At 31.5% G+C, this 230,686-nt stretch carries 215 protein-coding genes, 4 tRNA genes and 1 pseudogene (2 of these 220 only partly in view); 115 read left to right on the forward strand and 105 right to left on the reverse strand.

The genetic code is table 11. From position 1 onward, the window contains the following. From KFE69_05015 to KFE69_05035, 5 genes are all read left to right on the forward strand, one after another. Positions 1–124, forward strand: the 3' portion of a protein-coding gene (locus KFE69_05015) for a 5-(carboxyamino)imidazole ribonucleotide synthase (GenBank protein ID UTW43457.1). It extends 983 nt beyond the left edge of the window; the window shows 124 of its 1,107 coding nt (coding positions 984–1,107); its start codon lies beyond the left edge, outside the window; the stop codon is at positions 122–124. A gap of 41 nt (positions 125–165) precedes the next feature. Next, entirely contained in the window at positions 166–1,356 is a 1,191-nt protein-coding gene (locus tag KFE69_05020) for an MFS transporter (protein UTW43458.1), read from the forward strand. Between the two features lie 98 nt (positions 1,357–1,454). Beyond that, the gene (gene guaA, locus KFE69_05025; GenBank protein UTW43459.1) at positions 1,455–3,011 is read left to right on the forward strand and encodes a glutamine-hydrolyzing GMP synthase; all 1,557 of its coding nucleotides are present in this window, start codon (positions 1,455–1,457) and stop codon (positions 3,009–3,011) included. Positions 3,012–3,087: 76 nt separating this feature from the next. Continuing rightward, on the forward strand, positions 3,088–3,939 hold the full coding sequence (locus KFE69_05030) for a pyrroline-5-carboxylate reductase (GenBank protein UTW43460.1): 852 nt from the start codon (positions 3,088–3,090) through the stop codon (positions 3,937–3,939). A 9-nt stretch (positions 3,940–3,948) separates the two neighbouring features. Beyond that, positions 3,949–4,494, forward strand: coding sequence for a YggT family protein (locus KFE69_05035; protein UTW43461.1), 546 nt, complete (start codon positions 3,949–3,951; stop codon positions 4,492–4,494). 30 nt (positions 4,495–4,524) lie between these two features. Here the strand turns inward: KFE69_05035 and KFE69_05040 are convergent, their stop codons facing one another. Further along, positions 4,525–6,357, reverse strand: a complete 1,833-nt coding sequence (locus KFE69_05040; protein ID UTW43462.1) for a peroxidase family protein — start codon at positions 6,355–6,357, stop codon at positions 4,525–4,527. Between the two features lie 436 nt (positions 6,358–6,793). Here KFE69_05040 and KFE69_05045 point away from each other — a divergent pair, with 436 nt between their 5' ends. Beyond that, positions 6,794–8,050, forward strand: coding sequence for an MFS transporter (locus KFE69_05045; protein ID UTW43463.1), 1,257 nt, complete (start codon positions 6,794–6,796; stop codon positions 8,048–8,050). Here the strand turns inward: KFE69_05045 and KFE69_05050 are convergent. The 4 genes from KFE69_05050 to bioA all read right to left on the reverse strand — a co-directional run bounded on the left by KFE69_05050 (position 8,044) and on the right by bioA (position 11,662). After that, on the reverse strand, positions 8,044–9,405 hold the full coding sequence (locus tag KFE69_05050; GenBank protein UTW43464.1) for a hypothetical protein: 1,362 nt from the start codon (positions 9,403–9,405) through the stop codon (positions 8,044–8,046). The genes KFE69_05045 and KFE69_05050 overlap by 7 nt on opposite strands. Positions 9,406–9,656: 251 nt before the next feature. Beyond that, positions 9,657–9,938: a HigA family addiction module antidote protein gene (locus KFE69_05055; GenBank protein ID UTW43465.1), complete on the reverse strand. Its 282-nt coding sequence runs from the start codon at positions 9,936–9,938 to the stop codon at positions 9,657–9,659. A gap of 14 nt (positions 9,939–9,952) precedes the next feature. Next, on the reverse strand, positions 9,953–10,234 hold the full coding sequence (locus KFE69_05060; GenBank protein ID UTW43466.1) for a type II toxin-antitoxin system RelE/ParE family toxin: 282 nt from the start codon (positions 10,232–10,234) through the stop codon (positions 9,953–9,955). A 102-nt stretch (positions 10,235–10,336) separates the two neighbouring features. Beyond that, entirely contained in the window at positions 10,337–11,662 is a 1,326-nt protein-coding gene (gene bioA / locus KFE69_05065; protein ID UTW43467.1) for an adenosylmethionine--8-amino-7-oxononanoate transaminase, read from the reverse strand. Positions 11,663–11,769: 107 nt separating this feature from the next. Here bioA and bioB point away from each other — a divergent pair, with 107 nt between their 5' ends. From bioB to KFE69_05100, 7 genes are all read left to right on the forward strand, one after another. After that, a complete protein-coding gene (gene bioB, locus KFE69_05070) occupies positions 11,770–12,765 on the forward strand; it encodes a biotin synthase BioB (protein ID UTW44013.1) in 996 nt (331 codons plus the stop codon). 3 nt (positions 12,766–12,768) lie between these two features. Continuing rightward, positions 12,769–13,932: an 8-amino-7-oxononanoate synthase gene (locus tag KFE69_05075; GenBank protein ID UTW43468.1), complete on the forward strand. Its 1,164-nt coding sequence runs from the start codon at positions 12,769–12,771 to the stop codon at positions 13,930–13,932. Beyond that, entirely contained in the window at positions 13,929–14,660 is a 732-nt protein-coding gene (locus KFE69_05080) for an alpha/beta hydrolase (GenBank protein ID UTW43469.1), read from the forward strand. Before KFE69_05075 ends, KFE69_05080 begins: the two co-directional genes overlap by 4 nt. Beyond that, the gene (locus KFE69_05085) at positions 14,647–15,390 is read left to right on the forward strand and encodes a methyltransferase domain-containing protein (GenBank protein UTW43470.1); all 744 of its coding nucleotides are present in this window, start codon (positions 14,647–14,649) and stop codon (positions 15,388–15,390) included. Before KFE69_05080 ends, KFE69_05085 begins: the two co-directional genes overlap by 14 nt. Positions 15,391–15,410: 20 nt before the next feature. Further along, complete coding sequence (bioD, locus tag KFE69_05090; protein UTW43471.1) at positions 15,411–16,091, forward strand: dethiobiotin synthase; 681 nt, start codon at positions 15,411–15,413, stop codon at positions 16,089–16,091. 80 nt (positions 16,092–16,171) lie between these two features. After that, the gene (locus KFE69_05095) at positions 16,172–16,426 is read left to right on the forward strand and encodes an AbrB/MazE/SpoVT family DNA-binding domain-containing protein (protein ID UTW43472.1); all 255 of its coding nucleotides are present in this window, start codon (positions 16,172–16,174) and stop codon (positions 16,424–16,426) included. Beyond that, the gene (locus KFE69_05100) at positions 16,423–16,758 is read left to right on the forward strand and encodes a type II toxin-antitoxin system PemK/MazF family toxin (protein ID UTW43473.1); all 336 of its coding nucleotides are present in this window, start codon (positions 16,423–16,425) and stop codon (positions 16,756–16,758) included. The genes KFE69_05095 and KFE69_05100 overlap by 4 nt, the downstream gene beginning before the upstream one ends. 53 nt (positions 16,759–16,811) lie before the next feature. Here the strand turns inward: KFE69_05100 and KFE69_05105 are convergent, their stop codons facing one another. The 8 genes from KFE69_05105 to KFE69_05140 form a co-directional block, all read right to left on the reverse strand. Beyond that, positions 16,812–17,795: a biotin--[acetyl-CoA-carboxylase] ligase gene (locus tag KFE69_05105; GenBank protein UTW43474.1), complete on the reverse strand. Its 984-nt coding sequence runs from the start codon at positions 17,793–17,795 to the stop codon at positions 16,812–16,814. 8 nt (positions 17,796–17,803) lie between these two features. Beyond that, positions 17,804–18,712: a ribokinase gene (rbsK, locus tag KFE69_05110; protein ID UTW43475.1), complete on the reverse strand. Its 909-nt coding sequence runs from the start codon at positions 18,710–18,712 to the stop codon at positions 17,804–17,806. A gap of 9 nt (positions 18,713–18,721) precedes the next feature. Beyond that, the gene (locus KFE69_05115) at positions 18,722–19,726 is read right to left on the reverse strand and encodes a multidrug DMT transporter permease (GenBank protein UTW43476.1); all 1,005 of its coding nucleotides are present in this window, start codon (positions 19,724–19,726) and stop codon (positions 18,722–18,724) included. A 110-nt stretch (positions 19,727–19,836) separates the two neighbouring features. Next, positions 19,837–22,017, reverse strand: coding sequence for a hypothetical protein (locus KFE69_05120; GenBank protein ID UTW43477.1), 2,181 nt, complete (start codon positions 22,015–22,017; stop codon positions 19,837–19,839). Positions 22,018–22,123: 106 nt separating this feature from the next. Beyond that, positions 22,124–22,918, reverse strand: a complete 795-nt coding sequence (locus KFE69_05125) for a DNA/RNA non-specific endonuclease (protein ID UTW43478.1) — start codon at positions 22,916–22,918, stop codon at positions 22,124–22,126. A gap of 167 nt (positions 22,919–23,085) precedes the next feature. Then, positions 23,086–23,367, reverse strand: coding sequence for a hypothetical protein (locus KFE69_05130; GenBank protein UTW43479.1), 282 nt, complete (start codon positions 23,365–23,367; stop codon positions 23,086–23,088). Continuing rightward, positions 23,360–23,605, reverse strand: a complete 246-nt coding sequence (locus tag KFE69_05135) for a recombinase family protein (GenBank protein ID UTW43480.1) — start codon at positions 23,603–23,605, stop codon at positions 23,360–23,362. Before KFE69_05135 ends, KFE69_05130 begins: the two co-directional genes overlap by 8 nt. A 291-nt stretch (positions 23,606–23,896) precedes the next feature. Further along, positions 23,897–24,796: a hypothetical protein gene (locus tag KFE69_05140; protein ID UTW43481.1), complete on the reverse strand. Its 900-nt coding sequence runs from the start codon at positions 24,794–24,796 to the stop codon at positions 23,897–23,899. Between the two features lie 250 nt (positions 24,797–25,046). On the opposite strand from KFE69_05140, the gene KFE69_05145 reads away from it, so the two are divergent. Next, the gene (locus KFE69_05145) at positions 25,047–26,081 is read left to right on the forward strand and encodes a hypothetical protein (GenBank protein ID UTW43482.1); all 1,035 of its coding nucleotides are present in this window, start codon (positions 25,047–25,049) and stop codon (positions 26,079–26,081) included. A gap of 343 nt (positions 26,082–26,424) precedes the next feature. On the opposite strand, the gene KFE69_05150 is transcribed toward KFE69_05145, so the two are convergent. From KFE69_05150 to KFE69_05160, 3 genes are all read right to left on the reverse strand, one after another. Beyond that, positions 26,425–26,697: an Rpn family recombination-promoting nuclease/putative transposase gene (locus KFE69_05150; protein UTW43483.1), complete on the reverse strand. Its 273-nt coding sequence runs from the start codon at positions 26,695–26,697 to the stop codon at positions 26,425–26,427. A gap of 68 nt (positions 26,698–26,765) precedes the next feature. After that, a complete protein-coding gene (locus KFE69_05155; protein UTW44014.1) occupies positions 26,766–27,005 on the reverse strand; it encodes a DDE-type integrase/transposase/recombinase in 240 nt (79 codons plus the stop codon). Continuing rightward, on the reverse strand, positions 26,977–27,210 hold the full coding sequence (locus tag KFE69_05160; protein UTW43484.1) for a DDE-type integrase/transposase/recombinase: 234 nt from the start codon (positions 27,208–27,210) through the stop codon (positions 26,977–26,979). The genes KFE69_05155 and KFE69_05160 overlap by 29 nt, the downstream gene beginning before the upstream one ends. Positions 27,211–27,460: 250 nt before the next feature. Here KFE69_05160 and KFE69_05165 point away from each other — a divergent pair, with 250 nt between their 5' ends. From KFE69_05165 to KFE69_05175, 3 genes and pseudogenes are all read left to right on the forward strand, one after another. After that, entirely contained in the window at positions 27,461–28,237 is a 777-nt protein-coding gene (locus KFE69_05165) for a hypothetical protein (protein UTW43485.1), read from the forward strand. 75 nt (positions 28,238–28,312) lie between these two features. Beyond that, positions 28,313–28,787: pseudogene (locus tag KFE69_05170) on the forward strand (DDE-type integrase/transposase/recombinase). A gap of 270 nt (positions 28,788–29,057) precedes the next feature. Next, positions 29,058–30,395 (forward strand): MFS transporter, encoded by a 1,338-nt coding sequence (locus tag KFE69_05175; protein UTW43486.1) that lies wholly within the window; start codon positions 29,058–29,060, stop codon positions 30,393–30,395. A gap of 422 nt (positions 30,396–30,817) precedes the next feature. Here the strand turns inward: KFE69_05175 and KFE69_05180 are convergent, their stop codons facing one another. Further along, positions 30,818–32,089 carry a beta-lactamase family protein gene (locus tag KFE69_05180; protein ID UTW43487.1) on the reverse strand — a complete coding sequence of 424 codons (1,272 nt, stop codon included), beginning with the start codon at positions 32,087–32,089 and terminating at the stop codon, positions 30,818–30,820. A gap of 131 nt (positions 32,090–32,220) precedes the next feature. Between KFE69_05180 and KFE69_05185 the strand changes: the two genes are divergently transcribed. Continuing rightward, positions 32,221–33,009 carry an alpha/beta hydrolase gene (locus KFE69_05185; GenBank protein ID UTW43488.1) on the forward strand — a complete coding sequence of 263 codons (789 nt, stop codon included), beginning with the start codon at positions 32,221–32,223 and terminating at the stop codon, positions 33,007–33,009. Between the two features lie 104 nt (positions 33,010–33,113). On the opposite strand, the gene KFE69_05190 is transcribed toward KFE69_05185, so the two are convergent. Together KFE69_05190 and KFE69_05195 are read right to left on the reverse strand one after the other, a co-directional pair. Then, entirely contained in the window at positions 33,114–34,007 is an 894-nt protein-coding gene (locus KFE69_05190; protein UTW43489.1) for a hypothetical protein, read from the reverse strand. A gap of 206 nt (positions 34,008–34,213) precedes the next feature. Further along, positions 34,214–34,888: a hypothetical protein gene (locus KFE69_05195; GenBank protein UTW43490.1), complete on the reverse strand. Its 675-nt coding sequence runs from the start codon at positions 34,886–34,888 to the stop codon at positions 34,214–34,216. A 162-nt stretch (positions 34,889–35,050) separates the two neighbouring features. On the opposite strand from KFE69_05195, the gene KFE69_05200 reads away from it, so the two are divergent. Both KFE69_05200 and KFE69_05205 read left to right on the forward strand, forming a co-directional pair. Further along, positions 35,051–37,477 carry a hypothetical protein gene (locus tag KFE69_05200; GenBank protein UTW43491.1) on the forward strand — a complete coding sequence of 809 codons (2,427 nt, stop codon included), beginning with the start codon at positions 35,051–35,053 and terminating at the stop codon, positions 37,475–37,477. Positions 37,478–37,563: 86 nt separating this feature from the next. Further along, positions 37,564–38,859, forward strand: coding sequence for an MFS transporter (locus KFE69_05205; GenBank protein ID UTW43492.1), 1,296 nt, complete (start codon positions 37,564–37,566; stop codon positions 38,857–38,859). Here KFE69_05205 and KFE69_05210 read toward each other — a convergent pair. Beyond that, entirely contained in the window at positions 38,851–40,575 is a 1,725-nt protein-coding gene (locus KFE69_05210) for a GNAT family N-acetyltransferase (protein UTW43493.1), read from the reverse strand. The two genes, KFE69_05205 and KFE69_05210, sit on opposite strands and share 9 nt — an antisense overlap. 59 nt (positions 40,576–40,634) lie before the next feature. Between KFE69_05210 and KFE69_05215 the strand changes: the two genes are divergently transcribed. The 3 genes from KFE69_05215 (at position 40,635) to KFE69_05225 (ending at position 43,376) form a co-directional block, all read left to right on the forward strand. After that, positions 40,635–40,928: a transposase gene (locus KFE69_05215; protein UTW43494.1), complete on the forward strand. Its 294-nt coding sequence runs from the start codon at positions 40,635–40,637 to the stop codon at positions 40,926–40,928. Continuing rightward, a complete protein-coding gene (locus tag KFE69_05220) occupies positions 40,889–41,839 on the forward strand; it encodes an IS3 family transposase (protein UTW44015.1) in 951 nt (316 codons plus the stop codon). The genes KFE69_05215 and KFE69_05220 overlap by 40 nt, the downstream gene beginning before the upstream one ends. Before the next feature lie 403 nt (positions 41,840–42,242). After that, positions 42,243–43,376, forward strand: a complete 1,134-nt coding sequence (locus tag KFE69_05225; protein UTW43495.1) for a hypothetical protein — start codon at positions 42,243–42,245, stop codon at positions 43,374–43,376. Positions 43,377–43,434: 58 nt separating this feature from the next. Here KFE69_05225 and KFE69_05230 read toward each other — a convergent pair whose 3' ends face one another. Then, positions 43,435–45,441, reverse strand: a complete 2,007-nt coding sequence (locus KFE69_05230; protein UTW43496.1) for a hypothetical protein — start codon at positions 45,439–45,441, stop codon at positions 43,435–43,437. Positions 45,442–45,841: 400 nt separating this feature from the next. On the opposite strand from KFE69_05230, the gene KFE69_05235 reads away from it, so the two are divergent. Further along, positions 45,842–47,527, forward strand: a complete 1,686-nt coding sequence (locus KFE69_05235) for a hypothetical protein (protein UTW43497.1) — start codon at positions 45,842–45,844, stop codon at positions 47,525–47,527. Here the strand turns inward: KFE69_05235 and KFE69_05240 are convergent. From KFE69_05240 to KFE69_05275, 8 genes are all read right to left on the reverse strand, one after another. Continuing rightward, on the reverse strand, positions 47,524–49,824 hold the full coding sequence (locus KFE69_05240; protein ID UTW43498.1) for a hypothetical protein: 2,301 nt from the start codon (positions 49,822–49,824) through the stop codon (positions 47,524–47,526). The two genes, KFE69_05235 and KFE69_05240, sit on opposite strands and share 4 nt — an antisense overlap. Before the next feature lie 160 nt (positions 49,825–49,984). Next, positions 49,985–50,788, reverse strand: a complete 804-nt coding sequence (gene dsbG / locus KFE69_05245; GenBank protein ID UTW43499.1) for a thiol:disulfide interchange protein DsbG — start codon at positions 50,786–50,788, stop codon at positions 49,985–49,987. A gap of 53 nt (positions 50,789–50,841) precedes the next feature. After that, complete coding sequence (locus tag KFE69_05250) at positions 50,842–51,363, reverse strand: hypothetical protein (GenBank protein UTW43500.1); 522 nt, start codon at positions 51,361–51,363, stop codon at positions 50,842–50,844. A gap of 105 nt (positions 51,364–51,468) precedes the next feature. Further along, entirely contained in the window at positions 51,469–52,707 is a 1,239-nt protein-coding gene (locus KFE69_05255) for an aminotransferase class I/II-fold pyridoxal phosphate-dependent enzyme (GenBank protein UTW43501.1), read from the reverse strand. A 9-nt stretch (positions 52,708–52,716) separates the two neighbouring features. Continuing rightward, on the reverse strand, positions 52,717–53,106 hold the full coding sequence (locus KFE69_05260) for a response regulator (GenBank protein ID UTW43502.1): 390 nt from the start codon (positions 53,104–53,106) through the stop codon (positions 52,717–52,719). A 2-nt stretch (positions 53,107–53,108) separates the two neighbouring features. Beyond that, positions 53,109–54,221, reverse strand: coding sequence for a PAS domain-containing sensor histidine kinase (locus tag KFE69_05265; GenBank protein ID UTW43503.1), 1,113 nt, complete (start codon positions 54,219–54,221; stop codon positions 53,109–53,111). A 195-nt stretch (positions 54,222–54,416) separates the two neighbouring features. Then, the gene (locus tag KFE69_05270; protein UTW43504.1) at positions 54,417–55,121 is read right to left on the reverse strand and encodes a response regulator transcription factor; all 705 of its coding nucleotides are present in this window, start codon (positions 55,119–55,121) and stop codon (positions 54,417–54,419) included. Continuing rightward, positions 55,121–56,338 (reverse strand): HAMP domain-containing histidine kinase, encoded by a 1,218-nt coding sequence (locus KFE69_05275; GenBank protein ID UTW43505.1) that lies wholly within the window; start codon positions 56,336–56,338, stop codon positions 55,121–55,123. The genes KFE69_05270 and KFE69_05275 overlap by 1 nt, the downstream gene beginning before the upstream one ends. Before the next feature lie 279 nt (positions 56,339–56,617). Here KFE69_05275 and KFE69_05280 point away from each other — a divergent pair, with 279 nt between their 5' ends. Next, on the forward strand, positions 56,618–58,897 hold the full coding sequence (locus KFE69_05280) for a leucine-rich repeat domain-containing protein (protein ID UTW43506.1): 2,280 nt from the start codon (positions 56,618–56,620) through the stop codon (positions 58,895–58,897). Between the two features lie 58 nt (positions 58,898–58,955). Here the strand turns inward: KFE69_05280 and KFE69_05285 are convergent, their stop codons facing one another. Next, entirely contained in the window at positions 58,956–60,449 is a 1,494-nt protein-coding gene (locus KFE69_05285) for a hypothetical protein (protein UTW43507.1), read from the reverse strand. A gap of 290 nt (positions 60,450–60,739) precedes the next feature. On the opposite strand from KFE69_05285, the gene KFE69_05290 reads away from it, so the two are divergent. From KFE69_05290 to KFE69_05300, 3 genes are all read left to right on the forward strand, one after another. Beyond that, complete coding sequence (locus tag KFE69_05290; protein ID UTW43508.1) at positions 60,740–61,813, forward strand: hypothetical protein; 1,074 nt, start codon at positions 60,740–60,742, stop codon at positions 61,811–61,813. A 519-nt stretch (positions 61,814–62,332) separates the two neighbouring features. Beyond that, complete coding sequence (locus KFE69_05295) at positions 62,333–63,028, forward strand: helix-turn-helix transcriptional regulator (protein ID UTW44016.1); 696 nt, start codon at positions 62,333–62,335, stop codon at positions 63,026–63,028. A gap of 545 nt (positions 63,029–63,573) precedes the next feature. After that, on the forward strand, positions 63,574–63,885 hold the full coding sequence (locus KFE69_05300; protein UTW44017.1) for a helix-turn-helix transcriptional regulator: 312 nt from the start codon (positions 63,574–63,576) through the stop codon (positions 63,883–63,885). Here the strand turns inward: KFE69_05300 and KFE69_05305 are convergent. Together KFE69_05305 and KFE69_05310 are read right to left on the reverse strand one after the other, a co-directional pair. Further along, entirely contained in the window at positions 63,874–64,980 is a 1,107-nt protein-coding gene (locus tag KFE69_05305) for a glycine zipper family protein (GenBank protein UTW43509.1), read from the reverse strand. The genes KFE69_05300 and KFE69_05305 overlap by 12 nt on opposite strands. A gap of 76 nt (positions 64,981–65,056) precedes the next feature. Continuing rightward, positions 65,057–65,509: a hypothetical protein gene (locus KFE69_05310; GenBank protein ID UTW43510.1), complete on the reverse strand. Its 453-nt coding sequence runs from the start codon at positions 65,507–65,509 to the stop codon at positions 65,057–65,059. Between the two features lie 107 nt (positions 65,510–65,616). On the opposite strand from KFE69_05310, the gene KFE69_05315 reads away from it, so the two are divergent. Beyond that, entirely contained in the window at positions 65,617–66,714 is a 1,098-nt protein-coding gene (locus KFE69_05315; protein ID UTW43511.1) for an IS4 family transposase, read from the forward strand. Here the strand turns inward: KFE69_05315 and KFE69_05320 are convergent. Further along, positions 66,676–67,716 carry a hypothetical protein gene (locus tag KFE69_05320; GenBank protein UTW43512.1) on the reverse strand — a complete coding sequence of 347 codons (1,041 nt, stop codon included), beginning with the start codon at positions 67,714–67,716 and terminating at the stop codon, positions 66,676–66,678. The two genes, KFE69_05315 and KFE69_05320, sit on opposite strands and share 39 nt — an antisense overlap. A gap of 216 nt (positions 67,717–67,932) precedes the next feature. On the opposite strand from KFE69_05320, the gene KFE69_05325 reads away from it, so the two are divergent. Beyond that, a complete protein-coding gene (locus KFE69_05325) occupies positions 67,933–68,688 on the forward strand; it encodes a glucose 1-dehydrogenase (protein ID UTW43513.1) in 756 nt (251 codons plus the stop codon). A gap of 12 nt (positions 68,689–68,700) precedes the next feature. Here KFE69_05325 and KFE69_05330 read toward each other — a convergent pair whose 3' ends face one another. Beyond that, positions 68,701–70,101 (reverse strand): peptide MFS transporter, encoded by a 1,401-nt coding sequence (locus KFE69_05330; protein UTW43514.1) that lies wholly within the window; start codon positions 70,099–70,101, stop codon positions 68,701–68,703. A gap of 67 nt (positions 70,102–70,168) precedes the next feature. Beyond that, the gene (locus KFE69_05335; GenBank protein ID UTW43515.1) at positions 70,169–70,930 is read right to left on the reverse strand and encodes a hypothetical protein; all 762 of its coding nucleotides are present in this window, start codon (positions 70,928–70,930) and stop codon (positions 70,169–70,171) included. A 585-nt stretch (positions 70,931–71,515) separates the two neighbouring features. On the opposite strand from KFE69_05335, the gene KFE69_05340 reads away from it, so the two are divergent. The 5 genes from KFE69_05340 (at position 71,516) to KFE69_05360 (ending at position 74,692) form a co-directional block, all read left to right on the forward strand. Next, complete coding sequence (locus tag KFE69_05340; GenBank protein ID UTW43516.1) at positions 71,516–72,232, forward strand: hypothetical protein; 717 nt, start codon at positions 71,516–71,518, stop codon at positions 72,230–72,232. A gap of 104 nt (positions 72,233–72,336) precedes the next feature. Next, positions 72,337–73,119, forward strand: coding sequence for a hypothetical protein (locus KFE69_05345; protein UTW43517.1), 783 nt, complete (start codon positions 72,337–72,339; stop codon positions 73,117–73,119). Between the two features lie 123 nt (positions 73,120–73,242). After that, positions 73,243–73,764 (forward strand): hypothetical protein, encoded by a 522-nt coding sequence (locus KFE69_05350; GenBank protein UTW43518.1) that lies wholly within the window; start codon positions 73,243–73,245, stop codon positions 73,762–73,764. 170 nt (positions 73,765–73,934) lie between these two features. Continuing rightward, positions 73,935–74,126 carry a hypothetical protein gene (locus tag KFE69_05355; GenBank protein ID UTW43519.1) on the forward strand — a complete coding sequence of 64 codons (192 nt, stop codon included), beginning with the start codon at positions 73,935–73,937 and terminating at the stop codon, positions 74,124–74,126. A 29-nt stretch (positions 74,127–74,155) separates the two neighbouring features. Beyond that, positions 74,156–74,692 carry a hypothetical protein gene (locus tag KFE69_05360; GenBank protein ID UTW43520.1) on the forward strand — a complete coding sequence of 179 codons (537 nt, stop codon included), beginning with the start codon at positions 74,156–74,158 and terminating at the stop codon, positions 74,690–74,692. Positions 74,693–74,783: 91 nt separating this feature from the next. Here KFE69_05360 and KFE69_05365 read toward each other — a convergent pair whose 3' ends face one another. The 4 genes from KFE69_05365 to bla all read right to left on the reverse strand — a co-directional run bounded on the left by KFE69_05365 (position 74,784) and on the right by bla (position 79,338). Then, complete coding sequence (locus KFE69_05365; GenBank protein ID UTW43521.1) at positions 74,784–75,533, reverse strand: hypothetical protein; 750 nt, start codon at positions 75,531–75,533, stop codon at positions 74,784–74,786. Positions 75,534–75,793: 260 nt separating this feature from the next. Beyond that, the gene (locus tag KFE69_05370) at positions 75,794–77,074 is read right to left on the reverse strand and encodes a beta-lactamase family protein (GenBank protein ID UTW43522.1); all 1,281 of its coding nucleotides are present in this window, start codon (positions 77,072–77,074) and stop codon (positions 75,794–75,796) included. Between the two features lie 52 nt (positions 77,075–77,126). Further along, a complete protein-coding gene (locus KFE69_05375; protein UTW43523.1) occupies positions 77,127–78,224 on the reverse strand; it encodes a hypothetical protein in 1,098 nt (365 codons plus the stop codon). Between the two features lie 172 nt (positions 78,225–78,396). After that, on the reverse strand, positions 78,397–79,338 hold the full coding sequence (gene bla / locus KFE69_05380; GenBank protein UTW43524.1) for a class A beta-lactamase: 942 nt from the start codon (positions 79,336–79,338) through the stop codon (positions 78,397–78,399). A 344-nt stretch (positions 79,339–79,682) separates the two neighbouring features. Here bla and KFE69_05385 point away from each other — a divergent pair, with 344 nt between their 5' ends. Further along, entirely contained in the window at positions 79,683–92,507 is a 12,825-nt protein-coding gene (locus KFE69_05385; GenBank protein ID UTW43525.1) for a hypothetical protein, read from the forward strand. A gap of 20 nt (positions 92,508–92,527) precedes the next feature. On the opposite strand, the gene KFE69_05390 is transcribed toward KFE69_05385, so the two are convergent. Continuing rightward, complete coding sequence (locus tag KFE69_05390) at positions 92,528–93,286, reverse strand: glucosaminidase domain-containing protein (GenBank protein ID UTW43526.1); 759 nt, start codon at positions 93,284–93,286, stop codon at positions 92,528–92,530. A gap of 142 nt (positions 93,287–93,428) precedes the next feature. Here KFE69_05390 and KFE69_05395 point away from each other — a divergent pair, with 142 nt between their 5' ends. Beyond that, positions 93,429–93,665: a DUF4160 domain-containing protein gene (locus KFE69_05395; GenBank protein ID UTW43527.1), complete on the forward strand. Its 237-nt coding sequence runs from the start codon at positions 93,429–93,431 to the stop codon at positions 93,663–93,665. Continuing rightward, on the forward strand, positions 93,646–93,897 hold the full coding sequence (locus KFE69_05400) for a DUF2442 domain-containing protein (protein ID UTW43528.1): 252 nt from the start codon (positions 93,646–93,648) through the stop codon (positions 93,895–93,897). Before KFE69_05395 ends, KFE69_05400 begins: the two co-directional genes overlap by 20 nt. Before the next feature lie 23 nt (positions 93,898–93,920). Here the strand turns inward: KFE69_05400 and KFE69_05405 are convergent, their stop codons facing one another. The 8 genes from KFE69_05405 to KFE69_05440 all read right to left on the reverse strand — a co-directional run bounded on the left by KFE69_05405 (position 93,921) and on the right by KFE69_05440 (position 101,114). Then, a complete protein-coding gene (locus tag KFE69_05405) occupies positions 93,921–94,697 on the reverse strand; it encodes an ABC transporter ATP-binding protein (GenBank protein ID UTW43529.1) in 777 nt (258 codons plus the stop codon). Beyond that, a complete protein-coding gene (locus KFE69_05410; protein UTW43530.1) occupies positions 94,698–95,675 on the reverse strand; it encodes an iron ABC transporter permease in 978 nt (325 codons plus the stop codon). It lies immediately after the preceding gene. A gap of 95 nt (positions 95,676–95,770) precedes the next feature. Beyond that, the gene (locus KFE69_05415) at positions 95,771–96,610 is read right to left on the reverse strand and encodes an ABC transporter substrate-binding protein (GenBank protein UTW43531.1); all 840 of its coding nucleotides are present in this window, start codon (positions 96,608–96,610) and stop codon (positions 95,771–95,773) included. Next, entirely contained in the window at positions 96,607–97,212 is a 606-nt protein-coding gene (locus tag KFE69_05420) for an energy transducer TonB (protein ID UTW43532.1), read from the reverse strand. Before KFE69_05420 ends, KFE69_05415 begins: the two co-directional genes overlap by 4 nt. A gap of 10 nt (positions 97,213–97,222) precedes the next feature. Next, the gene (locus KFE69_05425) at positions 97,223–99,340 is read right to left on the reverse strand and encodes a TonB-dependent receptor (protein ID UTW43533.1); all 2,118 of its coding nucleotides are present in this window, start codon (positions 99,338–99,340) and stop codon (positions 97,223–97,225) included. A gap of 22 nt (positions 99,341–99,362) precedes the next feature. Then, positions 99,363–99,776 carry a biopolymer transporter ExbD gene (locus KFE69_05430; GenBank protein ID UTW43534.1) on the reverse strand — a complete coding sequence of 138 codons (414 nt, stop codon included), beginning with the start codon at positions 99,774–99,776 and terminating at the stop codon, positions 99,363–99,365. Beyond that, entirely contained in the window at positions 99,773–100,384 is a 612-nt protein-coding gene (locus tag KFE69_05435; GenBank protein ID UTW43535.1) for a MotA/TolQ/ExbB proton channel family protein, read from the reverse strand. The genes KFE69_05430 and KFE69_05435 overlap by 4 nt, the downstream gene beginning before the upstream one ends. Positions 100,385–100,397: 13 nt before the next feature. Further along, on the reverse strand, positions 100,398–101,114 hold the full coding sequence (locus KFE69_05440; protein UTW43536.1) for a DUF2470 domain-containing protein: 717 nt from the start codon (positions 101,112–101,114) through the stop codon (positions 100,398–100,400). Positions 101,115–101,463: 349 nt separating this feature from the next. Between KFE69_05440 and KFE69_05445 the strand changes: the two genes are divergently transcribed. Continuing rightward, positions 101,464–103,227: a peptidase M4 family protein gene (locus tag KFE69_05445; GenBank protein UTW43537.1), complete on the forward strand. Its 1,764-nt coding sequence runs from the start codon at positions 101,464–101,466 to the stop codon at positions 103,225–103,227. 38 nt (positions 103,228–103,265) lie between these two features. Here KFE69_05445 and KFE69_05450 read toward each other — a convergent pair whose 3' ends face one another. Then, positions 103,266–104,399, reverse strand: coding sequence for a hypothetical protein (locus KFE69_05450; GenBank protein ID UTW43538.1), 1,134 nt, complete (start codon positions 104,397–104,399; stop codon positions 103,266–103,268). Positions 104,400–104,701: 302 nt separating this feature from the next. Between KFE69_05450 and KFE69_05455 the strand changes: the two genes are divergently transcribed. The 5 genes from KFE69_05455 to KFE69_05475 all read left to right on the forward strand — a co-directional run bounded on the left by KFE69_05455 (position 104,702) and on the right by KFE69_05475 (position 107,776). After that, positions 104,702–105,799, forward strand: coding sequence for an IS4 family transposase (locus KFE69_05455; GenBank protein UTW43539.1), 1,098 nt, complete (start codon positions 104,702–104,704; stop codon positions 105,797–105,799). A 191-nt stretch (positions 105,800–105,990) separates the two neighbouring features. Continuing rightward, positions 105,991–107,439, forward strand: coding sequence for a glutamate--tRNA ligase (gene gltX / locus KFE69_05460; protein ID UTW43540.1), 1,449 nt, complete (start codon positions 105,991–105,993; stop codon positions 107,437–107,439). A 39-nt stretch (positions 107,440–107,478) separates the two neighbouring features. After that, a tRNA-Ala gene (locus tag KFE69_05465) sits at positions 107,479–107,554 on the forward strand. Between the two features lie 40 nt (positions 107,555–107,594). Then, positions 107,595–107,670, forward strand: a tRNA-Glu gene (locus tag KFE69_05470). A 30-nt stretch (positions 107,671–107,700) separates the two neighbouring features. Further along, positions 107,701–107,776: transfer RNA gene (locus tag KFE69_05475), tRNA-Glu, on the forward strand. Between the two features lie 5 nt (positions 107,777–107,781). On the opposite strand, the gene KFE69_05480 is transcribed toward KFE69_05475, so the two are convergent. Then, on the reverse strand, positions 107,782–108,654 hold the full coding sequence (locus tag KFE69_05480; protein UTW43541.1) for a LysR family transcriptional regulator: 873 nt from the start codon (positions 108,652–108,654) through the stop codon (positions 107,782–107,784). Positions 108,655–108,747: 93 nt separating this feature from the next. Between KFE69_05480 and KFE69_05485 the strand changes: the two genes are divergently transcribed. The 4 genes from KFE69_05485 to KFE69_05500 are packed head-to-tail and all read left to right on the forward strand — an operon-like array spanning position 108,748 to position 111,599. Beyond that, positions 108,748–109,488 (forward strand): amino acid ABC transporter ATP-binding protein, encoded by a 741-nt coding sequence (locus KFE69_05485; protein ID UTW43542.1) that lies wholly within the window; start codon positions 108,748–108,750, stop codon positions 109,486–109,488. Between the two features lie 34 nt (positions 109,489–109,522). Then, entirely contained in the window at positions 109,523–110,269 is a 747-nt protein-coding gene (locus KFE69_05490) for a transporter substrate-binding domain-containing protein (GenBank protein UTW43543.1), read from the forward strand. A 6-nt stretch (positions 110,270–110,275) separates the two neighbouring features. After that, positions 110,276–110,935 (forward strand): ABC transporter permease subunit, encoded by a 660-nt coding sequence (locus KFE69_05495; protein UTW43544.1) that lies wholly within the window; start codon positions 110,276–110,278, stop codon positions 110,933–110,935. Further along, the gene (locus KFE69_05500) at positions 110,928–111,599 is read left to right on the forward strand and encodes an ABC transporter permease subunit (GenBank protein UTW43545.1); all 672 of its coding nucleotides are present in this window, start codon (positions 110,928–110,930) and stop codon (positions 111,597–111,599) included. The genes KFE69_05495 and KFE69_05500 overlap by 8 nt, the downstream gene beginning before the upstream one ends. Positions 111,600–111,611: 12 nt before the next feature. Here KFE69_05500 and KFE69_05505 read toward each other — a convergent pair whose 3' ends face one another. From KFE69_05505 to KFE69_05520, 4 genes are all read right to left on the reverse strand, one after another. Further along, positions 111,612–111,929 (reverse strand): hypothetical protein, encoded by a 318-nt coding sequence (locus KFE69_05505; protein ID UTW43546.1) that lies wholly within the window; start codon positions 111,927–111,929, stop codon positions 111,612–111,614. Positions 111,930–112,230: 301 nt separating this feature from the next. Then, the gene (locus KFE69_05510; GenBank protein ID UTW43547.1) at positions 112,231–113,022 is read right to left on the reverse strand and encodes a hypothetical protein; all 792 of its coding nucleotides are present in this window, start codon (positions 113,020–113,022) and stop codon (positions 112,231–112,233) included. Between the two features lie 191 nt (positions 113,023–113,213). Continuing rightward, on the reverse strand, positions 113,214–113,372 hold the full coding sequence (locus KFE69_05515; GenBank protein ID UTW43548.1) for a hypothetical protein: 159 nt from the start codon (positions 113,370–113,372) through the stop codon (positions 113,214–113,216). 258 nt (positions 113,373–113,630) lie between these two features. Beyond that, a complete protein-coding gene (locus tag KFE69_05520; GenBank protein ID UTW43549.1) occupies positions 113,631–114,362 on the reverse strand; it encodes an alpha/beta hydrolase in 732 nt (243 codons plus the stop codon). 265 nt (positions 114,363–114,627) lie between these two features. Between KFE69_05520 and KFE69_05525 the strand changes: the two genes are divergently transcribed. Beyond that, positions 114,628–115,341, forward strand: coding sequence for a hypothetical protein (locus KFE69_05525; GenBank protein UTW43550.1), 714 nt, complete (start codon positions 114,628–114,630; stop codon positions 115,339–115,341). Positions 115,342–115,349: 8 nt separating this feature from the next. Next, a complete protein-coding gene (locus tag KFE69_05530; GenBank protein ID UTW43551.1) occupies positions 115,350–116,048 on the forward strand; it encodes an SIMPL domain-containing protein in 699 nt (232 codons plus the stop codon). 9 nt (positions 116,049–116,057) lie between these two features. On the opposite strand, the gene KFE69_05535 is transcribed toward KFE69_05530, so the two are convergent. Beyond that, the gene (locus tag KFE69_05535; GenBank protein UTW43552.1) at positions 116,058–116,897 is read right to left on the reverse strand and encodes a sulfite exporter TauE/SafE family protein; all 840 of its coding nucleotides are present in this window, start codon (positions 116,895–116,897) and stop codon (positions 116,058–116,060) included. A gap of 147 nt (positions 116,898–117,044) precedes the next feature. Here KFE69_05535 and KFE69_05540 point away from each other — a divergent pair, with 147 nt between their 5' ends. From KFE69_05540 to KFE69_05550, 3 genes are all read left to right on the forward strand, one after another. Beyond that, on the forward strand, positions 117,045–118,310 hold the full coding sequence (locus KFE69_05540; protein UTW43553.1) for a cysteine desulfurase-like protein: 1,266 nt from the start codon (positions 117,045–117,047) through the stop codon (positions 118,308–118,310). Between the two features lie 118 nt (positions 118,311–118,428). Beyond that, a complete protein-coding gene (locus tag KFE69_05545; protein ID UTW43554.1) occupies positions 118,429–118,959 on the forward strand; it encodes a hypothetical protein in 531 nt (176 codons plus the stop codon). A 243-nt stretch (positions 118,960–119,202) separates the two neighbouring features. After that, on the forward strand, positions 119,203–121,215 hold the full coding sequence (locus KFE69_05550) for a hypothetical protein (protein UTW43555.1): 2,013 nt from the start codon (positions 119,203–119,205) through the stop codon (positions 121,213–121,215). A 15-nt stretch (positions 121,216–121,230) separates the two neighbouring features. Here the strand turns inward: KFE69_05550 and KFE69_05555 are convergent, their stop codons facing one another. Continuing rightward, positions 121,231–123,414 (reverse strand): heavy metal translocating P-type ATPase, encoded by a 2,184-nt coding sequence (locus KFE69_05555; GenBank protein ID UTW43556.1) that lies wholly within the window; start codon positions 123,412–123,414, stop codon positions 121,231–121,233. Further along, positions 123,407–123,775 carry a winged helix-turn-helix transcriptional regulator gene (locus tag KFE69_05560; protein ID UTW43557.1) on the reverse strand — a complete coding sequence of 123 codons (369 nt, stop codon included), beginning with the start codon at positions 123,773–123,775 and terminating at the stop codon, positions 123,407–123,409. Before KFE69_05560 ends, KFE69_05555 begins: the two co-directional genes overlap by 8 nt. 188 nt (positions 123,776–123,963) lie before the next feature. Here KFE69_05560 and KFE69_05565 point away from each other — a divergent pair, with 188 nt between their 5' ends. The 7 genes from KFE69_05565 to KFE69_05595 all read left to right on the forward strand — a co-directional run bounded on the left by KFE69_05565 (position 123,964) and on the right by KFE69_05595 (position 132,459). Beyond that, the gene (locus tag KFE69_05565; protein UTW43558.1) at positions 123,964–124,851 is read left to right on the forward strand and encodes a TrbG/VirB9 family P-type conjugative transfer protein; all 888 of its coding nucleotides are present in this window, start codon (positions 123,964–123,966) and stop codon (positions 124,849–124,851) included. A 266-nt stretch (positions 124,852–125,117) separates the two neighbouring features. Further along, entirely contained in the window at positions 125,118–125,990 is an 873-nt protein-coding gene (locus KFE69_05570; GenBank protein ID UTW43559.1) for a hypothetical protein, read from the forward strand. Between the two features lie 122 nt (positions 125,991–126,112). Continuing rightward, entirely contained in the window at positions 126,113–127,423 is a 1,311-nt protein-coding gene (locus tag KFE69_05575) for a DotG/IcmE/VirB10 family protein (protein ID UTW44018.1), read from the forward strand. 18 nt (positions 127,424–127,441) lie between these two features. Further along, positions 127,442–128,230 (forward strand): hypothetical protein, encoded by a 789-nt coding sequence (locus KFE69_05580; protein ID UTW43560.1) that lies wholly within the window; start codon positions 127,442–127,444, stop codon positions 128,228–128,230. A gap of 81 nt (positions 128,231–128,311) precedes the next feature. Continuing rightward, entirely contained in the window at positions 128,312–131,311 is a 3,000-nt protein-coding gene (locus tag KFE69_05585) for an ATP-binding protein (GenBank protein UTW43561.1), read from the forward strand. A 21-nt stretch (positions 131,312–131,332) separates the two neighbouring features. Then, entirely contained in the window at positions 131,333–131,764 is a 432-nt protein-coding gene (locus KFE69_05590) for a hypothetical protein (GenBank protein ID UTW43562.1), read from the forward strand. A 68-nt stretch (positions 131,765–131,832) separates the two neighbouring features. Next, positions 131,833–132,459: a type IVB secretion system apparatus protein IcmL/DotI gene (locus KFE69_05595; protein UTW43563.1), complete on the forward strand. Its 627-nt coding sequence runs from the start codon at positions 131,833–131,835 to the stop codon at positions 132,457–132,459. Between the two features lie 40 nt (positions 132,460–132,499). On the opposite strand, the gene purB is transcribed toward KFE69_05595, so the two are convergent. Both purB and smpB read right to left on the reverse strand, forming a co-directional pair. Next, positions 132,500–133,864, reverse strand: a complete 1,365-nt coding sequence (purB, locus tag KFE69_05600; GenBank protein ID UTW43564.1) for an adenylosuccinate lyase — start codon at positions 133,862–133,864, stop codon at positions 132,500–132,502. A gap of 2 nt (positions 133,865–133,866) precedes the next feature. Beyond that, positions 133,867–134,343, reverse strand: coding sequence for an SsrA-binding protein SmpB (smpB, locus tag KFE69_05605; protein UTW43565.1), 477 nt, complete (start codon positions 134,341–134,343; stop codon positions 133,867–133,869). A gap of 97 nt (positions 134,344–134,440) precedes the next feature. Between smpB and KFE69_05610 the strand changes: the two genes are divergently transcribed. The 3 genes from KFE69_05610 to KFE69_05620 all read left to right on the forward strand — a co-directional run bounded on the left by KFE69_05610 (position 134,441) and on the right by KFE69_05620 (position 136,550). Then, positions 134,441–134,881, forward strand: a complete 441-nt coding sequence (locus KFE69_05610; GenBank protein UTW43566.1) for a type II toxin-antitoxin system RatA family toxin — start codon at positions 134,441–134,443, stop codon at positions 134,879–134,881. A gap of 2 nt (positions 134,882–134,883) precedes the next feature. Next, positions 134,884–135,195: an RnfH family protein gene (locus tag KFE69_05615; protein ID UTW43567.1), complete on the forward strand. Its 312-nt coding sequence runs from the start codon at positions 134,884–134,886 to the stop codon at positions 135,193–135,195. A gap of 116 nt (positions 135,196–135,311) precedes the next feature. Beyond that, a complete protein-coding gene (locus KFE69_05620; protein UTW43568.1) occupies positions 135,312–136,550 on the forward strand; it encodes a hypothetical protein in 1,239 nt (412 codons plus the stop codon). A gap of 68 nt (positions 136,551–136,618) precedes the next feature. Here KFE69_05620 and KFE69_05625 read toward each other — a convergent pair whose 3' ends face one another. Next, positions 136,619–138,499, reverse strand: a complete 1,881-nt coding sequence (locus tag KFE69_05625) for a tetratricopeptide repeat protein (protein ID UTW43569.1) — start codon at positions 138,497–138,499, stop codon at positions 136,619–136,621. 179 nt (positions 138,500–138,678) lie between these two features. Here KFE69_05625 and KFE69_05630 point away from each other — a divergent pair, with 179 nt between their 5' ends. Then, the gene (locus KFE69_05630) at positions 138,679–141,993 is read left to right on the forward strand and encodes a hypothetical protein (GenBank protein ID UTW43570.1); all 3,315 of its coding nucleotides are present in this window, start codon (positions 138,679–138,681) and stop codon (positions 141,991–141,993) included. Here KFE69_05630 and KFE69_05635 read toward each other — a convergent pair. From KFE69_05635 to ubiE, 5 genes are read right to left on the reverse strand one after another with little or no spacing between them, the layout of a single operon-like run. Continuing rightward, positions 141,990–142,601, reverse strand: coding sequence for a CDP-alcohol phosphatidyltransferase family protein (locus tag KFE69_05635; protein UTW43571.1), 612 nt, complete (start codon positions 142,599–142,601; stop codon positions 141,990–141,992). The genes KFE69_05630 and KFE69_05635 overlap by 4 nt on opposite strands. 24 nt (positions 142,602–142,625) lie before the next feature. Next, positions 142,626–142,961 carry a histidine triad nucleotide-binding protein gene (locus tag KFE69_05640; protein UTW43572.1) on the reverse strand — a complete coding sequence of 112 codons (336 nt, stop codon included), beginning with the start codon at positions 142,959–142,961 and terminating at the stop codon, positions 142,626–142,628. 18 nt (positions 142,962–142,979) lie between these two features. Beyond that, positions 142,980–144,656, reverse strand: coding sequence for a ubiquinone biosynthesis regulatory protein kinase UbiB (gene ubiB / locus KFE69_05645; protein UTW43573.1), 1,677 nt, complete (start codon positions 144,654–144,656; stop codon positions 142,980–142,982). Beyond that, positions 144,656–145,264, reverse strand: coding sequence for an SCP2 sterol-binding domain-containing protein (locus KFE69_05650; GenBank protein ID UTW43574.1), 609 nt, complete (start codon positions 145,262–145,264; stop codon positions 144,656–144,658). Before KFE69_05650 ends, ubiB begins: the two co-directional genes overlap by 1 nt. 43 nt (positions 145,265–145,307) lie before the next feature. Continuing rightward, complete coding sequence (ubiE, locus tag KFE69_05655; GenBank protein UTW43575.1) at positions 145,308–146,096, reverse strand: bifunctional demethylmenaquinone methyltransferase/2-methoxy-6-polyprenyl-1,4-benzoquinol methylase UbiE; 789 nt, start codon at positions 146,094–146,096, stop codon at positions 145,308–145,310. A 188-nt stretch (positions 146,097–146,284) separates the two neighbouring features. Here ubiE and KFE69_05660 point away from each other — a divergent pair, with 188 nt between their 5' ends. From KFE69_05660 to KFE69_05670, 3 genes are all read left to right on the forward strand, one after another. After that, positions 146,285–146,869: a DUF4823 domain-containing protein gene (locus tag KFE69_05660; GenBank protein ID UTW43576.1), complete on the forward strand. Its 585-nt coding sequence runs from the start codon at positions 146,285–146,287 to the stop codon at positions 146,867–146,869. Continuing rightward, positions 146,850–147,407 (forward strand): D-alanyl-D-alanine carboxypeptidase family protein, encoded by a 558-nt coding sequence (locus tag KFE69_05665; GenBank protein UTW43577.1) that lies wholly within the window; start codon positions 146,850–146,852, stop codon positions 147,405–147,407. Before KFE69_05660 ends, KFE69_05665 begins: the two co-directional genes overlap by 20 nt. A gap of 91 nt (positions 147,408–147,498) precedes the next feature. Continuing rightward, positions 147,499–149,211: an MFS transporter gene (locus KFE69_05670; GenBank protein ID UTW43578.1), complete on the forward strand. Its 1,713-nt coding sequence runs from the start codon at positions 147,499–147,501 to the stop codon at positions 149,209–149,211. Here KFE69_05670 and rsmB read toward each other — a convergent pair. Together rsmB and KFE69_05680 are read right to left on the reverse strand one after the other, a co-directional pair. Next, positions 149,208–150,521 (reverse strand): 16S rRNA (cytosine(967)-C(5))-methyltransferase RsmB, encoded by a 1,314-nt coding sequence (gene rsmB, locus KFE69_05675; protein ID UTW43579.1) that lies wholly within the window; start codon positions 150,519–150,521, stop codon positions 149,208–149,210. The two genes, KFE69_05670 and rsmB, sit on opposite strands and share 4 nt — an antisense overlap. A 10-nt stretch (positions 150,522–150,531) precedes the next feature. Next, positions 150,532–151,311, reverse strand: coding sequence for an inositol monophosphatase (locus tag KFE69_05680; GenBank protein ID UTW44019.1), 780 nt, complete (start codon positions 151,309–151,311; stop codon positions 150,532–150,534). A 118-nt stretch (positions 151,312–151,429) separates the two neighbouring features. Between KFE69_05680 and KFE69_05685 the strand changes: the two genes are divergently transcribed. From KFE69_05685 to trbB, 12 genes are all read left to right on the forward strand, one after another. Further along, positions 151,430–152,170, forward strand: coding sequence for an RNA methyltransferase (locus KFE69_05685; protein ID UTW43580.1), 741 nt, complete (start codon positions 151,430–151,432; stop codon positions 152,168–152,170). 147 nt (positions 152,171–152,317) lie between these two features. After that, positions 152,318–152,650 (forward strand): TrbC/VIRB2 family protein, encoded by a 333-nt coding sequence (locus KFE69_05690; GenBank protein ID UTW43581.1) that lies wholly within the window; start codon positions 152,318–152,320, stop codon positions 152,648–152,650. Further along, positions 152,650–152,904, forward strand: coding sequence for a VirB3 family type IV secretion system protein (locus tag KFE69_05695; protein UTW43582.1), 255 nt, complete (start codon positions 152,650–152,652; stop codon positions 152,902–152,904). The genes KFE69_05690 and KFE69_05695 overlap by 1 nt, the downstream gene beginning before the upstream one ends. 3 nt (positions 152,905–152,907) lie before the next feature. After that, complete coding sequence (locus KFE69_05700; protein ID UTW43583.1) at positions 152,908–155,367, forward strand: conjugal transfer protein TrbE; 2,460 nt, start codon at positions 152,908–152,910, stop codon at positions 155,365–155,367. After that, positions 155,354–156,052 (forward strand): hypothetical protein, encoded by a 699-nt coding sequence (locus KFE69_05705; GenBank protein ID UTW43584.1) that lies wholly within the window; start codon positions 155,354–155,356, stop codon positions 156,050–156,052. The genes KFE69_05700 and KFE69_05705 overlap by 14 nt, the downstream gene beginning before the upstream one ends. Next, positions 156,027–156,719, forward strand: a complete 693-nt coding sequence (locus KFE69_05710; protein ID UTW43585.1) for a type IV secretion system protein — start codon at positions 156,027–156,029, stop codon at positions 156,717–156,719. The genes KFE69_05705 and KFE69_05710 overlap by 26 nt, the downstream gene beginning before the upstream one ends. Then, complete coding sequence (trbG, locus tag KFE69_05715; protein UTW43586.1) at positions 156,716–157,726, forward strand: P-type conjugative transfer protein TrbG; 1,011 nt, start codon at positions 156,716–156,718, stop codon at positions 157,724–157,726. The genes KFE69_05710 and trbG overlap by 4 nt, the downstream gene beginning before the upstream one ends. A 23-nt stretch (positions 157,727–157,749) precedes the next feature. Then, complete coding sequence (locus KFE69_05720) at positions 157,750–159,012, forward strand: TrbI/VirB10 family protein (GenBank protein UTW43587.1); 1,263 nt, start codon at positions 157,750–157,752, stop codon at positions 159,010–159,012. A gap of 10 nt (positions 159,013–159,022) precedes the next feature. Beyond that, complete coding sequence (locus KFE69_05725; protein ID UTW43588.1) at positions 159,023–159,397, forward strand: hypothetical protein; 375 nt, start codon at positions 159,023–159,025, stop codon at positions 159,395–159,397. A 7-nt stretch (positions 159,398–159,404) separates the two neighbouring features. Then, positions 159,405–160,583, forward strand: a complete 1,179-nt coding sequence (locus tag KFE69_05730; GenBank protein UTW43589.1) for a type IV secretion system protein — start codon at positions 159,405–159,407, stop codon at positions 160,581–160,583. Positions 160,584–160,650: 67 nt separating this feature from the next. Continuing rightward, positions 160,651–161,094, forward strand: coding sequence for a S26 family signal peptidase (locus KFE69_05735; GenBank protein ID UTW43590.1), 444 nt, complete (start codon positions 160,651–160,653; stop codon positions 161,092–161,094). After that, positions 161,091–162,044, forward strand: a complete 954-nt coding sequence (trbB, locus tag KFE69_05740; GenBank protein UTW43591.1) for a P-type conjugative transfer ATPase TrbB — start codon at positions 161,091–161,093, stop codon at positions 162,042–162,044. The genes KFE69_05735 and trbB overlap by 4 nt, the downstream gene beginning before the upstream one ends. Here trbB and ansA read toward each other — a convergent pair. Next, positions 162,025–163,050, reverse strand: a complete 1,026-nt coding sequence (gene ansA, locus KFE69_05745; protein ID UTW43592.1) for an asparaginase — start codon at positions 163,048–163,050, stop codon at positions 162,025–162,027. The genes trbB and ansA overlap by 20 nt on opposite strands. A gap of 95 nt (positions 163,051–163,145) precedes the next feature. Further along, positions 163,146–163,946, reverse strand: a complete 801-nt coding sequence (locus KFE69_05750) for a hypothetical protein (protein ID UTW43593.1) — start codon at positions 163,944–163,946, stop codon at positions 163,146–163,148. A gap of 123 nt (positions 163,947–164,069) precedes the next feature. On the opposite strand from KFE69_05750, the gene KFE69_05755 reads away from it, so the two are divergent. The 5 genes from KFE69_05755 (at position 164,070) to lpxB (ending at position 168,162) form a co-directional block, all read left to right on the forward strand. After that, on the forward strand, positions 164,070–164,597 hold the full coding sequence (locus KFE69_05755) for an OmpH family outer membrane protein (protein ID UTW43594.1): 528 nt from the start codon (positions 164,070–164,072) through the stop codon (positions 164,595–164,597). Positions 164,598–164,699: 102 nt separating this feature from the next. Then, complete coding sequence (gene lpxD / locus KFE69_05760; GenBank protein ID UTW43595.1) at positions 164,700–165,740, forward strand: UDP-3-O-(3-hydroxymyristoyl)glucosamine N-acyltransferase; 1,041 nt, start codon at positions 164,700–164,702, stop codon at positions 165,738–165,740. A gap of 42 nt (positions 165,741–165,782) precedes the next feature. Next, positions 165,783–166,253, forward strand: coding sequence for a 3-hydroxyacyl-ACP dehydratase FabZ (gene fabZ, locus KFE69_05765; protein ID UTW43596.1), 471 nt, complete (start codon positions 165,783–165,785; stop codon positions 166,251–166,253). Then, a complete protein-coding gene (gene lpxA, locus KFE69_05770) occupies positions 166,250–167,029 on the forward strand; it encodes an acyl-ACP--UDP-N-acetylglucosamine O-acyltransferase (GenBank protein UTW43597.1) in 780 nt (259 codons plus the stop codon). The genes fabZ and lpxA overlap by 4 nt, the downstream gene beginning before the upstream one ends. Continuing rightward, entirely contained in the window at positions 167,029–168,162 is a 1,134-nt protein-coding gene (gene lpxB / locus KFE69_05775; GenBank protein UTW43598.1) for a lipid-A-disaccharide synthase, read from the forward strand. The genes lpxA and lpxB overlap by 1 nt, the downstream gene beginning before the upstream one ends. An 8-nt stretch (positions 168,163–168,170) precedes the next feature. Here the strand turns inward: lpxB and KFE69_05780 are convergent, their stop codons facing one another. From KFE69_05780 to KFE69_05815, 8 genes are all read right to left on the reverse strand, one after another. Continuing rightward, on the reverse strand, positions 168,171–169,643 hold the full coding sequence (locus KFE69_05780; GenBank protein UTW43599.1) for a sodium-dependent transporter: 1,473 nt from the start codon (positions 169,641–169,643) through the stop codon (positions 168,171–168,173). Between the two features lie 119 nt (positions 169,644–169,762). Further along, positions 169,763–171,136: a sugar porter family MFS transporter gene (locus KFE69_05785; GenBank protein UTW43600.1), complete on the reverse strand. Its 1,374-nt coding sequence runs from the start codon at positions 171,134–171,136 to the stop codon at positions 169,763–169,765. A gap of 97 nt (positions 171,137–171,233) precedes the next feature. Continuing rightward, on the reverse strand, positions 171,234–173,132 hold the full coding sequence (gene mnmG / locus KFE69_05790; protein UTW43601.1) for a tRNA uridine-5-carboxymethylaminomethyl(34) synthesis enzyme MnmG: 1,899 nt from the start codon (positions 173,130–173,132) through the stop codon (positions 171,234–171,236). A 142-nt stretch (positions 173,133–173,274) separates the two neighbouring features. Beyond that, positions 173,275–173,859 carry a DUF1543 domain-containing protein gene (locus tag KFE69_05795; GenBank protein ID UTW43602.1) on the reverse strand — a complete coding sequence of 195 codons (585 nt, stop codon included), beginning with the start codon at positions 173,857–173,859 and terminating at the stop codon, positions 173,275–173,277. Positions 173,860–173,906: 47 nt separating this feature from the next. Further along, on the reverse strand, positions 173,907–174,563 hold the full coding sequence (locus tag KFE69_05800; GenBank protein ID UTW43603.1) for an HD domain-containing protein: 657 nt from the start codon (positions 174,561–174,563) through the stop codon (positions 173,907–173,909). Between the two features lie 141 nt (positions 174,564–174,704). Next, on the reverse strand, positions 174,705–176,159 hold the full coding sequence (locus KFE69_05805; GenBank protein UTW43604.1) for an FAD-binding protein: 1,455 nt from the start codon (positions 176,157–176,159) through the stop codon (positions 174,705–174,707). Beyond that, positions 176,156–176,992 carry a TauD/TfdA family dioxygenase gene (locus tag KFE69_05810; GenBank protein UTW43605.1) on the reverse strand — a complete coding sequence of 279 codons (837 nt, stop codon included), beginning with the start codon at positions 176,990–176,992 and terminating at the stop codon, positions 176,156–176,158. The genes KFE69_05805 and KFE69_05810 overlap by 4 nt, the downstream gene beginning before the upstream one ends. A 16-nt stretch (positions 176,993–177,008) precedes the next feature. Further along, on the reverse strand, positions 177,009–178,037 hold the full coding sequence (locus KFE69_05815; GenBank protein ID UTW43606.1) for an isocyanide synthase family protein: 1,029 nt from the start codon (positions 178,035–178,037) through the stop codon (positions 177,009–177,011). A gap of 107 nt (positions 178,038–178,144) precedes the next feature. Here KFE69_05815 and KFE69_05820 point away from each other — a divergent pair, with 107 nt between their 5' ends. The 3 genes from KFE69_05820 to KFE69_05830 all read left to right on the forward strand — a co-directional run bounded on the left by KFE69_05820 (position 178,145) and on the right by KFE69_05830 (position 181,484). Beyond that, positions 178,145–179,002 carry a LysR family transcriptional regulator gene (locus KFE69_05820; GenBank protein UTW43607.1) on the forward strand — a complete coding sequence of 286 codons (858 nt, stop codon included), beginning with the start codon at positions 178,145–178,147 and terminating at the stop codon, positions 179,000–179,002. 228 nt (positions 179,003–179,230) lie between these two features. Beyond that, positions 179,231–180,688 (forward strand): beta-lactamase family protein, encoded by a 1,458-nt coding sequence (locus KFE69_05825; GenBank protein ID UTW43608.1) that lies wholly within the window; start codon positions 179,231–179,233, stop codon positions 180,686–180,688. 424 nt (positions 180,689–181,112) lie between these two features. Then, complete coding sequence (locus KFE69_05830) at positions 181,113–181,484, forward strand: hypothetical protein (protein UTW43609.1); 372 nt, start codon at positions 181,113–181,115, stop codon at positions 181,482–181,484. A 53-nt stretch (positions 181,485–181,537) separates the two neighbouring features. Here the strand turns inward: KFE69_05830 and yghU are convergent, their stop codons facing one another. Then, the gene (gene yghU / locus KFE69_05835) at positions 181,538–182,329 is read right to left on the reverse strand and encodes a glutathione-dependent disulfide-bond oxidoreductase (GenBank protein UTW43610.1); all 792 of its coding nucleotides are present in this window, start codon (positions 182,327–182,329) and stop codon (positions 181,538–181,540) included. 200 nt (positions 182,330–182,529) lie between these two features. After that, positions 182,530–182,895, reverse strand: a complete 366-nt coding sequence (locus KFE69_05840) for a hypothetical protein (GenBank protein ID UTW43611.1) — start codon at positions 182,893–182,895, stop codon at positions 182,530–182,532. A 583-nt stretch (positions 182,896–183,478) separates the two neighbouring features. On the opposite strand from KFE69_05840, the gene KFE69_05845 reads away from it, so the two are divergent. From KFE69_05845 to KFE69_05860, 4 genes are all read left to right on the forward strand, one after another. After that, entirely contained in the window at positions 183,479–183,808 is a 330-nt protein-coding gene (locus KFE69_05845; protein ID UTW43612.1) for an Abi family protein, read from the forward strand. A 113-nt stretch (positions 183,809–183,921) separates the two neighbouring features. Then, positions 183,922–184,416, forward strand: a complete 495-nt coding sequence (locus KFE69_05850; protein UTW43613.1) for an Abi family protein — start codon at positions 183,922–183,924, stop codon at positions 184,414–184,416. Between the two features lie 157 nt (positions 184,417–184,573). After that, a complete protein-coding gene (locus KFE69_05855; GenBank protein UTW43614.1) occupies positions 184,574–185,362 on the forward strand; it encodes a hypothetical protein in 789 nt (262 codons plus the stop codon). Between the two features lie 213 nt (positions 185,363–185,575). Continuing rightward, entirely contained in the window at positions 185,576–185,932 is a 357-nt protein-coding gene (locus KFE69_05860) for a nuclear transport factor 2 family protein (protein UTW44020.1), read from the forward strand. Between the two features lie 205 nt (positions 185,933–186,137). Here KFE69_05860 and KFE69_05865 read toward each other — a convergent pair whose 3' ends face one another. Next, positions 186,138–187,043, reverse strand: coding sequence for a hypothetical protein (locus tag KFE69_05865; protein ID UTW43615.1), 906 nt, complete (start codon positions 187,041–187,043; stop codon positions 186,138–186,140). 315 nt (positions 187,044–187,358) lie between these two features. On the opposite strand from KFE69_05865, the gene KFE69_05870 reads away from it, so the two are divergent. Next, positions 187,359–187,679, forward strand: a complete 321-nt coding sequence (locus KFE69_05870) for a hypothetical protein (protein ID UTW43616.1) — start codon at positions 187,359–187,361, stop codon at positions 187,677–187,679. A gap of 11 nt (positions 187,680–187,690) precedes the next feature. Here the strand turns inward: KFE69_05870 and KFE69_05875 are convergent, their stop codons facing one another. Beyond that, on the reverse strand, positions 187,691–187,981 hold the full coding sequence (locus KFE69_05875) for a hypothetical protein (protein ID UTW43617.1): 291 nt from the start codon (positions 187,979–187,981) through the stop codon (positions 187,691–187,693). A gap of 134 nt (positions 187,982–188,115) precedes the next feature. On the opposite strand from KFE69_05875, the gene KFE69_05880 reads away from it, so the two are divergent. After that, positions 188,116–188,946: a hypothetical protein gene (locus tag KFE69_05880; protein UTW43618.1), complete on the forward strand. Its 831-nt coding sequence runs from the start codon at positions 188,116–188,118 to the stop codon at positions 188,944–188,946. Between the two features lie 362 nt (positions 188,947–189,308). Further along, the gene (locus tag KFE69_05885) at positions 189,309–189,665 is read left to right on the forward strand and encodes a nuclear transport factor 2 family protein (GenBank protein ID UTW44021.1); all 357 of its coding nucleotides are present in this window, start codon (positions 189,309–189,311) and stop codon (positions 189,663–189,665) included. A gap of 559 nt (positions 189,666–190,224) precedes the next feature. On the opposite strand, the gene KFE69_05890 is transcribed toward KFE69_05885, so the two are convergent. The 6 genes from KFE69_05890 to KFE69_05915 form a co-directional block, all read right to left on the reverse strand. Next, a complete protein-coding gene (locus KFE69_05890; GenBank protein UTW43619.1) occupies positions 190,225–190,959 on the reverse strand; it encodes a DUF2971 domain-containing protein in 735 nt (244 codons plus the stop codon). A gap of 28 nt (positions 190,960–190,987) precedes the next feature. Beyond that, a complete protein-coding gene (locus KFE69_05895) occupies positions 190,988–191,197 on the reverse strand; it encodes a hypothetical protein (protein UTW43620.1) in 210 nt (69 codons plus the stop codon). 104 nt (positions 191,198–191,301) lie between these two features. Next, positions 191,302–191,523, reverse strand: a complete 222-nt coding sequence (locus KFE69_05900; protein UTW43621.1) for a helix-turn-helix transcriptional regulator — start codon at positions 191,521–191,523, stop codon at positions 191,302–191,304. A gap of 184 nt (positions 191,524–191,707) precedes the next feature. Next, positions 191,708–191,989: a helix-turn-helix transcriptional regulator gene (locus KFE69_05905; protein ID UTW43622.1), complete on the reverse strand. Its 282-nt coding sequence runs from the start codon at positions 191,987–191,989 to the stop codon at positions 191,708–191,710. Beyond that, entirely contained in the window at positions 191,964–192,305 is a 342-nt protein-coding gene (locus tag KFE69_05910; protein UTW43623.1) for a type II toxin-antitoxin system RelE/ParE family toxin, read from the reverse strand. The genes KFE69_05905 and KFE69_05910 overlap by 26 nt, the downstream gene beginning before the upstream one ends. A 507-nt stretch (positions 192,306–192,812) precedes the next feature. After that, positions 192,813–193,529 (reverse strand): hypothetical protein, encoded by a 717-nt coding sequence (locus KFE69_05915; GenBank protein ID UTW43624.1) that lies wholly within the window; start codon positions 193,527–193,529, stop codon positions 192,813–192,815. A 785-nt stretch (positions 193,530–194,314) separates the two neighbouring features. Between KFE69_05915 and KFE69_05920 the strand changes: the two genes are divergently transcribed. Then, a complete protein-coding gene (locus tag KFE69_05920) occupies positions 194,315–195,013 on the forward strand; it encodes a hypothetical protein (GenBank protein UTW43625.1) in 699 nt (232 codons plus the stop codon). Positions 195,014–195,354: 341 nt separating this feature from the next. Next, on the forward strand, positions 195,355–195,960 hold the full coding sequence (locus KFE69_05925) for a hypothetical protein (GenBank protein ID UTW43626.1): 606 nt from the start codon (positions 195,355–195,357) through the stop codon (positions 195,958–195,960). Between the two features lie 129 nt (positions 195,961–196,089). On the opposite strand, the gene KFE69_05930 is transcribed toward KFE69_05925, so the two are convergent. The 4 genes from KFE69_05930 to KFE69_05945 all read right to left on the reverse strand — a co-directional run bounded on the left by KFE69_05930 (position 196,090) and on the right by KFE69_05945 (position 200,250). Beyond that, a complete protein-coding gene (locus KFE69_05930) occupies positions 196,090–197,322 on the reverse strand; it encodes a tyrosine-type recombinase/integrase (protein ID UTW43627.1) in 1,233 nt (410 codons plus the stop codon). Between the two features lie 175 nt (positions 197,323–197,497). Continuing rightward, positions 197,498–197,584, reverse strand: a tRNA-Leu gene (locus KFE69_05935). A gap of 215 nt (positions 197,585–197,799) precedes the next feature. Further along, positions 197,800–198,768: a DNA-directed RNA polymerase subunit alpha gene (locus KFE69_05940; GenBank protein ID UTW43628.1), complete on the reverse strand. Its 969-nt coding sequence runs from the start codon at positions 198,766–198,768 to the stop codon at positions 197,800–197,802. A gap of 120 nt (positions 198,769–198,888) precedes the next feature. Continuing rightward, positions 198,889–200,250, reverse strand: coding sequence for an AAA family ATPase (locus KFE69_05945; GenBank protein UTW43629.1), 1,362 nt, complete (start codon positions 200,248–200,250; stop codon positions 198,889–198,891). Between the two features lie 111 nt (positions 200,251–200,361). Here KFE69_05945 and ffh point away from each other — a divergent pair, with 111 nt between their 5' ends. The 8 genes from ffh to KFE69_05985 all read left to right on the forward strand — a co-directional run bounded on the left by ffh (position 200,362) and on the right by KFE69_05985 (position 207,620). Next, entirely contained in the window at positions 200,362–201,750 is a 1,389-nt protein-coding gene (ffh, locus tag KFE69_05950; GenBank protein ID UTW43630.1) for a signal recognition particle protein, read from the forward strand. 53 nt (positions 201,751–201,803) lie between these two features. Next, complete coding sequence (locus tag KFE69_05955; GenBank protein ID UTW43631.1) at positions 201,804–202,565, forward strand: YdcF family protein; 762 nt, start codon at positions 201,804–201,806, stop codon at positions 202,563–202,565. A gap of 181 nt (positions 202,566–202,746) precedes the next feature. Then, positions 202,747–204,861, forward strand: a complete 2,115-nt coding sequence (locus tag KFE69_05960) for an ankyrin repeat domain-containing protein (GenBank protein UTW43632.1) — start codon at positions 202,747–202,749, stop codon at positions 204,859–204,861. Positions 204,862–205,012: 151 nt separating this feature from the next. Continuing rightward, on the forward strand, positions 205,013–205,192 hold the full coding sequence (locus KFE69_05965; GenBank protein UTW43633.1) for a hypothetical protein: 180 nt from the start codon (positions 205,013–205,015) through the stop codon (positions 205,190–205,192). 88 nt (positions 205,193–205,280) lie between these two features. Beyond that, positions 205,281–205,544, forward strand: a complete 264-nt coding sequence (locus KFE69_05970; GenBank protein ID UTW43634.1) for a hypothetical protein — start codon at positions 205,281–205,283, stop codon at positions 205,542–205,544. Positions 205,545–205,614: 70 nt separating this feature from the next. Beyond that, entirely contained in the window at positions 205,615–206,712 is a 1,098-nt protein-coding gene (locus KFE69_05975; GenBank protein UTW43635.1) for an IS4 family transposase, read from the forward strand. Between the two features lies 1 nt (position 206,713). Further along, positions 206,714–207,055, forward strand: coding sequence for a hypothetical protein (locus tag KFE69_05980; GenBank protein ID UTW43636.1), 342 nt, complete (start codon positions 206,714–206,716; stop codon positions 207,053–207,055). Further along, positions 207,012–207,620, forward strand: coding sequence for an ankyrin repeat domain-containing protein (locus KFE69_05985; GenBank protein UTW43637.1), 609 nt, complete (start codon positions 207,012–207,014; stop codon positions 207,618–207,620). The genes KFE69_05980 and KFE69_05985 overlap by 44 nt, the downstream gene beginning before the upstream one ends. Here KFE69_05985 and KFE69_05990 read toward each other — a convergent pair. The 6 genes from KFE69_05990 to KFE69_06015 all read right to left on the reverse strand — a co-directional run bounded on the left by KFE69_05990 (position 207,617) and on the right by KFE69_06015 (position 212,234). After that, positions 207,617–208,270: a hypothetical protein gene (locus tag KFE69_05990; protein UTW43638.1), complete on the reverse strand. Its 654-nt coding sequence runs from the start codon at positions 208,268–208,270 to the stop codon at positions 207,617–207,619. The genes KFE69_05985 and KFE69_05990 overlap by 4 nt on opposite strands. An 11-nt stretch (positions 208,271–208,281) precedes the next feature. Further along, positions 208,282–209,727, reverse strand: a complete 1,446-nt coding sequence (gene gatB, locus KFE69_05995; protein ID UTW43639.1) for an Asp-tRNA(Asn)/Glu-tRNA(Gln) amidotransferase subunit GatB — start codon at positions 209,725–209,727, stop codon at positions 208,282–208,284. A gap of 13 nt (positions 209,728–209,740) precedes the next feature. Further along, complete coding sequence (gatA, locus tag KFE69_06000; GenBank protein UTW43640.1) at positions 209,741–211,189, reverse strand: Asp-tRNA(Asn)/Glu-tRNA(Gln) amidotransferase subunit GatA; 1,449 nt, start codon at positions 211,187–211,189, stop codon at positions 209,741–209,743. Positions 211,190–211,202: 13 nt separating this feature from the next. Beyond that, positions 211,203–211,490 carry an Asp-tRNA(Asn)/Glu-tRNA(Gln) amidotransferase subunit GatC gene (gatC, locus tag KFE69_06005; protein UTW43641.1) on the reverse strand — a complete coding sequence of 96 codons (288 nt, stop codon included), beginning with the start codon at positions 211,488–211,490 and terminating at the stop codon, positions 211,203–211,205. A gap of 104 nt (positions 211,491–211,594) precedes the next feature. Then, the gene (locus KFE69_06010) at positions 211,595–211,879 is read right to left on the reverse strand and encodes a hypothetical protein (GenBank protein ID UTW43642.1); all 285 of its coding nucleotides are present in this window, start codon (positions 211,877–211,879) and stop codon (positions 211,595–211,597) included. A gap of 94 nt (positions 211,880–211,973) precedes the next feature. Continuing rightward, on the reverse strand, positions 211,974–212,234 hold the full coding sequence (locus tag KFE69_06015; protein ID UTW43643.1) for a hypothetical protein: 261 nt from the start codon (positions 212,232–212,234) through the stop codon (positions 211,974–211,976). A 185-nt stretch (positions 212,235–212,419) separates the two neighbouring features. Here KFE69_06015 and KFE69_06020 point away from each other — a divergent pair, with 185 nt between their 5' ends. From KFE69_06020 to radA, 6 genes are all read left to right on the forward strand, one after another. Next, positions 212,420–213,463: a tRNA (5-methylaminomethyl-2-thiouridylate)-methyltransferase gene (locus KFE69_06020; protein ID UTW43644.1), complete on the forward strand. Its 1,044-nt coding sequence runs from the start codon at positions 212,420–212,422 to the stop codon at positions 213,461–213,463. Beyond that, a complete protein-coding gene (locus tag KFE69_06025) occupies positions 213,451–213,681 on the forward strand; it encodes a sulfurtransferase TusA family protein (GenBank protein UTW43645.1) in 231 nt (76 codons plus the stop codon). Before KFE69_06020 ends, KFE69_06025 begins: the two co-directional genes overlap by 13 nt. Before the next feature lie 80 nt (positions 213,682–213,761). Continuing rightward, complete coding sequence (locus KFE69_06030; GenBank protein UTW43646.1) at positions 213,762–213,959, forward strand: Trm112 family protein; 198 nt, start codon at positions 213,762–213,764, stop codon at positions 213,957–213,959. Continuing rightward, the gene (gene kdsB / locus KFE69_06035) at positions 213,952–214,707 is read left to right on the forward strand and encodes a 3-deoxy-manno-octulosonate cytidylyltransferase (protein ID UTW43647.1); all 756 of its coding nucleotides are present in this window, start codon (positions 213,952–213,954) and stop codon (positions 214,705–214,707) included. Before KFE69_06030 ends, kdsB begins: the two co-directional genes overlap by 8 nt. Positions 214,708–214,768: 61 nt before the next feature. Next, the gene (locus KFE69_06040) at positions 214,769–217,174 is read left to right on the forward strand and encodes an EAL domain-containing protein (protein ID UTW43648.1); all 2,406 of its coding nucleotides are present in this window, start codon (positions 214,769–214,771) and stop codon (positions 217,172–217,174) included. 2 nt (positions 217,175–217,176) lie between these two features. Beyond that, entirely contained in the window at positions 217,177–218,535 is a 1,359-nt protein-coding gene (gene radA, locus KFE69_06045; GenBank protein UTW43649.1) for a DNA repair protein RadA, read from the forward strand. Between the two features lie 4 nt (positions 218,536–218,539). Here the strand turns inward: radA and KFE69_06050 are convergent, their stop codons facing one another. The 8 genes from KFE69_06050 to KFE69_06085 form a co-directional block, all read right to left on the reverse strand. Beyond that, the gene (locus KFE69_06050; protein ID UTW43650.1) at positions 218,540–219,709 is read right to left on the reverse strand and encodes a PLP-dependent transferase; all 1,170 of its coding nucleotides are present in this window, start codon (positions 219,707–219,709) and stop codon (positions 218,540–218,542) included. A 95-nt stretch (positions 219,710–219,804) separates the two neighbouring features. Continuing rightward, positions 219,805–221,106 (reverse strand): AMP-binding protein, encoded by a 1,302-nt coding sequence (locus KFE69_06055; GenBank protein UTW43651.1) that lies wholly within the window; start codon positions 221,104–221,106, stop codon positions 219,805–219,807. After that, positions 221,096–222,775: a thiamine pyrophosphate-binding protein gene (locus KFE69_06060; protein ID UTW43652.1), complete on the reverse strand. Its 1,680-nt coding sequence runs from the start codon at positions 222,773–222,775 to the stop codon at positions 221,096–221,098. Before KFE69_06060 ends, KFE69_06055 begins: the two co-directional genes overlap by 11 nt. Continuing rightward, positions 222,768–223,490: an SDR family oxidoreductase gene (locus tag KFE69_06065; GenBank protein UTW43653.1), complete on the reverse strand. Its 723-nt coding sequence runs from the start codon at positions 223,488–223,490 to the stop codon at positions 222,768–222,770. Before KFE69_06065 ends, KFE69_06060 begins: the two co-directional genes overlap by 8 nt. Positions 223,491–223,504: 14 nt before the next feature. Then, the gene (locus KFE69_06070; GenBank protein ID UTW43654.1) at positions 223,505–223,651 is read right to left on the reverse strand and encodes a hypothetical protein; all 147 of its coding nucleotides are present in this window, start codon (positions 223,649–223,651) and stop codon (positions 223,505–223,507) included. Continuing rightward, positions 223,648–224,733, reverse strand: coding sequence for a hypothetical protein (locus KFE69_06075; GenBank protein UTW43655.1), 1,086 nt, complete (start codon positions 224,731–224,733; stop codon positions 223,648–223,650). The genes KFE69_06070 and KFE69_06075 overlap by 4 nt, the downstream gene beginning before the upstream one ends. Next, positions 224,730–225,596 (reverse strand): hypothetical protein, encoded by an 867-nt coding sequence (locus KFE69_06080; protein ID UTW43656.1) that lies wholly within the window; start codon positions 225,594–225,596, stop codon positions 224,730–224,732. Before KFE69_06080 ends, KFE69_06075 begins: the two co-directional genes overlap by 4 nt. Then, a complete protein-coding gene (locus KFE69_06085) occupies positions 225,596–227,440 on the reverse strand; it encodes an AMP-binding protein (protein ID UTW43657.1) in 1,845 nt (614 codons plus the stop codon). Before KFE69_06085 ends, KFE69_06080 begins: the two co-directional genes overlap by 1 nt. 112 nt (positions 227,441–227,552) lie before the next feature. Between KFE69_06085 and KFE69_06090 the strand changes: the two genes are divergently transcribed. The 5 genes from KFE69_06090 to KFE69_06110 form a co-directional block, all read left to right on the forward strand. Further along, positions 227,553–228,032 carry a low molecular weight phosphotyrosine protein phosphatase gene (locus tag KFE69_06090; protein ID UTW43658.1) on the forward strand — a complete coding sequence of 160 codons (480 nt, stop codon included), beginning with the start codon at positions 227,553–227,555 and terminating at the stop codon, positions 228,030–228,032. A gap of 90 nt (positions 228,033–228,122) precedes the next feature. Next, positions 228,123–228,716, forward strand: coding sequence for a patatin-like phospholipase family protein (locus KFE69_06095; GenBank protein UTW43659.1), 594 nt, complete (start codon positions 228,123–228,125; stop codon positions 228,714–228,716). Continuing rightward, complete coding sequence (locus KFE69_06100; GenBank protein ID UTW44022.1) at positions 228,709–228,984, forward strand: patatin-like phospholipase family protein; 276 nt, start codon at positions 228,709–228,711, stop codon at positions 228,982–228,984. The genes KFE69_06095 and KFE69_06100 overlap by 8 nt, the downstream gene beginning before the upstream one ends. An 18-nt stretch (positions 228,985–229,002) precedes the next feature. Beyond that, complete coding sequence (locus KFE69_06105) at positions 229,003–229,746, forward strand: hypothetical protein (GenBank protein ID UTW43660.1); 744 nt, start codon at positions 229,003–229,005, stop codon at positions 229,744–229,746. A gap of 78 nt (positions 229,747–229,824) precedes the next feature. Further along, positions 229,825–230,686, forward strand: partial view of a DHA2 family efflux MFS transporter permease subunit gene (locus KFE69_06110; GenBank protein ID UTW43661.1) — the 5' portion only. It continues 656 nt past the right edge of the window; only the first 862 of its 1,518 coding nucleotides appear in the window; it begins with the start codon at positions 229,825–229,827; its stop codon lies off the right edge, out of view.

Below are 230,686 nucleotides of genomic sequence, written 5' to 3' on the forward strand. Positions count from 1 at the left end.
ATCATTAAGAGAAAACCGTAAGATGGGGCATATTAATGTCATTGGTAGTTCAAAAGAAGAGCTAAAATTACGTTTAAATGTAATCTATCAACAGATTCAAGCAGAAGCTTGTTTAGCATTGTGAAAAATTAAATTGAGGTGGTTTCATTATTAAAGGAATAATTAATGAAAGAGGATAGTAAGTATCACAGTAGTTTGATTATCTATTACCCAATGATCTTAATGATTTCATACTGGGTTATTACAAAGGCGGGATTACCATTTGTTGATCAAATGAGTGCATTTTTTAATGTTAAGCATCAAAGTATTCAAAGAATTTTATCTTTATCATTGATTATATCTTCTTTATCCCCCTTAGTGTGGGGTCCTTTAATTGATCGTATTGGCTTAAAGCGGTTTGTGGTTATTGCATCAATTATTAGTTTTGTTGTTACATGCTTAATGCTAATTGTGCAAAATGTATTTTTATTTGGTTTTGCTTATATACTGGCAACAACCATTATTTTTTCATTAGCAGTTTGCTCCAGAAGTTTTCCATTTATCTATTTTGATTCAGTTATACAGAAACAAAAGTCAATTGGCATTACGTTTATGGGCGTTTATTTTTGTTCATTTATGGTGCCATTAATATCAGGTTGGATTGGTTATTATTTAAGTTGGCAATTTGGTTATGCTTTAGTCTTATTGTGGCTTATTATTACATTTTTATGCATGATGTTAATTAATAATAAACAGGATGAGCAGGCATCAAGGGTTAGTTTTTTACAAAATGCATTGGCAATGGTTAATCATTTAAAAACACAAGGCTTTTTAAAGAATGTTTTATTTGTCTCTATTTTAAATGGTTTGGCATGGACTTATATTATTGTATTACCATTTTGGCTTGCGCAAGGGTTTGATGTTAGTTCAAAGTACTTAGCTTTATATCTTTTTCCATTAGCTTTACCTGGTTTAGTTTGTCCAGTACTTGTAAAGTTTTTAGAATCATTTTTAACAAAACAACAAATTATAAAATGCAGCATATTTATATTTCTATTAGGCGGTATCAGCGCTGTTATTATCGGTTTATTTAGTTGGCATATTGCTTATATTTATATTATTCCAGGTGTTGTTATGAATCTAGCTTCTGCAATGGCTTTTGCTATTGTTAGTACGATTGCCTATAGTAATGTAAAAAGCCATTTTAATGCTGCCTCAAGTCTTTTTTCATTAATATCATATTTTGGTTTTGGATTAATTGTTTTTATTGAGTCTTACATCAGTTTGACAAATTACTATTTTGAAGGCATCTTTGTCATTGTAGCAGGCATTATTTTGTGGTTTTTAAAATTAAATTCAACTGTAAAAAAAGCATAGCTTAAGATTAAACAATAAAAAATACTTACGGTTAAGTCATTTCTCAAGTAAAATATGGCCATTATTTTATAGTAATTGATCATATAAAGGGTTTATTAGTGGATATTCATCACGATAAGATTTTAATTTTAGACTTTGGCTCTCAATATACGCAGTTAATAGCAAGGCGTGTTCGTGAGATTGGTGTTTTTAGTGAGATTCATCCTTTTGATTGTACAGAAGAATTTATACGTTCTTTTAATCCTAAGGGTATTATTTTATCTGGTGGACCTGAGTCAGTTAATGAATCAGTAAGTGTTAAAGCACCTGATATGATTTTTGAAATGGATATTCCCATTTTAGGTATATGCTATGGAATGCAAACAATGGCTAATCAGTTAGGTGGTAAGGTTATTCCAGGGAAATCAGGTGAATTTGGTTTTGCTAATATTCAAGTACATAAACCAAATCAGTTATTCTCAGGCATTGCTTTATCAGAAGAAGCACTAAATGTTTGGATGAGTCATGGTGATAAAGTAGATACCTTACCGAATGATTTTTCGATTATTGCCTCTTCTAGTAATTGCCCAATTGCAGCAATTGCACATAATCAAAAGCCATTTTTTGGATTACAATTTCATCCAGAGGTAACACATACAGATCAAGGCAGTGTCATTATAAAAAACTTTGTTGTTGATGCATGTCAATGTCAAAGATTATGGACAGCAAAACAAATTATTGAAGATCAAATTAAACATGTAAGAGAAACAGTTGGTAGCGATGAAGTTATTTTAGGTCTATCTGGTGGGGTTGACTCATCAGTTGTTGCAGCATTACTTCACCAGGCGATTGGCGATCAATTAACGTGTGTATTTGTTGATACTGGCTTATTACGCTTAGGTGAGGGCGATCAAGTCATGCAAACATTTGCTGAGAATATGCATATTAATATCATTCGAGTTGATGCCGAAGAAAAGTTTCTCACCGCACTTGAAGGTGTTAACGATCCAGAAGATAAAAGAAAAATTATCGGGCGTTTATTTATTGAAATTTTTGATCGAGAAGCAACAAAGCTTAAACATGCTAAGTTTTTAGCTCAAGGTACAATTTATCCTGATGTAATTGAATCAGCAGGCAATAAAAATGGTAAAGCGCACGTGATTAAATCTCATCATAATGTTGGTGGCTTACCAGAAGAAATGAAGTTACAACTTGTTGAACCTTTACGAGAGTTATTTAAAGATGAAGTGCGTAAAATTGGTGTTGAGTTAGGATTGCCACATCGTATGGTATATAGACACCCATTTCCAGGGCCTGGTTTAGGTGTACGTATTTTAGGAGAGATTAAAAAAACATATGCAGATATTCTAAGAGACGCAGATGCAATCTTTATTGAAGAGTTAGAAAAAAGTGGTTGGTATGATAAAGTTAGCCAAGCTTTTGCTGTGTTTTTGCCGGTTAAATCTGTTGGTGTTATGGGTGATCAGCGTAAGTATGACTATGTAGTAGCATTACGTGCAGTTGAGACAGTTGATTTTATGACGGCTCGTTGGGCGCACTTACCTTATGAATTATTAGAAACAATATCACTTAGAATTGTTAATGAGGTTAAAGGCATTACACGAGTTGTTTATGATGTAACTGGAAAGCCACCTGGAACAATTGAATGGGAATAACTTTTACTACGTTACTCATTTAGTTACAATAAAGAAATACTATTGATATTTATATGCATTTAAAGGGAGATCATTTATGCAAAAAATTGCCATTGGGTTTATTGGTGGCGGTAATATGGCAAGAAGTCTTATTGCAGGCTTGATTGCTTCTGATTTTGATGCCAATCGTATTTGGGTTTGTGATCGTAATGAAGCCAAGTGTGACTATTTTTCACAGAAATATCAAATTAATGCAACAGAAGATGCAAAGATACTAGCTGAACACTGTCAAGCGATTGTTTTAGCAGTTAAGCCAATGCATATGGCTGAAGTTGCAGTAGATATAGCCTCTATTATTAAAGTAAAAAAACCGTTAATAATATCCATTGCTGCAGGCATTCCATTGACCACATTAGAGAGTTGGTATGGCTCAACGATGCCAATTGTACGCGCTATGCCAAATACACCAGCTTTAGTACAATGTGGTGCAACTGGACTTTGCCATAATGGTAATTTAGCAGACCAACAAGTTTCACAAGCAGAGCAAATTCTAAGAAGTTGTGGTGTGATTACTTGGGTAGAAGATGAGTCATTAGTTGATGTGGTGACGGCTGTTTCTGGCTCTGGGCCTGCTTATTTTTTTAGGGTAATGGAGTTAATTGCTGATATTGCTGTTGAGTTAGGTTTAACAGAAGAGCAAGCACAGTTATTTACGGTGCAAACTGCTTATGGCGCTTCACGGATGGCATTAGAATCATCTAAACCATTAAGTCATTTAAGAGAACAAGTAACCTCAAAAGGCGGTGTTACTCAAGTGGCATTAGATGTGTTTGAAAAGCATCATTTACGTGATATGCTCAAGGAAGTATTAACAGAGAATATTAAACATAGTGGTGTTTTAGCTGATTCATATCGTGAAATGCCAAAATTAGATTACAATCAATCATAAGGTGGGATCATGACAGGTGCAGTGGTTAATGTACTTGATTTTTTAATTCAGGTTATCTTTCAATTTTATTTGATCTGTGTTTTATTACGTTTTTTATTACAGTGGGTGAAAGCAGATTTTTATAACCCCATTTGTCAATTTTTGATAAAAATAACCAATCCATTGTTAATTCCTTTGCGACGAATTATTCCAGGTTTCTTTGGGCTAGATATGGCTGCTTTGGTATTGGCAATTTTAGTTCAATTTGTTGAAGTTTCACTTTTAGCTTTAATTAAAGATATTCCTTTTAATGGTTGGCTTTATGTTTTTGGCTTAATTGAGTTATTTTTATTGGTATTAAATATTTTCACATTTGCTATTTTAATTCGAGCATTATTAAGCTGGATTAATCCAAATCCTTATAACCCAGTAGCTATTTTGTTATTCCAATTAACTGAGCCAATGTTAAGGCCATTACGTAAAAGAACAGTCTTTAGTGGTATGGATTTTTCACCGTTTATCGCGATTATTATTCTGCAGGCAATTGTTATTTTTATTCGCTCAATGATTGGCTAGTCATAGTTAGATGATGATTAAAGATTAAGTTTAATCCTCATCTTTATTTTTATGTTTTGATTTAGGTTTGATTGTCTTAAATGCTTTGGTATGCTTTTTAACTTTAATAAAGTCATCTTTATTACCAACACTAGAGTTATCACGGATTAAGCCTGCAATATTTCTTTTTAGAACCCATGTGCCTTTCTTCTTAACGACTTTAAAACCAAGCATTTTCAGTAATTTTCTAAACTCTTTATTATTATTCATCAAATTTTGATGCCAGAAACGATCACTGTCTCTTAAAATTTGAAATTGCTTATCAAATAATGCAATTGTTGTTTCACCAAACATAGTCTTTTTAACACGATCTTCAGCTAGCATACCAACGATTGGATCGATGGTATTAACACCCATTGGATAAGCTTGAGTTAATTTATTTTGAAGCTCAACATTACTGGTAATTTCAGAGAAGCTTGTAACAGCTGGTAGGCCTAAGACTAAACGAGTCGTATTATAGTCATGTATGCCTCTGTCACGTCCACGATTAATATGTGTTGCTTGTAGGTCATTTAATTTAAAATCAAGGAACGGTAGTTGTGGATTAATACTACGTAGTTCTTCTACTAATTTTAAATCATGTTTTTCAGCAACTGTAACTAACTGGCCTCTTAAAATAGGATCAATACCAGCATCAAGTGAGTTATGGTATGCGCTATCAGAGGTCATTGGATCAGCAGAGTTATCAATTGGGCCATCAACAATTGAATTTCCATCTTTATCTAAGCGTTGACCTAATGCATGTAGTGTTGTATGCAAGGTAAATGGCCCAGTAATAAACTCTACCAACATAGCAGGGAATACATCACTTTTATAACCAGAGTATGGTGGTAGTTTAATACCAATTAATGGTAATAACTCATTGTATGTAATTGCTTGATATTCAGCTTCAACTACTTTCCTTGCCATTTGGAATATAGCTTCATCATATTCTTGAACAGTTACTGTAGTCGGGTCAGGTAAACCAACTTTTAATTTCTTCTTAGTTGGTAAGTCATTTAAGATCGTTGCAACACGATTATGCTCTCTTAAAAGTAGTGTACTAGGTACGGTACCGAGTGTAAATAATGCTAATGCAACAGGAGATTCATCAGGTAAGAAATCTGGACCAATAGGGAAGGCATTAGGCGTATTGGTAACCTCTCTTAAATAACCCATTGTAGGTAGTACCATCTCACCATTTGCAGCGGGCTGCAGACGAACTTTACCATTTTCAAGTGTACGTAAAGTTCGATTGTTAATTTCCATTGGATGATAAACAACATCTAAGTCTAACCATGGTGATGGAATATTGATTGTATCAGCGACTGGTGATATGCCAAATGTCGCTAAAGTAACCATTCGATTAAATTCAAGGAATTTACCACCTTCAGAGTCAGGATCAAATGCGGGATCACCTACTGGAACAGGGATTGGTGCCGGATTGCTTCGATCAGCCAATGCTAGAGCAGTATCTGTGTGTATGAAAAATAACCACCAAGAAGCAAGATCATTTATATTAAGTGGTTCAGGAATTGGCCCATCAGTTTGTGAGAGTAAATTACTAATAACGCGAACATTTGTATGACCATGAATTTCTGGTCGTGCAGGTTGGCTGAATCCATCGATAAAGGCATTATCTAAGATACCTAAACTAGAGTGATCCATTCTTGAGTAGATACTAACATTAGGGCTTATAAAATTAAAAAATGGCATTGAATTGACACCCCATGTAGGGTTATCAACATTGTTTCCATAACCATCGAGTGTTCTATTTTCAGCATATAAACTATTAGATAGTAATATCAAAAATGCTGAAAAAAATGCAATGATGATTTTCTTCATGAGAGTCTCCTTATAGAGCTTTATGATAGGGGCATAATAATAAGTTAAGCAGTAATATCGAAAAATGGTTAGACAATCACTGAGCTTGTAATTTTGGAAAGTTTTGAATTACTAGCTGATAGAGTTAGTTAATTAAAAATCTAATTTAATAAAATATTGCAATAGCGTATTTTACTATTTATTAATATTATTGTTTTTTATAAATTAATAAAAAATACTTATTAATAAATAATATTTTTTGCAAAATGTAAAAAATATATTGTTTCAAGGTATTTTTAATTATAATAATTTATTATTTTGAAAATAATATTTGTTTATAAAAATTAATCAAAATACGGCTATACTGTAGTTTGACGGTGTTGTATGGATAATTTATATGTAAAATTAATCATTTATTTTTATGATATATTGACTTTAAGAATTGAAAGGTAATTATATGAAAAAATCGTTATTTTCATTATTGTTAGTTGTATTTATTGATGCTGCTGGGATTGGTTTATTATTTCCAGTGTTAAATACCATTATTATGGATCCAAGTGTTTATTTTCTTGCTAAAGGCACATCTGATTTTTGGCGCCATTTAGATTATGGTATTGTTGTTGCTGTTTTTTTCTTAGCATGGTTTTTTGGCGCAACCTATATCTCAAAAACATCAGATACGATAGGCCGTAAAAAATCATTGGTTATTTGTCTTATCGGTCTTTTCTTAGGTTATGGGTTAACCATTGTTGCCATTTATGCTAAAAGCTTAACATTATTAATTATTGGACGTGTAATTTCAGGGTTAACAGCAGGTAGTCAACCTGTTGCACAAGCTGCGATTATTGATATTAGTGATGATGAGCATAAAACGAAGAATTTAGGCCTTATTATGTTTGCATTTTCACTTGGAATGGTAATGGGGCCTGTCATTGGTGGTGTCTTTACAAGTAAAGAAATTTATCATGGATTTAATAGTGCAACACCATTTTTTATTATTTTAGCCATTACATTAATTAACCTTGTTTTATTAGCATTGTATTTTAATGATGAGAAAAAAGCTCAAGGTCGATTTAAGTTAGAGATTTTAAGTGTTTTTACTCAGTTTGCACCAATGGTAAAATTAAAAAAAGTAAGAAAGCTATCTATCGTCTTTTTTATTATGCAGTTTGCTTTTAATACTTTTTATGTATTTGTACCGCTTTATTTATTTGAGGTATATGGGTTTGCGACATTAGGTAATAGTATTTTGATGTTGGTTTTAGGTTTTTCAATGGCATTAAGTAGTCGCTTTCTTGTACCTGTCTTTGCAAAGCGTATGTCTAACCAAAGTACTGTAATATTAGGCCTAGCAATTATGGCAGTCTCAGTAACATTAATGATTACAGTGAAAACATGGCTAGTACCATTTATTATTGCCGTACCATTTATGCTAGCTTTTGGATTAGCTTATACGAATATGCTTTCTTTATTTTCAAATAGTGTTGATCAAAGCCAACAAGGTTGGGTGATGGGAATTACAGTTTCACTCTTTACTTCAGGTGCTGCTATTACATCTTTTGTCGGCGGTGAGTTAGTTGATTTAAGTATTAATCTACCGTTTATTATCACCATTGTTGGGTTCGTTATTAGCTTATGGCTTTTATGTTTATTTAGAAAGTCAGTGAGTAGTTGTCATTTACAGAAAGATGATGAGGTTGTGAATGTTCATTGATAATCAGCAGTAGGTGAAAACTCTTTAGGTTGCTGCTGTACACTTCCTCTTTGTTCAAAAAATGGTGCTGGTGCAGGATCACTTAGATTGAAGTTTGGAGGAGGGTATGATGGTAGTTGCTGTGTAGTGGAAAAGTTTACTGGTGGGGCACTTGCTTGAGGCGGTATTTTCTGAGAATAAGTATCAACTGGTTGGCCCATAACAGGTTGTAGTTGTGCTATAAATTCACGGCAGTGTTCAAAAAAATAAGGTGAATCACTTGTGCCTAGTGCTCTTCTTTTTTCAATTTTTGCGTAAGCTTCTTCAAAAATATCAATATTTTCATTTTTGAAGCCATTTTTGATATCAGATAAAGTTCCTTCAATATTAAAGTTTATACCAAAGAAGGTGTAAAGGCAGCTTGAAGTTGCTTCTAATCGATCTCTAACAGCATTGAATGAGTCTGGATATTTAAAGTGTGGGCCATTATCATTGTGATGAGCTAGTATATAGACTGATTGTTCTAAAAGACGTTCCATAGCTTTTGCATAATTATCATAAATCTGATCATGTTGGGCTTGAGGTTGAGAAAGTGAGTTATATAGTACTCCATAAAGGGATATTAATGAATTTTGTAAATCATCAATTAGCTGTATTTTTTCAGGATTTTTAGTAGAGTTTCTTGCAACCTCAAGGGCATTGAATAGTTCAAAGTGTAAGCTTTGGATAAAAAAATAGTTTTGTTTGGGGATTACATTAAGTATTGGTTGTATTGGTTGTATTGGTTGTATTGGTTGTATTGGTTGTATTGGTTGATCAGCTGTTTGAATTTGTTTAGGTAACTGTTGATCACAAATTTGGCTAAAAAAAAAAGGTGAGCGTAGGGTATCGTGTTTATCAAATTGAGTGTGCGATGCTTTAAAAGTTTTTATGGTATTATCATCTTCATTCTCTTTATTGGTAATAATACGTTGTATATCAGTTAATATCGTTTCAATCGTTTTTAAATCTTCAATATCATAAAGTTTTAAGCGCTCAGTTTCTGTTTCTAATCTTGCTCTTGTCGCCTTAAAAGATGTAGATGTACTATAAAAATGATTGGTGTGTGAAAGTATATATATCGTCTGTTCAAGTAGCTGACTAATTATTTGTGCATGTTGTTCAAATAATGGCGTATCGCTAGCTTGATGGGTATGTTGATTATATAAATAATAAAACTGATCAATAGCTGCGGATAATGTTAATACACTTGTTTGTAAATCTTCAATAAGTCTACCTTTTTCTTTGCTGTCAGTATTTTGATCAGCTATACGAAGTGTATTATAAAGACCAAAAACAAGTGATTGAATTTGATGAAGTTGTCTAAATCCTGACATCTTAATATCCTCTTTTAAATATTTACACTTGATCATTATAGATAACTTATAAAAGTTGTATATATTAAAAATATTACATAAATTAAGTAGCGTTTGTTTTAATTTTTTTGTTTATAAATCAGTTGTATATAATTAATTTAATAAGTTTTTGATGATTGTGCATACAAAAAATAAAAGAGCAATATTTCACTTTGTAGTTTTAAAATTGGTTTTAGTCTGTGTTAATTAAATTGTTAATAGATGAAAGAGTATTAAGCAATTGATTTGATTTTGATATTTTTCATTTTTTCTTTTGAGTGCCAAAGTTCATATTGTGTTTGTAAGTTGATCCAAAACTCAGCAGAAGTATTAAATGCTTGAGATAACTTAATTGCCATTTCATAGCTGATACCAGTTTTTTCATTTAATAGGTTTGAAAGCGCTGGACGTGAGACTTCTAAAATATTTGCTAATTGAGTAATTGATAAATTAAGCTCATTAAAAAATTCTTCTCTTAATACTTCACCAACATGCGGTGGATTATGCATAGTCATAATTAATAGCCTCACTAATGATAGTCTTCATAGTTTGTCAGGTATACATTACCACTTTCAAATTCAAATGTAATACGCCAATTTCCGCTTACCATAATTGAATATTGATTTTTTCTATTACCTTTTAATTCATGAAATTTATATGAAGGTATGTTAGAAATATCTTCAAGGAGCACAGCAGCATTTAAGGTTGCTAATATACGCCTTAACTTAGACGCATGTTTTGCTTGTATACCTTTTGTATTTCCTGTTTCAAAAAATAGCTTTAAGCCTTTATGTTTGAAACTTTTAATCATTATCTAACTTAAATTTAATATTAGATTCATTTTAATATAAGTATATTGAAATAAATAAAAAACGTCAAGTGTAACTTTACAATTTACATAAATGATATCAGATTAAACATGAGCCTTTAATATATTTAAAGACTTAAGGGTTTTGATTTTTAATTCTTCTAAAATCACATCATCAGCAATCAATGGTGGTAGCCAATAAATAGTATTACCTAAAGGCCTAAGTAAAATGCCTTCTTTAACGGCAATTTGATAGAGTTTAAATCCAAGCCTTTCTTTTGGATTATTAACTTTTAAATCACAAGCAGTCATTGCGCCAACTTGGCGAATGTTATGAACCATTTGCGTTTCATGAGCAATCGATTCCATATGGCTTTTCATAATTTTACCCATATCATTAGCATGGTTAATAATATTATCTTCTTTAACAATATTTAACGCTTCTAATGCAATTGCTGCACCTAGTGCATTACCAGAGAAAGTATGTGAATGTAGAAATGATTTTCCCTTGTCATAGTCATCATAAAATAAATCATAAATCTCATCAGTAATCATCACACAACTAAACGGAAGCCAACCAGATGTTAAACCTTTAGATAAACAGACGAAATCAGGTTTAATCTGAGCATATTCACAAGCAAGAAACTTACCCGTTCGACCAATGCCAGTCATAATCTCATCAGCAATTAAATGAATATGATTGTCTTTAGCCCATGCTGCAAGTCGTTTAAGAAAATCAGGACTATAAACAAGCATACCACCAGCACCTTGTAAAATTGGTTCAAAAATAATCGCAGTGGCTGTATCTTTATATTTTTCAATTTCAGGTAATGCTTTTAACCAATATTCTTCTGCATTATGCCAAAGTGGGTCATTTTCTCCTGAAACATAAGGTATATGGTTGATAATAATAGGCTCAAGTAACATAGATTGATAAGCATCTTTATAAATACCAAGATCACTGACACTTAATGTTGCAGTTGTTTCACCATGATAACCATTTTTAAGTGCTATAAACTGCGTGCGTTTGGTTTCACCTTTGATAACTCGACTATGAATACTCATCTTCATAGCAATTTCAACAGCACATGAACCATCACCAGCATAGAAAGTTTTTGATAACCCTGGCAAAATATTTGTTAGTTTTTCAGATAGATTAACGATGGTTTCATAAGTTGTATTCGCAAAAATAACATGCTCAAATCGCTCTGCTTGATTAAATAGTGCTTGTTTTAATCTTGGGTGATTATGACCTAATGACTTACACCACCAACTTGAAATTGCATCTAAGATTTGTTGTTTATTTTTTAATGTAATATAACAACCTTGCGCACGATCAATAACTAAGGGTTTAAAGATTTCATAGTCCTTCATTTGCGAGCATGGGTGCCAGATTGTATTATGTGTTTTTTGATGTATAGTTTGATTCATTTAAGTTAACCTTGTAAAAATTTATGGTTGACTGTTGACTTACCTTACCATAGAATCAGCCAATCAACAATCATTAGATGGTTTAGGAAGTTTCAGTCGTGGATAGTATACAAACTGAAGAAAAATCAAATAAATATAATACAAATAGTCAATATAACAAACAAACAATTAGGCAGTTATTTGATCAACCTTTTTTAGAGGTTGTCTATCAAGCAGCTAGTGTCCATCGAAAGCATTTTAATCCACAAGAGATAGAACGGGCAACATTATTAAGTATTAAAACAGGTGCTTGTCCTGAAGACTGTGCCTATTGCCCACAAAGTGGTCACTATAATACCGATGTTAAAAAAGAAAACTTAATGAGTGTTGAAGCAATTTTAACAAAAGCAAAAATAGCCAAAGCTAATGGTTCAACACGTTTTTGTATGGGAGCGGCTTGGCGAAATCCTCCTGAAAAAGAAATTCCAAAGATTATAGAGATTATTAAAGAAGTTAAGGCATTAGGTTTAGAGACTTGTATGACTTTAGGCACTTTAAGTAAACCATTAGCCGATGCACTTAAAGAAGCAGGCCTTGATTTTTATAACCATAATTTAGATTCATCACCAGAGTTCTATAAAAAGATTATTACCACTAGAAGCTATGATGAGCGACTACAGACATTACAACATGTCCATGATGCAGGTATTAATATTTGTTGTGGTGGCATTATGGGTATGGGTGAAACAATTGATGATCGAGTCAATTTTCTTGAACAGTTATTATTATTACCACAGAGTCCTCAGTCGATTCCAATTAATCGCTTAATTGCAACAAAAGGGACGCCTTTAGCAGATACAAAAGAGATGGATCATTTTGATTTTATTAAGATGATTGCAATTACAAGAATTGTCTTTCCAACCTCTGTCATTCGTCTATCAGCAGGTAGATGTCAAATGTCTGATGAAATGCAGGCGTTTTGCTTTTTTGCTGGTGCGAATTCAATTTTTTATGGTAATGTACTTTTAACTTCTGCTAATGCAACCGTTGATGAAGATGTAATATTATTAAAAAAACTTGGGTTTAATATTACAGATAAGCCATTAAGCCAATGTAAAAGTTGATCTATGATTGAACTTTTAGCTAAGCGATTAGATAGTCATAAGTCTAAACAATTATGGCGTAATCGAATGATATTACAAAAGCAAGATGGTAATGTGTTTATACATGATAATGATCATATTATTAATTTTTCATCAAACGATTACTTATCGCTTAAAGAACACCCTCAAGTGAAAAATGCTTTAAAAGATGCTTTAGATTGTTATGGTTTTGGTAGTGGTGCATCAGCTGTTGTTAGTGGCTATTCAGATGTACAATATCGCTTAGAAGAAACATTTGCTGAATTTGTTGGTCGCTCAAAAGCATTGTTTTTTAATAGCGGTTATCATGCTAATTTAGGTGTGTTTTCATCATTAGCTAATCGCCATAGTAGCGTTTTATCAGATAAGTTAATTCATGCATCGATCATTGATGGCATACAATTATCAAGAGCAAAACATTATCGCTATCGTCATTTAGATATGAATCATTTTTCAAAATCGATGCAGCATAATAAAGCTCAAATTGCTGTGACTGAAAGTATTTTTAGTATGGAAGGAGATTTATCCCCATTAAATAATATGGCAAAAATTGTAAAGAAAAATGCTGCACTTTTTATTGTTGATGATGCACATGGTATTGGTGTGTTAGGTCGTAATGGTCAAGGTTGTTGTGAGCATTTTAATTTAAATGAAAATGAGATTGATGTACTGGTCTCTCCACTAGGTAAAGCAATTGGTGGCATTGGCGCATTTGTCTCAGGAAATGATACAATCATAGAGAGTATATTACAATTTTCAAGAAGTTATCATTATACAACTGCATTACCACCATTTATTGCACAAGGATTATTAGCATCATTAAACCTAGTAAAAAAGGAAATCTGGCGTAGACAAAAGCTACAAGAGCTTATTCTCTTTTTTATTCATAAGGCCAAACAATTGGGTTTAGAGGTAGTATCGGAAGATTTAACGCCAATAAAATCTATTGTAATTAAAGATAATCAAACGGTATTAGATGCACAAAATTATTTATTAGGTCATGGTTTTTTAATATCAGCAATAAGGCCACCAACTGTACCTACAGATACTGCTAGAGTTCGAATTTCATTAAATGTTATGCATACAGAGGCACAAATTAGTCAGTTATTAGAAAATTTAGCTCAATTTATTGAAGTTATAAGCAAATGAATGATCAAAGTATAAATACAAACTACCATGCTATTTTTATTTCAGGTTGGCAGTTTAAAACAACTATTTTTTCAGATATTGCTAGTCAATTTAATAGTTTTCAATTGATTGAGTATTTTGAAATTGAAGATAAAACGATTTCTTTTGAACAATATACTGAACAATTATATAGTCAACTGAAGTTATCGAAAATTAATAAAAACATCCTTATAGGCTGGTCTTTAGGTGGCCTATTTGCTTTAGAGATTGCTAGTAAACTCAAAGAAAAAATAGATGCTGTCATTTTAATAAATTCATCACCATTTTTTTCAGAATCTAAAGTAAATCATTGGTTTGGAATTAATCAGTTAGAAAAAGAAAAATTTTATTTTTTATTTGAAAATAATAAAACTAAATTATTAAGGCGCTTTATTAATTTAGTGTCATACCCTGTAATTAATAAAAATATATCTAACTATATTAGTCATGAGAGTGATGCTCATTGGTATTTATTATTGAAATTTTTATTTGAAACTGACTTAAGAGAGAAGCTTCAGTCATTAACAATTCCAGTCTTATTTATATTAGGCACAGAGGATGCTATTTTAAAAATTAATAAAGAGCAGTTAGTAAATCTGAATGTAAATATTCAGATTAAAAAAATGCAACAGGCAGGTCATATACCATTTATAACGCATCAAGAATTGACAGTTCATATAATTAAGGACTTTTTAGATGCAGCAGGTTAATTTAAATGAAGTAAAAAAATCGTTTAATCGTGCTGCAATAACTTACAGTAATCATAATTCGATTCAGCAATTGGCATTAGAGTATCTAACTAGAGAATTATTAAATGCACGATCAAATTTTTCAGTAGTATCTGATTTTGCATGTGGGGTAGGTTTAAGTACACAATATCTATATGATCATATATTACCAGATGAATGTTATGCTATTGATATTGCAGATTGTGCATTAAAACTTGCAAGTAAGCATCTTTGTAGCTATCAAGTTAAATTTATCGAAGCTGATTATAATAAATCTATATTAACAGATGGTCTTTTAGATTTAGCATTTTGTAATATGGGGTTTCAATGGAGTAGCGATTTTGCTTTAACTCTAAAGACAATGCATTATCAGTTATCTGATAAGGGTATATTGGCTTTTTCAATACCACTTTTAGGCACATTTTCTTATTTAAATCAGTGTAATAGTTTAAGTTTTTTGGCTTTAAAAGTTGTATTAGAGATGCTTAAGTCGGCTGGATTTTCAATTCTCTCATACGAGCAATTTTATAAATTATATAGCTTTAATACGCCATTAGCGGCATTACAAACACTTAAAGGCATTGGTGCAAATATAAGTCAGAAAAAAACAATTTCTGGCCTTATGACTTTAAAGAGTTTAAATGATTATTTTAAATATGCAAATCAGTATATTTTGGATTATCGAATCGGTTTATTTATAGCACGAAAATAATTGCATATAAGGAAAATTGTATGAGTTCATTTTTTATTACAGGTACAGATACAGAAGTAGGTAAAACTTACATTTCAACGTTATTGTTAAAGTATTTTAATCAACAAGGTTTATCAACGCTTGCTATGAAACCTATTGCATCTGGCTGTTATAAAAATGCTAATAAGCTTAATAATGAAGATGCATTACAATTGCAGCAAAATTCCTCAATTAAATTAGCCTATGAACAAGTAAATCCTTATGCTTTTCAACCAGCAATTGCACCACATATTGCTGCAGAATTGGTTAATAAAAAACTATCTGCAGCTGATGTTTATTATAGTATTAATCAATTCTTATCTTATGACTCTGATATTCAATTAATTGAAGGTGCAGGGGGGTGGCAATTACCATTGAATGCGCATGAAGTTTTAGCTAATGTGATTGCACAATTAAAATTGGATGTAATTTTAGTTGTTGGGATGAAATTAGGTTGTCTAAATCATGCTATTTTAACTGCACAATCGATTAAAGCTTTAGGCTGTCGATTAGTTGGCTTTATCACTAATGAAGTAACAGAAGAAAAAATGCCTTATCTAGACGAAAACCTTCAAAGCTTACAAAGTTTGATTGATGCGCCTTATTTGGCGCATGTAGGTTATAATCAAAAGCATGTAAATTTGCAGTATGACCTTGTTGAAGATGTTAGTGATATAATATAGTGTGAATTATCTAAATAATGTTATTTTTTAAGTGATTGTGTTATACTTATGTATAACTAAATAAAATAGAGGTTAGCATTATGTCATCATTATCTTTAAGACGCTCTGGTGGTGCTAATATTGTTAGTATTCCTAAGAAGATTCTTGAAATGTTGGATTTACATGTAGGAGACAAATTAGATATTCATGTTGAAGGAAACAAAATTATATTAGTGCCAGCTAAAGAAGAATTGACGCTTGAACAATTGATTGCTAATAGTCCTAAATCTAGTTTTAAAGTATTAGAAGAAGATGAAGATTGGATATCTGATCATATAGAAGGAACAGAAATTTGAAGGAGTATATTCCTAGTCAGGGAGATATTATTTGGTTGGATTTTCATCCAAGTTCAGGTTCTGAAATTATTAAACGAAGGCCTGCAGTTGTATTATCAAAAACAATTTTTAATGAGCATACAGGCTTTGCAATTGTTGTACCTATTACCAGTACGAAACGTGATAATCAATTTGAAGTGGACTTACCTAAAAAATGTAAGACTCAAGGTAATATTTTAACATATCAAGTTAAATCAGTTGATTATAAGTCGAGAAATGCTAAGAAAATTGAAGTATGTCCACAGACATGTGTAGCGCAAATATTGCAAATAACTCAATTAATTATATCCTAGTAGAGGCGTTGATTTATTGCGCCTCAGTTAAAATTGTTGCTAAATCTAGACAGTTACTTCCTAATACTTGCTTCACCTGAGGCAAAGGTTTTAAGTGTTTTATCAGGCAGTTCAAATTTTAAATGTCCATGCTTATTGATGCCTTTTGCAATACCATGATAACTATGTTTGCCACTTACAATATCGATTGTTTGGTTAAATAATAAGTCTCTTTCTTGCCACTGAGGTAAAAAGGGTGTTAATCCATTTAATTGATAAGTTTCAATGACTGTTAGTGTATGCTCAATCATTGAAATAATTAAAAGGTTTCTATCTTGATAAGTTTGACTTGCTTGATAAATTGAGCTCCAAGGTTGTGTGATAGATTTGTTAGCTTTACTGTCAAATTGCATATTTACATTTATGCCAATTCCAATGACTAAACGGCATTGACCATTCGCTTCTGCTTGAGCCTCAATTAAGATCCCACCAAGCTTTTTATCATCATAAAAAATATCATTTGGCCATTTTAGCTTTAATTGTTTAGGTAATTGGCATGTAGATTCAATTGCTTGAGTAATACCAATACCAGTAGCTAATGCAAGACCACTTAATTCGGTAATATCAATATCAGGAGAGATAGCGATTGATAGATAAATATTTTGACCAAATGGTGCATACCAGGGTTTACCAAAACGTCCTTTGCCTTTTGTTTGTTGCTCAGATAGACAAATAATCGGCAGATCGTGAGCTTCAGTTTTTAAAGTATTTAAAAAATCATTTGTAGACTCTAACGTTTCAAAGGTATTGATTGTTTTTATTTGTTTTACATAAGCTGCAATTTTATCTTTATCAATTAAGAATAATGGCTGTTTAAATTGATAGCCTTTACTTTTAATTGAATCAATTTCTATACCATAGGTTTGTAATTTTTTAACATATTTCCAAATTGCTGTGCGTGAAACATTTAACTTTTCACCAATTGCATTACCATCATGAATCTGAAGGTCACTTAAAAGATTGCAAAACTGGATTAATGCTTTAGGTGTTTGTTTCATATTATCTCTTAATTTTCTAAAAACGCTAAAACTTCTTCAAGCCTTGGTGTTGACCTTTGAGCTCCTGCTCTGGTCACAGCAATAGCTGATGCGGCATTAGCAAATTTAACGGCCTCTAAAGTAGACTTACCTTGAATTAATGCATAAGCTAAAGCACCATTAAATGTATCACCAGCAGCAGTAGTATCAACTGCATCAACTTGATACCCTGGAACTAATTTTTGATGATCATCATTATATAAGTAAGCACCTTGTGCGCCTAATGTAATAATCACCTCGTTAATGCCCATTTTTCTAAATATTTCACTAGCATGAAATGCACTTAATTCATCGGTTACTTTAATACCTGTTAATATTTCTGCTTCAGATTCATTGGGTGTAATGATATCAATAGATTGATAGTGTGATTCTTTTATTGCAATAGCAGGGGCTGGATTAACAATTAACTTTGCTTGTGTATGCTTATTTTTTTCAATTAAATATTCTATGGTTTTAATAGGTACTTCCATTTGAGTTAGTACAATTTCTGTAGAATCAAGTAAAGTACTAATTTTATCAATATGCTTTTTGGATAATAGGCTATTGGATTCTGGGGCTACTGAGATGGCATTTTTACCTTCATCAGTTACCGCTATTAATGCAACACCAGAAGCTTCACCTTCACGATAAATATAGTCAGTATTAATACCTTCTTTTTTAAAGTTGTTAATTGCATTATTCCCAAATTCATCCTTACCAATACAGGCAACAAATGTTATATCTGCACCTAATTTAGCAGCAGCAATCGCTTGATTAGCACCTTTACCACCTTTGTGAATATTAAATTTGCCACCTAAAACAGTTTCACCTTCAGAAGGGATATGCGGTACTTTGACTACTAAGTCAGTATTTGAACTACCGATAACAACAATGGACATAATCAACCCTTAAATAATTTTTGAAATCACAATTAATGCTAAACCTACGATATATAATAAAAACATCAGTGTTAATAGTTTATTGGTTCCTTTGGGAGCAGATGAAAATTCTTTCCAAATAAATACACCCCAAATGGCAGCAATTAACGTAGCACCCTGGCCTAAGCCATATGAAATAGCAGCGCCTGCAAGATTAGCTGCAATAAAGTTTAGTGTTGAGCCAATTCCCCAAATAATACCACCTAGAATACCAATAAAATGTAGCCAAAGATTACCTTGGCAAAAGTAATCTTTAAAATTTAGTTTTTTACCTGTGATGGGAAATTTCATCATACAGCCATTAATAATAAAATTAGAGATAAAAATACCAACTGCAAAAATAAAACTTGCAGAATAAGCGCTCATCAAGCCATTTTGTGGCTGATAAACGTTAGTAATCATACTACTTGCAACAAAGCGATAGAAAAAGCCCATCAAAATCCCAGAGATAATGGCAATAATAATCCCTTTGGTAACGCTTGTATTTTGAATTGAGCTAATGCGCTTATAAGCAAGTGCTGTGCAGATAATTGCTAAGGTAACTAAAACAACACCAGTAAATATTAATAAAGGATTACCAATTGGCATTTCTATATAATTAACAATAACACCAATCACAAGCGCTAACCCAATGGCAATTGGAAAGGCAATCGACATACCAGCAATATCAATGGCAGCAACTAGTAGAATATTAGCTAAATTAAAAATAATACCACCAATAAATGCTGAAGTTATTGCCGTAGCTGATGCTTGGGATAAATCATTAAAAAATGAACGTCCAGCATCACCAAAGCTGCCCATGGTAATTCCAATAACAAAGGAAATAATAAGAATGCCTAAGGCATAATCCCAATAAAATAGTTGAAATGGCCAGGATTTGGTTGCAAGTTTTTGTGTATTAGCCCAAGAACCCCAGCATAACATGGTGATAATACAAAATAACACAGCGATTGGGTATGACTCTAGTACAAACATCTAAATTCCCTTTTCACATAAGGTGAGTGTATGTTAATAAAACATATTATTAACTAAGTGGGGTGAGTATAGCATAGTGATTAATAGGATTAAATAATTTGAGTTTTATTTTAGTTATTCTCTAAAGTAGATGAAAAAGCATGTGTGAAATCATATGGCTTTTGATCAATTCCAGAGCAATTAGGGTTTGCGCCTAAACCGCAATTACCTGTTTTATTTTGATTTCGATCTATATCTTCCGACCAAAAAGCAACGCCAGCTAAATGATTGTCTTTGACAAATTGAGCTACTTTAGTTGCATCACTTGGATAGAAAATGCTTTGGTCATAATCAACACCAATTTTAGGTGTTAAGCGGATCATAGACCATATTGTTTGATCAGGTAGATTTGGAAAAATAGCTTTTAACTGTTCAAATCCTTTATTAGCAGCAGCAATAACACTATCAGCGATTGGACCAGGTAATTTTTGTGCATACCAAGCCATTGTCATCATATTATATTCATAAATATTAACACCTTTAGCTTTAGCATCTTTAATAATTTGAATGGCTTGAGCTGGAAAGCCATCAATATTAGCGGGTAGTGTTAACGAGACTTTTAAATTTGGGTCTTTTTGTTGTAGTGCTTTTAGTGCATTGAGTCGGTTAGTATTCGCCTCAGTATCACCTAAAGCCCCACCCTCGATATCAAAGTCAATAAATGTAGGCTGGTACATATTGATTGCTTCTTGATAAACATTTTCCAATTCTGTTTGAGTGCAGGCGCTCGCAACTGATGAACCATTTTCGCCACCAAATGATATGCCAATACTACCACCTTTTGATTTAAGATAGTTAACATCATTAACATAAAACTTATCTTTTAATGCTAATGAAGGAGAGCCACCCCAGGCAGCAAAACAATTTTGACTCCAGGCATTTTGAGTAATAAAAGCTAAAATATATGAATAGTTATTTGAGTTATCAGCTATTTCTTGTAAGTTTGAATGCGCAGGTGTTGTTGACCATACCATGTTGTAAGTGACATCTTTAAATGGCATTAATTCAGTATTCGATGGGGTATTCGTATAGGTAATATTAACCGACTGTGTTTCTTTATTTGCTATAAATGTTTTAGGTTCAATCGATGCAATGTAGCCATTAATCGATGAGGCAGTTAAAGTCCAAGTCTTTTGGTTTTGAGGTATTTTGACAGAATAGGCGCCATTATTGGTAATCGTAATGGTTTTTTTATCAGCGCTATTGCTATCTGAAAGTGTTACAATTAATTGATTTTGATCATCTTGTGGGAAATCTTTGACTGTTATATTAACCATTTCATTAGGTAGTACTACACCAATATAGTGTACATTCTTACTTGTTGTGTTATTTGTTGTAATTGTAACGTTTTGAGTTGTTTTATCTGCTTGATAGTTTGTATTGTTATCAATAAAATTAGGTGTTTTAAGTATGTAATTTACACCTAAGTCAGAAGCATTTAATTGATCTATATGATTGCTACCTTGATGTAAGTAACCAGATTTGATAATTGTACCTGAGTTATCGGTTAAAGAATAAGGTGCATCAATAGATGGGGTATTACCATTAGTTGAAACATTAACCAATAAATTACCCGTTTTAGGTGGGATAGGTGGAATATAATTAATTGAAACATTCTGTACTTGGGTATTTGATAAAGTAAATGTTGCAGGTTCAGCATAGCCTGTTCCACCTTTAAGGCTAAGTACACTAACTGAGAATTTTTGTGAATCTGAAGAGAATTCAACAGGAATGGAGGTTGTTGAGTTCCAAGATTTATTATTAATTTCAGCAATTTGAGTGTCTTTTTCTAATATAATGACATCAGCTAAAGTATTATCAGTAATATACTCTGGCTTTTGAGGTAATTGTATTTTTATTGTTGCTTGTGATGTTGGTTCACTAGAGCCAACATGAAAATTACTAATTTCAAATTGATTACTAGAAGGCGAAAATTGTAATGTAGCGACTTGATTGGCAGGTAAAATATATGCCTGATCTTTGGGCCACCATTTTTTAACGGTAACTGAAAAATGATTATTATTTTGAGTATATTGGGCATTAGCTGGTAACCCCCATATTGAGCTAATCGTTACATGATTGCTTAAATCAAAGGAAATAGGGTTTTTATCTAAATTCGTATCTTCAGTACAGTGAAATTTAATGATTCCAATCCAACCAGGTGATGCACTATCTAATAGACAATCTGCAAGTGCAGTTGATGATAATGCTGTAATGATAGATGCTGAGATTAGTTTGATTGATCGATTCATTTGCTACGCCCCTTAGCTTAATTTAACTCCAAGTAATCTGAAGCATTGTAAATAATTTTTGCTGTGATGTAAAAGATATTGCTGATTATTAAATGGGTATTATGGTTTATGACTTATAGCTTGTGCGCCACATTTTAGATACGTTATTGATTAATTTTTCTCTTTTTTCTGTGGGCAAGACGGTTAAAAACTGAAGTCCTGTTCTTTGTTCAATGTTAGCAATTGAGACTCTGTATTTTATTACATTTTTCTTTTTAACACTGGCATTAGGCATAACAAAAGCGATTGCCTCATTTGTTATTGGCGCATAGATAATTTTAAAGAAGTATTCAGGTACAAGAATTTTATTTTTACCAATTGTTTTATGATTTTTTGAATTTTTAAATATTGGGCCAGTGTAGACATAAACTTCTTTTTTATAACCAGTCCAGAATCTAACATCTTTTTCTAATTCTGCCCAGCCTTGGCGGTTAAGTCCTGATTTTTGAGGAGACATATTTGAAAGGTAAAAAGATTCTTTAGCTGATTCTTTAGAGAAATCCATAGCAGCATAAGGTGCTAGATGACCTCGATCATAACCTGATTTTCGATAATCTGATAGCTCTGCTCTATATTTAGCAGGAACGGCAGGGTCAGGTTGAAAATCATCACGGCGTTTGATTTTGTTGCTAACTGATTTGCTAGTTAATTTATATGCTACCCAACGAGGTTGTTTAGTATCATAGCTGTAGTCAACAATATAACCTTCACGACACAAATAAAGATTAGCATTAGCAGGATTGCCATATTTAAGAAAGTTATGACAGTAGTTAGTAATAAGGGGTAGGGTAGTTACAGATTGTGTATCGGCAAGAGAGATGTTAAATATTAGGAAAAATAATAGTACGATTGTTTTTTTCATTTTAGATATTCCATCTTTATAAATTCAAATTAATTCTACTTGATTGAATTTAAATGGATAATATTTTTTTATTAAGCGTCTATTTTTTAATTTATTGACGGCATTTTTACATCCTCTAAGAGGTTACTTTGTTTTAATTGATAGGGCTGATTGAAAAGGATAGAGTATTATATGTCAGACCAATTACTGTTAATTTTATCTATTGCCAATTGCTTATTATCAGTTGTCGTAAACTTAACAAAGAGATTAACAACGCCACTTCCATAGTATCCTCTAAGAGTTAAAGAATTATTTTGATTATTCACTATTTTTAAAGCACCTACTGTAAATGTATGGCGACAAGAGCAAATATCATTCATTACAATTTTTGTATTTGATGGTAAGACCTTACTTAAAGATCGTTTTATTTCTCTTGGAATTGATTTATGTCTGCCAGATATTTTAATCATGTTGTTTTGCCCATTCTATATAGCGATAAACTGTACCTCTTGAACCTATATTTAGTGATTTGCATATTTCAGTAACAGTCATATCACCTTGCTTATATAACTTATAAACTAGTTTTGATTTATTTTTGGCCTCATCTGATAATCCCTTTTTACGACCACCCAAACGGCCTCTAGCACGAGCAGCAGTAAGTCCAACCTTGGTACGTTCTTTAATTAAATTGCGCTCAAAATCTGCCATTGCACCGAATATATGAAAAACAAGTTTACTACTAGCTGTAGATGTTGATAATTTAAAATTAAATGGGCATAAAGCTAAACTTCAAACTGATATTAATGCCTTAGTTGTTGATTTTAGTGGTAAGGGTGATCTAAGTCATGAAATTAGATTTATACCTAATACTATGACATACGCAACTTTCTCGCGTGATCAAAATGGACTCATTATGGGAAAATATTCTTGTAAAAAAATTAACAATCCTTTTTTAGAGTGAGTTACAGAAAAAAACTGTTCTAAAGCAGCACTCATATTTTAACTTAGACTTCCATTTTCTAAAAATTTATTAAGTTGATTGTTTAACAAGTATTCTGCATTAATACCAAGAGTTTTTAAAACAATTACTTGTGTCAATTTGTCAAAAAAACGTAAATAGGTTTGTAAGTTAATCCCACTAGAATCATCCCATGGTATTTCCCTCATCCAATCATCAACATATTCTCTTTGCCTATCTATCGGAAGTTTGCCTGAATGAGCTATCTGGTTTCGTAAGGCATGAAAAATATTATTATTTTGTGCCTGATAGTTGTTAGGCCAATATTTATTCAGAATAAAATTAATGATTTCTTTTAAATTATTAGATTCATCTTTTGGAGTAGCGCCTTTAGGGTTTTTCTCATGTGGATATAACCATTCCCAAATAACCATATTGGAGAGAAACCTTGCTTCTGTATTAGGTATATTTGCATGATTAAACAGCATTTTAAGATGAAATCCATTCTCATATTGAACTTGCCAATTTTTGTCGAAAAGTTTCTCAAATAGTTGTCTAAAATGAGATTCTATTACACTTTGATTTTCCATACGGAGTTCTTTTAACCTTGATATTGGTTGCAAAGGATAACATTTATAATTTCTTCTTGACTTTAGTCCCCAATTATAACCCGTGAGGATTGAACCAATTAACAAAATATCTTCTACTAACTTTCTTTTTCTTAATTTATCTCTTGTTCCATAGTTACCATCAAGATAGAGAATTGAATCCTGCTGAATCCCTTCAAATTCAATATATGCAGTTTGATGATGTTTTTTAAAATTGCTTGAACTCATAAATATTATGGGTTGGGTATGAATACAATACTTGTCTATCTTTATCAAAAGAGTACTATTTGAATTGGAATGTAGATAAACGTTATCAAGTAAATATTTTTTCATATTATATTTTAAGTCCATTAAATTAATTATTTTTAAGTATAGTTTGATAATTACTCAGCAAATATCATAAAATTAATAGACTTAGTTACAATTTTATCAAATCCGTTAAATGTTCCATAAAACGTTCGTTTTGAAGGGCAATTTAGTTTAGCTCGTTATGTTTATTTTGAAACAATACAAGTCAATACATGCAATTAAAATTTCAATATAATGTCTCCGAATTAAAAAAGCAAATCAATGGAGTAATTTTATGCTTAAAGAAAAGGAAGTAAAAAAAATATCAGATTTTAGTGATATTCCTAAGGAAGTTACGACAATTATACTTTCTTTAAAATGTCTAAAAGATGAAGAGTTTTGTAAGAGTATAAAAGAAGGTATTTCTAAGCATGTCTCGGCAGTTTTTTTTAAAGGAAATTTGGATGATTATCTCCAATTAATAGAATCTCCACAAATATTAGAAAAGCTTCTGCCTAAACATATCCTATCTATTAAATTTAGTGGAACTGTTTTGCAACAGCTTAGTGAGGGGCAGCAAAGACAGTTAATAAATAACTTGCCTGACTCTATCAAGCAAGTTAATTTTTATAATATTAGTTGTGACGGGTATGAGCCCAGCATTGAGTTAATGAAACATGTTATAGATAAAAATATGACACTCTGTAGCCATCGTGCTTCATACTTACCGTTATACCAAAAATACAACTGCTTAACGTTGAATTGTCATAGTTTTATACATATGGACAAAAATTCATTTAAGGAAAAAATGGATAATATGCCTGGTGCTAACAAACTTTATCTTATAGGTCAGCTGGGTCATTATAGTGATAATAAGGATTTGATAATAGAAAAATTCAAAATGCTTGATGAGAGATTTGAATCAGTTGATCTTCAAAAAAATGATTTATTATGTTTTGGTATTAAAAATATAGTTCAGCTAATAAAAGCACTCCCTGACTCTGTTAAACGCATTAATATTTCTGGCAATGGTTTTTTTCAAGATCCAAATATCAGTACTATTGGTGGTATTGAAGACTTATTTAAAATTTTTCATGAAAAAAATATTGAAGTCATTGCTGAGCATGAAGTTGTTCATGAGTATCATAATTATTGTAAAAAAGATAAGAAAATAGTCATTGGTGATGATCAATGTCAAGCGGCTCAAAATTCCAACAGTGAACCAGTTTTAAAACAAGATAATCAAGAATCTTCATCACCTCCCTATTTGGTCTACAGTGCGGGATTAATGCTTGCGGCTGCCTCTTTTTATGCTTTAACCAATATATAGGAAAAATAAGGATAAATTTAATGAAAGGTACTGAGCTGTGTAAGTGAACTTTAAAAAATTTAGAACTGTATGGGTGTGTGATTAAACTCAATAGTGAGAAAAATAGATTAACCATTGATTACCCCGAACATAAAAGAACTTCCGTTTGTGCTTTAATATTTAATTGCCAAAATGAAATAGCTTATAAATAGCTTTTATGATTTTTATAAAGATCCAGACTCAAATTTTAAATGCCAAATTGAAATTGATGGAGATAATAAGAACGGGAGCAATGCTTATAGAAAGATGTATGCTTCTAATCCTAAATTTTATTATTTAGAATATGAACTAAAATGTTTCTTCTTTAGGCTTTGTTGTATTTTAGTAGAAATTCAAATAATAGTTCAGTGTTAAGTTGCGCCATTTGCTCTTTGGTCATTACAGTTAAATCAATTAATTCAAAACTATTAAAAGCGTATTTTTTAGCAAGCTCGACATCTTCAAATAGATCATAAACTAAATTTAAATAAGGATAGGGCGAAGTTTCACCATGATAAAATACTAGAGTAATTACGATAGGGAGCTTATCATTGCCAGCATCTAAATGTCCTTGCATAATTTGAATTTCATAAGCCATTTTTCGGCTCTGTTGCAAAGATTTCCATCAGTTTATTTTTTATACAATCATGGATTCTTTGGGCGCAATTAAACTGCGAGTGAGTTAAATTGTTCAAAAATAGTTTGATTAGCACAATGTGTATGTTGGCCTTTTCTTAACATATTAATTAATTCATAACCTGCTAAAGTTGATTCAGCTGATTTAAATGTTTTAAATCCAAGCATTGGTTTCATTCGTCTTTTGATAAATCGATGATCTTGCTCAACCTGATTATTCAGATATTTAATTTGACGATCTTCAACCCAACAATATGGCCAAATTCCTATTTAGATGTAACATACAATTTAATAAGATAATAGCTGCATCATTAGCACTACTTTTATCAATGGTAATACACTCAGGCAAGCCATGCTGGCCAATGGCTTTTTTAAGAAACTTAAAGGTTGCTTCTTCATCTCTTTTTTCAGAAAGCATAAACTCTAAGGTATCACCATCTTTATCAACGGCTCGATAACTTAAGGAATAAGACAAATACCAACGAACACATTGAAGATAAAGATACTTTCAAATTGACGATATTTAAATGAATTTATGGAGTAAGCTCTTATCTAAAATCAGTTAGAGTAATTCAAGTTGAGATCATTTGTCAAAGTTGCAACAGAGCCATATTTATTCAGACAAGTTATCAATACTGAGTTATTTGTCATTTTTTTCAGTTTTTAAATATTATAAAGTCATTATATTGTTTTTTTTAAATTAAAAAATAAAAAAGGGTTGCATTATGACTAAAAAACATACTTTTATTCCATTTGAGAAAGAGAAATCTGAAAAAACATATAAAGAAGCTCAAAATTGGCGAAAAGGTCAATTTCAGAAAAAAGATCATAAAGTTGAAGATTGGCCTAAACCCATTACTTATGATGGAAAGAAGATACTATCACACGTTCAAACAGGAGATAAAATATATGCATATGCTCATGGATTGCAAGCAGCATGCGAAATTACTAATACTAGAATGAACCAAAAGGGAAGAGAACGTATTACGCCTGAGACATTTGTTGATAGACTAATTGAAAGTGGGTTATCAACAGATAAAACACCATTTCAACTTAATTTATTTATGTGTCAAAGTGGTAAAACATATGATACTTACGGTTCTAAGGCTGACCCAAGCTTAAAAGGCAAAGTAATTGCTGGAGAAGTTACAAAAGCTTTGAAAGAAAAAGGCTTTCGAAATGTAAAAATAGTTGGCTATACTGAACCATTAAAAGCAGCTATTACCAGAATTTATGATGAGGATAAAAAAGATTATATTTTTCGCTCAGGCTATGTTGAGATGGACACAAAAGGTGACCTAACAAGTAAAGAAGGAAGAGCAAAAAATGTTCAAAGAATATTTAATATTGACCTAAAAGGTAATATATCTGACTCAATGCCTGATGGTAGTATATATCATCAACCAAAGGTCGCCAGACCAGTAAGTGACCCACCTACTATTTCTAAAAGCTTGTATGAACGAGCATTAAGAGAAGTAACTAGGTCTCCAGAGTTAGATTAACTCTGAACTAGGGCTCTGATGCAAAAAATTATGATTTTGCTAAACTTCTGCCAAATTAAATACAGAGTGTTTTAAATGATCATCATGTTAGCAATTCGTTGGTATTTGTCTTATTCCTTAAGTTATCGAGCCGTTGATAAAGATGGTGATACCTTAGAGTTTATGCTTTCTGAAAAAAGAGATGAAGAAGCAACCTTTAAGTTTCTTAAAAAAGCCATTGGCCAGCATGGCTTGCCTGAGTGTATTACCATTGATAAAAGTAGTGCTAATGATGCAGCTATTATCTTATTAAATTGTATGTTACATCTAAATAGGAATTTGGCCATATTGTTGGGTTGAAGATCGTCAAATTAAATATCTGAATAATCAGGTTGAGCAAGATCATCGATTTATCAAAAGATGAATGAAACCAATGCTTGGATTTAAAACATTTAAATCAGCTGAATCAACTTTAGCAGGTTATGAATTAATTAATATGTTAAGAAAAGGCCAACATACACATTGTGCTAATCAAACTATTTTTGAACAATTTAACTCACTCGCAGTTTAATTGCGCCCAAAGAATCCATGATTGTATAAAAAAACTGATGGAAATCTTTGCAACAGAGCCCCTAATTGAGCATTACTGACATAAGGTTAAAACAGCAATTAGAAAAAAGATGAGAGATATTAAAATGACATTAACTGATGCAATGGAAATAGTGCTAGATAAACTAACTATTTATTAGTGGGTGATGCTATACATAAAAAACCAATTCCTTGATTACGCCACTTGATTTGGGTATAGTGAATTTAATCAATTTTTACAGATACTTATTCAATGACTGCTTTAGAAAAAAAATCAATCTTCTCCTTGGCATCCATTTATTCTTTTAGAATGTTGGGTTTATTTATGATTCTGCCTATATTCACTCTCTACGCACACCAAATTAAAGATGCCACTGCGCTATTAATTGGAGTTGCATTAGGTGTTTATGGATTAACTCAAGCCCTACTACAAATTGTATTTGGCATGAGTTCTGACAAACTTGGAAGGAAACCAGTAATTATTTTTGGTTTATTACTATTTATCATTGGAAGTATTATTGCAGCAGAATCTCAAACTATATATGGCATTATTTTGGGGCGAGCCATTCAAGGTGCAGGCGCGATTGGAAGTACATTAACAGCGATGGTGGCTGATACCACCCAAGAGGAAAATCGAATGAAAGCGATGTCTATAATTGGCATGACTATCGGCTTATCTTTTATTGGTGCTATGATGTTAAGCCCAATTTTAAGCAGTTTCATTGGACTATCTGGTATTTTTTGGCTTACTGCATTTTTAGGCTTCATTGGTATTATTATTATATTAACCATTACACCAACCTCTAAAGAGCATCTGCTTCATCGAGATTGTGGAACAGTATCAAATCAACTGTTAAAAGTTATTACCACACCAGAACTTATAAGATTAAATTATGGCATATTTACTTTACATGCGATCCTAACAGCTCTTTTCATTATTATTCCAGTGATACTCACTTCAACCATTAACCTTAAACCAGATTTACAGTGGATAATATACTTGCCAGTACTTATTTTGTCCTTTGCCCTAATGCTTCCCTTTATTATCATTGCCGAAACAAAAAGAAAAATGAAACCTATTTTCTTGGGTGCAATAATTTTATTAACTTTGACTCAAGTATTGCTACTTGGCTTTCATCACAATATCATCTCTATTAGTTTTATATTATTACTGTTCTTTGCAACATTTACTTTCTTGGAAGCATCTTTGCCTTCTCTTGTATCTAAAATTGCCCCAGCTGGAAATAAAGGAACAGCTATGGGTATATACTCTAGCTTGCAATTTTTAGGTATTTTTGTTGGTGGTGTTTTTGGAGGAATCATCTATCACGTCTTTGGCATAAATGGTATTTTTATTTTTTGTGCTTTACTCTCAGCGCTATGGATTCCTGTTGCTGCTTCAATGAAAAAACCAAAACATTTGAGCTCTAAAGTTATTCCTTTGCTAAAAATAACCTCTGGGATACAAGATAAACTAGCATCCTTAAAAGGGGTTTCAGATGTAATGGTATGTCCAGATGAAATGGTTGCATATCTTAAAATTGATAAGTTACTTTTTGATGAACATGAACTAAAATCTTTAATAAATTAAAAAAATATATCGATAACATCATTGATATTATTTCAATATCGAATTAATATTCAATAACAGATACATCACTTGAAAGAAATATGCAGTGAGACCCTAGTAACTTCATTTACCAATTTAATTTTATTTCCTTATATTATTCTAGTGAGTATAACTAAACTCAGCATCACGCGGTACTTGATGATTAGTAAAGTAAACATTTACTTGATCACCAGAGTTTAAATTGCTAATTGAATGTTGGTAGACGCCGTTACCTGATGGTGTCATATTATAACCACCGATATTCTGACCATTAACATTTATATGTGCAACAGCGAATGGACCTTGATGTTCATAATAAACAACAGCTGTATTTTGATTTTTTTCAATTTAATAAAGATTCTAAAACGATAAAGTTATCTTAATTATTATGATGAAATCAAAAATTACTTTGCTTTATCTAAGTACATTAGCACTTCTTCATAAATTGCATCAATTGTATGATTTGCAACTTGATGATACTGTCCTGTTGCACCAGCATTTTGTGATAGGGCAATGATCGTTTTAGTATTTTTAAAATAGGCATATGTTGTTGCATAGCCTAAATAATTACCCGTATACATCCAAATTTGGCCATATTTTTTATCATACATTACACCAACACCTAATCCATAGCAGCCCTTAACTTTTGATAAGCACTTACTATTAATATCCTTATTACTGACATTTTCACCTTTTTTAGAAGGTAATACTAAACCAACTTTTTGGATTTTGTCATGCCCTGGGAATAGATTTGTATCAAACCATGCACGAGTTAATAGTGTTAATGCATGAGTTGTACCAGTTAGACCGCCAGCTGGACCAACATAATCAAGTGGTACAATGGTTACATCTTGATTTGGACTAAATAATGGTGAATCTAATTCGTTTGCTGTCTCTTCAGGTAAGTAACCGTGTAGCATATTACGATAAAGATAAGTGTTATATTGCATGGCATAGTAAATTGGAACACTGTATTGTTTTTGTAGCGGTTTAATAATAAATTTTTCTAACATACTGCCATAAGATTTTTTAAAATATTTTTCAATAATCATTCCTGCAATAATATAGTTTGTATTTGAATAACCCCAATTTGTACCTGGTTTAAAGCATAAATTATCTTGATTACAGCCATTTTTCATTTGGTATTTTGCTGCCAATGAAACTAATCGATTAAGTGAATAATTGGTATAGTATGGGTTAATGGTATTTATAATTTTAGGCATTGAATATGTGGTGATACCACTGGTCATATTTAATAATTGTTCAGGTGTCACATTACTCCATTGTTGTGGCCATTTATTTTTTGTAAATTTTTCAGGAAATAGTTTAATTAATGGGGTTTGTAGCGTAATTTTACCTTCATCAACTAATTTTAAAATTAAAGCAGCAGTATACTCTTTTGTAATACTACCGTATTGAACAAGATTTTTAGTTGAAGCAAGTTGGCCATCTTTTTGTTTAACACCAGCAACAAAATCACGTGGTTGATTTTCATTAGGTAATAAAACACTGACTTCTACTGCAGTAACAGGCACATTATTTTGTTTAGCACTATTTAAAAATGTTTTAGTTAAAAGATTAATATCTCTGTTTAATTCACCACTAGAATTAGCGAGTACATTTTGAGAAAAGCTGAAAGTTATTAAAATGACAAATAATGAGATTAGCTTGTTCATGCTTTATACCTATGTTGTTATTATATTGGATAACATAATTTTAATTATAGAATAATTAAACTAAACCGTATTTTTACGGTATCAAACTTTGGTAATATATGTTGTATTAATGATTCTAAAGGAGATGAAATATGCCATTTATACAAGCAAATAACATAAAATTTTATTATGAACAGCAGGGTAGTGGTAAAGATTTAGTATTAATTAGTGGTCTATCAGCAGATCATAATGCTTGGGCTTTTGTTTTACCAGAATTAACTAAGCATTATAAAGTTACTGTTTTTGATAATCGAGGTGCGGGTCAGTCAGATGTACCAGAAGGTAATTATTCAATTGATATGATGGCTGAAGATACCAAAGCAATTATGGATGAATTAAATATAGACTTAGCTTATGTTGTTGGCCATTCAATGGGTGGTATGATTGCAGAGCAGTTAGCTATTAAATATCCACAAAAGGTCAATGCATTGGGTATTGTTTGCTCTGCCGCTAAACGAAATGCTAGAAGTAATCAATGGTTAGAATTAAGTGGTAAAATGATTGAAGCTGAAGTTGATGTCCCAATTATTGCAGATTACACTTTTTCATATTTATTCGGTAGTGATTTTATAGCCAATGCCTCTAATGCGCAAAATTGGTTAGATTTAATTTTATCTAATCCATATCCACAAACTTTAGCTGGCTATAAAAGCCAATTGTATGCAACACAAACTTATAATGCGCTGGATACATTAGCAGAAATTAAAACAAAAACACTCATTATTGCTGGTAGAGATGATATATTAACACCTTTAAGTGCATCTGAAGCCATTCACCAAGTAATTAATCAATCGGAATTAACTATTTTACCATGTGGCCATATGCCGAATATTGAATGTCCAGAGAAATTAGCTGATGAAATTATCAATTGGTTAAATTAGTTTTATTGTAATATCTCTATGTAAATTAATACCATTTGTAGAGACGTCGATTTATCGAGTATCAATATTATATATTTGTTTTTTATAAATTTTTTATGAAATATTTAATAGATATCATGGGTTTCAGTATTGCTAGCTGTATTTTGTACTAGCCATGGGCATGGGTTCTCATTTAGCGTTGTTTCATTACACATAAATACAACAGAATCATTACTACTATCAGAATCATCATGATCAACATAACTATAACCAACGCCAGGGTCGCACTTTAAAAGTCCGCCATTAAAAGTACACTCTGCCTGTGTTTTACTAAAATGAATCACATATTTTCCTGTATTTAAGTCCACTGCGCCATCACTCGATATAGGTTTACCATAGCCATTGGTTACAGTAATATCTCCCAAACCAACGGCATTGATCATTGAGCTTGATATCTCTCCTCCATCATAATCAAAAGTAAGCATATAGGAACCATCACCAGAAGCATCAACAAATTGATTTAAACAATCACTTGCATCACATAAGGCAGAACTTAATGTGACAGGTCCAATGTTCCCAGAAGGGTTAGTAACACGGCTTTGCCAAGCATATATTGGTGTTTCATATGGATAGCTAGGAGTTGGCATATAATCAATAATATTCATATAGTGATCCAACCATATATTACCAATTTGATCACCTGTGGTTGTATCTTGTACCGTGACTATAAGACCTAAAGCCTTATTTTCACCAGTACAATTATCACCAAAAAGACCATTATCATCTTCAAAGCTGAACGTTTCTTCTTGTTGGGAGCCAATCGTAAGTGGTAAACCTTCAGCTTTATTATTGCTAATGCAATAACTGCTTGAATTATATTCTATTTTAATATTGAAGTTTGTATTATTTCTTATATAAACGCTATAGTTTGCACTTGAAAAGGCAACATTACCTAAGCTTAAAAAAATAATGAGTAAACCAATAAGGCAGTTAATTATACTTAAACAGATAGTTTTCATAAATATAGTCCCCTATAGCTTGAGTTATAATTATATTTTCTTGATAATCATTAGAGTCTTTTTATGTTTAAAAAGATCAAATAATGATCAAACTATTGTTTAGTAGCTTAAATGATACACTTGCTTAAAGTAAAACAAAGGTCAAATCGTTTGACCTATATACTAGTTAGTAAGATAAAGTGAGTTATCGGTAGATCAATAAAAAATTAATCTAATATTTCACTTAAGATAATAATTCTTGCAATTTCCTGTAATTCGTACTTTGTGGTACAACCTAATTTTTTTGAAGTTGCAGCAGAGATTTTATGTAAATAATGATGGGAGCAGCCGGTTAGTAAAGCAAGTTCTTTAGAAGAAGCAGAAGTTGCAGCAGCAGCTAAAAATGTGATTTCACTCGCAGTTAAGTTAAGTTTCTTAGTTAATGTTGATTGGTAGTTATGTGGATACCATAGCTTTAAATCATTAGTTAGCTTAATTTGATTGGTACAGCGAAAAGAGGTATACATTAGCCGTGTTATTGATAGACAAAGACCAAAAAAGCTTGCTTTTTTGCCCTCTGATAAATTTTCATAAAAATCTGATTTCAAATGAAAAATAGTAACAATATGTACTTTTTTGCACTGTTTAGTAAATAATAAAAACGTTTTATCATTGTAAATAAAATACTCAACTAGTTTTGCGCGTTTGAGCATTTGGGTTAAAGTCTTATTTAAAAAGGCTAATAAGTTGGATTCATCTAAAGTCGAAATTACATTAAAGCTTGAATTATCATAAATTTTTAGATAGGTAAATCCTAAAATTGAATTCGATAAAACGAGCTGGGAGATTTTATCAACTTGTAATTGATTGGCAGTTGTATCAGCCATTATTTGAACACTCATTTGCCACCATATATCTAGATACCAGTAATAGTAATTATAGCAGTTGTAGTTTTTTAGATATAAAGGTCAAATGATTTGACCTTTGTTTTACATTTAACAGCAATAGGCAATACACTCAAATAATAAGTTTGATTATTTTTAGTTGCGATAAAGGGGATTGCAATGGCTGATATACTAACGCTAATGAAAAAAAATGGTTATAAAATTGATGAAGCAGGTATGTGTTATGGTATTGCACATGTAGCAATACAGTCTGCTTTGAGAGGGAAATTTAATGAATATCTTACAAGATTAAATCAAATACAACAAATTGAAAGTAAAGCACTTAATATACAAGATGAAACTGAACGTGAGATATTAGCATTTTTTGATGCTGTTTTATTATATCAGTCTAGTAATGTTGAAGAACTATCAGAAAATGATGGTGATACAATAGTCAATTTTGCTGATTTTTATAAGAATAGACAAGACCCTGCAAGTGGAAATAAAATTTTAAATGAAATAGATGATGACTCTATTTCTCAAGCTAATGGAATTTATGCAGTTAGTAAATCACTAAAAATTTTTAGTGGAGAAACGGATAACCTTAAAGAGTATCTTAATCAGCTAAAGGGTGAAAAAGAAAATTTTGCTGCATTGATAACAATCAGTGGTCATGCTATGGCTATTATATTTAGCAATAATTGCTGGCACTTTGTTAATCATGATGAGGTTAAAAGTATAGAGAATGAAATATTATCAGATAGATTTGTTAATGATGTATTAAATAATTTACCAGGGTATATTGCAACAATTAGTGCCTATGCAGATAATAATAAATTAGACCATATTCGATATAGCCATGATGCACTTAAAAGGGAAGTTATATCAACTGCTAGTCAGCTTGTTATATATTTTAACTTAGCTTGTAGAGATAGTCATCCAGATGCAGCAAGAGCATTCTGTGAATTAACGCTTAAATCGCCAGCCATTGATGAAATAAAAAAAGAATTACTATTAGCAACAGATGAAAGTGGAAAGCCATTTATTATTACAGCTTTTCAAAATAGTGATATAGATTTAATGCAAGCATATGCAGAGTCAATTATAAACGCAAATATTAATAATAATTTAAAAAAAGAATTGTTGTTATTAGTCAGAGATGATCATGATGATCCATTAATCATGATGGCTTTTACATATGGTCAGAAAGAGATGATAAAAGCATACTTTGAATTAATTATAACGTCGAATCTTGATGATGAAGTAAAAAAAGATCTATTACTATCAAATATAACCAATGGTAATACACTACTTCATTATGCCGGTTATGATGCAGATGCATTGAAAACGCTTTTAGACTATATACCAGCAAATGATCGATTGAATGTTATATTAGCGAAAAATAATGATGGTGATACATTATTACATACAGCTAGTTCAGAGGCATTAGAATTACTTTTAACTTATATACCAAAGGAAAAGTATTTTAGCTTTATTGCAGTAAGAAATCATAATGGTGATACTGTTTTACATAAAGCAGATGCAGAAAAAATAAAAATTATTTTAGGGCATTTACCATTAGATAATCATCTAAGCGCAATTTTAGCAATCAATGATAATGGGGATAATGTATTACATAGTAACGCTTATTATCCTGAGTGTTTAAAATCACTTTTCCAATATTTGCCAGAAGATAAACGACTTGGTGTAATTATGGAAAAAAATAACAGTGGTGCAACCGTTATTGACTATGCAACCTATAATGATCATGCCTTTAGAGTTCTGTTAGCGCATTTATCAGAAACTGAATGTTTAATGCTAGCAACTGAAGTTAGATTTGATGATGGAAGCACATTATTGCATCATGCTAGTGCAGAAATTTTAAATGCATTCTTAGAAAATATACCACTGGATATGCGTTTGAATGTTCTATTAGAGAAAAATCATAACGGTGATTCTATATTAAGCTATGCAGCACCTTATATAGAAACTTTAAATAGTATTTTAGATGCGTTGCCTTACGAGAGTTTAATAAGTTTAGTTACATTAGCTGAGCGCAATGATAATTTAATGTATTATGTAGCAAATCATAGTCAATGTTTAAAAGCAGTTTTAGAGAGGGTACCAGAAACTGAAATTGTTAATATAATTACTCAAACAGATGACCTAAATATAACGCCATTAGTGATAGCTTCAAATTATAAAGATTGCTTAGATGTTATTTTTAATTGCTTAGCAGCAGATGAGCTTGAAAGTGTAATTACACTAAAAGATGCTGATGGTAGTAGTATATTACATCGTGCTATTTTTACTGATAATCTTGAGTGTTTTAAAATGATGTTAGATGCATTACCAAAAGATAAAATCATAAGTGCGATTTCAGATAAAAATAATGTCGGTGTTAGTGTATTATCTTATGCATTAAGTATTGAGGATTTAAGTTACTTAAATATAATCAAAGAATTTTTACCAGAAGATCAAATAAAGCAGATTGATCATAATACGATCAACATCAATCTGAGTAATCGGCCACAAAGTCTATTTCATAATGAATTACTTAAAGAAGTTGTTAATCCATCTCAACAAGTAGATCAAGGCTTTATCTAAAAAGTTACATCATCATACTTTAAGTATATTATCTGATTTCAATCGTGTATATTTAGTTAATCATATACTTTAAAGGAAAAATAATAGTGTCAGATTTTTTAAAACGAAAAAGTAATGACACTAACAAAAGCAGTTTACTTATCCTAATTGTTTGTTTATCTGGTTTATTTATAGATGGCTATATTCTTTATATTAGTTCAATTGCTTTACCTTTAATTCAAAAGCAGTATGCTTTAACAGCATTTGAACTTGGCATAACCCAATCAGTAACACTCATTGGTGCTGCATTTGGGGCCATTATTTTTGGTAAATTATCAGATAAGCTTGGCCGTAAAAAATTATTGATTTATAACTTGATTTTTTTTATCGTAGCCTCTGTATTATCAGCATTATCATGGAATGTTTTATCACTGATTACCTTTAGACTATTCATTGGAATAGCTGTGGGCATGGATTATCCAATTTGTGCTGCGTATATGGTAGAGATGATTGAAAAATCAAAGATCAAGCAATATGTTGCAATCGCTATGTGTTTTAACTGTCTGGCATCTCCGATTGGCGTTATAATAGCGTGGATTATTATTAATTTATATCCTCAAATCAATGCTTGGCGATTTATTCTAGTATCAAGCGCTATTTGGGCAGTTTTGGCATTATTTTTAAGATCAAAATTACCTGAAAGTATTCTCTGGAAAAGACAAAAACAGTTTGAATTAAAAAATAGTAAAATACCATTTAGAAAGCATTTTCGTACTCTCGTTTCTCGAGAGTATTTAAAAATGACTTTGGCATTTTCTTGTATTTGGTTTTTTATGAATGTTGCATATTATGGTATTGGTTCATTTACGCCAATGATTATTGCCTCACTTAATATTAATTCACAATCAAGTTTATTAATATCAATTCAAGATGTAATCTACTCTACATTGTTGGTTAACTTATTTATCTTAGCTGGTGCATTTTGCGCAATTTGGTTAATTCAACGCATTAATAGTATTTACTTACAAAAAATTGGCTTACTGATGTCATTTATTGGTTTAGCTACTTTATCATTAAGTTCAATTAGCAGTGTTTTAGTTATTAATATGACTTTATTATTTGGTGGGTTCATACTATTTAATTTTTTTATTAATTTAGGTCCTGGCATTACAACGTATTTATTGCCAGCAGAATACTATCCAACTGAAATTAAAGCAACAGGTCATGGTTTTGCCAGTGGTATTGCAAAAACAGGTGCATTTTTAGGAGCAATTAGTTTACCAATTTTACAATTTTATTTAGGCATTTATATAACGATATTTATTGTGTCAATTACCTTATTAATTGGTTTTTTAATTACAGGTAGACTGTTTGTTTCTGATAATTTAAATTCTTTAACCTAATTCAATTGATAAATGCCCATATACTTTATCAATATTATTAACCTTTAAGAGTCCTTTATGCATGCGAACAAATTTCATCGGTGTTTCAAGCATGGAAAATTGTTCAATTAGCTGAACTGTATTTTTATTAATTATTGGTATATCAATATGAATTAGTTGATCAATATATTCAGATGCAACTTTTAATAGTAATTGTTGAGCAATTTCAATTGTTTCAGCATAGAATGGACCAATGCGATAGGCTTCATAAGCAGGTGATATGGAGATAAGACCGGCAATTTGGCCATTTTTAATATAAACATAACTATGATTTTTATTAATGGATAACCAAGTCGTTAATAATGCTTTGCGTTTAACGTAAAAATGATTGCTGTCATAATCAATAATTGCTTCAAGGTCATAATTACTTGCAAGTGTAATATTGCTATGAGCGTTATCGTTAACCAACATTGATTGATGGGGAGTAAAGACATAACGTCTATTTTCATAGATTGGTTGAAAGCCAATTCTTTGATATTTATCAATTTGACTTAAAACAGCATCACAGGCAACTTTACGATTTGCCCATTTTGCAAGTGCATGACCAGTTAAGTAGGCGCCAAAGTTATCACCTCGAAATTCAGAGCGAACATAAAATAGGCCAAAATATCCAAAATCATCATCATAATTATAAGCAACAATACTACCGATTAAGTCTTGGTCTTGTTTAATCAAAATTAGACTTTCGCGATTGGTTTGCATAATACATGATAATAATGTGTCACTGATATTCCAGTGATCATAGTCCCAGCATCTTTTAAGTAGCTTAAAATCATCGATTGTTTTTGGTGTAAATATTGTGGCATTATTTTGGTCAATTAAATTTTCATTAACTACCGTATGGTCATGTACTTTAGTCTGTGGCTTTAGATATTTATTAAAAAATAGATAAATAATACCAATACCAGTCCAGATAAATCCAACGATCAGTGTTGTTTTTTCCATCATAACTATCAAGGTAATCATTGAGATTACCCCTAGAAATGGAATTAATAGTTTTATAAGTCGTATGACCTTCGATTGTTCTTGTGTGCGTTTTTCTTTAGTTAGTATGCGATAAAATACAGCAAAGTTTAAAATACAGAAGCCTAGAATTGCGCCAAAATTAACGAAGTTAACTATGGAGTCTAATGTCAATGAAAGCCCTAAAATAAGCTCTATCAGCATAATCAGTAAAATATTATAATGTGGTGTTTTAAACTTTTTATTTACCTGACCAAAAATGCTTCTTGATATTACTCGATCTCGGCCCATACCAAATAATAATCTAGCACCAGCTGTAGTTGATACAATATTAAAAACGGCCATACATAGGATTACTGATGCAGTAAATATAGCGGTAAAATATTCATTGCTACTGGCTTGAACAATATAAAAAAGAGCACTATTAACCCAGTCTGTATTATGGATATTTTGAGTAATATTAGGTGATGCTAAAACACCTAAATAACCAAGTAAAAACATCATCGTTGCACTAAATATAACTGAGAAAATAATTGCTCTTGGCACATCTTTAGTTGGTTTTTTTGCTTCTTCTGCTAAAGTTGAGATGGCATCATAACCAAGATAACTTAAAACACATAAGGTAGTTGCAGTAAATAAGGCATGATAAGAATTAAATTCAAATGGCATCGTGCTCAATAATGACGCACCACTATTTAATGATCTGGTTACCATTAGGTAGACACTTTGTTATGGGATGAATTATCATCTTATCAACAAACCAGGAGAACTTTATGACAACTAGAAAACGTCATTCTTATGATGCTGAATTTAAACGTAATGCAGCATCGTTATATGTTAATGGTAAAAAAAGCTTATCAGAATTAACAAAGCAATTAGGAGTAGCAGAATCTACTTTATACAACTGGGTTAGTGAGTATTGTCAACGAGGAGATGAAAGCTTTAAACCCAAAGAACTCTCGGCACAAGAAAAAGAATTACTTGCGCTTAAAAAGCAATTAGCTGATGTTAGCATGGAGCGTGATATATTAAAAAAGGCGTTAACCATTTTCTCAAAGAAAAAGTAAAAAGAGCCGAGCTTTATGAATTTATTAATTTGTATCGGCGAGATTTCTCAATTGAGAGAATGGCAAAGATTTTTGGTGTTAGTCGTAGCGCTTACTATCAGTACAGTCGTGGTAACTTGTCTAAGAAAGAGATAATAAATAGCCAGTTACGCCCTCTGTTAATCAAAGCATTCATAAACTCAAAGGGAGAATATGGCACAAGGCGGTTACAGCTTTTACTTAGACGACTAGATATCTATGTCGGTCGTAAACGTATTGCTAAGCTAATGAAAGAATTGGGGCTTTATGCTAAAGCAAGAAGAAAGTTTAAGGTAACCACCAATCAAAGTAAAAGACCTTATTATGTTGCACCTAATTTGTTAAAACAAAAATTCATGGTAGAAGCTCCTAATGAGGTATGGGTGAGTGATATCACTTATGTGCCAACTAATGAAGGATGGTTATATTTAGCAACTGTTGTTGACTTATTTTCAAGGAAAGTTGTTGGCTTGGCTATGAGTCAGCGTATTACAGCTGATTTAGTTTTAAGGGCAGTTAATCAAGCAGTTAAAAGGCGACAGCCTGATTCAGGGTTGATATTACACTCTGATAGGGGATCTCAATATACAAGCCGAGTTTATCATCAATTAACTAAAAAGCATCGAATTAGATTAAGCATGAGTAGTACGGGTAACTGCTATGACAATGCTGTAGCTGAAAGTTTTTTCCATACTTTGAAATTAGCAGTTGTACATGATCAGAAATACCAAACTAGGAATCAAGCAATGCGCTGTATCTTTGAATATGTTGAAGTTTTTTATAACCGCCAAAGGATGCACTCAACGTTAAACTATTTATCACCAGAGGAGTTTGAAAGAAATTATTTTAATCAACCACAATATCCCATAGCCAAGTGTCTAGTAAAAGGTTGACAGATCATATAAAATAGTATTCCATAATTATAATGGGGTACTTGAAGCAGAAGATCCATTAATATTTAAAAATAGATATCTACAACAATCTAGTTATGCTTCCCAAAGTTTATATAGTGATGATGGTATAATAGACAAAGAAAGCCAATCATTACAAGAACGTATACTATCAGAAACTAGGAGTTATCAGTTATTTGGTGAATGTAGTTTGCCGCCATTATTATTTAATCCAAGGACTAATTTTGATAAAGATCAAAGTTTAGATTTTCAATTATAATGTTAGCTATCTTCTAACTAAAAAATGTACAAAGATATTTTTTAAAAAATGTTAGTGCCATTGCATTGCAATGAGACATATTTTTCTCATAGACTTAATTAAGAGCTAAAATTTAAGGAGAATTTAATGCAAATTTATAGTAATTTTGATGGCGGCAGTATTGAAGTTCATTCTATAGAGGACCATCATGCAAAGTTAAACATTCGTCATGATACATATTCAGAATTTTTGCAGTGGTTTTACTTTCAAGTCAATGTAGAAAAGCTAACTAAATGCACATTTAGCATTATTAATGCGGGTCAAACAAGTTATCCAGAAGGTTGGCTGAATTATCGTCCTTGTGTTTCTTATGACCGAAAGAATTGGCAGCGTATTAGTGATGTAAATTTTAATTCAGAAGTATTAGAATTCAGTTTGACGCCCAACCATCAACAGTTTCACCTTGCTTATTTTGCACCCTATAGCTATGAACAACATCTAGCATTAATTGCTAACGCTCAATCTCAAGTCCATGTAAATCACCATGTTCTAGGTCAAACCACACAAAAGCGTAATATTGACTTACTTTATATTTCTAAAACTGAAAACCCTGATAAAAAAATCTGGATAATTGCACGTCAACATCCAGGTGAAATTATGGCTGAATGGTTTATGGATGGGTTAATTAATAAATTAGCACATCAAACAAATAATCAAGTTGATACACTTTTAAAAAATTGTGCTTTTTATATTGTTCCTAATATGAATGTTGATGGTGCTTATTTAGGTAACTTAAGAGTTAATGCCAAAGGCGTAAATCTTAACCGTGAATGGCTTAACCCAAGTATTGAGCAAAGTCCTGAAGTTTTTTATGTATTAGAAAAAATTAAAGAAACAGGTGTTGATTTATTTTTAGATATTCATGGTGATGAAGCAATTCCATATAATTTTATTAGTGCTAGCGAAGGAATTCCAAATCTAACTGATGAAATCTATAACTCGGAACAAAAGTTTATTCAAGCACTTATAAATGCAAGTAATGAGTTTCAAAATGAGCATGGTTATGACAAAGATGAAAAAGGCAAAGCTGACTTAAGTATTGCTTCAAACTATATTTCCAATACTTTTTTATGTCCGTCAATGACAATTGAAATGCCATTTAAAGATAATGATAATGCACCCAATGTACTGACTGGTTGGTCACCTGAGCGTTCGCAACAATTTGGTCAAGACACAATAGATGCTATTTTTGAATTTTATCAGGGGGAGATTAAATATTAGGGAAGGTTTTAAAAGAGCCTCTTAAAAATATAGTCGAATATTTAGATTGAGACGAGACTCATGCACCTGGAGATATAAGGTTTGCATGGGGCTGTTGATTAGCATATTCGCAGAAAGTAGCGTTAGGTAATTTAGTTTTTCCTTCTACTCCTAGTTTAAGCTTGATATGAAAAAATTGTGCTCCTTTATTAATAAAGCTCTTAATAGTTTTTCCAAATTGTTTCCAGCCAGAGTCATCTCCTTTTGAGTAGGCGTTATAAGTCTTAAGTGCTTGCTTTTTTTCGCTTACATCTGATTCAGGGTCATGTAACTTAGTTAATAAATTAGTTTGATTATTTAATTGTTTGTAAGCATAACCATCTTTATAGTTATAATTATCATCCTTATTAAATTTATCCATGATATCATTGATAAGCTCTTTTTGAAGAGTTTTTGCAGCTGTCTTAAATAGTTTTCCAGAAGTCGTTTCGGTATTAATTTGGTTAATTGCGCTTTCATTTTTGGTGATTGTATAGGCTAGTGTTTCAATTTCTAAAAAGTCGTTATTTAATAGCCTTAAATCATTGCATTTGTCTAAAACGCCAGCATCATTTAAAATTAATATAGACTGTTGTAGAAACTCATTACTCTTAACTTCAAATAAATTTTGTTTGATGTCAATGTTATTTGCATACAAAGCTAGAATACTTTTTTGGTAGGTAGTATTAATATTACTTTGTGTACTCTCAATGTTTTCATTATCTAATATATATTTAAAGGTTTCATCAAGCTTATCATCTTTCATGCTGTTCAATATAAGTGAGTTTTTAATATTTTCTTTTTCAGCAAGTATTGCCTTCTCGGAGGGTGTAACTTTATGATCTTGAGGGTATTCAGTTTCATTTTCTATATTAAGCTCATTATCATCAACAAAACCAGAGTCATTAGATACCTGTTGTTGATAATCATTTTTTTGTAATTTTAAATCAGATTCAATTGATTTAAATAAGCTGGCTTTTGATTCTATAGCTTTGAGAGTTTTTTTATGTGCCTCTTCTTGACTCTGATACTTATAATTAATCGCTTTATTTTTATCTTGTAATTGCTTTTCGATATCTAATGATTCTGAATATAACTCAGAATGTTGTAAAGGAGTATTTTCTGGTAGTTTACTAATTTGATCTCTTTTATTTTGTAATTGGATACTTAAATCAGATATATTTTTATTTAGTTGATCAATTTCACTCTGTAAGTTATGAACCTTATTTTTCTGAGTATCAATAATCATATTATTTTGATTGATTTTTAAAATATAACTTTGTAATTTAGACTTTTCATCTGATTGGCCTTCTAATGCTTCTAACATTTCTATTTTTGTTCTGACTTCTTCAATAGTAGGTTTTTCATAATTTTCTTTAAAATAATTTATTTTTTTATTTACCAAATTAATATTTTTCACAATTTCATTGTATTTTTCCAAATCATTTTCTGAAAATGACTTTAAAATATTAAGTTTACTTCTCTCTAAATCTACTAGCTTTTCTTCAAAAGTGCATAAAATAGAATTCTTATCAGTGACTTTATTTTTTTTATTCAATTGATTTGAAAATAGTTCGTCATCAATCGAACCTAGTCGTTTTGCTTCTATTGAAAATAGAGAATCAAATGGGTCTGACATTGAACTTAATCGTTCTGTTTCTTCTGAGAATAATGACTGGTCTAAATGTTGTTTAAGAGTTTTTTCTTTTTCTTTATTAACTAGCTCTAGTTCATATGGTGTACCTATCGAATACTCTTTTACATAATTAAAGCGTTCTTCATAAGTTAGTTTAACTCTATCCAATAGATCTGACATTGATTGGATATCTTTTTTAACTGCTTCAATGGTGGATTGTTGAATTTTTTTAAAATCTTCCCTGTTGCTAGAATCAATTTTTTCTAATTCAGTTGGTGAGATAGATTTTTCTAAATTAGGTATTGCTTGATATAGTTCATTTAATTTAAGCTGTATTTTATTTACTGCATCATTAATTGCATCGAGTGTTCCTAAAAATTTATTTTCATATGTATATACTGGTACTTTCATTTTTTATTTTCCTTACTGTTTATTATTTAAGCTTTAGATATCTTTAGATGCTATACAGGTTTGACTTTTATAAAAATCCTCAAACTGTATTTGGAAAATACATATAAGACTATTCTGTAGAATTTATAATTTATGTTTGTGCCGATTACTATTTAGATTAATTATAAATAGTTAAAATTTAATTATTTGATTTTAAAGCAAATAAATAGTAATTGATTTTTTTATATCGAGATAAATATTTATCTATTTAGGCAAATAAAATACAGTAATATCAAATACAAAAATAATCGTTTGTTTTGTTAAAATCAGTTTAATCTCGTATTAATACCAGTGTGTATGTGGCGTTTTTTTTGTGAATATTAGTTAATTAATTTATAACCTTATATTTTAAGGACTTTTAGTGTCACAACCATATCTACCTTTCCCAGTTATTTCTGGAAATCTTTTTCCTCAATTCGACAGTTTGAACACACTCACAACATATCAAGAGTCGAATAAAGAAAGCAAAGGAAATGTAAAAATTTCAGAACGTGTAAAATTTATTGATAACATGTTGGAAGGTCTATCTATTACACGTCAGAGAGAGTATTTAGAAGAGTGTATTTCTTTATTCAGTAGTAGCTCACCAGATTATTTATATGCATTTTACAAAGAATGTGTTTGTAAATTAGCAGAAATATATAAATCACAGGGCTATAGTGACAGGTTAGAAAAAGTAAGTAAAACTTTTGGAGCAAATGGGAGAAAGAGAGGAGGTAATAAAGAAGATATTACTAGTAACTTTAGTTCAAGTAGCAAATTTAAACAGTTTATTAATTTTTTTCCAAATACAAATCTTGAGAGGGTATTATTAAGTTTTTCAAAAGAGTTTTTGGATGATTTAGCAAATATCATAAAATCTAATTTTACTAAAATAAGTATTGATAAATTAGCTACTCCTTTAAGTTCTTTGGGTATTATTTGGTTTATTCCTAGGTTAATAAGAAATACATATCTTATGTTAAAACACCTTATTTATAATGGTAATTTGGATTATGTTGGCCAGTACTTTTCAGATTGGTTAAATGATATTTCTTGGCTTATGACTAATGCAATATCATTTGGTATAGGTACGCATTTATTTTTAAGTCCTTGGGCTGTATTTTTAGGACCAGGAGGTATTTATTTGTCTGCAGTTATGGGAGGTATTGATATTTTAAATACAGCAGTTAAAAGTTGCTTAAAAATTAATAAAATTAATCGAATATTAGATAACAATAATCAAAAAATTATTGAATATTGTACTGATTTGGGAATAGAATATAATTATGATTTATTTGCTTTGCTCAATAAAGTCAATGAATTAGAGAAAAATAGCTCTGATGGTGAAAAGTTAAAAAAAATTATATCTTTAAAAGTATTAGTTAATACACAAAGCAGACTACAAGCCAAGAAAGATTATGTTAAACATGATTTAACTATTGGCATTATGCTTACCTGTGCGATATCAGTTGGCGTAGCGCTTTTAGCCATTCCAAATCCAGTCACTGCATTAGTAGGTTCTGCAATTGTATTATCATCATATGCAATGTATCAATATACTAAGAAAAAATATTTGCCAAAAAAAGAGATTCAACTATCAATAAACCCACTTGAACAACTTCACTTGAAATTAGTTGAGTATGTAGATGAAACAATAGAACGCCTGAGTAAAAAAATAAAAAAAGGTGATTCATTACCTGTTCTTGAAAAGAAACTTAATGAATATAAAAGAATAAAGGAAATATTAAAAAGTTCTTATAATGAACTTGAAGATGATATTTTTATTGACTGTATGAAAGATGTAATGAAAGTTAGTAAAATTAGTAGAGGCCTTTTTGAGCCAACTAGTTATAAAGAGCTTAAATCAATTCTAAAAACATTTAATACTCCATGGACTAATGCAACATATGACTCAAAAATAATTGGTAATTATAAAAATTTAATAAATAGTTTTGTAAATTCATCTGCATCACCTGAAAATAGCAGATTTTTATTTTTTTCACATGGCATAAAAATACAATGTCTACCACTTATCCCGTGTCGCTTAAGCTATGCAGCGCCCTAAAAGTCAATGCTATGTGATAAACTTTCATTATCAATCTGTTTTTTAGTAGCGTCTTCAACTCTATTAAATGAGTAGTTAGAGAAGGGCATATATGATTGTTTGCATTTGTTAGCTTTATTGGGGTGATATTCAAATAGACAATCTTTAGCTGTTTTTATAATGGCTTTTATAGCAGATGTAAATTTTTTAAAACCTTGCTCATTTTTAGTAGCATCTACTTCATATTCTTTTATTGCCTTATTTTGTGTTTGTTTATTAGTAGATGGATGGTTAAATTTATTTAGCATTGTTGTTAAATTATTAAGCTGTTGATATGAATATTGAGCGTTATAATCCATTGATTTATTATTAAAATATTCAGATTTATTTAAAAGATCTGTGCTTAATAAGTTAAATAGCCTATTACATTGTTTATAAAGCTTATGATGTTGAGGGGTTTCTTTATCTATTTTATTTATTGCTTCAGAGCAGTTAGAAATAGCACTTTCTATTTCATTATTTATAGCACTATTATTAATATTTTTATTATAATACTCAGCATTATCAGCATTATCAGCATTATCAGCATTATCAGCATTATCAGCATTATCAGCATTATCAGCATTATCAGCATTATCAGCATTATCAGCATTATCAGCATTATCAGCATTATCATTATTGCTAATAATTATTTGATTAAAATAATCCTTATCAATTTCTTGTGCTTCATATAATATTTTTAAATTTTTAAGATAAGTTGAATTGATTTCAGTATCAATATTATTTAATGAATATGTATAGCTATTGTTTTTATTTGTATCATTTGCCAAAAGAATATCTACTAGCTCATTTTGATTAATAAATCCTAATCGTTTAAACTTTACTAATGAGTTAAGATATGTTGATAATGTATCTGTATCATTATTTTGTAAAATATTTAATATTTGAGGCACGCCATCTCTATTTTTACCCAAAAGGAGTTCAATTAACTCCTCTTGGGTTATACTTTCTTTTAAATGTTGAAGCATATCAAAATATATTGGAACACCTTGACTACCTGAAGTTGCAATAACTGCTGCAAGACCAGTGTTGCCTTTGAAATCATTGCATCTAAGAAGGTTAAATGCTTGTTGACTACTGAAATCATTATTTAGTAAAAAGCTATTGATTGTATTAAGGTAGTTTTGAATCATAGTTTGATTTGTGTTTGAGATAGGTCTCAATATGCCTGAATAGTTGTACTTGTTGTTATGATGAAGTTGCATAATATTGTATAATTGATCATTATTAATAGTTTCATAAGCTTTTAATTTTTTAAGTCCACTTAAGAAACTTCTAAAAGTTTTTTCGTGATGCTTGTGTAAAGCTAAAAAAAAGCCATTAATGTCATTTGTACTAGTGGTGTTAAGAATATTGTATGCTTGCTCTTGTGAAATTATATTAGATTTTTGTAGAAATACTATTTCATTGATATAGGCTTCAACCGCATGATAATGACCAAATTCTAGAGCTTGACCAAATAGATTTGTATTTAATAGTCTATCTGCAAACTTATAATGATCATCGGTTTGATAATACGAATAATCAACTTCATCGATAGGTTTATTTTTTTGATATTTTGTAGTTTCTATCGAAAATACAGATTGTTTATTAAGATTTAAACGGTCATAAATAGTTTTAATAAAAGAATCTGTTAATATTTCATTAGGTGTTGATGCAATATTATCATGGTCAATAAAGTGCCATTGATTATTACTAAATGTAATTGCAGTTGCATGTCCAGGAATAGCTACACAAATCCCATAGGTTGTTTGATCTTTTTTATCATTTTCTAAAAAGGTAATAAGCTCCTGGATATTATTTGCATTGAATGTTTGTAGTGATTTTTCAGCTGCGTATATGCCATTACTTTCATCATTTAATATAGCATTTCCAGCACTTGAATCTTGTCTATTCTGATAAAATTGTTGGAAGTTTTTTTGTGTTGACTCATAATGATTTTCATGACTAAATTTACTTGGGTTTGAGTAATGGTATAATGTAATAGCATCAAAAAATGCTAACATTTCATTACAGTTGTTAAGCTCATTTTTATCATCTTCATCAAGTGTGTCAACTGAGTCTATAATAATTTTCTTATATAAGTCTATATCTTCATAATTACGAGGGTCTTTGCGTAATTTATCTAATCTATTTTGATAATCATCAAATCTTCCTCTAAGTGAGGATTGAATGGCAACATGAGCAAGGCCGTAGCACATGCCTTGATGGTTAATTTTGTAACCATTTTTTTCCATTATTTTAAGAATTAGTGACATAGCTTGATACCAATATAGTTTTTATATTAACTATATTAATATTTGTTTAATTTTAATTTAATATAATGTATGTATTTCAATAATACATAAATTGATAGTGAGTTATATTTAAAAGAGTATTATTAAATTATTTTAGTTTAAATTTCAATAGCTTTAGATTTTATTCCCAAGTGTTGCTAAATAAGCTAATAAACTCATTAATTGGAACATTTGGAAGACCTTTTTGTATTTTTATAATATTTGTTTGGCTTTTATAAAAAATAGTTGGCATAGTATATAGCTTATATTTTGTCATAAAACTCATATTCTGATTAAGTTTATTTTTAATGCTCTCAGATACTTCACTTTTTGATAGCAGTTTAATATTATTATTAAGATTAGCTTCACTGGCTTCTAATGCTTTAGCTGGATTATGACTACTTAAAATTGTCATAGCTTTATCAGCACTTGAAGGTTTCATTGCAGCAATTAATATCCAACGAATAGCAAGTTTACCCTGTTTAATTTCAGGTGATAATGCTTGGTAGAGTTTATGACAGTATAAACAGTTTGGGTCAGTCACAATATATGCTTTATGTGGGGCATTAATATTTCCCTCTTGTATATAAGCAGTATTTTTTGCTGCATTATAAGCATCAATATTAATTTGTGGCTGTACATATTGGTTAAAATTATATTCAGATTGATTTTCTCCTTGAGCATCAAACAAAGAACCAACAATTAAAAAACTAGCTTTCTTGTCAGTATAAACAATATTAGTATTACCAAGCTTGTTTTCAACAACAAAACCATTGAGGCTGTTATTAGCATTAAACTGACTCACTATGTGAAGTTCATTATGACTAACTTTTTTTATTAATTTTTCAGATGCTTTGATATCGTCATGATTATTTGAGGAGCAAGCAGATAGACTAAACATAAATATAACTAGAATAGATAGTTGCTTAAATATAGTTGATACCATAGCCAGATACTCCGTAAGTTCAATAAGTAGGTTTTTATTTTAATAAATTTTCTTTAAAATGATAGTCCTATATTATATTCAAATGCTGGCAGTAAACCGTGTGCATTTGCAAATACTCCTCCGTTAATTGAAGCATAGGAAGGCCCAACTCCAAGTTGCATATTTAGTCCAGATTTCCACATCCATTGGTATGTAAACATTAAGCCTACATTATAACCATTGCTAACATTATTATCGCTGTCCTTTAAGTTCATATATCCTATGAAAGGTTTTAATAACCAACCAGAAGACATATAATTTTTATTTAATGCATAAGAGTATTGTAGTCCAATATTATAAGCCGATTTATTAGAGTTCCATGTAGAGACTCCGCCATAAGCACCAATTGCACTTGCATTATTAAGTTTATAGTTCGCATTGGCTGAGGCAATACCAAGTAGTGTGTATGGGACATTCCATTCAATATTAAATTTTTTATTGCTTATCTCATTTGTAGCATCACTTTCACTGAATGCATAGCTTAAATTGAATAGTCCTATTAGCATAAAAATAGAGATTGATATTTGTTTTATCATTGGTTTGCTTTCCCCTTTAGATTTGTTTGATATTTTTAAGTTATCATTAATCTATATTTAAGTGACCTAGTCTATATACGGGGCGTAATGTTTTAAATTATATAGTTATGTTTGTTTAGCAACGTGTTTATTAGTTAAATTCGTAATAAGTTCGCATAATTGATGCATATCTGATTTAGTATGATTTGAAGATATTGCAATTCTTAACATTGCTTTATTTTTAGCAACAGTTGGATATAGTGCAGTTGTTACCGCAACACCATTATTTTTTAAAAATTTAGCTGCTTCAATTGTTGTGAGTTCGTCGCCGATTAAAATACCACGAATAGGTATTGCTGTGTTTGAGTTTATAATGTTTTGATGATTAAGTAATCGATCAAAGTATTGGATATTCTGCTTAAGTTGATTTTGTAATGTTAGTATTTCACTAGATAAGTGAATATGAGCTGAAGCGATTGCAGCATTAATAACAGGAATAGCAGGTGGTCCACTAAAAACATAAGTAGGTGCATAGCGCTTAAACATATCAGTATCTTTTTTTGTTGGTAGTGCCACAACACCTGCTACAGAGCCAAATGCTTTTGCTAATGATGATGTAAGGATTAGTCTAGGATGAAAAAAATAGTTAAGAGATTTTAAAACATATCCACAACCATTTTTTCCAAATATTGACATACCGTGCGCATCATCTAGGTAGACATATCCGTTATACTTTTCTGCTAAGTCAAATAGGTATGGTATATCTTGCTTACCTCCCATAGAGCCTATGCTATCGGCAATAGCAATAGGTGTTTTATGTAATTTAACAGATTTTATAAAGTAGTACTCTAGTTTATTTGTATTAGTAAAATCTGTAAGTATTACATCACCAAACTGCTGCATTAATGCACGGTGAATCTGTAATGATGAATGTACAGTTTTATCTAAAATAAAGCAAAAACCATTCTTAGCAGCTTGAAAACTTGGCATTTTGCCAGATGCTAATAGTGGCAGTATGCCTAAATGACCAAGATGAAGAGAGGAAAAAACTGTTGAATAGCTTTGGCAGTATATTTTATTTAGTAATTCTTCAAGTATTAAAAACTCAGAGGGTTGGATCCGAGTTCTAGCTGCAGGGTAAGTAAAACCAGTTTCATAAATACCTTGACTACATGCTTTAAGAATTCTTGGATCCTGATCTAAGCCTAAATAGGAGCAAGAAACAAAGTCAATTAATTTAGTACCATTATTTAAAACTAGATGACGCTTAAGTCTTTTTCTATATATAGTATTATTAACATTGTCAGATGCAGTTGTTTGAGCTAGTTCACTGTTATTAATTTTTTTCTCAAACCAGTTTGTCATACTTTTCTCCTAATTAAATGTATCACTAGTAATTTTATTTAATGACTCTTTTGTTAATGGCTTTTCAATGAATTTATTGATATCAGAGTCCATAAGCAGTTTTGCATATTTATCAGATGAAGAAGCACTCATTCCGATAATAATTGATTTTTTTATTATATTGAGGTAATTTTCTTTGCTTCTAATTAATTTAGCTAGTGTAAATCCATCAATATCGGGTAAATTAATATCTAATAAAATTAATTTGTAATGATTTTTGGATATTAACTCTAAAGCATGTGTACCATTACTAGCGATATTCGTTATAAAACCTTGATCATCTAATAGTAATTGAATCAATTTTTGTGCAATAACATTATCTTCAATAATGAGTACTTTTTGCCCTATGGGATTAGTCACTATTATTTCTCCTTTTCTTTCAAAATGTATTGAAATGGGAACCTTAAACTAAACTTAGTTCCTTGTTTTACATCCTCTATTAGTTTAATTGTCCCACCTAACTGATTAACAAATTGATTAACTATGGATAACCCCAGCCCATGACTTTGGTTATTTAAATCATTTTTATGATAAAATTTATCAAAAATAAGAGATTGATCAGCTGGATGAATGCCAATACCATTATCTTCAACTGCAAAATCAATTAAGATTTTAGATTGGCTTTGATAGACATGTTTAATAGATAGGCGTATTTGACCTTCAATATCACTATATTTTATTGAGTTACTAATTAAGTTAATTAAGATAGACTTTAATTTAAACTCACTAGATAACACATTAACTTGAATATGTTTATCAATTTCAGTAATAAAGCTTATTTTTCGTTGAGTTATGATAGGCTTAAAAACTAACTGAACATCATGCGCTAATTTATTTAAATCAATTATGTTGCTACTTTTTTTTAAATCACCATCACTTGAAAGATGCTCTAATGTAGATGAAGAGTAGTTCAATAATTCATTAGAACAAAATTTAATATCTTCAAGAAATGTTTTAAAAGATATTTCTTTATTGCTAGAAAGAATATAATCAACTAAACCACTAATTCCTGTTAGAGGTGTTCTAATGTCATGTTGAATGTTTTGTATTATGTTAAATTGATCGTTGTTTAGGGCTTCATTAGAGTTATTGCAAATGCTGTTAATGTCAAAATCTGTTACTTCATAAGCTAACCCTATAATACCAATAATTTCTCCTTTATTATTATAAAGTGGATTTTTTTCAGTTCTGATATAACCTGTACTATTTAGGCCTGTAGGAAGTAGATAGTCAGTAACTAACTTTTTAGTAGTTGAAATAACATAATGGTCATCAGCAATAAATTGATTAGCTAGTTTATCACCCCATTTAAAATCATTATCAGTTTTACCTGAAATTTCGTTAGAGTGTTTTAAATTTAATGTATTTGCCAAATGTTTATTACAGTAAATATATCTAGAGTTAACATCTTTAATGTAGACATAACTAGGCATATTATCAATGAAATCGTATAAGTGATAATTTTTAAAGTTCAACTAATAGCACCTTTTTGATTTTATAGATAAATCAATATGATAAATTTATTTGTGTTTTTATTTTACTGGGATAATTACTAATCTTAAATTGGATGTAATTTAGATATATTTATACTAAAATATATAATTTTTTATAAATAATTATTAGACTTTTAAAATATGCTTTAATGTGTAAATATAAGGAAATTCTTGTGGTTATAATTTATGTACTTTACCCACAAAAATATAGCCATGCCCACGTATAGTCTGAATAATTTGAGCATTTTTGTCATTTATTTTATTTCTAACACGAGAGACAATTTGATCGATTGTACGGCTTTGTGGATCACTCGAAAGTCCAAGAATTTCAGCCATATCGTATCGAGATTGTAATTTATTATGATTTAATAGTAATAGTTCTAGTACTTTTGCCTCTCCTTTTGTTAGTTCTATTTCTTTGTTATCCATATCCATTAAGGAGTCATTAGTTCGATCAAATATATAGTTTAGGAACTGAAGTTTTGAAAATAGTTTATCTTGAGGTGTTTGATTTAAATCAATTAACTTTCTTAGTCTAATATATAGTTCTTGAAGGTTAAATGGTTTTTCCATATAGTCAAGGGCTCCTGCTTCAAGCCCTACAATACGATTTAAATCTCCAGCATTTGATGAAAGAATTAATATAGGTAATTTTGGATCAATTTTTTGTATCTCTTTGCATAAATCAATACCATACATATCAGGTAGATTTAAATCAAGTATAGCTGCATCATATGAGTTTGACGAAAGCTTGGCAAAAGCAGGTTTAGCAAGTGTGGTATAATCTACGTCAATTAACTTATCATTTAAAAAATCAACAACGATATCTATGATGCCTTGATCATCTTCCACCATTAATATTTTGTAGCTAAATGTATTCATTATTTATTCTCCATATGACTACTATCTAAGATAATAGTAAATTTTAATCCTGGGTTTGTATTCTGTACTTGAATACCACCTTTATGTAACTGAATAATCTTATAAGTAATTGCTAACCCTAAGCCATGGCCTGTTTCTAGGCAGTTATCACTATGTAAGTTTTTTACATGTGGCGTGAATAAATTACTTAGTTTATTTTCAGGCACACCTGGTCCTTGATCTGAAATTTCAATACAAATTTTATTATTACTAATAGAGTAATAGTTAATTTGACAGCCTCCTGCATATTTAAGTGCGTTATGACAAATATTTATAAGTGCCCTAAATAGTAAATAGCGTTCTGCTCTAATATAAATTTTTTCTTTTTGATATTCAACTTTAATTTTTTCAGGTGCCGTTTTTTCAATATCTTGTATCATTTCATTGATTGCGAAAGTATTTATTTCCATTTCATTTTTATAATAAGATTTAGTAGCATTTAGAATATTAATTATTTCATTTAAATCTTCTTTAATACTCTTAATATAGGGAGTATTTTGATCCAAGCGATAGTCTAATTTAAGTTGCATTCTAGTTAGTGGTGATTTTAAGTCATGAAAAAGGGTAGAAACTAGAAAGACTCGTTCTGCTGTAAGTTCATTAATTCGCATAATAAGCTTTGAACGTTGCTTTGCAAATAATTTAAACCTATTTTTTTTAGGTTCTACTGATATTAATGCACTAGATAAGCTACCTAATAAATAACGTCCCAGTAAATAGAGCACTAAAATAATTAATAGAGTTTGTGAAATAATAAGACTGATAACTATTAAGTCAGTTTGTGTTTTCAGTGGATGGAAGGAAAACATAACGGTTCTATCTGCTTTTGGGTAGTATTGATAAAAACGAAGATAATTATTTTTATCAAAAAAATGTTTTAATTTAGCATATGTTTTTAAGTCACAATTACAATTAAAGTCAATATTCATGACCTTAATTGTTACAGAGTGCTTGGTGATCGTATTATATGTATTTACCATATCCTTTAATTGTTCAGTGTTATAATGAATTAATTGATTTCGAATAACATTTAAATCAGATACAGTATCATCATAATTATGATGTGAGATATTAGAATAAGAAATCAGAATATAAATCATAATGAATTGAGTAATTAGAAATAATATACAAACAAAGGTTAATAATATTAGTTTTAGTTTTTTAAGTGTTGTTATCATAATTTTACTCACTCTTACTTATAATAAATAATTTTACCCAAAATATAATGAATCTAATAGTGATTATGATCTTAATTATTACAGTTGATCAATTAATTATTAAAAAATAATGTATTTTATAAATACAATTTTGAACTTTGCCTATTTGATATCAAAAGATATGATTTGATCAGGTAATAAGCTATTTAAAATTGTAATTTTTAATTATTAATAAAATGGTTTTGATTACTAATAAGAACATTAATAGTTATTTAGATAGATGATGAGGGTTAATATAAAATGAAATATCAATCAAAAATAAAAGTAATATCTGTATGTATTTTAGCTGGTTTGTTGATTGGGTGTAAAAGTGGTGGTGGGGGATCATCTTCATCAGAGCCTATAGCCTCTGAGTTAACTATTGTTGACTTTCCTGTTATCTCTGATCCGGTGGTAGATGATAAACCGGAAAAACCTGAGCCAACACCTTCTGATGAGCCAACTTCAGGCAATGATATTCCAATTATTGATGATACTCCTCAAGTTGAAGATCCAGTGCCAAGTCCAAACTATAACTTTGAGGTATTTTTTGAAGATAAAAGTAGTATACTTTTAAACAGAAAATCTGTGTTAAATGTATCAATATCTGAAGCGCAGCAAAAATTTAAGCTAGGATCACTAAAGTCAGAACCATTAAAGATTTCAAATATAAAACTAAATATACAAGATCTTCAAAGTGCAGATCAATACTTCATTACAAAGCCAGTAGAGGTTAATGGTAATTGGCAAATTGAAATTTACCCAACTGAGAAGGCAATTAATTTATTTCAAGGTAAAGATGAAGTTACTATTCAATATAATGTATCAGCAAGTGTTAATCATCAAGTGATTGAGACAAGCATAAAGGCTTTTAAGTTACAAAAACTTAGTTTTAACAATATGCTTAGTAAAAAAGGTTCAACTCAAAAAGTTTATTTAGAAAATAATACAGATCAAGAAATTAATATTTCTAAATATGAATATTCTTTAAAGCCTGATAGTAAAAATAAAAGACAGAGTAGTGGTTTAAAAATTGATGATAATACTTGTCAATATTTTTCTTCTTTACAACCAAATGAATCATGCTATCTAACCATTAATACTGAAAATGCAAAAATAGATGAGTATCATTATGTTGTAACTGAGCCTTCTATTAAGTTTCCTGAAGGTAAAAGCAGTGGCTCTAAAAGGGTGCCTGTTTTAGATTTTAGTATTAAAATTGAAGATACTGTATTGGAAAAAATAAGTCCAATTGCTAAAGATAATACAAATATTGTTATGCATAATAAGGTGATTTTAAATAAGAATGGTAGTAAAACAGTCAAATTTAAGAACACATCTGATCAAACACTAGATAGTTTAAGTGTTACATTAGATAAAGATGCTAAAACAAATATAACTCAAACAACTTGTACAGGAAAATTATTATCAGGGCATTTTTGTACAATTAAATTTAGTGCTCCAAATTCTTCTAATGCTCATGCTGAGATAGAAAATTATTATATTAAAAATGATAATAAAAGTGTCTTTAGTGATGTAATTTACGTGGACACTAGAATTGACTCTGCTGACTTGAATCCTTTAGATATAAACATGATTAATAAGCATTCAAATAAACTAGATAACTGGCAATTTACATCAAATAGTAATATGAAATTAACTCTTTCAGGAAAATTATTGAATATGTGGAATAGTAGTTTTGGTAGAATGGTGTATATTAGAATAATTGATGATAGTCAAATGAAAATAAACAAAAATAAAGAGAATTTTGATATTGTTAGCTATAGGTTTGATGGTAAAACAAATGAACTTGATATGGAGTTTAAAGTTAAAGAAGATGTGAAACTAGGAGAGCATAAGCTTAGGATAGAGTTTTTTGATCTATATCAAATTGAATCTCTCTTATTAAGTGATGAAGTAGATCAAAATGATGTTACTCCAGAGACTATAAACCTATATAGCGATAAAGTAGAGCCAATTGATACTTTATATACTTCAGCTCAAGTGTATGATGGCTCTGGAATGCATATTTTAACTAATACAGAAGGTAAAGTAGAACTAAATAATGTCGGATATAAACAGTTAAATAATAGCGATATTGTAATTCCATATGGTGTCACAAGCATTAATAGTGGTGTGTTTTTGTTCAGAAATACGGGTACTACCATAACTTCAGTTGTTATTCCAGATACTGTAATAGAAATTGGTGAAGCTGCATTTTATGGCAATCAATTAACTTTTTTAACTTTGCCTGATAGTGTAATTGAAATTAAAGATGCTACTTTTAGCTATAATAATCTTAATGAAGTCTATATTCCTAATTCAGTAACACATATCCAAGCATATGCATTTGAGGGTAACAACTTGACTTCAGTTGTAATTCCAAGTAGCGTATCTAAAATAGGTTATAAGGCTTTTGCAGCTAATAATAATTTAGATAACTTTACAATATTAAATAGCGAAGCAAATGTTGCTCTTGATCAAAATGGTATATTTGGGTCGGCTGTTTCTCTAAACATCCAGTGGCTTCCTCAAAGTTAAGTTTTAATATTATGTAAATGCGTAGTGTACCAAGGATAGTGTGCTTAAGATATTTTCTTTATACTTCTACTGCTAGGTTTCTATTTTCATCTTTTTCTTTCCAATTACAAAATGGCATAGGGACTTTTTTTGCTATGTTAGTGATCTTTCTTGCTGCCTTAGGGATGACTGTGTTGGCAAAATCTGCTGCTGCGCCAGAGTTAGTTACTGAGACTGTAGGTATTAGTTTAGATAATTCACTCTCTTTATTTCCTTGATATGCTGCCCCTATTGTTGGCCCCAAAGAAAGACCAGTGAATATTGAAGTAGTTACTACCTCAGCTAGCTCAGTTTTCCTACTTTGTTGAGGATGTCCATATTTACTTCTGACTCTATTTCTTTCATTATGATATTGATCTGAAACAATAGCAAAAACATTGCTTGATTGCATATCAATATTATCTTTCATAATTTGAGGAAATAATGCAAAATTTGATATTGAGCTTGTAACTGTGGGTGCGATTGCATTTTTAAAAGCTTCAGCATAGGGTCCAAGAGAGTGATGGAGATCACCACTTTCTGCTAATGTTTTTAGTAAATGAATATTTAAGTTATTAATAACCGAGGTGCCAACTAAGGCTGCAGCATTTGAAAGGCTTAGAAATTCTGTCATAAAAATTTTAATATAAAAATAACGTAATTCAGAAAAATCAATAGTTTGTCCGTTATTATAAGCAGTTTTAATACTATTGTACTTATTGACCAAAAGCTCAAGTGAACCTTCAGATTCATGAAGTAAGACTTTACCTTCTTTATTGATATATTGTTTAATATTTTTCAAGTAAGCTTCAGGTGTATGAGTGAGTTCGCCATGTATGATCTCTATAATGTTCATTACTTTAGAAATAAATGACTGCGCTAATAATATACCTACAGGTATTTGACCAAAGAGGCCTATTACATTAGCGATGAAATCAGCAGCATTAAATACATTTTTTGCCGAGAATATAGCACTTGCTTGAACGCCAATTTCACCAGGTATGCCAAGAAGGTAAGTTGTTATAGCAATTCCAGAAATAAGCACAAGTGCTTTTATAGGACCTTGATAGCCTCCTTGTGAAATGTTCTGTTGGATACTTTGAAAGATATTTCTAAACTCGGTTGCTGCTAAAGTAGCATTTATTGCTCCAGATGAAATAGCAGCGATTAAGGAAGCACTAAATGCTATTGGTTTAGGTAAATATTTATTTAGTGTAGGGATTAGAGATAATGATTGTTGAAAATAAGAAATACCAATTACACTACCAAACATTCCTGCTGCCATTTTAGAAATTGTCAAATTTGTGGTATTTCCACTAGTATTATCATCACCTAAATTTATAATTGTATGATTACCTTCTTCATCTGATATACTGCTGACATTGGTATTATCTAAATTATTTGGGTTATTACCAGAAGTGCTATTAGATACTACTGTAATGGTGTTTAAATCATCTTCAGATGAATTATCTAAATTCTGGCTTGTCTGAAAAGTACCATATTGATTTTTACTTTCATTTCCATTGTTAATCATAAATACGATTCCTTATAAGAATTAATACGATGTAAATTAGCTGTGTAATATCCCAATGCTAGCGTGGTAAATAAACTGGTATTTTTACGGGTTGAGCTTCGTATACAAATCCCGTATATATACTAGTTATGTTTTTACGGGGTTAGGAATAGATTAAATAGCATATCAAAAGGATATTGGAGATATCTTTTAGAATTCATAAAAATGTGAATGTGGCCTTTTAATTAGTTAAATGGATTTAAGTCAGTAAGTTATTTTTTCAAATCGTAACTAAAGTAAGGAGATATGCTATGTCTATTGATATAAAGTTTATTGATCGAGATATTAAGAATCTTAAGCTTATTTATAATGATTATTTGAGGGGAGGGGCCAGGAATATCGATCTTCTTGAAGGTATAGATGTAAGTAAAATATTTTTATTTGAAATTTATTTAATGTTGAAAGGAAATTATATTGGTAATGTGTTTGCATTTACTAATAAGTTGCTATCAGATGACCAGGTTGAAGATAGAAGTAAAAATCAATTAGAGGCTATTAACCATTTATTTCATCAATTAGATCATGATATTTTAGGTTATTCACTAACAGAGGATGTTAAATCTAAAATAAGTATCAAAATACAAGAAATTGAATCTCTTAATAATACTAATAAAGAAAATAATGAAAATATAAGCAGATTGGCTTGTATGAATCATAATTTAAGTAACTCTATGCAGCAGCTTAGCCAATTCTCAAAGAAGTCTAAAAAGGTAGTTAATTTATTTACTAATAAAAAATATCCAATTGAAAATGATCATTCATATAAATCAATGGAATTAATGTTAGGTGTTAATGAAATAGATAAACTAGACTTATCATTAAAAAGAAATAAAATTAATAGTAGTATAGAAGAGAGCTTAGAAGATATAATTAATGATCTAAAACTAGCTTATGAGTATCAATTAAAAAAAAATAGCAACTCTTTAGCTATATTTCATAATAATTTATTTAGAGGACTCAATTTGAATGGTCAGCGCCAGCCTTGCTTAACTGATTCTAATATAGAGTTTGTAAAAAATATATATCTAGATTATGCAAACAGAAACAAAGTTACATCCAGTACCACGCTTAATTTATTTAGGAGAGAAATAACGGTTAAAGAACTAGATAATCATATAGAACATAACCCTAATAAAGTGATTAGCTTTATTGCTGGCATATGCAAAAAGTGTCCTGATTTAATTGAAAATGAATTTATCAGACAAGAGATTGCTGCCTGTTCAGTAAAGTTTAAACGTAATCAACCTGCTATTCAACTACCTAAAAGTCTATTTTTTAATTTTAAACCAAAAATTGTACCGAATGAACCTGTTATAGATAGATAAATATAACAATTAAAAATCAATAATTTAACCTAATTTAAATGTATGATTAAAATGCCTTTGTATTTCTCGAATACATACAAAATATATATTCAACCCTAATCTATTGTTATGCTCTTAATATCAGTAAATTATAATTATAACTTATAAAAATAATTAGTTTTATAATAGTAAAAAATTGGAGTGTGAAATATGAAATTTAAATACTTTAAAATGTTAGATAATAATAAGTTTAATTATATTTTAAATGGGGCTTTATAATTATTTATTTATTTTATCGATAAAATTGAATAAATGTCTCTAGTAAAAATACTAGTTGAACACAAAATAACTAATTAAATAAAATAGATATAACCGAGGTGAGCAATGATTGAAGAAAAATTAGATCAACTAAAAATATTATTTTCTTCATTAAATTATCCATTAATATTTGCGAGTATTGATGGAAAAGTTGTTTATAGAAATGAATATTTTGAAAAACTAGGTTATAAATTATCATTAAGCATTGAGAATAATATTAACATGGATGAGTTAATTAAAAAAAAGTATACCTACTCTAGATATAGTGAAAGTATTTATAAATGGCAACTATATGAGAGTTTTGATGATATATTGGTAATCTTCGTTAGCAAAGAGTCTATTGAATATAAGCAGATATTTTTAGCTATGAATCAAATGCCAATATCAATTTATGCTAAGTCAAAAGATCTTGAATATGTATTCTCTAATAACTATACAAGTAACATTGCTGGTGTTAAGGATATTGTTTATAAATCTGACTTTGATTTGTGTTGGTATAAACAAGCAGATAACTTGGCTAAAAATGATAATACGGTTTTAAAAACTAAGAAAGATGTTCAACTAGTTGAAACTGTTGAAATCAATAAGAAGTTGACTAATTTTATTTCAATTAAGACCTCGGTAGATGACTATCTGTTTGGAATTTCGGTAAAGCAAAGTGATATTCCTAAATTAGATTTTTTTAAAAATCAAATTGCACCAGAAGTTAGTGATATAAATTTTACAGCTAGAGAAAAAGATTGTTTGAAATGGTTTATTGAAGGAAAGTCTGCATATGAAATAGGAGAAATACTAAGTTTGTCATCTAGAACTGTTGAGTGGCATATAAGTAATATTATTAAAAAATTGAATTTAAATGAGCCTAAAAAGTTAGCTTATTACTTAGGTTTCTATTTTTCTGAATTGGAGTTGGTATGATTATTAATGAAAAACTTGCGATTGATGTTTGTAAAAAACTTAAAATGCCTTTAATTATTCTGAATCCTCAGTTGGGAGAAGTGTATAAAAATATATCCTATATAAAATTAAGTAAGTTATTAGATTATGACATTTCAGATGTTATAAATACTATGATTGGAAGTAATACATTAAATAGTGAGTGTGAGAAAGAAAATCAATGTGTTAAAGTTAATTGGAAATTTATAAAGTCAAATAATGATAATATTCTTATCACAGCTAATTATGTAAATAAAAAGGAAAAACTTTTGCAGCAGCTATTTAATCAATATATAGAATCTATGCCATTTTCATTTTATATAAAATCAAAAGATGGAATGTATTTTGAGACAAATAAAGCTCATCAAAAAGAATTTGGGAAAAATATAATAGGTAGTACAGATTATAATACATTTAAACAAAAATGTTCTATTGAAATTAATGAAAGTGATGTAGATGCTATCAATAATAAAATATTTCTAGGTAAAGAAACTATAGATGGTTCAGAGTATTTATCTATAAAAACAATGATTGAAGATAAAACAAATCAATTTATCTTTGGTGCCTCACTAAAATTTGAAAGTATCACTTACACGCTATTTAATACTTTTTTAAGAAAATATTTATCAAAACCTAATTTACCAAAACTAACACCCAGAGAAGTCGATTGTATTGAGTTATCTTCTCAGGGTAAAACTAATCGTGAGATTTCAGCTATTTTTTATGTATCTAAAAAGACAATTGATTTTCATATGGATAATGCTAAGTATAAGCTCGATACATATAAGAAAAACAAACTAACATATTTGTTTGGGCAGTTTCATCGATCATTGATTTGAGAAGGATAAGGAAGAGTTGATAGGGTGACCTTTGCTGTCATGTGAATATAGTGGTAATATTGGTGTAGTATTTGTTCTTTTTAGAGAGGCAATGGATTGAATGGTTCCTACTGTACCTCCAAAGTATAGGCCAATAGATGCGCCTACAAAAGCGCCTAATGGTCCTCCTGCGATTAATCCTACTAGTACTCCAAAAGCTAATCCTTGTATAGCTGCAATAACGGCTGACTGTACAATTTTAGATACTTGATAGTCAGACCATTTTTGCTTATTTTTTTCATATTTATCATTATATTTTTGTATTGTATTTAATCGATCTAATGGACAGTGGTTTGAGCCTGAATTGTAACTACTAATAGCCTTAGTTGATTCGTTAAGTATATTTAATGAATTATCAGTATTATTAGTAAAATTTTCATTTTGTAAGCAATGTTTGCATGTATTTAAGCAGCTATTTTTAAAATCTAAATCAAACTGATTATTAATCTGAATTGAGTTTGTTGCGTTTATATAATTACATATTATATTCTTCTGATTTATAGTTAAACTAATAGCATCAGAGCGAGTCGTTAGTCCACAATACACTAAAAAATGCATTAATGCTTTAGTGTCAAGGTTAGCATTTGGAAAGTTACGTTTTAATATAGATAGTGTTAAATCTATAATATGAAGCTCATTTAAAATATTAACTTTTTTACTTTCACTGTTATAACAGTCTTTTTTATAAAAATAAATATCAGATATGTTGTTCTTACTTATAGTTTTACCAATAGCGTCATCAAGTATATATTTGGTTTTAATATGGGTTATTATATCCCAATAAATAGCTTGCAACCTTAGGAATTTCAGTTGATCATCATCACTTAAATTCATGAAATCAATTTCATTTATAGGATTCCTATCATCCCATTTTTTTTCCTTACTCTTATGATAACCTTGTAGTATTTTAATATAATTATTATCTAACTCACTATTGCTTAATTCCGTTTCAAGGTATGGTGATTGGGCTGGATGTCTGCCAAAAGATTTTTGGGTTTCTAGGCCTAATATATCATCTAAAGTTATATAGTTATCATATGATTTTGTAGTGCTCATAATTTTTCTTAAGTTCAAGTTCATAAAAATTTTGCTAATTGTATTCTTAAAGTTATACAGAATGTCACTGGGTAATTTACTGGAAGTTAAGAGAGGATAAATTATTTTGATCAACAATAGGTTTTTCATTAAAAAATGGGGTAGTAGGGTTGTCATATGAATTTTTAAGAGCTTCACTAATTAACTTATTAAGATGGTTTGCAGTTGGCTTTATTCTGTTTATATAATTTGCTATTTGTGTAAGTAAACTGTCTGGATTCATTATGATAATTATATTTAAATAGTTAATTCCAAATTTAATACTATCATTTTTATAGTCAGAAATTGCTTGTTTAGAGATGCATTTATTTATATCATTGTTTTTGCAGTATATATTAGTTAGTGTTATTATTGGCGCTATATTATTTTCAGTTATAATCTGTGGCACTGATTTTTTATTAGATTTTAATTTGATTTTGTTAGTGGTATTCAAAGACTTTATGTATTGGGTATTAATCTTGCTGGTGGTGTTTTTAATTCTCTCTTGCAAGTTATTTTCTATTTTACTTCACACTACACGACAGTAACGGTGTAACCCATTGATTTTTCATTGTTATCGTTCATTCTTATAATCGCCAAAAAACAAAAAAGAGCGATATGATGAAACACATCAATGAATTACAACAGTCACTGAAGCACTATTTTAACTTATCTTTTTGGAATACTGAATGCCTAACTTACTTTATTATTGCCCTACAGATAATAAATGATGTTAATCTTTCACAAATTGCTAAATGTTTTCCATCAAAAGCATCAACTACGTCATGTTATAGGCGTCTTCAACGTTTTATCACAAGGTTTGAAATATCTTTTCTTAGCCTCTGGAAACTAGTCGACACCATTTTCAATTTATCTGATCAAGTCATATTATGCATGGATAGAACTAACTGGAAGTTTGGCAAGGTACATATTAATTTTCTAATGATTGCTATTGCTTATAAAGGTGTTGCAATTCCTGTGATTTGGTCACTGCTTCCTCAGCGAAAGAGAGGTAACTCAAAAGCCATTGATAGGCAGAGACTATTTGATCAACTACTTGAATTTATTCCTGCAACTAGAATTAAAACACTTTTATGTGATCGTGAATTTATTGATGGAAATTGGATAGCTTATTTGTCTAGCAAACAAGTTAAATTTGTTATTCGAGCCAAAGGTAATTATCTAGCTTCTAATAAAAAGATTTCAAAATTATTTCTAACTCTTAAAGCTTCACAAGCAAGAACACTTCATAATACAAAGTGTATAGTAGGCTGCGATTTATATGTTTCAGGACTGCGACTGCCTACAGGTGAATTAGTTATTGTTGTAACTAGAGAGTTTAACCTAAATGCACTCGATCAATATAAAATAAGATGGGAGATTGAGTCATTTTTTTCAGCTATTAAAAAACGTGGTTTTAATTTTGAGAATACCCACTTAACTGATATGCAAAAACTTTCAAGGCTTATGTTTGTTGTATCCATTGCATTAATATGGTCTTATCGTACAGGTGAAATATTAGAAAGCATTAAACCTATTAAAATTAAAAAGCATGGATTTAAAGCTAAGTCTTTGATTAAAATTGGTACTGAAACTATTGCTAAATCGCTAGCCAGAGCCATTAATTCTTCAGAGTATATCTGTAATATTATCAAAGCTACATTTAAACCTAAAATATCAATTAGTCAAAGAATGGCTCTGGTAGGTGTCATGTAGTGTGATTTTACTTATTTCATAATTATTTAGTTCAATTTCATTTTTTAGATACGCATTTTTAGTTAAAAGTTCATTTAGTTTTAATGTTGAATAATCTGTATGGTTAATATCAATTGATTTGTTTTGGATTATGGTATTATAAGGTAATTTAAGATTAAATTTATGATTTATGATTTTTATAAATTCATCAAAAAAAGTAGGTATATTTTTATTCTTACTATCAGAGTAACTTTTTATGCACGAAGCATGTGTATTTAAGATGAAATCATTTATATCATGGCTTTTGATTAAAATCTCAACGCCTCCTGTATCATTGAAATAACAGAAATCACTAAATATACTATTAAATATGGTTTTTATTTTTGAATTCTTTCTGAAGTATTTAATGGTAGGCTTCATAATATTTAAAAATAGATCTGCAGTTTCTAATATTAATTGATTAACAATATCATTTTGATTATTAATTTTAGCTTTACAAAGGGATATTAAGGCATTATTTGTTGCAATTTCTAGTGTCTTTTGATCATTGAGCTTTTGTATTTTAGATAATGTAGTCAAGTTATCAGTTATTGTTTTTGTATCTATATTTAGCTTAAAATGCGCAATTAAGCTATTAAGTATACGAGTTTGTTTTTCAGCTAGTTTGACATTGGATAGCTTAATTTCTTTAAAATTAACAAGAGCTTTTGACAATAAAGATAGCTTATTTATGCCAAATAGACATTTTAAAATAATTTCAAAATTAATAATGTTGTCAATAGAGATTGTATTGAAATTATTTTTGGTTGTTTCATTTTTAAATAATGTTTTAATATTATTTTCAATTGTGTCTTGATAGTTGGTAATTATGTTGTTTAGAATGCTATTATCTGTAAATTGTGGTGTTGAAAGTTTTTCTAAAAAGGGATTTATTATTTCAATTGTTAATATATTAAGCTTATCTATGTCATTTTTATCAATATAAATCGAATTTTCTTTGGTTTTGATAAATAAATATTTCATATTATTTAATATTTCATTAAATAATTCATAAAGTGTAGGTGAGTTTTTCATGGTAAATATAGTATATTTATTCAAATTGGCTATGGATGTTATTATGTAAATTGGAATGCATAAGCTGGTATTTTTACTAAAAAATTCAGTAAAATTCCTAGCAGTATTTCTGATGAGATTATTTATGATTTTTTAAATCAGATTGAAAATAAGTAAGATAATTATATGAAGTTCAAAAATAAGAAAGTAATCATAACAGGTGCAAGTAAAGGAATAGGTCAAAATCTCGCTTTTAGTTTTGCTAAAGAAGGAGCTGAGCTTGTTATGAGTTATTGCTCAAATAAAAAAACTGCCATTGAAACAGTCACTACCATAAATTCATATGGTGGTAAGTCAATAGCGTTCCAAGCTGATTTTTCTGATGTAAAAAGTGTAAAGACATTTGTACAAAAAGCTTTGAATCAACTAGGTAATATTGATATTGTAATTAATAATGCTGCTATGCTAGCTAGAGAAAATATTTTTGAATTGTCTTTAGATAAAATGCAAAAAGTATTTCAGGTGAATACCATTTCCCCGCTTTATTTATCACAACTTTGTTTAGAAAATATGATAAAAGAGCAAAATAAGGGCTGTATAATAAATATTTCATCGATTGCAGCAACAGTTACAGCGCAACATGGTATTGGTTATGCTGCCTCAAAGGCTGCAATGAATAAATGGACAAAAAATGCGGCATTAAATCTAGCTGAATATGGTATTAGAGTTAATGCGATTGCCCCAGGAGTAATTAAATCTGGAATGAATGAAACAACCGAAAATTCTAACCCTAAGTTGTGGCAATATTATTTAAGTAATATTCCACTTAAACGGGCGGGAATGCCAGTTGATATATCAAATATGGCTTTGTTTCTAGCTTCAGATGAAGCAAGCTGGATTACAGGTAAAATCTTTGAAGTAGATGGGGGGCATGTATTATAACTAAATATAGTTTTAGATATGGTATAGTTTTTTAAATAGCGGTGATAATAGGATCACAATAATTCCAATAATTAATGCAAATAAGCTTAAATAATAAAATAAATTATAATATGACTCAGCTTGCCCTAATGTACTATTAGTGACATCTGTATATGTGGCAAGATAGCTGGCAAAATAATTGCTGAAAGAAGATTTAATTCCCCATATTCCAAATAATACGGCAACAATATCAATTGGTGCAACCTTGCTAATAGCTGCAAGCCCTGTCGGACTACATGCTAATTCACCCATTGTTAAAAATATATAGAAAAATAATATCCAAAGTAATGAGATAGAGGGTTCATTAATTGCTTTATGTGCACCAAAAGCAACAATTGCGATAGCAAGGCTAGTTAGAATTAGTCCAATTCCCATTTTAGCAAATACAGTAGGGTTCCACTTTGACCATAAACTTGCAAAAAATGGGGCTAAAATAATGATAAATAATGGGTTTAAGGCCATAATGCTTGCAGATGAAAATTCAAATCCAAGCATATTCAAATTAACTAGGCGTTCAGTGAAAAGAAGAATACTCGTAGCGCTTTGTTCAAACAGTGCAAAAAATATCATGATAATAATGGCCATTTTAATTACAGCAAAAATCGCTAGTAGATATTCCTTACCTTTTGTAATTGCTTTATATGCAAGATAGATAGCTATTATGCCAGCTACTATATATAAAAGAATTAATGTGTTTGTTGGGTGAGAGATAAAATAGGTAAAAATCGTGGTAGAAAAAAGAGCTAAAACAACAATAATAACTTTTGTTCTAACTGAAGCCTGTAATTGATCTATAGGTAGAACACCTTTTTTTTGGCCAATGATAAATACAATTAAACCTAGTATCATTCCAAATGCAGCTAGTCCAAAACCGATATGCCAGCCTAAATATTTAGCAACTATGGGTACGCAAAGAATTGCAAAGAATGAGCCAATATTAATTGCCATGTAAAAAAGCGTATAGCCTGAGTCTTTTCGTTGATCCCCTTTTTTATATAGTCTTCCAATACTTGCAGCCATTGAAGATTTAAAGAATCCTGTGCCAACGACAACAAAAGCAAGTCCTAGAAAAAAACAAGACTGATGTGTAAGTAACAAGTGTCCAATAACAATTAAAACACAGCCGTATTTCACACTAGTTGTATGACCAATAAAAACATCTGAGATATAGCCACCAATAACTGGTGCCATATAGACAAACGCAACATAACTACCATAAGTTAAATAAGCTTCGGTATCATTCATATTCCAATATTCACTGGTAAGGTATAATATTAAAAGAGCCCTCATACCGTAGTAACTAAATCTTTCCCATACCTCAACTCCAAAAAAATACCATAGCCCTTTCGGTTGATTTGCTATTAGATGTCGCAATTTAATCTCCAGTATTTTAAGCAAGCTTATAAGTAAATATTAGTTGTTTTATGTTATATAATTTGAATTATAGCTCAATTGAATTTTTTTGTTCTTGTGGTTGATTGTTTAAAAATGTACTGCAGAATGGTGTAGGTGGTAATAGTTGGTCGGTGCTGTTAAGTATAATGGAGCTAATATTTTCAACAAATTCATCATATATATTTGCTAACTGAGATTTTTTATCTTGAATGATTTCTTGAGTAATAGTAGATTTGCTATTTTCTTTATAAATAATAGGTTCTAATTTGCTAAAGTTATAACTCTTAATTTGTAAACCAACCTCTTTATTTTCAATTAGTTTTTTCACAAGTTCATTAAAAAAGTTTGGATATATTGGTTTGTTTTGTTTCATCATGCAAACAGCATATATGTTATCGATTATAGTTTCAATACTAGGTCTTTTGTCTTTGAATATTAATTGATTACTTTGATTGAGTTCACATATATCACCAAGTAATAGGTTAAAGGCATTAATTTTTTTATCACTTGCTTTATTAGAGTTAACTATATTTGACTTGGCATTGTAGTAAATATTAGCCATTTCAGACAAAAACTTATTTTCGAGTTGATGTTGTTTATGTTTGAAATTCTTGAATGTTTGAATTAGATGATTGATATCAGAAATTTTTGTATTAAATTTTAATAGGTTTTTTTCTATATTATTTTGATCTTCAATCGAAAATTTATTTATATTTTCAAGATTATTATAAATAATAGTTATATGCTGAATATTTTTTGATGTTTGTTGAATGTTTGAAAGAATAGATTTTAAATTATCACTGGACAAATTATATTCCTTTCTTTTTGATTGATGTGCTGTTTATAAATAGATATGATAAATTAGAAGAATGTAAGCTTAGTTTTTTACCTGATTTACAAGTAAAAATGCTAGTTTTAATGTTGACTTTAATTGTGTATTTTTTTAATTAATAATAGTTATTGACGTGCTGATATTAAAGTGTACAAATATTATTGCTTGCTTATTATTTATTTTATTAGCCTTAATAAGGCTTTTTCTATTGAAGACCAAAATCAAACTATTGATATGGTTAATATATTTAGCATTTTATATCAATGTATTTTTATTAAAAGTGATAAATTAAAGCTTTTAGAAAAATGTAATATAAAAAAAAGAGATCATACTAATAACCAGATGAAATTATTTTTTAATAAAATGATCAAGACTTCAAATTTATCTACTTTTAGTGAGTTGAGCGACTTCGTTGATTTATGGCTGTTTATTAATGGTCAAGGACATATAAATGCTTGGGTAATTTGAAATACTACTTAATCTCGTATAAATACCAGTATGTTTTTTATTTTTATTTATTAGTATTTATATTTGGATATGGGTTGTTTGATTTGGGTTGACATGAAAAACTTATTTAAATTCATTATAATTTTTCTTTTTATGAGTAACTTTGTATATGCAGAAACTTTTGTATCTGGCAGAATTATAAATAAATCAGCTTTTCCTATTGTTGTTTCTAAAGTTAGTAGTAATTGTTGGTATGATAATGAAGACACTTTCCAAAATGACTTTGTAATTTTTTCTAATGAAAGCAAAGACTATCGCACACAGGATAAAAGGAGTGGTGATTGCTATAACGATGGTGTAGCCATTCAAAAAACACATTTTCTTAAAATTAAAATTACTGATATATTTGGTAATAGTAGTATAGTTAGATTATCAACTTATGTAACTTCGGGCTGGAAAGGGCATTGTTATGATCCTCAAGTTGATGGTTCAGGAATCCTAATAACTTCTAATGATAAATGTAATTATGATTTAAGTATATCCCTACTAACAAGCGTGCATGGTATTGGTGTAGGAAAAATATATACTTCAAGTTATAACCCTCAAAAAACTAAAATAACGTTTTCATCAACTAACACAGCTTGCTATGCTGAGTTAACGGATTCTATGGAAATAAGAGATATATATTGTGACAGTCATAATATAGATTCCCGAGTTGTTAAGAATAAAGTGGTTTTCTTCTGTCAGCAGCATACAAATAGTGATAGTTCTTGCCCATGGGCATTTAGTCAAAAGAAAGCTGTAAATACTTCACCAGTTAAATTTCTGTGACCAACTAATTCAAGTATAAAGACTAGTAATAATTAGCTGTGTTATTCCTTAGAATCAGTAAATTAAATAAATTTGATTATATTAATGTTAACCTGGGGTTGATTATGAGAACATTAAACTTATCTACTACCATTTTTATTATTTTGGCTTTATTTATGAATAAAGCATTTTCTGGGCAAGAGTGGAATGTGAAAATACATAATAATACACCTTGGCAGTTAACAATAAAAAAACTTGATACAGATTGTTGGTATGCATATGACTTTGAGAGAGAAACTATATTAAAGTCAGGTGATACAAAGATTTTTTATACTCAACAAAAAAACTCAGGTAGTTGTTTTTTTCAAAAAGGCGCATTACGGTTTCAGCTCTTAACGGACTATACTAGTTCAACGGTAAAAATTCGTGGTAGAGACAGCTGTCAATTAGAGGTAACAAACCAAAAAAATTTTGATATTTCAATGAACTGTAATGGAGCTAGTTGGTCAAATAGTAAAAGAGCTCAACTAGATATCACAGCAAAACCACCAGGAGCTCCTTTGCCAGTTGGTCTTAAAAGTATTGGTCTGGGTAAAGCATTTCCTAGTGCATGTGGTAAAAATCTTATAGTAGCCCCAGATGGTAAATTATATGCTGATTGTAAAAATAGTGATGATACAAATACTATTAGGGTCAATTTCTCTAATTCTACCGGTTCAGGATGCAGTATTTTAGTTGATGATTCAGGGGTGAAATCAACAAAATGTGATACAAATATTGATTATACTTTTTATAAAGGTGATATCATTTTTGCTTGTCAGCAAGCTTCTAATTCTCAAAGTAAATGTCCGTGGATTTTTCCTCAGAATAAAGATCGTCAATATCTCGCTAATGATATCTACAGTTAGTGATTAAGTGGACTAATGTATTTTTAAAATACATAAATATTATTCATATAATTTTTTGGTATTAATATAATCAGGCTTATTGGGTTGATGTTGGATGGAGGAAGCATAATTTTGGGGTATAAAATGAAAAATAATAATAAATTTATTAATTATATAATGGGAATAATTGCTATTTGTATATTAATACTTCCAACTGGTTTGTATGCTTCAGATAAACGTGATCAATCTTGGTGGGATTTTATAAAAGGTGAGGCACCAACAGACTCATTATATCTTGGTATGTGGTCTTATCATGTTTCTGAAAAGCATCCATTTAGAGACTATAATTATAAAAATAACATGATTGGCATTAGTTATAAGTCATTGACTGCTGGGACTTTTATTAATTCATTTCATCAACGAAGTTATACCGTAGGCATTCGCAGGAACTTATGGGAGAACAAAACAGGAGACTGGAATTTTCAAGTAGGTTATAACTTAGGTATAATTTATGGTTATAAAGATGGTAAAGGTATGTTCTTAAGTGACTATTCACCTGTAATTCCAGTTGGGTTATTATATTTAGATATAACCTATCATAATGCTGGTGTGAGTCTTAGTACTGTTGGAGATGTATTTATGGTTGGTTTTAAAGTAGAGTTTTAATCAATATTTGTATTTCTCATTTTGTATTAGTTATACATAGCTTAGCTAGATAATTTTGAATTTATTGTATTTTATCAATACAGTCAAAGGCTTCCTTAAACGCCTTACTTTAATTAAAATTTTATTATGATTTAGTGATATTAAATTTAACAACAAAGAGAGGTATATATATGAAAAGTTATGTAAAGGCTCCAGGAGATACAGTTAATACTACAAATGAAAATCCTAATTTTAATCCTAATAAACAATCTAGTTCATTAGATAATAAAAAACAAGCACCAACCCCTTTCTGTAATAAAAATGATCCTGATTTAATTGAGCTTGATAAGCATCTAGAAGATTTAATAAGATTTGAGAAATAACTTCATAAAATATATTAAAAGGAGATCTAATGAAATTATATTATCCATCTGATGATTTGTATAACAACCTTGTAAAAAAAGTTTATAATTTTAAAAACAATATTAAAAATCTTCAATATTTTGAAAACATAGATCTTCTTTTACAAGAATTGGAAATCTTTATAAATACGCCTATTAAAACTTTAATTGATGAGCACGAGGAAAATAAACAAAAGGTTAGCGCACCTGATTTAAAAATGGCCTCATTAAGTGGTGGTATGAGAACACAAATAGACTTTATTTGTAAAAATAATAAAAAGGCAAAAGTTCATCAGATAACTACAGAATTATTTAATATTTTAGATGGGATAAAAGAGAAATTTACCAGTGATTACAATTTATACTTTGCTGCTAAATCAAATAAAGGATCTCTTGAGCAACAGAGTAGTGAATTAAATTCAGATAATATGACAACAAAAAGTGAGTTTCAATCATTTAATAGTTATAACTCAAATTCTATTTTTTATCTTAATGGAGTAAGCAAAACTAACCTGCTTAAAAAGCCTCATAAAGACTTTAGCTCATGAAAGAAGTTATTAGAAGAAGGTTTAATCTTTGATAGTTGTGCCTTAAAATCCAAATCAATCTTGATGGCGGGTTTAATAGAGGCCTAATTATTTATACAGTTAAATCATGACGTAGGGGGGTAATGTTTAATTTTTTTGTATAATCTTCCCTAAAAAAAATATCAGCATGGCCGTGTTTAATTTTAGAATAGCTGGCTTTTAATCCGATAGCTATAGCACCAACTCCCGTTAACCCAATTATTACATTTCCTATTACACCCTTATAATTATATTGAGAAGATAATTGTTTAATTTCTTCAGAGTCTTGTGTAATACTATTTATCTGATTGATATAGCTCAAAACATGATAAGGTTTTTTGTAATTTTCATTTGATATAAGGTGACTTAGAGCTTCATTTAATTTATTAGATAGTGAGTATGCTAATTTAGTAACATTTTGTTGTTGATATTTTTCTGCAAGTATATTTATTTTGCTAATTTGGTTTTCACTATCTTTGCTAAATTCATGAATAATTTTTTTATCTAAATAAGGGTGTGTTAATAGTATTACTTGTAATATTGGATTAGATAATTTATTGCTAATTTCAAAAATATCTTCAAATAAAATACATAATTTAAAGTATTCCTGAATTGTGATCTTATTTATTAAATTATTACATTCTTGGCTACATATTTTTTTTATTTCAGGCCACAGCTGATCAGCCCCCATATCTTTACCGACGTGCTTATTTTTCAAGTTTTCAACTGCTTTTTTTCTTAATATTTCTACATAATCCAATACTAAATATCTATTTTTACAACTTGGATCATGAAGATATTTATATAGTTGATGTTCTAACATTTATCTGGTCTCTTGTATTTAGTTTAGCTGATAGAATTTTATGTAGCTCCCTTTATTTATTTTAGAAATTAATCATGTTAGTTTTTAGCTATAATAGCAACAACAAGGGGGCTAAAAACTAACATGAAAAAAGAGTTAGATAACTAAAAATAATTAATATTTACTATAAAACTCCTTGTAGTTTGTTTTTATTATTTTATGTTCTGATTATTGCATTTTTGTTGTTTTGTCGTAACTGGCTTTTATACGGGGAAATAAAGTTAAAATATTCCTTTTTCTTTAAGGTAACTGATTACTTGTTGTTGTAGTAAGTGAAAATCATTATGTTTAGTATCATCACTGCTATTTATAGCAAAAGTTACTATGAGACCTTCACCTGTATCAGAGTTTAATTTTTTTGGAAAATAGTAAAACATGGTCTGATATCCAATTGTACCGCCACCATGAGCCCAAATATGTGCTTTAAAAAGCTCAGAGTAACTTTGAATAATACCTAACCCATAAGCAGCAGGATTATTGGAGTCTGTTATATCAAGGTTTTTCCCATTTGTCATTGAAACTAATTTTTTAAGGTCATGTAAACGTTTTTTAGATAAAATACCATATGATTTATCATAGTTAGTTGATGTAAATAGTTTTCGTACCCAAATAGCCATATCTTCAGTATTAGAAACAATTGCACCAGCAGCGCCTCCCCAGGACATATTATTACATTTCATATCTTTTGTATGCTGACCTTTTTTACATTTTGGATCAGATTCAGCAACACGGAATTTTGATAAAGCAGGATCATCATCTCCATTATAGTAACCTGATACTAGCTTATTTAATATACTTCTATCAGAAGAATAATTATTCATATAATATGTGTTTTTAAGATTTTGTTTTTTAATAAAATTTTGCATTAAGTTTTCAAATGAAATTGATGATTGCATAACTTTATCAATAATCATTCCTAATAGAATATAGTTTGTATTTGTGTAATTATATCCTTGGCCTATTTCTACTTCATCTTCTAGATGAATAGCAAAGTTTACTAAATCTCTGGGAGTGAAATATATCATGGGATTTTGACTCAAGATATTTGATAGTTCTATTGATTCGGTATAGTTAGGTATACTGCTTGTCATATTTAATAATTGTCTAATGGTAACTTTTGACCAGTTTTTATAAGTATATGGGAAGTATTTCCCCACAGTGTCATCTAAGGTTAAATACCCCTTGTCTATTAGAGTTAAAGTAAGGGCACTTGTAAATGATTTTGTAACACTGCCAATTTGAAATAAGCTTTTATGGTTTACAGGGCTTCCTTTAGCATTATGTTGGCTATTACCTGCATAGATATTAATAAATGTGTTTTTATCAGAACTAACTGTAATGGATATAGCAGATATATTAATATCACCTTTAGATGTTTCTAAATAGCTATTTGCCATGCTAGTTAGATCTTTTTTAATTAGATATCTATCTATATTTGCAATACTTGTACTGGATATTATGATAAATAAGATTCCTAAAAGTGAGCGTAAAAAATATTTCATATTTATTCCTAGTTTATAGGGATATTAGTGTCTAATAATTAATTTCTGATCATTAGCTATTAGCAACTGATAAAATGCTAGGACTTGCATTAACTAGCTCAATAGATTGTAATTCATAACCATCATTTTTTAATTTAGCAATGCTTTGGTCAAGACATTGTTGTACAACTCTTCTTATATGAACATCACTGCTAACAGGCCCAGAGCCTCTGTGTTTTAAAAATAATGGGATATTTTCATTAGATTCTGGTAGAGGTTTAAGGCCTAGATATTTTCTCCAACGTTTTAAGTTACTTACCATGCTTTCACTTATATTTATAGTTCGATATTGATTATTTTTATTTAAAATTTTAAAGTACCATTGTCCACATTTTTTTTGAAAAAAGTCATTCATTTTAGGATATTGATCATTTAGTGACTTCATTTCACTAAGCTTAATACCAGTATGGTGCATTAATGAAACAATAAAGTGAGTACGTTCATGAAATATAGGGTTAGTATCAGCTAGTTCTTTAGATGTATCTAGAATGTATTGCAGTTGTAATTTAGAAAGTTTTTTCAGTTTATTTGGTTGTACTGTCTTACTAGATAGTCTATTAGTGCTATTCAAACGGTTTATAATCATAAAATTAGACTTGACATATTTTTTTTCCAATAAAAATCGATAAAAAGTACTTAAGATCAAATGTATTTCTTTAACTGAGCTAGAATGAAGTTCTGTTTTTTTTGTATTTTCAAGCCCATAATACTTTTGTAATTTAGATGTTACAATAACAAAAGGTTTCCAATTATGATTAGGCACTCTTTTATCATCAATAGATAAAAATTTAGTCACTTTTGATAATCCAACCCAGCTTGGAATAGGTTCACTGCAAAATTTTATATATTTTTTGATATCATTAGCATTTAATTGATTGATTGATTTTTTTGCAATAAGCCAGCTCCAATGCATTAAACGTTCTATTTCTCGTCGATAAGAGTTATATGTGCCTTCTTTTACAATGTATTTTTTTAAAAAAAGTAACCCATGAAAAGCATCATTAATGTTCATTTGTGGGTAGTAGTTTTTTTTATATAATTCAAAATGATTAATATCATATGTATCAACGTATTTAGCACTGTCAAATATAGGAGTAATTTTATAATTCATTGTTATAAACCTTTATTATTTAGTTAGTACAACATCAATAATATTAAAATAATCAATCAGTATATAACTGGTAATAATACGGGATGTTTATGTTTGTATCTTAATATGGCTTTATAGTTTTATGTGAAGCTATTTTAACTAAATATTGGATTATAAAAAGATAAACTATATTTTATAATGGATAGTGTTTTAAATTTGAAGAAAGACATTTATCATTTGATGCTAAGAAGTTTATAATAGACATAGTTGCTTCTTTAATTATTTTGTTATTTGGTACAGCATCTTTTTTACTTTGTGTATAATAAATAGACAAGAATATCGGTTTGCAATTAGTTGGCCAAATGACAGCGATATCATTAGTTGTTCCATAGTTACCACATGTTCCTGTTTTATCCCCTACAGTCCAATTATTTGGTATGCCCGCACGTATTCTAGCATCACCTGTTGTATTGTTTACTAGCCATTTAGTAAGTAAGTCTGCTTGATAAGAGGGTAGAGTTTTACCTAGAATAAGTTTCTTTAAACTAATGCTCATTGCTTCTGGAGTGGTTGTATCACGCAAATCTCCAGGAATTGCTGTATTTAATTGAGGTTCCCACCTAACGAGGTTAAATTTATTATCCCCAATACTTTTTGCAAATTTTGTAACTGACTCAGGTCCTCCTAAGCTTTCCATTAAAAGATTAATTGCTGTATTATCAGTATAACTTATAGCGGCTGCACATAAGGACTTCACAGTCATTCCTTTTCCTACATGTTTTCTTGTAATAGGGGAGTAACCAGATTTATTAACAATTTCTGAGTTATAAACAATAGTTTGTTTTAGCAGTAATGGGTCATTAATACTTTTTTTTAAAATTGCTCCAACACCCATAACTTTAATGGTGCTACACATGGGAAAATTATGATTAGAATTATATGAAACAGTGTCATTATTTTCAGTATTAATGGCATAGATTCCAAGTTGCCCTCCATATTTGTTAGAAAGTGTAGTAAGTTGCTCATTTATAAGTTTTGTTGTGGATGCAATGGCAATAGTTGGTTTAAATACCACTAATGTTAAAAATAAAAAAATTTGGAATTTGAATAACTTTTTAATGCTTGTTCGTATCATATTTATATCCTTTAAATTTTTCCAAAATTTGGAAAAGGTTATCATATATGCAATTGTATGCACCTGAGATTAATACGGGGACTTTAAATATAAATTTGATTATAATAATAAACAAAATTGTATGTGGTTTTTAGTAAATGAAATACTTTATATTTTTGTATTTTATAATATAAAACAATAGGTTAAATTTTTTAAAGATAATATGAATAAATCAAAAATAATTCAATGTAAATGATATATACATTTGTATCATTGAGAGGCCATTTAAAGCTTGATATAACTTAACTCAGCAATAAAAAAATAAATTTTATGAAATATAGAATGATACTTTAGGGGTTAAGATTATGTCACTTATGTCATTAAACCGTTATAAAAATAAAGCAATAATAATTTGGCTTATGGTTGTGTGTATGTTGGTTAGTTCATGTAGTAGTGATATTGGTGGCCATCATGAGAATTTTGAGCCGGTTGAAGAACCTATTAATACATTTGTATCTGCTAGTGAATCAAAAGATGTCACACTGCCTAGTGCACTTGTTGTTGATAGAAAAGCAGTTACGGATATTGAACTAGAAGTAAAAACACTTAGACATGGATTAAAGGTTGGTGCAGAATACAGCAATGAATATAAAATTGCTCAAATAAATGGTTTAAATGACTTTGTTAAGTTAGATAATGAGCATAATATAAATGAATCATGTATTTCTGATTCAGGCAAGTTTGTAGCATTTTCTGATAGATGTACATTGCACTTAGAAGTTAACCCACAAGAAAAGGGACTTCAAATAGTCGACCTTGATATTATTTTAGAAAATGGTCAAACAGTTAATTATAAAAAAGAAGTTCATGTAGTTGATGCTAACTCACCAAAGTTAGCAACTACGCCTTTAGTTAACTCGCTAGATTCTTTGGATAATAATATTTATTTTACAGATAAAAAATATTTGTCATTATATAACCCCCTAAGAACATCATTAAATAATGTAGCATTCTATTTAGAAGGTGATACTAAGCCTATTTTTAAACTAAGAACTGTTGCTTCTGATAATGTGCATATTTCAAGCCAATATAAATTATCAGAAAAATTATCAAAGGCTATAAAATCAAACCCAAATCTAAAGGGGACAATTGTTGCATCAAATGTTGCTGATCCAATTAATTATTCATATATTGATCAAAGTAAAGCGCTAGCTTATATCGATAACTTATTAATTACAGAGCCAAATAATTTAGGTGATGGCGATCTCTATGAAATGAGTTTGGATATTAGTAAAGATTTAGAAATTGTTAATGTTGACTTTTTATATAATGACTCTATATCGAATAACAATATTACAGATGATATTTATTGGGTTAATAAAAATACGTTATTTAAAGTAGGGCAAGTATTAACGGCAAACAACCAAAATACTCTTAAGTTTAATATCACATCTAAAGCTTATGGTCTTGGTGAAGTTAGGTTAACATTAAAAGACCCTTCAATTGAAGGGTCAAAGCCTTTTACAATTAATGGTTATATCCAAATCGCTCCAGTGACAATTAGTTCTGATGTTGATTCATTAGTATTAGCTGAAGTTAGTAAGCCATATCAAATTAGTATTAAGAATACTTCTAATTTTGATTGGGTAGGTATTACTGAGAATACATTTAATTTAGGTGAGTTAGCTAGTCATGCTTATATCAAGCATGAAAGAGTAAGTGGGGATCAAAAGTTATGTTCTACTCTTGAAGATGCAACTTTAAAAGCAGGTGAAGCTTGTCAATTAAATATTCAATATTCACCTGATTTAGACTCTCTTACTTCAGGTATTTATAACATAACGCTTAACAAAGGAAATACTAATTTAAATAAAAATACTACATTGTCAGTTAAATTAGTAGATTCTTATCACCAAGCATTTCTTTTTAAACCTAAGCGTATCGCTCATAACAAGTATGAATTACAAGTTTATAATAAAAAAGATCATAATGTGCAAGTTATTTTAAATCTGGAAAATATTAAATTAGATTTAAACAACATTGAGCCTGTAACTTCAATAAGTAATGGTGAGAATAATGAAGTTACATTAGGTATACCTAGTGGGTTGCATAAAGTTTATTTTTCTAAAAATGATAAAGTAAGTCAAGCTAATATAAAATATACCATTGCAACAGCTGAAAGTTTAGAGGATGAGGCTAGTTCTATTAATAGTAGAACAATTGTTGAGTCAACAGCTGAATATTTTATCTTATCATCTGAATCTTTAGCCTATGTTAATAATAATACAGTATTAAGCACAGTAGCTTTTCAATCAGATGAATTAAAATCATTACCTCAAGTATCTGAATTTAATATTGCTGATACTTTTGAGCATGTTAATGCCATTCATGCCGTTACTAATGATTATAATGGTGTTTTATATGTAGCAACTGATGTTAAAGGATTAATTTATAAAGTTGATCAAAATAAGGCTAAAGCTGAGCAGTTCATCTATATTCCAAGTAATGATTATATTCAGCATATGGCAGTAGATAATGATAACAAATTTTTAATAGTTGTTTCTTTTGATCCTGTGCGTAACATAAATTCATTATATGATATTAATTTAGAAACCTATGAAACTAAATTAGTTAAAAACTTTACAGGTTCTGTTAATCGTATCAGAGAATTTAATGATTTATTTTATATTATTGGTGGTAATTTAACTCAAGTAGATAGCCATAACAAAAAAGAAAGCAGTGCTTCTGAAGTAATGATTTATAATCCAAATGAAAATCATTTAGATTTAGTTAACCTGTCAGATAGTTTAGGCATCGTATTTGATATTGCTTTAGTTAATGATACTTTCTATTTGGCAACACTAACCAGTAATGGATCTGGTTTGTTTAAAACAAATAACCCACAAAATCAGACTCAAATTGAGCAAGTGCCATTAAATAATAGTCAATTTATAAAAAATAATGGTTATATTAATCGATTAGAAGTAAGTCCAGACAACGCATTATATGGCGTTGGTCAATTAGATAATGCATTTATAGTTGCAAGACTAAAAGAAGGTGAATTACAAACTAAAACAGTACCTAACCGTATCAGAAGTTTTACAGCTAGTAAAGATGCCTTATATTATAGCTTTTCTCAAAGTAATGATAGTAAATCAAGTAATTTAGAAAATTATATTAGTCGTTGGTCAGATAATGATAAAAACAATAAAAATATTGACCAAAATTATAAGTTACCAACGAAAACTTTAGTTAGTAAACTATGGACTCAAACTTCAGAAAATATCTCAAGTAATAACTTTTTTGTAAGGCTGGACTCTAGTTATACAGTAACAGAAGGAGAAACACTTACAATAATACCAAAATTAATTACTTCAGATGATGTTGATATTAGTGGGGTTAGTTATAGTTGGAATACTGGAGGGTTAAATTACCAGCAAGTTGGTAATGGTGTGGTTAAAGTTCATGCTCCAGTTTTATCTGTTAGTGAAAAAGAATATCCAATTAGTTTAGTTGTAGATTTACTAGGAAATGAGCAAATTGTTAGTTCGGTTGTTAGGGTAGAAGCAGATATAACAAAGCAAGGTAAATTTAGTATTACAGGTGCTGATTCAGTCGAAGAAGGGAAAGAAATTATTTTAACAGCAGTAGCGAGTGATTTAGTAGGTGATAGAGAGGTTTCAACGTATAGTTGGAGCTATGATGAGAATCACTTTAAAGCAGGTGCTACTACTAATGAAGAATCAATTACTTTAGAAGCTAAAGTAGGATTCTCTAGTTATGATGATCTAATCTCATCAATAACCGTAGATGGCACAGATAGTGCGAATGTATCGCTTGAGCAAGGTAAGAAAGCGCTTAGTATTACAGCAGATACTGCTCAAAACGGTAAATTTAGTATTACAGGTGCTGATTCAGTCGAAGAAGGGAAAGAAATTACTTTAACAGCAGTAGCGAGTGATTTAGTAGGTGATAGAGAGGTTTCAACGTATAGTTGGAGCTATGATGAGAATCACTTTAAAGCAGGTGCTACTACTAATGAAGAATCAATTACTTTAGAAGCTAAAGTAGGGTTCTCTAGTTATGATGATCTGATTTCATCAATAACCGTAGATGGCACAGATAGTGCGAATGTATCGCTTGAGCAAGGTAAGAAAGCGCTTAGTATTACAGCAGATACTGCTCAAAACGGTAAATTTAGTATTACAGGTGCTGATTCAGTCGAAGAAGGGAAAGAAATTACTTTAACAGCAGTAGCGAGTGATTTAGTAGGTGATAGAGAGGTTTCAACGTATAGTTGGAGCTATGATGAGAATCACTTTAAAGCAGGTGCTACTACTAATGAAGAATCAATTACTTTAGAAGCTAAAGTAGGGTTCTCTAGTTATGATGATCTGATTTCATCAATAACCGTAGATGGCACAGATAGTGCGAATGTATCGCTTGAGCAAGGTAAGAAAGCGCTTAGTATTACAGCAGATACTGCTCAAAACGGTAAATTTAGTATTACAGGTGCTGATTCAGTCGAAGAAGGGAAAGAAATTACTTTAACAGCAGTAGCGAGTGATTTAGTAGGTGATAGAGAGGTTTCAACGTATAGTTGGAGCTATGATGAGAATCACTTTAAAGCAGGTGCTACTACTAATGAAGAATCAATTACTTTAGAAGCTAAAGTAGGATTCTCTAGTTATGATGATCTAATCTCATCAATAACCGTAGATGGCACAGATAGTGCGAATGTATCGCTTGAGCAAGGTAAGAAAGCGCTTAGTATTACAGCAGATACTGCTCAAAACGGTAAATTTAGTATTACAGGTGCTGATTCAGTCGAAGAAGGGAAAGAAATTACTTTAACAGCAGTAGCGAGTGATTTAGTAGGTGATAGAGAGGTTTCAACGTATAGTTGGAGCTATGATGAGAATCACTTTAAAGCAGGTGCTACTACTAATGAAGAATCAATTACTTTAGAAGCTAAAGTAGGATTCTCTAGTTATGATGATCTAATCTCATCAATAACCGTAGATGGCACAGATAGTGCGAATGTATCGCTTGAGCAAGGTAAGAAAGCGCTTAGTATTACAGCAGATACTGCTCAAAACGGTAAATTTAGTATTACAGGTGCTGATTCAGTCGAAGAAGGGAAAGAAATTACTTTAACAGCAGTAGCGAGTGATTTAGTAGGTGATAGAGAGGTTTCAACGTATAGTTGGAGCTATGATGAGAATCACTTTAAAGCAGGTGCTACTACTAATGAAGAATCAATTACTTTAGAAGCTAAAGTAGGATTCTCTAGTTATGATGATCTAATCTCATCAATAACCGTAGATGGCACAGATAGTGCGAATGTATCGCTTGAGCAAGGTAAGAAAGCGCTTAGTATTACAGCAGATACTGCTCAAAACGGTAAATTTAGTATTACAGGTGCTGATTCAGTCGAAGAAGGGAAAGAAATTACTTTAACAGCAGTAGCGAGTGATTTAGTAGGTGATAGAGAGGTTTCAACGTATAGTTGGAGCTATGATGAGAATCACTTTAAAGCAGGTGCTACTACTAATGAAGAATCAATTACTTTAGAAGCTAAAGTAGGATTCTCTAGTTATGATGATCTGATTTCATCAATAACCGTAGATGGCACAGATAGTGCGAATGTATCGCTTGAGCAAGGTAAGAAAGCGCTTAGTATTACAGCAGATACTGCTCAAAACGGTAAATTTAGTATTACAGGTGCTGATTCAGTCGAAGAAGGGAAAGAAATTACTTTAACAGCAGTAGCGAGTGATTTAGTAGGTGATAGAGAGGTTTCAACGTATAGTTGGAGCTATGATGAGAATCACTTTAAAGCAGGTGCTACTACTAATGAAGAATCAATTACTTTAGAAGCTAAAGTAGGGTTCTCTAGTTATGATGATCTGATTTCATCAATAATCGTAGATGGCACAGATAGTGCGAATGTATCGCTTGAGCAAGGTAAGAAAGCGCTTAGTATTACAGCAGATACTGCTCAAAACGGTAAATTTAGTATTACAGGTGCTGATTCAGTCGAAGAAGGGAAAGAAATTACTTTAACAGCAGTAGCGAGTGATTTAGTAGGTGATAGAGAGGTTTCAACGTATAGTTGGAGCTATGATGAGAATCACTTTAAAGCAGGTGCTACTACTAATGAAGAATCAATTACTTTAGAAGCTAAAGTAGGATTCTCTAGTTATGATGATCTGATTTCATCAATAACCGTAGATGGCACAGATAGTGCGAATGTATCGCTTGAGCAAGGTAAGAAAGCGCTTAGTATTACAGCAGATACTGCTCAAAACGGTAAATTTAGTATTACAGGTGCTGATTCAGTCGAAGAAGGGAAAGAAATTACTTTAACAGCAGTAGTGAGTGATTTAGTAGGTGATAGAGAGGTTTCAACGTATAGTTGGAGCTATGATGAGAATCACTTTAAAGCAGGTGCTACTACTAATGAAGAATCAATTACTTTAGAAGCTAAAGTAGGATTCTCTAGTTATGATGATCTAATCTCATCAATAACCGTAGATGGCACAGATAGTGCGAATGTATCGCTTGAGCAAGGTAAGAAAGCGCTTAGTATTACAGCAGATACTGCTCAAAACGGTAAATTTAGTATTACAGGTGCTGATTCAGTCGAAGAAGGGAAAGAAATTACTTTAACAGCAGTAGCGAGTGATTTAGTAGGTGATAGAGAGGTTTCAACGTATAGTTGGAGCTATGATGAGAATCACTTTAAAGCAGGTGCTACTACTAATGAAGAATCAATTACTTTAGAAGCTAAAGTAGGATTCTCTAGTTATGATGATCTGATTTCATCAATAACCGTAGATGGCACAGATAGTGCGAATGTATCGCTTGAGCAAGGTAAGAAAGCGCTTAGTATTACAGCAGATACTGCTCAAAACGGTAAATTTAGTATTACAGGTGCTGATTCAGTTCAAGAAGGGAAAGAAATTACTTTAACAGCAGTAGCGAGTGATTTAGTAGGTGATAGAGAGGTTTCAACGTATAGTTGGAGCTATGATGAGAATCACTTTAAAGCAGGTGCTACTACTAATGAAGAATCAATTACTTTAGAAGCTAAAGTAGGATTCTCTAGTTATGATGATCTGATTTCATCAATAACCGTAGATGGCACAGATAGTGCGAATGTATCGCTTGAGCAAGGTAAGAAAGCGCTTAGTATTACAGCAGATACTGCTCAAAACGGTAAATTTAGTATTACAGGTGCTGATTCAGTCGAAGAAGGGAAAGAAATTACTTTAACAGCAGTAGCGAGTGATTTAGTAGGTGATAGAGAGGTTTCAACGTATAGTTGGAGCTATGATGAGAATCACTTTAAAGCAGGTGCTACTACTAATGAAGAATCAATTACTTTAGAAGCTAAAGTAGGATTCTCTAGTTATGATGATCTGATTTCATCAATAACCGTAGATGGCACAGATAGTGCGAATGTATCGCTTGAGCAAGGTAAGAAAGCGCTTAGTATTACAGCAGATACTGCTCAAAACGGTAAATTTAGTATTACAGGTGCTGATTCAGTCGAAGAAGGGAAAGAAATTACTTTAACAGCAGTAGCGAGTGATTTAGTAGGTGATAGAGAGGTTTCAACGTATAGTTGGAGCTATGATGAGAATCACTTTAAAGCAGGTGCTACTACTAATGAAGAATCAATTACTTTAGAAGCTAAAGTAGGATTCTCTAGTTATGATGATCTGATTTCATCAATAACCGTAGATGGCACAGATAGTGCGAATGTATCGCTTGAGCAAGGTAAGAAAGCGCTTAGTATTACAGCAGATACTGCTCAAAACGGTAAATTTAGTATTACAGGTGCTGATTCAGTCGAAGAAGGGAAAGAAATTACTTTAACAGCAGTAGCGAGTGATTTAGTAGGTGATAGAGAGGTTTCAACGTATAGTTGGAGCTATGATGAGAATCACTTTAAAGCAGGTGCTACTACTAATGAAGAATCAATTACTTTAGAAGCTAAAGTAGGGTTCTCTAGTTATGATGATCTGATTTCATCAATAACCGTAGATGGCACAGATAGTGCGAATGTATCGCTTGAGCAAGGTAAGAAAGCGCTTAGTATTACAGCAGATACTGCTCAAAACGGTAAATTTAGTATTACAGGTGCTGATTCAGTCGAAGAAGGGAAAGAAATTACTTTAACAGCAGTAGCGAGTGATTTAGTAGGTGATAGAGAGGTTTCAACGTATAGTTGGAGCTATGATGAGAATCACTTTAAAGCAGGTGCTACTACTAATGAAGAATCAATTACTTTAGAAGCTAAAGTAGGGTTCTCTAGTTATGATGATCTAATCTCATCAATAACCGTAGATGGCACAGATAGTGCGAATGTATCGCTTGAGCAAGGTAAGAAAGCGCTTAGTATTACAGCAGATACTGCTCAAAACGGTAAATTTAGTATTACAGGTGCTGATTCAGTCGAAGAAGGGAAAGAAATTACTTTAACAGCAGTAGCGAGTGATTTAGTAGGTGATAGAGAGGTTTCAACGTATAGTTGGAGCTATGATGAGAATCACTTTAAAGCAGGTGCTACTACTAATGAAGAATCAATTACTTTAGAAGCTAAAGTAGGATTCTCTAGTTATGATGATCTGATTTCATCAATAACCGTAGATGGCACAGATAGTGCGAATGTATCGCTTGAGCAAGGTAAGAAAGCGCTTAGTATTACAGCAGATACTGCTCAAAACGGTAAATTTAGTATTACAGGTGCTGATTCAGTCGAAGAAGGGAAAGAAATTACTTTAACAGCAGTAGCGAGTGATTTAGTAGGTGATAGAGAGGTTTCAACGTATAGTTGGAGCTATGATGAGAATCACTTTAAAGCAGGTGCTACTACTAATGAAGAATCAATTACTTTAGAAGCTAAAGTAGGATTCTCTAGTTATGATGATCTAATCTCATCAATAACCGTAGATGGCACAGATAGTGCGAATGTATCGCTTGAGCAAGGTAAGAAAGCGCTTAGTATTACAGCAGATACTGCTCAAAACGGTAAATTTAGTATTACAGGTGCTGATTCAGTCGAAGAAGGGAAAGAAATTACTTTAACAGCAGTAGCGAGTGATTTAGTAGGTGATAGAGAGGTTTCAACGTATAGTTGGAGCTATGATGAGAATCACTTTAAAGCAGGTGCTACTACTAATGAAGAATCAATTACTTTAGAAGCTAAAGTAGGATTCTCTAGTTATGATGATCTGATTTCATCAATAACCGTAGATGGCACAGATAGTGCGAATGTATCGCTTGAGCAAGGTAAGAAAGCGCTTAGTATTACAGCAGATACTGCTCAAAACGGTAAATTTAGTATTACAGGTGCTGATTCAGTCGAAGAAGGGAAAGAAATTACTTTAACAGCAGTAGCGAGTGATTTAGTAGGTGATAGAGAGGTTTCAACGTATAGTTGGAGCTATGATGAGAATCACTTTAAAGCAGGTGCTACTACTAATGAAGAATCAATTACTTTAGAAGCTAAAGTAGGGTTCTCTAGTTATGATGATCTCACTTCATCAATAACAGTAGATGGCACAGATAGTGCGAATGTATCGCTTGAGCAAGGTAAGAAAGAGCTTAGTATTACAGCTGATACTGCTCAAAACGGTAAATTTAGTATTACAGGTGCTGACTCAGTTCAAGAAGGCGATAAGATTACTTTAACAGCAGTAGCGAGTGATTTAGTAGGTGATAGAGAGGTTTCAACGTATAGTTGGAGCTATGATGAGAATCACTTTAAAGCAGGTGCTACTACTAATGAAGAATCAATTACTTTAGAAGCTAAAGTAGGATTCTCTAGTTATGATGATCTCACTTCATCAATAACAGTAGATGGCACAGATAGCGCCAATGCAATTATTGAGCCTGCAAGGCAAATATTAAATATTACAGCAGATACTGCTCAAAACGGTAAATTTAGTATTACTGGTGCTGACTCAGTTCAAGAAGGCGATAAGATTACTTTAAAAGCCACAGCAGGTTTACCAGGTGATAGAGAAGTTTCAACGTATAGTTGGAGCTATGATGAAAATCACTTTAAAGCAGGTGCTACCACTAATGAAGAATCAATTACTTTAGAAGCTAAAGTAGGATTCTCTAGTTATGATGATCTCACTTCATCAATAACAGTAGATGGCACAGATAGCGCCAATGCAATTATTGAGCCTGCAAGGCAAATATTAAATATTACAGCAGATACTGCTCAAAACGGTAAATTTAGTATTACAGGTGCTGATTCAGTCCAAGAAGGGAAAGAAATTACTTTAACAGCAGTAGCAAGTGATTTAGTAGGTGATAGAGAGGTTTCAACGTATAGTTGGAGCTATGATTCCACTCACTTTAAAGCAGGTGCTACCACTAATGAAGAATCAATTACTTTAGAAGCTAAAGTAGGGTTCTCTAGTTATGATGATCTCACTTCATCAATAACAGTAGATGGCACAGATAGCGCCAATGCAATTATTGAGCCTGCAAGGCAAATATTAAATATTACAGCAGATACTGCTCAAAACGGTAAATTTAGTATTACAGGTGCTGACTCAGTTCAAGAAGGCGATAAGATTACTTTAAAAGCCACAGCAGGTTTACCAGGTGATAGAGAGGTTTCAACGTATAGTTGGCGCTATGATGAAAATTACTTTAAAGCAGGTGCTACCACTAATGAAGAATCAATTATTTTAGAAGCTAAAGTAGGATTCTCTAGATATGATGATCTCACTTCATCAATAACAGTAAATGGCACAGATAGCGCCAATGCAATTATTGAGCCTGCAAGGCAAATATTAAATATTACAGCAAATACTGCTCAAAACGGTAAATTTAGTATTACAGGTGCTGACTCAGTTCAAGAAGGCGATAAGATTACTTTAAAAGCCACAGCAGGTTTACCAGGTGATAGAGAGGTTTCAACGTATAGTTGGCGCTATGATGAAAATTACTTTAAAGCAGGTGCTACCACTAATGAAGAATCAATTATTTTAGAAGCTAAAGTAGGATTCTCTAGATATGATGATCTCACTTCATCAATAACAGTAAATGGCACAGATAGCGCCAATGCAATTATTGAGCCTGCAAGGCAAATATTAAATATAACAGCTGATACTAGCCTAACCCCACAAGTCTCAATCTCACCTATCAAGGGTAAGTTTAAAATAGAAGAAAATAAACTTGTTGAAATAAATGGCACAGGTGCTATTAATACTCAGCTTACGAATACTAACTTTAGTAAAGATATTAGTTATTCATGGGAAGCTAAACATGTTGGTGGTGATATGATTGAGATAGTTAGTATTGATAACGCAAAAAGCTTACGAATTAATAATATCCCAGCCTTCACAGGTATTGAATCTCAAGATAACTTAGAAGTCACTTTAAAAGTCTGTGATATTGCTAATCGTTGTACTGAAGTATCAGAGAGATTTAAAATTCTTCCGGATGCTCAAGAGCTTGTTAGTCCTACTGAACAGTTTGAAAATTTCATAGTAAATCAAGGGAAAAATATAGTTGCGTTTGATAGGAGTTATTATTATAGTAATAATGGATTTGGGAGAATATATTTTTACTTTGATGATGGAACATATTCTAGATTTAATGAAGATTATGATCAAGTAGATAGAACATCTTCAATTGCATTAAATTTTGGTGTGCCAGATAATCATTCTACGGGAGGTGACTATACTAAAAAGATTATTGCCAAATTTAAATTAGACGAATCAGCTGTCTATTCAGTATTTCTTTTTAATGATGGTAAATTAGGGTATTTAGATGATAAGGCTAAACAAACTCAACTTGAAGGAGATAATGGCACAGTAGTTGATAAGATAGACACGGAATTACTTAATCATACTGTTCTTCCTCGTGAAAAGTTAAAAGATGTAGTTGCTATATCTAGAAGACATGTTGATGATAAAGATCTACTATTCTTCTATAAAAATGGTACTTATAATATCTTTACACCAGGTGTAGGCTTTACGTTTGAAGATAATCATAATATTGTGGATGATTTTCCTAATATTAGTAAATCACGAGTATCTAAAATAGCAGCGGCAAGCTTAACTCAGAATAAAGATAAATTAGCTATTTTCTTTAATGATGGGACTTATCAAGAGTTACCTTCACTAGCAATTGAAGCTCGCCCTTTAGTTGCTGATAAAATTTACTTAAATGCTGTTATAAATAATAGTAATAATTATACTTATCAGTGGACACTAACAGATCTTGGTGATAATAGTGACAGGGCATTATATGATATGAATAAAAAAATTGCTCACCATTCTGTATCAAAATCTGAAGTTGGCTCTACATTCCTTGCTAAGTTAGTTGTTACAAATACAATTAACCAACAAGAGATTATCACCTATAAAAAATATAAAGTAGAAAGTAAAATTGCCGTCTTCGCTGATTTAAATAATGAGTTAATTAAATTCGATAGTAGCAGAACACAGATAGTTTTTCCAAGTGATACGATCAAGTTTGTTGCTACCTATGCAACTATGGGTGTTAGTATTGGAAAAATTCAACCTTTAACAGTTTCAGGTAATGTAAACGAAGACACTATTACGAATATAAATACATTAGCTGATAGTATTACTGAGAAATATGCTGCTGACTATGAGTTTGCTGATAAAGGATTAAATGGATTTCCTTATTATGATTATTATGCATATTCTCCAAAGCCTAGTAACCATACTGTCACCAATGGTAGCTTTGAATATAAAGAGTTTACACTTCAAACAGAAAGAAAAATAAATACAGGCAGTATCGTACTGGAGACTACCAAAAGAACAATAGGCTATATTGAAGCTATACCTCCAACAGACTCTAATGCAGTTTGGAAAATTTCTAAGACAGATAAATATGGTAAATATATATCAAAAAATGATTTATATAGACTACTAAATATGCATTCTAAAATAGAATATTATTTATATGATGCCGCTCATCAGTATGTAGTTGAACTTCCTAACCCAAATGAGCTTAAAGAAGGTGTAACCCTTATTGTTAATCGTAACTCGATGTATAGTGTTGCTGTTAATTATAGTTCAGAGAATGGTTTAACTGACTCTAAAATAGAAAAAGGCGATAAAAAGCAGTTCGTTGTATCAACTGGGGAGAATGGTAAATATTGGAAGATGGGGGATTATAATGGATAAAATAGATAAAAGGAGAAGATTTATCCAAACTCATACAAATTATTATAATTAATGGTTAATAATAACCTTTTTTCATATTCACCGTTATCAAGCTCTGAATAATGGACTAGCGTTTTGATTAATTCTTTGCCAGTTAGGGGTTGATTGTCTTTAACAAGATTAGCTCTTAATTGGCGAAATTGACTAAATTTACTACCGGTATTTAATAATCTAAAATAAGCTTTAACACTATCTTTTGCTGAATCAAATACTTCAACTTCATTAATTTTACCTTCAGCACGTTTTTTAGGTACCATGCCACATCCAGCGATAAAGCAGTGCTGTCCAAAATAGTTATTACCATAAATGGCAAATCGAGAAGTACCCCAGCCAGATTCTAGTGCTGCTTGGGCTAAAACCATGCTTGTTGGAATGGTATTAACTTTAACTAGTAGTTGATTAATGGTTGATTTTAAGGTTTTAGTATCAAATGTAACACGATATTGTTTGGATAATTTTTTAAGGGTTTTAATATTATGATTTGATAAAGTATGACGTTGATTATATTTGGTTTGTATATTATGTAGCGTTTTACGATCAGAGAGGACATCTTGTTGAACGCTATGAATTAAAGGCAGCATAAAATCAATAAAGGTACTTTTTCGTTCACTAATACTTTGTATTGATTTAAAATCAGGTTTTGACTCTTCTTTTGAACAGCTGCTTAGAAATAAGCTGGTAAATAATAAAATGTTAATAATAAAAATAACTTTAAAATACTTTAGAATTGCCATATTCACTTAGGTTTAATCCTTAAATTATTCGAGTTATGAGCATAGCATGAAAGAACGCATTTGATCAAATTTTAGGGTTGGTGGTTACTTGTGTTCTAATATAAAGTATAATACTTAGGTATCATAGATTGTTAAGGGTTACTATATAATGCCTACAGTTTTAAGAATAGGAAGCTATCGTTTTTTCTTTTTTAGTAATGAGGGAACTGAACCTCCACATATTCATATTCAAAGAGATAGGGCATTGGCTAAATTTTGGTTAAACCCTGTTGAGCTTGCTGGCTCAACAAGCTTTAGTTCTATTGAATTAAGAAAAATTGGTAAACTTGTAGTAGAGCATGAAAAAACTTTTTTGGAGTCATGGCATGAATATTTTACAAACTAAACCGTTAGCAGATAGTGTAGCATTTACTAAATCTGATTTTATTGTGCACTTAAAAGATGGTAGAACATTATCAGTTCCATTGGCTTGGTTTCCAACATTATCTAGTGCAACAATAAAGCAACTGAAAAATCATGAAATACTTGGTGATGGTGAAGGAATACATTGGATAGAGTTAGATGAAGACTTAAGCGTTATGGGCTTATTAACAGGCCAAAATTTACGAGTAGCATGAAAGAAAACTTGATCAAATTAAGCCTATAACGACACAATCGTCTGATAGGGTGGATGATCAAAAGAAACTCGTTTGGTTTCAAGCTGATAAGCTGTATAAATATGCTCATCAGATAAGACATGACCAATTTTACCAGATGTAACCATATGACCATTTTTTAATAAAATTGCTTCATCTAAATATTGTAGTGCTAAGTTTAAGTCATGTACGATCATCATAACGCTTAAATTGTAATTTTTAGTTAGATCTTTTAGTAATTCAAAGGTATGTTTTTGATAATAGCTATCCATATGCGCACCAGGTTCATCTAATAATAAATAGCCTGAAATTTGAGGTTTCATCAGTTGAGCTAATGCTCTAGCTAATTGAATGCGCGCTTTTTCACCACCTGACAGATAAGGATAAGCTTTATCAATAAGTTTGTAAGCATCAACTAATTTAAGCGCTTCTATGGCTTGGTTATAATCACAGTCCTGATAAAAGCCATTACAATAAGGAATTCGACCTAATAAAACGACATCCAAAACAGTTAAATTCGCTTTGGTTTCATAATGCTGATAAATAACACTAACGGTTTGTGCAAGTTTAGTAAGTGGCCATTGATTAAGCGCTAGATTATCGATAGTAATTGAGCCTTGTTGAATCACTAAATCATTAAGCATTAATTTTAGAATCGTTGATTTACCAGCGCCATTAGCTCCTAATAGACCAAAAAAATGCTTTGGTTTTAATGAAAAACTAATATCTTTGACTAACGATTTATTATCAATAGCATAACTAATATTGTTAATTTCAAACATCTAAATACTGCCTTTTTTCGTTTGATTGATTAAAAGCCAGATAAAATAAGGCGAGCCAATTAATGCAGTTAGTAGTCCAATGGGCAGTTCAGAAGGTGATACGATTGTACGAGCTAATGTATCAGCAATGGTTAATAATATTGCACCAGCTAAAGCAGAAGTTGGTAATAAAATACGATGATCAGAGCCGACAACAAGTCTTAGAATGTGTGGAATAATAAGCCCGATAAAACCAATTGGACCCGCAATTGCCGTAGATAATCCAACTAATAGTGCAATGGCAATAATGGCTTTTTTCTTTTCTAAATTGATATCGATACCAAAGGATTTTGCTTGGTTCTCGCCAAAACTCATGGCATTTAAAAATGCATAGATTTTTCTTAAAAATACTAACGCTATGATAAATAAAGGTAAGGCGGTTAATAATACCCACCAGTTAATTTGTGCAAAACTACCCATACTCCAAAAAGTAATACTGCGTAACTCATTATCATTGGCAAAGAAAGTTAAAAGACCGATAAATGCCCCAGCTAAAGCATTTATCGCGACACCGGCTAAGATTAATAAAGCAATTTGCGGTTGGCTATTTCTAACCGATAAGCAATAAATAACCCAAGTAATCATCAAACTACCAATAAAAGCACTAATTGGTAGTCCCCATAACATTAAAAAGCTTGTAAATGGAAGGTATGTTATAAATAGCATAAATAAAACAGCCATTAGTGATGCACCACTAGTCATACCTAAAAGGGCAGGGTCAGCCAATGGATTGCGTAAAATTCCTTGCATTAGTACACCTGAAATTGCTAATGATGCACCAATTAAAATGGTTGCTAAAATACGAGGTAGGCGTAAGTATATTAGTATCATATGATTTAATGACTGGTCAGAAAATAAATTATTGAGCATTTCAAAGAATGAAATATGGATACTGCCACAGGTTAATGCAAGACAAAAACTAATTAATAAAATAACCATTAATAGGCTAAGCGTAAGGAGTTGCTTTTTTCTAAATTGATAAAAGTGGCTTGTAGACTTTGATTTTTTAAATAGCAAATTTAACACTAATTGGTTCATGATGGCTGATAAATTAGTTTAGTTAATTGAACATAATTTTTACCAAAATCAGCACCAAACTGTTCAAGTAGATTAATATTGATCTTGATTAAACGAATCGTGTTATTTTTTAGAAGATAGTTTAATGTCTCTTTATATTGATTAGGCAAATGGACTTGATTGGTGGCAAGTAGAATAATATTTGCATTTGTATTTAATAAACCTTCATTTGATGCTGGATGCATACCAGAAAAAGTAACCGCATTATCAGCATCAACAAAATTAATCCACGTTTGAGCATTGGTATTTTTTCCTAATATATAGAGGCTATTTGGCCCATATTGCATTAAAACTAATATTTTTGGCTTAGGTTGTTTAATATTGATTTTTGCTGTATCAATTTGTTTTTGAATGTGATTAATCAGCTGATTAGCTTTTTCTTTTAGATTAAGTGCATCACCCATAATTTTTATATTGTCTAAAATATGATTAATTGTATCTGTCGGTTTTAGGCTAATAGTTTTTATATGAAAATTTTTCAATTGCTCAATGGTTGACTTAGGTTGTGCATCGGTAACAGCAAAAATAATCGTTGGCTTAAGTGATAAAATACCTTCTGTTGTTAAGGTGCGTAAGTAACTAATATTTGCTTTATCGTGTAATTGAGGAAAACTTAAACTTTCTTGATCAACACCAACAATTGCATTAGATTCCCCTAAAGCAATTAAAATGCTTGAAGCGCTAGGGCCAATACTAATAATACGTGTCGTTTGGTTAGCAAAAATATTAATTGGTGTTATTAGAGTTAAAATGAATAACAATCCTATTAGTTGTAGTATCGTAGTTACCTTTTTCATGCTTTAGCCTCTTTTAATTTAAATGTAATCGTTTGAGTAATACTGCTAGTTATTGGACCGTTAGTAGATTGTGCAGGCGTAAATTTAAGTAATTTAAACCAATTAATGGCAGCTTGATCTAAGATAGTGCTACCGCTTGAATGAATAACAGATATGGCTTTAATATAGCCTTTGCTATCAATGGTTGCTTTAACCGTGACTTTACCTGATGTATCATTTTTAATTGCTTCTTGTGGATATTTAAGGTCAGGTAATGCTTCATTTAGTTTTGCTTTAGCGATAATTTTTGGTGGTGTTTTAATGATTTTTTGTGTTGTTGAAGTGGCTTTAATTGAAGATTGATTAGGCTTTGATTTTTTCATTAGTTGTGTTTTGTCTGGCAGATGTTTTTGTATTTTTTTGTCTTTATCTTCTTTTTTTATTTGTTTTACTTTCTGATGTTCAAAAGTGATTTGATTGAGATTAATTGATTCAACTGATTGTGTTTTATAAGCTGTTGCACCTAACGTCCACTTTGTAGTGTGTGTCTGATCTGCTGCTGCATAAAAAAGGCCCGTATTTATGCAGACGGAGAGTATTAAAGCAAACGTTAAGCGCAACATAGTGAACAGCCTAAAACTGATAGTTTAATTGTACATAAAAACTTCTACCCATTGCATCAAGTGTTGATTCACCATCATAAATGATGTATTGCTTATCAAAAATATTATCTATACCTCCGATAATCTGTAATCCTTTTAAACTATTATCAGGACTGTAAATATACTTAAAGCCAAAGGTTGTATAACCAGCAATATGATCAACATTATAACCAGTTGGAATTTGATCTTGGCGCATAGCAAAGTTAGAAATAATACTGACTTTACTTTGTAATTGTCTAATTGGAGTACTTAATTGAACAAAACCTTTTGCCGGTGAAATGGGTAGTGGATCACCTGCTTGAACTGTATTACCATCGCCATTGGTATAGCTTGATTGCGTATTGCCTCGAGTCAAATTAAAACCTGATGCAATACCAAAATAGGCCGTATCATAACTGCTTGTTACAGTAAATCCATAAATACGTGCACTGGATACATTTTGATTTTGTACCGTAATTGATGGGAAACTGCCAGCTGATGTCGCCATAATGTAGTTTGAAATATTATTATAGAAAAAACTTGTTTTTAAATGAACTTGATTGCCATTACTTAATTTATCTTGGTAGTTAAAACCAATTTCTTTATTGTGACTGATCTCAGGCTTTAAATCTGGATTAGGTAGAAAATTTAAAAAGGATAAACCAGGGTGTGTGCCATTTAAATATAACTCTTCAATCGATGGTGCTCTAAAACTTTCAGTATAGCCACCAAATAGACTCAGTTGTTTGATAACTTGGTAATCAAAAGTTAGCTGTTTACTAAAGTGGTGATCACTATTAGTAAGGCTCATACTTTGACTATTATAGGTGTCATAACGACCACCAAATATTAACGCAAAATTCTTAAAAATTTGAAAACGATCTTGTAAAAATAGCGCATACTGATTTTGATCAGCATTCGGGTAATTGGTTGTTGTGCCATTATCAACATTACTCTGACCAATGATTCGATCAGCACTTGCACCATATAGAATATGGTTATTATAGATAATAGAAGTATTATAGATTTTAGTCCCCGTTGTCGTTGTTACCACATCTTGTGGTAGGGTAAAACCGCCACCATCATTTAATGGATTAGACTGAAAATGTGTTTTTAATTGGTAGGCTTTAGCTTTCAAGTCAAGATATGGATTATCTTTAGGGTTTAAATCATAGTTAAGATTCACTTGAGTTTGAGTGAAATTAAAATTAGATGGGGGTGTTGTAGTTGAAGTTATAAGGTCGGTTGTAGCTGGATATTGCCCTAGATTCTGCATAGAAAGAAAGGATAAAGATAGTAGTTGACCTGGTGTGATTTGCCAGTTTATTTTACCTAAACCTTGTAAGTTTTCACCCGCTGAGTTTGCTAAGGTTTCACCATTACCTTGATGGATATTGCTATTATGATTACCATCAAAAGCAACTAAATAGCTAACATCACCTGTTTTAAGTGCAGTTGCAATACCACTATTAAAACCTGGTGCGCCACTTTCAAGGCCAAAGGTTGCTTTAGCGCCAAAGTCTCGATTGTTTTTTAGTAAGTCATTAGGATCAATCGTTGTCATATCAAGACTGCCACCTAAGTTACCGCTACCATAAAGAATATCACTACCTGATGGATTGACTGAAATTTGTTTTAAAAAGAAAGTATCCGGTAGTAGACGCGTTTGATTATGCCCATACTGTGCAAATTGATTATTGACACCATCAACTGCAACAACAACACGGTTATTATCTAAGCCATTAATACTGATTGACTGAGCAACTTGCCTTGGGCCACCAAAAACTGCCGTATTTGGGTTTGTTTGCATCAGATCAGCGACAGACTGGCTATTATTATCAGATGAAAGACTAATATTAGTGCCAGGTAAGCTATTAGCTTTTTGAATCATTGATGGGTTGGTATCGGACTTTGTATCTGATTTTGCTTTGTTTGAATCTTTTTTGTTTTTTGTTTGTTTATTATCTGGTTTAACTTGTACAGTTTTTGTTGCGATAACTTCGATATCACCTAAATCACTTTGTTCTGCTGTAAAACCAATAGGGGGTATTGTTAATAAAGAGATAGCTAGTGCTATTTTAGTTGGTTTCAATGTAGTTTGAGTGATCATTCAGAACCTTTTATTTTTGTGATTAACTTTGATCAATTTGAACTTCTGCAACACCAAACTTTAACTCTTTTGCCAATGAAAAAACGCTAAGCATTGTCTCAACAGGTAAGTTTTTATCTGTTTTAATGGCAATCTTATTTGATTGATGAGCGCTTAAAGCAGTTAATGCATCTTTAAATTGGTCAAATGAATGGTAGGTTTGGTTGTTAATTGTAAGCTTATTGGCTGAGTAAAGTACAATTTCAATTGATTTTTGGTTATTACGCGAACTCGATTGTGCATGGTTAACTTGTGGTAGTTTAATATTAATAAAATGCTGAATGGGCCCTGCTAGTAGTGTAAACATAATTAGTAAGACAAGTAAAAAATCTAGTAACGGCACTAAATTAGGTTCATCAACAAATCGATTAACTTCAAGTTTAGATGCACGTATCATAACTTGCTCCTAGCTACAGCAATGGATAGGCGATTTAATTCATGTTCGCAGTGATTAAGATAATGCTCGCTCCAATAACGCAATATATACAAAGTGCATAAACTAATAACAGCTAAGAATATACCAAAAGCGGTTGCCCACATAGCTTGAGATAAATATTCGATTAACTGTTGCATGCCATTATTAGATTCCATATTCATTGCAAGCGTTGAAAAAGAATGACTCATGCCCCAAATAGTGCCAAGTAAACCAATCATTGGAGCAATAATTGCAACAAGATTTAGCCAATTTAAAGGTTGTTGTAATTTATGACGTAACTTTAATAAATATAATGAGACTTCTTGCTCGGCTAGATCTTTTGAACTACCAAAAATAGGAAGAATTAAGCGTTTAATTAAACCTTTGTCATTATTGGTTGTATCTTTTGCTTTTGTGTATTCTTTTAATTCAATTAAATCGATTAATTGGTTAATTCGTTTTGCTTTGAGTTTTGGCATACTAAAATAAGTGATCATACGCTCAATAACAATCATACCTAGAAAAATACAACCGATCGCTAATATATAACTAACTGGTCCAAAGAGATTGGTTAATAGTGCAAAGCTCATTAAATGATTTCCTTTAAGCGCTTAGGGGGATTTTAGCCATTTCAGTTAGTACTTCTCTTAGAGATACGGTATCTTTAACTGGATAGTTAAACTCGATATAATGACATTGATAACCAATGTTTACCCAGAAGCCTTCTTCATCACAGCCCGCCATTTGAGGTGTTTTATCATTTATTTTTATCTTATTGACTGTAAGATAGTGTGCTAATGCAGTTTTATGATCATCATTCATATGATCAACAGCACTTTTTTCAATTGTTGCATCAAATGGATTTAAAAGACTAAAATCTTCTTTTTTAACCCAGTGGATATCACCAAAGCCACCAATAAAGCGTATTTTTTTCAAATTGATTCGATAAAAGTCAAAATCATGCGTTTGGTGGTAATTTTTAGATTTAGGGAAAAAACGATAATAGCGCTCAGCAATAGAAGGGTTATCGATTAATGTTGCATCACCAATTAAAGTGACCCTTGCTGAATTTTGTATATAGTCTTGTTCATCTAGTATGGTTAGAGAAACTTTAGGGTCTTTTAGAATATTGCGTGTATGTTGTGCAAGTCGACTGATTAAGATAATAACATCACCATAATAATCAAAACAGTATTGGATAAGCGAACCAAATGGATAGCCATCTATCGATACTGAGTGTGTTGCAAGTATAGCGTGAGTTTTTACTTTGGTTACTTTTCTGGCGCGATAAGCGATATCACTTTTGCTTTCTTTTGTCACAATTTGAATCCTTTATAAAAATGAGAATCATTCTTAATTGACCTAAGAACATATCCTAGCGAAACTGTTTTTTAATTGCAATAGAAAACAAAATAAAAATGAGAATTATTTTGGCAAAAATAAAAATAATCAATGATATAGGTAGTTTTAGTTTGATTTTAAAATGTCTAATTTGTAACAAATTAACTTATGTAATAGGCTTGAATTGATTAAATTTTATCTAGTTTATTTAATTTTTGGTGACAAATTTCAAGAAATAGATGAAATATTTCATTAATTGACGAAAAAAAATAATTCAAGCTAGTATGGATATTCGTCTTAAAAAACTGTCAAACACAAGGAGTGTTAAGTGATCAAATATAAAGTAATCGTAATCGCATCAGCTATCGCATTAGCTTCAGGTACATCTTATGCTATGAAAACAGTTAATTTAGATAATCAATCGTTATCCCAATTAAGCAGTTTTCAAATTCAAGCCAATCAAAATAGTAAAAACTTTGCTTTAACAAGTAGTAGTTCTCAAGAGAATACATTAGTACCTGTTAGTACATCGACAATGGGTAGTAAAGAATTTATAAGATTACAACAACAATATAAGGGCATAGAAGTTGTTGGTAAGTCTGTTGTTGTTGAGTCTAATGCCAATACAAATAGCTTTTTAGATCAGGGTGATTCAACGGTTAGTGGTCATTTAGCAGAAAATATTGATATCAATACTCAAGCGCAAGTGACTTCTAATCAAGTTATGGATTTAGCTAGAAATCTATTTACGAAAGGTTATCCAGGTTATCAAATTGTTGAAGATGGAAATAATAAACCTCAAACTAAACTACAGATATTAACTGATGGTTCAAATAAGGCTCAATTAGTTTACTTAGTGACAATTAATGGTAATAAACTAAGTGCACAACCAGTTGCAATGCATTATTACTTTGATGCAAATACAGCTAAATTAACATCAGCTTGGGATAATATTCAAAACTATGATGACACAGGCGTTGGGGGAAATGAAAAAGTAGGTAAGTATTATTATGGTGAAAATGGCATGCCTACTTTAGATGTAACTAAAAGTGGTTCAACTTGTACGATGAATAATGAGCGTGTTCGAGCAGTTAATATGAATCATAAAACAAGTGATAGCATTACAAGTGCATTTGCTTATTCTTGTGGCCTTGATCGAGGAGACAGTATTAATGGCAGTTACTCAGCATTAGATGATGCCTATTATTTTGGTGATATCATTATCGATATGTATAGTGATTGGTATAAAATCACAGCACTTAAAAATACCGATGGCACACCGATGCAATTAGTCATGCGCGTACACTATGATACTAATTATGAAAATGCTTTCTGGAATGGTGAGAATATGACCTTTGGTGATGGTGATCCTAATGGTATGTTTTATCCACTCGTATCATTAGATGTTGCAGGTCATGAAGTAAGCCATGGATTTACTCAACAGCATTCTAACCTTATTTATCAGAATGAATCAGGTTCATTAAATGAAGCTTATTCTGATATGGCAGGGCAAGCAACTCGTGCTTATTTATTAAGTCAAAATGCACAAGATTATAATGAGTTTTATCCAGAAGACCCTCAAGGTAAAATTGGCTGGGGCTTAGGTGAAACGATTACTCGTGGTGCAGGTCAATCGTTACGTTATATGAATCAACCATCAGATGATGGCTCTTCTGCGGATTGCTATGATAAAAGCCTAGCTTTACAGTCAGGTGCAAGTTGTAAAATAACTTATGATGATGTAGTTGATACAGCTAAGAATGCATATCCATGGCCGTGGCAGTCGGGTAAACGCCAAGGTTATATTGTTCATAAAGGTAGTGGTGTTTTTAATAAAGCATTCTATTTACTATCAACTAAGTGGTATCAAGAAAAAGAATCACAAGGTGATAGCAATGCCTTTGTTGATGGTGTAGAAGATGCTTTCCGTGTGATGGTATTAGCGAATATCAAATACTGGAATGAATCAACTGGCTTTAGTGAAGCTGCTTGTGGTGTGGTTAAATCAGCTAGAGATCTAAATTATTCAACTTCTGATGTCGTTGATGTATTTAATCAAGTTGGTGTTAGTACCAGTAGTTGTAAAGTATAAGTAATAGCTACAAGGCGCAATTTTATTGCGCTTTTTTATTATTCTATTATTGAGGATGCTATACCTTTATTTTCAGGTGTATAGTCATCAATAGCATAGAATACGAAATTAGCTTTGCTTGATAATGGGGAATCTAATTTAATTTTTGGCATTTCTTCCACTTTAGCTAGGTCAATTTGATTAATATTAATATTTGGTTGGTTAAATTGTGGCTGAATAGCTATCTTAAATTGATTTATTATTTTTTCAGGGGATTGGTAGAGTGCTTCAATATCAGGATGTCTACCTCCTGATAAGTAGCTTCCCCAGCCGATAGACTTTCCATCAAATTCTTTAAACTTAGTATTAAGTTTTTCTTCAATTATACTTATATCCAAATGGATATAAGGAATAATAGCATTAATGGTTTCTATAACACTAGTTGGAACATAATAATACTCTTTGCCATTAAACTTATAAGTGTCACCACCATATCCAACATATCCACTTGCTTTGTTTTTTGCATAATCTAAGATTTTTTCAATTAATAATGTATTTTGGACTTCATTCGTACGTAATTTGAGTTGTTCATGTAGCTTATAGAGATATTTTTTATTGCCTGTTTGATCATTTGGGTTGGTATCAGCATAAACTGCTATTATACCCAACGGCTCAGCTTCTTTGAATATATGCGTTGGTGAATTATCTGTAAAAATAATATCTTTAGGAGATTCAACATACTTTATGAGCTCAGCTAATTTTTCAGATTTATTTTTTTGTTCATTAAAGAATTTAAAATCATCGCCTAAGTCAATTTGGTAAACATCTTTAAAGAAATCTTTAATATTCATTTTACTAAATTTACCAGCAGTAATAAATGCAATTTCATCACCATTATCTAGAATAGATTGCATAATACTTTGCATAGCGTCTTTATGGATTGCATAAAAATTTTGATGGTATACATCCTTAAATGCTTCATCAAGCTGCGTTTGTTTTTCGTAAGACTGATTTTCTGGTTGTTTTTTTAATTCTTCGTGGGTGTCAATATAATAGTTTTTTTCAGTAGGAGTTAGATAGTTTCTAAGGACATGCGGGTGAAGTTTAACACAAACTTGATTACCAAAATGAAAATAATCTCCCGATGTAAATAATGTTTCGTCTAAATCAAACACATAGATTTTCTTTGACATATTTAGCAACTCCCAACCTTTAAAAATTATTTAGTGGTTAAATAATACATTATCATTATTTTAATAAGGCTGTAAAATTTTAAAAATTACAAAAATATTTGATGTTATTGTTTAATTATATTGCTGTATTTTAAATGTATTTTTATCAATATGAATGCTTGGTTGTTGCAATAATTTGTATTTATTATTACAAAGTGACATGAATATAATTATACACACTACACGACAGTAACGGTGTAACCCATTGATTTTTCATTGTTATCGTTCATTCTTATAATCGCCAAAAAACAAAAAAGAGCGATATGATGAAACACATCAATGAATTACAACAGTCACTGAAGCACTATTTTAACTTATCTTTTTGGAATACTGAATGCCTAACTTACTTTATTATTGCCCTACAGATAATAAATGATGTTAATCTTTCACAAATTGCTAAATGTTTTCCATCAAAAGCATCAACTACGTCATGTTATAGGCGTCTTCAACGTTTTATCACAAGGTTTGAAATATCTTTTCTTAGCCTCTGGAAACTAGTCGACACCATTTTCAATTTATCTGATCAAGTCATATTATGCATGGATAGAACTAACTGGAAGTTTGGCAAGGTACATATTAATTTTCTAATGATTGCTATTGCTTATAAAGGTGTTGCAATTCCTGTGATTTGGTCACTGCTTCCTCAGCGAAAGAGAGGTAACTCAAAAGCCATTGATAGGCAGAGACTATTTGATCAACTACTTGAATTTATTCCTGCAACTAGAATTAAAACACTTTTATGTGATCGTGAATTTATTGATGGAAATTGGATAGCTTATTTGTCTAGCAAACAAGTTAAATTTGTTATTCGAGCCAAAGGTAATTATCTAGCTTCTAATAAAAAGATTTCAAAATTATTTCTAACTCTTAAAGCTTCACAAGCAAGAACACTTCATAATACAAAGTGTATAGTAGGCTGCGATTTATATGTTTCAGGACTGCGACTGCCTACAGGTGAATTAGTTATTGTTGTAACTAGAGAGTTTAACCTAAATGCACTCGATCAATATAAAATAAGATGGGAGATTGAGTCATTTTTTTCAGCTATTAAAAAACGTGGTTTTAATTTTGAGAATACCCACTTAACTGATATGCAAAAACTTTCAAGGCTTATGTTTGTTGTATCCATTGCATTAATATGGTCTTATCGTACAGGTGAAATATTAGAAAGCATTAAACCTATTAAAATTAAAAAGCATGGATTTAAAGCTAAGTCTTTGATTAAAATTGGTACTGAAACTATTGCTAAATCGCTAGCCAGAGCCATTAATTCTTCAGAGTATATCTGTAATATTATCAAAGCTACATTTAAACCTAAAATATCAATTAGTCAAAGAATGGCTCTGGTAGGTGTCATGTAGTGTGATAATTATATGGGTTCATAATAATAGTATTAATAACTATTGCTTTAACTTCATTATGTGTTTTGGACTTTTATAAAAAATAAACATTATTACCACTTTTAAGGTTATTTTAAATAACCTTTCTTAGCTAATCTTTTTCCGTTAAACTATTTGCTACTAAAATATCGTCTTAACTTTAGGTAAATTAAATGAATTCACAAATCTCTAAAAAGGTGAAAACGCGTTTTGCGCCATCACCAACAGGTTATTTACATATTGGTGGTGCGCGCACAGCACTATTTTCTTGGCTTTATGCAAAACATCATCAGGGTGAGTTTTTATTAAGAATTGAAGATACAGATCTTGAACGCTCAACGAAAGAAGCAGTTGATGCTATTTTAGAGGGAATGAGCTGGTTAGGTTTAAAATCAGATGAAGCAATTATATACCAAACTAAACGCTTTGATCGTTATAAAGCATTAATCCAAAAACTACTTGATGAAGGTAAAGCTTATCGTTGTTATTGTTCAAAAGAGCGCTTAGATCAACTGCGTGAAACTCAGATGGCAAATAAAGAAAAACCACGCTATGATGGTAAATGTTGTCACTTATTAGATAAAGATCAAGATTTATCAAAACCACATGTCATTCGTTTTAAAAACCCACAAGATGGCGTTGTCAGTTGGGATGATGCCGTTAAAGGGATAATTAGTATTGCTAACAAAGAATTAGATGATTTAATTATTGCACGTACAGATGGCTCACCAACGTATAACTTTTGTGTGGTAGTTGATGATATAGATATGGGCATTACGCATGTGACAAGAGGTGATGATCATATTAATAATACCCCCAGACAAATTAATTTATATCATGCGTTAAATGCGGATGTACCAGTCTTTGCCCATATTCCAATGATCTTAGGTGAAGATGGCAAAAAACTTTCTAAACGTCATGGTGCAGTGAGTGTAATGCAGTATCATGATATGGGCTATCTAGCACAAGCAGTTCGAAATTATCTTGTACGCTTAGGTTGGTCGCATGGTGATCAGGAGATATTTTCAGATAAGGAAATGATTGAGTATTTTGATTTAAATGAAGTAAATCAATCTGCTTCAGCGTTTAATTTTGAAAAATTAAACTGGATTAATCAACATTATATGAAAACATTACCAGCATCTGAAGTGGCTAAAGAATTATTATGGCATTTTAATGATCAGGGAATTAATTCTGAAAATGGACCTGATTTAGAAAAATTAATTCCTGTTATGGTTGAAAAAGTTAAAACATTAAAAGAAATGACACAGGCTAGTCGTTACTTTTATGAAGACTTTAATGAATATGATCAAGGTGCATTTAAAAAGCATTTACGCCCAGTAGCACAAGCACCTTTAGGTGAGTTATTAGAGGCATTTAAACAGTTAGATGATCATTTATGGCAGGATGAGTCACAGTTACATCAAATCGTTGTTCAAACAGCTGAAAAACTACAACTTGGTATGGGCAAAGTTGGCATGCCATTAAGGGTAGCAATTACAGGTTCTGGTGCATCACCTGATATTGGTATCACTCTGAAATTCTTAGGAAAACAACGTGTAATTGAACGAATATCAAACGCATTAGAAAAAATTCACCAAAGAGCACAACAAAACGCTTGACCTTCAATGAGCAAGACCCTATAATGCGCTCGTGCCTTCGGGGCTATAGCTCAGCTGGGAGAGCGCTTGCATGGCATGCAAGAGGTCAGCGGTTCGATCCCGCTTAGCTCCACCAAAAAAGCTATGAGTTGAGAAGGCAAAGACACAAGTTTTGTGTCCCCATCGTCTAGAGGCCTAGGACACCGCCCTTTCACGGCGGTAACAGGGGTTCGAATCCCCTTGGGGACGCCACATTTGTTGACATTTTAGTAAGTTCTTTAGGTCCCCATCGTCTAGAGGCCTAGGACACCGCCCTTTCACGGCGGTAACAGGGGTTCGAATCCCCTTGGGGACGCCATATTTTTAATTAATACAGTCAATAATTGCCTTAAAATATTCAGGCATATTAGGTCTTAAATACCAGCAAAGCGCAATAGCTTGCTGATAGGTTTTACCTTTATTTAAAAGGCATAAATTTTCTTTAAATTCTTCTTTGTTAATTTGCTTAAACGTATCATCAGTTAAAACGCTGTAGCCAAGACCTGATTTTACAAGGCTAATAAGGCTTTCAATATTATTGATAAAGTAGCGTTCTTTTTGGCATAAATTAAAGAGGTTATATTCTTTTAAATAGCTAAATGTTGCTTGATCAGTCTCATCAAAGTCAATGATAGTGCTCGATTGTATGATTTGCTTTAGTGGCTTATTTGCTAATTTTTGTGATCCAATTAAATGATAGGCTTCAGGAGTTAAAGCTTTCATCTGCATCTCTCTTGTGACTTGTTCTTGATGAAGTATCGCTAAATCAACTTCACCTTTAGATAATAAACGATCTCGAATGCTTGAATCTTCTGCATTAAATGTAATGCGAAGGTTGGGATATTTTTTTAAAACAGTTAACATACTAGGAATTATACGAGTATTCATAATACTACTTGGTGCGGTAATTTTAATGCGAATAATACTTTTTTCATCAGTACCATAGATCTGATCCATACAATCTTTCTCTAGCATCCTAGTTGCTTGGCAATAGCGTAATAATGCTTTGCCTTCTTCAGTTAATTGCATGCCTTTACGACTGCGAATAAATAATGATATAGATAACTTTTCTTCTAATGTACGTATTCTTTGTGTAACGGCAGTTTGTGTTAAATGCAATGAATCTGCTGCTTGATGTACCGTATGGTATTTAGCAATTGCGATAAATGCTTCTAATGATGGGCTTAGTAAACTCAATTTTTTTGATCACTTATCAAGTTTAATTCATTTTATTTATATATCAATTTTCGTTAATATGCAAATTCTAAATAATAAAACAGTGGGTTTATAATGCTACAAGTAGAAAATATAACTAAATCCTATGGAAATATTGAAATTTTAAAAGGGGTTAGCTTATCGGTTGAAAAGGGTAAATCATTAGTTTTATTAGGACAAAGTGGTTCTGGTAAAAGTACATTACTAAAATGCCTTAATTATTTAGAAAAAGCTGATGCTGGCCAGCTGTTTGTAGCGGATCAATCGATTAACTTTGCTGATAAAAAGGCGATATCATCTAAAAAACTTTTATTATTACGTAGAAAAATTGCCATGGTGTTTCAGCAATTTAATTTATGGCCACACTTAAAGGTTATTGATAATTTAACACTTGCGCCACGCAAAGTATCCAATATGGATAAAAGTAAAGCTTATGATCAAGCAATGCTTTATTTAGAGCAATTGAATTTAGCTGATAAAGCTTATGTATATCCTGAAACTTTATCTGGTGGTCAAAAGCAACGTGTTTCAATCTTAAGAACCTTAATGATGAAGCCAGAGATTATTTTATTTGATGAGCCAACCTCAGCATTAGATCCTGAAATGGTTCATGAAGTATTGCAAATGATCTTAACATTAAAATCTCAAGGTATGACAATGATCATAGCAACCCATGAGATTAATTTTGCCAAGCAAGTTGCTGATGAAGTGATGTTTTTACACCAAGGGAATATTCATGAGGTAGGAACAAAGGACATCATTGACCATCCGAAAACAGAACGCTTTAAACAGTTTTTAAATATTATGCAACATTAATTAAACAATAAAATATGATTTGGAGAATGACTCAATGTTTAAAAAAATAATAATTTCAGCTAGTTTATTAATATTTTTGGTAATTAATGCTTATGCACAAGATCAAAAAACATTAATCTTTGCAACTGAGGCGACTTATCCACCTTTTGTATCAATCAGTCCTAATGGCCAAATAAAAGGCTTTGATGCAGAGATTGTTCAGGCTCTTTGCAAGCAAATGCATAGACACTGTAAGTTAGTGAATGCACCTTGGGATAGTTTAATTCCAAGCTTACAAATAGGCCGTTTTGATGCATTATTTGGTGGTATGGGTATTACAAAATCAAGAGAGCATGTTGTCGATTTTACCAAGCCATATTATGAAAACTCAGTTACTTTTGTTATCAAAAAAGGTAGTGACTTTTCATTGAGTAATATCAAAGGCAAAACCATTGGTGTACAAGTAGGGACAACATTTGCTAAATATTTAACAGTTAAATATGGTAATCAAATTACAATTAAAACTTACCAAAGTAATATGACAGCTTTAATTGATTTAAAAGCAGGACGTTTAAATGCGGTATTTTTAGACAAGCCAGTTGCAGCACTTTGGCTTAAAAAATCAGCTAATAAGAACTATACGGATGAATACGCCATTACAAACCCAACCTATTTTGGCCTAGGTAATGGAATTGCAATTAATAAAAATAACCCACAGCTTGTGAATGACTTAAATAAAGCATTAGTCGAAATAAAAGCCAATGGCATTTATACAAAAATAGTTAATCAATGGTTTGGGTAAGTTTAGATGTTGAGTGGTTTTTATCTTGAGATTATTCTAGCAATTAAAGTAACGCTAGCTGTTGCGATTGGTGCAAGTGTATTTGGTGTTATCCTTGGGCTTTTAAATGCAGTAATTGAATCTCAACCTAAATTTGGCTTTGTTATTAAATTATTTAATATGCTAATTAGGGGCTTGCCTGAAATACTAGTTTTATTTGCTATTTATTTCGGCCTTACAGCATTGATATCACAAATAACAGGTAGTTATTTTGAAATTAATGCATTAACAGCAGGGATTATTGCATTAGGAATTATTTTTCAAGCTTATGCAGCAGAAGTATTTATTGCAGCATTTAATGCTATTGATCAAGGTGAAATACAAGCAGCTCAAGCACTAGGCATGACAAAATTTGATTGTTTTAGATATATTATCTTACCACAGGTTTGGTCACATGCATTGCCTGGCTTATTTAATCTATGGTTAGTGATATTAAAAGACAGCTCAATTGTCTCATTAATTGGTTTAAATGATATGACAAATAATGCACAAATTGCAGCTAATCAATCGTTTGAACCTTTTACCTATTATAGTTTTGTTGGTTTACTTTACTTAGGGCTAACTGCGGTTTCACAATTGATTTATAAAGGCCTTAATCATTGGTTATCAGGGAGGCGCTATGCTTAGTTTATTAAGTGAATTTAGTCCTAATTGGCTTAGTGGTATTTTAACGACTTTAAGCTTAACGTTTGCGGCTGTCATCATCGGTGCTTTTTTAGCGATCATTTTAACAGCCATAAAAACATCTAAACTGCCAATTATCACTCAGTTAGTAGATTTATATTTATTTATCATTCGTGGTACGCCATTTTTAGTGCAGTTATTTATTATCTATTATGGTCCATTACAGTTTCCAATAATTACGGATTCACCATTTGCCGATATTTTTAAATCTGCATTTGTCTGCGCATTAATTGCTTTGGCAATTAATACTTCAAGTTATACAACGGCTTTATTTATTGGTGCGATTAATAACTTACCCAAAGGTGAGATTCAAGCAGCTGAAGCTTTAGGTTTAAAAGATATCAATATCTTTTTTAGTATTTTATTGCCACGTATGTTTTATCGGATATTACCAGCTTATTCAAATGAAGTATTAATGGTTTTAAAATGTAGTGCTTTAGTCTCTAGTATTTCAGTTTTGGACCTTATGGGCGTTACGCGTCAAGTGATGAGCTTTTCATATGAAATTATCCCATCACTTATCATTGCAGGTGTTATTTATATGTTAATTGCATTGCTAATTAATATTGTATTTAAATATTGGGTAAGTAAAAGAGTTTATAATTAGATTTCAGTACCACTAGCAAAATAATTTTAAATCATTAAGTACTGTCATCGGTGGTTTTGGGCTTTTGTTGTTATTTTTACTGGGCTGTCCAAATAAATCAGGTGTTTTGCTGGCAACAAAGTCTGATTTTGATCTAAATTCAGTTAGTAAACTGTTTAGAACAACATAAAATTGTTGTATATGTGCTTTCTTAGCATGATTACGTTCAATAGCAATTTTTACTTTTGCTGCTGCTCTTTTTTCAGCATCTGATCCTTTATAGTTTGTAATGGCAAATACAAGTTCTACTAATGCTTCTTGAAGTGTAATGTCCTGTTCTGGAAGATCCATCTTTTTTCCTTTATTAGATTTATTGTTCTCAAAATTTTCAAGAGGCTATTTTAATTAAATTTATTATAAATTGATATAGCTAATATATTTCAAATAAAACATGTATAAAATTTTTATAAAACAGTAGGTTGTTTTTAAATTGTTTGATTTTTGTTTAAAAGTATAACGAGTGAATTTTATTCGTTTGTGAATAGCTTGAAAATAAGCAGAAATATTATAAATTAAAAAAAATATTAGAGTTAATTTTAAAGTTTAAAGAACCATTGCAATATGACTAATTGCAATGGTTGTGGGTTTAAATTTAGATATTAGCTTTAGTATAGTAATTCATTGAGTTAATTACTTGTTCGTCATGATTTCTATGATATGTCATAAAATCAGCTAGTTTATCCTTATCTATAGATCTATCATTTAATAGTTCATTAGCTATTTGTTTCATGCATGCTTTTTGACCATCAGGATAATATTTACATGTAGCCATTAATGAAAAAATTGTATTATAAACTCCTATTATCATTGAAGCTTCATAAGCTTTTTTACAGGTTTCTGAGTGATTATCACACCATTTTGCTACTTTGTATTTTGCAGAGTTATCATTTACTGAGTTGGCAGCTTGACTATCACCATGATGATGTTTTCGCCATTCCATTAATCCGTGCATAATAAATACTGGGCCAATGCGCATTATTATGTCATCAGCTTTTTTGCATGTTGCTTTATTAGAATCACACCATTTACGCAATTGCATAAAATCATGCTTACCAAAGTCTGGTGAAATTTCTGTCAAAGTTTTATTAGACTTATCGTTAAGAAAACCTTTACACCATGGCTTATTATCACCAGCTGGGGTTCCACAGACACTAAAAATAGTAGCTTGAAGCATTTGTTTGAATGCTAAAGGCGCTTCAGCGTAAGCTTCTTTAACAGCCTTTTTACATTTGATATCATCACTATGACAGGTAGCTTGAAGCATTTGTGTAAATGCTGGTAGAGAAATATCTAGTGTTGGAGATTTAACACTAAAATCATTATTTGCCTTTAGTTTCTGGCCATCAACAGTTGTTGTGATTGTATATTTAATATCTCTACCCACAAGAGATTGAGCATTCTTTTTCGGTGTAATTGAGATTTTACATTCTTTGCCAACAGATAAATTACCACAATGGTCATACTTAACATCAAAACGTTTACTATTTTCTTTATCATCGAAGTGTAATTGAATATTATTAGCGCTTGCTTGATTATCTGTAATTGTGCCGATAGCGATGTTTTTAAGTTGTGCATCTAGACATCAATCGAATATGCTGAATCAATAGTTGCTACATCATCATAAGTACTAACAGCTAGGTCATAATCATAGTTTGGGTTAGCATTCGCATTACTATAGCCAATCATTGATAATGATAAAGCTGCAAATACAAGTTTGCTTATCTTGTGCTTCATTGTTGTTCCTCTTGTGTTGTTGCTTTAATTCATATTGCTATGAAAACTTAATTTGAAGAGGGTGTTATTGATATTGAAAAACAATTAGTTAATCCAACTAATTTAAAATTACACATAACAACCACGCCTCTAATTTTATTTAATTTTTATAATATTTTTTATTAAATTTATTAAAAATACATTTTTTATTTCGGCGATGGTAGCAAATGGAAATGATCAAGTCAATAAAAATGATTAAATGATGATCAAAAATTGAATTTAATGAAGGCTTAAAGTAAAGTTTTTAATTGCTTGCCAATATTGTGCTTGACCAACGCTAGCTAAGTTATTATGGCCAGCTTCTTTAATCGCTAGAAATGTTTTAGGCTTATTTGCAGCTTCATAAAGTGCCTTACCTTGCCAAAAGGGCACCACTGTATCTTTGTGACCATGAATGATTAAAATCGGTGCATCAATTTTCTTAACTTTATTGATGTTATTGTACTTATCAAATAGTAATAACGGTATTTGTGTTAAAACGCGATAAGTACTTAGAAAAGGGGATGCTAGTATAACACCTGCAACAGATTTTTCTGTTGCAAGCTCTGTTGTAACACCTGCACCAAGTGAATGCCCCATAAGAATGATTTGTTTTGGAGAAACTTTTTCATCAGCTACTAAATAGTGATAAATAGTTTCAATATCTTGATAGGTATTTTTTTCAGATGCACTGCCTGTGCTTTGGCCATAGCCTTCATAATCATAAGAGATAACTGAAAACCCATGTTGATAAAGTGCTTTTAGAAAACTCATTTCTATGCCTAAATCTGCAGCATTACCATGGCTATAAATAATTGTATACTTAGCATTTTTATTTTTAAGATATATAGCAGCAATTGAGTTATCATTTGCTACTTTAAGGTGAAATAATTCTGGTAATGTTTTATAAGTTGGCGGTTTTGGTGGTAGAAATATCATACTTGGACTAATTAAGCTTGCCAGTAGACTCATTAATATCCATGCAAGAAGCAGAAATACGATTATTTTGAACACTTTAGTTTTTTTCATAAGATGAATTATTTTCCAAAGCTTATTTGATCTAATGTTTAAGGCTAACTGATTTTTTATTAAATAGTAGAATAATTAATTCATTTTATAAAATATAAGCTTTATAGTGTAGCTGCTAAAAAATGCTGGTGATAATTATTTACTGAAGTTAGAGTAAAGTGTAATGTTAATTTTAATTAATTATTATCTAAATAGGAGTCTGAAGATTATGAAACTAAAAAAAGCAATGGCATCTTTATGTGTTTTAGCACCACTAGCGGTTTTACCAGCAACATCTCTAGCATGTGGGGGTAATAATGCTAAAGCGATGATGGATACAATTAATTATCAAGTCTCATCAGAAAGTAATGTTGAGACAACTAAAGCTGAAGTATTTGTTAGTTTAAATGCATCGATTGGATCAGGTGATTTAGCCAGTATTCAAGGGCAGGCTAAAAATGATTTAAATGGGTTAATTAAAGGTAGCAACTGGGTTATCCAAGATTATCGCCAAAGTAAAACAGCCAGTGGCTTAATCAATGTTACAATGATGTTAAAAGATCGCCTAACTTCTCAGCAATTAGCGGAATTAACTGATAAATTAGACTCAGTTGATGGTAAAGGTAAGCAGTATAAGCTTGATCATATTAACTATCAACCATCACTAGCACAGATGGAACAAGCTAAAAATACTTTAAGATTAAAAATAATTGCTGATGTTTCCAAGCAATTGAAGGAGTTAAATAAACAAACTGGACAAAAATATCGAGTGCATGAAATTAATTTTACTGCACCATACTCAGCGCCTCAACCGCGTGCAAATATGATGATGGCTTATGCTGATACTGCGAGAGAAAAAGTAGCACAACCCATGCAAGTTGCAACTAAGCTTGTTTTAACTGCCAATGTAGAGTTTGCTAAGAATAATAAACAGGGTAGTTAAGTTATTTTATGAATGGAAAAAGCATCTCAAGGGTTGTTAGTGCGATTATTTTAGCAATTGGTTTAGCACTAGGGGGGTATTTTATTGCTTATGGAATTATGAATTTTCATAATTTTAATCGTTATGTTCAGGTAAAAGGCTTATCTGAACAGACAGTTAAAGCCAATGAAGCGATATTTAATATCAGCTTTAGTGCGGATGCTAATGATTTAAAAGCACTTTATCAAGCTATTCAACAAAGCCAAAATGCAATTATTGAATTTTTAAAACAAAATGGATTAACTCGAGATGAAATTAGTTTAAGTGGTGCTTCAATAAATACGAATACGATTCGAGATAATCAAAATACGCCATTATATTCAGCTTATGGAACGATAACTGTGCTTACACCTAAAGTAGATCTAATACAAAAGTTAAACCAATTAACAGGAAAATTAGTCGAAAAAGGGGTAGTTATTACATCCACTCAAGTTAATTATCGTTATACCAAGCTTAATGATATTAAACCTGCAATGTTAGTTAATGCAACGGCAAATGCTAAAATTGCAGCCGATACGTTTGCTAAAAATGCCCATGCAACTTTAAGTTCAATTCGTCAAGCTTCACAAGGAAATTTCTCAATTTCCAATGCCAATGATAGCTATGGTGATAGTGATATAATGAAAAAAGTACGTGTGGTTGTCTCAGCACAGTATTTTTTGCGTTAGGATATTTTTTTAATGCATATATTTCATAAACACTAAGCTAGACATTTTAATAATAACGGCGATTATATAAAAGATGAAAATAATTAGTACGGTTTTTTCACTGAATTTACTTTTTAATTTTACGCCTAAAGGTGCAGTTATAATGGCAAACGGAATAATTAATAATACAGCGGGCCAGTAAACATAGCCTGTCGCAAATTTAAGATCAATATGATCTAAATAACCTAGAATAATAAAGATAATGGCGCCTGTAATAGAAACAATTAATGAGAAAAAACTACTTGTACCTGCTGCTTTTCTCATTTGAAGTCCAAGCTTAGTTAAAAGTGGTACAGCAATAATACCACCACCAAGTCCTAATAAACCTGATAGAAAGCCCATAATAAAACCACCTAAGCGTAGTTTGTTTTTTGGAAGTTGATCCACTGAGTTTTCATTAACTGAATTATTTTTGCTAAACATACGAATTAAAAGGTCAATTAATATATATATTAAAACAAGAGAAAATATAATCGTTAAAGTATCTGAAGTTAATCTTGATGCAACAATTGCACCTAGGATTACTGAGATAATTACCCAATTAAATGCAGGTTTAATTGCAGGTCGGTGGATCATATCCATTTTATGGTTTTTCATAACAGAAGATAATGAACTAAAAATCATAATTGCTAAGGCACTACCAGCAGCAAATTGCATATAAAATTGATCAGTTTCAATACTAAAATGATGAAATAATATGCCAAGACCGGGTACAATAATTGTACCTCCACCAATACCTAAAAGGCCTGAAAAAAAACCAGTTAAAAGACCCAGAATGATTAATAGAACAACCAAATCAAAACCAAACATATCACCCCTTAAATATATTTTGAATATATAAATTATTGTTAATTATAGCAGTAAATCAACCTATCAAGTATGGCCTATCTTGACGTACATTGAGTAATTGTTACTATAAAAAGAAGATGGAATAGTTATAAATTGAAGAGGGAGCTTATGTTAGATATTGCAAAAGTAAGAAGTCATTTTCCGGCTTTAAGTCAGAATGATCATGGGGTTCCAGCAACTTTTTTTGATGCTCCTTCAGGTACACAAATACCTGATATTGTTATTAATAGAATGACAAATTATCTCAAATCAGGCGTTGCAGGTACTAAAGGCATTTATAAAACTGCACTAAAAACGGATTTATTAGTTGAAAATACACGAAAAGCCATTCAATTGTTTTTAAATGCATCCAGTAAAAATGAAATATGCTTTGGGCAAAATATGACGTCATTAACGTTTGCATTTTCAAGAGCTTTGGCTAATACCTGGGCACCAGGCGATGAGATTATAGTAACAGACTTAGATCATGAGGCGAATATCACACCTTGGAAAATGGCAGCTAAAGAAAAAGAAGTTGATGTTTATACATGGCATTTTGAAACGGATATGTGTTCGTTAAATATAGAAACATTAGCAAAACTTCTAACACCTAAAACAAAATTATTAGCCATTACAGCTGCTTCTAATGTCAATGGCAGTATGCCCCAGTTGAAAGAGATTATTGAATTAGCACATCAAAATAATACTTTAGTATTTGTTGATGCCACACAAGTTATGGCACATCAAGCAATTGATGTACAAGCACTTGATTGTGATTTTTTAGCTTGTTCTGCTTATAAGTTTTATGGCCCTCATATTGGTATTTTATATGGTAAAAGGATTTATATGGATAATCTAACAGCATATAAAATTTCAGGTGTCGATTATGATAGTCCTTCATGCTGGGAGACTGGTACTCAAAACTATGAAGCCATTGCAGGGTTAGAAGGAACAATGAGTTATCTAGCGTCCTTAGCTGGTAGTGATAAAATTACTAAAAATGCACTTAAAACAAGTATGGAAGCAATTAATCAGTATGAATTAAGACTAAAACAATATTTTCTGTCAAGAATAGAGTCATTTAACCAGATTAAAGTTTATGGTATAGACCAACCTAATCAAGCAGCACTACGAACGCCTACTTTTGCTTTGTCTTTTAAAGGATACTCTGCTTTAGATATTGCAAAAATACTTAATGACAATGGTTTTTTTGCGCATTATGGGCACTTTAATGCGCCGAAATTTATTGAGCGTTTTAAATTACAAACACAAGGTGGCGTTGTACGCGTTGGTTTTGCGCATTATAATACATTAGAAGAGATAGAGTATCTCATCTCAACATTTGAAGCGATTTACCTACCTGAAAAATCAGCACTAACTGTTGCAATGGCTTAGTGTTTTTAGAAATGAACTGTTTGATATAACATAGATATTTATGTTTTTTCTATGTTGTGTTGCTTACTTAGATAACTAAAATATGCTTATAGCAAACTAAGCAAATGGAAGTTTTAAAATGCCAAGGAAAAAGGTTGATATTCTACGTTCTATAAGAGAAAAATTTAAAAATAATCATAATAATAGTGAATTTTCACCAACGGTTAATCAAAATAGCTCTTTTAAATTTACTGGTCCAGATGCTCTATTTTTTGAAGCACAAATGTTATCTCAGTATAGAGTGTTTTTTGCTCCTCATCGACTTGATTACACTGCTGATGAGATAGAGTTAATGGATGATGGGCTAGCAACTGAGCTTGGTTATAAAAATAAAATGTGGGGCGTATATGAAATTAAGGCTAGTGATGTACATAGCGTTTTTAATATTTTAGATCAAAAAATTAAAAAAATAATAGTTGATGATCAAAATGCTCATCAAGCTATGAATGAAGTATTATTTAATAACAATTTTCCAGTTTCGATTATACAATTAGCACATGAATATTCTGCTGAAAGCTCTTGTGCAGATCATCATACTGTATCTTTATTTTACAATACAATTCAACAGTCAATAATTCAGAATTACATGATTAATGATGAGTTAATATAAATTGTAAAAATGAATTATTTTATTAACTAATTTTCATGTATGTAGACGAGGTCTAAATGCTTTTCTTCAACTGAAAATTTTTTATTTTATTTAAGTATTCTACACTAAAAAAATCAAATAATATTCAGTTTGAAAATAATACTATGATACTGATTATTTTTGCATAGGGTTGTATTCTCAATTATTAAATTTCGAATATTCCTCATACATAATCTTTTTATTAAAAACTATGGGAGTTGCATCATGCCAAGACAGTTATCGAATAAACTGGGTGATAAATTTTTAAGATCAGTTAAATCTAGAGTAGAGTTATATAAAGGTTTAGTTCAATATTTAGGAGATACTCCTAAAGAGCGCTTAGAATTAGCTAAACAGCGTTATGGAAATGCGAGGGGAGAGGAAGTTTTTAAAAAACTGGATGGATTAGATAGCATGTGTCATGGTAAAAAGTTTGATACATTTACTGATTTATTAGTTGATCCAGGTTTATGTGCACCTTCTAATTTTGATAAATTTGTCCGTTGGTGCGAAATAAATGAAGGAGCTGTTAATAATGCTGACAGTATATGGGAATTAAGAGAAACTTATAAAAAAACTTTAAAGCCAATTACATTATATCGTAGTATGAGTGTACCTGAGAGTGTTGCTGAAGATAATTTAAATAATGGCTCAATGTCAGCAATATGTCGAGTTCATGGTGATAATATTACAGACCCTAATATTAAAGGTTTCAATCGCAATGAATTAGATATGTCATCATTAGTATCTACTCCTTTAGATTATAAAATGGGATGTCATTTAGCTGCAACTAAATATAAATTAGGTAGAATTATACCTTCCGATATTTATACAGTTAACTCACTTCAAGAAAGGCCACTTGATTCATTTGATGATGTTCTTGATCAAAGTAAACAGAAAGAGCTATCAATACGATCGCATGTATTTAAACAAAATTTTCCAAAAATGTATCAATATGTTACAAAGTTACAAGAACAGTTTTTTAGTCATAGAGACGATTTACAATCTAAGCTCAAAGAATTTCAATTACAACGTGATGATATTAGAAAAGTTAATAGTGAATTATCTGAACAAAGCACGTCTTTAGGTAAAAAGATGAAAAAGAATGATAAAACAATTCGTCAACTTAAACGAAAATTATCTGAACTTGATAGTAAAAATTCTAGTCATACAGAATTAATAGAGTCTTATAATACTCAAATTGAGACGCTTAAGAAAGATAATAAAAGATCTAAAAAACGTCAGAAGAAATGTGATGAAACACAAAGAAAGAATAGCCTAGCAGCACGTAAATTAACTAAAGAATGTTCATTATTAAATAGTCAGCTTATTGAATTGAAAGATGAATTTTCAAAAAATATTGCAAAATTGGATCCTTTAAAATTTGGAGATGGTGCTCCACAGCAACTAATAAATGAGTTAGAGCTTTTAAAGCATGAACATGAACAGTTATTAATTAAAAAAGCTCAACTAAGTCGTCAAGTAGAGCATCCAAGTTCCAAAAGTACTGTCGAAAAACTAGATTTTATAATAGATTTTGTAGAGAATCCAGATAAAATATTACATTTACAGAAAGAGTTAAATCAATTAAATCAAACAATAAAGCAAAATGAAACAAAACAGGAGTCTATATCAAATCAACTTGAGAATTTATCGACATTTAAAGGCGCGTTAAATGTATTATGTAATAAACATAGAGAACGTCGACTTCATTTGATAGATGAGATTAAAGCATCTGATCCATTTGTTTCAAGCTCATTTGATCGTCGTGTATGCTTAGGTGTTGCAGCTGATGAGAATTTTACCGGTATTAAAAATCCTGATGATAGAGATATCTATTTATTTAAACTTAAAGTTAGCCCAATTGATGTTTTTGAAGATCATGAATATGTTGGTAGAAGTGAAACACCTTCAAGTAGTGTAGTAAAAAATAGAGATGGTCAGGAGGGGGCTGCTTTATATAGTGGTGCTGAATTAATAACGTTTTATGGTTTTATGCCAGATGAAATAGTTAGTTATAGCGCGCCTGAAGAAAGGTATGTTGTTGATACGTCAAATGATGTAGTTGAGCCATCTTTTGATAAGTATTCTGGTATACCATATAAACAAGTCTCACCTTTATCCGGTTTCTATGAGCCATCTGGCGTAACTGCATCATCTGAGCCTCCATCAATATGCTATGATGCAATTCGGGACTCAGTGGTGCAAGATAATCTTAAAGAATGTCAGCTATTATAGTAGCTTATATTTATTCTAATCATCTTTTGTTTTCAATAATCTCAAAGCATTCATAATGACAATTAATGTTGCGCCCATATCGGCTGCAATTGCCATCCATAAAGTAGCAACTTCAAATAGTGCCAGAATAATAAATAATGCTTTAATTGCAATTGCAAAAGTAATATTTTGTTTGATAATGCGCATCGTTCTTTTTGAATGGCGGATTAACCAAGGCAACTTATCGAGATCATCACTCATTAAAGCAACATCAGCCGTTTCAATGGCAATATCACTGCCAATAGCACCCATTGCAATACCAAGGTTTGAGGTTGCTAGAGCTGGTGCATCATTAATACCATCACCAATCATAGCAACTGAATCATAAGTTTTCACTAGGCTCTCAACTTGTGCTACTTTTTCTTCTGGCAATAATTCAGCATGAATTTGATTAACACCACTTTGTTTACCTAAAGCATTGGCTGTGCCTTTATTATCACCGGTTAACATAACAGTTTGTTCGATACCAAGTGCTTTTAGTGACTTTAATGTTGATTGAATATTCTCTTTTAATGCATCTTGTATTGCAATAAGACCAATTGTTTTTTCATCATTACCTACAAAAACTAAGGTATTGCCTTCATCTTCAAGTGCAACAGCTTGTGCATGTGTTTGAGCATTTTCACATAACTTTTTTTCATGGCTTAATATATGACTGCCAAGCCAGTAATTAATACCATTAATTTTGCCAATAGCACCTTTACCTTGTAATACCTTAACATCATCGCTAATGAGTGTGGAAATTGATCTCGATTGCGCATATTGTGTAATTGCTTGAGCAATTGGATGGTCCGTGTTAGCTTCTAGTGTTACAGCAATTTGTATTAATGCTTCTTCAGTTGATCCATTACAAGCAATGACTTGTTGTACTTGCGGTTTGCCTTCGGTTAGTGTGCCAGTTTTATCAAATGCAATTGCTTTTAATTTAGCGGGTATCTCAATAAATGTACCACCTTTAATTAATACACCATTTCTTGCTGCTCTTGCTAGTGAAGATACAATAGAGATTGGTGTTGAGATTACTAAAGCACAAGGACAAGCGATTACGAGTATGACGAGTGCCTCATAAATCCAGTTATGCCAGTTACCGCCAAATAAAAGTGGTGGTACAAGTGCAACAAATATAGCTAATATAATCATAACAGGTGTATAAATACGAGCAAAACGATCAACCCATTTTTCAGAGTTTGATCGTTTAGATTGTGCATGCTCAATGGCACTGATTATTTTGGCAATGGATGACTCTTCTGCTCGTTTTGTTGTTTTCATTTCAATCGCACTATTACCATTGATGCTGCCAGCATAGAGTGTATCACCTTGTGTTTTTTCAATTGGCATTGATTCACCAGTAATTGGTGCTTGGTTAACAAAGCCTTCTCCTTTTAAGATAATACCATCTAAAGGAATTCGTTCGCCTGGCTTTATTAGTATTCGGCTGCTTGTATTAATTTCATTTAATGGTTTAGTTTCAAATTGTTTATCATGACAACAATAGACTTCTGCAGTGTCAGGCGTTAGGCTCATTAACTTTGTAATGGCATTTCGAGCATTACCAACACTCCATGATTCAAGTAATAATGAAAAAGCAAATAAAAAGCTGACAACGGAGGCTTCAAACCACTGCCCAATTAGAACAGCACAAATAATGGCAATTACCATTAATAAATTCATATCAGCATCTAATCGCTTTAATGCAGCATAGGCTTTTGGAAAAACAAACCAACTACCAAATATAATAGCCACTAAATAGAGTGCTTGAGAGATGACAGGAAAAGTTTCAGTTGCGCCTGATTCACCTACAATTAATGCGTGTAGTGGGCCGTGCATTACTGCATGAATAAAGTAAGCTGATAAAATAGCTAGCCCGCTTAAAATTGTTGTAATCAATTTTAAGTGTCGCTTGATAGGGCTTTGTGGCTGGTCTTTAGATGTGATGTGATCTTGCCATAAAAGAGCTTTTAAGCCTGATTGTTTAATTAAGGTAATTACTTCTTTTGACTTAATTGTACTATGATCGTTTAGATTAATGATTAATTTGCCATTTAAAAGGTCAAATTGAAGCTGATCTTCACTAATCTTTTTATTTAATGCGCGTTTAATAATGCCAACTTCTTCAACACAATCTAGGCCGTAGACTTTAAAATTAAGTGTATTACTCATGTGAACACTCCTTGGCATGCACTTCGGGTAAATGCTCTAAATTTTCTTTTGTCATTGAAATAACTGCATTATGATCTGCAGTGATAATTGGGTCATCCGTAAGTGCCGTAAGTAACCATTTCAATTGTGCCTTATAGGCATCATTGAAATAAAAATAATGATATCGACCAGCCTTGCGTTTATGAATAAGTCCATTTTTCCTTAAAATATCAAGATGTTTGGAAAGTGTTGAGTTAGCCAGATTAAAACAGTAAGCTAAATGGCATAAGCATAATTCATGCTGATAAATAGCCATTAAAACTCGGATACGTGTTTCATCACCTAGTGCTTTTTGAAAATCTACAATATCAGCTAATTTCATAGAAAACCCTCATTATGTTTAAATATTTCGTTATTTGACGAAATGACGATATAATGATTGTATCTTGAAATCATTTAGATTGCAAATTTCATCTTAAATAGTTATTAATTCTTGCGTCATGCTTAAGTTCATCCCATACTTTATTAGGAAGTTTGTATCAAGGCAGAAATAAGTAAGGAAGAAATGGAATGGTGCAAAAAGTAGTCATTATAATCTGTGGTTTATTTTGTATTGTATTTGCCAATACATTTAATTTGGCTCTAGCGCATTCATTATCATTAGATGAAATGAATTTTGATTATCAAATAGATCCACAAAAAGGAGCTAAACCAAACTGGTATCCGTTAAGTGTATTTAATGATGGTAAAGAAACTTATATTGAATTTCCACCAAAAGTTAATGCACGTAATATGCCACAAATTTATGTTAAACCTTTAAATAATAATCAAGGTATTCCTACTTGGTATTGGCATCATAATTACTTGGTGATTAATCAAAATGTAAGTTCAATTAAGTTGGTTGAAAGTGGTAATACTGTAGTTGTAACAAATACAAAAAAACCACACCAATATATTGCACCACCGCCAAAATATCTTGCTAAATATTATCAAGGGCCAATTATTTATTTATTTGCAGGTATTGGGCAAAATGACAGCGCTACATTCTCTTCATTTTCTTCTAAGTTAGCATTCGAATATAACTGGGCTTTATCTAGGCACTGGTTATTTGGTTTAGGACTTGGCGGCTATTTTATACCAAGTACAGGAGCAACTTCTTCTGAACATAAATCGCTTCAAAAGTATGGTGCTGACTTATATGCTAAAGGAAGTTATCTCTTTTTTAATGGCATCTATTTATCAGCAACAACAGGCCTTGGATATTCGAAAGACGAATGGACTGACAAATCAACAGATGAGAAAACGTCCAAATCAGGACTTCAGCCTGAATTAGGCCTAGCTATGGGTTATTTAATTACACCTAAATTTTCTATTGATTTAAGCACTAATTATATGTTCAAAGCAGGTGGTTTATTCAGTAACATTTCTTTACAAATTGGGGTAGGTTATCATTTTTAATTATTATTATTTTGTTTATTTTTGATTTAAAATATTACAGTGTTTTTTGAGAGTAAATATTTGTAAAATTTATTGTAAAACAATTAGTTATTTTTTGATTTTTTATTTTATTTTTTTCATTTTGCAGAGTAATATTACAAAATTACCTTAAAGATTCATTGGTTGTTATAAAAAAACTCGTTATTGTGTAAGAGCTAAAAAATAACAATAAAAACAAATAAACGATTTAAAGATTCACGAAGTGCTGTGATTAAGGGGTTTGGCTTTTGAAAAGAATCGTCCTTCTGTGCGCCTGTTTATACTTAGGCGTCTTTGCGCAATCTTATGCTGCAACAAATCAAAAAGATATGACGAAAGATGCTGCATTTTCTAATATGACTAATCAGGCATTTCCATTGACGCCTGATCAAATAGAGGCAGTTAAAAGCTTAATCGCTGAACGTCAAAAAGCATCTTCTGCTGCTCCTGGAACAAGTGATCAAGAAAGCTCTACTCGTACCTTATTAGTTAACCTTGACCCAACTAAACGTTTTGTCCCGCCAGTTGTGCGTATTGGTGTTGGCATGATTACATCAGTTGTATTTACAGATGCTAATGGTAAAGTTTGGCCAATTACTCAATATAGTATTGGTGATTCCAAAAGTTATAATGTAATGTGGCAGAAAAAAGGTGGTGTCCTTATGATCCAAGGGCTTAAACCTTTTAAGCAAACAAATATGGCAGTAATGCTTCAAGGCTTGCAAATACCAGTTATGGTAACGTTATTAACAGGACAAGATAAATGGGATTATATGGACTATATTCGAGTTCAAGCTAAAAGCCCAACTGGTAGTGCGTTAGCAGAGGCAGTTAGCCAAGCACCTAAATATTTAACAGACTTATTGTCAGGCCTTCCGCCACAAGGTGCAGTTGCGATGGGAGTTTCCGGAGCAACTGATGTGCAAGTTTGGCGATATAATGGTAGCTATTTAGTTTTAACACCAGCTACTTTAGTTTCACCTGCATGGACAGCTAGAGCACAAGATAATGGTATGGTCAAAATGAATGCATATGAAATTTCTCAAACACCTTATCTTATTCTCAGTAATAATGATCAGGTTGAGCATGTAACTATTACATCAGTGGGGACAGGCTCATGAAAAAAATATTAGGTAAAATTTGGAAAAGTCCTCGAGGTAGAGTCTTAATCTTTATCTCTGGAGCGGTTGTCGTATTTATTGTCGGCGCAAATTTATTACTAGATAAAAGTAAAGCGCCTGTAATGCCATCAAAGTCAGCTAGTATTAATATTAGCCCAAATCAGACGGTAAAAGTTGATGCTGCAGATCAACAGTATCAGGACTTAGCTGATAAGCATCAGCAAGATGCACGTGAGAATGCACAACAATCTGGTAAAAGTTATATGGCAAGTATTTTTTCTTTTTCAGATTCAAAAGATAAAAATGCAAATGCTGGAAATAGTAGTAGCTCAGGTAGCTCTAGTTCTGCGGATAACAAAAGTATGGACCCAAAAAGCTTTTATGAAAATAAAGAAGCGAATAAACCTAAACAATCTGCTGCAGCAGGTAGTGGCTATACTGGCTATTCTGGGGATGGTTCTAACAGTAATAATAGCGGTAATAATTATACTGGCTATGTTAATCCAAAACTTCAAAGTGAATATGAAAAACAAATGTCTGAAAGCTTAAAAGATTTAGTAAAAGCTTGGGGAGAGGGCTATCAAGCTCAAACAGTTGAAGCTGAACAAGATTCCAACGGTCCTGGTAATGGTTTTGGACCAGGTCAAGGCCCAGTTATGATTAAAGCAGGTTCAATATTATTTGCTGTGATTGATACGGCAGTTAATAGTGATCAGGCGGGTACTCCTGTACTTGCAACAATTGTTACAGGTCCATATAAGGGTACTAAATTACTTGGTAGCTTTAAGCGTGAAGAAGATCGCTTGGTTATTCAATTTAGTATGATGTCGATGCCATCAATGGGTAAAAGTATTGGTATCAATGCTTATGCAATTGATTCAAGAACAGCTCAGACTGCACTTGCTTCTGATGTAGATAATCACTATCTAACACGTTGGGGTGGTTTGCTTGGTTCGGCATTTTTGCAAGGGTTTGGTACTTACTTTAGTAATACAACTAGTAATTCATCATCAACAGACTGCCCAGAAGGTAGCTTCTGTATTATCAATGGTGATCAGTTCCAAACAAGTGTTAGAGATGGTATTTACTCTGGCTTTGGGCAAGTTGGTACAGCACTAGCGGATGCAATGGGTAAAAACTTCAATCGTCCACCAACTGTAACCTTAGACCAAGGTACTGGTGTTGGTATCCTATTCATGTCAGATGTTACAATGACTGGCAGCGCCAATAGTAATGTAAAAGGTGTTTTAGGTGTTGATGAACCATCTTCTAATTCTAACTCACTTCCTGATGACAGACCATCATATAACACATCAAGTCGTAATCCATCAAGTACGACAAACTCTTCTTATACAAATACGGGTGGTTCAAATAACTATAATAGTGCTAGTGCTTATAGCCAAGGGCAATCAAATCAAAATTATAACAATTAATAAAGTTCGGAGATAACGATGGAAAATTACGATTTTGAAAATGATGCAGTAGAGTCAAATACGCAATCGACTGCAACTCAAACACATGATTCGGCTGAAAACCAACCGAAGAAGAAAAAGGGTTTGGAATTTAATTCATCATGGGTAATCTATGGTGTAGGTGGTATCGCTATTTTATTTGCTATCTATATGTTTTATGGGATGATTTCGCCATCTAAGCCTAAGAAAGCTGCGCCTAAGCCAAGTGTACTAGAGCAAAGCTTTGCACCGGTTGCAAAACCTAAAGTTCAGCAAGTGCAAGTACAAGATACTTCTAATCAGGTTATGAATGCATCAGTAGCTAAAATGCAGTCAGATACTCAAAAAGCTTTAAATGAAGTAGCTCAAAACTTAAAAGCTGAAGCACATTATGTTTCTGAAGGTATGAAGCAGCTAAATGATCAACAAAAACAAATTGCTCAACATCAAGTGCAGATGACAAAAACAATTCAAGAGTTATCTAAAGCTGTGCGTGATGTTCAGCAAGGTATTGATCGTGCTAACTCACAAGTGAAGCATATGGCTAACCTTCAAACAAGCCTAGCTAGTGTCAGTCAACAATTAGCAATGTTACAAGCCGAGCGTACAAATATGGCTGATCCTTTACAACTATCTGCTGTAATGCCTAATAGAGCGTGGTTGCAGAATTCTAAAGGTAGTACAATTGCTGTAACTGTTGGTAGTCAATTGCAAGGTTACGGAAGTGTTACTAAAATTGATAGTGAGAATAATAAAGTTTATACTAGTTCAGGTTATGTTTTTGAATGAATCGTAATTTATTCAAAAATTTAACTAAACAAAAAAACGCATTTTATAATAACATAAATAATAACAAATCAGGAATGCACAATGGCTTTAGTGAAGGGTATTTATAATTCGATTGAGGAATTGTTTGCTTGGATTAGCATGTATGGCAAGCAATCAATTAATGCATATTGCGACTTAGAAAGTGCTGATAGTAAAAATGTTTTAGTTGCAAAAGATGGCTCTTTAGCTTCGATTATCCGTTTGGATGGCTTCCATCGATTTGTATCCTTTGATGAATTTAATTTTATTAGTTCGCGTATCACAGATGCATTGCAACCTGTTTTTAATATTGAAGGACATACCTTACAATTTTTCTTTTCTTATGACCCAAACTCAATTGAAGAAGAGATTGAAAAATCACTTGAGCCGGCAAAAAAATCAGCTGAGAGAATAGGCCTTAAAATTGATGATATTTTTGAGTCAAGAAAACAGGCGTTAAAGAAATTCTGTTCAACTGAAAGTTGTTTTATTGTTATTTGGACAAGTACAAAAGTTCTAGCAAAAGTCGCTTATAATCAGGCTGCCAAAGCACATAGTGATCGTATTAGAAAAGCAAAATTATCACATGCAAAAAAAGCACAGCGTTTGTTTAGTGTATTGCCAGAAATTAGAAATATTCACCAATCGTTAGTTGATAGTTTAATGGAAGATTTAAACTATACTGGCTTATATGTGAAACTATTGGATGTACATACAGCGGTTCGAGAAATTAGAAAAACTGTTGATCCAGATAATACAGATCCAACTTGGACACCATCATTGCCTGGTGATCGTCTACCTTTTAAATTATCAGAGAAAGAATATAAAGATTTATCTCCTTATCTTTGGACACCATTAGATGAGCAAATTTTTGCACGTCCAGCAGAAAATGAAGACTTAAAAATATCAAAATTTGGTGATAACATTTATGCGCCAATGTTTATTGATTTATACCCTAAAGATGTAAAGCCATTTTATGAATTATTTAGACGCTTAAAAGAATCTGGTATGCCGTGGCGGATTTCTTATTCGATTAATGCTAAGGGGATGAGTATTGTTAAAACTAAGGCAATATTAGCTCAATTTTTGACATTTACTTCATCTCAGAATAAATTAATTGTAGAGGCTAATCGCCTTTTAAAACAAATCGATGAGTCGAGTGATGACCCAGTGATTAAAATATCTATTTGTTTTGCTACATGGGCACCAGCAGATAAAGAAACTCTGTTAAGAGAACGTTCTTCAAGATTATATAAAGTAATTCAAGGTTGGGGTGGTGCAGAAGTAAGTGATATATTTGGAGATCCATTTGCTGCAACAGCGTCATCGGCTTTATCATTAGTTCGCAGTAATGCAATTCCTGCTTCAGCTGCACCATTATCTGATGTCGTAAGAATGCTACCTACAGTTAGACCGGCTTCACCATGGGAAGATGGTGCTTTATTATTTAGATCACCTGATGGAAAAATATGGCCATTTCAACCAGGATCTTCGCAACAAGTTAGTTGGATTGATTTGATATATGCTCGTTCAGGCTCTGGTAAATCTGTATTATTGAACTCAATCAACCTAGGTGTTTGTTTATCTAAAGGTTTAGATAATATACCTTATATTGCAATGATTGATATTGGGCCATCATCAAAAGGCTTTGTTAGTTTATTACAACAAGCTTTGCCTGAAGATCAACGTCATACTGCTATGTACCACCGAATGAAAATGTCAAAAGAAGATGCAGTTAATCCTTTTGATACCATACTGGGTGCAAGATACCCAACAAGTGCGCATAGAATTTTCTTAGTTAACTTTGTTAGTGCCTTAGTATTGGATAATGTTGATGATAGCCTACCTGAAGGTATGGCTGGTATGATTAGTATGATCATTGATGAGACTTATAAGCAATACAGTGATGATCAGCAACCAAAACCATATACACCGGGTTTAAATAACGATATTGACCAGAAAATTAATGAAGTCGCACCAGGGGAAACTTTTAAATCTTGGTGGGATATTGTTGATAAATTATTTGCACATCAAGAATACAGGTTAGCTCAATTAGCACAGTGTTATGCTATGCCTAATATTGCTGATACAGTATCAATGGCTCACCACTATGCTATTAAAGATTTATATGGTGGTGTGACAATGTCAACAGGTGAAGATTATATCACTGCCTATTGTCGTTTAATATCAAGTGTGATTCGTAATTTCCCATCATTAGTAGATATCACTAATTTATTTGTTTCATCATCACGTATTATTTCAATTGACTTAAATGATGTAGCACATGGTGGTAGTGAAACTGCAAATAAACAAACATCGATTGCTTATATGTTGGCACGTCATGTAATTGCACAACACTTCTTTACAGGTTTGGATGAATTAAAATCATTTCCAGAAGTTTATCGTCCTTATCATGCTGAACGTTTTCGTCAAATGGCAAATGAGCCAAAGCGTCTTGTATTTGATGAGTTCCATAGAACAGCAAAAAGTACAGCAGTAAGAGAACAAGTTTTACGTGATATGCGTGAGGGAAGAAAGTGGAAAGTACAAATTTCATTGGCTTCACAGTCATTACAAGATTTTGATCCTTTAATGCTTGAGTTTGCAACATCTGTATTTATTTTAGATGCAGGCCCACAAAAAGCAATTGACGAAACATGTCATACATTTGGTCTAACAGATACTGAACGCTTAGCATTAAGAACTAGAGTACATGGCCCAAGTAGTAAAGGGGCAACATTTATTGCACAGTTTGCAACTAAAAAAGGTTCAAATACACAGCTTTTAACAGCAACATTAGGTGCTGTAGAGCTATGGGCGTTAAATACGACATTAGAAGATGCTTATATTCGTGATTCTTTATATGATCGGATTGATCCTGTTCAAGCTCGTCAATTGTTAGCCTACCGTTTCCCAAGTGGTAGTGCAGCTGAATATATTGAAGTGATGAGTAAAGATAATCCAGATAAGAATGTACGTGTATTTTGTAATGAGATTATTGATGAGATGGTTACAGAGTATTTCCGTAAGCAGCAATTTAGTTTAAGACAGCAAATGATGTAAATAAGGTAAAAGGGTAGTGATATGTCTTTTAAAGATGATGTAGTTCGTTACTGGGGATCATTTCATAACCCAGTTTTAAATAATTTGCTGACAAATATTGAACATATTGAAGGTAAGCGCTATGGCGATGTCATCAATTTTGAAACTGATTTAGAGGAGATTGCTAAATCATACTATAATTGCAGCTTTAACGAAGATAATGGCCGTAACTTAATTAGTTTATGTAATGAAATGCCTTTAGCTTATATGGCTTACTTTATTCATCAGTTGCATAAGCATAATGCAAATTATTTTGGTGAATTATTTGGCTATATGGAGGCAAATAAATCTGATGGCGCAGTTACTTTTTTTGCAGAGCGTAATCGTTTGTTTGAGCGTGCTCAGATGTTATCTCGCGTTTTTTCGCAAGAGCGTTTAGAGGCAGTAAATGAAGCATTAGAAGAAGTAATATAGTAAATAGTTTAAAATTAGAGTTAGAATTATGGTAATAGAATTAAAAAAACAAAACCAAGGTGATGTTTATGGCTGAAGATGTATTAACCCAAATTATTAAGCGTAATGATTTTTTTAAACAGAACTTTAAACGTATAACAACAGTTTTATTAATTAGTTGTATATTAAATGTTGTATTATTTGTAGGTTTAATGTTTACAATAGCGTCTAAGCCACAGTCTAGCTATTTTGCAGTTACTGAAAATGGTCGCTTACTTCAATTACAAGGTACTAAAACTGCACAAATTACAGATGCAATGGTCGTATCTTGGGTTTCGCAAGTTGTACCAAAACTATATGTGTTAGATTTCTTAAATTATCGCTCACAATTAAATGATATTAATAAATATTTTACTAACTATGGTTGGAATAGTTATTCGACTGCGTTTAAAAGTGTATTGGATCAAATTGTTAAAGATAAATTAGTTACGCGTGCAACATTACAAGATGTACCTGTTGTAACTGCGAAAGGTTCAGTTAATGGTGTTATGGCGTGGAAAGTTCAAGTGCCTGTAATGATTAACTTCCAGCAAGGTAAAAAAGAGCAAACTAATCAGTTTATCTTATCACTTACAATTATGAAGAATTCAAATACAGAAAGTGGTGAGTTATTAGGAATATCTCAGGTTGTTGAACAACCGTATACTAGTAAATAAGTAGAACGACTGTTCTATTTATTGTAGTTATATTGTTTGCTTATATTTCTTTAGCTAAATCTTTGGCAAGTCCTGTATAAGTTTCAGGTAGTAGTTCAAATAGCTGTACCTTCGCGTTACTTGGTATATTCAATTGGCTAATAAAGGCTCTCATATCTTCTATATTTAATCGTTTACCTCTTGTTAAGGCTTTCAGTTTTTCATAAGGTTTTTCAATACCATAACGGCGCATTACTGTTTGAACAGCTTCTCCCAAAACTTCAATATTACTGTTTAAATCATTTAATAGAATATTTTGGTTAACCTCTAATTTGTTTATGCCTTTAAGTAATGCTTGATAAGCAATTAATCCATGTGCAAACCCAACGCCAATATTACGTAGCACTGTAGAGTCAGTTAAGTCTCTTTGAAAACGGGATATAGGTAGTTTTTGAGCTAAATGTGTCATCATAGCATTGGCAATACCTAGGTTTCCTTCAGCATTTTCAAAATCAATTGGGTTAACTTTATGTGGCATAGTTGATGATCCAACTTCACCTTCAATCGTTTTTTGTTTGAAGTAATTAAAAGAAATATATCCCCAAATATCACGAGAAAAATCGATTAAAATTGTGTGAATACGTACGAACAAATCTAAAACTTCAGCAATATAATCATGTGGTTCAATTTGTGTTGTATAAGGGTTATAGCTAAGCCCTAAACTTTCAACAAACTCGGTTGCAAATTGTGGCCAATTAATTTCGGGATAAGCACTGATATGTGCATTAAAGTTTCCAACAGCACCATTAATTTTGCCTAGATATTCTACTTTATCAATTTGTTTTAATTGGCGGTTTAGGCGTGCATAAATATTGGCAAACTCTTTACCTAAAGTGGATGGTGATGCTGGTTGACCATGTGTTTTTGATAACAATGGAATTTCAGCATACCTATGGGCTAATTGCTGTAAAGTAGTTAAGATATCTACTAAATAAGGCTTGACTGTTTTAATGGTGTCTTTAAGCATTAATGCATAAGATAAGTTATTGATATCTTCTGATGTACAAGCAAAATGAATAAACTCACCTAGTTGATTTAAATGTTCGTTTTTTGATAGTTTTTCTTTAATTAAATATTCAACTGCTTTAACGTCATGATTAGTTGTTTTTTCAATATGTTTTACAGTTAATGCATCATCTTGATTAAAATTGTTGATAATGTCATTTAAAAACTTAACTTCATCATTACTAAATTTAGGTAATTCCTTAATATCAGTATGATTAGAAAGTTCAATAAACCAGCGAATTTCAATTAAGGTACGATAATAAATAAGCCCATATTCAGATGTGATTTTATTTAAAGAAGCTACTTTGGATTGGTATCGTCCATCAATAGGTGAAATAGAAAAAATAGTTGTATCTGACATAATTACCTCTGTTTTTTAAATATGCGTTCTTTTTCACGCTGCCAATCTCTTTCTTTGCTGCTGGAGCGTTTATCATGTAATTTTTTACCTTTAGCTAAGGCAATTTCAACTTTGACTCGACTACCTTTAAAGTACATTGCTAAAGGTACAATGGTGTAACCTTCTTTTTCAACACCACCAATTAATTTATTAATTTCACGTCGATTAAGTAGTAATTTTCTTGTTGCCGATGGATCAGCTACTACATGAGTTGAGGCACTATGAAGTGGTGTAATTAATGCATTTAATAGCCAAACCTCACCTTTTCTAACAATAACGTGACTATCAGATATTTGTACCCGGCCTTGGCGTATACTTTTAATTTCCCACCCCTTTAGGACAATACCTGCTTCGTATTTATCTTCTAGTATGTAGTCATGGCGAGCTTTACGATTTAGTGCAATCGTAGAGTCACTATGATTGGATTTCTTTTTTTTCATTGCTAAATGTTTTCCTATAAGCAGATAATTTGCTACAATGGCACCGATTTTAGCATGATTTGATTCAAACAATACAGAATAAAAATAGAGAAAAAAGATGAGTAAAGTTGAAAAAAGTGCAACTGTTTCTTATTCAGCAGAAGCGATGTTTAATTTAGTTAATGATATTGAAGCGTATTCTGAGTTTCTACCTTGGTGTTCAAAAGCAGAAGTTTTAAAGCGTACTGATGACTTAGTTGAGGGTAAGTTATATGTTGCAAAAGGGGGCTTTGAGAAATCGTTTGCAACGAGAAATCGCTTGAAAAAAAATAAAGAAATGACATTGGAACTATTAGAAGGGCCATTTAAAAAACTTTATGGTCTATGGCAATTTAATGAAATTGATGATCACTCATGTACAGTTAATTTTACCATGGAGTTTGAATTTTCTAATCCATTTATGGCAATGACTGTTGGTATGGTGTTTAATAATATTGCCAATACAATGCTAGATGCATTTTGTAAGCGTGCTGATGAAGTATACGGTGGTAAAGCTTAATTATGTCTTCTAAGTGTGTAGAAGTTTGTTATGCATTGCCTAAGATTCAGTATGTAATTAGCGTAATGTTTAAAGATGGTATGACCATTAGAGAAATAATTTTAACTTCTGACATTTTAAATGATATTGCTGAATTAGAATTGGATGAACTAATCGTTGGTATTTTTTCAAAGAAAAAACAGTTAGATGATCTTGTAAATGCTGGTGATCGAATTGAAATTTACCGTCTTTTAACCATTGATCCAATGGAAGCAAGGCGTATTCGAGCAGAAAAAAAGCGCAAGGAGAAAAAGTTAAATCAATTTGGTGCTTAAGTTAATCATAATGTTTGATGCGCTATTTATGGAAGCAAATTGACAAATCAACTAAACTAACAAAATGAGTATTATTTGTTAAAGTATCTAGTTGAATATCAATGGAATGAAGATAAATGGATAAATCAAATAGTGAATATGTGCAAAGAAGACTAAAGGCTGCTTCTTGTCTTATACCAGCAGGTTCACATGTTTTTGAATTAGGTTTAAGTGATACAAATCTTAAAGATCAATTACCATTTGGTTGCCAGCATAGTTACTTTAATTTAGCAAATAACAATGTATTACCAGATATCAGTCAAAATTATAATTTAATCGCAGGGCTTGATTGTTGGGAATATTTAGATGATTTACCTCAAGCAATTGCAAGGCTTACAGCTTATAAAAAAGATCTTTTAATATCCTATCAGTTTGCAGATGGTATGAGTGATGAGTCACGAATTAAATTAGGTTGGCATAATCATTTAAAAAAAATGGATTTATTAAAACTTTTTCAACATAATGGTCTTTATCTTCAAAAAGAATTAAAAATTAGTAATCATGAGTCTTTATTTTTGGTTTCCTCTAAGCCACTTTTAAAGCAACGCCCTAAAAAGAAAGTTTTAGTTGTATCTTATAATAACATTGGTAATTTTGGTGATAGGCTTGGAGCTCATTGCTTAACTAAAATTTTACCATCAAATGCATTTGTTGAATACGCTACATTTAAACCGTTTAGTGCCAATTTAAAAGTAAAATATGATTTAGTTATTATTGGGATTGGCAATAGCATTTTTGAACCGATTTTAACAGATGAGTTAATTACTTTAGTAAGGCATGCAAAAAAATCAATTGGCATATTTGGGACGCAATATAGAGAAAAAATTTCACAAAAAAATATTAAAGAACTATTTAAATATCTAGACTTTTGGTTTGCACGTTATAAAGAAGATGTGCTTATTTATGGAGATTATGCGAATCAAGTTGAGCATTTAGGTGATTGGTTAATTAGTGAGTTTCCTATGGTTAATGCATCAGAAGAAGGTGTCTTAAAGGTAGGTGATGAAATCTTAAAAAATTTACCATTAGATCGTACAATTCAACAAATTAATAAATATAAACAGGTTTTTTCAACAAGACTACATCCTTTAATATGTGCGATGACCAGTGCTGATCAAATTGGTTATTTAGAGCAACCGGATGTTGATGGCCTTTTAGCTGGTAAATTTCGTTCAATGTTGTTAGATGTATATGGTTATCATTATCCTCAAAATCAAATGTTTCAAAATGATAAGCTTGCAGTGGCAAATTATAGAGGTTTGGTTCTAAGAAAAATGAAGCTACTAGAAAATAAAATTGATGAGTATTTAAGATGAGAAGCTCATCATTTTATTCTGATGTAAATGTAGAGGCGTCGTAAGTGCCTTTATTTTTGAAATATAGATTATTTTTTAGATAACTCATTGACTCGACGATTTAAGTTATTGAATATACTATGCCAATTTCCTTTCTCTATTTGCCAGATTAATTCAGTAGCATCGTACCAGTAGCTTGTTTTAGATTTTTTACAAACCCCCCAGCGCCATTCAATTTGATAAGAAGATAATAAAATTAAAGTTTTAAGGCCTAAGGCTGATGCAAGATGTGCTTGTGCTGTATCCACTGAAATAAGTACATCTAGATTTTTTAATAATGAAGCAGTATCAAGAAAATCATCCATATATTGGCCAATATCAGTAATACTATGCTGATCAAGTAATTGCTTGTCATTATCAGATAAATCTTTTTGAAACGAGTAGAGTTGACAGTTTTCTGGAAGTTTAAAATTTTCAAGAAACTCATTTAGATGTAAGGATCTAATTTTATTATTGCCGTAGGATTGGCCTCCTGCCCAAACAATACCAATTTTAAACTGATCATTATCAAAGTATTTCTTTTTATATTTGTTTTGTAGCTCTATATCGCATTTAAGATAAGATGAAGTAAAGGGCATATTATTTTGATTAATACCAAGAACGCCTGCAGTATCCATCATAGGGATACTATAATCACAGTGTTCTTCTAAAGGCTCAGTAATAAATTGAGCATTTGGAAAAGATAGCTTAAAAAGTCTATGTAACTGGGGGTGACGATTAAGATAGACTATCACTTTAGCATTTTTGTCTAACAAGTATTGTATGAATCGTGAACTCATAAACATATCACCAAAGCCTTGCTCATGTCTTAAATAAACAACTTTATTTTTAAATTCAAGTTGGTTTGAATCGATTTTGTTAGATGCTTTTAGTTGTTTAAGTGCTTTGTCTTTATCTTTGCTTTTTTTGATATGTCGGTATTTATATTTTCGCCAACCTTTCTCAAATTCTAATTTACTTAGTAAGACAAATGCGTAGTTTGCATGTGCATCGGCATAATCTGGATTAATTTCAAGCGCTTTTTCATAATATATAATAGCTTCTTCAATATAACCGCATTCATGTAATGTACCACCAAGATTACAATATACTTCTTCATTATCTGGATTTTTTTCAATAATAGCTTCAAAGATATCAATAGCTTGTTCATATTGACCTAGTTCATGGTATAAACTACCTAAGTTTGTATAAGCTTCAATATAATCAGGGTTTATTTCTAAAGCTTTTTCATAAAACTTTTTAGCCTGATCAAAATTGTTCATATCTTTATAAATATTACCTAAATTTGAATAAGCTTCAACGTAATTAGGGTTATGTTTAAGTGCATTATTATAAGCAGAAACTGCTTCTTCATAATTAGATTGTTCATTAAAGAGATTACCTAAATTAAAATGAGTATTCGCATTTAATGGGTTAAGCAATAATGCTTTTTTATAGTTTGAAATGGCTTGGTCATATTCACCTAATTTTCTTAAAGTAACGCCAAGATTTGAATATGCACTAACATGCCCTGGATTTATGTCAATGGCTTTTTTATAGCTAGTAATTGCTTCATTATAGTGTTGCTTTTGATGTAGAAGCCCACCTAAGTTACTATAGGCCTCTGCATAGTTTGGATTAAGTTCAGTTGCTTTTTTGTAGTTAGCAATAGCTTCATCTATTTTATTTTGTTCTCTTTGTACATTGGCAAGTTGAAAGTAAATATCTGCAATTTCAGGATTAGCTTGTATTGCTTTTTTAATAAAAGACTCAGATTTTTGATACTTATTTAGCAATTGATAAATAATGCCAACTAGGTAATTAGCATTATAATTATTAGGTTCTTTTTTTAATATTTTTAAACAGGATTTTTTTGCTTTTTCGATGTGACCTTTTTCATACAATTTCAAGGCATAAGATATATCATTCAATTTTTAAACCCTACATTTTAATATTATACATAAAAGTATAGAACAAATATCTAATTAGCAAAAAAATAAAAATACAATAAAAATATTACTTTTAATATTGATATCTATTATATGTCTGATAAATTGTCGTGTGAACAACAACACAAACTTTATAATTACAGCACTTTAGGGGATTGCAAATGTTTATTAATATAAATAGGCTAGGCTTATCTTGTGTATTATCTTTATCATTTATGCTTTATGGGTGTCATAGTGATATTAATGGATCTTCTGATCCAGATAATAATGATCATGGCCAACCAACAAATAATGTTACTTATACATTAGAAGATAGCCATACTTCAGATGTAGCCGTTGTTGCATCAGATTATATAATAGATGTAGATTTGGCTGAAACAGCAACTAGTCTGCAAGTCGGCACGACTCCAACACCAAATGCTCAAGCTGATAATATACAGCTTAATTTTGTAACGCCATCACAGGCTGATCATTTTATCGTTAATTATTCATCTGCATGTAATGCATTAACAACAGATCAATTATGTCAGATTGCTGTAACACCAAAAGATAATGATTATGTTGGTCAGTCAGTGTCATACTATATTAGTGGCTCAGTTAATGGCCAAGATACACAGCTTTCAGATGAGTCATTTAAAGTAGAGTCATTAACGAATAAATACCCAACTGTTATTGGTAGTGGCGCAACAAATTCAAAAACACAAAAAATTATTGTTGAAAATAGTACAGGTACTGATGTAGATGTGAGCAAAGATATTTTTACTTCAAATGACCCAGAAATATTATTTGATTCGCATTGTAACGGTACATTAGAGAATGGACAAACTTGTTCAGTTGGTGTTTTAGCTAATAATGAACATACGTTTACTAAGTCAGTTAATTATCAAATGATTAATACAAGCAACCATATTCAAGCAATGGCTGCTCAAATTTCAGTGATTAGACCGATTGTTAAGGTATGGCCTAGAAATATCACATTAAATTCAGGTGAATCTAAAAAAGTTTATATTATTAATGCATCACCAGTTGCAGCGCATAATATAGAAATGACACCATCTGATTCAGAAATTCAGATAAGTAATAATACTTGTACAAAGAATTTAGCACCATTAAGTGCTTGTAGCATTGAATTAAATAAAACTGCTACGCCGCAAGGAACATATAATTTATCAGTAACAGGTGATAACTTTAATCAATCAAATCAAGTTTCAGTGGATGTTGTAAAACCAAATTACCTAACAGTTAGTTTATCAAATAAGCATATTACAACGAATAGTAATATTCAAAAGCATATTACAGTTAATGTAACTAATAATGGTAATTACGATATTAATAATTTAAAACTAACAACAACACCTGCTTTAGAAAATCTAACGGTTAATACTGGCACAAGTACATGCCAAGATAGTATGACATTAACTCAAGGTGCGTCATGTCAGTATGATTTAGACTATAACCCAGGTAATATTACGCAACCAGCTTATACAGATACAATGATTAATGTTAGTGGGGATGGTACATTAACACAGCATAAGCCATTGACGGTTGATAATTATCCTGAATATTATACAACACCTCAAAATAGCCAACGTTTCCATCAAGGTTTACCAGATAATTATGTAATCACTTCATTTGTTTTACCAAATGGTGTGATTTATGCAGGTACCAATGCTGGTGGTTTAGCCATCTCAAAAGATAATGGTAAAACTTGGGTTGATCTAACAACAGCTAATGGCCTTAGTCTAAATAAAATTCGGGCATTATTTGTAACCCAAGGTGGTAAAAACATTTATGTTGGTACTTATAGTGGTCTTGTGGTCTCTCATGATTATGGTCAAACTTGGATAAAAGCAAAGGATACAGGTGTTGGTGGAATTATTTCTGCTATTTATGTAGTAACTAATGACAATAATGGACAGCCAATTGATACAGTCTATATTGGTACAGGTAATGGTGCAGGTAAGTCATTTGCAATATCTTATGATAATGGCAGTAGTTGGCAGTCAAAAACAGGCGTGCCTAACCTTGTATCAAATATTTATGTTGATGAAAGTGGAATTATTTATGTAGCATCTAAAGGTGGCTTATATATTTCACAAGATAGTAGTGGTAATGCTTTTAATCTAGAAAATGGTCAAGATGGTGATACATTAGCCTCAACAACAATTAAAGGGCTATTAGTTCATAATGGAGTTATTTATGTTGGAACAGTGAATGGATTATCTGTCTCTAACGATGGTGGTAACCATTATCATACAATCAATAAAGTGAATAATGGCATTGTAAATAATACCATTCGAGATATTTTTGTTAAAAATAAGTTAATCTATTTAGCAACCGACGGTGGTCTTTCAATTTCATCAATTGCTAATCATGTAAATATGCAGAAATGGCATAATTTTACAGTAGTTAATGGACTTGGAAGCAATAAAGTAAAGTCAGTATTTGTGGAAAATCATAAAATTTATGTGGCAACAACAGGTGGCTTTTCTTATTCTAAATTACTGAATTCTGTAAAACTGCATAAAGTAATATTTAAAAATACTGTTCAAAACTTAAATGGATTGGCAAATAACAATATTAATCAGTTAGTTAATGAGAATAGTGTACTTTATGCAGCAACAATTAGCGGTTTGTCAGTTTCTAGTGATACAGGAAAAAACTGGGCTACTTATACAACTGAAGATGGTTTAGCTGATAATTATATTAGAACTATTTATGTAAAAAATGGTGTAATTTATGCAGGTACTAAAAATGGTTTGTCTATTTTACCTAAAGGTGCAAATCAGTTTAATCCTAAAATAACGAAGGCCAATGGTTTAGGTAGTAATGTAATTGATAGTATTTATGTAACTGATGGCAGTATTTATGCTGGAACTGATAAAGGTCTATTCGTTTCAACTGATTCAACAGGTAGTCAATTTAATCCAGTTGCTGATCATACGGGTATGCTAACAAATAAACAGATTAATAGTATTTATGTCTCAAATGATGGAAAAACAATTTATGTTGCTACTAATGATGGGTTTTATTCATCAATTAATTCTGCAGTAGTATTTAAAAAAGCGAATGATTTAGGTGATTATCAAGTCAATACGATAGAAGTATCAAATGATGGCCAAACAATTTATGTAGGTACTATTAATGGCTTATATATTGGTCATAAGAAAAATAGGGGTATATTATCATTTGATGACCCTATAACGACAAGTAGTGGTCTTATTGGTAATAATATTCAAAGTATTTATGTTACAAGTGATGACAATACAATTTATTTGGGAATTAATAAAAAAGGTTCTCAGCATGTAGAGTCTAACAGTGGTCTTTCAATCTCAACTGATGGTGGTACTACTTGGATGAATAAATTAACGAGCAATGGTTTAGGTAGTAATCGTGTTAATAGTGTACTAGAAATGAATAATACAATCTATGTTGGGACGATTATGGGTATTGCTAAGACAGAGCTAAGTGCTTAAGCCTTTGTTTGGTGACTTTTGCTCCATAGAAAGAAGCGAAAAATATGCAAAAAAGCTGTGATTATTACTAATAATGAAAATAAATACGCAAGTGGAATAAATAAGCTAGGAATGCTAATCATAATAATAAAAAAGATAAAAGTCTCAGCTCTTTCCATTAGTCCTTGGCTATAAAAAAAACTTTTTCCTTGGTTGGCTCTATTGGTAGTAAAAATCCCAATGACCAAAAAAGCACTAATACATAAAATAATAGAAGCAAGCATTAATAGTCCAGGTAATGCTCTTGTTTCTACATGATAGAAACATAAGCTTAAGATAATCATAATCTCTACCATCCGGTCTGTCATAATATCTAAAATACAGCCTAAATCACTTTGCGTTTTACTAACTCTAGCCAATGTACCATCTAGGGTATCTAAATACCCAGATATAAGTAGAAAAATGATAGCAACAAAAGGTAGATTTAAAAAAATAGATATAGCAGAAATAAAGCCAGTTAATAATGATAAAAAGGTAATTGTGATCGGGTGAACTTTACCACTTAATTGATAAGCAACCCAGTCAACAAAAAGTTTTTGATATGGTTTTCTAACAGATTGTTCTAACATAGTGGTCTTCGTTTTTTATAACAACTATAAGCCAGGTAATTTCTTACCACCTAAGATGTGGTAATGGATATGAAAGACTTCTTGACCACCACCTTTATCCGTATTAATAATGGTTCTAAATCCATCTGTTAAATTTAACATAGATGCAATTTTAGGTAGTAAAAGCGTAAGTTTACCCATTAGCACTTCATCATCTTTTTGTGTCTCTTTTAATGAATGAATATGTTTTTTAGGAATAACAAGTGCATGGGTATCTGCTTTTGGATATAAGTCATAAAACGCAAGAAAATCCTCGTCTTCATAAATTTTATCGCAAGGTAATTCGCTGTTAACGATTTTACAAAAAATACATTCCGTCATTAAATTTAAATCTCCTGATTATTCTTTTCTTGATCGTGTAAAAAGATACCATAAAATAATTAAAGCGCCAATCATGCCAAACTGATCACGATAGTGAAGAAATAGTGAGTTTAAGTGTTCAAACCCAGGTAAGCGGATAGAAAGGGTAGCATAAAGTACAAGTGCTAATCCAATTGCAATGGCAAAACCTCTGCGTTTGGCTGTTTTTGTTTGAGTTTCTATAGTTTTCGATTTTTGATCTTTTAGTTTTAAATATTGTAAGTAATTATGTTGTTCTTTAACCGTATCCATAACAAGTTGTGGAAATTCTGGTATATGATCACTTAATTGAGGTAATTGATCATAAATACGTTGCCCAAACCCGCGTATGCCGACTCGTTTTTTCATCCAGTTTTCTAAAAAAGGTTTTGCAGTCGCCCATAAATTTAGGTCAGGGTATAATTGTCTGCCTAAACCTTCAATACTTAATAGTGTTTTTTGTAATAACACAAGCTGAGGTTGAACTTGCATGTCAAAGCGTCTAGCAATTTGAAATAATCGCATTAGCGTTTGACCGAACGATATTTCACTTAAAGGTTTCTCAAAGATAGGTTCACAAACGGTACGAATCGCACTTTCTAGTTCATCTAAGCGCGTTGTTTGAGGAACCCAGCCTGATTTTATATGTAATTCGGCAACTTGACGATAATCACGATTAAAAAATGCAAGAAAATTAGCTGCTAAGTAACCTTGGTCTTCCTTAGATAAAGTGCCAACAATACCAAAGTCTACTGAAATGTAACCTGGGTCTTTAGGGTTTTCTATATTAACAAAAATATTACCTGGATGCATATCAGCATGGAAAAAACAATCTCGAAAGACTTGGGTATAAAAAATCTCCACGCCTCGCTCAGCTAAAAGTTTAAGGTCAACATTCATTGCTTTTAATGTTTCAATATCAGAGATAGCGATACCATAAATACGCTCCATAGTTAAAACACGATGACTGCAATAGTTCCAAAATACTTCAGGTACATAGTGTGTTTTATCATTTTTAAAATTACGACGTAGTTGGGAAGCATTGGCTGCTTCTCTCATTAAATCTAGCTCATCTAATAAATCACGATTAATTTCAGCAACAACTTCAACTGGGCGTAATCGCCTAGTCGTTGGGATATAATACTCAATCATTCTTGCAACGCTTGCTAATAATTGCGTGTCTTTTTTTAGAATTTTATCAATATTTGGGCGAAGCACTTTAACAACAACATCACTACCTTCATTTAAAGTTGCAGCATGAACTTGTGCAATAGATGCAGAGGCCATAGGCTCAATTGTAAAACTTGAGAACAGTTCATTAATGTTTTTACCTAATGATTTCTCAATTTTAGCAATTGCAATTTTGCCATCAAATGGCGGTACTTCATCTTGTAGTTTTGCTAATTCATTTGCAATATCTGATGGTACTAGATCTCTGCGAGTTGATAATGCCTGACCAAACTTGATAAAGACAGGACCTAATGTTTCTAGTGCTAAACGTATACGAACACCACGCGGTAATTTTTTTGTTTTAGAAAACCAATAAAAAGGGTTGATATACAATGCAAACTTTAAAGCACGAAACAAAGGAATAGCAACAAGAATTTCAGTTAAATTATAACGTGACCAGATGTAAGCAATATAAATAAGTCTTAACCACTGCGTGATATGCTTCATTAGTCATTTTGTCCTTTTATACGGTTTAATTTATCTTCAATTCGATCAGCATCAATGCTTATTAGCAGTATATCATGATTAAAATCATCTGCCTGTTCTTTAGGAGGAAATAGTAGTAATTCTTCTTTTAAAAATTCACTAAGTTCTATTGATGACTTTTCTTTAAAACTAGTTAATGATGTTTTAAGCCATTTCATCGGTTGACTTAAATAATAGGTGAGTGTTTTTCCTAAATAAGGTTCTAGCCAATAGGATAGCTCAGGCGCTAATGCAAGATAAAATCGATTCCAAGCAAGTACGGTTTTTAATGAGCCTTTAAGTTTAATTTCTTTATTATAAAACAGCATTTGTGGCATATCACTAAAGCAAGCTTTAATAAATGAAGTAAAGCTAGCTGATAATTCAGCACGAGGCTTATCATCATCTTTATAAGGTAATAATTGAATGGAGTTTCCAAACGGTTTAATAATAATTTTCAAATTCCAATCAGTAATATTAAGCAAAATAGACTCATTGTTGAGATTATTAATTAGTGTTTGGCTTTGTGGGTCTAGTTTAATGACATTGTTGATGATTGATTCAACTGCTGGAATAAATATATTGATCATAGTTTAATGCTTTATTTTATGTCTTTTAAAAATATAAAATTGGTTAATACTTACTAGCATAGTGTAAGGCGACAATACCACCACTTAAATTTTGATAGCCTACATCATCAAACCCTACTTCTTTAATCATATCACATAATGTTTCTTGGTCAGGATGTTTGCGAATTGATTCAGCTAAATAACGATAGCTTTCCGGATCATTAACAATAAGCTTTCCTAGTTGAGGTAATACATTAAATGAATATTGGTCATAGATCTTATTTAATAAGGGTAAAACAGGTTTTGAAAATTCTAAAATTAAAATCCTTCCACCAGGTTTTAAAACACGAAACATACTTTTTAGTGCAGCTTTTTTATCACGAACATTTCTTAAGCCAAATGATATGGTTATGCAATGAAATAAATTATCGACAAAAGGTAATGCTTCAGCATTTGCTTGAACGTATTGTATATTTTTAACACAGCCTTTGTTAATTAATTTTTCTTTACCAACATTTAACATAGATTGATTAATATCGCTTAAAATAACTAGCCCTTTATCACCAACTATTTGACTAAATCGATAAGCAAGATCGCCCGTACCACCCGCTAAGTCTAAAATCGTATCACCAGCTTTAGCTTTACTTTTTTTAATCGTAATATATTTCCAATAACGATGAATGCCTAAAGACATTAAATCATTCATTAGATCATATTTAGATGCAACAGAGTGAAATACTTTATTAACCTTTGTTTGCTTTTCTTCCCAGTTAACATCTTGAAAGCCAAAGTCAGTTGTTTTATTTGTATTTGCTTCTTCAGGTTTATTAGAAGGTGAATGTTTTTCAGTCATGTAAATTGCTTCTTTGTTAAATAAATTGCACCACTTATATTGTTAGGATACTGTAACCTAACTTACATTTAATAACAATCTTGTTTTGCTTGGATTGGTTGCATTATGGTGTAAGAATCGATAAATTTTAAAATAGAACATCCGTTGATTTAAAGATAAAATAATAATGATATTTTGTGGATAAATACATGAAGAGAAAAATAAAAATAATAGTTGGTGCTATTTCAAGTGTGATACTAGCTGGATTATTGTCTGCTTGTAGTGGTATGCATCAAGTGGTTCGCTCAGATGGAAAGTCATTAAAAGCACAGTCTTCGCCAGAGATAGCTCAAGCACTATCTCAGCGTGTACTAATTGTTGTAGCAAAAGATGGCTTTGATGATGATCAAACCTATAAAGGCAGTGGTAAGGTGACAACTCAACTAATTCAGAGTATATTTAAACCTTATTTTAAAGTTGTGCAAGTTGGGCAACTATCAGGTAGTTTAGAAGATCAATTAAAAAAAGCACAAAGTGAAGGTTATCAATTCATTATTGTTCCTAAAATTTTAAAGTGGAGTGATCATTATACTTTTTGGACAGGCGTCCCAGATGAGGTAAATTTAAGTTTAAAAATTTATAATACTAAAAAACGACAACAAGTTGATGGCTTTACTATCAAAAGTGAAAGCTCTCTAACGCCTAAGCCAAATCAAAAGCCTCAAGAATTGCTATATCAACCATTACAACAAATAGCTAAGGCAATGTTTAACCATGAACCATCAAAAAGCTAGTTTAGTGTATATTGACAAAATTAAACAACTACATGATCAATTAGGTATTGATAAAGCTTATGTTGATAAACATTTAAATTTGCTATATGAAGAAGTAGCAAAAGAAGATTTGGTTTTATGTGGTAAAGACTGTTTTAATCGAGATTTCTATTTAATAAAAAAAGCATTTAATGCTTGGAATAAGCTTTTTGAACAGGCACTGGCTGATGATATTAAACTTGAAGTTGTGTCTGCTTTTAGAAGTGTAGTTTATCAAGCATCATTGATAGAAAAAAAATTACTTGCAGGCAAATCGATTCATGATATCATCACCGTCAATGCGCCACCAGGCTATAGTGAACATCATACAGGCAGGGCGCTAGATATAACCACACCAGAAGAAAAAGGTGTCTTAACTGAGAGTTTTGAGAATACAGCTGCTTTTAAATGGTTGTCTAAGCATGGTGCATATTTTGGATTTAGTTTGTCTTATCCAAGGGATAATGCTTATGGATATATTTATGAACCGTGGCACTGGTGTTATCAAGTTGGTGATTGATTTAATATATTTTGAAGAAATTAAACTCTCATACTAATACTAAACAAACTATTATTTTTAAATAGTTAATAAATACAAGGCAAGTAAGTTTATGAGAGACTATGCATATCGCTCGATTTCAATTTTAGGTGTTTTTATTTGGTGTATTGGGACATTATTTTATGCTTATGAAATGATTGTTAAATCATCAATTAATTCTCTTTCATTAGTGCTTCAGGGGCAATATGCTTTATCAGCAACTCAGCTATCACTAATTGCTTCGATGTTTTATTGGGTTTATGTGATTATGCAGATTCCTGCCGGTATTACAATTGACCGTATTGGTGTTCGTCGTTCATTAATTGTTGCATCTTTATGCTGCGGTTTAGGTACGATTGTCTTTGCACTAAGTAATAGCTTTTGGATGATGATTGCAACAAGAGCCATTATGGGTATTGGTGGCGCGTTTGCTTTTGTTTGCGGCTTAAAGCTTGCTTCTCAATGGCTACCCCCAAGATTTTTCCCATTATTTGCAGGTTTAACCCAATTTATGGGTTATATGGGGGGTGCTTTCACTGGTGCACCATTATCAAGTATTGTTCAACATCATAATTGGGTTTCAGTGTTTATTACAATTGGTGTTGTTGGTGTTGTCATTTCAGTTTTAACATTTATTTTTATTCGTGGTAAAGCCCCATTTGCCCATGATGAACGAGACCAGCCGAGTTTGCTTGAAGTTATTGCACAACTATTAAGTCTAATAAGAAGGCCACAAATACTAGCTAATGCTATATTTTGTTTGTGTGTTGGTGGTGTTTCATTCGCTTTAACCGATCTTTGGGGGAAAATTTATTTAATTATTAATTATGGTGTTTCAGAAGGTAATGCAGCATTTGCTGCAAATACTATGGTATTTTTTGGGATTGCTTTAACTTCTCCTTTGTGGGGTGCATTGGCTTCTGTTGCGCAATCAAGTAAAAGGCTATTAGTTATCGGTGGTATTTTAGGAACAGTTACAACAACCTCAATGCTATATTTAAGTGTGTCAAATGCTGCATTACAACTTGTATTATTGTATTTGTTCGGATTTTTAATTGGTGCAGCACAAGCATCACATCTGCTTAATTTTGATTTGGTCAAAAAGCTTGTCTCTGGGAAGTATGTAGCAACAGCAATTGCATTATTAAATATGTTTGTGATTGCAGGTGCTGCTATAACGCAAGTTGCAACAGGTATGACTGTAGAGAAAATACAGCATAGCCAATCCTATCAAGCACATGCAATGAGTCAAACATGGGATGTTGTATATAATGCTGTTAAAGAAGAAGATCAACTAGATAATCAAATGGAGATTATCAATGTAGATAAGCCTAAAAAGAAAATAACTTTATCTTACCAAGGTACAAAGTATTTAATTTCTTTAAGTATAACAAAAGCTGCTGGCCAAGTAAGAATTTTTGCTAGGGACTTATCAAGTGACCCAGATAATACTCGTGTTATTGAGAAATCTAAGCTGTTAACAGTATTATTGCCTTATTTGAAAGATCACGTACTTGATACACTAGATTTTGATAACTTGAAACAAAATAATAATGAAAAAAGGATTCATCATAAAGCTCAATATAACAACAGCAAAAAGTGGATTGAACCTGAAACAGTAATCTATCAAGGTAAATCATATTACACAGCTTTTCTGTTTGATTCGCCTTTGGCTAAACGCTATGCTTATCGATTAGCAATGCTAATTTTACCCGCTTTATTTTTAATTGCTTTAATCATGGCTTTAATTACACGAGATAGAAAGCCTGAAGCGGTAAGGTTTTAATTTGACCTTTTACTTAATAGTGTATAATAAAATCCATCAGATATTTCAGGAAAAACTTGATAGCCATAGGTAGTTTTTTTACCAGGGAGTTTAACAGATATTTTTTCAATAATAGCATCGTTATGCGTATCTAAAAACTGATGAATTTGATCATCATTTTCTCGTTTGAGTAATGAACAACTCATATAGAGTAATTGACCGCCTGGTTTTAGTAGTGGCCATAAGTTATTTAATAGTTTTGCTTGTAATGCACAAGTAATATTAATATCAGCTTCAGTACGTACAAGCTTGATATCTGGATGACGGCGAATAACGCCTGTGGCAGAGCAGGGTGCATCTAATAAAATAGTATCAAATAGTTGATTATTCCACCAAGTATCTGTTTGTGTAGCGTCGACACATATGATTTTAATGGCCTTTGGATTTAATTGTAATCGTGATAGATTTTCTTCTAAGCGATTTAAACGTTTAGCATCATTATCAAGTGCAATTAAATTAATATCTTTAAAAGATTCTAATAAATGTAGTGATTTACCACCAGGGGCTGCACAGGCATCAAGAATATTGCTGTTTGGCTTAATTGCAATTAAATGCTTAGCATATTGAGCTGATAAATCTTGAATACTAAAATAGCCTTCATTATAAAAAGGCAATGATTGAATTTTAGTGCTTCGGTTTATATAAATACAGTTTGAGATTATATCAATAGCTGAATATTCAATATTTTCTTTTTCAAGGATATTAATATAATCATTTGTTGAAATTTTGCTTTGATTGATGCGTAGGTAAAGTTGTGCATCATTTAATAATAGCTGAGCTATATGTGAAGCTTGATCATCATAGTCAGTTGTTAATGCTTGATATAGCCATTTAGGTAGACTGAAGTTTTCAGTAGAGTTTATAGTTGTTTGTATTTTAGATAACTGTCGTTGATGCTTTCTTAAAACAGCATTAATTAGGTTTTTTGCCCAACTAAGCTTAAGTAAATCAGCTGCATTAACGGTTTCAGATATAACTGCATAGTCAGGCTGGCTAGTATGTTCAAGTTGTACTAAACCGATAATAATTAAAATTTTAACCAAGTTTTTAGTTTTATTTGGACTAATATAATTTTGTAAAACAAGCAGGTAATGATGGTAGTATTTGGCAGCATCAAAACATAATCGCCAAACAAAATTACGGTCATTGTCATTTAATTGGTAAGGTTCAATTAAAACTTCAAATTGTGCAAGCGTTGCTTTATTTTCAATTAATTTATGAATGATTTTAGCTGTAATTTTGCGAGTATTAATTTTAGCTTTAGTTGGCATGGTAGATTTATTAGCTGATTTTGCTGTTTAATTCACGCATGACTGTAGCAACAAGTTTAGGGTTGCCAGTGATTAGATTGCCACTTTGAAGGTAATTTTCACCACCATTTAACTCAGATACCATCGCGCCTGATTCTCTTGCAATAAGACTACCTGCAGCAATATCCCATTCTTTAGCATTTAATGACCAGCAAACATCTAAAAAACCAGCTGCTACATAAGCTAAATCCAGTGCCAATGAACCACTATATCTAAAGCCTGCTACTTTACTGTCTAAATCTTTTAATGTTAAATGCATATCAGTATTATAAGGTTTATTGGGTGAGGCACCAATTAATGTGCCATTTAAGCCTTTTCTATTGGATGTGCGAATTCTTCGATCATTTAATTTAGCACCACTACCTCTAATTGCAGTAAACAATTGATCACTATTTGGATTATAAATAACACCAAGTTCAACTCTACCTTTATATTTTAATGCAATAGAAACACAATAATGTGGTAAGCCATGTAGGTAATTAGTTGTCCCATCAATTGGGTCAATTACCCAAGTAAATTCAGCGTCAGGATTGCCAGTTAAGCCTGATTCTTCTGATAAGATTGCATGATCAGGATACGCTTTTTGTAGGTGATAGAATATTTCTTTTTCAGATAGTAAATCAACTTCAGAGACAAAGTCATTAGCTGATTTTTCTTTGTATGAAATATCTGATAGTTTCTCAGATTTGCGTATCATGACTTCACCAGCTTTTCTAGCTGCTCTTACCGCAATGGTTAACATAGGGTCTATTAATTGACTCATAATTTCTAAAAACCTAGTTTGTTTTTTTATTCTTATCGTAACAGAATGAATGTGGTAGCATGATACACTAATTTAATTAAATACAATACCCAAAAACGTAAAAAAGATGTTAGAGAAAATACGAATTATTTTAGTTGAGCCATCACATATGGGTAATATAGGTTCAACTGCAAGAGCAATGATGAATATGGGGTTAACGTCATTATACTTAGTTAGCCCAAGGCAATTACCAGATGTTGAAAGTCATCAACTAGCTTCAGGTGCAAGTGGCATATTAACTCAAGCAACGATAACTGAGTCATTAACTGATGCCTTAGATAGTGTTGGTTTAGTTATAGGAACCAGTGCCAGAGCGCGGAAATTATCTTTGCCAGTCATTGATGTAAGAGAAGCTGCTAAAGAAAGTTGCTCTTTTTTAAATTCAGATGACTCAAATGATGAAGTAGCGATTCTTTTTGGTCGTGAGCGTACTGGATTATATAATGATGAATTGCTAATGTGCCATAAACAATTATATATTCCCACAAGCGATACTTATAATTCATTAAATTTAGCTCAAGCTGTGCAAATTATTGCTTATGAAATGCGAGTAGCAATGCTTGATATGCTAAATCAAAAAGACTTTCCAAAAGCACCTTATGTTAAAAAAGCAACGCAACGTCAGTATGGAGGTTTTTATCAGCATATGTATCAGGTATTAACCGACACTGATTTTCTTGACCCCAAAAACCCTGGATTAGTAATGGAACGAATTAAACGAATATTTCAAAGAGCACAATTGGAAGAATCTGAAATCCACTTGTTAAGAGGTATTTTAAAACAAATTTTAATTCAAGCGAGACGCTAAAAAAGTATTGACCTTGCATAAGCTTATGATTATTGTTTTGATTTATGCTTATAATTAGCCAATTTCAGATTGCTATGCTGTTAAATTGAACTATACTCATGCATAGTAGTTTGAGCTTTACATAAAAGGAAAAGGAGATTATTTAACATGAAGCAGAGAGCTCGTAAAGTTATCAATCATATAGTATTTGGTGGTGTTTTATATTTTCTATTTACAACAGTTGCTTTAGCAAATGATGTTGGTGGAGAAGATATGCCTTGGCTTAAACCATTACAACAGATTACAAATGCAATATCTGGACCAGTTGCTAAGTTAGTAGGTGTTATTGCAATTGTGTTAGCAGGCCTTGGTATTGCTTTTGGAGAAAGTGGTAGTGGTGTAAGACGTTTATTTCAGGTCGTTATGGGACTTGCAATTGCCTTTACTGCAGCTAGTATTGTTGCTTCATGGAGTGGTGGTGCTTCAGGAGTTGTATTTTAATGGCTACACCTGGGTTTGCAGTAAAAATTCATAATGCACTAACAGCGCCTATGTTAACTGCAGGTGTGCCTCGTCAGTTTTTTATTCTAAATATGACAGTTTTAGCAGCATTTACATTGGGCTTGCAATCATTATATGCAATACCTGTGTGTGTAATCGCGCATTTTGCAGCAGTAATGATGGCAAAAAAGGATCCGGATTTTTTTCAAGTAATGGTGCGTCACGTAAGGCAAAAAAGTTATTATGGCATTTAAGGTATGTTAAATTTATTTGAATTTAGGAAGAAGTCAGATCGTTTAACAGATTTATTACCCTGGGCAGCTTTAGTTGCTCCAGGTGTTATATTGAACAAAGATGGCTCATTTCAGCAAAGTTTAATGTTCCGTGGCCCAGATTTGGAATCTTCTACTGAACCACAGTTGGTATCAGCAACAGCAAGATTAAATAATGCATTAAAGCGTTTGGGCTCAGGCTGGGGTTTATATATTGAAGCAAGGCGTAGACATGCAATAGGTTATCCGAAAAGTGGACATTTTACTGACCCTATTAGTTGGTTAATTGATGTAGAGCGCCGTGATTTATTTGAACGTGAAGGTGAAAACTATGAAAGTGATTACTATATTACCTTCCAGTATTTACCACCACAGGAAACAATTTCTAAAGTATCAAATGTATTTGTTAGAAAGAATAAAGCTGAGGATAGAAGTTCACTAAGTGCTTATAAAAAATTATTGGCTTATTTTACTAAAACAGTGAATCAGCTTTATGATATTTCACAAGATTTTATGTATGATGTACGCTTTTTAACTGATCAAGAAACCTTATCATATTTGCATAACTGTATTTCTGATAAAGAGCAAAAAGTGAATGTCCCTGATACACCAATGTATTTAGATGGCGTACTAGCTGATACGCCATTGGTGGCAGGCTTAGAACCAAAATTAGGTAAATATCATATACGAACGGTATCTGTATTAGGATTTCCAACAACTTCCGTACCAGCAATGCTTGATGCGTTAAACTATTTACCAATGAGTTATCGCTGGGTTACTCGCTTTTTACCGCTAGATAAAGTAGATGCTGAAAAAATATTAACCAAATATAGACGTCAATGGTTTGCTAAACGTAAAGGTGTATTAACTTTATTGAAAGAAACACTTTCAAAAAGTGAAAGTGCAATGGTTGATAGTGCTGCTATGCAAAAATCAATTGATGCTGATGAAGCTGCGCAAGAGCTAGCAGATGATTTTGTCAGTTTTGGCTATTATACAGCAACTGTAACGGTCTGGGATGAAGATAAAGATTCAGTTTATGAAAAACAACGTGAGATTGAGCGCGTTATTAATGGTCTTGGGTTTGTAACAGTTTCTGAAACGGTTAATGCAGTTGAGGCATGGCTATCATCATTACCTGGCCAACCAAATGCAAATGTTAGAATGCCGTTAATGCATAGTTTGAATTTATCACATTTATTGCCATTTTCAGCTGTTTGGGCGGGTCCTACAGAAAATGAGCACTTAAAAGCACCACCACTTTTGTATGCTCGAACTGCAGGTCATACACCATTTAGACTTTCTAATTATATTGGCGATGTTGGTCATCAAATGATACTTGGACCTACAGGTGCAGGTAAATCTGTATTGTTAAATGTAATGGGTGCTCAGTTTTTACGTTATAAAGATGCGCAAGTTTTTGTCTTTGATAAAGGTGGTAGTTTTTATGCACTAACTTCAGGTGTTGGTGGTCAATATTATGAGGTTGGTGATGTTGGAAAAGGTGGTTTGGTATTTCAACCTTTAGCCTATATTGATGACATGAAGGAACGAATCTGGGCTGCTGAGTGGGTCATTGGCTTATTAATTAATGAAAATATCACCATTACTCCAGAAGTTAGAGAAACAGTTTGGAATGCATTAAATGCATTAGCTGAAGTACCTAAAGAGCAAAGAACATTAACGGGTTTAAAGTCATTTACACAAGACTCTCACTTAAGGCTTGCCTTAGAAACCTATACATTAGGTGGTCCATATGGTGAAGTACTAGATTGTGATGAAGAACATTTTGAAAAAGGCAATTGGCAGTGTTTTGAGATGGAGCGTTTAATGGCTACACCGAATATTATTGCCCCTGTTCTAGCGTATATTTTCCACGTATTAGAAAAGCGTTTTAAAGGTCAGCCAACGTTAATGATACTAGATGAAGCGTGGTTATTTTTAGATCATCCAATTTTTGCTGATAAAATAAGAGAGTGGTTAAAAACACTAAGAAAACAAAATGTAGCAGTAGTATTTGCAACACAGTCAGTAGATGATGCATTAAATTCACCGCTTGTCTCAGCTTTGAATGAATCATGTCCATCAAGAATTTTTTTACCTAATGATCGGGCAATGGAGCCAAGTGTTGCAGAAGGCTATGAAAGTTTAGGGTTAAATACAAGGCAAATTCAAATATTAGCTCATGCAATTCCAAAGCGTCAATATTATTTCCAGTCGTATAAAGGAAACTGTTTATTTGATTTAGGTTTAGGACCAATTGCTTTAGCATTTTGTGCAGCATCACGCCCTGAAGATAAAAAAATTGTGACTCAGATTCGTGAAAAATCTCAGGGAAATCATCAAGAGTATTTACGTTCTTATTTACATACAAAAGGCTTGGATTGGGCTTATAATATTATGCTAGAGCATTATTTGGGAGAAAACCCTCATGCAGCCGACTAACTTCCCATTTGGTAAAGAGCTGCGTCCATATCGTTATGGAGAAATTGAAACCCCCTTTTTAATAAAAACACAAATGTACGACGTGCCAATTGGTCAATGGCGATATAAAGCTTATTTTTGGCGTAAGGTTTTTTTTATTAATCTTGGTATTTCGATTTTATTGACCTTATTTTTTATAATGATAGCTAGTGTTAGGCCATTTAATATAGTGGTTGTTTCAGTAACACCAGAAGGTCATGTTCGTAATGTTTCAAGCTTAAACCTTGATCATAAGGCTGATGTAGCACTGTACCAAGATTTTATTTTTTCTGGCTTGGCTACTATGCTGAATCAAGCCCAACATCAACAGCTAAACCCAATTGGTAAATCTCAGCTTGAGTTATTTTTTTCTAATGAAGCAAAAAAAGTATTCGAGTCTTTTTTAGTTGATAATAAGGTAACGATGTTTAACTTAAATGTTTGTCAGTTTTCAGTTAATAATAAGATTGGTTGTCTGCTTGTATTAAATAATGATCAAAGTCAACAATATCAAATTAATTTAACTTGGCAACAAATTGTTCCTCAAGAAGAACAGATCAAGCTAAATCCACTAGGCTTATATATTAAGAGTATAGCTATTAAGCCAATTGAACAATTAAACTTAAAGGGTGATAAACCAAATGGACTTAAAGAAAAATCAGAGTGAAGCTGATGATTTAAAGCCAGATCAACAGTATGCCACTGCTTATCTTGAGTGGGAAGAGCGAATTGGTTCAGCTCGTATACAAGCAAAAAATTGGCGCTTTGCATGCTTAATTTCTATTGTGGTAATTTTGTTATTGTTAATTAGTATTATTATGGTGATTTCATCTCAAGAGCGTTATGTTTATGTTGCAGAAGTAAAACCAGGTGAATATGTTGCCAATGTAAAAAGAGTAGCACAAACGGTAACCCCTACAACAGCACAACAAAAAGCATTAATTGGTAACTTTATTCATAAGGTAATGGCCGTGCCATTAGATCCAGTTATTTTAAGAAAAAGTTGGATCGATGCTTATCAAATGGTTGATGGTCAGGCTATAGGACAATTAAATAAGTTAAAGCAAAAAGAAAGACCATTTAGAAAAATTGGTAAATTGGTCCAGGCAGTAACAATAGAGTCAGTCACACAAGTTAGTGATTTTAGTTATGATGTTACTTGGGCAACAAAAACAATTGATCGCAGTGGTAAAACATTAGCAATTACACTTTATTCAGGGGTGTTTACTTTATTTAAAAGTAGTAGCCCTGAGTCTCTGTCTCAATTATTTATTAATCCAACAGATATGCGTATTGGGTATTTCTCATTTAATGAAAAAGGATCAAGTCAATGAAAAAAGTCATTTATATATTACCAATGATTGCAGCACTAAGTGGTTGCGCCTCATTTGGAGGTTCAGATCAAGGTGATGGTTATGTCAAAGCTAAGAATGTTGGCTTAGTGCAAACTAAAGTAGTGAGAGAGTATGTACCAGTACCTGTACCAGGGCAATTGATGCCTGTACCATCTTCAGTTGCACCAGCTGATGCTAAATTAGTTAAAAGTGACGCTAAAGGGAAGTCAAATGTATTTTTAAATAAGGAAAAAGCAGTAGAGTATGCAAATAAACATGCACAAATCTACCCAAATCAGAGTGACTTTTTTAATGCGATGATGACTTATAATTATATGCCAGGGGCAGTTTATACAATCTATACATCACCTTTAAAGATTACTGATATTGTGATGCAGCCAGGTGAAAAACTTATCTCTCAAGCTGCTGGAGATACGTTGCGTTGGCAAATTGCACAAACTTATAGTGGTGAAGGTAAAAGTGTTCAACAACATATTTTAGTTAAGCCATCAAAAGCAGACCTTGATAATACACTTTTAATTACAACAAATAAGCGTACTTATCATCTGATTTTAAAATCAACTGATGGTGATGCCTATATGGTTTCGGTTAAATGGGAGTATCCGAAAGATATGGTATATACCTATAGTGGTGATGGTTCAAATGCTTTAGCGTCTAGTCCTGGATATAATATGGATTTATCCGATTTGAATTTTAACTATAAAGTTAGCATGTATGAAGGTAAGAATATTCCTACATGGTACCCTAAACGTGTATTTAATAATGGTTCACATACGTTTATAGAATTTTCTAAACAGTTTAATGCGCAAGCTGGTATGCCTGTTTTAGTTGTACAGGGTGGTGACGGCTCTGATCAAACGATGGTGAATTGGCGCTTGCGTGGTAATTATATGGTAATTGATTCTGTGGTTAGACATGCATTTTTACAAACAGGTGTTGATACCACTGACAAAACAATGGTTGAGATAGTACAAGCTAATAGCTAAACATTAATTTGAGAATATTTCTTATGAAGAAAGAAAATAAAGAATTTAACTTAAAAGCAAAGCCACCTAAAGCTATTGAATTGAACAAAAAATTGATCATGATCACTGGTGGAATTGTCGGTTTGTTGGTGTTATTAATGGTGGTCTTTTCTACAGGTCCAAGTCAATCAGGTAATCAGCAAAGCTCAGATAAGTTAGCTCATATGTCGCCACAAGGTGCAGATGTTAATCAGATTAGTAATGTAGGCTATGCAGATAGTAGTGAAATCAATAAATTACTAGGTGTTGGTGAAAAAACAAAAATTATTGAGAAAATACCAGATAATTTAGAACAAAAATATAATACACTACAAAGACAATTAATGCAGACGCAGCAACAACTTGCAAAAATTCAGGCACAGCAAGGCAAACAACCACCCAAGCAGCAGTCATTATCACCGATGGATCGTGAAGCTGGCTCATCTTCTATATTCTTCCCAGGTGGTGCGCCAAGGCCGATTTCACAGCAACAGAAAAAAGATCAAGATGGTAAAAAATCTCAAGTGTCTGATAAGGATAATTCACCTCAAGCACAAAATTTGCGTTTTATGGAAGGTAAAGTTGATAAAGATGTTACCAATCAAAATACCATTCAAAAACCGATTTCTAAATATACAATTTTTGCTGGTAGCGTTATTCCAGCTATTTTACAAACAAAGCTTGTTTCTAACCTACCGGGTACGATTGTTGCACGTGTAAATCAAAATGTTTATGATACAGCAACTGGCCAGTATTTATTAATTCCTAAAGGTAGTACCTTAATTGGACTTTATAATTCAAGTGTTACTTATGGTCAATATCAACTCCAAGCAAAATTTATCCGTCTTATTCGCCCTGATGGCTCATCGATTGTATTGCCGAACCAGGTTGGTGTTGATGATATGGGTGTCTCTGGTTTAGAAGATGAAGTTGATAATCACTGGATGCAATTAATTGGTGCAGCTGCATTAGCAACTATCTTTAATATTCCGGCAGTAATTGCACAAAATCAGCAGAATAATAATACACAAAGCTGTAGTTATGATAGTAGTGGTAATTATACATGTAATTCTAATTTAGGTTCGACTGCTGTAAACTCAGCATTTCAAAGTATTGGTCAAACAGCAACTGAAATTGGTGGTAAATTGGTTGATCGTAGCATGAATATCCAGCCAACTATTATTATTAACGCAGGTAAAACTTTTGCAGTTATGGTGACAAAAGATCTTGTTTTACCGCCTTATCATATCTCACCCATAGGTCAATAAAGGTAAAAGCATGAGGTATTTAGCATATTGTTTAATGTTTTTTAGTTTATTTATTAGCTTTCCTACTTCGATATATGCTTTATACACGCCATCAAATGATAGTAATTATGATTCAAATAATAATACAGATCAAAATAATTCATCAACGACGAATAACCAAAATAGTGGTCTTCAAACACAAATGGATAAAAAGACAAAAGAGGCATTAAAAACATTTAAAAACTTTAAATTTGAAGATCAAGCAAAACAAGATTTTTTTGATACAGTAGGTAAAGATCCATCAAGTTCTGAGTTTGAATCAGGTAGCTTTGATAGTGGTACTTATTCTGACCAAAGTAGTTTTAAGATAAAAGATTCATCCGACTCTGATGTATTAGGGAGATAAATTTATCATGGCAGATGCAATGCAATTACTAGGCCCTAAACTATTTAATACGATTGAAGTAACTTTTATAACTAAAGTAAATGCAGCGATTGATATTGTTAAAGGCTATTCTATTACCATATTATTAACTATTGCTGTATTAGAATTAGTACTCTTTGCATTAGCATGGGTAATTAAGCAAGATGAATCTTTAGGCATGCTGGCGGTTAAAGTACTAAAGATTGGCATGATTTTTTTATTTATTACTATGTTTCCTTATATATTACAGCAGTTAATTGATGGCTTTACATTGATTGCGTTTAAAGTATCTGGAGATGAAGCTAAGGGTTATATTTTTAGTGCTGGTAATGTGTGGAAAATTGGCTTTAAAGGTGGCATTTCAATGTTAAAGCTAGCCGTTGAATACGGTACTTATAATGTTGGTATGTCATTTATTTATTTATTTTTAGGTTTTGGAATGCTGATTATATTTGCATTGATTGGTGCGCAAATTATTTTGTTAGTCAGCGTTTTTTATGCGATGGCATTAGTTGCTTTATTAATGATGCCGCTTGGTGCGTTTAAACCATTTGAAGATTTATTACATAGCGTTATACAGGGTGTATTTAAAGCAAGTGTTCGAGTATTTGGCCTTATTTTAGTTTTAGGTGTTGGTTATGTTGTTTGGACAAGTAGTCAGTTAAAATTACCAGCTATCTCTGCAACAACAGGGCTTGAGAAACCTTTGGCATTATTTTTTAGTTCTTTAGTTATCTTAATTTTAGCTTATAAATTACCAGGACTATTGGCAGAAGGTGTAGGTAAAATTAGAAGTAACTTATTTGAAAGCATTCAAGGACAACCGACAGTGAGTGTTAGTACGCCAGTTGTTGGTGGGTATCAAGGTGGAGGTGTTGTTACTTCAACCGTTGGTGGTGGCGTATTACAAGGTGCTCAAGGCGGTGCTTTTGCAGCATCTGGCCAGGGCTTAGCAGCTGCAAGTACCATTACATCAACGCAAACGCCATCAGGTGCAACAAGTTCAGCTAGTAATGTTAATGTTAGTTCTTCTGGTGCAGGCTCAGCAACGGCTAAGGGTGCTAAAATTGGTGATGCAGCCTCCATTAGTAGCAGTATATCAGATGATACATTACGAAAACTAAAAGCAACCGTTAAGCAGGCAATGAATGAAAAACCATCCGGTTAAAAAAGCTAAAATTAAACCAATTTGGTTCATAGTATTAATAATTAGCTTTTTATTAAGCTGTTGGTTGATGGTAAGTATTTTAAAATTATTTAATATACAGCTAAGGTATCAAGGAACACAGAGTATGCCTGTAGGTATTTATCTTCAATACCCAGCTAAAGAATATTATATTGGTGATGATATTATTTTTTATCCCAATACTTCTGTGGAAAAGCTGATTCTAAAAAGAGGTTGGTTGTCTGAAAAAGAGCCATTATTAAAAGAAGTTGTAGCATCAAAAGGTGATTTTATTTGTGCTAAAGGCGGCTATTTATGGATTAATCAGCAGAAAATTGCACCAATTCTTAAAAAAGATAGAAAAGGTAGGGCATTACCAGAAATTACATTGTGTCGCTATTTAAATGCGAATGAATTTTGGGTTATGGGTATTAGTAGTCCATATTCATTTGATAGTCGTTATTTTGGTATAGTGAAAAGGCAAAATATCTTAGGCAAGGTGGTTAAATTATGAAGTCAGAAGAAATTATATCAGATCGTAAATTTACAATGCTTAAAACGGCTTTTGGCGATGAGATTTTAGGTTATTTAAATGATGATAAAACAGTTGAGGTGATGTTAAATCCAGATGGACGTGTTCACTATGAGCGTCATGGTGAGGGCAAAGTAGCAACGGATTTATATTTATCAGCGCAGCAAAGTGCGAATATTGTTAAATTAGTTGCTTCTTATAAAAATGGTGTGGCGGATGAGAAGAATCCTGAAGTTGCAACTGATCTACCATTTGGTGGTGCAAGATTCCAAGGTTGGCTGCCACCTGTGGTAGAGCAAGCTTGTTTTTCAATTAGAAGACGTGCCAGTGCTATTTTTACATTAGAAGACTATGTTAAACAAGGTGCGCTGACATTACAACAAAGTGAATTTTTAAAAAAAGCTGTACTAGAACGTAAAAATATTATTATTGTTGGTGGTACAGGCTCAGGTAAAACAACATTTGCAAATGCCTTATTAGATATTTTAACTGGTTCAAATGATCGAATTTTAGTATTAGAAGATTTACCAGAATTACAAGTTAGAGTGGCTGATTTAGTTACCATGACGACTTCACAATCTGTATCAATGCATGACTTAGTTCGAGGTGCTTTAAGAATGCGACCTGATCGAATTATTATTGGTGAAGTAAGAGATGGTTCAGCGCTCGATTTATTAAAAGCTTGGAATACAGGACATCCTGGAGGCTTATGTACACTGCATGCCAATAGTGTAGAAAGTACCCCTTATCGTTTAGAAGATTTAATTCAAGAAGCAGTTGTAACAGTGCCGAGAAGTTTAATCTTACAAGCAGTTGACTTAATTGTATTTATTCAAAGAGATCGTGAGGCTGGTATACGTAAAATTACTGATGTGGTTGAATTATATGGTTATGATGGAGAAAGTTATCAGCTTAATCCTGCTTGTGATTAACTGATAGCTCACCACGTAAGCTAAGTTGCATTTTCTGTTCAATCTCATTTTGTGTTAGATTTTGACCAAATAAATAAAATAATTTAGTCAGTGCCGCTTCATCTGTCATATCGTATCCAGAAATAACGCCTGCTTTTTTTAGTCCTTGACCTGATGCGTAGTTATTCATATTAACAGAGCCAGTTGCACATTGAGTGCAATTAACAATAACCATACCTGATTGGCGAGCTTCTTTTAAAGTACCAAGTAATTTGTCATCTAATGGTGCATTGCCACTACCATAGGTTTTTAAAATTAGGCCATCTAAGCCTGATTGATATAGATGAGATAAGATACTCGAATCAAAGCCAGGGTAGAGTGCAAGTACAGCTACTTGAGAAATATTTAACATTTGAATTTTTAATCCACCGTTAGTTGGTTTAAAGAACCGATCGGTGTAAATTTCAATATCAACAGCTACTTTTCCTAATGCTAAGCAATTTGGTGAGTGGAATGCATCAATAGAAGAAGCGCTACGCTTTGTTGTGCGATTGCCTCTAAATAGTTGTTTATTAAAATAAATACAAACTTCTGGAATCTTATAACTACCAGCTAAGATTAAACTTTCAAGAATATTATTAACAGCATCTGTTCTTAATTCACAAATAGGGATTTGAGCACCGGTACAAATGACTGGCTTATTTAAATTTTTAAGAATAAATGACAGTGCAGATGCAGTATAAGCTAATGTATCCGTACCATGAAGAATAACAAATCCATCATAGTCATCATAATTATTAATAATATCTTTTGCTATAGTTAACCAATTTTCAGGAGTGACATTAGATGAATCGATTAAATTTGGGTATTCACAAATATCAAATTTAGGTAAGGATTCATGATGAAAAATTGGTAATGTATTTAAAAGCTCTGTTAAGTAACCAGGCGCTGTTTGGTAGCCAGAATCAGATGGTAGCATGCCAATTGTGCCACCGGTATAGGCAATGTAGACTTTTTTATTGTTCATTGTATAAGAATAAAAATAGTTAGATGAAAGTAATTAAATTTTTTAACATGCTTTATCAGATTTGTCAAAATAACCTAGCAGTTAATCAGTAATAGTTAGCTAAAGATAAAACTAATAAAGCCACCAGCTTCGAATGTATTATTATCAGGTTCTACAAATCCTTTATCAACTTCAGACTCTTTTATGTTCCAATAGCGAATATATGGTCCCACACCAATTTGAACACGTCGTGAAACTTGATAAGCAATTTCTAATTTTCCATTAAGACCATACCCTTGGGTTTGCTTATTTGAAATGGTGCCGCCAAATGATGCAGGAAGATGACTGTATTGGTAACCAACGATTAAATAGTCATATTCAAAAACACCTCGGTATGACCATTTTCCTTGTTTAAGCTTTATATCAAGCCCAATCGGCCAATAAAAATAGTTTGATTCTCTTAGATAACCAAAATGACCAGTTGTTGTTGTATCGCCACTAGAGTCATTATTGAGATAACGATAACCAAAACCTGTGTATGGTGTAAGTGTAAAACCATTGTTAAATATAAAAGAGTAACCAACAGATGGAGCAATATTAATCAACCAACTATTGTCATTATCTTGATCGCCACTTGAAGTTGAACTATAACTGCCAAAGTTATAGGCACTTCTTACGAATAATCTAACTGAAAATTTATATGGTAGTGGTATTTGGGTCTCTGAGTTTAAACCAATAAGTGGACCTTTTATTTTCATAATGCCAGGTTCTTCATAACGATAGTAACCAAATTCAGGCGATATGCTAATTGAAGCTTTTCTTTTATCTTGTGGTTGATCATTAGCATAAGCAAATTGATAATTTAAAGACAATAAACTTATTATTAAATAGGTAATTGATTTTAGTTTAAAACTCATTGTTAAATCGTCTCCAAAATTTTATAAACTTTCTATTAAAAGTCAGTTTTCCCCTTGTAATATAGGGTAATCCATATTAATGTATGGCAGAGTCTATATTAATGTAACTTGGAGAGCATGAAAATGAAAATAATGACAAAAATATTAACAGCTGCGCTAGTTTCAAGTGCAGTTTTAACTAGTTCAGCAATTGCTGATAGTACAATGAAAATTGGTGTTGTTGATGCAGCAAAAGTTTACCAGCAAGTGCCTCAAGGACAAGCTACTGCAAATAAAGTACGTGATAGTTTAAAGCCAGAAGTACAAGCATTAACTAAAGAACAACAAGATTTAGCAAGCCAAGCTAAGCAATTGGAAAAAGATAAACCAAGTTTATCAGAAGGCGATTTTAATAAAAAACAAGCCCAATTGAATGCAAAAATGCAAGCATTCCAGCAAAAGTATATGCAAATCCGCCAACAAGATACGCAAAAAAGCCAGCAACTAGCACAAGTTTTTGAAAAAGAGTTTTCTCAATCAGTTTCTGAGGTAGGCAAAAAAGAAGGTTATGACTTAATTGTTGTTAAACAAGCAGCACCTTTTTATAAAGATTCATTTGATGTAACAGATGCTATTGTTAAACAAATGGATGCCGATGCATCTAAATCATAATCATTGAATTAAATGATTGTTTGATATAGCTATAAAAAACATTTGCCTTTTTTATAGCTAAAGGATACGTAATTTAAAATATACATAAAGGATATATTATCTATGGCAATTTCCTATAATTTATCTGAATTGGCAATTCAATTGGGGGGTACTTTAAGAGGTGACCCAAAAGCAACTGTTAAAGGTATTGCGACATTAAAAGGTGCTAAAAAAGGTTATTTGTCTTTTTTAGCAAACCCAAAATATATTAATGATTTGAAAAATACAGATGCAACAGCTGTTTTATTAACATCAGATGCTGCAGAGATATGTCCTGTTGATGCAATTGTACTAAAAGATCCTTATTTTGCTTTTGCTAAAGTTGCTGAATTATTTGATAAATCACCAAGGTTAAAACCCGGTATTGATTCAACAGCTAAGATTGATGAAACAGCAAAAATTGATCCTTCAGCTGCAATAGGAGCAAATGTTATTATAGGCGCCCATACAACAATTGGTTCAAACGTGCAAATTTGGGCAAATACTGTGATATCAGATCACTGTCACATTAGTGAAAATGTAATGATTCATCCTAATGTAACGATATGCCATGATGTTAAAATTGGTTCTAATTCCAGAGTCCACCCAGGTGCTGTTATTGGCAGTGATGGTTTTGGTAATGCAAAAGATGAGTCAGGGCAGTGGGTTAAAGTACCACAATTAGGTGGTGTTAGTATTGGTGAAGATGTTGAAATTGGCTCAAACACAACAATTGATCGTGGGACAATTGATGATACAGTAATTCATGATGGTGTTAAAATTGATAATCTAGTGCAGGTAGCACATAATGTACAAATTGGTAAAAATACGGCAATGGCAGCTCAAGCTGGTGTTGCTGGAAGTACTAAAGTTGGTGCTGATTGCCTAATTGGTGGTGCTGCAGGGATTACAGGTCATATTGAAATTGTTGATCATGTTATGGTTGCAGCTAAAGCTGGTGTTAGTAAATCTTTGACAGAGCCAGGTGCCTATGCCTCAGGTACACCAGCTAAACCATATCATCAGTGGCGTAAAAATATTGCTCGTATCAATCGTTTAGATAAGGCTTATGCTAAAATAAAAGAACTTGAGAAAAAAATTGATCAGTTAGAGCAAAAAGATTGATATTTACTTTAATTAAAAATTATTATCAGGAAAAATATTTAGATGGAAAATCAAACAACTACTTCAAAGGATATTTATGAAATTTTGAATTTATTACCTCATAGGTATCCTTTTTTATTAATAGATCGAGTACTTGAAGTTGATGTTGATCATGTTAAGGCAATTAAAAATGTTACAGCTAATGAACCTCATTTTACGGGGCATTTCCCAGAAAACCCTGTAATGCCAGGTGTTTTAATTGTTGAGGCAATGGCGCAGGCGACAGCTTTGGTAGCCCATGCTAGAATAGAAGCAAATATGCTTAAAGGCGACGAAAATAAAATTTTCTTTTTAGCAGGAATTGATAAAGTGAGAATTAAGCGACCTGTTATTCCAGGCGATCAGTTAGTTATTACAGCTGAGCTGATTAAACAAAAAAGTAGTATTTTCTTCTGTAGAGCAGAAGCAAGAGTAGACGGTCAGCTAGTTGCTTCAGCTGATTTGATGGCAGCATACCGGGATAAGGCATTGTGATAGACCCAAAAGCGGTAATATATGAAGGTGCAAAAATTGCATCAGATGTTGAAATTGGCCCTTTTAGTGTAATTGGACCTAATGTAACCATTGGTTCAGGCACTAAAATAGGTCCAAATGTAGTCATTCAAAATACAACAACAATTGGCAAAAACAACCAGATTTTTCAGTTTGCATCGGTTGGTGCAAACCCAATTGATCATACCTATCAAGGTGAAGAAACACGTCTTGAGATTGGTGATGGAAATATTATTCGTGAAGGCGCTACGATACATGGTGGCACGTCAAAAGAAAATAATGTGACGGTATTAGGTAATCAAAACTTGATTATGAATTATGTTCATATTGGTCATGATTGCCGAATTGGTAATCGCGTTACTCTAGTTGGATTTTGCGGTGTAGCAGGCCATGTTAGAATACGGGATTTTGCAACAATTGGTGTTTATTGTGGTATTCATCAGTTTGTTGAGATTGGTGAATATAGCTTTATTGCGCAAGGCTCATTAATTGGTCAGAATGTATTACCTTACTTGATGATCATACCAGGCAAGGATAAACCATCAACACCGTTTGGCTTAAACACAGAAGGCTTAAAGCGAAATGGCTTTTCAAAAGAGACGATTGCTAAGTTGAAGAATGCCTATAAAGTTATTTATAGGCAAGGGCTTAGATTAGAAGAAGCAGCAGTAGCACTGAAAGAATTAGAAGCTGACTGTCCTGAAATTAGAATTATGCGTGAAATGCTTGAAGATACTGATCGAGGTATTGTTCGTTAATGCGTATTGTTTTGGTAGCTGGTGAATTATCAGGTGACCAGTTAGGTCAAAGTTTAGTTACTAAATTAAAAGATGTATACCCTGATGCTATTATTGAAGGCATTGGTGGCCCAGGCATGATTAAAGCCGGATTAACTAGTCTTTATCCGATTGAATATCTATCTGTCATGGGTTTTGTCGAAGTTATCAAACAATTAAATAAAATCCTTAAAGCACGCTTTGGTATGTTGCGTTATTTTAAAAAAAATCCACCTGATATTTATATAGGCATTGATGCGCCTGATTTTAATTTGCCGATTGAAAGAAAATTAAGAAAGCGTGGCGTTAAAACAATACATTATGTTAGTCCATCTGTTTGGGCTTGGCGTGAAGGTCGTGTTAAAGGAATAAAAAAGGCAACAGACTCTATATTAGCTATTTTGCCATTTGAAGTTGATTTTTATCATAAATATGATCATCGAGTGATTTTTGTTGGTCATCCATTAGCAAATGAGATTTCTTTAACTGCTGAGAATACAGATGATATTAGAACGAAGTTGCAACTTGAGTTAAATGAGTTAACGATAGCGATTCTACCAGGTAGCCGTCACCAAGAAGTTGCATTTTTACTACCGGTATTTATGGAAGTTGCAAGAAGAGTAAAGAAAAAATATCCACATTGTCAGTTTGTAATACCCTTAGCTAAACAATCTTTACGAATACATTTTGAACATTATGAGGCTGAATTTGATAAGCTTAGTATTCATTTAGTTGAAGGTAAATCACATCAAGTATTAAAAGCATCTGATGTTGTTTTATTGACATCGGGTACGGCTGCATTAGAAGCAATGTTATATAAAAAACCAATGGTAATGGCTTATAAATTATCACCAATTACATTTTTATTTGCGCGTATGCTAGTTAAAATTCGTATGTTTTCCTTACCAAATATATTAGCTGGTGAAATGATTATTCCTGAGTTAATTCAAAGTGATGCAACAGCGCCTAAATTAGCAGATGAGATGATACAGTTAATTGAAGATAAGTCTTACCAGAGAAAGCTAATTCAAATATTTACTGAATTACATAAACAATTAAAACAAGATTCTGATATGCTTGCTTTAGAAGAAGTGAAGTATTTATTAAATAAGTAATGATATTTTTAACGATAACTGATGCTACGATTTAGTATAATGCCAATAATAGTTAATAAAACTAATGAACCAACACCAAAACCTAAAACATAAATAACAGGATAACCACCATAAGTTGTTTCTAAATCAAAGATAACTTGCCTTAACAGTAACGTTGCTAAAATAGCTGGAATAATTAATCGTATTAGAAAGTTAAACAAGCCAGTTAAATTTAAATTAGATTGTTTTTTAAGATTATAGCGAAGGCGTTCAGCATCATAACACCAGCCAATTGCCATTGCTTGTAGTAAAGAGATAATTAAGACGCCATAACCACCGATAAAGTGATCGACAATATCTAATATATAAAGTCCATTATTACCGCTATAGATAAGGCTTACGATAAATGTTAAAATGATTGTAATTAAAAGTATGCTCTGGCGCTTGATTTTTTGAGTGCCATCCATTGTTGCAGCTAAAATAGCTTCAAATAATGAAACAATCGATGTAAATGCAAGTGCAAAAAGAGCTAAATAAAAAATAGTTGAGAAAAAGCCTTGTCCAAAAGGTAGTAGGGCCAGTGCTTTAGGGAATACAATAAATGCAAGTCCAATACCGCCTTCAACCACTTGATCAATTGGTGTATGTGTGACAGTAGAGTAATAACCTAAGACAGAATAAATAATGATACCACTAAAAAATGCAATTAACGTATCTCCAATAATCACGGCAGTTGCCATTTTTTTGACATTTACTTCCTTTTTTAAAATAGCACCGTAGGCAAACATAACCCCAAAGCCTAATGATAGTGTAAATAAAACTTGGCTTGCAGCATCAAACCATAAATCTAATGAATAAAGTGATGCCCAGTGGGGTTGTAGAAACAATTTTAAACCACTCCAAGCGCCGTTTAATAGTAGAGAATTAATCAATAGAACAATTAACAATATAAATGGAATAGGTGTGATCCACTTAGCAACTCGTGCAATACCTGAGGTGCCTTTATATACTGCAATGTAAATTAAAATTAAGGTAGCTATAACACCAAGTGAAATAGTGACATTTAAATGAGTAACTTGTGAAATGTGGCTTGTTAGGCTTAAAAAATCATTATAGAAATAATCTTGGGCATTAAGTTTCCAAGGAATCGATGGTGATTGGATAGCATAATTAATTACCCAGCTTGTAATGACTAAATAGTAAGTTAAAACACCAAAAGATATCAGTACTGCTAGCCAACCAATAATTTTAAATTTAGAAGTATTGCCAATCGAGCCTAGCGCTTTAGGTGCGCCAAAGCGAGTGATTTGTCCTAAACCAATTTCCATAATTAAAAGTGGTAAACCTAAAACTAAAAGACAAATGAAGTATGCAATAAAAAAAGCGCCACCGCCATGCTCATAAGCTAAATATGGAAAACGCCAAACATTACCTAGGCCCGCTGCGGAGCCAACTGCTGCAAGAACGAAAATCCAGCCCGATTTAAAATTATCTCGCGTCATTAAAAATCATCCAATTAAAATTAATTTACAGAGGGAATATACCATAAATCAATTAAAAGACTAAGTGTAGACTTCAGTTTTATCTTGGCTAATTGTATTTTATAAAGTATTTTTGATTGTTATGAAGTTTGTCCAATATAACGTATGCTTCTACCTTCATAAATATGATCTTCAATGGTTTCAAGCGATACATTTTTTGTCTCTGGCATTACTCTAATAAATATGATTAATGCAACAAGTGTTAATATGGCATATAAATAAAATGTATGATCAATGCCTAAGTAATCAACTAAAACTAAAAAACTAACGCTAACTAAAAAATTAAATCCCCAATTAGCACAATTGGCAATTGCCATACCTTTTTCTCTTGCCGAAAGCGGAAAAATTTCAGCCATTAATACATAAGGTAAGCCACCTAAACTAACAGCAAAAAAGAAGATAAATAAGAGTACTGCGAATAAGGCAATAATGCCACTGATATCGCCAAATGAATGAGACAATGCAGCACCACAGACAAATAAAGCAAAAATTTGGCCAATCATACCATAAATTAGTAACATTCTACGTCCTAGTGTTTCAATAATCCAAATAGCAATCACAGTAGATAAAACATTAACTAAGCCACAAATAATCGTTGCAATTGTTGCTGTATTATTAGCAAAAAAATGTAAATTAGCGTCTTTAAAAATATGTGTTGAATAATAAAAAATTGTATTTACACCTGTTAACTGTTGAGCAACAAATAATCCAAATGCAAGGCAGACTAATTTAAAAAGGTGTTTATCTTTTAAAATACTAATCAGAGATTTTTGTTTATGTGCTACAGCATGATTTAAGCCCTCAAGTATTTGATTTACTTCTGATGGCGCATTTAATTTTTCTATAACGTTTTTTGCTTTATTTTTCTTTTCTTTCATATAAAGCCAGCGAGGTGATTGAGGTAGAAAAATCATTCCAATGACAAGTAAGCTTGATGGTAGTACACCAAATAAAAACATGCCACGCCAATTATCTTCAAAAAAATGGTTAATAATAAACGCCATTACAAGACCAATAGTGACAGCTAGTTGGAATAATACAACTAATGCACCACGCACTCTAGTTGGTGCAATTTCAGATAAATACATTGGCACAATGGTAGCTGACAAACCAATTGAAATTCCCATAAATAAACGACCAATTTCAACAAGTAAAGTACGATCTGCAATGCTAACAAGAATCGTTGATAGTAAAAATAAAACTCCTGAGATAAAAATACTGTATTTTCTACCCAGACGATTTGCAAAAATTGGGCTAATCATTGAACCAAAGAGTGCACCTAAAGGTACTGAAGCAACAATTAATCCTTTTAGAAAATCATGTTTAATATTTAGTTCAATTGACATCGGTGTTAAAGCACCATTAATAACACCAGTATCATATCCAAATAATAAGCCAGCAATTGCAGCAACAATAGCGATGATATAGACAATTTTTTGATTTGACTGATCCATAAATTTCTCATTTCATCCAGTTTGAAGGTTAAGGAATACTATAGTATCAGATTAATTAATCTCTGAGAAATTTTAAGTTTAATTTTTTGTGTTTATTTTAAACGGTTTCTTTCAGCTTATTCGAGAGATTAATTTTCTTTAAATAAACTAGCAAAAGACTAATTGCTGCAGGAGTAACGCCAGAAATCCTTGATGCTTGTGCAATTGTTGTTGGTTTTGCATCAATTAATTTTTGACGTACTTCATTTGATAGGCCTTGAATACGTTGATAATCTAAAGTTTGTGGAATTTGTAAAGATTCCATTTCTTTGTGTTTTTCAACCTCATGATATTGGCGTGTAATATAACCATCATATTTAGCTTGAATTTCAATTTGTTCTGTCGCTTGCGTATGTTCAATTTTAGGGCCAATCGCCTCGACAAGCATTAATTTTTCATAGCTCATTTCAGGGCGCTTAAGTAGGTCAAAAGCATTAACATCAGATGTAACTGGCTGAGGCAGTATCGTTTCTAATTCTTTTGCTTTTGGGCTTTTAGGTCCAATCCATAATTTGCGCAAGCGATTAATTTCATTTTCAATTAATTGTTGTTTTTCTTCAAAGATAAGCCAACGCTTTTTATCAACTAAACCAAGCTTATAGCCAGTTGGCGTTAACCTTAAATCAGCATTATCTTCGCGAAGTATCAAGCGGTATTCTGCACGTGATGTAAACATACGGTAAGGCTCTAAAGTACCGTTGGTAATTAAATCATCAATTAATACACCAATATAGGCTTCATCACGTCTAGGGTACCACGATTCTTTATTTTGGGTGATTAATGCTGCATTTAAACCTGCAATAAGCCCTTGAGCTGCTGCTTCTTCATAACCTGTTGTGCCATTAATCTGACCTGCAAAAAACAGCTGATTAATATATTTAGTTTCAAGCGTTGGTTTAAGGTCTCTTGGGTCAAAAAAGTCATATTCAATGGCATAGCCTGGGCGAGTTATATGGGCATTTTCAAATCCCTTCATTGAACGAACAATGTTAAGCTGTACATCAAAAGGTAGCGATGTTGAAATACCATTTGGGTATAACTCTGTACTATTAAGCCCTTCAGGCTCGACAAATATCTGATGACTTGATTTATCAGCAAAGCGTACAATTTTATCCTCAATGGATGGACAATAACGTGGGCCAATACCTTCAATAATCCCGCCATACATTGCTGAACGATTAAGGTTATCACGAATAATTTGATGTGTTTTTTCATTAGTATGGGTAATATGGCAAGGCACTTGTTCAGGGTGTTCACTAATATTACCTAAAAATGAAAAAACAGGTGTTGGATTATCGCCTGGTTGAACTTGCATGACTGAAAAGTCGACCGTTTTAGCATCTATTCGAGGCGGTGTACCAGTTTTAAGACGACCCACACGAAATGGCAGTGCGCGTAGTCGTTCGGCTAATGCATTACTGGGTGGGTCGCCAGCGCGTCCACCTTGGAAATTATTAAATCCAATATGGATTTTACCACCTAAAAACGTACCGACCGTTAAAATAACACAGTTTGCTCTAAAGCTAAGCCCCATTTGCGTAATAACGCCACAAACACGATCATTTTCAACAATTAAATCATCGACTGATTGCTGAAATAAGGTTAAGTTTTCTTGATTCTGCAATCTTTTTTGGACAGCTTCTTTATATAAAGCACGGTCTGCTTGTGCTCGAGTAGCTCTAACAGCAGGGCCTTTTCTTGAATTTAAAGTACGAAACTGAATACCGCCTTCATCAATAGCATTTGCCATAATACCACCTAAGGCATCAATTTCTTTGACAAGATGACCTTTACCAATACCACCAATAGCTGGATTACATGACATTTGGCCAATGGTATCTAAATTCTGTGTTAACAATAATGTTTTTGCCCCCATTCGAGCACTAGCGCTTGCCGCTTCTGTACCAGCATGCCCACCACCGACAACAATAACATCGTAATGTTCAGGATAAATCATTTATTTGCCTTTAAATTTAAACTTTTATTATTTTATATTTTTCATACTTAAAATGCTGGCAATATTTTATCTTAAAATGCCTAAAGATGCTAGAGATTAAATTTTGATCAAGTGGTTTTATATAAAAAGATAGTTATTGATGTTAGATAATTGCTTTGTCAGTTTGTAGCTGTGATAAAACTTTTGCTGTATCTAGGCGTATATAATTAGATTGAATTTGTTGTGTTGATACTTCTGTTGTTGGTGTTAGAGTAATGTAATAACCATCAATGTTATTAAGAGCAATTATATCATCAACATCTTTTTTTAAGTTCTTACTACCAATAACAAAGTTATCATCACAATGTTGCTGATAGGTATTAACACAAAGTATTTCTTTAGCACGTTTAACCACATCTTTTTTACGATTACCAACTAAATAAGCTACCTCATGAATTTCACCAAAGAAATCTTTTTGATAACCTCCAAAGTTTATACAGTAAAGTTGATTGGTAGTTTCATTCTCTAGTGGCTCAGATGACAGTGAAATACGATAACCATCAACAATATCAAGTTCTAAGGAAGCATCTATATGTAAGCTTTTATATGTATTGCCAAACCATTTTTCAACTAATTTAGGATACGTTTCTTCTAAAGTATTACCAACAGTAAAGACCAAATCATGTAGTTCAATATGCGCACCATCTGTTCTACCACCTAACATAACTGCAAAAAGTTTTTTATCCATTTTAATTATCCTTTGGCTAAATTCTAAAGAAAGTTATTTTATCATATTTATAGGCTTAGATAAGATTTTAAATGTTGAATCTGATATTGGCTTTGATATTCAACTTCAGATAATTGATAGATATCTTTTTTAATGATATTTTCAAGTGCTAGTAGAACAGTTTCGTCATATTTAGTACCCTTGGATTCATTTATAATTTGAATCACTAAGTCTAATTCTATAGATTGCTTATAGGCTCTTTTTGAATATAATGCATCAAATAAGTCAGCAACTGCAATGATTTTGGCTTCAAAACAAATTTGACTGCCTTTTAATCCATAAGGATAGCCACTGCCATCTATTTTTTCATGATGTTGTTCGATCATTTTTGTAACTGGCCATGGAAAATGTATATGGTTTAGAAGTTCTGAACCTATTTTTGGATGATTTTTCACTAGATTAAATGTTTCTTCAGATAATTTTACGGGCGTATTTAAGGTATTAAGGGGTATGGCTAATTTGCCAATATCATGAAGTAGGGCACCAATTTTAAGACCTTTAGTTTGAAAAGAAGATAAGTTTAATTGTTGAGCAATTTTACCTGCTAGCATAGAGACACGTTCAGAGTGTAATGCCGTATCAACATCATAAGCCTTTAAAATTTTCATTAATGATATAATTAAATCAGTTTCTGTATATCTAAATAGTACATGATTAACATTCATAAGAGCGTTTATCTATATTATAAATTGTATATAGTTAATTATAATATAGAAAATTATTTTTATATAAATCTAAGGGTTGTTACTAAATAATATGTTGTAATTTATAAGGTTTTTATTAACGATAAGTCATTTTATTTAAAATTAATTTTTGTATATACCATTAACTAAGCTATTAACTTCATCTAGTGGTAAGGATTTTTCGATGAAAGAGTCAGGTCTAACGAGTATGGCTTGATTAGAATATTTAGATTCATTGCTCCAGTAGCCATTTTTATGCTTATTTGGATAAATTTGAATTATATTAATAAATTTGGGTAGTTTGGGTGGTATTGTATTATTGCTAAAAATTAATAAGTTAAATTTAGTATATTCTAAAAGCGAGTATATTTTTAGCTTTTTCGTTGAGTTAAAAACTTCAAAGTCAAATAGTCTTTCGCCCTGTAGACCTTGATTTCCATAGCGCACACCCATTCCTGTAATGAAGCCTGCATATTTTTGTATGATTTTTACATAGTTTTGTGCATGGTTGCTATTTTCTTGGGAATATTTAGTTGCACGAACGAGATCTCCAGATGCTTTGATGACAGCATTAGCAATTGGTTTACGTTCCTCTTCATAACTTTGTAAGATTTTTTTGGGAAAGTTAAAGTTTAATACCATATTTAGTTTCCAAATAAGATTAAAGGCATCGGCAAGTCCTGTATTTAAACCTTGTCCTCCATTAACTGAATGGACATGACATGCATCACCAGCAAGAAAAATACGCTCATTAATTAAGAATTTTTCAGCAACAGATTCTTTAACTGAAAACTGCGAAAACCAAACAATTTTTTCAAAGTTTAAGTAATGGGGTTTCATAGCTTGATTTATTTTATAAACTGCTTTTTCTAGGGTGAAATTCTTAGTATCCATTCGAACATAAAATCTATCAATTTGACCCTCTCTTGGAATCCATGCGACATCAGATGTTTCAGATTGAAAAACAATAATTTCAGGAACTTTATTAAAGTTTGAATTAATGACTCCATCAATAACAGCCCAAATTATTTGTGGACGAGTAATTTCAAAAGGGATATTAAAGTAGTTTCTGACAAAAGAGTGCGCACCATCTGCACCAATTATATACTTTGATTGAATAATTTCTCCATTATCAAGTGTTGTAAAACATGTTTCATCTTCAAGTGTAATGCTTTTAATTTCAGTTAAACGCTTAACTGAATTGCCAGTTTCTGTTAATTTTTGATCAAGTAAATTTTCAATGTAAGACTGACCAAGCATTAGGAAATGTTTATGGAAGCAACCTTCTAATTCATCCCACCATGAAGATTGACGTGAGATAAACTGACCATTTTTCCATACAGAACTGGTATTGCATGTTTTACCTAAGGGATAAAGATCTTTAAATAAATCAATTAACTCTAAGTATTGTAGAGAACGAGCATTTAACGCATCTGCTCTACCAACAGTTAAAGGGTGTGCTGATTTATCAATCGTCATTATTTGCATACCACAAAGTTGACCAAGGTATGAACACATTAAGCCTACAGGACCTGCACCAATAATTAAAATATCAACGGTTTGTCTTTTTGCTTTCATTTGTATGACTCTAAACTAGGATTATCAAAGGGTGGATTACTTAAAACTTGAACTCGCTGAAGGTGGCGGGGTGATTTAGATACAAATGCTTCTCTACCGTGTAACAGTGAAAAATTATCTGCAATAACGACATCATTTTCTTGCCATTGATGTGCATAACAGTGATTTACATCATATAGTGTTTTTTGTAAGTCTTGATGAAAATCATTTAATTGGTTATCTTTAAGATCTTTAAAATGCATATCTGGCAGGTTAATAAATGTTTCATTTTGAATAGAAACGGGTTCATTATAACGAATAACTGAAATGTTTTTATAAGGGTGTTTTGTAATCACTGGTGATATAGTTTTACTATGATAGAACTCCATTTCTCTTTGATAAGTGCCAGTGATATTATTCCAGAGCTTTTTTTGCTTAACTGAAGCATGTTCTAAAGCAGAGATAGTATTTGAAAAAACTGTTCTACCACCTTGGTTAATTTTGGGTGCTTTCAAACAATGAAAAATTTGATATTCAGGGATTTGTTTACGATACATACCATCCCAATGTAGCGGCATATAACTGTGATCAAAAATATGATCTTTAGGATTATCTTGCTCAGTTAATTCAAGTACTTTACCAAATGGCCAAATACTAATTTCTCCCCAAAGTTGACAATAATTAGAAAAATCATCTTTATTGTTAAAGGTAGTAAAATTTCTTAGTACAATAAGTTGATTATCATGAAATAAATTGCGTAATATTTCGATGCTTACATCATTTATATGTCTGTCTTTTGAAGTAGGCTCAATTAATACACCAAAAGGCTTAAGATAAGTTTGTTTATAATTCATATGAACTTCCTTAATTTTAATTCATATTATCTTCATGTAATTGATAATGACTTGGACGCCCATCAGGGAAATAGATTAGCTTGGCACCTAAAGATTCGGCTTGTGATCGTTTTAGTAAAATATATTGATCATTACGTTTGACAGCAACACCATGCCAAGGTGTCATCCAAACTTCATTAGCAATTAAGCGGATGCCTAGCTTTTCAGAGCCACATGTGTGTGGATGAATTGATAATCTAACGGCGTAAGGAAAATAGGCTTTGATTAATTGACTCCAAGCATTGCTTCTTCTAATCACTTCATATGCTTTTTGGCGAGATTCTTTTTGCAAAGTGGTATTACTTTTTAATTGACCAGGATATTTAGCATCTTCAAATAAGAAGCGAGTAATACCACGATAGAGTCGATTTAATGATTGTTCTTCTATACTTGATGATTGATTTGTACCTTGGCGAATTTTGTTTTTGATATTCTCAATTGACTCACCATAATTTTCCATTAATTGCTGACGCATTTGAGTAAAACTAACCTTGCTATATAAATGATCAAGATTAAATGTTGAAATATCAGAAAGTGACATTGTTTTAATGAGTCTGTCTAATTCGGTTTGATAAGCAGTAACATGCTGTTCTTGCATTCCTATAACATCACTAAATACTCTACCATCTGAACATAAAATTATTTTTATACCAGGTTGGTAGAATTGTTTAATCTTCTGACAAAGTGTTGCAAAGAATTTAAGTGAAATAATCTCAGCATAATCTGGTAAATAACCCAGTACTTTTTCACTATTAGGTGACTTTCCAGGAAAAGCAGGTAGTACAAATATGATCGGTTTATTCTTTTTAACAGCCAATATAATATTAGGCAAAAATTTATGAGTGCATTTTTGGCAGTTTACACCTTTACATGAATAAAACGACTCAGGCAAGCGTCTATAATCAATAACTTCAGCAAGTATTTTTTTAGCAATCAACATGTCTTTGTCTTGAGGGTGATTAGTTAATGTATATTGATTATTTAATTCTGCAAGCTCTGTTGTCATTTGATCATCCAGTTGATTAATTTATGATTATATTAATTACTTTAATCCTTTGTTTAAATTAGCTATCATCTATCTATGTAATAGGTAATATTAATATCTAAAATTAAATGAATTTTAATGACATCCAATATTTTATTGAAGTAGCTAAAAAAGAATCCATAACGCATGCTGCGGAGTGTATAGGCATCACACAACCATCATTAAGTTTAAGTATTAAAAGGCTTGAGACAGCGATTGGAACTAAGCTATTTAACCGGCTTAAGACGGGTGTTAAGCTAACACCTTCTGGAAGAACATTTTTTAAACATGCCAAAGAGCTTGAGCGTGCATGGAATTTAGTTAAACATGCAACTTATGATGCGAATCACAAACTATCTGGTACAATTACGATTGGCTGTCACCCGATGGTACCTAACCATCATTTACCAAAGTCATTTTTTACATTTCTCAAAGAGCATGATGGACTTAATATTTGTTTTAATCATGCATTATCAAGAGAAATAAATGAAGCTGTGATCAATTTACAAGTTGATTTAGGTATTGTGGTCAATCCTAATAAACATCCTGATTTAGTAATTAAAAGAATGCATCAGGATCAAATTAGTTTATGGCATAATCTAGGCGATGATGAACTTTACTTAAATAATTTAACGATCATTTGTGATATGAATTTAAAACAGTCTCGTTATCTTATGATGCATTTAAAACAACGTAAAGATATTCAAATTAAGCGTATTATTGAAAGTAATAGTTTTGAAGTTTTAGCAAGGCTTGTAGATGAAAAAGTGGGTGTTGCTATGTTGCCTAGAAGTTATAGCCAGTCGAGTCAGTATGCATTTAAGCCATTATTAGAAGAATTACGTTATGTAGATGATATCTGTTTAGTCTATCGCCATGAAAATCGTTATATTAAGTCGATTGCAAGTATTATTCATTTGCTTTCCAATATTGAAAAAGCAGGGTGAAATTAATTAAGTTTGTTGTAGTTTTTTTAGATTTTTTAACTTAAAGAGATTCATTCCAACTGTTACAGGGGAATATTTCATTATAAGTAATATTTAAATATTATATTTTTATTAAAATAATTACAAAAAATTTGATATATCTTATGGTTGCTATGTATTATTATTAATATGATTATTTGGTTAATACTGTCTAATTAAAGGCGAATATATTAATAATGTGATGTTAAAATGATAAAAAAGATAACAAATATATTTCAACTTCTCAATCATATTGAATTTGGAGTAACTTTTATACGGTTAATATTGTTATTTGGACTGTTTTTTTCTCAAATACAAGCAACAGAAATCACCTTGATTAAAGATAGTCTGACAAGATCTAATAACAATTGTATTTTATTATTATCTGGTCATCCAGATAGCAAATTTTGCCAACAGCAGCTAAAGCATGTTGTAGCGCAGACAAAAAATGTATTTCCAGGAAAAAATGCGAATATAGTAACTGGGCAGCGCGTTGGTGGTATATTTGCTGTTTATCAAAATGATTTAGAATGTTATATCAGTTGTGGTTATAAAGATTTAAATTTTAAAAAAAGGCTTAATGAGCATAGTGTCTTTGAAATTGCATCAGTTACTAAGACTTTTACAGCAACTATTTTAGGGGTAATGCAGATTCAAAAGAAACTAAATTCTTTGGATTTTGTAAAGCCTAACTTACCGTTGGGTTTTACATTTGCATCAAATGAAATGAATGTTACTTATCAACAGCTTGCAACATTTTCTGGTGGCTTTTCTTACTCAGATCCACCAAATGCAATTAACCCTAGTACGACTACTTTTCCTCAGAGTAGCTTTGAGGCTGATATTAATAACCTTAATCCAGCAGAGCCACCTTCAACTACAGTTTATACAGTGAATCCACTACAGTATTTACCAACAGTTAATGTTTATTCAAATTCAAGCTATGGACTGCTTGGGCAAATCCTTGCAAATATTCACTATCCAGGTGTAGCATTTAATGATTCGGTTTTAAATGCGCTTTATTGTGATTTCATATTAAATCCGTTACGTATGAGTAAAACAAATGTTTGTACTCCGTCACAAACTAAGAATAAGCGTTGTACATCTTATAACTCTATTTGTAAATTTCAGGCAGGTTGGCTGATATTAATGGATTTTGTTCCAGGTTATAGAGTTAATAATACAAGCCATATTTTTGAGTCTGCACCATTTTTTCCATATCAACCCTGGGCGGCAGCAGGTTCACTGCGCTCTACTGCATTAGATATGATGAAGTATATGAAGATGATATTAGGAGTGACAAATACATCAAAGTTAACAGATGGGGCAAATCTTGGTTTGTCAGGTAATTATTATCTTCCTATTCCACAAGGACAAAAAGCACGTATTAATCATCCAGCTCCAAATAGCCCAGCTTATCAAGGGTGGGCATGGGTAGTATTACCTGAAAATGCTAATAAAAACCCTAATAAAATACAGTTTAAACTAGGTGGTCATTCAGGATTTAATAGCTTTATCGGTGTGGATATGACATTAGGCTATTCTATTGTTATTCTTACAAATACAGGCCCTGATCATAAAGGCAGGGTTAATCCTAATGTTGATAGTAGTTTACAGCGTATTGGGGTTAATATAATGGTTGAAACTGCAAAGGAAAGAATTAATTAATTTTTTTATATTCTTTTTTTCTTCAATATTTTTAAATAAACAGAATATATATTAATCTACAGTTGGATTATTATAAAGTTAGTCAAAAATGTGACTGATTTATTTTGAAGTAAACTTTATTATAAATAATAATAAATAATTTATAAATCAATACTATATATTGAAAAATAATTATGGTAACTGCTTGGGTTATATTAATTATATAATTCATTAAATTCATTTAATAAATTAAGGAAATTCCATTATGTATTCAGAATTTATAGTTTAACCTTTTGAAGAGGTTGAAGTTTCTAGTAAGCCTAGTTCTAATACATATTTTACAAGCTCAGCTGGCAATAAATTTGGAGATAATGCAAAATTTTTTGTTGGCCTTCCTGATATCTATGAAAAATTGAGTTCAGAATTTGAAGCTGAGTCTATATCAATGCTAGAGAGGTATGAAGAAACGCACGAGCATGCAGTCGCTCAACTATCAAATCAAGATACACAAAAGTGTTTTACTGCAATCACTTTTTTGATTGCATCTTTATATCAGTTAAATGAACATTCCGACTATACAAATGCTAAATTAGATAAAGATCAAATATCAAACATGATAAACTCTTTATCCCCAAAGCAAATTATTAATATTTACGATAATCATAACTCATATGGTATTCATTGGACTAATAGCTTATCAAAGCAATTAAATGTCAATCAGAAAGTTGAGTCGCCAGAGCCTTTACTTTATAACCAAGGGAATAAACGAAGTGAATATATATCTAGGTTAGCAAGTAAGCCTATGATACCTAATTAACTTTTATCAATTATACTTTAGTAGTGATTATAGATACTTAAATTCATATTATTTTAAGATATAGCAGTTACTTGTCTTCCCTTTATTACTGGATCTCTTTGATCGATTAATTCAGCCCATCGAATTAAATTTGGGTAGTCCTGTATACTTAAAAATTCTCCTGCCTCATAAATACTACGATCTAGTGCGATATGGCCATACCAAGGAAAAATAGCAATATCCGCAATTGTATAGTCATTTCCACTAATATATTGGTATTTGGCTAATTGCTGATCTAGTACATCTAGTTGACGTTTTAATTCCATGGTAAATCGATCTATACAGTACTGTATTTTTATTGGTGCAAATTTGTAAAAATGGCCAAAGCCACCACCGATGTATGGCGCGCTTCCTATTTGCCAGAATAACCAATTCAAGCATTCAGTACGCTTATGCAACTCATTTGAAATTAATGCATTAAACTTTTCTGCTAAATATAATAAAATCGACCCTGATTCAAATATTCGAATACTTGGGTTGACACTATTATCGACAAGTGCAGGGATTTTTGAATTTGGGTTTATATTGACAAAGCCACTAGAAAACTGATCACCATCACCAATATTAATCGTATGTGCATCATATTCTGCACCTTTATGCCCTAATGCTAATAACTCCTCAAGCATAATACCAATTTTAATACCATTAGGCGTTGCAAGAGAGTATAGTTGAAGTGGTTTATTACCTACTGGTAGCTCTTTTTCAAATCTTGCACCTGCGGTTGGTTGATTGATAGAACCCCAAGTACCACCAGGGTTAGTTTCAGGACTCCAAACTTTAGGTAGTATATATTCTTCATTTTCCATTTTAATATTCCAGGTTAATCATGTGCTTATTCAATATAGCATAACTTGTAATAGTAGTGATGCTACTATTTGTTTTATTGAAGGTGAGACTCAATAAATGCTGCGTTGCAGTATACTTTATAAGGGATTGAGAGTTTTCTAAAATTTGTGAAATATGTTTGGTATGCAGGTGGATGGGGCTTGTTTATATCATTATGACTTTAGCGTTTATTAATAATTTTATTACATAATTCTTCTATATAGCTAACTGATTGGTTGATTTCTTGAGTAATTTCATCATTTGAGGGGTCAGTATTTTGTAAAACATTTTCTTTTGCTAATAGTTCAAAATCATCTTGAGTAGAGTTATGACCGCTGTCATTGTAAATTCGTAGTAGAGAAATGCATTCCAATTTAATTTTATCCCATATATTTAGTATATTATCAAAAGAAGATGATTGATCTTTTCCAAATAACGACTCAAAAAGTGGCTTAAGTTTTACTAATTCTACTCTTGAGTTTTCTCTATCATCAAGACGTAATAGTACAACTCCATATTTTGGGTGTTGCTTTGCAAGTTTTATCAAATTATTAGTTTCATCCAAATTAGCAAGTCGATGTTTTTCACCTTCATATAGAGAAGGATGCCTAATATAATTAATATCTGACCTTATTTTGTGAAAAACATAAATTAACTCTTTTATTAATAAAAACTTTTCTTTCCATATTTCAGTTCTTTTGAACTCTTGAAAATATAATCCCAAGTATTGCTGAGGCCGCAATTATAATATTTGCAATGGCTCCTAAAATTTGTAAACAACTCATTTTCTTATAAACTTATTTAAGCAGCTTTATAAAAAAAGTATAGTTTATAATGAAAGATTTAGTATTAACTTATGCTTTATCATTAGCATAATAGTGTGGAATATACTATCCTAGTATTTTATTTTTTATGATTTATAAAAGTATAGAATAAAAGATATGATATTATATGATTATATAAATTAGTTGTGATATTATTTATTATGTATATTTTAATATAAATCATTTTGTTAAATCTGCTTTGGTTGTTATGATATATTTATTTTTATGAATTTGAGAATATTAACAAATATATAAAAATTGAATTATACAGTTTTTAGGCTTATACTAGTTAATGACATAGCCGCTATGCCTCTGATTAAAGCACACTTTAGCGGCTTTTGTATTTTAGAGGGATATATGGGATTTAATAAACCTGCACTATCTTTACTAGCTCAGGTTAAACTACTAAAATCACGAGGATTAATAATCAATGATGACCAACGTGTTATAAGATATTTAGAGCATATAGGTTATTATCGTCTTTCTGCTTATATGATACCATTTTATAACGATAAAAAAGTTCATCAATTTAAGGAAAGTACAAGTTTTGATGATCTACTAAATTTATATATTTATGATCGTAAATTAAGATTGTTATTATTAGAAGCAATAGAAAGGATTGAAGTTTCATTCTGAAGTGGTGTAACAAACTTATTTTGTGGGGAGCTTGGCCCGCATGGATATTTGAAGTCTAAATATTTTGATACTCGTTATGATCATAAAACACTTGTTAGCAAGATTGAGAAGAAGTGAATAAAAAGAAAGAAGCTTTTATAGGGTATTATATAAAAAAGTACTCCTCTCCTAAGCTTCCACCAATGTGGATGTCCATTCACTTATTAACATTTAAAGAGTTAGTGATATTGTATCAAAATATTAGTTATAAAAATCTAAAATCTAGAATAGCAAGTACCTATGGCTTAAAAGATCCTGTGTTATCATCATGGATGCGTTCATTATCTGATTTAAGAAATTTTTGCGCTCATCATTCACGTATTTGGAATAGAGTATTTGGCTCAAACGCAGTTTTACCAAAAGTAAAACCAAAGCATTGGCTTAAATATTTACCAGGCTCTATAGGCAATAATAAGATAGTTCCTAAAAAAAGCTTGTATTATCAGGTTGTGATTATTTGGTATTTTTTATCGCAAATGAATATTTATTCAACTTGGTTGGAAAGGGTAGAGGCATTATCAAAAGAGCATAATATAGATATGATTTATCTTAGATTTCCATTGAATTGAAAAAATGATTCATTCTGGAATAGTTAAATTTGAAAAACGATTTAGTGCTTAAACATTAACATAATAAATTAACTTAAAATTTTGATGATTTTTCATTAAGTATTTAAGATACCTGTTATTAATATTTTTCTTAACTGATAAAATAAGGTTTAAAATCATGGAAGAAATAAAAAAAATATTTAATGCTTTAAAATTTGGTTTGCCCATTTTCACCGTTTTATTTGTGGGGCTTATCTATATAACAGGTATGGATGAACGGGTGTATCGATATGCAATGATGGGGTTTAATATGGATATTTTCCATTATGATAGAAATGTCATTGTGTTTGATGGTTTTGTCATTTTTTTAAATTGGTTAAATAACTTGTCACCTTTTCCCCTATTGAAGTCATTTATTGTAATATCGATAATCTATCTTTTTGGTTTGCGACTTATCTATTGGTTTGTGGTTAAGTTAGCAAGAATTGCGCTATGGTTAACTCGTAAAACTCCATATTTAAGGAAAAAATCTAGAAATCCGAATATGAGGCACATTATCAAAAATGCAAAGTACAGATCATATAAAGAATTTGTTGAAATATATAAACTTAATAACGTAATCCCAATATCAATGATGCTATTATTATCATTTAGTCTGCCGTTTTATATTTTGCTAAACACATTAACCTATTCTGAGCAGCAAGTTGATAATGGTTTTAAGGAAATGATCCTTCGTGCCGATTCAAATGCAAATAGTATTCCACTTTACAGTGACACAGATTATTTATTTTTGTATTTAACTAAAAAACATAAAATTGCTTTGATTCCATTAAATGAATACCTTTTACATAAAAATGAAGTTGAAAAAAACTTAAAACAATATGTTACCACAACGCCCAGTGAGCAATTTAGAAATTTATATAATTCTACTATGGCAAAAAATAAAAATGTTGAAACTACGGCATAGTCACGATAACCACATTCCATTTTCTTTCTTAGTCTATACTAACAAAACAGTACTCTTATTAAGATAATGGGATATTTTATGAAACGAGAAAAAAAGACTTTCAAATTTAAGGTAGTAATTAATTTACTGATATTATTGTTTGTTCTAAACCTACCTTTAAATTCTTATGCTTCGGATACCTCTAATAACCACTATTTTGATAACTTAAAGCAGATGTTTAGTCAAATGGTTGAAGCAAAAAAAATTGACTTAATGAGCACCTTTTATCATAAAGATTTTATTTTATATAGTAATGGTACAACAATGGACTATGATGACTTTTATAACTCACATAAAAAAATATATCAGACAAATGTTGGTTACAAAATAGATTATGATACTAACACTATAGTTGAACAAGAGAATAAAATTGCTTGTAGGTTATTTATTACTGTAACCAAGCCAAAACAGCCACCACAAAAGATAGAAGTAATCCTAGTAGCAGAATACAAAAATAATAAAATCTATAGATTATGGGAATTAACTTATCCAAATTGGCGTAAATCAAAAACATTTAAAAATGTTAAATAAAAAATTACTCCATAAACTTAAAAGATTTAGTGATCAAATAGAGAAATTTGTAGTATGAAATAATACATTGCTTATGGCATTAAAAAAGCGAAACAAAAGCGATTTTTTTATGACGCAGAGTGGGCTTTAGGCGGGTGAATAAATCCTACTAAGTTATTGTACCTTTTTCTATATTTCAGATCATTTAGAAATGCTAGAATTTATTTTATGAGAAAGAGTGATCTTGTAAATATCTTAGTTGGGCAGAGTCAGCATTAATTTTTTCTCTTTCAGACCATCCTTCACGATAGAAGAGACTACCAGGTACTGGTAAAAGTTCTTCATTATATGGCATAAAGCCATAAGATTGACTAATTTCTATAAGAATGCTAAAAGCAGTATCTTTTAATGAAGCTGATGAACGATCAATAGAAAAGTTCGACTTATCTAATGATGCAGAAGACGTTTCTGCAATAATTTTCATTAAATCAATTAATATCCTATCTAACCTTTCAATATCATCTTGATTATTGTCTCTATGGTATCGTATCTTATTTAAAATAAGTGATGTTTCCTTATCTTCACAGCATAACAAATTATTTATAATAGATTGTAAGTTTTGTTTTTTAATTTTGTATTGGTTACGATTTTTTTCATTATAACCATCTGTTTTTTTTCTTTTATTGATTTCTGCTAATTGACTTAAACTTTTATTAAAGAATTTAACAAGACTTTCTAAATTATTATAAGTAGTTTTAGTATTAGCATTTTGAGAGGAGCTGGAAATAGAAAAAAAGTACGTTTTTGACTTTTTAGGTTTCTCTAGTGAAATGTTTATGTTCTTTTTGATATCTTCATCCTGTAATAAATTATTTACTATATCTAAAAGTTTAACTAATTTACCCAATTCAGAATTATTCATTAAATTGACTATATTAAGAGTAATAGTTATTTCATTTGATAACTGCTGCATTTGAGTTTTCATTTGCTTTATATGGTCATCTGTTGGTTTAGTAACTACCTGATCAAAGCTATCAATTAAATTTCGTATCTGATCTTTTAAATTGATTAACTTATCTTCTTCTATTTTTTTAAGTTTTTCACCATACTTATCTTGGGCAGGATTAGGCATCTTTTTCCTCCAGCATTAATTATTTAGCCATAATAAATGAAGCATTGCATTATATATTGAAGCGTAATATAGTGCAACTATTAATCTATTGTAAAGTTAACTGGAGACTAATTAGCGATGAAAAACTAATTTAGTGCTTTTTAATATAATCAAATTCTTGTAGTGAAAGTGTATATAAAATAAATGCTTACAGAAATTTAGAATATCAGAACACATTATTTAAGTAGGTTTTGCACTTTATATTCATAGCTTGTGCTGTGCTTTTTATTATGCTAAAAATATTTCACCAAAATAAATTTTAATAAGGGTGCTAAAATGCCTCAGGTTGAACTTCGATATAGTCAAGAATTAGATTTAAATGTAAAAGATATCTTTCAAAAAATAGAAGCGCTTATTAATCAAATTGATTCTACAGCTGGTGTGTGTAAGAGTAGGGCGTATACTACTACAGGGTATCTACACCTAAACTGTCATTTTGAAATCATGGTACTGAGAAAAGCACACCGTGATAAAAGTTTCATGGATAATTTGTTAGTTCAGATTGAGTCAGTTGTAAAACCCATATTACCAAAAGATTGTTATTATTCTATTAATCTGAATTTTAGTAGTGACTATTATTTTACTTCTAAAACGTAAATAAATTGTTTTTAGACTAGATTCTGAGCTTTTTTAGTGAGCGCCAAGTCATAAATACTTTTCATATTAAATATTTTACCATCTCTAACTGCACATATAACAACCTCATCGACACTATAACCATTTTTTGTATGGTATCGTAAGGTAAGTGTAAAGTAAGAATTATCTTCATTAGCACAGTGAATGACAGTATCAAATTTAACAATGTTGGAAAGGCTTTTTTCAATATATTCAGTCGAATCAAGAAATTTATCCAAGAAACTATCTTTATTGGCTTGTTTCCAAAATGGTGAAGAAAACATGAAGTCATCTGATAAAATATCAGGATTTAAATGGCATTGTCGTGATAAGCGTTTTAATTGATTTTGGTGTGTGGGCTAGTGAAAAGTATTATTGCTATAATTGTATTGTAAAAATATATTTTTTGGTTATGCATATGATATTTAATAATAAAGAATTCAGCTGCTATAATGATGATTTTATTGGTAAATTAAATACATTATATAACAAGACAAATGCATATCTTGATAAACACTTTGAAAGTGAAGTAAAGCAAAATAAAAATAAACTCTGTCAAAGAATTACAGAAATGATGATAATATCAAAGTTGATTGATGCAGGTATTAATTTAAGTAAAAATCATAATAGCGCCCCTGACGTAGATGTATTGATTGATTTAGACAGGAATGAACAAGTATGGATTGAATGTGTCACTCCTTCAATAGGAAAGAGTCAAGTATTAAAAGAGTTACCTAATAAAATAGAAAGCTGCTCTGAATTTGTTGAAATTCCATATGATGACCTTGCCCCAAGAATAACGAGCGTTGTTGTTGAAAAAAGTAAAAAATATAAGAAGCATATTTCTATGGTAAAAACAAAAGCAATGCCGATTTTAATAATAAATACTTCATTACTTCCTGTAGGGTTTGATCAAAGATATATTGGACTATTTGAAGGTTGGAAAGATCCACATGTGATTTTTAGTCGTAATAGTAATGATGATCATTCAAATCAACTTTATGTATTTCCTTCTGACAAAATTATTAAACCAGATAGTAAGGCTAGTATACCTACAAAATTTTTTTCACAGAATGATTTCCCATTTCAAATTGTGATACTTTCAGGTGAGATGATATCATGTTTTTCTAGCCAGCCTTTAAATATTGAGCTAATAAATCCTAAATATTTAAAAACTATAAAAATTAGTCAAAGCATTACTAAAATTAGAAATGCACTTAAAAGTGACATCGATTGGAGTCAGTATTAAATTAATTTTCATAAAACAAAATAATATATGTTTGTATAATTATTATACCTTGAGTTCAAGTATACCTAGTAGCTTTTTTTAGGCTGATTACATTTCACTTTTCCAATAAGAAAATATCAAAAAATTTAAGACTGTAGCAAGTCAAATTAAATTACCCAGTTATACTATTTTCTTTCTTAGTTTATACTGACAAAAACAGTACTCTTATTAAGATAATGGGATATTTTATGAAACGAGAAAAAAAGACTTTCAAATTTAAGGTAGTAATTAATTTACTGATATTATTGTTTGTTCTAAACCTACCTTTAAATTCTTATGCTTCGGATACCTCTAATAACCACTATTTTGATAACTTAAAGCAGATGTTTAGTCAAATGGTTGAAGCAAAAAAAATTGACTTAATGAGCACCTTTTATCATAAAGATTTTATTTTATATAGTAATGGTACAACAATGGACTATGATGACTTTTATAACTCACATAAAAAAATATATCAGACAAATGTTGGTTACAAAATAGATTATGATACTAACACTATAGTTGAACAAGAGAATAAAATTGCTTGTAGGTTATTTATTACTGTAACCAAGCCAAAACAGCCACCACAAAAGATAGAAGTAATCCTAGTAGCAGAATACAAAAATAATAAAATCTATAGATTATGGGAATTAACTTATCCAAATTGGCGTAAATCAAAAACATTTAAAAATGTTAAGTAGAAAATTACTCCATAAACTTAAGACTTAGTGATCAAATAGAAAAATTTGTAGTATGAAATAATACATTGCTTATGGCATCAAAAAAGCGAAACGAAAGCGATTTTTTTGTGACGCAGAATAGGCTTTCGGCGGGTGAATCACCCCCACTAAGTTTTGGGTTGAAAGTACCTTTTTACCTTAATGATTTAATCCCACTTTGCTTAACAATATTAAGTAATTTAAAATAGCAGCTTTAGCATGGCGACTACCTTAGTCTGTACTTAGAAAAGCGCATAGTGGTAAACATTTCATGGATAATTTATTAGCTAAGATTGAGTTAGATGTAAAACCAATACTGCCAAAAGATTGCTATTATTCTATTAATCTGAATTTTAGTAGTGACTATTATTTTACTTCTATAACATAAATGATGAGCTTTTCAATTAAAGAAAAAAATTTGGTGCGAAGGAGAGACTCAATAAATGCTGCATTGCAGTATATCTTATAAGGGATTGAGAGTTTTATAAAATTTGCGATATACGTTTTGGTATACAGGTAGAAGGGGGTGGGGGAGCTGTATTTATTTGCGGTAAGGAACTATTTTCATTGAGTAAGATTCATGATCTAGCTTTGCTTGTCCCAATGAGACCGTTGATTTTTGTTGATTTATGATTTTTTCAATTTCTTTAATTATAGTTTCAGGACACTTACCTCCTAACACAATCTCAATAGGCGGTAGTAATTTTATTAAGTAACTATTGTCTAATTTTTTGCTTTTTAATTTTCCTATCATACTTATTTCAAAACTTATTCTATATTCTTTTTCATATAGCCAATCTAATGATTTTTTGAAAAATACATTTTCAACCATGTCATTCATACAGTGATATTTAAATATATTTTCTTGTGCTTGGTGGGCACGTAGGTCAGAAAAAAATGATTTGCTATATATTTTTGGTATGCTTTGATAGTTAATTTCTCCTTGAGCTATATCTTGTGGTAATAGAGTTTTTAATGCAGTTTTATTATACACGAGACAGATGCCTTGGTGGTCTTTAGAATAGTGTGACCACATAGCCACACTATCATTTATTTTTGAAAAACATGCAATATAATACTTATTTATTAATGATTCAAAGAATTCTTTTGATTCGTTATGCATTATATCTTCAATATAAATTTGACAATCATTAGGGTCATTAAAACTAGTTCGTTGACTAAACTTAATGTAGCCGTCTAAAATGCTTTTCAATAAATTTTCATCTAGTTCGTCCTTTTCGTTTAAAATAGGTAAATATTTATACAAATGTTCCATAATTATCCCTTAAAAATACTTAGACTATTTATTGAGTATGACATTCTCTTGAGCAGTAATAACATCCATTTACTTGTTTATAGCCTCTTTTTTTTGCTTCTTCTACGGCAGATTGACAAGAGAGGTGCTTGCCAAGGTCTGTACCACCTAAAAGGTTAGGGCGATAACGGCAAGTATCTGTATGAACTTCATGGTCACCATTTTGTTGTGCTTTATCATTAACATAATAGTGTGGCATGTAATATCCTAGTATTTTATTTGCTATGATTTATAAAAGTATAGAATAAAAGATATGATGTTATCCGATTATATAAATTAGTCGCGATATTATTTGTTATGTTTTTACATCCAGTCACAACGTAAATCAATGGCAATACCAACGGCACCAAGTAAATGAATCACTTTACCAATTTCAGCTGTTTGTTTACCATTTTCAATATCACTAATAAAGCGGACACCGACATTACTTATGCCTGATAAATCAGCTTGTGTTAGTTTTTGAAATTTTCGTGCTTTACGAATAATATCACCGACTTCTTTTGTACTTGTTATATGAACTTTCATAGCATTCACTTTTTATTACCGCTCAGTAAAATTTTAAGCTGATTCGAGTAAAATTGTCAATATTTTTCCCTTTCGGGAATATTTATGATGATTTGGTTAGTTTCTGGTGTTTTTATTACTGTTCGGGAATAATAATTGTGGTAATGATCCATGCTCATCTAAATATAGAAAGTAATAACAATATTTAGGCCTCCACAGGCTTAAAATTAAAATGCATTTGATAGCCACAGGCTTTAGCATATTTTTCAACTGTATCCACTCTAGGGTGTGTACCTAACTTCTCAAGACGACAAATATTACTACGGGTAGTACCCATTTTTTTTGCAATTTGCTCTTGGGTTAACCCTGATGCTTTCCTCATTTTTAAAAGTTGATTAGTTAATTCAAACTCATAACTTAATTTTTCATATTCTTCTTTTACTTCAGGATTTTTGAATGCCTTATTTTTTAACTGCTTTAAGTTCATTTTTAACCTCCTGCATTCGTTTTCTTGCTAATTCAAGTTCTTTTTTAGGGGTTTTTTGTGTTTTCTTAACAAAGGCCCTTAATACCATAATATTTTTACCATGAAGATAGCAGAAAAAGCTTCTTGCTATACCTTCTAGTGCTTTAGCTCTAACCTCAAAAAGTCCATCACCTAATGCCTCAGTATGAGGTTTACCTAGATCAGCCCCATGTATTTGCATTAAATCAAATAACCTAAGCATTTTAGCTTGTACTTTTGGTGGTAATTCTATAATTTCATCATCGACACCTTTATAAAACTCAATATTCCATGTCACTTAATAATTACCTTAAATACCACTTGGTTTGTTATCTTAAATGATAACAATATGATAACTTATTTTCAAGTTAATCTATAATTTAATATCGCTCCAAGTTGTTTAAAGAAGATAACCTTATTTCGTTTTTTTAACCATATTACAGCTAAAATTGTAAGACGTTATGATCACTCATATTCTTTAATGATTATTTATGGACTCATATTTTTAGAATAAAAAAGCGAAATGAAATCAATTTTTTTTGTGACGCAGAAGAGGCTTTCGGCGGGTGAATCACCCCCACTAAGTTTTGCCTTGGGAGTACCTTTTTATAATTTGGTTTAAATTCTTCAAGAACAATATTAAATGGATAATCTATGATCTAATGTTCCTGATAACTCAGGGAATTATACTCAATATATTTTTAAATGGGATCAAATTTAAACGGATTTCTTGACGGGTGAAATAACACAAATTAAGTTATTGGTTACCAGCCTCAGTATGAATCATTACAAGTCACTATATAATCTATTTGCTTAGAGGTTGGATAGAATCCACTGTTGGATTAAATTTATTATCCATATATTGATCAGTAAAAATTTTAGGTGTATTACTATCATGTGATATTTGTATTTTTTTATGTTCAGACAAATCTGTAACATCAGCATATCCAAACAAAGGCTCATTTCTTTGATATGGGTCATTTGCTATAAAAAGGTCTATAGATTCTTTTTCAACTTTAGATAATTTAGACATATGTGAATAAATTGAATCTTTCAAATCATCTCCTTCAGTAACAATGCCAGCCCATGGATCAACGCAGTAATGCTTTCCTTGATAAGAAAAAGTTGCAAAGCTATGTGCTCCAAGTCCTTTAGTAGAAGTTATACATAAGTCATCAATTGAATCATATGATAATAGCTCTTCACAAACTGCTTGTGCTTGAATTGTACAATCCGCATATTCAAGTTGTTTAGCTATTTTTATAACCTTAGCATTATCTATAGTACCCTCTGTACCCTGAGAAAAATCAATTGCTTCATTATGAATTCGTGATTCTAAAATTGATCTTAATTCGTTTAATTTATTTAAATCAACGTCACCATTTAAATAACCTCTGATTGGAGTTAATGAAATATTTCCTGATAACTGTCCTCCATGATCAATATGCTCTTGAGCAGTTAAACTGTAATTAAAATTTGATGCTACATCTTTAATAATCCGCTTAAGTATATCTGTATTCATTTTTTTTCTCTTTTTTGGTTCTTATTTTTTCTTATTATTTTAACTTTATTTTTATTTGGAATATTTAAGTATAAAATACTTATAAATTAATAAAAATATTCAAATGGCATATATGATTTAATATTATTTGTTACATTTTCTATATTTCTCATTTTTGCAACCCTCTGAATTGTTTAACTTATAAATATGTGAAAATCATATATCACCTATGTCATAAATATAAGTCAATTAAATTAACCTTATAGCTATAAACAGTTATCTAGTTAAACCAGTACTTTTTTAGACTACGGTAATCAACAAACTTAAAAGATAAAATCAGTATAATATTCATAACTAATAAAAAGGTACTTCTGAAAGCTAGTAACCATAAGGGTTTTAGATGCGCAACTTTCTAGCAATCAGAGAGTTAAATATTTGACTGCAAATTGCACAACTACACTATTAACATGGAAAAATAACTAAACTTTTGAAGTAAAGCTCTAAATCACCCAGTCCTAGCCTGCAAACTCAAAATACGACGCAAAAAGTTTTATTTGCGCGTAATCAACCTGATAAGTTTATAAGCTTAGTAAGTACCTTTAACCCCGTAAATGTTCCATCTGTACCAAGGATGTTCCAGAATTTGAATAAAGAAATTTATATATAATAAGGCTTATAGCAGTTTTTGGAACATGGAACATTTGGAACATGTAGTTTTTAATCATATTTGAATTTATGATGTCATGTTTGACATTTGATTAAAGATGACAATAATTAATTTCTTTAGAAAGGCAGGTGTATAAAAAATGTCTAATACTCTAGAGATGTCGTCAGAAGTTATTGGTTTGGTTAAAAATGGAGCAATTAATATTTATGTGGCTTTTTTGCTTTATTTAGTTCCGGTGATTTATTTTTTTATTAATAATTACTTTGGCTATGTATTGAAGTTTAAAAGTAATATGGTGGTAAAAGGCTTACCCAAATACTATAAGCATTATATGAAAACTATTAATCAGATTGAATCTTCTGTAGGCTTTTCAAACTATGAAAAGGAAAAGTTAAAACGGATTGTCCAATATGAGTTTCAGGCAAAAACATATGGTAAAATTCCTTTATCAATATTTGGATATAAGAAGTTAGACCATATGATTTCAATCAATCGTATTAAAATAAGCTTGATAAAAGTATTGCAGGGTTATTATAAGATTGATTGGTCTAATTATAAGTTGATTGTTGACAAAAGAAGTGCATATAAATGGGGATATTCTTTTTTCATTCTTGCTATTATAGCAGGTGGGGTTAATATTTTTCTTTCTCAGCATATTCATTATGATAGTAGATTAATTGATAAACTTTGCTTCGTAATTTTATATATAGCGTTTATTGCTTTGTTGTATTTAAGTGTTAGGCAGTTACAAGCTGTAAAAAAAGTCCCAATAATACTATCAAAGATAAAATTCTCCAGAAGAGATTTTTTAGAATATGATATTTCCTATTTGAGATGAACTATAAAGCTAATTTACAAACTTGACCAAAAAACCATGTTCCACTTGTACCAGTGTTCCAAAGTGGCTATAAGCCTTAATTTATAAGGGTTTATGATGTTAAAAAATGGAACAAAGTCAAAATTTAGCTATGTTCCAAATGTTCCACTTGTTCTATACATGTTCTATTATTTGTCATTAAAAATGTATATAAAATAAGGTCTGTAGCTGTTTTAGAACATTAGAACACGTAGAACATGTAATTTTAGTATGTTTTGCATTTTTATCAGTAATATGGAGATAATAATATAAGCAAATAGGTTAGAATAATACTAATTAATTCGCAGGAAGTTGTTAATATTATGAGTAACTATAAGGTATATCGTAAACAATTAGAGGGATTACGACAGCAGTACTTAGCAATCAAGATTATATATAATACTTCTGTTCCCGCTGATGAGTATATTATCACTAATGAATACTTTGATTTTATGAATACCGAGATTATTAAATTAGTGATAGGCCGAGTATTTATATTGATATCAGATAGTAAATATAAAAATTATAATACTATTAGTTATAAAATTCTCATTGAAACACTTATTAGTGATCAAAACTTAAACGATAACAAAACTGAATTACAAAAACTTTTAGACAAAGTAAATGCTATTGATAAAAAATTTAAATCTTTTAGAGATAAATCATTTGCCCATATCGAATTAAATAGTAACAATAATTTAACAAAAGTTGATGAGTATGGAATATGTACACAAGAGATTACAAGCTTATTAGCTTTAGCTGAAGAAATTTATAATACTTTGTTTTTCATCTTAGGTGAATCAAGTACTAACCATATGCATGAGTCTATAGAAGCACTTTCTAATATCGCTTGGGATGCATTTGAACAAGCTAATTTAGTGAAAAAAGATAGTGATAAATTAACCAAATACCAACTTAATCAAAAATAACGTGTTCTACATGTTCTAATGTTCTAAACCGCTACAACCCTTGATTTATAAGGCATACAGAAATAAAAAATAGAACAAGTGTAAAATTCAACCATGTTCTTGATGTTCTATAGAGGTATGAGGTAGTATTCATTCATAGGTAGTGAATTTAATCTGATCAAGATAATCTGCCCAGACTTGCATCATTGATACACGTTCATTAAGGTGTTCAGCATGGTTATAGGTGGCTTTAACTTTATTGGGTTCAACATGGGCTAATTGCTTTTCAATGATATCACTACTCCAACCATATTGAGCTGCCATTTCATAAAGTAGGGTGCTACCCATATGTCTAAAGCCATGTGTATCCTGTTTGAGCTTTTCACCTTCTTTTCTCTCTCTACCAAGAGAAGGAGAATAAGTATAGCCAAGCTTTCTAAGTGATAGCCTTAACGTGTTAATATCAATTGGCTTCTTTGGTGTTTTCGTACTTGGGAAAACATAACGGTGATTACCAGAGTATACTTGCATATCTTTAATAATGGCAAATGCTTGGTCAGATAAGGGCACTGTGTGGGCTTTACGCATTTTCATGCGTTCAGCCTTAATGATTAACTTCTTTTGCGATATATAGACTTCTTCCCATTCAAGTGCTGCAAGTTCACTGGGGCGTAATAAAACTAATGGTGCAAGTTTTAAAGCCATTACAGTGGGGTAGTTACCTTGGTATGTATCAATGTCATTTAATAGTTGAGCAATCTGATCTGGTTCTTTAAGGAAGTCATAGTGCTTATGCTTGGCAGTTTTAAGTGTTGAGCTAATACCACTAACTGGATTATAAATGCATTTACCTTCTATCAATGCATTAGCAAAAATTTGGTTTAAATGACTTTTAACCTTATTGCGCTGAACAAGATGGCCTTTTGCTTCAATCTCTCGAAGAAAGCTTATAATTTCTTTAGTTTCAATTTCATCAATAGGACGCTCTCCAAAGGTAGGTAAAATTAAACGCTCTAATCTTTGTAGGCATTGCTTAAAATGGTTTTCAGCAAATTCAGCTTTTTTAAGTTTTATCCATTCGAAAGCACTATATTTAAATAAATTAGTTTTAGCAGCCTTCTGGTTATCTTTTTCTTTTTTAGGGTCTAAGCCCTTAGCTAATATGCTTTTATGCTCATGTGTTAATTCGCGTGCTTGTTTAAGTGAAATATATGGGTATACACCTAAGCCTAACCAATTTGGCTTTTTGTTATACGTATAGCGAAACTGCCATAGTTTGCTGCCATTAGGCTTAATTGCAAGGTATAAACCATTGCCATCACTTTCTCTGTATACCTTTTTTTGTGGTTTTAAGTTTTTGATTTTCGTGTCATTAAGCTTCATAAGTGTATACCAGTTTTGAAGGTGGGCTAAATTTATAATGCCAGTATACACTATGGTATACACTTTATAGTAGGATGTAGTGAGATTATATGCGCTTGTAAAAGTAATGAAAAAATATTAATTTACTGATTTATAAAGCTTTTTAGATTATTTGAGACGAAAAAAGACAAGTATTTGGTGCCGAAGGAGAGACTCGAACTCTCACTCCCGTAAAGGAACCGGATTTTGAATCCGGCGCGTCTACCAGTTCCACCACTTCGGCATTAACTAGTTGAGAATTATATTAGTTTAGCTAAGAAAGTCAAAGTATAAATGCTTAATTTTTGAAGTTTTATAATCAAGTGTTTATAAGTGATTCAATATGGTTTAATTCGTATTTAAAGGAAGTGGAAATAGCCTAAGAAGTATTATATAGCTTAAGCTTATTTCTCATTAATTGTATTATTTTTTTAGAAGTTCTAATAGAAAAGAAAAAGATTAATAATCTAAATCATCTAATGACCAGTTTGGTACAACCATACCAAGTGAATAGCCATATTCTGTTAATTTAGATTTGATCTCATTCAATGACTTCTTACCAAAATTTGGTGTTTTTAATAATGAAGATTCAGTGCGTTGAACCAATTCACCAATATAACGAAGATTTTCTGATTTCAAACAATTCGCTGAACGTACAGTTAAGTCTAAATCTTCAACTGAGCGTAATAAGAATGGATCAATTTCTGGTTTTTCTTCTACTACGATACGAGCTTGAATTGCTTCTTCATCAATTAAATTACCCATCTGATTTCTAAGCATATTAGCTGATTGGCTTAGAGCATCAGTCGGTGATAAGCTGCCATCTGTTGTGATATCAAAAATTAATTTATCAAGGTCAGTTCTTTGTTCAACACGAGCATTTTCAATACTATAATTGCAGCGAAGGACAGGAGAGAAAGTACTATCTAAATGAAAATAACCATCGACATTATTTTCTTCTGGCTCATAGTAGCCACGACCACGCATTACTTTTGCTTCAATTTTAAGAGACTCATTTGCTTTTAAGGTTGCTATTTCATGGTCAGGGTTAAGTAAATTAACACCTTCTGGTAGATTAAAGTCAGCTCCTGTAATAAGCACACCTTTTTTAGTTGATTTAGAAAATGCAATGGTTGCTTCGTTTAAACCTTCTTCTAAGGTGATTAATAAGCCTTTAATATTTAAAAGCACCTCATCTAAAGGCTCTTGAGTTGCCTTAAATTCTTGATTAAGGTCAGTAATATCATTGACTTTTACATGAGTTAATGAGCAGCCGGATAGAGCAAAAAGCATTGTTTGTCTTAGTGCATAACCCAGCGTATAGCCAAAACCCCGCTCAAAAGGTTCTAGTGTAATTCTGCATGTATGATCGTTTTTTTCTTTTGTATCAATTTGCGTTGGATGTAATAAATGTCCAATTTGTTCCATAATGCTCTGACCTTCTCTTGTATGTTTATTGTTCTGGCAGTAGCCTGAAGCTAGAATATTCTAGTTGATTTTTTATTAAAATGCACGCAAAAATATGTGAATTTTACACATCCTTTTAGCTTAGAGCTCAACATCCTTAAGTGTTAGTAAATTTTTAGCAGCTTTTTTATTAGATTTAGTGCGTTGATGTAGCGCATCTACATGTTGTGTAATGCTTGATTTTACAAGGTGCGTGTTTTTAAATACATGACCTCTGGTTCGATATAAAGCTTGGAATATTTCATTGACGTAATGTAATGCTTCTGCCGTGATATTAAGTTGCATCTGCTTAAGGTGTAATTGATATATTTCAATTAGTTCTGAAGGGTTTAAATCGTTAAACTCTAAGGTTTTTTGAAAAAGAATATCAATTTTTGAATATAATGTTTTTAGCTCAGGCAAGCTGTGGCGCTGACAATTAGCTATAATCATTACTTGATCTGTTAAACGGCTATTGTGACGAACTAATGACTCAAAAATAATATGACCTTGTTTGTGGTTATCCAAACGACATAATTTGTCTAAATGATGAATAATCAGCACGCTTGAGTCAGCTTTTTCAAATAAAGTATCAAGAAACCCGTTAACTTGTGGAATTTTCAACTGAATTAATTCTTCTGCATTGATATAGGTTGGTTGTTTGGTTGAGACTAGTTTAAAGTGATAAAAAATCTCTTGTATAATTTGGCTGACCGTTGAGATGCCACAGCCAGAGTTGCCACAAAATAGAAAGTTAGGTAGTAGGGTATGAAATCCTTCAATATGTTTTTTGTTATTATTAGTTGCTTCATATGTCTTATAGCTTAACTGGGTAATTAATTGTTTAATTTCAAATAGACCAATAAGATCATTAATTTGGTAAATAATTTCCGAAGGTAATATTTTAAGTGCATCTAAGTGATCTAAGTTAGTGTTATTTTCTTCTTTAAGTTTGGTATTCGCATGGCTATTTTTATTTTGTTTTAAGTGACGTATGGTAGGTGGTAATGATTGTTCTTCAATGGGTAATTGTTCTTTAGGTTGATCGTGTATTTTTCTACAAATATCACTTAATGGAGTATGCACATTAGATTTAGGCATAATTTTTTGTATTTGATTTTTTTGACCACTTTGCTTAAGTAAATCAGTTACTTGTCTAAGCTGATCATTTGGTATGTTTTTTGCTTGTCTTGATTGATTTTTATGAGAAAACTTTATGGCTGCTAATTTCTTTGGTGCAGATTCTTTCATTATTTTTTTAATTTCGTATTGTGCTTGTTCATGCTGTTGAAGTGCTGCTTGTTTAAGCCACCGTTGTGCAGCAATTATATTAGGATCTGTTTTAGCGTCACCTAATTTATAAAGCATACCAAGTTCATACTGTGCTTCAGCATTCCCTTGTTCAGCTAACATCAATAATTGCGCTTTTCGGCTACGATCATTTTCATTATTTGTTACGCTCATGACCAGATTCCGAATTTTTACTTTATTTAAGTCTTCATATCAAATTATAATAGACTACTTAGAAAAATGAGTAATTAAAATCATAACAAACAGATTATTTGGTGAACTATTATGTTTAAAAATTTATCAGATCGCTTAAGTACCACCTTTGGTAAGGTAACAGGGCAAGGGCGATTGACTGATGAAAATATTCAATCAGCACTACGTGATGTACGTATGGCGCTCTTAGAAGCAGATGTGGCATTACCTGTTGTTAAACAATTTGTTGAACGTATTAAAGTGCAAGCTTTAGGTGAAGCAGTCACTAAAAGCCTAACGCCTGGCCAAGCCTTTATTGGTATTGTTAAAAAAGAACTTGAAAATGTCATGGGTGGACAAAATGAAGGCTTAAATTTAAAAGCACAACCACCTGTTACTATATTAATGGCAGGTTTACAAGGATCTGGTAAAACAACTTCAACAGCCAAGCTTGCAAAATACTTAACAGATGTTGAAAAGAAAAAAGTAATGGTTGTTAGTACGGATGTTTATAGACCTGCTGCGATTGATCAGTTAAAAACATTATCTAATGAGATTGGGGTTATTTTTTGCCCTTCTCAAGCTGATGAAGATCCAAAAGTGATTGCAACACGCGCTTTAGAAGAAGCAAAACGTCAAGTAGCTGATGTATTAATTGTTGATACAGCAGGACGTTTGCATATTGATCAAGAAATGATGACAGAAATTCAAGGGTTACACCAAATTACAGCGCCTTCAGAAACGTTATTTGTTGTAGATAGTATGACAGGTCAAGATGCAGCAAATACAGCAAAAGCATTTCATGATGCATTGCCATTAACAGGTGTGATTTTGACAAAAGCTGATGGTGATGCAAGAGGAGGTGCTGCATTATCAATTCGTTATATTACTGGAAAACCGATTAAGTTTTTGGGTATTGGTGAAAAAACAGATGCATTAGAGCCATTTCATCCTGATCGTATGGCTTCTCGTATACTTGGTATGGGTGATATTCTATCTTTAATTGAAGAAGCAGAACAAAAGGTAGATAAAGCAAAAGCTCAGAAACTTGCGAAAAAAATTAAAAAGGGTAAAAGCTTTACTCTTGAAGATTTTAAAGAGCAATTAAAACAAATGAAAAAAATGGGTGGCGTTAGCAAAATGATGGATAAAATGCCTGGTATGGGTAAAGTTCCTGAAGCTGCTAAGTCTCAGATGAATGATAAAATGTTTGTTAAAATGGAAGCGATTATTAATTCAATGACTCCATTAGAGAGACGTAAGCCTGAAATAATTAAAGGTTCTCGGAAAAAGAGAATTGCGCAAGGTTCAGGTACGGATGTTCCAGATGTCAATCGTTTGTTAAAGCAATTTTTACAAATGCAAAAAATGATGAAAAAAATGTCTAAAGGTGGTATGGGACAAATGATGAAAGCAATGGGAGGTGCCAAAGGAATGCAAGGTATGATACCTCCTGGTATGAAAGGTAAAACGAAATTTTAATCAAGTAATTGAAGCATAAAGTGAAAAATTAATGTCATAGGTAGTTAAGTTTTATGGAACTTTTTGCAGTTTTTTTTAATGCAATTGCTTTTTTACTATATCCAGTTGTATTTTGCTTAATGGTATTGATTTTGGCTTATTTATTTAAAACGGTCAGAAAAGTATTTATTGCTATTTTAATTTTACTACTTTATTTTTTCTCGAATGGTGTTTTGACTCAACCAATTGTAACTCATTTACAAATAAAAGATCAGTCGGTTAGTGAAAAACAGATTTTAGAACACCGAGCAATGATTGTTCTAGGTGGTGGACTAACACGGTTTAATGATACTTATTATCCTAGTATTGTATCATATTCAAGAATCAATCAAGCTTATCAAGTTTATAAAACTGCTAAAAGTCATGGTATTGAATATACGATTTTTGTCAGTGGTGGTAATACAGCGGGACTGGATGATTCAGAAGCTAATGTATATAAAACAGAATTAATTAAACTTGGTGTACCAGCGCATCAAGTTATCTTAGAAGATCACAGTTTAAATACATTTGAAAATGCAAGGAATATGGCATTTGTTGCATCTGAATATCCATTTAAAGAGTATTTATTAATTACAAGTGGTTTTCATATGAAACGTGCGCTTATGTATTTTAATAATTTTCATATTAGTGTGGTGCCAGTACCATCGGACTTTGTTAAAGCACAAGTGAGCTTAATTCCAAGAGCCTATAATTTAGCTTTGCTTGAGTTTGCTATTCATGAATATATAGGAATTGCGCGTTTAAGTGTATATAATGCTTTAGGCTTAAATAATTAGCAATTAATAATAAAAATAAAATATATCAAAATATGTTTAATTAATATTTCTTAAAATCAATCATTTGATCGAATTGTGTTCGATTGTTTTGTTTCTGATATTCTTCAGTATTAATTTGATTTATAGCAGGTCATCATAGTATATTTTTTGAATGTCTGATTATTATAAATTGGTGGTTGTTATGCAGTTAGTCCTTAATCCAAGAAAAACAAAACAAGGTACTCAAGTTAGTAGATCAGTTAGAGATAAATTGCTTCCTGATCATTCTTATAGTGTTGAGGAGCAGTATTTTAAATCAACAACTAATCAAGAAGCTAAGGTTTATAAGGTAAGTGGTGGAGCTAAAACAATAGGTATTATAGCAACCGATAAATTCTATCATTTTTTTGATTATGATTATTGCTGTAAAGATGGTGTTTTAGATACAAAAAAAATTAAGGGTTGGTTGGAAGAGGCTCATGGTATACGTGAAACAGGTGTAGGAGGAAATCATCCGTTTATACCACCAGAAGGGGATTGGAATATTAACTTTATGGCACCTTCTGGCAGTATATTAGTTTCAAGATATATGAATGATGAGCAACAGCTTGGCTTACGCTCATTTGGACAGTGGTCTAGGCAAAAAGATAAGGTTGAGCAGGTTGTCTATTCAAGTGATTCTGTTGTTATGCCACAACATAGAAAGTTAAAAGTAACAACAAAAGATCAAGTTACAAAGCAAGTTACAACTTCTGATTCTGTTAAAGAAGCTGAAAAGTTTACGAACCCTGTTAAATTAGTCGGTGGTTCAGTTGATCATCCTGATCGTATTATGAATATATCTTTTGGTTCAATGAAAACAGAAGATGGTCAAACTATGAAGCATATTTATGCTCAGGTTGAGAGATCAGAAGGGCTTGGATTTGTTTATGCACGAAATAGAAAAACGAAGGATGTTAGTTTGAAAGACCTTCTATCTGATATGCATCGATTAGGTTTTAATCAAAATTTAATGGTATTTTCATGTCGTGGCTATGATAAGGGTGTGGATGTTAAATGGAGAGACACATTTAATGAAGGACCAAAGTTAACAGATTTATTTGATGTTACGATTGATGGTGTAGATAAAAGTGGAAAAGATTATCATTCAGTTATAGCAAACAGTGATAAAAATCAAAGCCAGCGATTAACTTCACGATTATTTTATACATACAATAAAGAATTAATTGGAGAGTTTAGTCAGTTAGTTGAAAATGTCAAAGTTGATATAAATTATAAACTTGATGGGGAGAGTTTAGTTCATAAAGCAGCAAAGTCAGGACAAACAGACTACCTTTCAATATTGCTAGATTCAGGACGTATAGAAGATGTCAATATGTTAGATTCTAGTGGTAATAATGCTTTATATTCAGCGGTTGGCTATAACCCAAATTATGAAGTTGTTGAATTATTATTAAAAGCTGGTAGTTATGAACTAATTTCTCGAGGGGGCGATAAGAGAGAAAGCCTATTACTTGTAGCAGCAAGTTTAGAAGATGAAGAGCTTTTTGATTTAGCAATAAAGTATTTGCCTAAGGAATTATATGAACAAAAGGACTTTTTAGAGCGTACTGCCTTAATGCTTGCTTGTGAAAAAGGTAATAAAAAGATGGTCAGCGCATTAATTGCAAAAGGGGTAGATCCTAATTATAAAAATAAATATGGCTTTGCTTTATATGATGCGTTTAAAGATAATAAAAATGAAATTGTTAATTTATTAATTGACTATCCGAAAACAGATCTCAATAAAACATTTGGTTTTTTTAATGAAACAATTTTACATGCAGCAATTGAAAAAGATCAGCAAAACTTAGTGGACAAATTATTAACCGATTACCCAGATAGAATTAATCTTAATCAAGAAAGGGTGTTTGGCATTACGCCATTAGCTGAAGCAGCAAGAATAGGTAACTTTAAAACAATGGATGATTTATTGCAACTTGGAGCAGATATTAACCATAGAAGTTCATCTTATCATGGTATTACGTCTTTAATGCATGCGTGTTTAGAAAAAAAAGATAATGCAATTTTATGGTTATTAGATCATGGTGCGAAGGCATCATTTAGAACAACTAATTCAGATGAAAAAACTGCATTAGACTATTATCGTGAAGCCGGTGGGGTAAACCCAGAGATTCTTAAGCGTTTAGTTGTTAAGCCTAAACCAGTTAGGTTAGATGTAATTAATGCAGACCAACCAGAGACATTATTTAGTGATCAGCTTCATGCTAAAGAGCGATCAAAAACATTAACGAGAGATGCTTGTCATAATATTTAGAATATTATTTATAAATATCAGTGTGATTAATTTAGATTATAATAAATATGGCGGTTGCAATGTTATTGAATATCAGAAATTCTAAAACTAAAGTCGGAAAAGATGTTGATTCATCAGTAAAAAACAATTACAAATATATGATTCTTATAATGTGGAAGAACAGTATTTTAGTGATGGTCATAAAAATGAATATCGAGTTTTTAAAATAAATGATGGTAAACCAGGAAGTAAAAATATTGGTATATTGGCAACTGATAATTTATTTTTTGTTTTTGATTATGATGCTTGCCGTCATGAAGGTAGTGATACATTAGATACGCGTAAATATTAATGGTTGGTTTGCACATGCCCATGGAGAGCGATTAAAAGGGGCAAATAATCCAATTACCCCACCTAAAGGTGATTGGAATATTAATTTTATGGGACCTTCTGGAAGTACGCTTTTAACATCTTTTCATAATGCTAAAGACTTAACAAGTATGAGAACTTTTGGTCAATGGACTAGAGAAGGTAATCAGGTCAAACAGATAATTTGGAAGTCTGCTGGGGGTAAACTCTCTCAAGAGATGAAAAAGCATGATAAAGCAGATTTTACAGATCCCAAAACAAATATAAAGAAAACATATGACACGATTCAAAGTGATAAAAAGTTTAATAATTCTAATCACACTACACGACAGTAACGGTGTAACCCATTGATTTTTCATTGTTATCGTTCATTCTTATAATCGCCAAAAAACAAAAAAGAGCGATATGATGAAACACATCAATGAATTACAACAGTCACTGAAGCACTATTTTAACTTATCTTTTTGGAATACTGAATGCCTAACTTACTTTATTATTGCCCTACAGATAATAAATGATGTTAATCTTTCACAAATTGCTAAATGTTTTCCATCAAAAGCATCAACTACGTCATGTTATAGGCGTCTTCAACGTTTTATCACAAGGTTTGAAATATCTTTTCTTAGCCTCTGGAAACTAGTCGACACCATTTTCAATTTATCTGATCAAGTCATATTATGCATGGATAGAACTAACTGGAAGTTTGGCAAGGTACATATTAATTTTCTAATGATTGCTATTGCTTATAAAGGTGTTGCAATTCCTGTGATTTGGTCACTGCTTCCTCAGCGAAAGAGAGGTAACTCAAAAGCCATTGATAGGCAGAGACTATTTGATCAACTACTTGAATTTATTCCTGCAACTAGAATTAAAACACTTTTATGTGATCGTGAATTTATTGATGGAAATTGGATAGCTTATTTGTCTAGCAAACAAGTTAAATTTGTTATTCGAGCCAAAGGTAATTATCTAGCTTCTAATAAAAAGATTTCAAAATTATTTCTAACTCTTAAAGCTTCACAAGCAAGAACACTTCATAATACAAAGTGTATAGTAGGCTGCGATTTATATGTTTCAGGACTGCGACTGCCTACAGGTGAATTAGTTATTGTTGTAACTAGAGAGTTTAACCTAAATGCACTCGATCAATATAAAATAAGATGGGAGATTGAGTCATTTTTTTCAGCTATTAAAAAACGTGGTTTTAATTTTGAGAATACCCACTTAACTGATATGCAAAAACTTTCAAGGCTTATGTTTGTTGTATCCATTGCATTAATATGGTCTTATCGTACAGGTGAAATATTAGAAAGCATTAAACCTATTAAAATTAAAAAGCATGGATTTAAAGCTAAGTCTTTGATTAAAATTGGTACTGAAACTATTGCTAAATCGCTAGCCAGAGCCATTAATTCTTCAGAGTATATCTGTAATATTATCAAAGCTACATTTAAACCTAAAATATCAATTAGTCAAAGAATGGCTCTGGTAGGTGTCATGTAGTGTGAATTCTAATAAATTAGTTGGTGGTTCTATTAAACACCCAAATAAGGTTATGGATGTTGCCTTGTCACCGTTAAAAGCTGAAGAGGATCAGAACATTCAATGTATGTCTGAACTTGTAAATAAATCAAATAATATTGGTTTTATTTATGTTCGCAAAAATGATTTTTTCTTTGGAAAAGCACTATCTGAAATATCAAAACTAGATTTAAATCAAAATTTGGTTTTAACTGCTTGTCGCGGATATAATACAAAAGCTGAGGCAGCTTGGGATTCTGCTTATAATCAGGGTCCTACAATTGCTGAGTCACTTCAAAATCATAGTTTATGTTATTATTGCTAAAATAAAAAATAAGGTTGATGCCGTCGCAATAGCAGATCAAAAGTTAGTTGAAGGAGGTGTTGATGTTAATGAAGTAGATGCTAATGGCAATAGTGCTTTACATTATGCTATAGATAAAAAAAATTATCCCCTTGTTCAACTGTTACTTAAATACGATGCAAAGTTGATAACAGCAGGAAAAGAAAAGCCTTTATTACTTTTATCAGTTGAAAAACAAGATAAAGATTTATTTGGTTTAGTGATAAATAATATTCTTAGTAGATTTGATGACTTGCCAGAGGAGTATCAAGCTGAAGGTGGTGAAGCTTTTAAAAAAGCTTGTGAAAAAGGCAATATTCAGATGCTTAAAAACCTTTTGGAAGTAGGTGTGGAGTTAACTCCAGCAGACTTAGAAGTTGCAAAAAGCCATGCTGTTTTTTCTAAAAACAGTGCTGAAATCAAATTATTTTTAGAGACAATACAACCAAAAGGCTTTGAAATAAAGCAACCAGATCAACCATTGTCTAAATTGCATAATCAATATTCAGCTAATGAATCATTAATAGAAGTTAATCCAAATAACTAATAAAAATAATTCGGTAAAAGAAATCCTTGGTCGTAATAACCACCTTGAAAATCAGTGAGTTTATCGCCGATATTTAAAATGATTTGATAACCTTGGCCTATAATATCTTTTCTAACAGAGGCCTTATAATCTGAAAATGAAAGTTCAGTTTCATCAGGCTTTAAGAATAATTTTTCATAAGTATGGTAGCCTGAGAAAGCTAAATTTGTTTTGGTAATTTCAAGTGTTGATAACTCTCGAGCAGTAATAATAAAAATAGAGATATCATATGAAACTAGAAGGTCATATAACTGTTTCACAGATAGGATAGCGGGTAAAGAAGAAATGCCATTAGAATATGCCCAGACATCAGGCGAGTTAATAAAATTATTATCAGCTAAAATATTTGCATTACTTAACATGGTTTCATCAATATCAAAAATTGCTGCCAAGTTACTAGGCTTAGTTTGGTAGTTAGTTTCAGTAGATAAAATTTCTGAAGCATAGTTGGCAGCATGGCTGACAATATGCTCAATTTCTTTATGATAGCGCCCAGAATGATAATATTCTTTTAAGTTGACAGGGGAGTGGTCAAGCAATCGATTAGATACTTTAATAATGTTCTCTTTGGATGTAATATCAATTGGTTGTTTTAAATATTGCTTAATCACTTTACATCTTCTTATACTTTTTCTAATTTTTCTTTTAAAATGGTATTAATTTGCTGTGGATTTGCTTTACCTTTTGAAGCTTTCATAACTTGGCCAACGAAGTAACCAAATAACTTGGTTTTACCGCTTTTATACTGCTCTAGCTGTTGAGGGCTATTGGTAATAATTTCATCTACCATATGCTCTAGAGCAGAAGTATCGGTGATTTGTTTTAAGCCTTTTGCTTCAATAATATGATCAGCAGAATCACTACTTTCCCACATGATTTCAAATACTTCTTTTGCAATACGTCCAGAGATCGTATTATCTTTAATTCGGTTAATAAGTTCAGCAAGCTTTTGAGCTTCAACTTTACTTTCTTTGATAGTGATGTTCTCTTTATTTAGCATTGCAGCTAAATCACCCATAACCCAGTTAGCAGATAACTTAGCATCTGATGTTTTTGCAACGACAGTTTCGTAGTAATCGGAAAGTGCTCTTGAGGATACAAGCACACTTGCATCATAGGCGCTTAGTGCATAATCAACCATTAATCGTTGGCGTTTTTGTTCAGGTAATTCAGGCATGGTAGTTAGTACATCATCTACAAATGCTTGATCAAATACTGCAGGTAATAAATCAGGGTCAGGAAAATAACGATAATCATGTGCATCTTCTTTAGTACGCAATGAGCGTGTTTCATTTTTAGCTGCATCATATAATCGAGTTTCTTGTACAACAGTACCACCGTTTTCAATTAATGAAATTTGTCGCTCAATTTCATAGGTAATGGCACGCTCAATAAAGCGAAATGAATTAACATTTTTAACTTCTGCACGCGTACCAAGTTCAGCTTGGCCTTTAGGGCGAACAGAAACATTAACATCGCAACGAAAAGAGCCTTCTTGCATATTACCGTCAGAGATATCTAAGTATCGGACTAATGTATGCAGTGTTTTTAAATAGGTTATGGCTTCTTTTGCAGAGCGAATATCAGGTTCAGATACAATTTCTAATAGAGGTACGCCAGCGCGATTTAAGTCGATGCCACTTTGCCCATGAAAGTCTTCATGTAAAGATTTACCAGCATCTTCTTCTAAATGAGCGCGGGTAATACCAATACGCTTTGTACTACCATCATCTAAAATAATATCGATGTGGCCTTTGCCAACAATTGGTTTCTCATATTGGCTAATTTGATAACCTTTTGGTAAATCAGGGTAAAAATAATTCTTGCGTGCAAAAACAGAGTCTTTGCAAATTTCTGCATCAATAGCAAGTCCAAATTTCACAGCCATTTTAACAGCATTTTTATTTAAAACAGGTAGAACGCCAGGTAATGCAATATCAATTGCACAAGCTTGTGTATTTGGATCTGCACCATAAGCGGCAGATGCACCTGAAAATAATTTAGATTTTGTAGCTAGTTGTGTATGAACTTCAAGACCAATTACGGTTTCCCACTTATTTAAATCCATCTTCGAAACTCTCTTATAATGCTGGTGTTTGTTTATGATAATCAGTGTTTAATTGAAATTGATAAGCTGCGTTTAATAATTGACTTTCTTTAAATGCATTACCAATTAATTGTAAGCCAACTGGTAGGTTATTACAAAATCCAGCTGGGATAGACATAGCAGGTAGGCCTGCAAGATTTACTGGTATGGTGTATATATCTGATAAATACATGCTGACAGGGTCATTTGCTTTTTCATCTAGCTTAAATGCAGTTGATGGTGTTGTTGGTGCTAAAATAATATCAACATCATTAAATGTATTTTGAAAGTCTTGGCTGACAAGGCGGCGAATTTTTTGAGCTTTAGCATAGTAAGCATCATAATAACCAGAAGATAGGGCATAAGTACCAACCATAACTCTACGCTTAACTTCATCACCAAAGCCTTCTGAGCGAGAGCGTTTATACATATCAACCAAATCAGTTGGGTTTTCACTTCGATAACCATAGCGTACACCATCATATCGAGCTAAATTAGATGAGCATTCAGATGGCGCAATAATATAATAAGCAGGCAATGCTAAATGGCTGTGAGCTAATGAAACCTCTTTAATTGTTGCACCTAGTTTTTTATAAGTATCGATAGCATTTTCTATAATTTTTTGAATCTCACTATCTAACTTATCGCTAAAATATTCTTTGGGTAAACCAATTTTTAAGCCGTTTAGTGGTTTTTCAAGTGCTAATGTATAATCTTCAGTTGGCTTATTAACCGAAGTTGAGTCACGATGGTCAAAGCCTGTCATTACATTCAGCAAATAAGCTAAATCTTCAGCTGATTTAGCCATTGGACCGCCTTGATCTAGTGAAGATGCAAATGCAATCATACCATAACGTGAAACACGACCATAGGTTGGTTTTAAACCTGAAATACCACAAAGTGCAGCAGGCTGTCGGATTGAGCCACCAGTGTCTGTGCCGGTTGCAATCGGTGCAAATCCAGCAGCAATTGCAGCAGCAGAGCCACCAGAAGAACCACCAGGGGCTGTTTCTAAATTCCATGGGTTTTTAACAGCACCATAATAACTGTTTTCATTTGATGAGCCCATGGCAAATTCATCCATATTGGCTTTTCCTAATAAGACTGTACCTGATGCATTGCATTTTTCAACGACTGTTGCATCATAAGGAGAAATAAACGTATCAAGCATTTTAGAGCCAGCAGATGTTTTAACTCCTTTCGTACAGAAGATATCTTTTTGGATAATAGGAATACCGGTTAACGGTGATTGTTTGCCTTGGTTAATTAATTGATCTGCATTTTCTGCAGATTTTAATGCAACTTCTTCTGTTGTCGTGATCATTGCATTAATCGTTGGATTAAGATTTTTAATTCGATCTAAAAAATGTTTTGTTAATTCTACGCTTGATATTTCTTTATTATCTAATTTTTGGCGTAAATTTTTTACCGATAAGGTATGCATATTAAACTCCGTGTTATTCAATTACTTTTGGTACTAGATATAATCCTGCTTCGGTTGATGGGGCAACTTCTTGAAATGCATCTCGTTGGTTAATTTCATTAACTTCATCATCTCGCATCAACTGAAAAACATCAAAGGGATGGGCCATTGGTAGTATTTCATCCGTATCTTGTGCGTTCATTGTATCAATTAAGCTTAAGATGTTACTTAATTCATCAGTTAATTTTTCAGCCTCAGCATCACTAAATTCTAAACGTGAAAGATTAGCTACATGTTGTACAGTTTTAATATCTATGGACATGGATATCACCTTTATTAATATAATCAATTTACAAATTTATCGTCCATATTGTACATGGTTTAAAGGCAATGACCAAATTTCTATTAAGAGAAATAATAAAAAAATTAGCGAATTCTAATGTGCGTTTTATCAAATTGAATCAAAGAAAGCTTAGCTAACGTACTTAAACACTTCTTAATGTCAAATGGGTTGGCATTTAATAATTTAGATAACCATAAGATATTTAAATGAAATTTGCGATACTTAAGCACTTCGATTGCGACATTATATGTAAGATCATCATATATTTTACTTAAAATGCGTAATTGTTTGTTATTTAGTGAGATATAATGATGGATTTGTTTTGATTTTGGAAAAGAGGTTAGGTTATTTTCTTTTATTGTTTCCATTTTACCGTCTCTTATATAAAATATTTTATATAAATATTATGACATGGTAAAATGCTATTGTCTATAAATTAAACAAAGAATTATATTTTGTTGGTTAATGAGTTTCATCATCACGAATAACAAGTTGGGTGAGTAATTTATTAGTTATATTGACGCCTTTGGATTCGCCATAGAGTTTTTGTAATGACTCTTCGAGTTTAATTACCCAGTGGGCACGAGTAGTAGTCATGGTGCCTTCTTGTGTAATGATGACTTCGTTGATGCCTATCACGTCATCTTCTGGGTCTGTGTAGCGCTCCATAATTGCCTTTGCAAGTTGAACGTCATGTGCTTCAGTTTCCCATTGCTCATACATAGTAGCATCCTCCCTCTCTACTTCTGATTAAAGAACTAAAATGTTAAATTTTCAAGTAAAATGAAAAAATTACTGAAATAATTAGCATTTTAGGGTTTTTTTTATGAGAAAATTGGCTAAAATAGCACCACTTCAATGAAACAATAAAAACAAAATAAGAAAATAACGATAAAAAGGTAAATTAGATGAAAAAACAACCTAAAGCGATTGCTCTGATCTCTGGTGGCTTAGATTCAATGCTAGCTGCAAAAGTTGTTATGGAAGAAGGTGTTCATGTAGAAGGTATTAACTTTTTTACTGGTTTTTGTGTAGAAGGCCATACTCATGCGATAAGGAAAAAAGATAAGTCTAAACCTAAAAGGAATAATGCGCTTTGGGTTGCTGATCAGTTAGGGATAAAACTACATATTATTGATGTTATTGAAGAGTACAAAGATGTTTTATTAAATCCACGCTATGGCTATGGTCAAAACATGAATCCTTGTCTTGACTGTAAGATTTTTATGGTTAAAAAGGCAAAGCAATGGCTAGAAGAAAATGATTTTGATTTTATTATTACCGGTGAAGTGATTGGTCAACGACCTATGTCACAAAGAAAAAATACCATGCCGATTGTGCAAAAGCGTTCAGGTATTGATGATCTTTTACTAAGGCCTTTGTGTGCTAAAAATTTACCTGAAACTTTACCAGAGCGAGAAAGGTGGGTTAATAGAGAGCATTTACATGCAATTACTGGTAGAAGCAGAAAATCACAAATTGAATTGGCACAGCAGTATCATTTTGATGATTATGCGCAACCGGCAGGTGGTTGTTGTTTTTTAACGGATAAACAGTATTCGGATAAGTTGGTTGATTTGTGGCAATCCCGTCACAGTAGAGATTATGACTTTGATGATATTATGTTACTTAAAATTGGGCGTCATTTGCGTCCTAAATCCCATTATAAATTGATCATCAGTAGAGAAGAAGGTGAAAATCATTTTATGCGAGGTTATAAAAAACAGTTTACTACTTTAGAGCCTATTAGCTGTCAGGGTCCTTTAACATTAATTGATGGGCAAATAGAAAAAGATGATATTGAGTTGGCAAGTCAGGTTGTGGCGCGTTATTCTAAAGATCGTCTTTTAGATGAAGTGACAGTAAGAGTTAGCTATCCTAATGGGGTTAATGAGGATGTTACAGTAAAACCATTAAAGCCGGAGGAGATTAAATCACAATGGCACGTATAACTGAATTAGATGCAAGAAGGCTTTTATGTCCAATGCCGGTGATTAAAACTCAGAATCAAATTAAAGCTATGAATAAGGGAGATAGACTTAAAGTTATCTGTACTGATCCAGGAAGTTTGGAAGATATACCTGCTTGGTGTCGAGTTCATGGCCATAAAGTTATTGATACACATCAGAGTGATTTTGAAGTTACTTTTGTCATAGAAGTTGGCGAGTAAAAGCTATCTTAAGCTATTGATAGCGTGTATGATAGGACAGGGTCAATTTATTGTGATCAATAAAACAGGGAGCTTTGAGATTGGTAAATTCTAAAATTCTTGATATTATTGCCTGCCCAGTTTGTAAGGGTACAGTTCATATAAGTAAAGATAAACATTTTTTGGTTTGTTATAATGATCGATTGGCTTATCCAATTGAAAATGGCATTCCTGTTATGCTGGAAGATCAAGCAAAAACATTAACGCTTGATGAAATTGATAGGGAAAAAAATGGCTAAAAAACGTATTATTATACCGGCTAGGTTAGATTCTCAACGGTTGCCACGTAAAGCGTTATTAGAGATTCATGGAAAAACGATTATTCAGTGGGTTTATGAACGAGCAATGGCTTGTCAATTTGATTCAGTGTTAATTGCTACCGACAGTGAAGAAATTGTAGCTGAAGTTGAGTCATTTGATGGAAATGTTTGCTTGACATCTAAGTCTCACCCATCAGGAACTGATCGTCTAGCAGAAGCAGTTAAGCTTAAAAACTATAGCCCAGAAGATATTATTATTAATATTCAAGGTGATGAGCCATTAATTCCTGTTGATAATGTACATCAAGTTGCAGAAAATTTACTAGGACACCCTGAAGCTGCTATTGCTACATTAGGTGAACCAATCAATAATATTGATGATGTGTTAAATCCAAACTGTGTTAAAGTTGTTACCGATAAAAATGGTTATGCACTTTATTTTTCTCGAGCACCAATTCCATGGGCTAGGGGAAATTTTCCAAAAATGCTACCATCTGATGTACATTGTTATCGACATATTGGCATGTATGCTTATCGTTGTGAGTTTTTAGCGCGCTATAGTCAGTTAAGGCCATCTCCTATCGAAGCTTGGGAAAAACTAGAGCAGTTAAGAGTATTATGGCATGGTGAAAAAATTCATTTTGCTGTATCTAAAATGCCAACACCGCCTGGTGTCGATACACAAGAAGATTTAAAACAAGTTATTTCAATGTTTGAATCAAATTAATAGAAGCATACTATACTTACATGTAGAGAGATAATAAATTTAAAGATAAAGTTTAAGCAGTATGTTTAAATCATTTCAAAGCCGCATGATTTTATTTTTCAGTTTACTGTTTATACTGATTCAGTGTGGTGTGTTGTATGCGGTGTATCAAGCATTTGAAACTCGATTGATTGATGAAGCGAAGGATGAACTAAGCTACGCTTCTCAAGTTTTTCAGAGACGTTTGGTTTTTCAAGATGATATTTTAAAAACTCAGGCTTTATTGATTGTATCGGATCGTGCGTTTCAAAATATTTTAAAAGATTATAATATCTCTCAACTATATGGCCGGCTAACTGAATTACAAAATACCTATAAAGTCGAACGAATGCTATTAATTACCGATGGTCAAATTATTATTGATACGGGTAAAGAAATTAAAGCAAGTCCGATTTCATTTATCTTAAAAAGTACACTAGAAGCAAAGATATATAGCAAAAATACAGATGCTGATGTTAACTTGATAACATTTATAAAGCTTGATGGTTTATTATATGAGTTTTATATGGTTGCAATTAATGATCCTAAAACACATAAGTGGATTTGGCTCGGTGTTGGTTCAGCAGTCATTCAAGATAGTTTACATGAATTAAATCAAAAGTTTTCAGCAAATTTAGGTGTGTTACTTTATGATAAGCCTAATGATAAGCTAGTTCAACCGACTAATCCTAATCTTGTCTCTGCAATTGGCTCAGTAAAAGGGTTATCAAAACAATCGCTTAGTTCATTTTTGAAAGAAAATGAAGTTTTATTAGAGCAGCAACAAGAAGTAAATGTAGTAGTTATTAATGGTCAAAAATATTTATCAGTGCCTGTGCATTTAGTTAAAGGTGCAGGTGATATTCATCGTAATTTAGGCATTTTATTATTATATCCATACAGTGAAATATTTAAGATGTTAAATCAGTTAATGATGAAACTTTTATTATTATTTTCCTATGGGTTGTTATTTATTGTTGTTGGTGCTTGGTTATTAGGCATAAAAATGTCTGAACCGATAAAAGAGTTAGTGAAAGTAGCACGTCAAATTGCAAAAGGAAATTATGATGTAGATTTACCAAAAAGGCGACAGGATGAGTTTAAAACCTTATCTGAAACTTTTGGTTATATGGTAAAAACGATACAAACAAGAGAAGCTGAAATTCGCCATACAGCTTTGCATGATCTGCAAACGCAATTACCTAACCGTCAATACTTTGAAGTATTGCTAGATGCAGAGTTAAAACGTTTGTCATTAAATAAAATTCAAAATATTGGGATGATGTTTATTGGTATTGGCAGACTGAATGAAATTAGTTATACCTTAGGTCATAGGATAAGTGATTTATTGATATTAAAACTTATAGGGCGTTTAAGTGCTTATGAGGGAGTGAAAGTTTTAGCCCGCTTCTCTGATGATAAAATGATATTATTATTTGAAAATCAATCAATGACTGAATTGGAAAGTGCAGCTTTTGCAATACATATACTGCTTGAAGATCCTTATCGAATACAATCGTTTAAAATTGATATTACACCCTATATTGGCTTATGTCTGATTCAAAATGTTAATTCAGATGCAAGAGCTTGGATTCGTCGTGGAGACCATGTTTTATATCGTGCTCAGTTGGGTAATCATAATGTCTTATTATATGAACCATCAATGGATCGGTTAAGCTCTGATCAGCTATCAATTATGGGCGACTTAGTTAGTGGTATTAAAAATGATGAGTTTGAATTATGGTTTCAACCGAAAATCTCTTTAACAGGGCAGCAAATATATTATGTAGAGGCGCTCGTTCGTTGGCATAGACCAAATAGAGGTTTGGTTAAACCAGAAGATTTTATTCCTTTAGCAGAGCGAACAGGTCATATTCAAAAATTAACGCACTGGGCATTAGATCAAACGTGCTTATATATTAGAAAGTGGCTTGATCAAGGATATGAAATTAAAGTAGCTGTAAATATATCATCACGAGATTTAGTAGATGAAGGGTTATTGAAATTATTAAATACTAAGCTTGATCATTATGATATCCCATCAAACTTATTTGCATTAGAAATTACTGAAAGTGATGTAATTAAAAATATCCAAAAAGCTAAGTTAATTTTAGAGGCGATTAATCATAGAGGGATTTCAATTGCGATTGATGATTTTGGTGTTGGCTATTCATCAATAGCATATTTAAAAGAATTACCAGCTAATGAGATAAAAATTGATAAATCATTTATTACAAAGCTCAATATAGAGCCTGAGTCAGTTATGATTGTTGGTTCAATTATTCAGTTGGCACATAAAATGGGATTAAGTGTTGTTGCAGAGGGCGTTGAAAGTGAGGAAGTAATTTCTCAGCTTTATCATTATCATTGTGATTATGTACAAGGATATTATTATAGCGAGCCAATTGCAGCAGATCAGTTGTTAAAATGGTATAAAAGTAATGGATAAATATGACAAAGGTAAAAACACAATATGCTTGTCAAAACTGTGGTAGCTTAAGTTCTAAATGGCAAGGGCAATGTCCTGATTGTTTAAGTTGGAATACACTAATTGAACAAGTGATGACCAAGAAAAATATGACATCGTTGTCACATAAAGGCTATGCAGGAACAGCTAGTGTAGTTAAAACATTAAGTGATGTTGAGTTAGCGCATGTTAGCCGTTTTTCATCAGGATTTTCTGAATTTGATCATGTTTTAGGCGGTGGTATTGTGCCAGGGGCCGTGACACTAATTGGTGGTGATCCAGGTATTGGAAAATCATCTATTTTATTACAAATGGCTTGTTCTATTTCAAAAACACATCAAGTTTTATATATCACAGGAGAAGAGTCCCCACACCAAGTAGCTTTAAGAGCTCACCGTATGAATCTTGAGCGTGATCGAGTAAAATTAATGGCTGAGACAAATATTGAGTCAATTATTCATGTATTTGAGGAACATAAGCCTGATGTTATGATTATCGACTCGATTCAAACGATGGCAACTGAAATGCTTCAGTCTGCGCCAGGCGGTGTTGCACAAGTACGTGAATCAACAGCGATTTTGACACGTTTAGCTAAAGAGAAAAATTGTGCTATTTTCTTAATCGGTCATGTCACTAAAACAGGTGAAGTAGCAGGTCCAAGAGTCTTAGAGCATATTGTTGATGTGGTGGTGCTTATTGAAGGTCAAAATGATGGTAGGTATCGTGTAATGCGAGCAGTTAAAAATCGTTTTGGTGCTATTAATGAATTGGGCGTATTTGCGATGACTGATAAGGGGATGCGCCAAGTTAAAAACCCTTCAGCTATCTTTTTAAGTAGAACTGAAGAAGAAATTTCTGGTAGTGTGATCATGTCAGTGTGGGAGGGGTCACGACCGTTATTAGTTGAGGTGCAAGTTTTAGTTGATGAAAATGGCTTTGGTAATCCACGACGTGTAACGGTAGGCTTAGATTATAATCGAATTTCAATTTTAATTGCTGTATTGCATAAGCATGTAAGTTTAATGCTAGGTAATTATGATGTTTTTGTTAATGTTGTTGGTGGTGTTAAAGTAACTGAAACAAGCAGTGACTTAGCTTTAATTGTTGCTATTATCTCAAGCTATAAAAATAAACCAATACCTGAGAATTGGCTTATTTTTGGTGAAGTTGGTTTATCAGGTGAAATAAGACCTGTTAGCCATGGTCAAGATCGAATTATCGAAGCAAAAAAACATGGCTTTAAAACAGCAGTCATACCCTATTCAAATAAGCCAGCTAAATCTATTGATAATATGAAAATTCTACCAGTGAAGCATGTTAGAGAATTAATTGATATTATCTGAATTATCATATCTCAAAATCTAGCTTATTATGCATCTTATTTTCTTGTGCCAATAACTGCTCAAAAGCATTTTTTATAGCGCTTAAAATATCACTACTATCTTCAATACCAACAGATAAACGAATTAAATTAGGACTAAATGGTAAGTTTTTATTATTAGATTTCAGTGAGTTAAATGTTTCTTGATGTGACATTAAACTTGGGATGCTAAGGCTAGAGTGAATGCCACCAAAATTGCGACTAATATTAAAAAATGATGAAGCATGTTCAAGCCATAAATTCGTTAAATTTGTATAGTTAAGGCTAAATGCAATCACACTGCCTAAGCCATCATAATAAATTTCATTGACTTGTTTATTTGATTTTAACCAGTTTGCAATTAATTGAGCGGAGTGTTGCTGTTGTCGCATTCGTAATCCAACAGTATCTAAGCTTCTTGATAAAAGCCAACTATCAAATGCAGTTAAACCAAGGCCATAGGTTTGTATGAGTTTATTTAATTGTTCAGATAAAATATCATTATTAACGCTAATAACGCCAGCCATAAGGTCATTATGCCCACCTAAATGTTTTGCCGCCGATTGAACAGCGATATCAGCACCGAGTGATAATGGTTGGTATAGATAAGATGAGCGTAATGAATTATCAATTGCTAGTAAAATATTTTTCTCATTAGCGATTAAAGATAACGTTTTGATATCTACTGCTTCTTGAGTAGGATTGCTAGGTGATTCAACAAATATTAGTTGTGTATTTTGTTGTAATTTTGATTGAATTACTTTTATGTCATTAGTTTGATTGTTGGTAATTGTCGATACTTCAATTTGATATTGTTCAACTAGTTGATCAATTAATAAATGACTGCCGCTGTATAAATGTTCTGAAATTAATAAATGACTGTTACTAGATAAAAGACTTAATATAGCATGGATTGCTTGAGTGCCACTAGCTAGTGCAAAACTGTATTGAGCTTTATCTAAAATGGCCAATTTTTTTTCTAAATCAGTACGATTGGGGTTAGCTTTGCGGCTATAGGTATAACCTTCACCTTGAAGATTATGGTCATAGATAAAGCAGGCATTTTGATAAATAGGTGGCTTTTCTGTTTTAATAGAAGAAGTTAATTTATTATTTTTTTTATATGAATGAATAAGCTTAGTATCTTTATGATTCATGGAGTAATCAGTTTATTGATAATGATTTAATTGATAAGTAAGATAAACTAAGTTGTTATGATTTTCAATGTTTAAAATGATTGCTATTTTCTATTTCAAATGTCAGCGGTCTCTTGAATAGTCTGTAGCTTGCCCATAGTATTTCTTATGATTTTAGCGGGTAAAAAATTTAATTGTGCATAGCTTTTATCAATAGAAGAAATAATATCCTTTTTCAATTGTTTCATATTGATTTTAGTATTTGAACTTATATAGCAAGTATAAGGCGCTAGAGAAGTATCAACATTAGAAGTGACATAAGCGTCATTAATTTCCGCTTGATTACATAAATATTGTTCTAAAATTTCTGGCTGTAAGAAAGCTAGGCCATCTTTTGATTTGAAGGCTCTATTTGATCGTCCTACAAATACTATCTTTTGATTGTTTTTTTTAATAATATCACCAGTGTGGTAGTATCGATTGGTTTGAATATTTTCACCCAGATAGCATAAAAAATTACTTTTTGTTTGGATGGATAATTTAAAGACGGAATTAGTATCAGATAATGACTTTAAATTCATATCTAAAAGTTGATCGCTATTAGTTGAAAAGCCGTCACCTGTTTTATCAATGATAAATGAGCCACAAGTCTCAGTAGTACCATAGCCATTAATGATTTTCGTTTGAAACTTTTCTTCAAATGAATGTTTTAATATTTGAGAAAGGTGTGATCCTCCTGAAAAATAAATCTTTGCTTGAGGAATCATTTGAAAGAGTTTTTCATACTCAATTGCCAGTTCAATGAATTTTGGAGAGCAAAGTACAAAATCTGGTTGTATTTGATTAAGTATCGTTAACCAGTCATGTGGTTGTTGAATATTACCAATGGTTGACTGAGCTAATTTAAATAGCGATATAATTAAAAATTTTAAGCCGCCAATTGTATCTAAAGGTGCAAATGTTAAAACCTTATCATTTGGCTTAATATTCAAACTATTAAGAAAATATTTTACAGAGTAGATAACATTTCCAAATGAATGACAAACAGCTTTTGGTAGACCTATTGAACCTGAGGTGAAAGTTACAAATGCAACTTTTTCTTTAGGCCATAGCTTTCGTGTATGCTCTAATGTAATTGGTATTGGATTTTTATCAAATAAGTCAGTACATGCATAATTTATATGATTAATCTCACATAGAAAATTATCATTTGTATCTTGGTAGATTAAAATATAGTTTCCTAGATGCTTTTTAATGTCAATTAAGTATTTTTTATCAATATGTGGTGGCATAAAAACAACACGGATTTGCTTAGTCAATGCCCAACTGATAACCTTTTCTGCTAATGATTGTGAACAACTTTGGATAATAACAACAGATATATTATTTGGGATAACCTGATTAATTTTATATGACATACTTTTCCTCAGTAATGTAAGTTTCATTGGGCGCAATGGAGTTTGGACAGCATTTTATATCAATTAAGCAGGGTTTATTTAACTGCAAAGCTTTTTTATATGTATTGGTTAATGAATTTTCATCATTAATAGTAAATGCTTCAAGTCCTAGCGCTTTGGCATAAGATTCCCAGTTGTAATTATTTAACATACGGTATTGATGGTTTATTTTAGACATGGCGTTATTATTAATGATGATATAAATAACTGCTAAATTATATTTGGCAGCAGTAGCAATTGCATTACCATTCATTAGCATACAACCATCTCCCGTAATTACAATACTAGGCTTATCAGGAAATGTGAGTTTGGCACTTATGCCTGATGCAATGGCCCAGCCCATCATGGCATTATTAATAGAAGTTAAGTATTGCTTGGGTTTATAAGCTAACCAATAATGAGCAGCAAATATACGGTGCTCACCAGAGTCAACAGAAAGTATTGTATCATTTGGACAAACTTGACGCAGCTTTTGTATGGCAACTGAAGGCCTTACAAGCTGAGTTTTTGATATTTCAGTTGGGATAAAGAATTTTGGAATTTGTTTTATATTTATAAGCCATTGTTGTCTTTGTTTTATGGTCTTATACAGGTAATTATGCTCTCTGGATAAATACTGAAACGTTGACCTTAAACAACTGACAGTCTTATCAGTTATTGGAAATTTAGCGTATTCATTGTGAATAAATTGATTAATTTGAATTATTTTAGCATATTTCTGAAAGTTATTTGACCAACATAAACTATTGCGTTGATTAAAATCAACATTAACGGCAAGGATAATTTTATGTTGCTCATCTAAGAGTGTTTGATGCGCTCGTTTATGGCCACCATAACCAAAAATTCCTAAATATAAATCATGATTTTCAGGAAAAATACCTTTACCATAAAGTGTGCTTGCAACAGGAATATGAAACTTTTCAGCAAAATCAATGAGTAGGGGTGAAACCTCATCAGCATTTGATAAGTGATCTATTAATAAAATTATTTTATGATTCTTACGTAAATATTCTTCACTTATTTTATTAATAAAGTCTGTATTGATTGAATATTTATTGCATTGATTATGTGTAAATGTAGATAGAGGCTTAATTTTTGTTTTTAAGATATCAACTGGAATTTGCAGATAAGCCGGAGATTTAGGCAGTTTATTCAGTGAGTTCGTAATATTTTTAATATGCTCTGATAAATTAGCACTTTCATTTAATATAAGTGAATTATTAGTTATATTAGAGACGATATGAAAATCTTTTGATCCATAAATACCAGGGTCTTGAAAAGCACCGTTATTTTCAAAGTGGCTAATATTACTGCCAGATATAAATAAAACAGGGCTTTTATCTTGATAAGCAGTTGAAATTGCTGCCATTGCATTCATTGTTCCAGCATTTGAGATAAATGCACAGATTCCTGGCTGTTCAGTTAATCTTGCATAAGCATCAGCCATAAACCCTGCAGATGATTCATCTGTAGCAATGATAAGCTTAAGTATTTTACTTTGTTTAACTTCTGATAATAATGGATCTATTGTGGCACCTGGAACTGCAAATACGTATTTATATTGGCGATATTCTAATAATTTAATAAACTCATAGGCTAAACTATTCATCAGTGTTTTTGTTTCAGTCATGATAAGCCCCAATACTGCCGCCGCCATCAACAAATAGTGTTTGTCCTGTGATAAAACTTGCCTGCTCATTCAGTAAAAAAGCAACAGCATAAGCAACTTCTTCAGGTAAGCCCATACGCTGCATTGGAATATGTGCAAGTAATGCTTCTCGCTTATTACTACCTTTAGGGTGATATTGTTCAAATAGTTCAGTATCGATTGGCCCTGGTGCGACAACATTAACTGTAATTCCTTTATTAGCAACTTCTAGTGCCCAAGTTCGACTCATTGCAGTAAGTCCACCTTTTGCAGCACTATAGCTAGATCTTTCTTTTTTACCTAAAATAGCGCGACTGGTAATATTAATGATTCTGCCCCAATTTTGTGCAATCATTCCAGGCATGAACGTTTGCATACTTTTAAGTGCAGGTATCAAGTTGATATTTAGAATCTCATTAAAATCATTTAAAGTAACATCAAGGATTGCTTGTGGTTTTGCATAACCAACATTATTGACAATACCATCAATATGATATTTTTCTTTAATCAGATTAAATGTGCTTTGAGCTGCTTGTGGTTCTAATAAGTCACATAGGAATAAGTCATTAAAATATTCCATTGATTTTGGTTTATTACGTGCAATACCGATAACCTGATAATTGTTGTTGTATAAGTGACGTGAGATAGCAAGTCCTATTCCTTTAGTGCTGCCAGTAACTAAAATTAGTTTACTCATAGTTAAATCCTTATTTATGCTTCCCAATAAATAAAACCGTGAAAGGCAATCAATGAACGATCAAGAATTGTTAATATGATGAAGGAAAACCATAGCACTACAAAAATATTAGCTAATGATTTTGGTAAAAATTTATTTAATAGATAATACGTTTTACTCATAAATAAACTCCTAATAAATGATATAACGGCATAAATGAAAGCAACCACAAAAATGTTGCAGTTTTTTTAATGGTTAACTCATAAAAATGAGGTAATTTTTTTAAATTTAATATATCACCAGTATTTGTATAGGTTTTGCATAAAATAACGCCGATTGCTTGATATAACCCCCATAGAATATAATGCAATGAAACTTCATGCCAAAAGCCAATAGCAATCAATGCAAAAATAACAGCAAAAATTTTAATTCTAAATGTCATGAAAACTGGCATAAACACATAATCTTTTGCCCAACGCGTTAAAGTCATATGCCACCTTTCCCAAAATTCAATTAACGAGTTTGCTTTATAAGGATGATTAAAATTTTCTTCTAATTTAACCCCCATTAACTTTGAAAAACCAAGCGCTATATCGGTTAATCCACTAAAGGAAATATAGATAAAAAGCCAAGTGAGAAAAGAAACTGCATAGAGGCTTATGATATTTTTATTGGTAATTAAGGGCATTATTTTAAAACTAATAAAATAATTAGCGATAACAACAACTTTAAAATAACCATAGATAATTCGCTCAATACTTAATGAAATATCTTCTTTTGTTATATAAGCACGTTGGATTTGTTTAGAAAAATTTTGATAGCGATGGATTGGGCCTGAAAAAATTGCTGGTAAGAAAAATTGGTAGCTAAGATAATTTAAAAAATGAATGTTTGTTATTGAGTTTTTATAAGTTTCAATTAAATAGTGTATCTGTCGACAAGTAAAATAGGCAAAACCTATAATAAGTGGTAAGGATAAATTATATTTTTGGTAGTAATATTGATAAATAATGAAAAATATAGTCAGCATGGCAATAGGTATAAAAATAAATTGGCTATTATGTCTTTTGGTGTATTGTCTTGCAGCATAATAACTTAATAAAGTTTCTATAAATAATATCACACAAGTAATAGCTGATAAGTAGTATAAAAAAATGCTGGTAATTGTGATAATAAAAATGGCTCTAAATTTAAAAGGCACTAACCAGTAGCCAATACTTAATAGTACTAAGATTAGAAATAACTGGATTTGTACATCTGTCATACTAATCCTTTACTTTTAATTTTGGATATAACCCAAGTAGAAAATAGTTTTCTACCTTTATAATTTAAATGGGCTGTATCAGTATAGTAAGAAGCATTTAAGCTTGGAAATTGCCAAACTGGGTATCCAGTGTTTTTTTGAAACTGTGAAATCCATTGTTGTATTTGTTGATTTAAGTGGTTAGGCAATAAAAATTGGTATGTTTCCTTAGCATAATTCATTTGGATAAAAACAATGTTAACACCAGAGTTTTGTAAATTTTTTAATAGTATATGATCACTAGATGAGATATTAGGTGTTTTAAATTGTTTTAAGGTATTTTTATCTTTTAATAGGGATTTAATTTTTTCATAAGATGATGATCGATAAAGGTTAATATTGGTATCAGTTTCATAGTGGCTATGAAAAGTTGTTATATGTAAGTTATCTGAAATTTTTTTGATAAATGTATGGAAGTTATTTTGTAGTGTATAAAAATAGTTTAATTCTTTAGGGTTATAAAACATATAAGGCTCAAGTTGTATTAGAAGTAATTTAATATGATTTGGGTTGCTTTGAATTGTGGTTAAAACGGTATCAATATCTTCTGGTTTAGCAAGTGGCTTTGTAAATCTAATTAATTTGATATCATTAAGACCTTTAGTTTTGGCAAATGAGTCAAAGGATTGATCAAAATAAAACCCATGTCTGACTAAGGAAGTACCAACAGTTATAACATTAGTATTCGTCGTATTTAAGCGTTTTAGTCCCCATGATAAAAATGCATCATGAGGTGTTTTGATAAGGTAGCCGCTTAACAGAAGAATAAATGATATTATGACTAATATTATTAGCCAACACCATAATGGTATTACATTTTTCATTAAGGTTTTGATTCCAGTAAGACTTTAACATCCTCTAAGTTTTTAATATTTACAATTTCTTGAAAGTTAAATTTAACATTAAATTGCTTTTCTAATTTATTAATAAAGCTTAAATGTCCTAAAGAGTCCCATAAATCAATAGTATCAGTTGAGTCTGAAAGAGAAAGACTGGATGTATTTACTTGGAATGTGTCAGCGGCAATATCAATAATCATATTATCTGAGATTTTTATAATCTCTGTTTCTAGTGAATTTTGAGGCTGAAGTAATGCTTGTAATTCAGAGTCAATTACTTTACCTGATTTACCCTTAGGCAGTTCATTAACATAATAAATATTTTTTGGAACTTGATAGGTTTCTAAGTATTCTAAACAGTGTTCTATAATAAGTTGCTTTTCAATTTTCTGATTAATAATAAGCGCTGTGGCAACATTTTCACTATGGAATTCATGTTTTTCAGCGAAGGTATAACACTCTAATATATTTGGATGCTTTAATAAAATTTCATTAATCTCATTAGGGTAAATATTTCTACCACCACTAATTATGACTGATTTGGCTCTACCGATGATCTTTACAGTGCCAGTTTTATCAATTTTGACAAGATCACCTGTCTTAAACCATATTTTTTTGGAATAGTTAATAAAGCAGTCGTTAGTTGCTTTAGGGTTATTGTAATATTGCAAAAATAAGCTTTTACCCGAAATAAGTAGCTCACCTGTGCCAGTTTTTGAATATTCATTGGATTGTTGGTCATAAATTAGTGTATCGATATCAATTGGTGTGCCAATATTATCAGTTGTATGATTGATATCAGGACCATTAAATATACCACCGCAGACGGTTTCTGTAAGTCCATAGATATTACAAATATAAAGATTAAAGCGTTGGTTTAATTTATCCCATAATGTTTGGTTTAGCTCGCCAGCAGTTGATATTATATATTTAAAGTTCTTATATGAAAAATAATCATCTTCTTGAGTAAATCTATCCACCCATGCAAGCACTGTTGGTATTGTAATAAAGTGAGTTACTTGATATCTGGATAATGAATTAAGTTGATTGTCTAAATTGTGAATTGAGAAGGGCTGATTTCTAATTAAGGTAGCGCCAATAAAAGCTGTTAATGTTGCGCCATGAATTATACCATCTGCATGACTTAGATCTAAGTTATTATAAATGATAGATTGTTCAGTATGATGGTACACTTTTTTTAATGTTTCTAAGTGTGTATATAAACTTGAATAAGTATGTGCAACAGCTTTAGGGTTATCAGTAGAGCCTGAAGTAAAAAGAATATAGGCTAATTGATTTGCATCTAATCTTTTTGGAATATCGCTTGAATGAGTTTCAGCTAAAATAGCTGGATAGGTTTTTTTATCTATTTGCTTATGCTTGAAAAAATGTAATTTTTTAGTTGGTACTATCAAAACTTTATTACTTTCTAATCTAAACTGTTGATCAAGTGATTGATCAATAAAAACTAATTGAGGGTTAATTGAAGAAAGTAGTTGGTTTATTTTATGTTTTTTGATGTCTTTAGATAGAATGATAGGGCAAAAACCTGTACAAATTGCTGATAAAAATAACTCAATTGCATACTGATCATATTGTGTAATAATAACAATTTTATCGCCCTGAGATAATTTATAGTCATTGAATAGGCTAGATAATTTATGCATTGTTTTAAGAAGATTTTTATAGGAATAGTTAGCTTGATCAGATTTAATATAATATTTTTTTTCTTGAGATTGCTTTTGTATTTCAATATACAGTCTATTTTCAAAGCGGTGTTGTTTTTCAGTTGTAGCTATATTCTTTTGATTAAGAATTAGGCTATCCATTTTAATGCCCTTATTAAATCCTTTATAATAAACAGGCTTTATCATATTATACTGAGGTAGATAAATAAAGTAGCAAAATAAAATTGAAGTAAAACAATTTAAGAGTAAGTTTATGGAGCGTATTGGTGTTTTATTTGTTTGTATGGGTAATATTTGTCGATCGCCAACAGCACATGGTATTTTTCGGCATTTAGTTGAAGAAAAAGGCTTAGAACAAACGTTTGTTATTGATTCGGCGGGAACGCATTCTAAGACTTACCATCATCAAGGTCATAGCCCAGATAGTCGATCACAAGAGGCTGCTAGATCATATGGAATTGATATCAGTGATATTACATCCCGTCAATTTGTGATTGAAGATTTTAAACAGTTTGATTATATCATTGTGATGGATCATCATAATCAACAAACAGTCTGTGATATGGCGCAAAGTGACGATGATTTAAAAAAGGTAAGTTTATTAACTGATTATATTAATAACTCTCATTATGATGAAGTACCTGACCCTTATTTTATCGGCAGTTTTGATAAGGTTTATCAATTGATAGAAGAAGGGTGTGTTCAGTTGCTTGAGTATATATTAAATAAATGATTTCAACGTAATTACCGTAATATAGCGGTACTATTTTTTCTCTAAAACTGTAACTATTAAAGTGTTTTTAATGCTTATGGGTTGCAGATTATGTCAAATTATCAGTTTATTACTTTCTCTGGTGGTGGAGCAAAAGGTGCAGTATATATAGGTGTTTATAAGGCATTAAAACAAACTAAATTTTTTGACAACATTCAGGCAGCTTCTGGCTCTTCTGCTGGTGCAATTACTGCAGCATTAACTTCGACTGGTATGAGTAGTGAGCGTTTAAAAAAAGTTAATGAAAATATCAATTTTGAAAAATTATTAGGCGATAAAACAAATTGGTATGGTATTGAACGAGATGGTAAACCACTTCATCAGTTTCTTATCAAAAACTTTAAAGTAAGTATAGAAGATTGTTTACATCATTTATTTCTGAAGCGAGAAAAAAAGTTATCAGATAAATATTTTATAAATGCTTATGAACAAATATGTAAGATTTTAAGCTGTGATAGTGAAGTATCCATTAGTAATGAGGAAAAAGAGAACAAAGTTTTTCAAGAAATTCAAACAATATTAGATAAAAATGGAGATATTACATTTCAAGATTTAGCCATATTAAATGTCTTAGATCCAAATAATTTTAAAAATTTACATATTACGGGGGTAGAGAAAAAAAACTGGAAATTTTCAAATTTTTAGTTATAAGAATACACCTAATGTTAAAATTGCTTTAGCTACTAAAGCTTCAGCTGCTTTACCTGTTATTTTACAACCAGTTAAAATTAAGGGTGTTGAATATGTTGATGGTGGTTATTATGATAATATACAAACAGAGTGTTTTAATAATTTATTTAATAATAAAGTCATTCCAATATTATTTTTTTCAAGTGAAAACAGTATTTCGTATAAGGTGGTTAATTCAAAAGGATCTATGGACTTTAGTATTGACTATGATGAACAGTTTTAAAAAGATATATTGCCTAAAATGTTTGATATTGTTGGAGGAGATTATAACTGTACAGATAAAAAAATTGAGAGCTTAAAAAGAGTAAAAAATAATTATCAAAGTGATGCTATCTTAGTTAATGTTGGTAATGTTGGTAATGTTGGTAATGTTGGTAATGTTGGTAATGTTGGGACTACTGATTTTGAGAAAGCAGATATAAAAAAAGATGAACTAGAGCTTGAAGGCTATATTGCCACAATGGACTTTCTTATAAGTAAAGATAAAAATATTAAGACTAACTGTGATACTAACAGTTATCAGCTTGAGAAGTTTTTTTTCAATAACTTTAAAGAAACGCGTAAAAGTAAGTCAGCTTTTTCATTCTATGGTTTTGATTATACAACTAGTCGTAAAGCAAAATTGATGTTTGATTTTTGTAAAGTTATTGAAAATGTTGATGATCCAGGAAAGTTAAATCAGTTAGTTGAGAATTATATTCGATTATGTTGTTTAGATCGTTCAAGTGATACTTATAAGTTATCAACTAACTCATTAAAAGTTTTAATAGAGAGTTTGAATAAACTAGATGATTCATCAGAAGTTAAGCAAATATTTAAAGATGTATTAGGTAAGAATATAAATAATCAATTTACGAAAAGTGATTTTAAAAATATAATCCCTAAAAAAGCTACTCAAAATAAATCCGTTAAATCGATTTTTTATAAAAATATTTCTAATCAAGAGAAAAATCATAATTATTTTTGTAGTAATCTATCGTATTAAATTTAGTTTGATGATTGCATCAGAAGATAAATAACATTATATTTTGTCCATAGCATTGTTAATAGTTTTTGGATCATAATGCAAGGAGCAAAACTAAATAGCTTTAATAAATGGCTTATAACAATTACAGTAATGTTAGCTGCCATGATAGAAATCATTGATACAACCATAGTCAATGTTGTATTACATGATATGGCAGGTGCCTTAGGTGCAAGTACTGAAGAGATTACTTGGGTTGTTACATCCTATATTGTTGCAGCTGCAATTTTTATGCCTTTGACTGGGTTTTTGGTTAATCTTATTGGTCGTAAAAAATTACTTATTTTAAATATTACAGGTTTTATGATTGCATCGATGTTATGCGGTTTTTCTACATCACTAACTGAAATGATCGCTTTTAGGGTTTTACAGGGTATATTTGGTGCATCTTTAGTACCATTATCACAATATATTTTACGTGATACCTTTAGTTTAGCTGAACAGCCAAAAGCGATGGCAGTTTGGGGGGTGGGTATTATGGCAGCTCCCGTATTAGGCCCAACATTAGGTGGTTATATTGCTGATTATATGAACTGGCGATGGATTTTTTATATTAATGTGCCAGTTTGCTTAATTGCTTTAGTGATGACCTTTACTTTTATTTCTGAGACACAGACTAAGCATGCAAAAGTCGATTGGACTGGATTGATCGTATTAGTTGTGGCAGTAGGCGCATTACAAATTTTCCTTGATCGCGGCAATACAGATGATTGGTTAAGTTCAAATTTTATTTTTATTTTAATGGTTATTTGGATCATTGGTTGGTGTGTCTTTATTTATCGCGGGATGACGAATTCAAAAAATATTCTTAATTTAAATGTTTTTAAAGACCGAAACTTTGCAATTTGTAACCTATTATTGGTTCTATATACCGGTGCATTATTTGGTATTTTAACGCTTC

It is taken from the genome of bacterium SCSIO 12844 (assembly GCA_024397935.1).
GTDB lineage: Bacteria > Pseudomonadota > Gammaproteobacteria > Francisellales > Francisellaceae > M0027.

Bases quoted from the DNA above. Each gene is read 5' to 3' on its own strand.
- KFE69_05500 (UTW43545.1), top strand. From the start codon at position 110,928: ATGCTTAGTTTATTAAGTGAATTTAGTCCTAATTGGCTTAGTGGTATT.
- KFE69_05930 (UTW43627.1), bottom strand. From the start codon at position 197,322: ATGAAGCTTAATGACACGAAAATCAAAAACTTAAAACCACAAAAAAAG.
- KFE69_05055 (UTW43465.1), bottom strand. From the start codon at position 9,938: ATGACTATGCATAATCCACCGCATGTTGGTGAAGTATTAAGAGAAGAA.
- KFE69_06010 (UTW43642.1), bottom strand. From the start codon at position 211,879: ATGGAAACAATAAAAGAAAATAACCTAACCTCTTTTCCAAAATCAAAA.
- KFE69_05105 (UTW43474.1), bottom strand. From the start codon at position 17,795: ATGAAACAAACACCTAAAGCATTAATCCAGTTTTGCAATCTTTTAAGT.
- KFE69_05125 (UTW43478.1), bottom strand. From the start codon at position 22,918: ATGAAAAAAACAATCGTACTATTATTTTTCCTAATATTTAACATCTCT.
- KFE69_05610 (UTW43566.1), top strand. From the start codon at position 134,441: ATGAGTAAAGTTGAAAAAAGTGCAACTGTTTCTTATTCAGCAGAAGCG.
- KFE69_05540 (UTW43553.1), top strand. From the start codon at position 117,045: ATGTTAGATATTGCAAAAGTAAGAAGTCATTTTCCGGCTTTAAGTCAG.
- KFE69_06095 (UTW43659.1), top strand. From the start codon at position 228,123: ATGTCAAATTATCAGTTTATTACTTTCTCTGGTGGTGGAGCAAAAGGT.
- KFE69_05800 (UTW43603.1), bottom strand. From the start codon at position 174,563: ATGAATGTTAATCATGTACTATTTAGATATACAGAAACTGATTTAATT.
- KFE69_05410 (UTW43530.1), bottom strand. From the start codon at position 95,675: ATGGTTATTTTATTAATTAGTTTTTGTCTTGCATTAACCTGTGGCAGT.
- KFE69_05630 (UTW43570.1), top strand. From the start codon at position 138,679: ATGTTTATTAATATAAATAGGCTAGGCTTATCTTGTGTATTATCTTTA.
- KFE69_05725 (UTW43588.1), top strand. From the start codon at position 159,023: ATGAGGTATTTAGCATATTGTTTAATGTTTTTTAGTTTATTTATTAGC.
- KFE69_05555 (UTW43556.1), bottom strand. From the start codon at position 123,414: ATGAGTAATACACTTAATTTTAAAGTCTACGGCCTAGATTGTGTTGAA.
- KFE69_05550 (UTW43555.1), top strand. From the start codon at position 119,203: ATGCCAAGACAGTTATCGAATAAACTGGGTGATAAATTTTTAAGATCA.
- KFE69_05210 (UTW43493.1), bottom strand. From the start codon at position 40,575: ATGGTAACCAGATCATTAAATAGTGGTGCGTCATTATTGAGCACGATG.
- KFE69_05130 (UTW43479.1), bottom strand. From the start codon at position 23,367: ATGATTAAAATATCTGGCAGACATAAATCAATTCCAAGAGAAATAAAA.
- KFE69_05400 (UTW43528.1), top strand. From the start codon at position 93,646: ATGAATATTTTACAAACTAAACCGTTAGCAGATAGTGTAGCATTTACT.
- KFE69_05730 (UTW43589.1), top strand. From the start codon at position 159,405: ATGGCAGATGCAATGCAATTACTAGGCCCTAAACTATTTAATACGATT.
- KFE69_05705 (UTW43584.1), top strand. From the start codon at position 155,354: ATGCAGCCGACTAACTTCCCATTTGGTAAAGAGCTGCGTCCATATCGT.
- KFE69_05940 (UTW43628.1), bottom strand. From the start codon at position 198,768: ATGGAACAAATTGGACATTTATTACATCCAACGCAAATTGATACAAAA.
- KFE69_05585 (UTW43561.1), top strand. From the start codon at position 128,312: ATGGCTTTAGTGAAGGGTATTTATAATTCGATTGAGGAATTGTTTGCT.
- KFE69_05230 (UTW43496.1), bottom strand. From the start codon at position 45,441: ATGAAAGTACCAGTATATACATATGAAAATAAATTTTTAGGAACACTC.
- KFE69_05565 (UTW43558.1), top strand. From the start codon at position 123,964: ATGGTGCAAAAAGTAGTCATTATAATCTGTGGTTTATTTTGTATTGTA.
- KFE69_05905 (UTW43622.1), bottom strand. From the start codon at position 191,989: ATGAACTTAAAGCAGTTAAAAAATAAGGCATTCAAAAATCCTGAAGTA.
- KFE69_06090 (UTW43658.1), top strand. From the start codon at position 227,553: ATGGAGCGTATTGGTGTTTTATTTGTTTGTATGGGTAATATTTGTCGA.
- KFE69_05885 (UTW44021.1), top strand. From the start codon at position 189,309: ATGTTTAGTCAAATGGTTGAAGCAAAAAAAATTGACTTAATGAGCACC.
- gatB (UTW43639.1), bottom strand. From the start codon at position 209,727: ATGGATTTAAATAAGTGGGAAACCGTAATTGGTCTTGAAGTTCATACA.
- yghU (UTW43610.1), bottom strand. From the start codon at position 182,329: ATGGAAAATGAAGAATATATACTACCTAAAGTTTGGAGTCCTGAAACT.
- KFE69_06020 (UTW43644.1), top strand. From the start codon at position 212,420: ATGAAAAAACAACCTAAAGCGATTGCTCTGATCTCTGGTGGCTTAGAT.
- KFE69_05515 (UTW43548.1), bottom strand. From the start codon at position 113,372: ATGAAGCACAAGATAAGCAAACTTGTATTTGCAGCTTTATCATTATCA.
- KFE69_05875 (UTW43617.1), bottom strand. From the start codon at position 187,981: ATGTTTTCTTCACCATTTTGGAAACAAGCCAATAAAGATAGTTTCTTG.
- KFE69_05285 (UTW43507.1), bottom strand. From the start codon at position 60,449: ATGATTAACAATGGAAATGAAAGTAAAAATCAATATGGTACTTTTCAG.
- KFE69_05095 (UTW43472.1), top strand. From the start codon at position 16,172: ATGTCATCATTATCTTTAAGACGCTCTGGTGGTGCTAATATTGTTAGT.
- KFE69_05640 (UTW43572.1), bottom strand. From the start codon at position 142,961: ATGACGGAATGTATTTTTTGTAAAATCGTTAACAGCGAATTACCTTGC.
- KFE69_05870 (UTW43616.1), top strand. From the start codon at position 187,359: ATGCCTCAGGTTGAACTTCGATATAGTCAAGAATTAGATTTAAATGTA.
- gltX (UTW43540.1), top strand. From the start codon at position 105,991: ATGAATTCACAAATCTCTAAAAAGGTGAAAACGCGTTTTGCGCCATCA.
- KFE69_05430 (UTW43534.1), bottom strand. From the start codon at position 99,776: ATGATACGTGCATCTAAACTTGAAGTTAATCGATTTGTTGATGAACCT.
- KFE69_05545 (UTW43554.1), top strand. From the start codon at position 118,429: ATGCCAAGGAAAAAGGTTGATATTCTACGTTCTATAAGAGAAAAATTT.
- bioA (UTW43467.1), bottom strand. From the start codon at position 11,662: ATGAATCAAACTATACATCAAAAAACACATAATACAATCTGGCACCCA.
- KFE69_05295 (UTW44016.1), top strand. From the start codon at position 62,333: ATGGATGAGTTAATTAAAAAAAAGTATACCTACTCTAGATATAGTGAA.
- gatA (UTW43640.1), bottom strand. From the start codon at position 211,189: ATGCATACCTTATCGGTAAAAAATTTACGCCAAAAATTAGATAATAAA.
- KFE69_05395 (UTW43527.1), top strand. From the start codon at position 93,429: ATGCCTACAGTTTTAAGAATAGGAAGCTATCGTTTTTTCTTTTTTAGT.
- KFE69_05975 (UTW43635.1), top strand. From the start codon at position 205,615: ATGATGAAACACATCAATGAATTACAACAGTCACTGAAGCACTATTTT.
- smpB (UTW43565.1), bottom strand. From the start codon at position 134,343: ATGAAAAAAAAGAAATCCAATCATAGTGACTCTACGATTGCACTAAAT.
- KFE69_05530 (UTW43551.1), top strand. From the start codon at position 115,350: ATGAATGGAAAAAGCATCTCAAGGGTTGTTAGTGCGATTATTTTAGCA.
- KFE69_05175 (UTW43486.1), top strand. From the start codon at position 29,058: ATGACTGCTTTAGAAAAAAAATCAATCTTCTCCTTGGCATCCATTTAT.
- KFE69_05455 (UTW43539.1), top strand. From the start codon at position 104,702: ATGATGAAACACATCAATGAATTACAACAGTCACTGAAGCACTATTTT.
- KFE69_05340 (UTW43516.1), top strand. From the start codon at position 71,516: ATGAAAAACTTATTTAAATTCATTATAATTTTTCTTTTTATGAGTAAC.
- ffh (UTW43630.1), top strand. From the start codon at position 200,362: ATGTTTAAAAATTTATCAGATCGCTTAAGTACCACCTTTGGTAAGGTA.
- KFE69_06075 (UTW43655.1), bottom strand. From the start codon at position 224,733: ATGACAGATGTACAAATCCAGTTATTTCTAATCTTAGTACTATTAAGT.
- KFE69_05315 (UTW43511.1), top strand. From the start codon at position 65,617: ATGATGAAACACATCAATGAATTACAACAGTCACTGAAGCACTATTTT.
- KFE69_05890 (UTW43619.1), bottom strand. From the start codon at position 190,959: ATGGAACATTTGTATAAATATTTACCTATTTTAAACGAAAAGGACGAA.
- KFE69_05970 (UTW43634.1), top strand. From the start codon at position 205,281: ATGGGACCTTCTGGAAGTACGCTTTTAACATCTTTTCATAATGCTAAA.
- kdsB (UTW43647.1), top strand. From the start codon at position 213,952: ATGGCTAAAAAACGTATTATTATACCGGCTAGGTTAGATTCTCAACGG.
- KFE69_05405 (UTW43529.1), bottom strand. From the start codon at position 94,697: ATGTTTGAAATTAACAATATTAGTTATGCTATTGATAATAAATCGTTA.
- KFE69_05785 (UTW43600.1), bottom strand. From the start codon at position 171,136: ATGGATCAGTCAAATCAAAAAATTGTCTATATCATCGCTATTGTTGCT.
- KFE69_05595 (UTW43563.1), top strand. From the start codon at position 131,833: ATGGCTGAAGATGTATTAACCCAAATTATTAAGCGTAATGATTTTTTT.
- KFE69_06050 (UTW43650.1), bottom strand. From the start codon at position 219,709: ATGAATCATAAAGATACTAAGCTTATTCATTCATATAAAAAAAATAAT.
- KFE69_05085 (UTW43470.1), top strand. From the start codon at position 14,647: ATGCAGCAGGTTAATTTAAATGAAGTAAAAAAATCGTTTAATCGTGCT.
- KFE69_05035 (UTW43461.1), top strand. From the start codon at position 3,949: ATGACAGGTGCAGTGGTTAATGTACTTGATTTTTTAATTCAGGTTATC.
- KFE69_05145 (UTW43482.1), top strand. From the start codon at position 25,047: ATGCTTAAAGAAAAGGAAGTAAAAAAAATATCAGATTTTAGTGATATT.
- KFE69_05880 (UTW43618.1), top strand. From the start codon at position 188,116: ATGATATTTAATAATAAAGAATTCAGCTGCTATAATGATGATTTTATT.
- KFE69_05525 (UTW43550.1), top strand. From the start codon at position 114,628: ATGAAACTAAAAAAAGCAATGGCATCTTTATGTGTTTTAGCACCACTA.
- KFE69_05215 (UTW43494.1), top strand. From the start codon at position 40,635: ATGACAACTAGAAAACGTCATTCTTATGATGCTGAATTTAAACGTAAT.
- KFE69_06015 (UTW43643.1), bottom strand. From the start codon at position 212,234: ATGTATGAGCAATGGGAAACTGAAGCACATGACGTTCAACTTGCAAAG.
- KFE69_05865 (UTW43615.1), bottom strand. From the start codon at position 187,043: ATGCCTAATCCTGCCCAAGATAAGTATGGTGAAAAACTTAAAAAAATA.
- rbsK (UTW43475.1), bottom strand. From the start codon at position 18,712: ATGTCCATTGTTGTTATCGGTAGTTCAAATACTGACTTAGTAGTCAAA.
- KFE69_06025 (UTW43645.1), top strand. From the start codon at position 213,451: ATGGCACGTATAACTGAATTAGATGCAAGAAGGCTTTTATGTCCAATG.
- KFE69_05120 (UTW43477.1), bottom strand. From the start codon at position 22,017: ATGAATCGATCAATCAAACTAATCTCAGCATCTATCATTACAGCATTA.
- KFE69_05520 (UTW43549.1), bottom strand. From the start codon at position 114,362: ATGAGTCTACTGGCAAGCTTAATTAGTCCAAGTATGATATTTCTACCA.
- KFE69_05815 (UTW43606.1), bottom strand. From the start codon at position 178,037: ATGACAACAGAGCTTGCAGAATTAAATAATCAATATACATTAACTAAT.
- trbG (UTW43586.1), top strand. From the start codon at position 156,716: ATGAAAAAAGTCATTTATATATTACCAATGATTGCAGCACTAAGTGGT.
- KFE69_05780 (UTW43599.1), bottom strand. From the start codon at position 169,643: ATGACGCGAGATAATTTTAAATCGGGCTGGATTTTCGTTCTTGCAGCA.
- KFE69_05060 (UTW43466.1), bottom strand. From the start codon at position 10,234: ATGATTAAAAGTTTCAAACATAAAGGCTTAAAGCTATTTTTTGAAACA.
- KFE69_05700 (UTW43583.1), top strand. From the start codon at position 152,908: ATGTTAAATTTATTTGAATTTAGGAAGAAGTCAGATCGTTTAACAGAT.
- rsmB (UTW43579.1), bottom strand. From the start codon at position 150,521: ATGCCAACTAAAGCTAAAATTAATACTCGCAAAATTACAGCTAAAATC.
- KFE69_05140 (UTW43481.1), bottom strand. From the start codon at position 24,796: ATGAAAAAATATTTACTTGATAACGTTTATCTACATTCCAATTCAAAT.
- KFE69_05030 (UTW43460.1), top strand. From the start codon at position 3,088: ATGCAAAAAATTGCCATTGGGTTTATTGGTGGCGGTAATATGGCAAGA.
- KFE69_05710 (UTW43585.1), top strand. From the start codon at position 156,027: ATGGACTTAAAGAAAAATCAGAGTGAAGCTGATGATTTAAAGCCAGAT.
- KFE69_05275 (UTW43505.1), bottom strand. From the start codon at position 56,338: ATGATAACAACACTTAAAAAACTAAAACTAATATTATTAACCTTTGTT.
- KFE69_05485 (UTW43542.1), top strand. From the start codon at position 108,748: ATGCTACAAGTAGAAAATATAACTAAATCCTATGGAAATATTGAAATT.
- KFE69_05590 (UTW43562.1), top strand. From the start codon at position 131,333: ATGTCTTTTAAAGATGATGTAGTTCGTTACTGGGGATCATTTCATAAC.
- KFE69_05435 (UTW43535.1), bottom strand. From the start codon at position 100,384: ATGAGCTTTGCACTATTAACCAATCTCTTTGGACCAGTTAGTTATATA.
- KFE69_05290 (UTW43508.1), top strand. From the start codon at position 60,740: ATGTCTATTGATATAAAGTTTATTGATCGAGATATTAAGAATCTTAAG.
- radA (UTW43649.1), top strand. From the start codon at position 217,177: ATGACAAAGGTAAAAACACAATATGCTTGTCAAAACTGTGGTAGCTTA.
- KFE69_05190 (UTW43489.1), bottom strand. From the start codon at position 34,007: ATGAAAACTATCTGTTTAAGTATAATTAACTGCCTTATTGGTTTACTC.
- KFE69_05020 (UTW43458.1), top strand. From the start codon at position 166: ATGAAAGAGGATAGTAAGTATCACAGTAGTTTGATTATCTATTACCCA.
- KFE69_05810 (UTW43605.1), bottom strand. From the start codon at position 176,992: ATGAATTATAAACAAACTTATCTTAAGCCTTTTGGTGTATTAATTGAG.
- KFE69_05580 (UTW43560.1), top strand. From the start codon at position 127,442: ATGGAAAATTACGATTTTGAAAATGATGCAGTAGAGTCAAATACGCAA.
- KFE69_05375 (UTW43523.1), bottom strand. From the start codon at position 78,224: ATGAATTATAAAATTACTCCTATATTTGACAGTGCTAAATACGTTGAT.
- KFE69_05045 (UTW43463.1), top strand. From the start codon at position 6,794: ATGAAAAAATCGTTATTTTCATTATTGTTAGTTGTATTTATTGATGCT.
- KFE69_06105 (UTW43660.1), top strand. From the start codon at position 229,003: ATGTTTGATATTGTTGGAGGAGATTATAACTGTACAGATAAAAAAATT.
- KFE69_05735 (UTW43590.1), top strand. From the start codon at position 160,651: ATGGTAAGTATTTTAAAATTATTTAATATACAGCTAAGGTATCAAGGA.
- KFE69_05450 (UTW43538.1), bottom strand. From the start codon at position 104,399: ATGTCAAAGAAAATCTATGTGTTTGATTTAGACGAAACATTATTTACA.
- KFE69_05345 (UTW43517.1), top strand. From the start codon at position 72,337: ATGAGAACATTAAACTTATCTACTACCATTTTTATTATTTTGGCTTTA.
- KFE69_05635 (UTW43571.1), bottom strand. From the start codon at position 142,601: ATGTTAGAACAATCTGTTAGAAAACCATATCAAAAACTTTTTGTTGAC.
- KFE69_05300 (UTW44017.1), top strand. From the start codon at position 63,574: ATGATTGAAGATAAAACAAATCAATTTATCTTTGGTGCCTCACTAAAA.
- KFE69_05795 (UTW43602.1), bottom strand. From the start codon at position 173,859: ATGGATAAAAAACTTTTTGCAGTTATGTTAGGTGGTAGAACAGATGGT.
- KFE69_06070 (UTW43654.1), bottom strand. From the start codon at position 223,651: ATGAGTAAAACGTATTATCTATTAAATAAATTTTTACCAAAATCATTA.
- KFE69_05895 (UTW43620.1), bottom strand. From the start codon at position 191,197: ATGCCACACTATTATGTTAATGATAAAGCACAACAAAATGGTGACCAT.
- KFE69_05490 (UTW43543.1), top strand. From the start codon at position 109,523: ATGTTTAAAAAAATAATAATTTCAGCTAGTTTATTAATATTTTTGGTA.
- lpxD (UTW43595.1), top strand. From the start codon at position 164,700: ATGGCAATTTCCTATAATTTATCTGAATTGGCAATTCAATTGGGGGGT.
- KFE69_05225 (UTW43495.1), top strand. From the start codon at position 42,243: ATGCAAATTTATAGTAATTTTGATGGCGGCAGTATTGAAGTTCATTCT.
- KFE69_05040 (UTW43462.1), bottom strand. From the start codon at position 6,357: ATGAAGAAAATCATCATTGCATTTTTTTCAGCATTTTTGATATTACTA.
- KFE69_05820 (UTW43607.1), top strand. From the start codon at position 178,145: ATGAATTTTAATGACATCCAATATTTTATTGAAGTAGCTAAAAAAGAA.
- trbB (UTW43591.1), top strand. From the start codon at position 161,091: ATGAAGTCAGAAGAAATTATATCAGATCGTAAATTTACAATGCTTAAA.
- KFE69_05560 (UTW43557.1), bottom strand. From the start codon at position 123,775: ATGAAATTAGCTGATATTGTAGATTTTCAAAAAGCACTAGGTGATGAA.
- KFE69_06040 (UTW43648.1), top strand. From the start codon at position 214,769: ATGTTTAAATCATTTCAAAGCCGCATGATTTTATTTTTCAGTTTACTG.
- KFE69_05270 (UTW43504.1), bottom strand. From the start codon at position 55,121: ATGAATACATTTAGCTACAAAATATTAATGGTGGAAGATGATCAAGGC.
- KFE69_05360 (UTW43520.1), top strand. From the start codon at position 74,156: ATGAAATTATATTATCCATCTGATGATTTGTATAACAACCTTGTAAAA.
- ubiB (UTW43573.1), bottom strand. From the start codon at position 144,656: ATGAAGCATATCACGCAGTGGTTAAGACTTATTTATATTGCTTACATC.
- KFE69_05900 (UTW43621.1), bottom strand. From the start codon at position 191,523: ATGAAAGTTCATATAACAAGTACAAAAGAAGTCGGTGATATTATTCGT.
- KFE69_05180 (UTW43487.1), bottom strand. From the start codon at position 32,089: ATGAACAAGCTAATCTCATTATTTGTCATTTTAATAACTTTCAGCTTT.
- KFE69_05115 (UTW43476.1), bottom strand. From the start codon at position 19,726: ATGTTTGTACTAGAGTCATACCCAATCGCTGTGTTATTTTGTATTATC.
- KFE69_05535 (UTW43552.1), bottom strand. From the start codon at position 116,897: ATGTTTGGTTTTGATTTGGTTGTTCTATTAATCATTCTGGGTCTTTTA.
- KFE69_05945 (UTW43629.1), bottom strand. From the start codon at position 200,250: ATGAGCGTAACAAATAATGAAAATGATCGTAGCCGAAAAGCGCAATTA.
- KFE69_05720 (UTW43587.1), top strand. From the start codon at position 157,750: ATGAAGAAAGAAAATAAAGAATTTAACTTAAAAGCAAAGCCACCTAAA.
- KFE69_05195 (UTW43490.1), bottom strand. From the start codon at position 34,888: ATGAGTGTTCAAATAATGGCTGATACAACTGCCAATCAATTACAAGTT.
- KFE69_05860 (UTW44020.1), top strand. From the start codon at position 185,576: ATGTTTAGTCAAATGGTTGAAGCAAAAAAAATTGACTTAATGAGCACC.
- dsbG (UTW43499.1), bottom strand. From the start codon at position 50,788: ATGGTATCAACTATATTTAAGCAACTATCTATTCTAGTTATATTTATG.
- KFE69_06080 (UTW43656.1), bottom strand. From the start codon at position 225,596: ATGAAAAATGTAATACCATTATGGTGTTGGCTAATAATATTAGTCATA.
- purB (UTW43564.1), bottom strand. From the start codon at position 133,864: ATGTCAGATACAACTATTTTTTCTATTTCACCTATTGATGGACGATAC.
- KFE69_05845 (UTW43612.1), top strand. From the start codon at position 183,479: ATGCCTCTGATTAAAGCACACTTTAGCGGCTTTTGTATTTTAGAGGGA.
- KFE69_05250 (UTW43500.1), bottom strand. From the start codon at position 51,363: ATGATAAAACAAATATCAATCTCTATTTTTATGCTAATAGGACTATTC.
- KFE69_05755 (UTW43594.1), top strand. From the start codon at position 164,070: ATGAAAATAATGACAAAAATATTAACAGCTGCGCTAGTTTCAAGTGCA.
- KFE69_05685 (UTW43580.1), top strand. From the start codon at position 151,430: ATGTTAGAGAAAATACGAATTATTTTAGTTGAGCCATCACATATGGGT.
- ubiE (UTW43575.1), bottom strand. From the start codon at position 146,096: ATGACTGAAAAACATTCACCTTCTAATAAACCTGAAGAAGCAAATACA.
- KFE69_05325 (UTW43513.1), top strand. From the start codon at position 67,933: ATGAAGTTCAAAAATAAGAAAGTAATCATAACAGGTGCAAGTAAAGGA.
- KFE69_05825 (UTW43608.1), top strand. From the start codon at position 179,231: ATGATAAAAAAGATAACAAATATATTTCAACTTCTCAATCATATTGAA.
- KFE69_05200 (UTW43491.1), top strand. From the start codon at position 35,051: ATGGCTGATATACTAACGCTAATGAAAAAAAATGGTTATAAAATTGAT.
- KFE69_05695 (UTW43582.1), top strand. From the start codon at position 152,650: ATGGCTACACCTGGGTTTGCAGTAAAAATTCATAATGCACTAACAGCG.
- KFE69_05660 (UTW43576.1), top strand. From the start codon at position 146,285: ATGAAGAGAAAAATAAAAATAATAGTTGGTGCTATTTCAAGTGTGATA.
- KFE69_05240 (UTW43498.1), bottom strand. From the start codon at position 49,824: ATGTCACTAATTCTTAAAATAATGGAAAAAAATGGTTACAAAATTAAC.
- KFE69_05355 (UTW43519.1), top strand. From the start codon at position 73,935: ATGAAAAGTTATGTAAAGGCTCCAGGAGATACAGTTAATACTACAAAT.
- KFE69_05830 (UTW43609.1), top strand. From the start codon at position 181,113: ATGCTAGAGAGGTATGAAGAAACGCACGAGCATGCAGTCGCTCAACTA.
- KFE69_06060 (UTW43652.1), bottom strand. From the start codon at position 222,775: ATGACTGAAACAAAAACACTGATGAATAGTTTAGCCTATGAGTTTATT.
- mnmG (UTW43601.1), bottom strand. From the start codon at position 173,132: ATGATTTATCCTGAACATTACGATGTTATTGTTGTCGGTGGTGGGCAT.
- KFE69_05370 (UTW43522.1), bottom strand. From the start codon at position 77,074: ATGAAATATTTTTTACGCTCACTTTTAGGAATCTTATTTATCATAATA.
- KFE69_05920 (UTW43625.1), top strand. From the start codon at position 194,315: ATGTCTAATACTCTAGAGATGTCGTCAGAAGTTATTGGTTTGGTTAAA.
- KFE69_05385 (UTW43525.1), top strand. From the start codon at position 79,683: ATGTCACTTATGTCATTAAACCGTTATAAAAATAAAGCAATAATAATT.
- KFE69_05665 (UTW43577.1), top strand. From the start codon at position 146,850: ATGAACCATCAAAAAGCTAGTTTAGTGTATATTGACAAAATTAAACAA.
- KFE69_05165 (UTW43485.1), top strand. From the start codon at position 27,461: ATGACTAAAAAACATACTTTTATTCCATTTGAGAAAGAGAAATCTGAA.
- KFE69_06085 (UTW43657.1), bottom strand. From the start codon at position 227,440: ATGGATAGCCTAATTCTTAATCAAAAGAATATAGCTACAACTGAAAAA.
- KFE69_05505 (UTW43546.1), bottom strand. From the start codon at position 111,929: ATGGATCTTCCAGAACAGGACATTACACTTCAAGAAGCATTAGTAGAA.
- KFE69_05805 (UTW43604.1), bottom strand. From the start codon at position 176,159: ATGAAAGCAAAAAGACAAACCGTTGATATTTTAATTATTGGTGCAGGT.
- KFE69_05955 (UTW43631.1), top strand. From the start codon at position 201,804: ATGGAACTTTTTGCAGTTTTTTTTAATGCAATTGCTTTTTTACTATAT.
- KFE69_05925 (UTW43626.1), top strand. From the start codon at position 195,355: ATGAGTAACTATAAGGTATATCGTAAACAATTAGAGGGATTACGACAG.
- KFE69_05915 (UTW43624.1), bottom strand. From the start codon at position 193,529: ATGAATACAGATATACTTAAGCGGATTATTAAAGATGTAGCATCAAAT.
- KFE69_05135 (UTW43480.1), bottom strand. From the start codon at position 23,605: ATGGCAGATTTTGAGCGCAATTTAATTAAAGAACGTACCAAGGTTGGA.
- KFE69_05415 (UTW43531.1), bottom strand. From the start codon at position 96,610: ATGAAAAAGGTAACTACGATACTACAACTAATAGGATTGTTATTCATT.
- KFE69_06065 (UTW43653.1), bottom strand. From the start codon at position 223,490: ATGAGTAAACTAATTTTAGTTACTGGCAGCACTAAAGGAATAGGACTT.
- KFE69_05960 (UTW43632.1), top strand. From the start codon at position 202,747: ATGCAGTTAGTCCTTAATCCAAGAAAAACAAAACAAGGTACTCAAGTT.
- KFE69_05080 (UTW43469.1), top strand. From the start codon at position 13,929: ATGAATGATCAAAGTATAAATACAAACTACCATGCTATTTTTATTTCA.
- KFE69_05050 (UTW43464.1), bottom strand. From the start codon at position 9,405: ATGTCAGGATTTAGACAACTTCATCAAATTCAATCACTTGTTTTTGGT.
- KFE69_05620 (UTW43568.1), top strand. From the start codon at position 135,312: ATGGATAAATCAAATAGTGAATATGTGCAAAGAAGACTAAAGGCTGCT.
- KFE69_05670 (UTW43578.1), top strand. From the start codon at position 147,499: ATGAGAGACTATGCATATCGCTCGATTTCAATTTTAGGTGTTTTTATT.
- KFE69_05365 (UTW43521.1), bottom strand. From the start codon at position 75,533: ATGTTAGAACATCAACTATATAAATATCTTCATGATCCAAGTTGTAAA.
- KFE69_05420 (UTW43532.1), bottom strand. From the start codon at position 97,212: ATGTTGCGCTTAACGTTTGCTTTAATACTCTCCGTCTGCATAAATACG.
- KFE69_05855 (UTW43614.1), top strand. From the start codon at position 184,574: ATGGAAGAAATAAAAAAAATATTTAATGCTTTAAAATTTGGTTTGCCC.
- KFE69_05320 (UTW43512.1), bottom strand. From the start codon at position 67,716: ATGAAATATTTATTTATCAAAACCAAAGAAAATTCGATTTATATTGAT.
- KFE69_05690 (UTW43581.1), top strand. From the start codon at position 152,318: ATGAAGCAGAGAGCTCGTAAAGTTATCAATCATATAGTATTTGGTGGT.
- KFE69_05575 (UTW44018.1), top strand. From the start codon at position 126,113: ATGCCATCAAAGTCAGCTAGTATTAATATTAGCCCAAATCAGACGGTA.
- KFE69_05650 (UTW43574.1), bottom strand. From the start codon at position 145,264: ATGATCAATATATTTATTCCAGCAGTTGAATCAATCATCAACAATGTC.
- KFE69_05280 (UTW43506.1), top strand. From the start codon at position 56,618: ATGAAATATCAATCAAAAATAAAAGTAATATCTGTATGTATTTTAGCT.
- fabZ (UTW43596.1), top strand. From the start codon at position 165,783: ATGGAAAATCAAACAACTACTTCAAAGGATATTTATGAAATTTTGAAT.
- lpxB (UTW43598.1), top strand. From the start codon at position 167,029: ATGCGTATTGTTTTGGTAGCTGGTGAATTATCAGGTGACCAGTTAGGT.
- KFE69_05615 (UTW43567.1), top strand. From the start codon at position 134,884: ATGTCTTCTAAGTGTGTAGAAGTTTGTTATGCATTGCCTAAGATTCAG.
- KFE69_05185 (UTW43488.1), top strand. From the start codon at position 32,221: ATGCCATTTATACAAGCAAATAACATAAAATTTTATTATGAACAGCAG.
- KFE69_05150 (UTW43483.1), bottom strand. From the start codon at position 26,697: ATGGCTTATGAAATTCAAATTATGCAAGGACATTTAGATGCTGGCAAT.
- KFE69_05495 (UTW43544.1), top strand. From the start codon at position 110,276: ATGTTGAGTGGTTTTTATCTTGAGATTATTCTAGCAATTAAAGTAACG.
- KFE69_05075 (UTW43468.1), top strand. From the start codon at position 12,769: ATGATTGAACTTTTAGCTAAGCGATTAGATAGTCATAAGTCTAAACAA.
- KFE69_06055 (UTW43651.1), bottom strand. From the start codon at position 221,106: ATGTCATATAAAATTAATCAGGTTATCCCAAATAATATATCTGTTGTT.
- bla (UTW43524.1), bottom strand. From the start codon at position 79,338: ATGATACGAACAAGCATTAAAAAGTTATTCAAATTCCAAATTTTTTTA.
- KFE69_05750 (UTW43593.1), bottom strand. From the start codon at position 163,946: ATGAGTTTTAAACTAAAATCAATTACCTATTTAATAATAAGTTTATTG.
- bioD (UTW43471.1), top strand. From the start codon at position 15,411: ATGAGTTCATTTTTTATTACAGGTACAGATACAGAAGTAGGTAAAACT.
- KFE69_05350 (UTW43518.1), top strand. From the start codon at position 73,243: ATGAAAAATAATAATAAATTTATTAATTATATAATGGGAATAATTGCT.
- KFE69_05425 (UTW43533.1), bottom strand. From the start codon at position 99,340: ATGATCACTCAAACTACATTGAAACCAACTAAAATAGCACTAGCTATC.
- KFE69_05305 (UTW43509.1), bottom strand. From the start codon at position 64,980: ATGAGCACTACAAAATCATATGATAACTATATAACTTTAGATGATATA.
- ansA (UTW43592.1), bottom strand. From the start codon at position 163,050: ATGAACAATAAAAAAGTCTACATTGCCTATACCGGTGGCACAATTGGC.
- gatC (UTW43641.1), bottom strand. From the start codon at position 211,490: ATGTCCATAGATATTAAAACTGTACAACATGTAGCTAATCTTTCACGT.
- KFE69_05255 (UTW43501.1), bottom strand. From the start codon at position 52,707: ATGACAAACTGGTTTGAGAAAAAAATTAATAACAGTGAACTAGCTCAA.